At 44.8% G+C, this 230,686-nt stretch carries 208 protein-coding genes, 3 tRNA genes and 1 pseudogene (2 of these 212 running past the window's edge); 100 read left to right on the forward strand and 112 right to left on the reverse strand.

What is annotated here, in order from left to right:
- Positions 1–380, reverse strand: partial view of an EAL domain-containing protein gene (locus tag AACQ93_RS22915; protein WP_064609171.1) — the start only. It extends 418 nt beyond the left edge of the window; the window shows 380 of its 798 coding nt (coding positions 1–380); its start codon is at positions 378–380; its stop codon lies off the left edge, out of view.
- A 572-nt stretch (positions 381–952) separates the two neighbouring features.
- Here AACQ93_RS22915 and AACQ93_RS22920 point away from each other — a divergent pair.
- From AACQ93_RS22920 to AACQ93_RS22930, 3 genes and pseudogenes are all read left to right on the forward strand, one after another.
- The gene (locus AACQ93_RS22920) at positions 953–1,489 is read left to right on the forward strand and encodes a cytochrome b (RefSeq protein ID WP_064609718.1); all 537 of its coding nucleotides are present in this window, start codon (positions 953–955) and stop codon (positions 1,487–1,489) included.
- 2 nt (positions 1,490–1,491) lie between these two features.
- A pseudogene (locus AACQ93_RS22925) lies at positions 1,492–2,060 on the forward strand (YceI family protein).
- A 233-nt stretch (positions 2,061–2,293) separates the two neighbouring features.
- The gene (locus AACQ93_RS22930; RefSeq protein WP_064609173.1) at positions 2,294–3,106 is read left to right on the forward strand and encodes a bifunctional 5,10-methylenetetrahydrofolate dehydrogenase/5,10-methenyltetrahydrofolate cyclohydrolase; all 813 of its coding nucleotides are present in this window, start codon (positions 2,294–2,296) and stop codon (positions 3,104–3,106) included.
- Between the two features lie 89 nt (positions 3,107–3,195).
- Here AACQ93_RS22930 and AACQ93_RS22935 read toward each other — a convergent pair whose 3' ends face one another.
- From AACQ93_RS22935 to AACQ93_RS22950, 4 genes are all read right to left on the reverse strand, one after another.
- Complete coding sequence (locus AACQ93_RS22935; protein WP_064609174.1) at positions 3,196–3,645, reverse strand: dCMP deaminase family protein; 450 nt, start codon at positions 3,643–3,645, stop codon at positions 3,196–3,198.
- A gap of 257 nt (positions 3,646–3,902) precedes the next feature.
- Positions 3,903–3,977, reverse strand: a tRNA-Gly gene (locus AACQ93_RS22940).
- Positions 3,978–4,202: 225 nt separating this feature from the next.
- Positions 4,203–4,385, reverse strand: coding sequence for a hypothetical protein (locus AACQ93_RS22945; RefSeq protein WP_064609176.1), 183 nt, complete (start codon positions 4,383–4,385; stop codon positions 4,203–4,205).
- A 139-nt stretch (positions 4,386–4,524) separates the two neighbouring features.
- The gene (locus AACQ93_RS22950) at positions 4,525–6,462 is read right to left on the reverse strand and encodes a glycosyl hydrolase family 18 protein (protein WP_064609178.1); all 1,938 of its coding nucleotides are present in this window, start codon (positions 6,460–6,462) and stop codon (positions 4,525–4,527) included.
- Between the two features lie 535 nt (positions 6,463–6,997).
- On the opposite strand from AACQ93_RS22950, the gene AACQ93_RS22955 reads away from it, so the two are divergent.
- Complete coding sequence (locus AACQ93_RS22955; protein WP_157097641.1) at positions 6,998–7,906, forward strand: chemotaxis protein; 909 nt, start codon at positions 6,998–7,000, stop codon at positions 7,904–7,906.
- A gap of 74 nt (positions 7,907–7,980) precedes the next feature.
- On the opposite strand, the gene AACQ93_RS22960 is transcribed toward AACQ93_RS22955, so the two are convergent.
- Positions 7,981–8,904 carry a ribose-phosphate diphosphokinase gene (locus AACQ93_RS22960; protein WP_064609180.1) on the reverse strand — a complete coding sequence of 308 codons (924 nt, stop codon included), beginning with the start codon at positions 8,902–8,904 and terminating at the stop codon, positions 7,981–7,983.
- A complete protein-coding gene (locus AACQ93_RS22965; RefSeq protein WP_064609182.1) occupies positions 8,904–10,412 on the reverse strand; it encodes a thymidine phosphorylase family protein in 1,509 nt (502 codons plus the stop codon). The genes AACQ93_RS22960 and AACQ93_RS22965 overlap by 1 nt, the downstream gene beginning before the upstream one ends.
- Before the next feature lie 184 nt (positions 10,413–10,596).
- On the opposite strand from AACQ93_RS22965, the gene AACQ93_RS22970 reads away from it, so the two are divergent.
- Positions 10,597–12,078 (forward strand): FMN-binding glutamate synthase family protein, encoded by a 1,482-nt coding sequence (locus tag AACQ93_RS22970; protein ID WP_198160241.1) that lies wholly within the window; start codon positions 10,597–10,599, stop codon positions 12,076–12,078.
- Between the two features lie 131 nt (positions 12,079–12,209).
- Positions 12,210–12,482 carry a DUF1471 domain-containing protein gene (locus AACQ93_RS22975; RefSeq protein ID WP_007468505.1) on the forward strand — a complete coding sequence of 91 codons (273 nt, stop codon included), beginning with the start codon at positions 12,210–12,212 and terminating at the stop codon, positions 12,480–12,482.
- A gap of 71 nt (positions 12,483–12,553) precedes the next feature.
- Here the strand turns inward: AACQ93_RS22975 and AACQ93_RS22980 are convergent, their stop codons facing one another.
- Complete coding sequence (locus tag AACQ93_RS22980; protein ID WP_064609184.1) at positions 12,554–15,001, reverse strand: hybrid sensor histidine kinase/response regulator; 2,448 nt, start codon at positions 14,999–15,001, stop codon at positions 12,554–12,556.
- 79 nt (positions 15,002–15,080) lie between these two features.
- On the opposite strand from AACQ93_RS22980, the gene AACQ93_RS22985 reads away from it, so the two are divergent.
- Entirely contained in the window at positions 15,081–15,836 is a 756-nt protein-coding gene (locus AACQ93_RS22985) for a substrate-binding periplasmic protein (protein WP_007468501.1), read from the forward strand.
- Positions 15,837–15,906: 70 nt separating this feature from the next.
- Here the strand turns inward: AACQ93_RS22985 and ribA are convergent, their stop codons facing one another.
- Positions 15,907–16,959, reverse strand: a complete 1,053-nt coding sequence (gene ribA / locus AACQ93_RS22990) for a GTP cyclohydrolase II (protein ID WP_007468499.1) — start codon at positions 16,957–16,959, stop codon at positions 15,907–15,909.
- 224 nt (positions 16,960–17,183) lie between these two features.
- On the opposite strand from ribA, the gene yjjG reads away from it, so the two are divergent.
- Together yjjG and brnQ are read left to right on the forward strand one after the other, a co-directional pair.
- On the forward strand, positions 17,184–17,858 hold the full coding sequence (gene yjjG, locus AACQ93_RS22995) for a pyrimidine 5'-nucleotidase (protein ID WP_064609186.1): 675 nt from the start codon (positions 17,184–17,186) through the stop codon (positions 17,856–17,858).
- Between the two features lie 412 nt (positions 17,859–18,270).
- Positions 18,271–19,563, forward strand: coding sequence for a branched-chain amino acid transport system II carrier protein (brnQ, locus tag AACQ93_RS23000; RefSeq protein ID WP_064609724.1), 1,293 nt, complete (start codon positions 18,271–18,273; stop codon positions 19,561–19,563).
- Between the two features lie 502 nt (positions 19,564–20,065).
- On the opposite strand, the gene AACQ93_RS23005 is transcribed toward brnQ, so the two are convergent.
- The 3 genes from AACQ93_RS23005 to hdfR all read right to left on the reverse strand — a co-directional run bounded on the left by AACQ93_RS23005 (position 20,066) and on the right by hdfR (position 21,824).
- The gene (locus AACQ93_RS23005; protein WP_064609188.1) at positions 20,066–20,251 is read right to left on the reverse strand and encodes a hypothetical protein; all 186 of its coding nucleotides are present in this window, start codon (positions 20,249–20,251) and stop codon (positions 20,066–20,068) included.
- A gap of 253 nt (positions 20,252–20,504) precedes the next feature.
- Positions 20,505–20,666, reverse strand: a complete 162-nt coding sequence (locus tag AACQ93_RS23010) for a hypothetical protein (RefSeq protein WP_198160243.1) — start codon at positions 20,664–20,666, stop codon at positions 20,505–20,507.
- A gap of 297 nt (positions 20,667–20,963) precedes the next feature.
- Entirely contained in the window at positions 20,964–21,824 is an 861-nt protein-coding gene (gene hdfR, locus AACQ93_RS23015; RefSeq protein WP_064609190.1) for an HTH-type transcriptional regulator HdfR, read from the reverse strand.
- 159 nt (positions 21,825–21,983) lie between these two features.
- On the opposite strand from hdfR, the gene maoP reads away from it, so the two are divergent.
- The 3 genes from maoP (at position 21,984) to AACQ93_RS23030 (ending at position 25,456) form a co-directional block, all read left to right on the forward strand.
- Entirely contained in the window at positions 21,984–22,334 is a 351-nt protein-coding gene (gene maoP / locus AACQ93_RS23020) for a DUF413 domain-containing protein (RefSeq protein ID WP_064609192.1), read from the forward strand.
- 127 nt (positions 22,335–22,461) lie between these two features.
- On the forward strand, positions 22,462–23,490 hold the full coding sequence (gene gshB / locus AACQ93_RS23025) for a glutathione synthase (protein WP_064609194.1): 1,029 nt from the start codon (positions 22,462–22,464) through the stop codon (positions 23,488–23,490).
- Positions 23,474–25,456, forward strand: coding sequence for a flavohemoglobin expression-modulating QEGLA motif protein (locus AACQ93_RS23030; RefSeq protein ID WP_064609196.1), 1,983 nt, complete (start codon positions 23,474–23,476; stop codon positions 25,454–25,456). Before gshB ends, AACQ93_RS23030 begins: the two co-directional genes overlap by 17 nt.
- A 126-nt stretch (positions 25,457–25,582) precedes the next feature.
- On the opposite strand, the gene AACQ93_RS23035 is transcribed toward AACQ93_RS23030, so the two are convergent.
- Together AACQ93_RS23035 and AACQ93_RS23040 are read right to left on the reverse strand one after the other, a co-directional pair.
- A complete protein-coding gene (locus tag AACQ93_RS23035) occupies positions 25,583–26,095 on the reverse strand; it encodes an aminoacyl-tRNA deacylase (protein ID WP_232323384.1) in 513 nt (170 codons plus the stop codon).
- 126 nt (positions 26,096–26,221) lie between these two features.
- Entirely contained in the window at positions 26,222–26,677 is a 456-nt protein-coding gene (locus AACQ93_RS23040) for an NlpC/P60 family protein (protein ID WP_084419504.1), read from the reverse strand.
- Positions 26,678–26,924: 247 nt separating this feature from the next.
- Between AACQ93_RS23040 and AACQ93_RS23045 the strand changes: the two genes are divergently transcribed.
- Positions 26,925–27,401 (forward strand): GNAT family N-acetyltransferase, encoded by a 477-nt coding sequence (locus tag AACQ93_RS23045; RefSeq protein WP_064609198.1) that lies wholly within the window; start codon positions 26,925–26,927, stop codon positions 27,399–27,401.
- A 295-nt stretch (positions 27,402–27,696) separates the two neighbouring features.
- Here AACQ93_RS23045 and AACQ93_RS23050 read toward each other — a convergent pair whose 3' ends face one another.
- Positions 27,697–29,316 carry an amidohydrolase gene (locus AACQ93_RS23050; RefSeq protein ID WP_198160245.1) on the reverse strand — a complete coding sequence of 540 codons (1,620 nt, stop codon included), beginning with the start codon at positions 29,314–29,316 and terminating at the stop codon, positions 27,697–27,699.
- 535 nt (positions 29,317–29,851) lie between these two features.
- On the opposite strand from AACQ93_RS23050, the gene AACQ93_RS23055 reads away from it, so the two are divergent.
- Positions 29,852–30,607, forward strand: coding sequence for a 1-acylglycerol-3-phosphate O-acyltransferase (locus tag AACQ93_RS23055; protein WP_007468471.1), 756 nt, complete (start codon positions 29,852–29,854; stop codon positions 30,605–30,607).
- 110 nt (positions 30,608–30,717) lie between these two features.
- On the opposite strand, the gene AACQ93_RS23060 is transcribed toward AACQ93_RS23055, so the two are convergent.
- Together AACQ93_RS23060 and AACQ93_RS23065 are read right to left on the reverse strand one after the other, a co-directional pair.
- Entirely contained in the window at positions 30,718–30,966 is a 249-nt protein-coding gene (locus AACQ93_RS23060) for a hypothetical protein (protein ID WP_007468470.1), read from the reverse strand.
- Between the two features lie 176 nt (positions 30,967–31,142).
- Positions 31,143–31,496: a DUF2750 domain-containing protein gene (locus tag AACQ93_RS23065; RefSeq protein ID WP_007468468.1), complete on the reverse strand. Its 354-nt coding sequence runs from the start codon at positions 31,494–31,496 to the stop codon at positions 31,143–31,145.
- Between the two features lie 231 nt (positions 31,497–31,727).
- Between AACQ93_RS23065 and AACQ93_RS23070 the strand changes: the two genes are divergently transcribed.
- The 5 genes from AACQ93_RS23070 (at position 31,728) to AACQ93_RS23090 (ending at position 35,258) form a co-directional block, all read left to right on the forward strand.
- Positions 31,728–32,324 carry a class I SAM-dependent methyltransferase gene (locus AACQ93_RS23070; RefSeq protein WP_064609200.1) on the forward strand — a complete coding sequence of 199 codons (597 nt, stop codon included), beginning with the start codon at positions 31,728–31,730 and terminating at the stop codon, positions 32,322–32,324.
- A 154-nt stretch (positions 32,325–32,478) separates the two neighbouring features.
- Complete coding sequence (gene rarD / locus AACQ93_RS23075; protein WP_064609202.1) at positions 32,479–33,390, forward strand: EamA family transporter RarD; 912 nt, start codon at positions 32,479–32,481, stop codon at positions 33,388–33,390.
- Positions 33,391–33,480: 90 nt separating this feature from the next.
- Positions 33,481–33,828 (forward strand): nucleotide pyrophosphohydrolase, encoded by a 348-nt coding sequence (locus AACQ93_RS23080; RefSeq protein WP_064609204.1) that lies wholly within the window; start codon positions 33,481–33,483, stop codon positions 33,826–33,828.
- Between the two features lie 154 nt (positions 33,829–33,982).
- Positions 33,983–34,390, forward strand: coding sequence for a globin (locus tag AACQ93_RS23085; RefSeq protein WP_007468458.1), 408 nt, complete (start codon positions 33,983–33,985; stop codon positions 34,388–34,390).
- Positions 34,391–34,475: 85 nt separating this feature from the next.
- Positions 34,476–35,258 carry a ceramidase domain-containing protein gene (locus tag AACQ93_RS23090; RefSeq protein ID WP_064609206.1) on the forward strand — a complete coding sequence of 261 codons (783 nt, stop codon included), beginning with the start codon at positions 34,476–34,478 and terminating at the stop codon, positions 35,256–35,258.
- Between the two features lie 22 nt (positions 35,259–35,280).
- On the opposite strand, the gene AACQ93_RS23095 is transcribed toward AACQ93_RS23090, so the two are convergent.
- From AACQ93_RS23095 to nrdD, 3 genes are all read right to left on the reverse strand, one after another.
- Positions 35,281–35,544 carry a DUF2960 domain-containing protein gene (locus AACQ93_RS23095; RefSeq protein WP_064609208.1) on the reverse strand — a complete coding sequence of 88 codons (264 nt, stop codon included), beginning with the start codon at positions 35,542–35,544 and terminating at the stop codon, positions 35,281–35,283.
- A gap of 202 nt (positions 35,545–35,746) precedes the next feature.
- Positions 35,747–36,229, reverse strand: a complete 483-nt coding sequence (nrdG, locus tag AACQ93_RS23100) for an anaerobic ribonucleoside-triphosphate reductase-activating protein (RefSeq protein ID WP_064609210.1) — start codon at positions 36,227–36,229, stop codon at positions 35,747–35,749.
- A 94-nt stretch (positions 36,230–36,323) separates the two neighbouring features.
- Complete coding sequence (gene nrdD, locus AACQ93_RS23105; RefSeq protein WP_064609213.1) at positions 36,324–38,444, reverse strand: anaerobic ribonucleoside-triphosphate reductase; 2,121 nt, start codon at positions 38,442–38,444, stop codon at positions 36,324–36,326.
- 572 nt (positions 38,445–39,016) lie between these two features.
- Here nrdD and AACQ93_RS23110 point away from each other — a divergent pair.
- Together AACQ93_RS23110 and AACQ93_RS23115 are read left to right on the forward strand one after the other, a co-directional pair.
- Positions 39,017–40,057 carry an endonuclease/exonuclease/phosphatase family protein gene (locus tag AACQ93_RS23110; protein ID WP_064609215.1) on the forward strand — a complete coding sequence of 347 codons (1,041 nt, stop codon included), beginning with the start codon at positions 39,017–39,019 and terminating at the stop codon, positions 40,055–40,057.
- Between the two features lie 202 nt (positions 40,058–40,259).
- Positions 40,260–40,391: a hypothetical protein gene (locus AACQ93_RS23115; protein ID WP_007464161.1), complete on the forward strand. Its 132-nt coding sequence runs from the start codon at positions 40,260–40,262 to the stop codon at positions 40,389–40,391.
- A gap of 68 nt (positions 40,392–40,459) precedes the next feature.
- Here the strand turns inward: AACQ93_RS23115 and AACQ93_RS23120 are convergent, their stop codons facing one another.
- The 6 genes from AACQ93_RS23120 to AACQ93_RS23145 all read right to left on the reverse strand — a co-directional run bounded on the left by AACQ93_RS23120 (position 40,460) and on the right by AACQ93_RS23145 (position 45,178).
- Positions 40,460–41,803: a sigma-54-dependent transcriptional regulator gene (locus tag AACQ93_RS23120; protein ID WP_064609217.1), complete on the reverse strand. Its 1,344-nt coding sequence runs from the start codon at positions 41,801–41,803 to the stop codon at positions 40,460–40,462.
- Positions 41,804–42,082: 279 nt separating this feature from the next.
- Positions 42,083–42,592 carry a hypothetical protein gene (locus AACQ93_RS23125; protein WP_036798999.1) on the reverse strand — a complete coding sequence of 170 codons (510 nt, stop codon included), beginning with the start codon at positions 42,590–42,592 and terminating at the stop codon, positions 42,083–42,085.
- A gap of 8 nt (positions 42,593–42,600) precedes the next feature.
- Positions 42,601–43,275 (reverse strand): C39 family peptidase, encoded by a 675-nt coding sequence (locus tag AACQ93_RS23130; RefSeq protein ID WP_064609731.1) that lies wholly within the window; start codon positions 43,273–43,275, stop codon positions 42,601–42,603.
- Positions 43,276–43,398: 123 nt separating this feature from the next.
- Entirely contained in the window at positions 43,399–43,977 is a 579-nt protein-coding gene (locus AACQ93_RS23135; protein ID WP_064609219.1) for a hypothetical protein, read from the reverse strand.
- 200 nt (positions 43,978–44,177) lie between these two features.
- Entirely contained in the window at positions 44,178–44,510 is a 333-nt protein-coding gene (locus tag AACQ93_RS23140) for a hypothetical protein (protein WP_064609221.1), read from the reverse strand.
- A gap of 47 nt (positions 44,511–44,557) precedes the next feature.
- Positions 44,558–45,178, reverse strand: coding sequence for a hypothetical protein (locus AACQ93_RS23145; RefSeq protein WP_064609223.1), 621 nt, complete (start codon positions 45,176–45,178; stop codon positions 44,558–44,560).
- Between the two features lie 414 nt (positions 45,179–45,592).
- Here AACQ93_RS23145 and AACQ93_RS23150 point away from each other — a divergent pair, with 414 nt between their 5' ends.
- The 5 genes from AACQ93_RS23150 (at position 45,593) to AACQ93_RS23170 (ending at position 49,722) form a co-directional block, all read left to right on the forward strand.
- Entirely contained in the window at positions 45,593–46,639 is a 1,047-nt protein-coding gene (locus tag AACQ93_RS23150) for a transporter (RefSeq protein ID WP_232323385.1), read from the forward strand.
- A 115-nt stretch (positions 46,640–46,754) separates the two neighbouring features.
- A complete protein-coding gene (locus AACQ93_RS23155) occupies positions 46,755–47,153 on the forward strand; it encodes a DUF2750 domain-containing protein (RefSeq protein WP_064609225.1) in 399 nt (132 codons plus the stop codon).
- A 99-nt stretch (positions 47,154–47,252) separates the two neighbouring features.
- On the forward strand, positions 47,253–47,603 hold the full coding sequence (locus AACQ93_RS23160; RefSeq protein ID WP_064609226.1) for a HopJ type III effector protein: 351 nt from the start codon (positions 47,253–47,255) through the stop codon (positions 47,601–47,603).
- Positions 47,604–47,882: 279 nt separating this feature from the next.
- Complete coding sequence (locus AACQ93_RS23165; protein WP_064609228.1) at positions 47,883–48,665, forward strand: hypothetical protein; 783 nt, start codon at positions 47,883–47,885, stop codon at positions 48,663–48,665.
- A gap of 271 nt (positions 48,666–48,936) precedes the next feature.
- On the forward strand, positions 48,937–49,722 hold the full coding sequence (locus AACQ93_RS23170; protein ID WP_064609230.1) for a RelA/SpoT domain-containing protein: 786 nt from the start codon (positions 48,937–48,939) through the stop codon (positions 49,720–49,722).
- Positions 49,723–49,781: 59 nt separating this feature from the next.
- Here the strand turns inward: AACQ93_RS23170 and AACQ93_RS23175 are convergent, their stop codons facing one another.
- From AACQ93_RS23175 to AACQ93_RS23185, 3 genes are all read right to left on the reverse strand, one after another.
- Complete coding sequence (locus AACQ93_RS23175; protein WP_064609232.1) at positions 49,782–51,068, reverse strand: L-cysteine desulfidase family protein; 1,287 nt, start codon at positions 51,066–51,068, stop codon at positions 49,782–49,784.
- Between the two features lie 156 nt (positions 51,069–51,224).
- A complete protein-coding gene (locus tag AACQ93_RS23180) occupies positions 51,225–51,557 on the reverse strand; it encodes a hypothetical protein (protein WP_064609234.1) in 333 nt (110 codons plus the stop codon).
- Positions 51,558–51,659: 102 nt separating this feature from the next.
- Positions 51,660–52,112, reverse strand: coding sequence for a methyltransferase family protein (locus AACQ93_RS23185; protein ID WP_064609236.1), 453 nt, complete (start codon positions 52,110–52,112; stop codon positions 51,660–51,662).
- Between the two features lie 206 nt (positions 52,113–52,318).
- Between AACQ93_RS23185 and AACQ93_RS23190 the strand changes: the two genes are divergently transcribed.
- The 3 genes from AACQ93_RS23190 (at position 52,319) to AACQ93_RS23200 (ending at position 54,951) form a co-directional block, all read left to right on the forward strand.
- Positions 52,319–52,825 (forward strand): YgjP-like metallopeptidase domain-containing protein, encoded by a 507-nt coding sequence (locus AACQ93_RS23190; protein ID WP_064609238.1) that lies wholly within the window; start codon positions 52,319–52,321, stop codon positions 52,823–52,825.
- 24 nt (positions 52,826–52,849) lie between these two features.
- Positions 52,850–54,436, forward strand: coding sequence for a putative bifunctional diguanylate cyclase/phosphodiesterase (locus AACQ93_RS23195; RefSeq protein WP_064609240.1), 1,587 nt, complete (start codon positions 52,850–52,852; stop codon positions 54,434–54,436).
- A gap of 92 nt (positions 54,437–54,528) precedes the next feature.
- Positions 54,529–54,951 carry a DUF3010 family protein gene (locus AACQ93_RS23200; RefSeq protein WP_007462622.1) on the forward strand — a complete coding sequence of 141 codons (423 nt, stop codon included), beginning with the start codon at positions 54,529–54,531 and terminating at the stop codon, positions 54,949–54,951.
- Between the two features lie 65 nt (positions 54,952–55,016).
- On the opposite strand, the gene AACQ93_RS23205 is transcribed toward AACQ93_RS23200, so the two are convergent.
- From AACQ93_RS23205 to AACQ93_RS23215, 3 genes are all read right to left on the reverse strand, one after another.
- Positions 55,017–55,238, reverse strand: a complete 222-nt coding sequence (locus tag AACQ93_RS23205) for a DUF3820 family protein (RefSeq protein ID WP_007462624.1) — start codon at positions 55,236–55,238, stop codon at positions 55,017–55,019.
- Between the two features lie 85 nt (positions 55,239–55,323).
- Positions 55,324–56,523, reverse strand: coding sequence for a mannose-6-phosphate isomerase, class I (manA, locus tag AACQ93_RS23210; protein WP_064609735.1), 1,200 nt, complete (start codon positions 56,521–56,523; stop codon positions 55,324–55,326).
- A 243-nt stretch (positions 56,524–56,766) separates the two neighbouring features.
- Positions 56,767–58,668, reverse strand: coding sequence for a PTS fructose transporter subunit IIABC (locus AACQ93_RS23215; protein ID WP_064609242.1), 1,902 nt, complete (start codon positions 58,666–58,668; stop codon positions 56,767–56,769).
- A gap of 426 nt (positions 58,669–59,094) precedes the next feature.
- On the opposite strand from AACQ93_RS23215, the gene AACQ93_RS23220 reads away from it, so the two are divergent.
- Complete coding sequence (locus tag AACQ93_RS23220) at positions 59,095–59,940, forward strand: helix-turn-helix domain-containing protein (protein ID WP_064609245.1); 846 nt, start codon at positions 59,095–59,097, stop codon at positions 59,938–59,940.
- A gap of 10 nt (positions 59,941–59,950) precedes the next feature.
- Here the strand turns inward: AACQ93_RS23220 and AACQ93_RS23225 are convergent, their stop codons facing one another.
- The 3 genes from AACQ93_RS23225 to gltS form a co-directional block, all read right to left on the reverse strand.
- Positions 59,951–60,784, reverse strand: coding sequence for a PTS sugar transporter subunit IIA (locus tag AACQ93_RS23225; protein ID WP_064609247.1), 834 nt, complete (start codon positions 60,782–60,784; stop codon positions 59,951–59,953).
- Entirely contained in the window at positions 60,781–61,083 is a 303-nt protein-coding gene (locus tag AACQ93_RS23230; RefSeq protein WP_064609248.1) for a PTS fructose transporter subunit IIB, read from the reverse strand. Before AACQ93_RS23230 ends, AACQ93_RS23225 begins: the two co-directional genes overlap by 4 nt.
- A gap of 112 nt (positions 61,084–61,195) precedes the next feature.
- Positions 61,196–62,416 (reverse strand): sodium/glutamate symporter, encoded by a 1,221-nt coding sequence (gene gltS / locus AACQ93_RS23235; protein WP_036798711.1) that lies wholly within the window; start codon positions 62,414–62,416, stop codon positions 61,196–61,198.
- Between the two features lie 1,190 nt (positions 62,417–63,606).
- Between gltS and AACQ93_RS23240 the strand changes: the two genes are divergently transcribed.
- Entirely contained in the window at positions 63,607–64,425 is an 819-nt protein-coding gene (locus AACQ93_RS23240) for a winged helix-turn-helix domain-containing protein (RefSeq protein WP_064609250.1), read from the forward strand.
- A gap of 64 nt (positions 64,426–64,489) precedes the next feature.
- Positions 64,490–64,894: a hypothetical protein gene (locus tag AACQ93_RS23245; protein ID WP_157097643.1), complete on the forward strand. Its 405-nt coding sequence runs from the start codon at positions 64,490–64,492 to the stop codon at positions 64,892–64,894.
- 163 nt (positions 64,895–65,057) lie between these two features.
- On the opposite strand, the gene AACQ93_RS23250 is transcribed toward AACQ93_RS23245, so the two are convergent.
- The 12 genes from AACQ93_RS23250 to AACQ93_RS23305 all read right to left on the reverse strand — a co-directional run bounded on the left by AACQ93_RS23250 (position 65,058) and on the right by AACQ93_RS23305 (position 74,058).
- Entirely contained in the window at positions 65,058–65,852 is a 795-nt protein-coding gene (locus AACQ93_RS23250; protein WP_157097644.1) for a hypothetical protein, read from the reverse strand.
- 7 nt (positions 65,853–65,859) lie between these two features.
- Entirely contained in the window at positions 65,860–66,843 is a 984-nt protein-coding gene (gene sctE, locus AACQ93_RS23255) for a type III secretion system translocon subunit SctE (protein WP_007462637.1), read from the reverse strand.
- On the reverse strand, positions 66,821–67,327 hold the full coding sequence (locus tag AACQ93_RS23260) for a SycD/LcrH family type III secretion system chaperone (protein WP_007462639.1): 507 nt from the start codon (positions 67,325–67,327) through the stop codon (positions 66,821–66,823). The genes sctE and AACQ93_RS23260 overlap by 23 nt, the downstream gene beginning before the upstream one ends.
- 15 nt (positions 67,328–67,342) lie before the next feature.
- Positions 67,343–67,843, reverse strand: a complete 501-nt coding sequence (locus AACQ93_RS23265; RefSeq protein ID WP_007462641.1) for a hypothetical protein — start codon at positions 67,841–67,843, stop codon at positions 67,343–67,345.
- A 13-nt stretch (positions 67,844–67,856) separates the two neighbouring features.
- The gene (locus AACQ93_RS23270) at positions 67,857–68,132 is read right to left on the reverse strand and encodes a hypothetical protein (protein WP_007462643.1); all 276 of its coding nucleotides are present in this window, start codon (positions 68,130–68,132) and stop codon (positions 67,857–67,859) included.
- A gap of 12 nt (positions 68,133–68,144) precedes the next feature.
- Positions 68,145–69,158: a DUF1521 domain-containing protein gene (locus AACQ93_RS23275; RefSeq protein ID WP_064609257.1), complete on the reverse strand. Its 1,014-nt coding sequence runs from the start codon at positions 69,156–69,158 to the stop codon at positions 68,145–68,147.
- 27 nt (positions 69,159–69,185) lie between these two features.
- Positions 69,186–69,485, reverse strand: a complete 300-nt coding sequence (locus AACQ93_RS23280) for a hypothetical protein (RefSeq protein WP_064609259.1) — start codon at positions 69,483–69,485, stop codon at positions 69,186–69,188.
- Positions 69,486–69,640: 155 nt separating this feature from the next.
- Positions 69,641–71,710 carry a type III secretion system export apparatus subunit SctV gene (gene sctV / locus AACQ93_RS23285; protein ID WP_064609261.1) on the reverse strand — a complete coding sequence of 690 codons (2,070 nt, stop codon included), beginning with the start codon at positions 71,708–71,710 and terminating at the stop codon, positions 69,641–69,643.
- Complete coding sequence (locus AACQ93_RS23290; protein WP_064609263.1) at positions 71,707–72,036, reverse strand: hypothetical protein; 330 nt, start codon at positions 72,034–72,036, stop codon at positions 71,707–71,709. Before AACQ93_RS23290 ends, sctV begins: the two co-directional genes overlap by 4 nt.
- Before the next feature lie 115 nt (positions 72,037–72,151).
- Entirely contained in the window at positions 72,152–72,343 is a 192-nt protein-coding gene (locus tag AACQ93_RS23295; RefSeq protein ID WP_064609265.1) for a hypothetical protein, read from the reverse strand.
- Between the two features lie 190 nt (positions 72,344–72,533).
- Positions 72,534–72,983 (reverse strand): hypothetical protein, encoded by a 450-nt coding sequence (locus AACQ93_RS23300; protein WP_064609268.1) that lies wholly within the window; start codon positions 72,981–72,983, stop codon positions 72,534–72,536.
- On the reverse strand, positions 72,973–74,058 hold the full coding sequence (locus AACQ93_RS23305) for a TyeA family type III secretion system gatekeeper subunit (protein WP_064609270.1): 1,086 nt from the start codon (positions 74,056–74,058) through the stop codon (positions 72,973–72,975). The genes AACQ93_RS23300 and AACQ93_RS23305 overlap by 11 nt, the downstream gene beginning before the upstream one ends.
- 187 nt (positions 74,059–74,245) lie before the next feature.
- On the opposite strand from AACQ93_RS23305, the gene AACQ93_RS23310 reads away from it, so the two are divergent.
- The 9 genes from AACQ93_RS23310 (at position 74,246) to AACQ93_RS23350 (ending at position 82,944) form a co-directional block, all read left to right on the forward strand.
- Positions 74,246–75,679: a FliI/YscN family ATPase gene (locus AACQ93_RS23310; protein WP_157097645.1), complete on the forward strand. Its 1,434-nt coding sequence runs from the start codon at positions 74,246–74,248 to the stop codon at positions 75,677–75,679.
- Between the two features lie 2 nt (positions 75,680–75,681).
- Positions 75,682–76,167 carry a type III secretion system stalk subunit SctO gene (gene sctO, locus AACQ93_RS23315; protein WP_007462660.1) on the forward strand — a complete coding sequence of 162 codons (486 nt, stop codon included), beginning with the start codon at positions 75,682–75,684 and terminating at the stop codon, positions 76,165–76,167.
- 82 nt (positions 76,168–76,249) lie between these two features.
- On the forward strand, positions 76,250–76,681 hold the full coding sequence (locus AACQ93_RS23320) for a hypothetical protein (protein WP_064609272.1): 432 nt from the start codon (positions 76,250–76,252) through the stop codon (positions 76,679–76,681).
- A gap of 14 nt (positions 76,682–76,695) precedes the next feature.
- Positions 76,696–77,889, forward strand: a complete 1,194-nt coding sequence (locus AACQ93_RS23325) for a hypothetical protein (RefSeq protein ID WP_157097646.1) — start codon at positions 76,696–76,698, stop codon at positions 77,887–77,889.
- Positions 77,873–78,529: a type III secretion system export apparatus subunit SctR gene (sctR, locus tag AACQ93_RS23330; RefSeq protein ID WP_064609276.1), complete on the forward strand. Its 657-nt coding sequence runs from the start codon at positions 77,873–77,875 to the stop codon at positions 78,527–78,529. Before AACQ93_RS23325 ends, sctR begins: the two co-directional genes overlap by 17 nt.
- Positions 78,530–78,598: 69 nt before the next feature.
- Positions 78,599–78,865, forward strand: a complete 267-nt coding sequence (gene sctS, locus AACQ93_RS23335) for a type III secretion system export apparatus subunit SctS (protein ID WP_007462667.1) — start codon at positions 78,599–78,601, stop codon at positions 78,863–78,865.
- Positions 78,862–79,638 (forward strand): type III secretion system export apparatus subunit SctT, encoded by a 777-nt coding sequence (gene sctT, locus AACQ93_RS23340; RefSeq protein WP_064609278.1) that lies wholly within the window; start codon positions 78,862–78,864, stop codon positions 79,636–79,638. The genes sctS and sctT overlap by 4 nt, the downstream gene beginning before the upstream one ends.
- Positions 79,635–80,681 (forward strand): type III secretion system export apparatus subunit SctU, encoded by a 1,047-nt coding sequence (gene sctU, locus AACQ93_RS23345; protein WP_064609280.1) that lies wholly within the window; start codon positions 79,635–79,637, stop codon positions 80,679–80,681. The genes sctT and sctU overlap by 4 nt, the downstream gene beginning before the upstream one ends.
- A gap of 259 nt (positions 80,682–80,940) precedes the next feature.
- Positions 80,941–82,944 carry a methyl-accepting chemotaxis protein gene (locus AACQ93_RS23350; protein WP_064609282.1) on the forward strand — a complete coding sequence of 668 codons (2,004 nt, stop codon included), beginning with the start codon at positions 80,941–80,943 and terminating at the stop codon, positions 82,942–82,944.
- A gap of 294 nt (positions 82,945–83,238) precedes the next feature.
- On the opposite strand, the gene AACQ93_RS23355 is transcribed toward AACQ93_RS23350, so the two are convergent.
- Complete coding sequence (locus tag AACQ93_RS23355) at positions 83,239–83,787, reverse strand: hypothetical protein (RefSeq protein WP_064609284.1); 549 nt, start codon at positions 83,785–83,787, stop codon at positions 83,239–83,241.
- A 361-nt stretch (positions 83,788–84,148) separates the two neighbouring features.
- On the opposite strand from AACQ93_RS23355, the gene AACQ93_RS23360 reads away from it, so the two are divergent.
- The 3 genes from AACQ93_RS23360 (at position 84,149) to speB (ending at position 88,165) form a co-directional block, all read left to right on the forward strand.
- A complete protein-coding gene (locus AACQ93_RS23360) occupies positions 84,149–85,051 on the forward strand; it encodes a DMT family transporter (protein ID WP_064609286.1) in 903 nt (300 codons plus the stop codon).
- 276 nt (positions 85,052–85,327) lie between these two features.
- The gene (gene speA / locus AACQ93_RS23365; RefSeq protein WP_064609288.1) at positions 85,328–87,238 is read left to right on the forward strand and encodes a biosynthetic arginine decarboxylase; all 1,911 of its coding nucleotides are present in this window, start codon (positions 85,328–85,330) and stop codon (positions 87,236–87,238) included.
- A complete protein-coding gene (speB, locus tag AACQ93_RS23370; protein WP_064609290.1) occupies positions 87,239–88,165 on the forward strand; it encodes an agmatinase in 927 nt (308 codons plus the stop codon).
- Between the two features lie 54 nt (positions 88,166–88,219).
- On the opposite strand, the gene AACQ93_RS23375 is transcribed toward speB, so the two are convergent.
- Positions 88,220–90,169: a methyl-accepting chemotaxis protein gene (locus tag AACQ93_RS23375; protein ID WP_157097647.1), complete on the reverse strand. Its 1,950-nt coding sequence runs from the start codon at positions 90,167–90,169 to the stop codon at positions 88,220–88,222.
- A 359-nt stretch (positions 90,170–90,528) separates the two neighbouring features.
- Here AACQ93_RS23375 and AACQ93_RS23380 point away from each other — a divergent pair, with 359 nt between their 5' ends.
- The gene (locus tag AACQ93_RS23380; protein ID WP_064609293.1) at positions 90,529–91,152 is read left to right on the forward strand and encodes an SLATT domain-containing protein; all 624 of its coding nucleotides are present in this window, start codon (positions 90,529–90,531) and stop codon (positions 91,150–91,152) included.
- A 188-nt stretch (positions 91,153–91,340) separates the two neighbouring features.
- Positions 91,341–91,844, forward strand: coding sequence for a peptide deformylase (gene def, locus AACQ93_RS23385; RefSeq protein ID WP_007462676.1), 504 nt, complete (start codon positions 91,341–91,343; stop codon positions 91,842–91,844).
- Positions 91,845–91,907: 63 nt separating this feature from the next.
- Here the strand turns inward: def and AACQ93_RS23390 are convergent, their stop codons facing one another.
- The 14 genes from AACQ93_RS23390 to AACQ93_RS23455 form a co-directional block, all read right to left on the reverse strand.
- On the reverse strand, positions 91,908–94,691 hold the full coding sequence (locus AACQ93_RS23390) for a hypothetical protein (RefSeq protein WP_064609296.1): 2,784 nt from the start codon (positions 94,689–94,691) through the stop codon (positions 91,908–91,910).
- A 13-nt stretch (positions 94,692–94,704) separates the two neighbouring features.
- Complete coding sequence (locus AACQ93_RS23395) at positions 94,705–95,139, reverse strand: type III secretion system chaperone (protein ID WP_064609298.1); 435 nt, start codon at positions 95,137–95,139, stop codon at positions 94,705–94,707.
- Between the two features lie 48 nt (positions 95,140–95,187).
- Positions 95,188–95,775: an HrpE/YscL family type III secretion apparatus protein gene (locus AACQ93_RS23400; RefSeq protein WP_064609300.1), complete on the reverse strand. Its 588-nt coding sequence runs from the start codon at positions 95,773–95,775 to the stop codon at positions 95,188–95,190.
- Complete coding sequence (locus AACQ93_RS23405) at positions 95,742–96,608, reverse strand: hypothetical protein (RefSeq protein ID WP_064609302.1); 867 nt, start codon at positions 96,606–96,608, stop codon at positions 95,742–95,744. The genes AACQ93_RS23400 and AACQ93_RS23405 overlap by 34 nt, the downstream gene beginning before the upstream one ends.
- Positions 96,589–97,440, reverse strand: a complete 852-nt coding sequence (gene sctJ, locus AACQ93_RS23410) for a type III secretion system inner membrane ring lipoprotein SctJ (RefSeq protein ID WP_198160251.1) — start codon at positions 97,438–97,440, stop codon at positions 96,589–96,591. Before sctJ ends, AACQ93_RS23405 begins: the two co-directional genes overlap by 20 nt.
- Positions 97,440–97,775: a type III secretion system inner rod subunit SctI gene (gene sctI / locus AACQ93_RS23415; RefSeq protein WP_007462687.1), complete on the reverse strand. Its 336-nt coding sequence runs from the start codon at positions 97,773–97,775 to the stop codon at positions 97,440–97,442. The genes sctJ and sctI overlap by 1 nt, the downstream gene beginning before the upstream one ends.
- A complete protein-coding gene (locus tag AACQ93_RS23420; protein ID WP_084419426.1) occupies positions 97,768–98,151 on the reverse strand; it encodes a hypothetical protein in 384 nt (127 codons plus the stop codon). Before AACQ93_RS23420 ends, sctI begins: the two co-directional genes overlap by 8 nt.
- Positions 98,151–98,366: an EscF/YscF/HrpA family type III secretion system needle major subunit gene (locus tag AACQ93_RS23425; protein WP_007462690.1), complete on the reverse strand. Its 216-nt coding sequence runs from the start codon at positions 98,364–98,366 to the stop codon at positions 98,151–98,153. The genes AACQ93_RS23420 and AACQ93_RS23425 overlap by 1 nt, the downstream gene beginning before the upstream one ends.
- Positions 98,367–98,637: 271 nt before the next feature.
- A complete protein-coding gene (gene sctD / locus AACQ93_RS23430; RefSeq protein ID WP_064609306.1) occupies positions 98,638–99,831 on the reverse strand; it encodes a type III secretion system inner membrane ring subunit SctD in 1,194 nt (397 codons plus the stop codon).
- A gap of 1 nt (position 99,832) precedes the next feature.
- Complete coding sequence (gene sctC / locus AACQ93_RS23435) at positions 99,833–101,491, reverse strand: type III secretion system outer membrane ring subunit SctC (protein ID WP_064609308.1); 1,659 nt, start codon at positions 101,489–101,491, stop codon at positions 99,833–99,835.
- Positions 101,491–101,982: a hypothetical protein gene (locus AACQ93_RS23440; RefSeq protein WP_157097649.1), complete on the reverse strand. Its 492-nt coding sequence runs from the start codon at positions 101,980–101,982 to the stop codon at positions 101,491–101,493. Before AACQ93_RS23440 ends, sctC begins: the two co-directional genes overlap by 1 nt.
- Before the next feature lie 275 nt (positions 101,983–102,257).
- Positions 102,258–103,697 carry a hypothetical protein gene (locus AACQ93_RS23445; RefSeq protein WP_064609313.1) on the reverse strand — a complete coding sequence of 480 codons (1,440 nt, stop codon included), beginning with the start codon at positions 103,695–103,697 and terminating at the stop codon, positions 102,258–102,260.
- 9 nt (positions 103,698–103,706) lie between these two features.
- A complete protein-coding gene (locus AACQ93_RS23450; protein WP_064609315.1) occupies positions 103,707–104,150 on the reverse strand; it encodes a type III secretion system chaperone in 444 nt (147 codons plus the stop codon).
- A 217-nt stretch (positions 104,151–104,367) separates the two neighbouring features.
- Positions 104,368–105,648 carry an NAD(P)/FAD-dependent oxidoreductase gene (locus AACQ93_RS23455; protein ID WP_064609316.1) on the reverse strand — a complete coding sequence of 427 codons (1,281 nt, stop codon included), beginning with the start codon at positions 105,646–105,648 and terminating at the stop codon, positions 104,368–104,370.
- A 187-nt stretch (positions 105,649–105,835) separates the two neighbouring features.
- On the opposite strand from AACQ93_RS23455, the gene AACQ93_RS23460 reads away from it, so the two are divergent.
- From AACQ93_RS23460 to AACQ93_RS23485, 6 genes are all read left to right on the forward strand, one after another.
- Complete coding sequence (locus tag AACQ93_RS23460) at positions 105,836–106,870, forward strand: ABC transporter substrate-binding protein (protein ID WP_064609318.1); 1,035 nt, start codon at positions 105,836–105,838, stop codon at positions 106,868–106,870.
- 339 nt (positions 106,871–107,209) lie between these two features.
- Complete coding sequence (locus AACQ93_RS23465; RefSeq protein ID WP_064609320.1) at positions 107,210–107,986, forward strand: winged helix-turn-helix domain-containing protein; 777 nt, start codon at positions 107,210–107,212, stop codon at positions 107,984–107,986.
- Positions 107,970–108,452, forward strand: a complete 483-nt coding sequence (locus AACQ93_RS23470; RefSeq protein WP_157097650.1) for a hypothetical protein — start codon at positions 107,970–107,972, stop codon at positions 108,450–108,452. The genes AACQ93_RS23465 and AACQ93_RS23470 overlap by 17 nt, the downstream gene beginning before the upstream one ends.
- A 184-nt stretch (positions 108,453–108,636) precedes the next feature.
- Entirely contained in the window at positions 108,637–108,981 is a 345-nt protein-coding gene (locus AACQ93_RS23475; protein ID WP_064609322.1) for a hypothetical protein, read from the forward strand.
- A gap of 436 nt (positions 108,982–109,417) precedes the next feature.
- On the forward strand, positions 109,418–109,885 hold the full coding sequence (locus tag AACQ93_RS23480) for a hypothetical protein (protein ID WP_064609327.1): 468 nt from the start codon (positions 109,418–109,420) through the stop codon (positions 109,883–109,885).
- A 301-nt stretch (positions 109,886–110,186) separates the two neighbouring features.
- Complete coding sequence (locus tag AACQ93_RS23485; RefSeq protein WP_232323386.1) at positions 110,187–111,065, forward strand: hypothetical protein; 879 nt, start codon at positions 110,187–110,189, stop codon at positions 111,063–111,065.
- Between the two features lie 119 nt (positions 111,066–111,184).
- Here the strand turns inward: AACQ93_RS23485 and AACQ93_RS23490 are convergent, their stop codons facing one another.
- The 22 genes from AACQ93_RS23490 to AACQ93_RS23595 all read right to left on the reverse strand — a co-directional run bounded on the left by AACQ93_RS23490 (position 111,185) and on the right by AACQ93_RS23595 (position 139,200).
- Entirely contained in the window at positions 111,185–112,117 is a 933-nt protein-coding gene (locus AACQ93_RS23490; protein ID WP_064609329.1) for a hypothetical protein, read from the reverse strand.
- Positions 112,118–112,252: 135 nt separating this feature from the next.
- Positions 112,253–113,455: a hypothetical protein gene (locus AACQ93_RS23495; protein WP_064609331.1), complete on the reverse strand. Its 1,203-nt coding sequence runs from the start codon at positions 113,453–113,455 to the stop codon at positions 112,253–112,255.
- Between the two features lie 29 nt (positions 113,456–113,484).
- Positions 113,485–114,105, reverse strand: a complete 621-nt coding sequence (locus AACQ93_RS23500) for a protein kinase domain-containing protein (RefSeq protein ID WP_064609333.1) — start codon at positions 114,103–114,105, stop codon at positions 113,485–113,487.
- Between the two features lie 6 nt (positions 114,106–114,111).
- Positions 114,112–117,567, reverse strand: a complete 3,456-nt coding sequence (tssM, locus tag AACQ93_RS23505; RefSeq protein ID WP_064609335.1) for a type VI secretion system membrane subunit TssM — start codon at positions 117,565–117,567, stop codon at positions 114,112–114,114.
- A 1-nt stretch (position 117,568) separates the two neighbouring features.
- On the reverse strand, positions 117,569–118,711 hold the full coding sequence (gene icmH, locus AACQ93_RS23510; RefSeq protein WP_064609337.1) for a type IVB secretion system protein IcmH/DotU: 1,143 nt from the start codon (positions 118,709–118,711) through the stop codon (positions 117,569–117,571).
- A gap of 7 nt (positions 118,712–118,718) precedes the next feature.
- Positions 118,719–120,035 (reverse strand): type VI secretion system baseplate subunit TssK, encoded by a 1,317-nt coding sequence (gene tssK / locus AACQ93_RS23515; protein ID WP_064609338.1) that lies wholly within the window; start codon positions 120,033–120,035, stop codon positions 118,719–118,721.
- Positions 120,035–120,505 carry a type VI secretion system lipoprotein TssJ gene (gene tssJ, locus AACQ93_RS23520; RefSeq protein WP_064609340.1) on the reverse strand — a complete coding sequence of 157 codons (471 nt, stop codon included), beginning with the start codon at positions 120,503–120,505 and terminating at the stop codon, positions 120,035–120,037. The genes tssK and tssJ overlap by 1 nt, the downstream gene beginning before the upstream one ends.
- A complete protein-coding gene (locus AACQ93_RS23525) occupies positions 120,505–121,461 on the reverse strand; it encodes a type VI secretion system-associated FHA domain protein (RefSeq protein ID WP_064609342.1) in 957 nt (318 codons plus the stop codon). The genes tssJ and AACQ93_RS23525 overlap by 1 nt, the downstream gene beginning before the upstream one ends.
- 1 nt (position 121,462) lies before the next feature.
- Complete coding sequence (locus AACQ93_RS23530) at positions 121,463–122,170, reverse strand: transporter substrate-binding domain-containing protein (RefSeq protein WP_064609344.1); 708 nt, start codon at positions 122,168–122,170, stop codon at positions 121,463–121,465.
- Positions 122,167–123,315, reverse strand: coding sequence for an ABC transporter substrate-binding protein (locus AACQ93_RS23535; protein ID WP_084419431.1), 1,149 nt, complete (start codon positions 123,313–123,315; stop codon positions 122,167–122,169). Before AACQ93_RS23535 ends, AACQ93_RS23530 begins: the two co-directional genes overlap by 4 nt.
- Positions 123,312–125,510, reverse strand: coding sequence for an MFS transporter (locus AACQ93_RS23540; protein WP_064609346.1), 2,199 nt, complete (start codon positions 125,508–125,510; stop codon positions 123,312–123,314). The genes AACQ93_RS23535 and AACQ93_RS23540 overlap by 4 nt, the downstream gene beginning before the upstream one ends.
- A gap of 9 nt (positions 125,511–125,519) precedes the next feature.
- The gene (locus AACQ93_RS23545) at positions 125,520–126,674 is read right to left on the reverse strand and encodes a D-alanine--D-alanine ligase family protein (protein ID WP_064609348.1); all 1,155 of its coding nucleotides are present in this window, start codon (positions 126,672–126,674) and stop codon (positions 125,520–125,522) included.
- Between the two features lie 219 nt (positions 126,675–126,893).
- On the reverse strand, positions 126,894–127,904 hold the full coding sequence (locus AACQ93_RS23550) for a hypothetical protein (protein WP_064609350.1): 1,011 nt from the start codon (positions 127,902–127,904) through the stop codon (positions 126,894–126,896).
- A 76-nt stretch (positions 127,905–127,980) separates the two neighbouring features.
- A complete protein-coding gene (gene tssH, locus AACQ93_RS23555) occupies positions 127,981–130,590 on the reverse strand; it encodes a type VI secretion system ATPase TssH (RefSeq protein ID WP_064609352.1) in 2,610 nt (869 codons plus the stop codon).
- A gap of 8 nt (positions 130,591–130,598) precedes the next feature.
- Positions 130,599–131,582, reverse strand: a complete 984-nt coding sequence (locus tag AACQ93_RS23560) for a type VI secretion system baseplate subunit TssG (protein WP_064609354.1) — start codon at positions 131,580–131,582, stop codon at positions 130,599–130,601.
- Positions 131,564–133,345, reverse strand: coding sequence for a type VI secretion system baseplate subunit TssF (gene tssF / locus AACQ93_RS23565; RefSeq protein ID WP_064609356.1), 1,782 nt, complete (start codon positions 133,343–133,345; stop codon positions 131,564–131,566). Before tssF ends, AACQ93_RS23560 begins: the two co-directional genes overlap by 19 nt.
- Positions 133,338–133,763, reverse strand: coding sequence for a type VI secretion system baseplate subunit TssE (tssE, locus tag AACQ93_RS23570; RefSeq protein WP_064609358.1), 426 nt, complete (start codon positions 133,761–133,763; stop codon positions 133,338–133,340). Before tssE ends, tssF begins: the two co-directional genes overlap by 8 nt.
- Complete coding sequence (locus AACQ93_RS23575; RefSeq protein ID WP_064609362.1) at positions 133,760–135,118, reverse strand: type VI secretion system contractile sheath domain-containing protein; 1,359 nt, start codon at positions 135,116–135,118, stop codon at positions 133,760–133,762. The genes tssE and AACQ93_RS23575 overlap by 4 nt, the downstream gene beginning before the upstream one ends.
- A 48-nt stretch (positions 135,119–135,166) precedes the next feature.
- On the reverse strand, positions 135,167–136,648 hold the full coding sequence (tssC, locus tag AACQ93_RS23580; protein WP_007462750.1) for a type VI secretion system contractile sheath large subunit: 1,482 nt from the start codon (positions 136,646–136,648) through the stop codon (positions 135,167–135,169).
- On the reverse strand, positions 136,648–137,157 hold the full coding sequence (gene tssB / locus AACQ93_RS23585) for a type VI secretion system contractile sheath small subunit (RefSeq protein WP_007462752.1): 510 nt from the start codon (positions 137,155–137,157) through the stop codon (positions 136,648–136,650). Before tssB ends, tssC begins: the two co-directional genes overlap by 1 nt.
- A gap of 70 nt (positions 137,158–137,227) precedes the next feature.
- Positions 137,228–137,761, reverse strand: a complete 534-nt coding sequence (locus AACQ93_RS23590; protein ID WP_007462753.1) for an Hcp family type VI secretion system effector — start codon at positions 137,759–137,761, stop codon at positions 137,228–137,230.
- Between the two features lie 32 nt (positions 137,762–137,793).
- Positions 137,794–139,200: a type VI secretion system protein TssA gene (locus AACQ93_RS23595; protein WP_064609364.1), complete on the reverse strand. Its 1,407-nt coding sequence runs from the start codon at positions 139,198–139,200 to the stop codon at positions 137,794–137,796.
- An 879-nt stretch (positions 139,201–140,079) separates the two neighbouring features.
- On the opposite strand from AACQ93_RS23595, the gene AACQ93_RS23600 reads away from it, so the two are divergent.
- From AACQ93_RS23600 to AACQ93_RS23615, 4 genes are all read left to right on the forward strand, one after another.
- Positions 140,080–142,071: a type VI secretion system Vgr family protein gene (locus AACQ93_RS23600; RefSeq protein ID WP_064609366.1), complete on the forward strand. Its 1,992-nt coding sequence runs from the start codon at positions 140,080–140,082 to the stop codon at positions 142,069–142,071.
- Positions 142,071–142,634: a DUF6931 family protein gene (locus tag AACQ93_RS23605; RefSeq protein ID WP_064609368.1), complete on the forward strand. Its 564-nt coding sequence runs from the start codon at positions 142,071–142,073 to the stop codon at positions 142,632–142,634. The genes AACQ93_RS23600 and AACQ93_RS23605 overlap by 1 nt, the downstream gene beginning before the upstream one ends.
- A gap of 8 nt (positions 142,635–142,642) precedes the next feature.
- The gene (locus AACQ93_RS23610) at positions 142,643–142,939 is read left to right on the forward strand and encodes a PAAR domain-containing protein (RefSeq protein ID WP_007462761.1); all 297 of its coding nucleotides are present in this window, start codon (positions 142,643–142,645) and stop codon (positions 142,937–142,939) included.
- Positions 142,940–143,358: 419 nt separating this feature from the next.
- Entirely contained in the window at positions 143,359–144,381 is a 1,023-nt protein-coding gene (locus AACQ93_RS23615; RefSeq protein WP_157097651.1) for a GlxA family transcriptional regulator, read from the forward strand.
- 67 nt (positions 144,382–144,448) lie between these two features.
- Here AACQ93_RS23615 and AACQ93_RS23620 read toward each other — a convergent pair whose 3' ends face one another.
- Positions 144,449–144,952 (reverse strand): lactoylglutathione lyase family protein, encoded by a 504-nt coding sequence (locus AACQ93_RS23620; RefSeq protein WP_064609746.1) that lies wholly within the window; start codon positions 144,950–144,952, stop codon positions 144,449–144,451.
- A gap of 365 nt (positions 144,953–145,317) precedes the next feature.
- Here AACQ93_RS23620 and AACQ93_RS23625 point away from each other — a divergent pair, with 365 nt between their 5' ends.
- A complete protein-coding gene (locus AACQ93_RS23625; protein WP_064609370.1) occupies positions 145,318–147,237 on the forward strand; it encodes a putative Ig domain-containing protein in 1,920 nt (639 codons plus the stop codon).
- 102 nt (positions 147,238–147,339) lie between these two features.
- Here the strand turns inward: AACQ93_RS23625 and AACQ93_RS23630 are convergent, their stop codons facing one another.
- Positions 147,340–150,153 (reverse strand): M16 family metallopeptidase, encoded by a 2,814-nt coding sequence (locus tag AACQ93_RS23630; RefSeq protein WP_064609372.1) that lies wholly within the window; start codon positions 150,151–150,153, stop codon positions 147,340–147,342.
- Positions 150,154–150,620: 467 nt separating this feature from the next.
- Between AACQ93_RS23630 and dsdC the strand changes: the two genes are divergently transcribed.
- Positions 150,621–151,562 carry a DNA-binding transcriptional regulator DsdC gene (gene dsdC, locus AACQ93_RS23635; RefSeq protein WP_064609374.1) on the forward strand — a complete coding sequence of 314 codons (942 nt, stop codon included), beginning with the start codon at positions 150,621–150,623 and terminating at the stop codon, positions 151,560–151,562.
- Positions 151,563–151,659: 97 nt separating this feature from the next.
- Here dsdC and AACQ93_RS23640 read toward each other — a convergent pair whose 3' ends face one another.
- Positions 151,660–152,739, reverse strand: coding sequence for a hypothetical protein (locus AACQ93_RS23640; protein WP_064609376.1), 1,080 nt, complete (start codon positions 152,737–152,739; stop codon positions 151,660–151,662).
- A 565-nt stretch (positions 152,740–153,304) separates the two neighbouring features.
- On the opposite strand from AACQ93_RS23640, the gene AACQ93_RS23645 reads away from it, so the two are divergent.
- The 3 genes from AACQ93_RS23645 to AACQ93_RS23655 all read left to right on the forward strand — a co-directional run bounded on the left by AACQ93_RS23645 (position 153,305) and on the right by AACQ93_RS23655 (position 159,549).
- Complete coding sequence (locus tag AACQ93_RS23645; RefSeq protein ID WP_198160253.1) at positions 153,305–154,471, forward strand: alpha-xenorhabdolysin family binary toxin subunit A; 1,167 nt, start codon at positions 153,305–153,307, stop codon at positions 154,469–154,471.
- Positions 154,472–154,549: 78 nt separating this feature from the next.
- The gene (locus tag AACQ93_RS23650) at positions 154,550–156,955 is read left to right on the forward strand and encodes a hypothetical protein (protein ID WP_064609379.1); all 2,406 of its coding nucleotides are present in this window, start codon (positions 154,550–154,552) and stop codon (positions 156,953–156,955) included.
- 464 nt (positions 156,956–157,419) lie between these two features.
- Positions 157,420–159,549 carry a hypothetical protein gene (locus AACQ93_RS23655; protein ID WP_064609380.1) on the forward strand — a complete coding sequence of 710 codons (2,130 nt, stop codon included), beginning with the start codon at positions 157,420–157,422 and terminating at the stop codon, positions 159,547–159,549.
- 84 nt (positions 159,550–159,633) lie between these two features.
- Here the strand turns inward: AACQ93_RS23655 and AACQ93_RS23660 are convergent.
- The 9 genes from AACQ93_RS23660 to AACQ93_RS23700 all read right to left on the reverse strand — a co-directional run bounded on the left by AACQ93_RS23660 (position 159,634) and on the right by AACQ93_RS23700 (position 166,872).
- Positions 159,634–159,710 (reverse strand) — tRNA-Asp (locus AACQ93_RS23660).
- A 41-nt stretch (positions 159,711–159,751) separates the two neighbouring features.
- Positions 159,752–159,842: transfer RNA gene (locus AACQ93_RS23665), tRNA-Ser, on the reverse strand.
- 96 nt (positions 159,843–159,938) lie between these two features.
- On the reverse strand, positions 159,939–160,451 hold the full coding sequence (locus AACQ93_RS23670) for a SixA phosphatase family protein (protein WP_064609381.1): 513 nt from the start codon (positions 160,449–160,451) through the stop codon (positions 159,939–159,941).
- 131 nt (positions 160,452–160,582) lie between these two features.
- Positions 160,583–161,833, reverse strand: a complete 1,251-nt coding sequence (locus AACQ93_RS23675) for an ABC transporter substrate-binding protein (protein ID WP_064609382.1) — start codon at positions 161,831–161,833, stop codon at positions 160,583–160,585.
- Between the two features lie 23 nt (positions 161,834–161,856).
- On the reverse strand, positions 161,857–163,299 hold the full coding sequence (locus AACQ93_RS23680; RefSeq protein ID WP_064609383.1) for an ATP-binding protein: 1,443 nt from the start codon (positions 163,297–163,299) through the stop codon (positions 161,857–161,859).
- Positions 163,300–163,334: 35 nt separating this feature from the next.
- The gene (locus AACQ93_RS23685; protein ID WP_064609384.1) at positions 163,335–164,060 is read right to left on the reverse strand and encodes a response regulator; all 726 of its coding nucleotides are present in this window, start codon (positions 164,058–164,060) and stop codon (positions 163,335–163,337) included.
- A gap of 304 nt (positions 164,061–164,364) precedes the next feature.
- Positions 164,365–164,571, reverse strand: a complete 207-nt coding sequence (locus AACQ93_RS23690; RefSeq protein WP_064609748.1) for a DUF3283 family protein — start codon at positions 164,569–164,571, stop codon at positions 164,365–164,367.
- A gap of 94 nt (positions 164,572–164,665) precedes the next feature.
- Positions 164,666–165,457, reverse strand: coding sequence for a hypothetical protein (locus AACQ93_RS23695; protein ID WP_064609385.1), 792 nt, complete (start codon positions 165,455–165,457; stop codon positions 164,666–164,668).
- A gap of 896 nt (positions 165,458–166,353) precedes the next feature.
- Positions 166,354–166,872 (reverse strand): porin family protein, encoded by a 519-nt coding sequence (locus tag AACQ93_RS23700; RefSeq protein ID WP_198160254.1) that lies wholly within the window; start codon positions 166,870–166,872, stop codon positions 166,354–166,356.
- Between the two features lie 519 nt (positions 166,873–167,391).
- Here AACQ93_RS23700 and AACQ93_RS23705 point away from each other — a divergent pair.
- The 4 genes from AACQ93_RS23705 (at position 167,392) to AACQ93_RS23720 (ending at position 173,289) form a co-directional block, all read left to right on the forward strand.
- Positions 167,392–167,562, forward strand: coding sequence for a XapX domain-containing protein (locus AACQ93_RS23705; RefSeq protein WP_064609750.1), 171 nt, complete (start codon positions 167,392–167,394; stop codon positions 167,560–167,562).
- A gap of 41 nt (positions 167,563–167,603) precedes the next feature.
- A complete protein-coding gene (gene deoD, locus AACQ93_RS23710; RefSeq protein WP_007465303.1) occupies positions 167,604–168,314 on the forward strand; it encodes a purine-nucleoside phosphorylase in 711 nt (236 codons plus the stop codon).
- Positions 168,315–168,702: 388 nt separating this feature from the next.
- Positions 168,703–170,193, forward strand: coding sequence for a hypothetical protein (locus tag AACQ93_RS23715; RefSeq protein ID WP_064609387.1), 1,491 nt, complete (start codon positions 168,703–168,705; stop codon positions 170,191–170,193).
- 234 nt (positions 170,194–170,427) lie between these two features.
- Positions 170,428–173,289, forward strand: coding sequence for a hybrid sensor histidine kinase/response regulator (locus tag AACQ93_RS23720; RefSeq protein ID WP_232323387.1), 2,862 nt, complete (start codon positions 170,428–170,430; stop codon positions 173,287–173,289).
- Between the two features lie 307 nt (positions 173,290–173,596).
- Here the strand turns inward: AACQ93_RS23720 and AACQ93_RS23725 are convergent, their stop codons facing one another.
- From AACQ93_RS23725 to torR, 3 genes are all read right to left on the reverse strand, one after another.
- Positions 173,597–174,178, reverse strand: coding sequence for a PadR family transcriptional regulator (locus AACQ93_RS23725; protein ID WP_064609389.1), 582 nt, complete (start codon positions 174,176–174,178; stop codon positions 173,597–173,599).
- Positions 174,179–174,479: 301 nt separating this feature from the next.
- Positions 174,480–177,653 carry a cache domain-containing protein gene (locus AACQ93_RS23730; protein WP_198160255.1) on the reverse strand — a complete coding sequence of 1,058 codons (3,174 nt, stop codon included), beginning with the start codon at positions 177,651–177,653 and terminating at the stop codon, positions 174,480–174,482.
- Between the two features lie 4 nt (positions 177,654–177,657).
- A complete protein-coding gene (torR, locus tag AACQ93_RS23735; RefSeq protein WP_064609752.1) occupies positions 177,658–178,389 on the reverse strand; it encodes a two-component system response regulator TorR in 732 nt (243 codons plus the stop codon).
- 401 nt (positions 178,390–178,790) lie between these two features.
- Between torR and AACQ93_RS23740 the strand changes: the two genes are divergently transcribed.
- From AACQ93_RS23740 to AACQ93_RS23750, 3 genes are all read left to right on the forward strand, one after another.
- Entirely contained in the window at positions 178,791–179,717 is a 927-nt protein-coding gene (locus tag AACQ93_RS23740; RefSeq protein ID WP_064609391.1) for a LysR family transcriptional regulator, read from the forward strand.
- Positions 179,718–179,890: 173 nt separating this feature from the next.
- Positions 179,891–180,955, forward strand: coding sequence for an alanine/ornithine racemase family PLP-dependent enzyme (locus tag AACQ93_RS23745; RefSeq protein ID WP_064609392.1), 1,065 nt, complete (start codon positions 179,891–179,893; stop codon positions 180,953–180,955).
- A gap of 45 nt (positions 180,956–181,000) precedes the next feature.
- A complete protein-coding gene (locus AACQ93_RS23750; protein WP_064609393.1) occupies positions 181,001–182,416 on the forward strand; it encodes a YfcC family protein in 1,416 nt (471 codons plus the stop codon).
- A 145-nt stretch (positions 182,417–182,561) separates the two neighbouring features.
- On the opposite strand, the gene AACQ93_RS23755 is transcribed toward AACQ93_RS23750, so the two are convergent.
- On the reverse strand, positions 182,562–183,746 hold the full coding sequence (locus AACQ93_RS23755; RefSeq protein ID WP_064609754.1) for an acyltransferase family protein: 1,185 nt from the start codon (positions 183,744–183,746) through the stop codon (positions 182,562–182,564).
- A 589-nt stretch (positions 183,747–184,335) separates the two neighbouring features.
- Between AACQ93_RS23755 and tal the strand changes: the two genes are divergently transcribed.
- From tal to AACQ93_RS23820, 13 genes are all read left to right on the forward strand, one after another.
- Positions 184,336–185,286 carry a transaldolase gene (tal, locus tag AACQ93_RS23760; protein ID WP_064609394.1) on the forward strand — a complete coding sequence of 317 codons (951 nt, stop codon included), beginning with the start codon at positions 184,336–184,338 and terminating at the stop codon, positions 185,284–185,286.
- Between the two features lie 83 nt (positions 185,287–185,369).
- Positions 185,370–187,364: a transketolase gene (tkt, locus tag AACQ93_RS23765; protein WP_064609395.1), complete on the forward strand. Its 1,995-nt coding sequence runs from the start codon at positions 185,370–185,372 to the stop codon at positions 187,362–187,364.
- A 545-nt stretch (positions 187,365–187,909) separates the two neighbouring features.
- Positions 187,910–188,287 (forward strand): RidA family protein, encoded by a 378-nt coding sequence (locus AACQ93_RS23770; protein WP_036799557.1) that lies wholly within the window; start codon positions 187,910–187,912, stop codon positions 188,285–188,287.
- A 797-nt stretch (positions 188,288–189,084) separates the two neighbouring features.
- Positions 189,085–190,428 carry an APC family permease gene (locus AACQ93_RS23775; RefSeq protein ID WP_036799555.1) on the forward strand — a complete coding sequence of 448 codons (1,344 nt, stop codon included), beginning with the start codon at positions 189,085–189,087 and terminating at the stop codon, positions 190,426–190,428.
- Between the two features lie 58 nt (positions 190,429–190,486).
- A complete protein-coding gene (locus tag AACQ93_RS23780; RefSeq protein WP_084419440.1) occupies positions 190,487–191,650 on the forward strand; it encodes an amidohydrolase in 1,164 nt (387 codons plus the stop codon).
- Positions 191,651–191,661: 11 nt separating this feature from the next.
- Entirely contained in the window at positions 191,662–192,447 is a 786-nt protein-coding gene (locus AACQ93_RS23785) for a phytochelatin synthase family protein (protein ID WP_084419442.1), read from the forward strand.
- A gap of 272 nt (positions 192,448–192,719) precedes the next feature.
- Positions 192,720–193,187: a TetR/AcrR family transcriptional regulator gene (locus AACQ93_RS23790; protein WP_064609396.1), complete on the forward strand. Its 468-nt coding sequence runs from the start codon at positions 192,720–192,722 to the stop codon at positions 193,185–193,187.
- Between the two features lie 197 nt (positions 193,188–193,384).
- A complete protein-coding gene (locus AACQ93_RS23795; RefSeq protein ID WP_064609397.1) occupies positions 193,385–193,783 on the forward strand; it encodes a DUF2170 family protein in 399 nt (132 codons plus the stop codon).
- Positions 193,783–194,466 carry a PspA/IM30 family protein gene (locus AACQ93_RS23800; RefSeq protein WP_064609398.1) on the forward strand — a complete coding sequence of 228 codons (684 nt, stop codon included), beginning with the start codon at positions 193,783–193,785 and terminating at the stop codon, positions 194,464–194,466. Before AACQ93_RS23795 ends, AACQ93_RS23800 begins: the two co-directional genes overlap by 1 nt.
- Positions 194,467–194,520: 54 nt before the next feature.
- The gene (locus tag AACQ93_RS23805) at positions 194,521–195,543 is read left to right on the forward strand and encodes a potassium channel protein (RefSeq protein ID WP_064609399.1); all 1,023 of its coding nucleotides are present in this window, start codon (positions 194,521–194,523) and stop codon (positions 195,541–195,543) included.
- Between the two features lie 30 nt (positions 195,544–195,573).
- Positions 195,574–196,206: a YjfK family protein gene (locus tag AACQ93_RS23810; protein ID WP_064609400.1), complete on the forward strand. Its 633-nt coding sequence runs from the start codon at positions 195,574–195,576 to the stop codon at positions 196,204–196,206.
- 22 nt (positions 196,207–196,228) lie between these two features.
- Complete coding sequence (locus AACQ93_RS23815) at positions 196,229–196,645, forward strand: DUF350 domain-containing protein (RefSeq protein WP_064609401.1); 417 nt, start codon at positions 196,229–196,231, stop codon at positions 196,643–196,645.
- Positions 196,646–196,655: 10 nt separating this feature from the next.
- Complete coding sequence (locus AACQ93_RS23820; RefSeq protein WP_064609402.1) at positions 196,656–197,267, forward strand: DUF1190 family protein; 612 nt, start codon at positions 196,656–196,658, stop codon at positions 197,265–197,267.
- A gap of 66 nt (positions 197,268–197,333) precedes the next feature.
- On the opposite strand, the gene AACQ93_RS23825 is transcribed toward AACQ93_RS23820, so the two are convergent.
- From AACQ93_RS23825 to AACQ93_RS23850, 6 genes are all read right to left on the reverse strand, one after another.
- Positions 197,334–198,659, reverse strand: coding sequence for a cytochrome-c peroxidase (locus AACQ93_RS23825; RefSeq protein WP_232323388.1), 1,326 nt, complete (start codon positions 198,657–198,659; stop codon positions 197,334–197,336).
- A 260-nt stretch (positions 198,660–198,919) separates the two neighbouring features.
- Positions 198,920–199,222 (reverse strand): hypothetical protein, encoded by a 303-nt coding sequence (locus AACQ93_RS23830; RefSeq protein ID WP_064609403.1) that lies wholly within the window; start codon positions 199,220–199,222, stop codon positions 198,920–198,922.
- Positions 199,223–199,391: 169 nt separating this feature from the next.
- Positions 199,392–199,991 carry a short chain dehydrogenase gene (locus AACQ93_RS23835; RefSeq protein ID WP_064609404.1) on the reverse strand — a complete coding sequence of 200 codons (600 nt, stop codon included), beginning with the start codon at positions 199,989–199,991 and terminating at the stop codon, positions 199,392–199,394.
- Between the two features lie 132 nt (positions 199,992–200,123).
- Positions 200,124–200,714, reverse strand: coding sequence for an HD domain-containing protein (locus AACQ93_RS23840; RefSeq protein ID WP_064609405.1), 591 nt, complete (start codon positions 200,712–200,714; stop codon positions 200,124–200,126).
- A gap of 110 nt (positions 200,715–200,824) precedes the next feature.
- Positions 200,825–201,295: an arsenate reductase ArsC gene (locus tag AACQ93_RS23845; protein WP_064609406.1), complete on the reverse strand. Its 471-nt coding sequence runs from the start codon at positions 201,293–201,295 to the stop codon at positions 200,825–200,827.
- 203 nt (positions 201,296–201,498) lie between these two features.
- Entirely contained in the window at positions 201,499–202,680 is a 1,182-nt protein-coding gene (locus AACQ93_RS23850; protein ID WP_064609407.1) for an MBL fold metallo-hydrolase, read from the reverse strand.
- 108 nt (positions 202,681–202,788) lie between these two features.
- On the opposite strand from AACQ93_RS23850, the gene AACQ93_RS23855 reads away from it, so the two are divergent.
- The 4 genes from AACQ93_RS23855 to AACQ93_RS23870 all read left to right on the forward strand — a co-directional run bounded on the left by AACQ93_RS23855 (position 202,789) and on the right by AACQ93_RS23870 (position 205,938).
- Positions 202,789–203,400 carry a TetR/AcrR family transcriptional regulator gene (locus tag AACQ93_RS23855; RefSeq protein WP_064609408.1) on the forward strand — a complete coding sequence of 204 codons (612 nt, stop codon included), beginning with the start codon at positions 202,789–202,791 and terminating at the stop codon, positions 203,398–203,400.
- Between the two features lie 153 nt (positions 203,401–203,553).
- On the forward strand, positions 203,554–203,850 hold the full coding sequence (locus AACQ93_RS23860; protein ID WP_007465240.1) for a DUF6482 family protein: 297 nt from the start codon (positions 203,554–203,556) through the stop codon (positions 203,848–203,850).
- A gap of 172 nt (positions 203,851–204,022) precedes the next feature.
- On the forward strand, positions 204,023–205,009 hold the full coding sequence (locus AACQ93_RS23865; protein WP_232323389.1) for a threonine/serine dehydratase: 987 nt from the start codon (positions 204,023–204,025) through the stop codon (positions 205,007–205,009).
- Entirely contained in the window at positions 205,006–205,938 is a 933-nt protein-coding gene (locus tag AACQ93_RS23870; RefSeq protein ID WP_064609410.1) for an ornithine cyclodeaminase family protein, read from the forward strand. Before AACQ93_RS23865 ends, AACQ93_RS23870 begins: the two co-directional genes overlap by 4 nt.
- A gap of 70 nt (positions 205,939–206,008) precedes the next feature.
- Here AACQ93_RS23870 and AACQ93_RS23875 read toward each other — a convergent pair whose 3' ends face one another.
- Together AACQ93_RS23875 and AACQ93_RS23880 are read right to left on the reverse strand one after the other, a co-directional pair.
- Entirely contained in the window at positions 206,009–206,896 is an 888-nt protein-coding gene (locus tag AACQ93_RS23875) for a DMT family transporter (protein WP_064609411.1), read from the reverse strand.
- A gap of 140 nt (positions 206,897–207,036) precedes the next feature.
- Positions 207,037–208,404, reverse strand: coding sequence for a DUF4397 domain-containing protein (locus AACQ93_RS23880; protein ID WP_064609412.1), 1,368 nt, complete (start codon positions 208,402–208,404; stop codon positions 207,037–207,039).
- 189 nt (positions 208,405–208,593) lie between these two features.
- Between AACQ93_RS23880 and AACQ93_RS23885 the strand changes: the two genes are divergently transcribed.
- The 4 genes from AACQ93_RS23885 to AACQ93_RS23900 all read left to right on the forward strand — a co-directional run bounded on the left by AACQ93_RS23885 (position 208,594) and on the right by AACQ93_RS23900 (position 211,634).
- Positions 208,594–209,226 (forward strand): hypothetical protein, encoded by a 633-nt coding sequence (locus AACQ93_RS23885; protein ID WP_064609413.1) that lies wholly within the window; start codon positions 208,594–208,596, stop codon positions 209,224–209,226.
- An 80-nt stretch (positions 209,227–209,306) separates the two neighbouring features.
- Positions 209,307–209,876 (forward strand): sigma-70 family RNA polymerase sigma factor, encoded by a 570-nt coding sequence (locus AACQ93_RS23890; RefSeq protein WP_064609414.1) that lies wholly within the window; start codon positions 209,307–209,309, stop codon positions 209,874–209,876.
- Positions 209,869–210,555 carry a ChrR family anti-sigma-E factor gene (locus AACQ93_RS23895; RefSeq protein ID WP_064609415.1) on the forward strand — a complete coding sequence of 229 codons (687 nt, stop codon included), beginning with the start codon at positions 209,869–209,871 and terminating at the stop codon, positions 210,553–210,555. Before AACQ93_RS23890 ends, AACQ93_RS23895 begins: the two co-directional genes overlap by 8 nt.
- 518 nt (positions 210,556–211,073) lie before the next feature.
- The gene (locus AACQ93_RS23900; RefSeq protein WP_084419444.1) at positions 211,074–211,634 is read left to right on the forward strand and encodes a TetR/AcrR family transcriptional regulator; all 561 of its coding nucleotides are present in this window, start codon (positions 211,074–211,076) and stop codon (positions 211,632–211,634) included.
- Between the two features lie 963 nt (positions 211,635–212,597).
- On the opposite strand, the gene AACQ93_RS23905 is transcribed toward AACQ93_RS23900, so the two are convergent.
- Genes AACQ93_RS23905 through AACQ93_RS23915 form a run of 3 tightly spaced genes read right to left on the reverse strand, consistent with a single transcriptional unit; the run spans position 212,598 to position 215,811 of the window.
- Positions 212,598–213,722, reverse strand: a complete 1,125-nt coding sequence (locus tag AACQ93_RS23905) for an ABC transporter ATP-binding protein (protein ID WP_064609417.1) — start codon at positions 213,720–213,722, stop codon at positions 212,598–212,600.
- Positions 213,723–213,768: 46 nt separating this feature from the next.
- Positions 213,769–214,782: a UDP-3-O-(3-hydroxymyristoyl)glucosamine N-acyltransferase gene (locus AACQ93_RS23910; RefSeq protein ID WP_064609418.1), complete on the reverse strand. Its 1,014-nt coding sequence runs from the start codon at positions 214,780–214,782 to the stop codon at positions 213,769–213,771.
- A 24-nt stretch (positions 214,783–214,806) separates the two neighbouring features.
- A complete protein-coding gene (locus AACQ93_RS23915; RefSeq protein ID WP_064609419.1) occupies positions 214,807–215,811 on the reverse strand; it encodes a hypothetical protein in 1,005 nt (334 codons plus the stop codon).
- Between the two features lie 449 nt (positions 215,812–216,260).
- Here AACQ93_RS23915 and AACQ93_RS23920 point away from each other — a divergent pair, with 449 nt between their 5' ends.
- The 11 genes from AACQ93_RS23920 to AACQ93_RS23970 form a co-directional block, all read left to right on the forward strand.
- Positions 216,261–217,493 (forward strand): sugar ABC transporter substrate-binding protein, encoded by a 1,233-nt coding sequence (locus AACQ93_RS23920; RefSeq protein ID WP_064609420.1) that lies wholly within the window; start codon positions 216,261–216,263, stop codon positions 217,491–217,493.
- Positions 217,494–217,540: 47 nt separating this feature from the next.
- On the forward strand, positions 217,541–218,827 hold the full coding sequence (locus tag AACQ93_RS23925; protein ID WP_064609421.1) for a carbohydrate ABC transporter permease: 1,287 nt from the start codon (positions 217,541–217,543) through the stop codon (positions 218,825–218,827).
- Positions 218,828–218,829: 2 nt separating this feature from the next.
- Positions 218,830–219,666, forward strand: a complete 837-nt coding sequence (locus AACQ93_RS23930; RefSeq protein ID WP_007465217.1) for a sugar ABC transporter permease — start codon at positions 218,830–218,832, stop codon at positions 219,664–219,666.
- A 13-nt stretch (positions 219,667–219,679) separates the two neighbouring features.
- Positions 219,680–221,521: a glycoside hydrolase family 13 protein gene (locus AACQ93_RS23935; RefSeq protein ID WP_064609422.1), complete on the forward strand. Its 1,842-nt coding sequence runs from the start codon at positions 219,680–219,682 to the stop codon at positions 221,519–221,521.
- A gap of 253 nt (positions 221,522–221,774) precedes the next feature.
- A complete protein-coding gene (locus tag AACQ93_RS23940) occupies positions 221,775–223,637 on the forward strand; it encodes an alpha-amylase family glycosyl hydrolase (protein WP_064609423.1) in 1,863 nt (620 codons plus the stop codon).
- A 252-nt stretch (positions 223,638–223,889) separates the two neighbouring features.
- Positions 223,890–224,690 carry a TrmB family transcriptional regulator gene (locus tag AACQ93_RS23945; protein ID WP_064609424.1) on the forward strand — a complete coding sequence of 267 codons (801 nt, stop codon included), beginning with the start codon at positions 223,890–223,892 and terminating at the stop codon, positions 224,688–224,690.
- Positions 224,691–224,877: 187 nt separating this feature from the next.
- Positions 224,878–226,041 carry a glutathionylspermidine synthase family protein gene (locus tag AACQ93_RS23950; protein WP_064609425.1) on the forward strand — a complete coding sequence of 388 codons (1,164 nt, stop codon included), beginning with the start codon at positions 224,878–224,880 and terminating at the stop codon, positions 226,039–226,041.
- Between the two features lie 119 nt (positions 226,042–226,160).
- A complete protein-coding gene (locus AACQ93_RS23955; protein ID WP_064609426.1) occupies positions 226,161–227,063 on the forward strand; it encodes a LysR family transcriptional regulator in 903 nt (300 codons plus the stop codon).
- Between the two features lie 111 nt (positions 227,064–227,174).
- A complete protein-coding gene (locus AACQ93_RS23960) occupies positions 227,175–228,401 on the forward strand; it encodes a DUF3179 domain-containing (seleno)protein (RefSeq protein WP_064609427.1) in 1,227 nt (408 codons plus the stop codon).
- A 122-nt stretch (positions 228,402–228,523) separates the two neighbouring features.
- Positions 228,524–229,966 (forward strand): hypothetical protein, encoded by a 1,443-nt coding sequence (locus AACQ93_RS23965; protein ID WP_064609428.1) that lies wholly within the window; start codon positions 228,524–228,526, stop codon positions 229,964–229,966.
- Positions 229,967–230,148: 182 nt separating this feature from the next.
- On the forward strand, positions 230,149–230,686 hold the 5' end (the start) of the coding sequence (locus AACQ93_RS23970) for a hypothetical protein (RefSeq protein ID WP_064609429.1). The gene runs 1,007 nt beyond the window's last position; only the first 538 of its 1,545 coding nucleotides appear in the window; it begins with the start codon at positions 230,149–230,151; its stop codon lies off the right edge, out of view.

Genomic DNA, 230,686 nt, shown 5'->3' on the forward strand with positions numbered 1-230,686 from the left:
CGAACAAACGACTTTTGAGTTAAATCTTGTTTATCAGAATCTACTACTGCAATTGGCGACAAATTAAGGAAAAGAGTACCTTTTGAAAGAAAATAGGCAAAATTACGGAGGTGAATCACCCTCGCTAAGCGGTCGAAATTAATCCTTTCAGCAGTACTAATAAATTCTGAATTAAAAAATGGCTCAGTTTTTAGTTTGTTGCCAGCCTCATCATAAACCCTCAACAAAGCCTCATAACCAAAAAGCTTACCCGATGCGGAGACAATAGGCTGGAAAGCACTGTGCATCGCATACCCTTGATATCGGGCATAAAAGTATCCCGCTTCAGATTTATTCAAATACTGCTCAAGTTCATGCCTTGTTCTTAATATTTTAGCCACTGAACGCCCATTTTGAGACTTGTTATAGTTTAACCATAATAGTAAGCGCTAGTTTGAGTAGTAAGCGCTTATTAAAATACAATGTAATTCACAAACTTTCCCCCATCATACCTATACACGCATTGACGAAGTGTCTCACCCTTGAGACGACACATTGTTTTACTCTTAATTAGTCAAATTCTTAGAACTAAGTCAGACTTTCAGTGTTACCTTAAAAAACACACATGATTGAAAAAAGTCTGTCATATTGGCCTGATATTATCTTAATGATCTCAATGCTATTACCCGCCAGTTTCGCGAAAGCATTCTTTTCCGCGTCAATACAGCCACAACGCAAGTAACTTATCGCCCCCTTCTCAGACTGATGCCTGCTTTAATGTCTGCGTTTCTTCCAAATTAATTACTTATCATTAACCAGATACTGATATTAAGAACATTGGTGAGTCCTTGATCACCAATTCTGATAGTTCATTCGAATATTTCGACCTTGTTGTTCAACTGTTAACTCTTATATTTTTAAATAAAAAAACTAGAATAAGAATTATTCTTAACATCAACAGACTATGCAAACTATGGAAAACACCCGTAAATCCTATGACTGGCTCTCTATCACGCTTCACTGGCTATCAGCAGTTGTTGTGATCGGCTTATTTGCTGTGGGTCTGTGGATGGTTGATCTGAACTATTATTCGCAATGGTACAAGCCCGTGCCTCACTGGCACAAATCAATCGGTCTTTGCCTGGCTTTTGCCACTGTATTTCGCCTTATTTGGAAACACGTAAAAGGACATCCAAAAATAGAGGGAGCCCCTTGGGAACAAGTTGGAGCAAAAGTCGCCCACGGGGTTATTTATTTGATGTTATTTGGAATGTTCATTTCAGGTTATCTAATATCAACGGCAGACGGGCGAGCTATTGAAGTATTCAACTGGTTTTCTGTTCCTGCACTTGGGGAGCTATTTCCCAATCAGGCTGATATTGCCGGAGAGATCCACTACTACCTGGCTTTAGCTCTGATTGGTCTGGCTGCGGTTCATGCTCTTGCCGCGTTGAAGCACCATTTCATAAACAAAGACAATACCTTAAGAAAAATGTTGGGAGTAAAGTAAACATGAAAAAACAACTGATTGCTCTGGGATTGCTAACCGCATTTACCATCCCTTCGCTAGCTTCTGCAGCTGACTACATTATCGATACCAAGGGTGCACACGCCTCAATCAACCTGAAGGTCAAACACCTAGGCTACAGTTTTATCAAAGGCAGGTTTAATACTTTTGAAGGAACATTCAACTATGATCCAATGAACCTTTCTGCATCAAAAGTGAATGTCAAAGTCGATACCAGCAGTTTTGATACTAACCACGCAGAACGAGATAAACACGTTCGCAGCGCCGACTTCCTGGAAGTTAAGAAATATTCAACTGCAACATTTACTAGTACCAAAGTTGAACCTAAAGGTAACGGTGAAATGGTCATCGACGGTGAGCTAACCCTTCATGGCCAAACTAAACCGATCAGTATCGACGCTCAATTTGTCGGCGAAGGTGAAGATCCGTGGGGGGGTATCGTGCTGGCTTTACCGGAACAACACGCCTTGAGTTGAAAGACTTCGGCATTCAGGTAATGGGTGAATCCAGTTACGTGGATCTTGAATTGCATGTTGAAGGTGTTCGTCAATAGTATTGACTTCCAACTAAAATTCTTCAAATCCGGCTTCGGCCGGATTTTTTTATTAAACAAACTTAAATTGTCCCTTCCTTATAGGCTTTGTCTTTTTCCACAAGATTCTTAGCCATAAACCCAATACAATATCGGCTAAGCCCAAATCATTCCTGAATTTTTTTGCACAAAAGCATTGTGAATAAAAATCCAGTTAGTTATAAATCATACAAAAGTCACAAGCGTTTGGAAAAATGAAAGCAGTAATCAACACAATTTATGAATCAAAGCTGGCAACGCTAAAAGACAAAATTGCCGCACTTAGCGCGCCGGTTCAGCTCACTATTGTCACTGTCGGTGAAGATCCGGCAAGCAAGGTTTATGTTCGCAATAAGATTCGTCTTTTTGACGAACTGGGCCTGACCTGTAACCATATCACCCTTGCAGAAGAAACAACCACACAGTCGGATCTGGATGATATTGCAGCTAAAGCCGAACATGCAATCTTATTCCAGCTACCACTACCAAACGGACTGGAAGCCCCTGATCTACCAGCTTCAGTCGATGTTGACGGTTTTGGTTCTGAAGCTCTGGGACAACTGGTTCTGGGGCAGAACAGTATCTTGCCGTGCACAGTCCAGGCAACCATCGATATCATTGCAAGCCACTTTGGTGAAAATAATTTCGCCGGCCTGAAAGTCGCTGTTGTGGGCCGTAGTAACATCGTTGGTAAGCCACTGGCAATTGAACTGATTAACCGCCAAAGTACAGTATCAAGCTTTAACAGCCGCTCAGACCTTGAGTCTGTAGACTGGAAACGATATGACGTTGTTGTGGTTGCTACCGGCGCCTATGGTGTTCTGGAAAGCACACAATTCTTTAAAGGGCAGCTAATCATTGATGTCGGCATCAACCGTGTTGACGGAAAGCTGGTTGGTGACGTTAAGCATAATTTTGAAGTTGAACCAATGGCAGCAATTACTCCTGTGCCAGGTGGTGTTGGTCGTTTAACTTGCCTTCATGTATTAGGTAATGCAGTAAAGCTTGCTGAATGCGCGCAAGGTTAATGAACTGCCAGCTATAATCCGAAATTGCGATAAAAATAAGGCTACCCGAAGGTAGCCTTATTCGTTTTGTTAGGTCAGCTTAAACAGCTTTATTTCTTCGCCAATTCGTCCAGTGGCAACCAATTAATCGTCACCCCGGCCTGAGTAAACATATCCTGACTTACTTTGATTTTGTCCCCCCAACGAGACAGGAAATCTTCGGTCTGTTCCGGGCAGTTAACTACAGAAATACCAGTCTGAATGATTTTAGCCGCACAGTTCGGGCACGGAAAGTGTGTCACCCAGATATCACAGCCAGCCAAGTCACGTTTAGAGAACAAGATTGCATTCTCTTCCGCATGCAGCGTTTTCAGTAGCTTCATATCACGGTCATCAATATCCGCACTGTCTGATATACCATGCGGATAACCGTTAAAACCAACGGATACGATGCGGTTACCTTGCGTGATCACGGCCCCCACTTGTGTCGACGGGTCCTTACTCCAGGAACCTACCAACTCGGCCATTTGGAAAAAGCGCACAGCCCATTTAGAAATCATGATCTTCACCTTGTTGTAGCTATTGCCTTTATTTTGCAAGACTTAACAAGCCACTACAAGGGGATTTTGAATGATATACAGTTGCAAACAGGTGATAGGTACTAGCTATCAATTTATTCCTTAATATTACTACTGATTAAAGTTGTTGGTTTATTCGCAGTTGTCGACAAGAAATCGAACCAAAAGTAATACTATTTTTCAAGCCTGCAGATACAGAAAAGCCCACACCTAAGTGTGGGCTTTTCTTGAATAATTCTTGGAGCGGGCAGCGGGAATCGAACCCGCATCATCAGCTTGGAAGGCTGAGGTAATAGCCATTATACGATGCCCGCTTCTGGATGCGTCAGTTGAAACTAACGTGATGTGCATCGAACTGAATTCATAATGTCAGATCCGCCAACAAAATAAAGCACTGATTCTTCGAATATGACACAGATCACAAAATCCTCAACCAAGTGCTTAAAATTCAATCACCTATAAGCTAACACCGTGTTCAAATTGCCAAAACAAAAGCCGGACATTGCCGGCCCCTGCTCTAAAAACTGTACAACTAAATCTCAGCTTGATGGGTAATCTTTCTCTTCTTTACCTTTGGGTGCCTTACCACTCACTGTCCAGTGTTCATTAGGATCGTAGCTTTCGTCACAGATATCCAATGAGAACCCCATATCGACGATCTCTTTCAAGGTCAAGTTATCTGCGAGTTTAGCGACTTCTCCAGATTTATTACGTAGCTCCATATTCGCCCACCTCAAAAATATACAAGTAGCCAACCAACTACCTTATTAACTATAGTGCTCGTATGGATATTTTCCTATAAAACACAAAAGCCCTGACAGAATCAGGGCTTTACACATTTAATAAAAGTTAAGCTGACAATCAGATTTTTTGCCAAACATCACTTTCTCCAGGCTTATCTCCTTTTGTCCACCACTTAGCCTTATATTTCACACCGTTGTAGACAACAATGTCACCACCTACGTAAACCTTACCTGCATCCCAGGTAGTTTCACCAGTGCCGGCAACATCTACGTTTACAACAACATCTTTTGTCACACTCTTGCTACCGTCGGTTACCGTAATAGACACGACTTCTTTCAGACTTGTAGCTGTATTTGGGGCTTTGTAGGTTACCGTTGCACTGCCATCGCCGTTATCAACAACAGTTGCATTGGTGGCGCTGAAGGACAACTTATCACCGACATCAGCATCAGTAGCTGATACCGTGAAGCTGATAGTCTGCCCTGGTTGAGCAGACTGAGCAGCAGGAACAGTCAGAACCGGCGCATGATTAGGGGCTGTACCACCACCACCGGTAGTGAATACACGATCAATCGCTTCAGCCAGTGGTGAGCTCAGCTTGGTACACTCTTTCAGCATACGTCCGCGGCTGACAATCGAACCTTCACATTTAATATCGCCGTGAACCTGCCAGACAATAACACCACCAAGGTTATTATCGACAATGTACTGGGCTTTTTTCTCGATAGACGGAACATCATCGTAGCTCAGGAAGTACTTACCTTTAACAGCATATGGGACTTCTGCGTTCGCATCCCATTTATGTTCCCACCCCGGAGTTTTTACGATGTAGTTATAGTTAGGCTGGCCTTCAAAGACTTTCCAGTTGTCCAAGTCAACCGCCGACTCTGTCGGACCATCCACACTAAAGTTTACAGTGCGTTTATCCGTTGGAGCACCAACATAAGCCTGGGCTTCTGTTGTCTGGACACCACGGCCATAGAAAGCGGCACCGAAGTTAATCTTATCGGAAGGAATACCTTTAGCAGCCATCCAGTTACGTAGATGGTCAAGATTCAAACCAGCATATTCTTCTTCTGGGTATGGATATAGCGGAGCGTTATGACCTGCAACATTAGACCAGCCACCATTGAGGTCATAAGTCATCATGTTGAAATAGTCCATACTGGCAGACAGGCGAGACCAGTTAAATCCTTCTAATTTCGCAGTCGATGCAGAGAATGCCGCAGTCAGAAGCTTATTTGGCCCGATCTTCTTACGAAGATCTTCCATCAACAGCTCAAAATTAGCGTAATCTTCAGGGTTACCCTGGAAGTTCATACCACCAGTACCTGGGTATTCCCAGTCAATATCAATACCATCGAAACCCAGGGCCATCAGCTTATCGATATCCGCCATGAAACGCGCTTTCTTAACTGGATCTGCTGCCATTTCAGGGAAGTGCTTAGACATACTCCAGCCACCCAGAGATGCCATTACCTTCACACCTTTAGAATGAGCAAGATCGATCAGGCCCGGCGCACCACCAGCCTTTTTCAATGGAATCGGGAACTGCCCGGTAATACCAGTCGGCTCATGTAGCCAGCCATTACCATGCGGTAAAAACCCTTGTTCTTTAACTTTCAGATACTGATCCTGATTCCATGGTTCATTGCTAGGGAATTGATGAACATACTCTAACTCACCCCAAAGAATATGGAAGTCCCAGCTGGAGTAAACGTCCGGATGCAACAACGGACCTGGCTCCTGGACAGCACCTGGCTGATAGATACTCTTGTTCCTCAGGTCACCACTGTGCAAGGAACCGTCTTTAGCAACACCAAAGAAAGAAAAGTTAAGGATCGAGTAAATATCCATATTGACGTTAAGATGGTTAGCTTCCCCTTTGGCGGTAAAGCCTTCATTGGGGCCTTTCCATGCTTCCCATTGTGTAATGTAACCAATTACATTCTTGTCATGAGTTGGTGCAGCTACAGCAGTACCAGCAATTCCTGCCATCAACATAGTAGCAGCTACTGCGCCAGCAATTTTGCTCAGGTTCAATCCCTTTTGCATGTCTTACTCCACGTATCGTTTATCAAATAAGTTCGGACCACAAGCACATTGTGGTTACCTGTGTCTGCTTATCGTTTCTGGCTTAGTGAGTTGCCAGTTATATCACCTACACTACTTCTTGATATCCAACGAACCGGGCCTCTGAAAGCCACTCCAATAAGCGCAGAGTTAGTGTTATCGATCTTTTTTTGATATGCGAAAATATTTGACAAGTTTCAGTAACAGCTCAAGCAAAATTGCAACCAACACGCAACACTGTACATTTTTTTGCCGTTATTAATTCCAAACTATACGCATTCAGAATTATAAATAACTACTGAGGCATACCTCTGTTTGCAACATGAATTAAGTATTCATATCTTCAACAATGATTTGTTTGCTAATTCGTGACAAAAAACCTAAGTTACATCAGCTTTGCATACCCAGATCAATAAATCCCTGAAAACCCATCAAGTTAGTTTCCTATTAACTCTTCAAACAGCTAACATATGGGTAAAGTTCTGAATCCTACATAATGCGCAAACAGGGATTGAAAATGATCAAATCCGCGACGAATCAATCTCAGGGTATGCTGCTGTTTCGGCTGACACCACTGCAAACTTTCGCTATCGGTACGCTGAAAGTAAAAGAAATTGTTCCATATACACGTCTTACAGCTATCCCCCATTCACACCCTACTGTTTTGGGGGCTGCGACTCTGCGCGGCGACACCCTTCCGGTCATTGACATGGCTAAGGCTGTTGGCTATCCGCCGCTAACTAAAGAAGAGCTTAAAGACTGCTACATCATCATCACAGATTGTCGACGAATGCTGGTTGGCTTCCTGGTTCGTGGCATTGACAAAATTACCGAATGCGACTGGCACAAAATCGATGCGCCACCAAGCGCTCTCGGTAAGAATGTCTTCGTAACCGGGGTAATGAATGTTGAAGATAAGCAAGTACAACTACTTGATGTTGAACTGCTACTTTCAAAAGTTTATCCGGACAATCCGGACAGCCTTCATCCGATTCTGACTGATGTCCAACGAGAAATACTGCGACCGTTAAAAATCCTGCTGGTTGATGACTCCGCAGTTGCTCGCCGCCAGCTGTCACAGGCGCTGGACAGCATCAGCATTCCATACTTCTTTGCAACTAACGGCCGTGATGCTCTGACTATGCTTGAGCATGCAGCTGATGCCGGTGAACCTTTCGATATTCTGGTAAGTGATATTGAAATGCCGGGACTGGACGGTTATGAACTGGCATTCGAAGTTCAGAACAGTGATAAACTGAACCATGCTTACATTATTCTGCACACTTCGCTTTCCAGTGAGATCAGTGTATCTCAAGCTCATCAGGTTGGAGCCCATGAAGCTCTGACCAAATTCGAAGCTAACGAACTGATCCACGCGATGCTTCGCGGAGCAGAAAAAATCAGCGACCTTGAAACGGAAAGCTAAATAGAATAACCAAATAAAATGAGGCCCACAATTACGGTGGGCCTTTCTTTATCTGCTTTAAATCATATAGATAGCTATTTTTTTCCTAACTCATCTATCTCGATAAGACTTTCCGATACTGGAATTACCAACGACTCACTCAAATCAATCTCATTAGTGTGATGAGGGATCGAGTTAGTCGTTACCAACTTCCTGATCCCTCTCTCCTTAAGGCGTTCTTCAGCCTCACCGACAAAAATGCCATGAATTGCAGCACAAGAGACATCATCAAACTGCTGCTTTTGCAATGCATCAATACATTGAATCAGCGTATGTCCGCTGGATATCACATCATCAATAATGACAACCGAACAACCCTGATGAGCATCCAAATCAGGCAAAGTCACAACAACCTCTCTATCTCCCAGTCGTTGTTTTTCACCAATAACATAGGGGTGACCACTCTGCTCTGAAACCTGAGCCACCCATTGCTCACTTTCTGCATCAGGCCCGACTAATAAAACATTCTGTTGCGATGCCAACCATGTCGCCAGCAACGAGCCGCCATGCACAACCCGGCACGGTATGGAATACACCTCATTTAAGGAATGGTAACGGTGAAGATGTGGATCGACAGTCACCAGCCAGTCGACATGCTGTGATAACAAGCTGGCGAAGATCCTTGAAGTCACCGCCTCTCCGGCCACAAAACGTTTGTCCTGGCGGAGATAACATAAATAAGGCGCAATCAGTCCGACGGAAGCCGCCCCCAGCTCACGAAGCGTTTCAGCCATAAAAAGTAAATGGAGACATTTACTGTCAGGATGGGATAAATCAGCAAGGATAATACAGTGCTTATCTTTTACCGATGTCTCGACACGCAGATAAGACTCATTATCCGGAAACCGACGGAAGCTGTGAAATCCCGGGTTTAGCTCTAACTTCTTGCACAAACTGTAAAATAGCGAATGTGGTTCAAGCGCAAATAAGACCGCTTCCGTTGATGTTTCACTCATCATCAGTCTCCTATTTCAAACATATCGAAATTATCCCGGTAATAGGACAAGGCATAATCCCGCTCTCCTAGGCTGGCCGTAAATAAAGTAAATAATGGCTGCCCCTGATCTACCTTATTGCCGACATTGACGTGTAATCTCAATCCGGCACTGGCTTCTCCGGGAGCTCCGGCAAGTTTAGCCAGCCGGGACAATCGCCGATTATCTATATCGTAGACAATACCACTCTGCAGGGCGTACTGAATATCCTGATGCTTCGCCATCGGCAGCTCTTTTCGTTCCCCCTGAACGTCAATGATGTGCTGAAATTGCTGCCATGCCCTACCACTGCTAAGGAGTGACGTTGCCAGGCTCAGTGCTTCATCAATGCCTTTGCCACGAGCAAAATCCAGTAACTGTGCGGCTAAAAACAAAGCACGCTGACGTAAATCCTTTGGCGCAGATCGCTTGTTTTGTAGAACAGCCAATACATCACGCATTTCTTCAGCCGGTCCTATGCCACTGCCGACTGGTTTAGTTCCGTCACTAATTACACAGCGCACAGCTAACCCCAGCGCAGAGCCCACTTCAGTAAACAAAGCAGCCAGCCTTTCTGCATCGGCCTGAGTTCTGATTTTTGCCGTTTCACCAACAGGTATATCAATCAGTACATGCGTTGAACCTGCCGCTATTTTCTTCGACAAAACCGAAGCAATAAGCTGGCCTTCACCATCCAAATCCAGGGCTCGTTCAACCCTGATCAAAACTTCATCAACTGGACTTAAGTTCACGGCTCCCCCCCAGACAAGACAGGCTCCCGTATGGGATATAACCTTTTGGATTTCATCCAGTCCCAGTTCTATGCGGGTAAGGGTTTCCATCGCATCGGCAGTGCCCGCCGGAGAGGTGATGGAACGAGAAGACGTTTTGGGAATAATCAGACCGGCCGCACTCACTATGGCCACAACTAGAGGTGTTGTCCTGTTGCCTGGCAAACCGCCAATACAATGCTTATCAAATACCTTTTCATGTCCGGGCCAGCTGAGCTTTTCACCACAGTTCACCATGGCCCGAGTTAGAAAAATAATTTCAGGTGCGCTTAATCGATGACCGGCGCAAGCACTGAGGAAGCTGGCTATTTCAATATCACTATAACGATTAGTGCTGATATCACCGATAATCGCGCGGATTTCCGCCTCGTTAAGCTCATTACCATATATTTTCTTACGCAGAGCACTGAGTGATAAAAGAACAGGACCGTGCTTTACTCGAATACTGTCGCCATAAGCGATACCCAGCCGCTCTGCCGCAACCTTGGAAAAGCCGATATGGTTTCGCGGTAAAACATACTGCTCAACAACGTTTAACGTCGCAATCAGCTGCCTTCCCCTGAGTTCAATCGTCACTCTTGAGTTAGCAGTAAATCCTTCCGCACGACAGATATGACAGTCGTTTCTCATGTAAACAACCGGCTCCTGATGTGTATCTATCCCCATGTCCATGGCTATTAGATGATGATGCTTTTTGCTCATAAGCCCTACCCTGGTTCTTTCTCGTTATTAATCAAAGTGAGCACTAACACCTACAGCAACCATCAATTTTCAGACGGTGGTCTATATTATTATGGCTTGATTTTTTTCATATTCTGCGGTGGCGGACTATTTTGTCAGGTAGCCCCAAATTACTAATCAGCCAAATAACAAAAACAGGGGGAGTATGGGTGATTTTATTCTGGTCAGTATCGACTTTTTATCAGGCCTGTTTATCTTACTGGTTGGCCTCGGCGTACTGTTTTTGATCTACATGTACATTGTAGATGTCTCGCAGCATAAACAAGCAATCCGCCATAATTACCCAATCATTGGCCGTTTTCGTTATCTGTTCGAGAAACAGGGGGAATTCTTTCGCCAATACTTTTTCGCCATGGATCGTGAAGAAATGCCCTTTAACCGTGCTGAGCGCAGCTGGGTCTATAAAGCCGCTAAAAATGTCGACCGGACTATCGCTTTTGGTTCCAGCCGCAGTCTGGATCCCACCGGCACCATCATGTTCATGAACTGTGCTTTTCCAACCCTTGCTGAAGATGCTGTCAGCCCGGCACCAATAACTATTGGTACCCATTGCCGTCACCCTTACACCACCAGCTCCATATTTAACATCTCCGGCATGAGTTATGGGGCGATTTCCAAACCGGCAGTCAGGGCACTTTCAAAAGGTGCATCACAGGCTGGGTGTTGGATGAATACAGGTGAAGGTGGGCTAAGCTCTTATCATCTTGAAGGTAAAGCAGACATTGTTTTTCAGATTGGCACTGCAAAGTATGGCGTCAGGGATGAGTCCGGCAACTTAAGCGAAGAAAAACTCAAAGCCGTCGCCGCCCACCCTGAAGTTAAAATGTTTGAGATAAAAATCAGCCAGGGAGCCAAACCTGGCAAAGGCGGCATTCTGCCCGGTAAAAAAGTGACCGCAGAAGTAGCGCAAATAAGGGGGATTCCTCAAGGTCAGGATTCCATCAGCCCAAACGGGCATAAAGATATCCGCACTGTAAGTGACCTGCTCGATAGAATTGCCTTTATTCGAGAGGCCACAGGCAAACCTGTTGGTTTTAAAGCGGTATTTGGTTCAATGAATTGGTTTGAGCAATTGCTGCTTGAAATAGAGCGCAGAGGTGCCGAGAGTGCTCCGGATTTCATTACCATAGACAGCGCTGACGGCGGAACCGGTGCAGCCCCCCAACCATTGATGGATTATGTTGGTCTTCCCCTTAAGGAAAGCCTGCCAATGGTCGCTAGTATGCTCGAAGAAAGGCAACTCAAAGACAGAATCAAAATTATCGCCTCGGGCAAGCTTATCACCCCATCGAAAGTTGCATGGGCTATTGCTTTAGGTGCCGATTTTGTTGTCTCGGCTCGTGGCTATATGTTTGCTCTCGGTTGTATCCAGGCACTTCAGTGTAATAAAGACACGTGCCCGACAGGTATAACGACCCACAACAAACGGCTACAGCAAGGGCTGAATGTTGAAGATAAAACGCAACGTGTTGCTAACTACAACAAGTATATCCATTACGGTATCGGCCTGATTGCGCACTCCTGCGGATTAACCAACGTCAGAGAGCTTAATAAATCACATATCCGAATTGTGACGGAAAATGGTTTGTCTGTTGCCTTGGAAAAACTGTATGAAAACCATTTTTAAGGGCTGTTTTGATCATGCTCGCAACTACGAGCTGTATTTTAACTGTAGTTTGACAAAAGGATTTACAGCTGTGGCAAAGTATCAATAACAGATAATAATCCCTGATTGACAAAGGCTTGAAAGGTCACTCCATGTTTAAACGCGCTATATTCACAACTCTGATTCTTGCCCTGTCGGCAAACGCTTTTGCGTTACCGAAAGAAATCTCACCATCAAAACTACAGAATGGTAAATATAAGCTTGTTGAAACGATTACCATTAACGGTGATATCGACGACAATTTCCACCGCCTGATCAATCGCTCAATCAAGAATAAAAAATCTGACTATTATGTAATCCAGGATCTGTCTGAAAACACCTTCAACGACACACTGACGGTGGTTGTTGATCTGTACAAACACTGAGACAAATCGTGCTTACAGAAAAACAGCAGGAGTGACATTCCCATACATTCCTGCCTGTTTCCTGAACGCTCTTAATCCCGCTGAAAAGCAAGGTACTCATTGAGTTTTTCCGCCGTCGCCGACAAATATTTTTCCAGCATAACGGCCAGCATTTTCTGACTCACTGGCTTAGACACAAAGTCATCCATCCCCGCCGCAAAACATTTTTCTTTTTCTTCTTTAACAACATTAGCGGTCAACGCGATAATTGGAATCCGATGCCCTTCAGTTTCCTCTGCTCTAATCGCTTTTGTGGCAGCAAAACCATCCATTACAGGCATTTGACAATCCATAAAGATGACATCAAACGACTGCTCACGGAATCGTGATATTGCCTCTGCCCCGTTATTTGCAATTTCAACCCGAACACCCAGCTTTTCCAGCATCATTTTGGCCACTTTCTGGTTAACGGCCGTATCCTCGACAACCAGAACAACAGGCAGAGGCTCTCCGCCACCAGTAGCTGTACCTACTTGTTGATTACTCCCAAGTTCTGCTGCCCTGCTTTGTTGTGGCATTTGCTGTGGCTGCGAAGCTTGTTTAATCGTCTCTGCCGACGGTGCCGGATAATCAACGCCTACAGACTGAGTGCCCGAGACATGTTCATTGCAATCGATATTAGCTTTCGACAAAGAAGCCCTGAGTACATGCTGCACGGCCCACTTCAGGCTGCTCTCTTTATATGGCCTTGCCAGATAAGAGCCAATCCCAACTTGCTTGGCTTTTTCTTCATCCCCCATTTCAGGGCCAGCCGATACCATCATCATTTTCGGGCACTGCTCAGCAAACCGGACTCTTAATTGCTGAGCCAGGTCAAAACCGTCTATCTCTGGCATTATTTTATCCAGCACAATCAAATCAAACGGTTGCTTGCGCTCCAGGGCGTCCATAACCAATTCAGCGGCTTTAACGGCATCCTCACAACAAGTCGACTTGGCTCCGTAATTACTCAGCTGAGCAGACGTGATCCGCATATTCAACATGCTGTCATCAACCAACAGTACATTAAGCTCTGACAACAGCTTTCTGTCATTTTCCTCGGCTTCAGGTAACACATTCTTTTCTAATATCACCGAAAAATAAAACGTACTGCCCTTACCAGTATCACTGCTAATCTTAAGTTCTCCGCCCATCATGCGAACGATCTCACGACAGATAGCCAAACCAAGACCCGTTCCGCCATATTTTCGGGTAGTGCTACCATCGGCCTGTTGAAACTTATCAAAGATAGCGTCATGTTTATCGGCTGGTACCCCTATTCCAGTATCACTGACCTCAAACCTGACTGTTACTGATTCCGGCGATTCATTTTCACGCTGGATTTGCAAGTGAACATAACCCTGGTCAGTAAACTTAATTGCATTACTAACCAAGTTATTCAGTACCTGACGAAGTTTAGTTGCATCCCCCAGCAACATCGGCGTGATACTACGATCAATGGAGCACTGAAATGCCAGCCGCTTTTCTGCAGCGCGAACCATGAACACAGATTCGACTTCTTTGTTCAACTCAAACAGGTTCAGAGCTGTATGTTCGAGTTCCAACCTACCGGCTTCGATCTTAGAAAAGTCCAGAATATCATTGATCAGATCTAACAATGACAAGGATGAGGTATGGAGCATACTGATATACTCCTTCTGATCAGCTGGCATCTCCATCTCTTTCATCAAAGATGACAAACCGATAATGCCATTCATCGGTGTTCGAATTTCATGGCTCATGTTCGCAAGGAATTCACTTTTCTTACGGTTTGCCTCTTCTGCAATCTCGCGGGCTTCTTCAAGCTGAATGTAGTTTTCCCTGATTTGGCAAACAGACTGGTTATAACGTTGAGATAAAGTGATGAATTCATCATCAAACCAGCGTTCATCCAGATAAACAGGCTTTGGAACTTTATTGTCATCGAACTCACTGACAGACCGGGACATCAGAGTAAGGGGGTGAACGATCAGGCGATATGTTATAAGGGTGATAACAACAGCAATAACAAATATCTCTACCGCCTGACTTAGCAACAAAATCAGGAATTTATCCCACAACCCCTGATAAACAACATAAAGATCTGACTGAACAGTCAGTGTTGCCAGTTTATATTCTCGACTGGTTGTTTTATAAACCATATCCCACGATTTCTCGTGCATATATTTAGGCAATTCAGCACCGAGCTGCAAAAAAATGCCATTGTCGTCTTTAATTTCCAGATAATGGATGGCGGGAAAATGCATGATCCCTTCCGCCTGCATCATGAGTTGCTCACGATCTTCAACCCAAAGGGTCGATACCAGACTTGAAAGAAAACTTTCTTCTATCTGTACAAAACGATCATCAATACTTGCCAACTCTTCCTTATAATCAAGATAGAGGTTCAGGCAAGTCGTAAATATAGTAAACAGGGTACTAATTAACAAAATTGAAATTAAAAGTTGTTTTGCTATCCCCAGTTTACGCATTGGCTTTTCTTGCTGATACGTTTTGTTCATCCCTAAACTCGCATCTGATGCATACTCAACTAATATAATAATAGCGTTTTGAACAGGATAGTTAAGGTAAGGATACAAAATGAATAAATTTTTTCCGATTGCATCAGCATTAACGTTAGCTTGCTCAAGCTTTAGTGTAAGCGCCGACACCATCAACTATTACGTAATAGCCAAACAAGCCGAACCATTTCAGATAGAAAACGCTAACGGTACACACAGCGGTATTGTTACAGACATTGTCAAAGCCATATTCAAAGACAGCAAATATGAGATGGACTATCATACTTATCCTTTCAACCGTATGATTTCCTTACTTGAGGCAGGAGGCAAACCCAACTGGGTTACTTATGGCAGCCCAGACTGGGGAGGTGTGCAGGCAGAAAACCTGTCAGATCTTCCAATCTATAATGTCAGGCATGTACTTGTCAGCAGCCATAAAGATCCCTTTGAGTTTAAGTCGATGGATGATCTGACTGATAAAGTCGTCGTTGTATTACATGGTTTCGACTATCCTCAACTGATGCCTTATTTCAATTCAGGTCAGGTTGAAGAACTGCGGGTAAAAGACTACAACGCCGCATTTCGAGTAATTAAAAAGCTGCCGGGTGATACCACTTTTGTAGAGATGGCTTCCCGTGTTAAATATAACCTAACCAAACAAAACGAAACCTTAGCGGATTTTGATATTCAAAATTTCAGTTCAGTCATTCCTGACTATCCTATTTACTTAGCTTTTGATCCGAAGATGGATAGTAAAATTCAAAATTTTATAAATAAACGCCTCAAAGACCTGAAATCGACCGGAAAACTTGATCAAATTATCAGCCACTATTAAGACATAAATCAATTTAAAAACAGCCATCAGACTCGATGGCTGTTTTTATAACAAAATATAACTACTGTATTTATTTTATAAATTCTTTATCAAACATATGGCCCAATTTAGCGGCTTTAGTTTTCAGGTAGTTTTCATTATGAGGATTATTCCCTTCTTGTAGCGGAACCCGTTTTTCTATCTTAATTCCGGCACTCTCTATTGCCCGGACCTTTCGAGGGTTATTCGTCATTAAATTAACAGACTTAATATTAAGGAAACTCAGCATTCCGCGACAAAAAGAATAATCACGCATATCCGCAGCAAAACCAAGTCGTTCATTGGCCTCTACAGTATCGGCTCCCTGATCCTGCAAATGATAAGCGCGGATCTTATTAATCAATCCGATCCCCCTACCTTCCTGGCGCAAATAAAACAACACACCACTGCCTGCATTGACGATATTCTCCATCGCACGCGACAACTGGAATCCACAGTCACATCGGGCACTGAATAAAGCATCACCGGTCAGGCATTCAGAATGAAGGCGTATCAGTGGTGGTGTATCCGGATCCAAATCACCATATACCAGCGCAAGATGCTCTTTACCTGTCGCCTGCTCTACAAAGCCATACATCTGGAATGTTCCCCACTGGGTTGGCAACTTAGCGCTCTCAACAAAATGCACCAGGTTGTATGGTTCCTTATTTGAGAAGTAGTTTCTCACTTCCATCAAAATTTTACCGAGTGTATTGCGGCCACTCCCATCACCACCATCTCCCCAGAACGCATCCTTATGCGAATGTTCCGTCAAAACTCGGTCGCCAGTACTAACCAACAAATGCGCCAAACGAGGGTTTTGGCGGAATTTCTCGAAAACAATATAACGCATAACAGCCTCGCGGACTTCCATCCAGTCATCCTTAACCTGGTCCGCATATTGACGACTTAAGTTAAACGCCTCGTCCGGAGTTTCCGCATTGAAGATCTGCTGCTGAATTGCTGGATCAACAAACTTCTGTGCATGATAGTAATGTTCGCTGGTAGGCCATACCACATCACTCAATGTTATTGGTGCCGGGGCAAAGTTTGATAAAAAACCGTAGCTATCCTGAGGCTCATAAAACTTTATTTCATCAATCATTCACTGTCACTCCTTTGCGTCTAAACAACAAATAAAATAATTTCGAATTCCGGAATAACGGTATGCCTGCAAAAGCATACCTCCAAGTATAGTTAATTTAACAATAGTTCAACAAAATTAGACTAATTAGGTATTCAGACAAATCACTAGCTTTAAAGTGAGCAACAAAGATAGAATGTGCCGGCTCAAAAATAAGAGATAGATTTGATAACGGATGATAACGAATGAAATATAAATGGATCCTCTTTGATGCTGATGAAACGCTGTTTCATTTTGATGCATTCAAAGGACTGAATATCATGTTTTCTCGCTTTGGTATCGATTTTACCCGGCAAGATTTTATTGAGTATCAGAAAGTAAACAAGCCTCTGTGGGATGATTACCAAAATGGCGTGATTAATGCGGAAGAATTGCAAAACATTCGTTTTCAATCCTGGGCTGAAAAGCTTGAAGTCACAACTCAGACACTTAACAGCGCATTTCTGACCGCAATGGCAGATATTTGTGCCCCACTACCCGGCGCGAAAGAACTGTTAGACAGTCTAAAACATAAAGCTCAACTGGGTATCATTACCAATGGCTTTACCGACCTTCAACAAATCCGACTGGAGCGAACCGGTTTTCAGGACTTTTTCTCCACCCTGGTCATCTCAGAACAGGTTGGTATCGCCAAACCTGATCGCGGAATCTTTGACTACGCGTTTTCCAAAATGGGAGAGCCAGACAAAGAAGAAGTGCTGATGGTCGGCGATAATCCCCACTCCGACATTTTGGGCGGAATGAACGCAGGTATTCATACTTGCTGGTTAAACCATCATGGGCATGAAGTGCCGGAAGGTATAAAACCAAACTATCAAGTCTCTTCACTGAATGAATTAAACACCTTGCTAACTGGTTAAATCATCAGCAATTAATAGGGTCTGACCTTCAAATTTTGGTCAGGCCTGTGTTTTATCTCGCATTTAATTCACCTAAATATCAATATCTTAAAGACAAACCGAATTATCCATAGGGATTTTCACTGGATATTTATTTCAGTTTAGAGAGAAATAATGCTTTACAGTCAATCTTCCTAACATTATGTTAATACACAATAGATTAATTCCTGGTGTGTAATATGCGATACCCAATCACTGAAAATCAGTTCGATTGTCCACAAGCGATAACTTGTGGCGCTTACACACTTGTCTCTGTCGTCGTCGTCGTTTCCTGACGCTGACGGCTTTGTTTTCGTCAGCATGGCTGGCGGAAACAGAGTCTCCCCTTCTCTATTTCACCACCCTGCTGATTACAAAGTTGAAGGTGGTTCCATTGAAAAAAACTGATATCACAGCCATTGGCTTTACGACCTTTGCGCTGTTCCTGGGTGCAGGTAACCTCATTTTCCCACCAATGATGGCTCAACAAGCCGGAGATAACTGGCTGAATGCAATGGCGGGATTTCTGATTTCTGCTGTTGGATTACCGGCGATGACTATCATTGTGCTTGGTCGTCTATCGACTGTGAATGCGCTGACTGATGCCCTTCCCAAATGGCTTGAGCGCTCTTTCTGGCTGACGGTTTTTGCCACCCTTGGTCCGGCATTTGTTCTTCCGCGCGCGGTAACTGTTGCTTATGAAATGGGCATTAAACCTTTTACTACTGAAAACTACCTGTTGCCTTTTTCTATATGCTTTTGTGCCTTAAGCCTGATGCTTGCGATCAAGCCGGGTAAAATCGTCGATATTATTGGTAAGTTCATGACACCGGCTCTGATTATTATGCTGGGTGTACTGGTTATCACAGCCATGTTTAACCCTCAGGGTACAACTGGCCTAGCAACAGAAAGCTACCGTGAAAACCCGCTTGTTAACGGTTTAATTGAAGGCTATATGACGCTGGATGCGATCGCTGCCGTAGCGTTCGGCTGGGTAATTATCAAAGCCATTCAAGATAAGGGAGTAAAAGAAAAAACCCGAATCAGCCATTACAGCTACATTGTCGCTGCAATTTACATGGTGTTGATGTCATCTTGCTATCTGGCGATGGGCTATCTGGGTGCCAGTTCTTCAGCGATTGCCGCTGATGCGACGAATGGTGGTCAAATCCTGACACTGTATGCTGCGGCGATTCTGGGACCAATTGGGCAAATCCTACTGGCAGCAATTACCCTGACGGCCTGCCTGACCACGGTTATCGGTTTGACAAATGCTAACGCCGAGTACTTCAGAAAAACATACAACTTCCCTTTTGCCAAAGCCGCAACAATCGTTACGGTTCTGACGGCTATTGTCTCTAACATCGGTCTTGAGCAGCTAATCACTCTGAGTCTGCCGCTGATTCTGATGCTGTGCCCTGTATCAATCGCATTGGTATTGGCAGCATCTTTGTCTCTGACTAAAAACCAGAAGCTGAAATACTTGGTATTTACCGCCTTTATCTTTGGTGCACTAGACACATTTTCTGTACTGAATATGTTCAATACTGCAACAGACAGCTTCCTGCAACAATGGATGCCGCTTTACCAGCACCATCTGAGCTGGCTGACACCTTGCGTACTTCTGATTGTTTTCCTGTTCGCAGCCAATAAACCAGCACAAAACCAGCAACCTGTGATGGGTTAACCTGCAGCTTCGAACTCAACAAACTAGAAAGCTCCCCCAACATATCGATGTCTGAGGGAGCTTTCTTGAATATATCAGCAAGGAAAAGAGAAAACGTCAGTCAAAATGGTATGGCATGTGTGGCATCCTGCTTCGACTCATAAGTATTGCCGTCACTTAACCAGAAAAAGCCAAATTTTCTTTCATATAAATAATATTGCCGATTCTTTTTGACGACTTTAAAGCGATTATTCCTGCCTTTAGTATCAAACAATATTTTCATCACATTTCCTCTTCTAAATCCAACCACTTTTCACTATGAAATGAATGCTCCGGGTGCCAAATTCATGACATACACAATACAGGTATTTGACACTTTTTGTTTAGAGATGTGATGGTTATGGATTTTGTATAACAAAAAACTGAAAAATGATGAAACTGAGAATATTGTTATATACAACAGGCAATAAAAAACGGCGCCTGATTGCAGGCGCCGTTTCTAAATTCAAATTCCACAATGGAATTATTGATCGTTTTGCTCCGACGTTTCCTTACCGGTCATAAACGCTTCCAGAATCTCAGGTGTTAGTTCACCAGCCTCTTCCAGACGCTTAAGCTCAGCAACAATACGCTTTTGCTCTTCGATCGATGGTACCGGCAGCTCCGGCTCTTTCTCAATACCTTCAGGTATACTCAGATTATCCAGCATGTAACTACTCTTGCTTTCTCAAGTTAACTGCGGGCAGTATACCCCAAACCAGATAAGAAATATTGATCACAACTACCCAGCGGGGCGTTTATCTGCACCCAATGGTCAAAATGCCATCACACTCAATACCTTACCAAGCTCCTTAATGCCGTTTATAAAAAAACCGGAGTCAGCTACTCCGGTTTCACTATAGTCAGTTTGAATCTGTCAACTCAGATTCAGAGCTGAAAGATTTACCAGTTGACGACCTGAATCAATATGAATCGTCGTAATACTCTGGAAATTCATCACGTTGTTTTGCTGTTCGGCGTTTTTTCTTCCTTGAGTTCTGATTAAATTCGCGAAGATCATCCTCAAATTCAAATTTACGTTTAGAACGCGATCCCTTGCTGAATTTTTGATCTAACTTAGCCATGTTCGTTTCCTGAAATAACTCCAGAGTAAAAAAATGCTACTGATTAATTGAATACTTGCAACGATGGTAGTCACAAGCCACACATCATTACCGAGATTTACTGAATAATAATAGTCGTGTATTACAAAAATGCTAAACAACGCAGGTCCTGAAGCAAAAAGTGCCAGCACCATCATAAAAAATAAGGTATTTGAGACTTTCATCGGGCTTTACTACCCTCCTCTGGAGCGGAGGGTACGAGAAAAACCCGAATGATGTACAACAAGATTTTTTACTGCTGACGAGAAGAAATTTTTATTACACGCTCTCAATCACAGTATTGAAAGGAACGCTACGCATTGCATCCAACAGCCCTTCTTTATCGTTGTCTTCACGCCATACCAGATAGAGTGACTGCTCCATTACCGGCGCACCGGCGACTGTATGTAATACACCCTCTTCAACACTTTGCGCCACAACCGGCGATGGCAAGTAACCGACAGCACGGTTATTCAGCAGATACTCCAATGCCATCCGGCTAGAGTGTGTATGCATTATCGGCGTTTTCTGCAACTCACTAATGCGACTGTGTTCTACCGAAAAACGAGTTCCCCAGTCCAAAAACACTAGCGGATACGAGCTAACATTCTCCATCGTGCAATCCGGATCTTTAGTCACTAGTTGCAACTGGAAATCTCGAACTTTTGTTACTTGCAAGTTCTCAATACGTGGCGGCTCACTGGTAATAGAGACATCGATACTTTTATCCAGGATCTGTTTCGCCATACTTTTTCTCGGCACAGATTCTAATCGTAATGCCAAGCCTTCGACGGTGGCATAGATACGATTAATCCAGTCCGATATACCATCAAATTCCCAAAACATCGGTGATGCACCGACTGTCACCTGAGTGTTCAGGGTTTCCGATAAAGCGACATCCTGTTTCGCCCTTCCCCAGGTCTGCAAGATTGCCTCAGCGTAAGGTTGAAGACGCTCACCTGCAGCGGTGAGATGAACATTGCCGCGCTGCCTTGAAAACAACTCATTGCCGAGTTGGGACTCCAATTGGCGTATACGGAAGCTGACCGCTGACTGGGTTAAAAACAGATTATCTGCTGCCCGCCCGAAGTGGCGGGTTTTCGTTACCTCAAGAAACGTTCTGAGTAATTCAGTATCCACTTATATTCTCAACTAATGAAATAGTTAAACAATCAATAATACACTCTGCTTCCTTTAAGTATTAATCAATATTTTTTATCGTCACGACGAAAATATTTTGTTTTACAACATTTAGATGCTGAACGAATATCAGCGAAAATCTCGTCAGGAAGCAATTTAATGAGAAGTGAAGGCAAATTTTACGACGATAAAAATTTCCCACGTGGCTTCAACCGTTCAGGTGTTTTTACGATAACTGAAGCCAGGTTGCTAGAAGATTACGGACGTACAATGCGCGGCTTGTATGATGGCACGCTGACACCGGTTTCTAATTCTGAACACCAATTCATAGCTGCTATTCACGGTGAGTTAAATATTCAGTCTGACTATGCTAAGTGTTGGCTCAAGTACATAAATAAAACGTCTAATAAGGTAAGAAGCTATACCTTATGTGAATCGCAACGCAAGCCGGTCAGCCGTTTCGAAGACGACTCTAACGACAGCGATAGTGATACAGACCTGGATTACTAACGCTTATACTGGGTGAGTATTCACCCTTATTTATTTCAATAATAAAAATAATAAAGCCATCCACTTCAGTGCGATGGCTTTATTCTATTATCACACTGTCAAGAGACAGATTACTTGGAAAACTGATATGAAAATTTGTTTTGTAATGTACCCGTGGGACAAAGTTGAACCAGAAACAGATTCAACACTGCGCCTGATCCACGAAGCTGCAAGCCGTGGCCATACGGTGGCAATTACAACGCCCAATAACCTTACCATGCGCCACAGTACGGCTATCGCCTTCTGTAAAGTGCTGAAACCAGGTGAAGTATCAAGCAACATTCCAAGTTTTTACCGTAAGGCCGAGTTCCGTAAGGCTCAGCTGCCGCTGGCTGGCTTTGATGTTATTTTCATGCGCGCTAACCCGCCGCTGGATACCATGGCGTTGAACTTCCTGGATTCCGTTCGTGATCATACTTTCATCATGAACGATATCGACGGTTTGCGTGTGGCTAATAACAAGCTTTACACAACATCTTTGCCTGATCCGAATAACGAATTTATTCCGGTTACTCACGTATCTAAAAACCGTGAGTATCTGGAGCGAGTGCTGGATGAAACGCCCAACGACCGCATGATCATGAAGCCGCTGAACGGCTATGGCGGCAAAGGCGTAATCCTGGTAGAAAAAAATGCCAAATCAAGCGTTAAATCACTGCTTGATTTCTATATCGGCGACGATAAAAACTACGTAATTCTGCAGGATTACATTGAAGGGGCCGAAGAAGGTGACGTTCGCATCATGATGCTGAACGGTGAACCTATCGGTGCTATGCGCCGGGTTCCGGCAGCTGGTGATGTTCGCTCGAATATTCATGCCGGCGGTAAAGAAGTGAAGCACACCTTAACAAAACAGGAACTGCGCCTGTGCAAGCACATCGGTCCGAAACTGGTTCGCGACGGCCTGTATTTTGTCGGTCTGGATGTCATTAAAGGCAAGCTGGTTGAAGTTAATGTACTTAGCCCGGGTGGTATTACCCGTATCAACCGTCTGAACCGAACAAAACTGCAGCGTAACGTACTGGATTTTGTCGAAAGCGTCGTAGTTGCCAAAGAAGTTAGCATCGCTCGCAAAAACGAATACCGCAAGGTGATTGCAGATGCTGCAACTTACTGAAGCTGAAGTGCTGGATAAAATCCGGCAGTGTATTCCGTTTGAAGCCCAGCTTAACGATGGAAGCCTGACTATTCGAATCAGTGAATATCAGCCTTACATCGCAACAGCAATTCATCATGGTCACCGCCTTCGCGGTGACCTGATCCCTAAGTGTGCGCTTAGCGAAGAAGAGCGGTACTTCGAAGAAGACCCGTTTACCGGCGACTTCATTTCATCGCTACCAATTGTATTGCAGGGTGAGGACTCTCGTTACGAATACGACCTGAACAGGCCACTAGTTAGTTGTATCTATGATGAAGCATGGGGACGCAAAGTCTGGTCTGAAGATTTAACGGACGTTGAACGTAATGTGTCACAAGCAAAGCATGCTTGTTACTACCGTATCTTGGGTTGCCTTATCGCAACCCTTGAAGAGCGTTTCGGACTTTGCCTGTTGTATGACATCCACTCATACAACTATCGTCGCATCGAAAAAGACACGCCGGTATTTAACCTGGGGACGAAGCAAGTCAACGGCAGAAGATGGCATAAAGAACTGCAACAGTTAGTCAGCCGACTCAATGAAGTTGAGCTGCCAAATGTTGACGTTTCGGCAAAAGCGAATGATGTTTTCAAAGGCATGGGCTACCAAGCCACTTTCGTCAAAGAGAACTTTACTAACACCCTGATCATGCCGATTGAGGTGAAAAAGATCTACATGGACGAAAACCGTGGTGAGAACTTCCCGCTGGTAATCGAAAAACTGAAAGAAGCGATGAAAACCGTGCTCACAGAGCACGCAGCAGAAACCATAGTTCGAAGAACAAAGGTAAGACGAGTCACTGGCAGTGATGTGCTGGCCTCCAAACTACCAAGAGAGGTTATCAAGCTGGATCGCCAGCTGTATTCAATTGCGAAAGGCATTAATACACTGAGCTATATCAACCCGATGAACCTCAAGCAGGAAAAGCGTCGTTTCTTCCTGAAGCCACACGAATATCAACCCCGGTTTACCTATCGGCAACTGGATATTGATCCGTACAAATTCAGGGAAAAGCTCTATCGCTTGCCGGTTGAGGATATTCGCGATGCTGATATCCAGAAAATGTACCGTAAGGTAATTGATCAGCTGGCTGTGCGAATTGATCTGCTGACCAGTATCGGCCATGACGAGTTTCTTTATAACTCGCTACGCTATTACGGCCAGCCTGATGAGCAGGATATTGCCAACGCTAACTTTATCCTCCATGCAAGGGAGTATGAAGAGCCGGAGCCGGAACTCATCAGTGCTCAGGATGCGATTGCTGCTTTTCATGAAGCAGCAAAAGATTACGATATTCCCTGCAAGATTGTCGGCACACAAAAACTGATTGCCCGGGCGATGGTGAGCGGCCGAACGATTAAGATTAACTTGAACAGCCGGTTTTCACAGAAAGATCTGAATGCCTTGATCCATCATGAAATGGGCGTGCATCTGGTCACCAGTGTGAATGCAGATCAACAGCCACTGAAAGTGCTTAAACTCGGCCTGCCAGGCAATACACATACTCAGGAAGGGCTGGCAATTTTGTGTGAGCATCTTTCGGGCAGCTTCCCGCTGCACCGACTGAAGATACTGGCACTGCGTGTATTGGCTGTTGATTTCATGGTTCGCGGCGAAAGCTTCAGTGATACCTACAATCACCTGAAGTTTACTTATAACCTGTGCAAAGATGAGGCATTCACAGTAACAGCCCGCGCTTTCCGGGGCGGTGGCTTTACCAAGGATTATCTGTACCTGAAGGGATTACGGGATGCGCTGGTTTATTACCGTCAGGAAGATCTGAGTTCACTGTTTGTCGGCAAAACCGGGTTTGAATTTAAACCCTTACTTGATGAACTGATCACCAGGGATATTCTGCGTAAGCCTGTATTCATGCCGAAGGCGCTGATGAAACAAGCAGGAGATGATCCGATTATTGATTTCATGCTGAACTGCATAAAGTAAGCACTTACGAATAATGACACACCTTAATCGCAAGCTTTGAACAAACACCCGCAGGTTAATACACTTGCGGGTGTTTTCTATCAGCTTTCATAAGCTTAACAACTCATCTTTCCGGCTTAGCTATTCCTATTCCCACTCCCACTGCCTGCCTTCATGCTCTTGTGAAAACATCATACGGTAGCCACTGATGTTTTTATGGGGGATATCCTGCATCACTTTATGGAACTGCTTGCTATCGAGGTGGATCAGATTTTCATGATCACCAGATTCTATATACAACTCATTCTGCTCAAGCAGAAGATCGTCCAGCAGCATATCAACCTGATAAGCCTGTCCCAACGACGGAACAGCACCCGGTTCACAGTCCTGAAATATATCTGACAGTTCATGTTCACTGATCAGGAAAAACTGTTTACCCATCATACGGCTGATTTTATCAATCATCACACGCCGATTAGATGGAACAACTGCCATCAGGTATTCACCATCCTGATCCTTGAGCATAACGGCTTTCGCAACTTGCGAAGTCGGAACATGTGCAGAGATAGCAGAGCTGAAAGATGTGTCGGTATGACGGTGTTTAGTAAGACTGAAATCCACATTATGACTGTTAAGGAATTGTCCTACTGTAATTGCCATGGCCATAATCACCTCCAGGGGAAGTTATTCCTACAGCAAAAGTATGGGAGGCGATAGCTGTTTTTGCGAGGTTATATGGCAACTTTTCAGAGTAAAATTGATCTGGCTATAGTATTAGCATTACACCTATGTTCGCACGCGTCTCACTTGCCAAAAAGCGCTTCGCCAATACGGGTTATCGAGTCGGGAGATCATCACCCCGCGTGAAGTCGATGCATGAAGAAACGAAGCATTACCTAAATAGATGCCGACATGCCTGACTTTTCGGCCTGTTTTGAAAAAGACTAAATCCCCTTCTCTTGCCTCACTCAATGGGATCCACTGACCCAACTTTGCCTGCTCTGCGGTTGTTCGCGGTAACATGAAATAAAATACATCAGAGTAACCTACCTGAACAAAGGCGGAACAATCGATACCCTGCTTGCTGCTGCCTCCGAGCCGGTATGGCGTCCCTTTCCATGACGCATAAACATCCCCGAAAGCTCCGGTTGATACTGATGTTTTCTCATCCCCGCCACCAGCTGACATAGTTTTATAGGCTTCGTTATGACTGTTAGACACACAACCGGAAAGCACCAACATAGAAAAACAGAGCAGCCCTATTAAACCGTGCTTACTCGTTAATTTATTCTTGTTTCTCACATCTACATCCCTGATAAATCCGGATAAAACCAAACAAGCATCACGTATTATCTGCAACTCTGCTGGCAAACAAATTCAATTACAAATTTCAGCCCAGAAGAAAAAACTCCTCACTATGTGGCATGATATAAATCGCATTAAACTTAGATAAATTATGCAATCAACACAAGTCAGGGAAGATAACCAAATGCAAATATTTCCACTCAGGGCATACATTAGCGATGATATCGGCACTCTTGCCCGAATATACCAACAATCAGCAACAGAACTTGGAAGTCCTTATTACTCTGCTGAGCAAATCGAAATCTGGGCCGGTTATCCGCAGAATAACTCTGATGAGTTCGAAGAATTACTTGGTCAAGGTCATACCCTGGTTGCGACAGACGACAAAAACAAGCCAGTTGCTTTTGGCCAGCTTCATCCGGAAAACCACCTGACATTACTTTATGTACTGCCGGAATTTTCACGTAAGGGAATAGGCAAACAAATTTGCGCCACTCTTGAAGCCATTGCCCGGAGCAAAGGACAGAAAAGCCTTAGTGTCACCGCCAGCAAGGTATCGAAAGGTCTTTTTGAGCAACTTGGTTTTGAACTGATCGAAGAGGAAATTTCACTGCGAAACAACGTTGCTTTTGAGCGTTATAACATGGTCAAGCAACTCTAATACTTTGCGTTTCGCAATAACAAAAAAAAGAGAGGCGAAGCCCTGCTCGCCTCTAAAACTCCACACAACAGAAGAGACTTCGCACAACGAGCTGCATTGACTAATGCCTGCTATTTGCTGTGTCAAAATCTAGTCTCTTTATCGCGCTTATAGTGACAAAATTCCAGCGATATTTGCATTTGTAGTCACAGATGGGATTGACTTCATAGCTGAACTGAAATTAACGTATTTATCTTTAAATAATTATGGAGACACACAACCATTCTAAATTACATAACTATTCCCAATTGCACAGCTATGCACCTCTCTTGTCTGACTCACTCTGATAAACGATTTCACCTTCCAGCATGGTCAACGAAACATTAACCTGGGGTATCTGCTCAGGTTTAAGCTCCGTAATATCCTGATCAAGGATAACGAAATCCGCAGATTTACCGACATCAATGCTTCCCGTAATCCCCTCAAGCCCCAAGGCTCGCGCAGGATTTATCGTGTATGCCGCAATAGCCATTTGAATGTCAGAAAAACCTTGGCTTCCCATACTCAGGCTTTTGGCAATACCTTTCAGCGGTGAAAACTGCGAAGTCGCCCAACCGCTGCTCAGGGTTACGTTAGCTCCGGCCACAGATAACGCCGGCATTAATGTGTCCTCCAGAGTGCGATTTTTTCTGCTCCTCTCTGAGAGCACGGTAGAGTCAGTGATATTACCAATTTGAAAATCAGCCGAGACATTGAGTGAAGCAAAACGAGGCACATCCTCACGGCTTATTACTCCCTGAGAATGAATGGAGAAAACCTGATCAATATCTTGAAGACGGACATCCTGAATCGCATTCAACGATGCTTTAACCGCTTCATCACCGGTCGCATTAATGTTGACTCCGAAACCAATTTTATCCAGCCTTTCTAGCCAGGCCGTCAGCTCTGAAGGCGAAATATAAAACACACCATTGGTTTCAGATACTAACGTCGGTGACAAATACGGTTCTGATAATCTAGCTGTACCCGCGGTATAACTTCCATCAAGATTCACCTTGACCTGATTGATGATCAACCTCGAAGTTAAGTCCTGACGAGCAATCCCAGAGAAATAATCAAGCTGTTCTTTCATGGACAAATGGGGATAAAGCCACGGCCGAACCGTAACCCTGGCCGACAAATCGCCATTAGCCAATATAGTTTCCCAAACCCGATTCCAACCACGATGCCAGTAACTGCGAGCATCACCGAGTGTTGTGATCCCGTTTCGCGTCACATTTTTCAACCCATGAACCACATTCGGGTAATTAATATGACAAAGATCAGGATGTGCAGCCCTGGCCCGACTGATCACTTTTTCACCGGCAGAACCCAATAAAACACCAGTGAGTGACGCTTTGTCAGCAGTTTTTATGATTCTGCCACCAGGTGGGTTAATGCTGTAGCGATTAAGCTGAGCCGTTTCCAACGCACGCGAGTTAACCCATACCATATCCGAACTCAGATCGATCAGTACCACAGGCCGCTCAGGAATAAACTTATCAAGCCACTGCTTAGGCATAAATGAAGGCTTATTCATCCGAGGTAACAATCTGGAAAAACCTATCACCCATGTTGATTCAGGTATCGCAGCGGCACATTTTTCCAGCACTCCTGCCAGTTCAGAGTAATCATCCGTTGAAGGCAGCGGGCAACTACCTTCTACCGCGTAAGCCTCTTCAAATACATGGTTATTCAAATCAATAAAGCCAGGTAAAATCGCTCGACCATCGATATCAATAACCTTTGTGGTCTGCGTTATTTTTCCCTTCACTTCATCATAATTACCAACAAAGCTAATCATACCGTCAGTGACAGCAATCGAGTCCATTCCCTTCTTCTGATAGATATTGGCATTAATAATAACGGTATCAGCATGGCGGGAAAGCTTTGCCAAAGCAGGAGATGCCCCTAAATTACACACACATGCAAGAAGCAATAAAATCCATTTAATTTTACAAGTAATAACCATCCACTAAGCACTTTGTTTCTTATTGTTCTGGGTATCAGAACAAAACATCAGGCAGGGTTCAACAGTTACTATCCTGAAGATGCTATTTTTTTGATTTCTCTTTCTTTCTGACTACGATTAAGTCGAAACAAGGTCAATTCATGGACATTAAGCCCATAATGAAATAATGAACAAGCTCATCAACTAGCGTTTGAGTAAAATTCATTTCATAATAGTGAACAATCAGTTGCTTACTAACTGACTTGATTGTGATTTTTTGAAGATTAATATTATACCCAAGTGATCTCAGGATCGGATTCATAGAGTTCATTTGGGTATAAATGTACTGATTAGTACAGGCAATGAGTATCTTCAGCCAGACTTGTTGTGTTTATGAAAGTGACGATACAACGCCTCTGCTCTCTACTGTAAGGTATGCCTGTATACATCAGGTAGATGTACAAGTAACAAAGGAGTGACTGTGCTTTCTTTTATCCGCATGATTTTAGCGGCAATATTTATCATCATTACCACGATATTTGCTCTGGTTTACTGTCTTTTCAGCCCCCGGGATCCAAAGCACGTACATTTTTTCTGCCAGTGGTTCAGAGTTCTGCGAAAAATTGTCGGCCTTGAAGTCATTGAGCGAGGAACCGAAAAGGTAGCTGATGTCCAAAAAGGCGTTTACATTTCGAACCATCAAAATATTTTCGACTTTGTTACCTCGCCGGGTATGCTGCAACCACGTACAGTTTCTATCGGCAAAAAAAGCCTGCTTTGGGTACCCTTCTTTGGCCTTTTGTACTGGATCACGGGGAACATACTGATTGATCGTGAGAACAAAACCAAAGCCAGAAACACCATCAAGCAGGTGTCGGACGCAATTCATAAACGCAACCTATCAGTCTGGATGTACCCTGAAGGCACCCGAAGCAAAGGTCGAGGTTTACTGCCTTTCAAAACCGGTGCATTTCGCATGGCGATTGAAGCTGGTGTTCCTATCATCCCTATGTGTGTCAGTTCAACCCACAACAAAATTTCTCTAAGCAGTAAAGATAACGGCGTTGTTATTGCCGAAATGCTGGAACCGATTGATGTTTCTCAGTACAGCATGGATGATGCCCGAATGCTGGCAGATAAGTGCCATGCCATGATGGAAAACAAGATTGCCGAGCTGGATGCCGAAGTTGAACAACTTGAACTGGAACGCATTCCGGTGGAAGTCAAATCAAGCTGATCCGTTTGGACCAAGCGCAAAAAGAGCATCTTCAGATGCTCTTTTTTATTTCATTAGAATCACGCCTGCGCCGTTACAACTTATTTTGGTATTCCTGACGAGTCTGATTGTTATCGCTCAGCAAAGCGGAACAAGCTGTCGATCTGAATTGGGCAATCCCCAACCTGATGAACAACATCTTCTGCCTGTTTCAGCGAGTCATAGCTACATGGAATTCCATAGCTGTCGGTAAGCGGGAAATCATTTCCTTCCGCATCCCTGAAATTGATACTCCAGCCAGCACTTAAAAAATCGTGAACAAGACGAGCTTCAGTGAACGAGTGCTCTGCCATCATCTGGCGACATTCTGAAAGGACCATAACGCTACCCTCATGCTTGATGACTTATTGTAAATATAGCTGATAAAATTAACATCTATAAACTAAGGGTAATAACAATCTAGATAAGTACCTGTTAAAGCCAAACAAAAAGACCGTATCGTTATGATACGGCCTTCTCTCTTTACTATTCCTGTTTACAGGAAAGAACGACAAGCTTACAGATACTGCTTAGCCACATCAGAAGGTTCAAGCTCCTGACCTTCCAGCTGCGCGTTCCAATTCATGCCAACCAAAACACCATCTTCTGACAAAGTGATCATCCAGTCTTCCACGAACACATCCAGCGGGATCATTACTGCTTCAAACTCTTCCCACTCATCAACACAATGAAGTTTGGCATCCTCTTCATTTGACCAGAAAGGCATTACCTCTGAATTTTCGTACTCAGTAGAATCAACAGATAACCAGTCACCCTCTTCGTTGCACAGGCCCCATACCTTCAGGGTCTCTTTTGTTTCTGCAACAAACAGATCGCTGTTTGCCTGAATATCTGCGGTTAACTTAGTCATTGTATTCTCTCTTCATTTTTGCCAGATGGCATACACTCATTACAGAACCCGGTATCATTACCACCGCGTTTCTGTTGATAGGACAATAATAACAAAATTCGCTGTAATGGAGTGAGCTAATTTATTGGCTGGCAGGCAGTTATACCAAATTCGTCACCGTACTCTATATTCTAATAATTAACCGTTACGCTTTGAGGTTAATTCGATGATAGGGATTAAGAGGAACAGGGCATGGCAACAGTTGATTGGCTGAATTACCTGAGTAACCAGAAGACACTGGCACCCCGTGCACACCTGATTGAGGCCCACCATGTTCTGTGTAATCTGACCCAAGAAAAAGTCGCCGTCGACTGTGGTTGTGGCTCCGGGCGAGACACCATTTACTTACTTGAGAAAGATTATCAGGTTTTTGCCTTTGATAATGATATTAAGTGCCTTGAAATGCTAACTGAACACCCCTTGGCTGCGGCAAGTCCGAAACTTGATGTTCAGTTATGCAGTTTTAGCGAATTTGAGTTTCCTCGAGCCCACCTGATCAATGCCAGCGCCTGCCTTTTCTTCTGCCCAAAAAGTGATTTTTCCAGGCTTTGGCTACAAATTGAAAACAACCTGTACAGCGGCGGCATCTTCTGCGGCCACTTTATTAGCGCCGTTGATATCAATATAGATGAAGAGCTACCGGTACTCACTCATACCCGACATGAAATCGAACAACTGTTAAGTGATTTTTATATTGTGTCATGGAAAGAGAAACAGGAGTTTTCTGCCCAGCTGACAGGAAAAAAACGTCCCTGGCTGGTTCACACCATTATTGCCATGAAGAAATAATTCCACCTCAGCCATTGTTATTCCAATTAGTTATTACTGCTTATATTTCAGCAAGTTATTTGTCGCACAAATTGCTTTATCCCGAGATAGATAAATGACAAAATACCTGTCTGCTTCCTTCTGTCACCCTTGCTAATTTTTGGATGGCCAACTTATGCAATCACATCGCGCTGGCAATGCCTTAGCGGCGTTTTCGTTCGTCTTATGGGGCATATTGCCTCTTTATTACCAGTTTTTACCGCAAGCAGATATAAACGAACTGCTTGCTTTACGAATTATCTTCTCAGTACCGTTTATGCTGCTTGCTATGTGGCTGATACGTCGCCCACTTCCGACCATCAGAACAATTTTGGCGGATAAGCGCTCCTTGCTGATGTCAGCAATCGCAGGTTGCATCATGTGTGTATCCTGGTATGCATTTACATGGGCTCTGACTCATGATCAGGTACTGGCAGCAAGCCTGGGCTTCTTTATTAACCCTCTGTTTGCAATAGCACTTGGTGTTCTATTCCTTAAGGAGCATCTTTCAAAGGCCCAGGTGGCTGCAGTCGTTCTGGCCATTGGCGGTATTGGTTACCAAGTCTGGCATTATGGTGAACTTCCTTGGATTTCACTGATTATGGGCAGCTTCTTTGCCCTTTACGGCCTGAGCAAAAAGTATATTCGTTATGATGCACTAACATCTGTTACGGTTGAAGCCGCCGTGCTGGTTCCTTTTGCCCTGCTCTTCATGGCTTCACTATGGATAAAAGGTGACAGTGTCGCGCTGTCTGCAGATACGAATACATTGCTGTTATATATTGGTGCAGCTCCGGTAACACTGGCACCATTAATCTTCTTTGCACTGGCCTTGAACCGCACCAGCCTGACCATGGTTGGTCTGATGCAGTATATTGAGCCTACCTTGCAGTTTTTGCTCGCTATCATGCTATTCGGCGAAGTATTTGATGAAGTAAAAGCAGTAAGCTTCGGCTTCATCTGGCTGGGGTTACTGCTTTGCACACTGGAAGCTTTACAGAGTACATTCCGCAAAAAGTTCAGCCCGGCCGAAAGCGCAACGCTGTAAGATTCTCACATATAAAGCACCGCCTGCACGGCGGTGCTGTTACATAATCAGCTCCAAGTCTTTGCACTCCGTACTTTATGAGAACCCGATATGTCTGATATTAAGCATATTCAACAACAATTAGCTCAATTCGCTGCTGAGCGTAACTGGGATCAATTCCACACACCGAAGAATCTGGCAATGGCGTTGAGTGGTGAAGTTGGCGAGCTTACCGAGATTTTCCAGTGGCTGACGCCAGAGCAGAGCGAACAGCTTCCTCACAACAAGAAAACTCATCTTGAGGAAGAAATGGCTGATGTGTTTATGTACCTGCTAAGACTGGCAGATCGTTGTGATGTCGATATTATCAAAGCCTGCGAAACTAAGCTGGAAAAGAACCGAAATAAATATCCAGTTGAGAAATGCTATGGCAGCGCAAAAAAATACAATGAGCTGTAAGTAAGCTGATTCCCAAAGCAATACAAAACTGTTCAGGGTTCACACTTAAATTGCACACAGTTGCTTATATAAAAATCAAGCGGATAATTACTTATAGTGACTCGCTCCCCCAAGTTCACTAGTTGTGAGTCAGAACAGCTCCGGAGAAAATGACATGAACTTTCATGAGACATTCAACGATAGCTACGCAAGATGTCAGAAAGATCCGAACTTTATCATCTTGTTTTATGAGTTGTTTATCGAAAAAGACGACCGCTTCAGGCTACTGTTTTCCAACGTCGATATGTCAAAGCAATACCGGATGCTGAAAGCTTCAATCTCAATGATAATGCTGGCATCTACATCTGCAGAAGCCAGGGACTACGTAAAAAAACTTGGTAAGCGCCATGGACCAGATGGTATCGGAGCTGAGCCGCTCGATTTTGATATATGGCTCACCAGCCTGCTGGAAGCTGTAAAAATGTGTGACTACCAATATAACAGTGAAATTGAACAGGCATGGAGAAAATGTTTCAGTCTGGGTATCGCAATTATGAAAGAGGAATGCGCAGCAAAAAAATAGTTTCATCCAGTTCAAATCAGGTATCTACTGCAACCCACTACACTTTAATTACGGAATCGCTCACATGTAATTGAAGTTTAATGTAATGATAAAACTCCAACACCGTCACCGCTTGTGGCTGTTAATACTATCAGCCCTTATTCTCACCTTGCTTGCGGTTTTCTTTTCCCCTATCCATCAGAGCCGGAACTTTTACGACTATGCAGATCAAAGAACGATCTTATCGATCCCTAACTTCTGGAATGTGATAACAAATTTGCCTTTTGCGCTTGTCGGTATCATTGCTCTCAAGAACGTCAAAAAGCCTGAAACCCTAACTCTTGAGCCGACGATGCGCAATGCATACCTGACAATGTTCTGGGGGCTTATCGCAGTCTGTATCGGCTCAGGCTATTATCATCTGGTTCCAGATGCATTCAGTCTTATGATCGATCGTATTGCCCTCAGCATTGTATTTATGGCGCTTTACTGCATTGTACTGGCAGAATATATTTCACTGAGCCTTGGTAAGCGCCTGCTGCTGCCTCTCATCGTATACAGCACGCTTTCTGTTGTTTACTGGTACATTACGGATATCACAACAGGAAGGGGAGATATGTCGGCTTATGTTCTGGTTCAGGTTATTCCCATCATCCACCTTCCGGTTATCATTGCTTTGTTCAAAGCAAAATTCAGTCACGGAAGATGCTACGTTTTCGCGTTAGTTTCCTATGTTATATCTAAGTGGGCAGAGTCAAATGACGAACTGCTTTATGAACTGACCAACGGTTTCAGCGGCCACAGTTTTAAACATCTATTCGCAGCTTTAGGTGGGTATTTTGTCTACTGGGGATTGAAAAAGCGTCAGGTATTAAAAAAGGGCAGATAAGCAGCCCTTTTCATTAAATCGTTTATTTCTCGCCGATACCACGATGTTCTTTTTTGGCTAAGGCAATTTTTCCAAAACCCAGCTTCCTAAAATGGCTGTCACGAAAATCCCTCACCGCCTTAGAGCCAGAAGAAACGGCTTCAACCTGCTGTTCCATTTTCAGATACTCAGTCAGATCAATCCCTTCGGCAGCAGCCACGGCTTCATGAATTGAACGGTATTGGCTATAAGAAAACGCTAACTCTTTCTCTTGTTCCTTATAGGTATAGATAATGGTACGGGACATGATGCCTCCAACAGCAAAAATGAAGGGGTGAAATTTACCTTAACCAGCTTCAGTATTAAAGAAGAACTAATTCAGCGCTCAATAAATCAGCTTCACGATGAAAAAACAGGTTGCAAATGAAGTCATACACTTCCTTTTCCCACACTTATACACAGGTTCAGTGGATAACTCATATAAGTGCCTATTTATTGTTCATATGACACTAACATTCCACATCGTCTGATTTGAAATAGTGGATAACCTGATTTTCGCTGCCTCGCCACACTAATGACGGATCACGCTGCTCATGGACATACTTACCATCCACCATCACATCAACCAGTTCGATCACCTTACGCTGAACTTCTGTCAGCTCATCCAGCACATAGCCGGACCACAACCAGATATCTTTACCCGGGCATTCTTCCCTTACACGCTGTACCAGTTTAAGTACATCAGCAACATTGGCCGGGTGTAATGGATCACCACCGGATAATGACAGGCCACGACGCTTAATTCGATTGTCATTCAGATCGCGAATAATCTGATCTTCCATCTCCTGAGTAAACGGATGACCACTATCCAGGCGCCAGGTACTCTGGTTATAGCAGCCTCGGCACTGATGCTCACAACCCGAAACAAACAAGGTGCAACGTGTGCCCGGACCATTGACGATATCAACCGGATAGTAGTTATGGTAGTTCATCTTATCCACTCACAAAAACAAGAAGTGCCGTAACCGGCACTTCTTAAACAATCAAATAGTTAGAGACTTTTCGCAAAAGTATAGTGTCAGCAAATTACATGTGTTTTACGCGACGCTTCACTTCTTCCTGTTTACCGAAGTTAAACGGACGGGCATCAGGACTACCCAAGTAACCACATACGCGGCGGGTTACTGAAACCTTAGCCGGATCATGGTTGCCACACTTAGGACAGGTAAAGCCCTTGCTGGTACAGTCAAATTCACCGGTGTAGCCACATTCGTAGCACTCATCAATCGGAGTGTTAGTACCGTAGTAAGGTACACGGGTGTAACTGTAATCCCATACATTCTCCAGCGCTTCAAGGTTGTGCTGAATATTCGGATATTCACCGTAACAAATGAAGCCACCACTTGCGATGTCCGGATATGGCATCTCAAAGTCAATCTTGTCGTATGGATTAACTTTCTTCTCAACATCCAGGTGGAAACTGTTGGTGTAATAACCTTTATCAGTTACACCGTCTACCAGACCGAAGTCTTTGGTGTCGATCGCACAGAAGCGGCTACATAGGTTCTCACTTGGCGTGCTGTAAAGGCTGAAACCGTAACCAGTTTCATCTTTCCATGCTTCCGTTGCATCTTTCAGGCGCTTAACAATCGCAATTGCTTTCTGACGCAACTCTTCATTGTCGAACACATGCTGCTCTGTACCGTACAGCGCATTGATGGTTTCGTGAATGCCGATGTAACCCAGAGAAATAGAAGCACGACCGTTCTTAAAGATTTCAGAAACGTTGTCATCTGGCTTCAGACGAACGCCACATGCACCTTCCATGTAAAGAATCGGTGCAACACGGGCTTTCACACCTTCAAGACGGCTGATACGCGTTTCCAGCGCACGACGAGCCAGAGCCAGACGTTCATCAAGCAGCTCAAAGAATCGAGCTTCGTCACCTTTTGCCTTCATTGCAATACGAGGCAGGTTCAGGCTGACAACACCCAAATTGTTACGACCTTCGTGGATCAGCTCACCATTTTCTTCGTAAACGCCCAGGAAGCTGCGGCAACCCATTGGCGTTTTGAACGAGCCAGTAACTTCAACCACTTTGTCGTAGTTCAGGATATCCGGATACATACGCTTAGAAGCACACTCTAGCGCAAGCTGCTTAATATCGTAGTTAGGATCGCCGTTTTTATGGTTCAGACCATCACGGATTGCGAAAACCAGTTTAGGGAATACTGCTGTTTTACGGTTCTTACCCAGACCTGCAATACGGTTCTTTAAAATTGATTGCTGGATAAGACGTGATTCCCAAGATGTACCCAGACCGAAGCCGAAAGTTACAAACGGAGTCTGGCCGTTTGCTGTGTGAAGTGTATTTACTTCATACTCCAGCGACTGGAATGCATCGAAACATTCTTTTTCAGTACGAGCCTTAGCAAAAGCTTCAGGTTCAGCAATGCCCCACTCTTCTGCTACTTCAAGATGTTTTCTGTAGCTAACTGCAACGTATGGAGCCAATACCTCGTCAATACGGTTGATAGTCGTACCACCGTAAATGTGGCTGGCTACCTGAGCAATGATCTGAGCTGTTACTGCTGTTGCTGTTGAGATTGACTTAGGTGTATCAATCTCAGCATTACCCATCTTGAAACCATGTGTCAGCATGCCGTTCAGATCGATCAGCATACAGTTAAACATCGGGAAGAAAGGAGAGTAATCCAAATCGTGGAAGTGGATATCACCGTCTTCGTGTGCTTTAACGATGTCTCGTGGCAGCAGGTGCTGCTTAGCATAGTGCTTAGCAACGATACCAGCCAGTAGATCTCGCTGAGTCGGGATCACCTTACTGTCTTTGTTTGCGTTCTCATTCAGCAAAGAAGCATTGCTTTGCTCAATCAGACCACGAATTTCGTTATTCAGCTGGCTTTTCTTTTCACGTGCGATATCACGGTCGTGGCGATATTCAATATATGCACGCGCAACTTCTTTATGCGGCCCCGTCATCAGGTAGTTTTCAACCGCGTCCTGAATAGCGTGAATTTCAACTTCTTCTGCAGACTCAAACTGAGAAAGTACACCTTCGGCTACAGACATCGCATATGCTTCATCCATAACTTCAACTGACTCAGCTGCGCCCAGTACCGCCTCTTTAATACGCTTGGTATCAAACGGTACCCGGCATCCATCACGCTTAATCACAACTGGTTTCACACGGGGCTCCTAACAAAATGACACTGTCACTAAAAACACTAAATATAGGGTTTAGTGAGTAGGGTGATACAAGATGTGGGGTATTAGGCGAGAAAACGCGGAAAGAAACATTGATCTAGATCACTTTTTAGCAAAGGCCGTTCAGGGATCAACCGATGATTTTGACCTCGCACCAAATTTCAAATGTAAGCTTTTTATTGAGGCTTTTTGTCAACAAATTTAATTGCATTCAGCTCCGATTTTTTAAAAAAAATTCCTTGCAAATTAAACAATCATCTCGTCGTTTTTTTGCAGTGGTACAATCAGTACTCAGCGCAATGAACAAAAATTGATAACAAAAATGTGCAATCAATTCTGACGACCTCAAATGGCTTTATGTGCAACTAATTATTCAATAATTGCATAATAACAACTCGCATATTATCAGTAGCTCTGCTGACTACATTTTGTGTAATTAAGCTGTGGCTTTTTTCAAACATTCAACAAACAACTCGCAATAATCAAATGTCCCGAAGCCAGAAATAAAACGGCACGCTACTGTAACCGCAACACTCCCCTTAACGATTTTCTTAATGTATCAGGTAAATCGATTACAGCTCCCAACAAACTTTTTTGTGGCAGTCATCATTGTGGCAATCAGCATTCTTCTAGTGCTGTGTCATGCTATGCCCGCAATAAGTAAGGCATCAGGAAAAACGAATACAGCAGTTACCGTCACACAGCAACCGCTCATCATCATGAGCTGGAACTTACAGTGGCTAAGTGTGGCAGATGGTAAAATGAAGGTCACACGCTCACAGGAAGACTTACAGCAGCTTAGACAAATCATTAAAGAGGTTTCACCAGACATACTTGCTTTTCAGGAAGTGAACAGCACTAAGGCCATACAAACAGTACTTCCTCGGCAACACAGTTATCGGATCTATATCTCAGATCGAAGCCAATCACCCGAGGAACACTTTTCCAGTCAAAATCAATTTACCGGCTTTGCTGTAAGATCCTCGCTTCAAATTTCCGACAAGCCAGATTTAAAAAAGCTGAATCTGGTGTACCACAATAAAACCAGCAAGAACCGGTTTTACAGCAAACTCAGGTATGGTGCTTATATTGTTCTTTATCCAGCCACAAACAAAGAACTGCATATCCTTAATGTTCACCTAAAATCTGGCTGTTTCAGCCGCAAATACGGTAAGAGGCGCGCTTGCCATGCATTGAAAAGGCAGGGGGAGGTACTGGCTCAATGGATAAAAACAAGGCAAGAAAGTAGTCAGCAATACCTCGTTATCGGTGATTTCAATCACCAACTTAACAGCCAGCAACAATGGCTGCTGACTACTCTGAATCGTTCATCTGCTCAGCCAAGCGTCCTGCTAAGCAAAGAGATTACAGGCGGCTGTACAATCAGTCTGAGAAACAAAAAAGGAGACCGACAAATACGTCACTACAACTCTCTAATTGATCATGCGCTGGCTTCATCAGAAATTGCTCAGGCTATGCGACAAAGCGGAAAATTTTTTCAGTACCACTACCCCAAAAAGCTCATCCAACAGTTTCAACTTTCTGACCATTGTCCTTTAATTCTTCATCTTCCACTAAGCCGAAGAAAACAATGATAACGTTATATTAAGGGTAATATTGATGACTGGTTGGACCTTAATTATATACATGTTACCTAGTATATTTTTTATACAAAGGAGCACAAAGGCTGCGATCACGATCTACATTTCATATAACTGTCATTTAATCTTTATAGGGTTGAGCTTATAGATAAAGGCTAAGAGCGCACCTTGCGTGCAGCTGATACAGAGGATGAATATGGACGCGTTAAACCAATACACATTTGTTGCGCCAACCGAAGAAGAGCTCATGGTTGAGCAGCCAGATACGCTTTATCTCAGCGTTGACAATGATGATGAACTGTCAGATGAAGTGATAATCCTGAACTAACCCGTTATTGAACAGTCAGGATAAACGAATCATAAAAAAGCCCGGATAACCGGGCTTTTTTGTGGAACTTACTCTCTGGCATATCCGTTATTGTAATGCCTCACATCAGGTACGATATTGTGCTTATTCAATAAGCGATACATTGTTGCCCGGGATACCCCCAAATCTTTTGCGGCTGAGGCAACCTGTCCGCGATGCGTCTCAAGAACGGCGACCAGTACATCCTTCTCAGCCTCATCCTTGATGTTACGTAAGCTCTGCTTCAGATTCGCCTTACTCGGTAAATCAAAATGTTCAGCTCTAACTTCATTCCCTTCAGCCAACAACGCAGCCCGCTTAACCTGATTAATCAACTCCCTGACATTTCCCGGCCAGCTATAGCGCAGCAAAAGTTGTTTAGAATCTTCAGAAAATGTTGACGCCATAGTGCTGTACTCCTTGGCAAACTTGGCCAGGAAGGTTTCAGCTAATAAGAAGATGTCAGAACCGCGTTCCCTCAAAGTTGGTACTTTAATGTGGAACACATTTAACCGGTAGTAAAGTTCCTTACTAAATTCACCATTTACTACAGCTGCATCCAAATCAGTACTGGTTGATGCAATGATTCGGACATCTGAAGCTGAATCATCATCCAGGGTTTCACTGGCCGGAGCCTGAAGATATGAGAGCAATTCATCCTGAAGCTCTTTTGATAACTCTTCAACGTTGTCTAACAAAATCGTTCCATTGAAGTAAGAGCCGTCTTCCTGAGTACTGCTGCGATCAAGAAAAGCAATTTTGTTGTCTTCTCTTGTCAGAGAGCTACAGTTCACAGTGACAAATGGTGCATTTTTACGCTTAGACAAATTATGGATCGATTTAGCAATCAGCTCCTTTCCTGTCCCATTTTCCCCTGTCAGGAAAACATTTACTTCGGTCAAAGCGACACGGCGAACCATATCACGTAGCTGCTTGATAGATTTAGATTCACCAAACAAGCCCATATCATGTTGTGATGTTACTTCAGCCCATGAGGTTGCCTCGATTTCCAGCATTCCAAGCTGATGACCAACTGTATCAAGTAAATGGCTACCCGGAATTGGAACAGAAAAGAAATCAACACAAAAGTTATTGATAAACTGACAGATTGCATCAGTTTTCAACTGTTCCTTTTTGATTATTGCAATCCACTTAACTTGTTTGCTTTTATTTGCCCTTAAAGAAATGCTATTTAAGCTAAAATCATTATTGCTTAAATCAACGATGCAGATACAAGGACTGAACTCTTCCAAGATTGAATCAGCCGTACGGAGGTCATAGCAGCAGTGGGTTTTCCAACCAGATTGTTCAAGAAGCGCAATCCAAGGTTCATAGTTGCATCCAATTGCGACTAAACGACCATTTATTGATTTATTTTGACATTGAGCCACCATCGAAGTCACCTTCTTTCAATGTGCATATTATTGTTGATGTCTTAAAAAATATAGGCAATAAACCTCAGATTTGCAGGGTTTCAAATGTAAGAATAATCTCGAAAGACTTAAGATTATAAGCGAAAGGGAAATTTGCTCTTGTAATTCATGAACTTGCTATTGATAAAAAACACAGTTTAAATGGTGAACTTTTAATGAGAAAGGGAACAGAGGTAACAAAAAAGGTACAACTATAAAGTTGTACCTTCATATTAAATAATGACAAATTATGCAACGAATTCAATAGCCGCTATATAAAATAGAATTTTCTAATCGATTCCTGAAAATAGTTTGCTGATTATAACCACTAATATCCGCTTCAATATCCATAATTGTTTGCGTATTAATTTTTGTTCCATCCGCAGTATTCTGAATAATAAAGCCTACACTATCAGAACCGGGAGACGAATTATTTATATTTGTTCCAGGTTCACCTATAGCAATAGATTTAACCGGATCATATGCAATTGCATCACCGGATGAACTTACCAGCATTCCGTTATTAATAGTAAAGTCTGCAATGTGAGTAGACATAATAGTTTCACCATTAACAGCCGTTGTTATTGATAAGCCTATATTAATGACACTGTCATTTACTGAAACAAATCCTCCTCGCATTGTAGACATTTCACTATCAGATAATGCTGTCAAGCCCATCTCATCGAGAGTTAGATAGCTGATGGAGGCATTTGCCACAACAGCGGCTCCTCCCATCATCGATGCGACAAAAATACGAGTTAATTTTTTCATACTAGCCTCTAGTAATCATTTGCACCCGGCAGTGTGATACTAAACGTTGAAAGTGAGTCTCTCGCCACCGCATCTGATATTGGCGATGGTGTATATATATTGTAATTTTCTGCTGTAATAAAGCTATCTCTGCCCTTTTTTGCGTGGTTTTTAACCAGCAATACAGCACCTTTATAATACTTTTTAAAATCGTCTATCGTCATAACGACAGTCCCTCTGGATGGGTCACCGATTATCACCTGCTTACTGTTCATTCCTTTAATTACAACAAAATGCATGTACCCATCAAAATTAACAATTGTTATGCCAGGAATCCTTATTTGCTTAAACTTTTCCAGAGGAATATTATAACCATTAGCATCAAACCCCTGAGAAGTAAGGTAATTTTTCATATCCAACAATGAAAAGCCTTCCCTCTCAATTTTATCCCTATTGCCGTTTTCAAACATAAACTTAAAAACGCTATCTTCTGATGTTTCAATCCCATAATGATATGTTACTAACGATGCAACAGCTGCCGAACCACAGCTAAAGTCATACTGCTGTCTGAAAACATCACCAAAAAGTTGCTCCTGATAACTTTTTACATCTACGTTATATGCCCCTCTATTAGGGAAATAATCAAGTGCATATACCTGGCAATTTGCAATTAGGCCGAAAATAAGCAATGTGGATTTATTCATTTTCATACCGCTCTACTTCAATGGCCGAGTAACTTTAGCTATCAACAACGTTTAATATAAAAAATATGAAGCTTGCCTCAAATTATAATTAAATGAAGGGTCCGAAGACCCTTCATCAACTAATTAATAACCTGGACCAACTCCACCAACAGCATCACCACCTACACCAACAAGCGACGCATTAGTACTTGTTGTTTGTTGAACGAGTGAGTTGTTACCCACGTTCTGACCACTAATATTAATACCTGATGCATCACCAAATACACGGTTCATTTCATTATCCTGATTTACCGTAATAGTAGTTGGTGAAGCTTTACCGCCACAGCATGCACCACCATAGGTAACCGAAGTCCCCATGACGTGACCGTACAACTTAGAGCCAGCAAGGTATTTATTAAGTTCGTATTCTAAATCTTTGTCCAACGTATAGGTTGTCTCGCTATTATCTTCTTTATCGACTTTATACAAGTTACCCACGTTATCTAGCTTTAGAGTGTCATTATCTTCATTACCCACATAATCTTTGTGAATTGTTTTACTTTTAGTTAGCTCTGCATTTTTATCGACATACAAGTTACCACTACCATCAATAACTAAATCGCCATCGTGTTCATAGTAACCATAGTCATAACTATGATCATCAGCCAAAGCCAGAGGTGAAGCCACAAGCGCTGCAATTAGCATAAGATTTGTTTTACGCATGATATACTCCAAATATATGTAAAATTTCACGTCCATGCATCTAAGATATAACTGCTATCGCGATATCATTATTTTAAAGCAATAACATAACCTTAAAACTGAAGAAATATTGTTACTGTGTCCTGCGAAACCCAAATTGTTATTGTAATGGATTTTGTTCGCTGACATATTTTCATATGTCAGCATGGATAGACTAACAATTACTTCAATGTCAGGTTAACCACGGTCGCATTTTGAATTAACACATTGTTACCAGTGTTCTGGACAACATTTAATACACCGGATGCATCACTAAAAGAATTAGCGTCAATAACATTATCACCCGTAGTATTATTGTATGCCCCATTACCTGCAACATCGCCATACATATCTGAACTTGCCTGAAAATTATCAATCTTCAGTTCGTACTGTCCGCCTCGAGACTGATTCATCATATTTTCAGATAAAGTTTCAGAGTTTGCTAGAATATCCAACTCATCTGCAATTACCCCATATGAGGCCAGAGTGATTGCTATCAGTGTTAAATATTTCATGACATCCTCCTGAGAGCTGAAAATCAGCCCTCAGTTATGTGTGTTAATTATTGACCTGAAACACCTGTGATCATTGCATTAGTACTAGCACTCTGTTGTACCAGAGAGTTATTACCTGCGTTTTGACCAGCAATATTAATACCAGATGCACTGGTGAATGCGTCTTGCATAGTGTTAGTTTGAGTTACGACCAGTGATGACTCAACTGGATCACCATATCCATGGTCGTAACCATAACCATCACAGCAACCAGCACCATACGTTACTTCACTATATGTAACCGCACCATCCAGCTTGGACTTAGCCATGTAGTAGTTCTCTTCAATATGGATAGAGTACTCTTTTGAATTGTTGTATTTGCTATTGTCTGTGAATTCATAAATATCTTTATTATTCACATCATACAAAGACATATAATCATTATCTTCGTTATAACTATCTTTAACTGTTACGTCTTTGTCATAACTAACAGTTAATGTTTTATCAATATCTTTATTAAATGAATCCTTTACTACAATTCCATCGTCATCATAACCATCATCATAACCATAGCTATCACTACCAGTATCTGAATACGGGTCATAGTCATAACCATATGGGTCACTGTTTGCCAAAGCTAAAGGAGAACTAACAACTGCTACTAATAGCGCGATACTTGTCTTACGCATAATCCTACTCCAAATATGTTGAGTTGTCTGAGTTGTTATTTTTTATGGTCTCTCGCATAGCCATACGAGATAACTTAATCATAGTTTTGACCACTTCTACCTTTGTATTATTTTTAATAAATAAACTTTCTCTAATATTAAAAGTAACTTAGAACTTAATTTTGATTTTTTTTGTTATTCGAACAACTACAATTCTCACCATAATAAATTAATTTTAAATTTTAAGAAGCTTATCATTAGTCTTATTAATCAGACAACGACAAAATAATCTCATCAATAAGACAAATAATTGAGACTGACTATTAACATCTTAATCTCACCTGAGCTAACCTTTCCCTATAAGCTCATATATGAATAAAAAAGCAATTAATATAAGACGCTCTTAGGGGTTTACGCTAAGTAAGTGAGGGAAACGTGAGTATTTTCAATAATAAAAGCTTAATAGCGCTGCTTGCTTTAATATCATCACCCGTTATTGCAGAAGAGTCCTCCTCGTCTCATGAGACAGAAAAACCGAAACGGGTACAAACCGTTAGTGACATATTCGAACAGCCTGGCGTTTTAACACCCAAAGGCTCGTTTGTTCTGGACACCTCATTTTCTTACACACAAAACTCTTCAAATTCTGTATCCGTTGTTGGTTACACTATTCTGCCTTCTTTAATAGTAGGGCTGATTCGTGCCAGTGATATAGACAGGACAACACTTACCTTGGGCCTTACCGGGCGTTACGGTATTACCAACCGCCTTGAAGTCGAAGCTCGCATCCCCTGGGTTTATCGCTCTGACTCCATTTCCGAGCGAGAACTGAACAGTGGCTCAAATGAAGCAAAGCTACGTACAGTCGATGGCAGCGACATTGGAGATATTGAAGCGGCTTTCAAATACCAAATCAACATGAAAGAGCCACCTTACTGGATTGGTAGCCTGAGATTCAAAACAACAACAGGGAAATCCCCCTACGATGTACCAATCAACGACCTGAACGACTTTGAAGAGCTTCCAACCGGTTCTGGTTTTCCAAGTATCGAACCCGGCATTAGTATGATCATGCCTATTGATCCGGCCGTGATCTTTATGAACTTCAGCTATATATGGAATATAAAGGATGATGTAAAAGTGGATGTCACCATTCCGGGTGAAGATGGTGAGCCAGAACAGCAGCTGGTTGTAAATACCATAGATCTCGGCGATACAATTGGATTTAGTGCAGGAATGGGCTTTGCCGTTAATCCTAAATTTTCTTTCAGCATAGGACTAAGCCACAAAACAATCCTAAAGTCTAAGATTAACGGTTCAACAGCAGATGATGCCAAACTGCTACAACTGGATTCTCTCTCTTTTGGTGCCAATTATGCTGTCGACCGTGATACAACAATAAACATTGGTGCAACAGCTGGCCTTACTGCCGATGCGCCTGATTTCCAGCTTTCTGTTCGTATACCCTATACACTTAAGTAAATTCCTCCCTGCCTTCGGATTCACATCCGGAGGCAGCATCGCACCAATGACTAAAGTCTAATTTTCCTCTATGCTATAACGCTTAAACTAAGAAGCTGAGAGCAGGAATTAATTCATGTCCAACCCTTTAGACACAGACCAGATTGCGGCAATCCAAGGTTATGACGCAGAAAAACGTTACAAGTATCTGGTAAAAGAGGTTGTTACAAACCGGCAAATCTGGATTCTGACTGATGAGCATGGCTGTGTCATGTTAAACACTGACGATGAAGATTGTGTACCGGTATGGCCAAATAAGGAGTTTGCCGAAGCATGGGCGACAGGTGACTGGGAATCCTGTAAGGCAGAAGCAATTTCTCTGAATAAATGGCATAGCCGCTGGACACACGGACTTGAAGATGACGAACTGGCTGTAGTGATTTTCCCTAATCAGGATGAAGACGGGCTGGTCGTTTACCCTGACGAACTGGACTTTGAACTGAAGCAACAGGCTCGCAAGCAAAACCAACGCTGATACCCAACATTTGCTTCAGCAAGGAAACATAGACCAACAAGAAAAGGACGAGTTTTGTCCTTTTCTTTTTTACGGTTGAGATTATTTGGAGATTTTGTCATGGATGCGCTAATCAACCTGCTCAGACATAGTCCCGAACAGGTCGGCTTTGAAGCCGTTCTTAAGACTATCGAGCGACATTACCATTATACGCCGACAGCCTTCAGTAATGGCCTTGGTAATGAAACATTGTCAAACCCGGCAGGGAATAATGAAGGATCATGCAGGATCTTCGCTTTTGCACGATTACAAAACCTAACAGAAGCGGAAACTCTGGCCTGCTTCGGACATTACTATCGTGACAATGTTCTGCAGAACCCTGCTGGCAATGACCACAAAAACATCCGCAACTTTATGAAGTACGGCTGGCAGGGTATCCGATTTTCCGGTGCACCTCTTGCTAAGAAATAGCTCTTCATAATTACGACAATGGGACAGTACTGTCCCTATTTACGCAACTTCCCGACAAAGTTAAGCAGATGGCTTCATATACTGCAAAATATGACACAGTCATTATCAAATAGTAAAAAATGGTCAGAATGGGAAGACAGTCACAATCCTGCAACATTACCCCCCTTTTTTGTGGCAACCGTCCTTGAAAACACAGGTATCGGACAGATATCTTAACCGAGCGGATTAGGAAATTATTCCGTCACCACTCAAATCGAGGTGGTTATTCAAGGAGTTTCAATGGTTGCAAAATCCTTATTCAGAACATGCTTCGTTCTAATGTGCATTCTTGGCCGAAGTCCGATTGCTTCAGCCATGACACACGAATTTAACAACCAGGAGATCAAACACCCTTCACCTACACAGGGTTGTAAAGAGACATTTCAACGCTCACTTAGCGGTCTTTTTGCTATCCCAAGCTACAATGCAACAACCCTTTACCAGAACCATACCGACTTTGATAGCCTCTACGCAGAAGCCGTTAAAGCACAAAATGAACTGGAGAAAATCATTCGTCAGGTGGGACTGTTAACAGGAAATCAGCCAAAACTGCCCGGCGTAAAATCAAAAGCCAGAGCGCAACACAAAATTGATACAGAACTAAACGGGAATGCTCACAAACTGACTGACCTGGCCCGTGGTTCATTGGTTGCAAACGATATTGGCAGCCTTGTGCAATCTTTCGAGCAGTTATCCCATGAAGTCACCGTCCTTGAAGTAAAAAATCGCTTCAAGCAACCAGGACCTTCAGGTTACCGTGATCTCAAAATGCTGGTTAGATTACCGAAATCACGGCACATTGCAGAAATCCAACTACATCTGGCAGCGATTTCCGACATTAAAAACGGGGAAGAGCACAAAATTTACGAGCAAATCCAGAATATCGAACGACGAGCAAAAGCCGAACAGCGTACCCTGACTGAATTAGAATCAGCCAAACTGACTGCGCTGCGTTCCCAATCACAGGCACTTTACCAATCAGCCTGGCATCAATATCTTCAGCCAGAAGCTCTAGCCAGCTAATACCCTTCTGTACCTGAACCAGCCTGACAATAAAACTCAGGCTGGCTTATTCAGGCTTAAATTTCCAAAGACTAGTTAAGTTCAACATGCCAAACTTCATCTGGTAATTCATATTCTGTTCAGATTCGTTTGTTATTCTAATCACTGTTAAAGAGAAATTTCTCAACAACTTGGTACGTCACTTTTCTCAAACTTTAGTTTGACTATCACTGTCTTACGTACGTTGCTGAAGCCCAAAAATGGCGAGTTTCAGCACAACAGGAGTTGTTTAATGGATCTTAAATCTGTACTTCGAACCTGCTTTATTCTTTTGTTTGTCTTTGGACGTGGCCCGGCTGTTGCGGCTCCCTTGGCAAACTATTCAGATTCGGACTTTGAGGTACCATCCAACCAATCAGAAGCAAGTAAGAAATCATTTCAACGCAGCCTAAGCGGGCTATACAGCATTAATAGCTGGAGGGATTCATCAATCACCCAGCCTTACAGCGACTTTGATCAGCTCTATCAAAACGCTTCTCTTGCACAACAGGAGCTAGATAACCTGTTGCGAGAAATCAGCCTGGTCACAGAAACTCAAGCTATCCTGCCGGGTATCAAATCTGAACATCGTGCCAGAACTAAAGTTGCGACTGAATTGCAGGGACAAACGCATAAAATTACAGACCTAGCCCGTGGTTCCCTTGTCGCTGATGATATTCCTGCTCTGGTTCAGGCCTTTGAATTACTGGATAAAGAGATCACCATCGTTGCGGTTAAAAACCGTTTCAAAGATCCGACGGACTCGGGTTACAGGGATTTAAAACTACTGGTAAAGCTCCCGGAGAGTAACATCATTGCTGAAGTTCAGCTTCACCTGGATGCAATCTCAACAGTCAAAAATGGTGAGGAGCATGAAATCTATGAGCAGATTCAAAAGATTGAACGAAAAGAGTTGGAGCAAAATCGAAACCTGTCTGAATTTGAACATGCACAAATCGCCAAGCTGCGAACGGTTTCAAAAAACCTTTATCAGGAAGCATGGCAGCAATACCTGCAACCTGAAACTGTAGCAGTCTAAAACAAACGGATACAAAAAGAGCGCCATCAGGCGCTCTTTTCAGTTTCAGGGAACTGCAATTACTTGTGAACCATGATATCCAAGATCTGAACATCCGTTTGTGTCATCGCACCATTCGCCAATGCCGACATATTGCGAATCGAGGCATCAACATCGTCAGCAACAATACCTTCATTACCGGTAACACGGATGCCATCCAGCGCCATCAACGCCGCTTTTACTGCTGCACTAGCAGATGAAGACACTTTCATTGCGCAGCTAGTTTTTGCACCATCACAGATAATCCCGGTAATATCGCCGATCATGCTGCAGATAGCATCACTTACCTGCTTAAACTGGCCACCAAGCAACCATGTCATTGCCGCAACTGCACCCATTGATGCTGTTGTCGCACCACAAAGTGCAGACAGCTTATTCTGGTAGCTCTTAATGTAAATAGCCATCAGGTGAGACATCATTAGTGCACGAGCAAGAGTATCTCTGTCAGCTTTAACATGCTCAGCAACCACCAGCACAGGCATCGTTGCCGCAATACCCTGGTTACCGGAACCTGAGTTACTCATGGCTGGTTTCATTGCTCCGTCCATACGTGCATCTGAAGCAGCTGATGTACGGCAAAGCACATCCGTCAGCAAGCCACCGGATAGCAGACCACGCTCAACATTTCGCTGGAAAGTAACACCAATCTTCAAGCCGTATTTACCGGTCAAACCTTCTTTCGACAGCGCGTCATTCAGTTCAACTGCCTGCACAATGAATTCGATATCTTCTACCGGTACATTAAGGGCAAAATCATAGATATCTTGGGCTGTTGCCTCGGAGAAAATATTTCCCGGCAGTTGTTCTTTCTGAACAGGTTTAGGATCAGCAATAAATACCGACTCACCATTAACCTCAATGGCAACCACATTGGTATGGCCGTCAGCAATGATCACTGTCGCCTCATTTTCACCATCGCTGACTGTAGCTTTGGCATACAAAATATTAGAAACCTGAGCGACACCAACTGAAACCTGCTTTTGATCAATCATCAGCTTTGCAGACTCAACGTCTGTCGGTGTAATATTTTTCAGAACTTCAAGGCCAGCGTCAGCATCACCCGCAAGCGCACCGACAGCAGCCGCGATAGGCAGGCCAACCATACCAGTACCCGGTACACCAACTCCCATACCGTTTTTCATCAGGTTCGGTGAAACAAATGCATCAACACGGGTTGGCTTGCTTTTAAGATGAGTAGTCGCAATAGAAGCCGCCAAGGCTACAGAAACAGGCTCGGTGCAGCCAAGTGCCGGAACGACTTCTTTCTTTACTGTTTCAATAAAACCGGTCCAGAGGTGCTTTTTCATGTTATTCCCTTCAAAAAACAGATGGAAGTAGGAGTAAGGAATTACCTTTTGTTTTATAGGGTTAATTTACACCTGTCTTAAGGAAAATGTTTTGCCTATTTTGCTATGCCTTACTGAATAAAGAGAATTATTTTCTCCTATTGAGCAATTTCACAACTAACAACCACCACAGCTGCCACAACGCCAGTCCTCAGCATTTACTGCATGATAGAAAAATCGAAAATGTTCTTCATCAATAGGCACATTATGCTGTTCAAAAACATCGGCCAGCCAATCGACATTGGCGACAATCCAGTCATCTTCTTTGTCACCTTCAGCGTAAAGTGGATCATCAGGGTCCATGAAGTTATAAATTCCATAAGTTCCCATATCTTTTTCCAGTCTGTCTTCCGGTAGTTGCAGCAGGGTGTTGTTATAGTGAATTTCCCAATGGCCCAGACACAGGGTGTTCCCCACTGATGTCCAGCGAACCTGAAATGGATTTGTCATTTTATATACGGAGGTAAGTCAAAAGTGGCACATAATATCCGCCACCAAAGACAGGTCAAGTTCTCATCATCACTCTGATGACTTGACGATAATGCTTAAAGCTTAACACCAACGGCGCACTTTTCTGCAATATTCGCGATATTCATCGCCAAACATTGCTTCCAGTACATCCTCTTCCGGCTCAATCTGAAAGTTGTTCATGTAAAGGATAAACAGTGGGATCATAATGACCGCAGAAATTGCGGATAAATAAACAAATGCCGCAATAAGCCACACAAGCAAACCGAGATACATAGGATTACGGGAAAAACGATAAATTCCGGAAGTAACCAGTCGGGATGCTTTATGAGGCTTATGAGGATTAACTGTCGTTCTTGCTCTGGCGAAAGCCACTATTCCAGCCAGCCCCGGTAAGGAGCCGATAAGCCCTAAAATCCATACCAGCGCATACTGCCCAGAAAAGGAAAATACCCACAAAGGCCAGTAGACAGAAAGTAAATACATACCTCCCAGCGTCACAAGTAATACAAGGGGTGGTGGTAATTTCAAATACATCAGGATCAGCTCCAGCAAACTTTACGTATTAACTTATAGCCTGTTTCAATCAATTGCACAATTGGCACATTACACTCTTAATGATTTTAATTTATTGAAAATAAAGAACAAAAAAGTGATGACAAAGTAATCAATTGCGTAGCTGCGCTAAGCCTTATAGAATCCCTTCTAAAATACAAGCCATATATCATTCTGTTATAAGCATCATGTCAGAACTTAAATACTTGCAAGGATACCCTGAATCGCTCGTTGATCAGGTACGCAACCTAATCGCTAAGCAACAACTTAAGCCATTTCTGTTAAAGAAATACCCGTGCTGTCATGATATTAAAACAGAAAAAGCGTTATATGATTTTGTTCAGGAACTGAAATCAGATTACCTGAAGAAGTCTGCCCCTATCAGCAAAGTGGTCTACGACAAAAAAATACATGCCGTTGATCACGCTCTCGGACAACATGCCTTTGTTTCGCGGATACAGGGAAGCAAACTCAAAGCCAAACACGAAATACGCATTTCCTCTATTTTCCGGGAAGCACCGCTACCGTTTCTGCGTATGATCGCCGTCCATGAATTAGCTCACCTGCGGGAAAAAGAGCATAACAAAGCATTTTATAAACTGTGTTGCCATATGGAGCCGGACTACCATCAAATAGAGTTTGATATGCGGCTCTTCCTGACTCAAATAGAGCTCTCCGGCCAGATATATCCTTGAATATAATATAAAAGAGAACAGACAATGCAGAACATTGCGCCACTATTAGTCATTCTGGGTACAGTCGTAATGATCCATGCCATAAGGCCGACATTATCTATCTGTAAGAAAGACCAACGTATTGGCTGGCGCATTGTAGCCGTAATGACTTCTCTTTTTGTTCTTGCTTACTGCTGCTACACCTATTTTCTGATTAAGCTGCCCTTTGATCATATTGAACTGTTAATCGCTCCGGTGTTCCTGTTCGGCAGTTTCTATGTCCACCTCATCACTAATCTAAGCCTGCGAAGCATCAACAAATATCAGCAAGCCGCAGTTAAAGAGCATTACTGTGGGCTGCATGATGCCCTTACCGGTTTGAAAAATAGGAAATTCATGCTTCAAAGCATGAAAAGCAAAATGACGGATGCATGTCCGTTTGCTTTGATGCTGCTCGACCTCGATAAATTCAAACCCATTAATGATGCTTTTGGTCACCTGGCCGGAGATGCCTTACTCAAAGCTCTTGCAACACGCATGCTGGCTAATCTTCCCTCAAAAGCAGAACTTATCCGCCTTGGCGGTGATGAGTTTGCCATCATTCTCCCTTACGCTGATGCCCAGGAAATAGATAACTGCATCAAACAGCTGCAAAACAGCATCAGACATAAGTTTCTGGTTCGGGGAACCGTCGTACACGTCGACATGAGTATTGGTATTGCCTGCTACCCCTCTCAATCCACCTCAATTACCGAACTCATAAAATGTGCTGACCTGGCAATGTACGAAGCGAAGAAAAGCCATTACAGCTTCTGCTATTACTCCGCCAGTTACCAACCAAGTTCTAAGCAGCACATGCAGCTAATCGATAAGATCCGAAATGCGATAGAAAAAGAAGAATTCTCGCTGCATTTCCAACCAATCTACATTCCCGGCGCTAAAGAAATATACAGCGTCGAGGCCCTGATCCGTTGGCAACAACCGGACGGAAGATATATCTCACCCTCTCTATTCATCCCTGTGGCTGAAAAAGCCGGACTGGTTTCAGCAATATCAAAGCTAGTGATCCATCAGTCATTTCAGCAGCTTTCACGGTGGCAAGAACAAGGTTTCTCGCCACGACTTCAACTCAACTTGTCAGCCCATGATCTGGGTGACAACCAGTTAGTTGAATATATCCAAGCACGTTTAGAGCGATTCGATGTCGATCCCGGACTTGTCGTACTGGAAATCACCGAAAGTGCGATGATGAGAGATATTCAAACAGCAAAAGCAACGATGACTTCACTGTATAAATTGGGGCTGACTCTGTGTGTTGATGACTTTGGTGCAGGATACACATGCTTAACAATGCTGAGCGATCTGCCGATAAAGCAGATAAAAATCGACAGTCGCTATGTTATTGAGATGAGCAGAAAGAATAATAACTTCCAGATTATTTCCTCTGTGGCTTTCCTCGCTAAAAACATTGGCGCAGAAGTTGTCATTGAAGGTATTGAAAACGAAGGACAGCTCAAACGACTCAGTTCAATCCCAAATGCACTTTTACAGGGCCACTTTCTTTGCGAGCCGATGTGTGCACGAGATATTGAAGCTCATCTTCAACGGGAACAGCTTCTGTATATCGATTAACGATTTTTCATACGAAAGATAAAGTTAAAAATCTGACACAGAACACAGTTTTAGCCTACAATGTAGCGCTAACAAAATATCTAGGTGTTTACATGAAAATTTGTGCTGTTGAGCTACGAAGCAACGAAGCGGTTATCTGCCTACTTTCTATGTCGAACGGGTTATTTGATATCCCTGAGTGCCGAACTCAAAAGTTCATCATGAAAGATTCTCTCGACAACGTTGAGATGCGAGATTTCCAGTTTGCGTTCAAAAAACTGCTTGAAGACTACAAAGTTGATCGCGTAGTGATCCGCACTCGTGAAACTCGCGGCAAATTTGCAGGCAGCGCGGTTGGTTTCAAACTGGAAGCAGCTATCCAGCTAATTGATGACATCTATGTTGATTTCATCTCAAACTCAGAAATCAAACAAAAGCTGAAGCGTAACCCGCTGGCAATCGACTTCCGAGCAACTGGCCTGCGTCAGTTCCAGGAAGCAGCCTTCACCACAGGCTATGCTTACCTGAGCAAATAATACAAAAAGGGGGAGAATCAATGATTCTCCCCCTTTCCATTTAACATTCTGCCGACTCTGGTATATCAGGACTCAGGACGCTTTAACGGCCTGATCACCGACTCCAATCCTTCAATTTTGAATTCAAGTGCCAGCGCCATCAGCGTCCCCAACTCCCCTTCCGGGAAACCTTTTTTCTGAAACCACAGTAAATATTCTTCAGGTAAGTCAATAATCGCCCTACCACTGTATTTACCAAATGGCATCCTGACATTAGCCAGTTTCACTAAGTGTTCTTTCTGAAACATCATGTTCTCCTTAGCTGTCAGGATCGCCGATCAGTCATGCAGTTGCAACAAACAGAGTCAAGCATACAACCGCAAACTTAACTCATTAGTTATAGGCGCGGGCAAAACGACCAGCAGTGCTTGCTTTATAACTACCTGCATAAGCAGGAATAAACACGGATTCGCCTTTTTCCAACGTCAAAACTTCACCGTTAGCATGAGCCACCGTCAGTGGGGCATCAACAGCCAGCAAAATTTCTGCACTTGCCGGTTTCAGCTCAGTCTCCTGAACCTTGCTATATACGCTGAACTTAAAGTCAGGCACAGGGATCGGATAATGCAGACCGTCCTCATACTGTTCTGGTGCAAGCAGCAAAGTACCTGCCGGCATTGGAACGAAACGAGTATTCGCCACCAGCTCAGCAACATCCATATGCTTTGGTGTTAAACCAGCACGAAGAACGTTGTCTGAGTTTGCCATGATCTCCAGACCTGTACCTTTGATGTAAGCATGAGGTGTACAAGCGTCGAGGAACATTGCTTCACCCGGCTGAAGCGTCAGAACATTCAGCATTAACGGAGAAAACAGACCAATGTCACCCGGGTACTGCTCTGATAGCTCCAGAATCAGTGCAAACAGTTCATCTGACTTATGGTATTCAGCATAAGTCAGCAAGCCTTTAAGTGCGGCATCTTTCACTTCACCCTGCAGTGACAACATCGCTTCAAAGAAACAGCGCAGACCTTGCTCGTTCTGATCAGCTTCAAGTGCAGAAACCAAATCTTGCAGTTCGGAAATTTCCAGAGCGCGGAACAGGCTGACGATGTCAGCAAATTCACGGAAACCATTCATTGCCTGATAAGGCGTCAACGCATAAACCAACTCAGGTTTATGATTAGGATCTTTGTAGTTACGATGACCGGCACTAAGAGGGATTCCGGCTTCTTCCTCTTTAGCAAAACCGACTTCAGCCTGTGCCTTGCTTGGGTGAACCTGAATTGATAACGCTTTTTCAGCAGCCAGAACTTTAAAAAGATAAGGCAATTCACCAAACTGCTTTTCGGTTGCTTCACCCAAAATAGCCACCTTATCACCATCAATGAAATCAGCCAGACGGCTTTCATTGCCAGCTACGTCGATTTGAGAACAACCGTTAGGGTGCGCCCCCATCCAGATTTCAGCCTGAGGGTTACCCTCCGGGTTTGCGATACCGAACAAAGACTCAATCGATGTGGTACTTCCCCACGCATAGTCTTGAATAACATTGCGCATAAGGAAAAAACACGGGGAATTAGTGACAGTCATAGTGTTACCTCTAAATACTGATTTCATCAGTAAATGCTTATCTTGCTTACTCATGAAATAAGTATCCAACAACCAATTTGGACAGTTGAAACAGCCGGAAATTATATCAGAACAGTACCTGCTGTTGGACTACTTTCATATCAGGCACAAACCGTTCGGATAAAAAACTCCCTCCTTAATAAGGAGGGAGTTTCTGTACCGGTATGGGGGTTACTTCATTTGAAGACCGGTACAAATTAATATTTACGCAATCGCGGTCTGAGCTTTCGCCTGGCGCATTTTCTTCAGTGAAACCGCAACCAGAGCAGTCACAACAGAACCGGCAATCATACATACCAGCGCCATCAGTGGCTTATTCATTGCACCCAGCAGGGCAACAACCGGACCACCGTGAGCCACGCTGTTTGTAATTCCGAATGAGAAAGCCATCACAGCTGCAACCATTGAGCCGAGAACGTTAGCCGGAATCACTGACATAGGATCCTGGGCGGCAAAAGGAATCGCACCTTCAGATATACCAACCAAGCCCATTGCACCCGCCGCTTTACCGGCTTCAATCTCAGAATCTTCGAACAGGTTCAGCTTACGTCCCATTACTGTGGCAAGGCCCATACCCAATGGAGCAACCGGAATTGCACAAGCCATTGCGCCCATAAACTGAGTCTGCCCACTGGCAATCATGCCAACAGAGAACAGGAAGGCAACTTTGTTGAACGGCCCGCCCATATCAAAGCCGGCCATACCACCAAGAACGATACCCAGTAATACAACGTTACCCGTACTCATTGATGTCAGCATTGCATTCAAGCTGTCCATCAGGCTGGCAATCGGAGCACCGATGACAAAGATAAACAAGCCAGAGATAAACAAACTACCAACAATCGGAGCAATCATGATTGGCACCAACGGCTGGATAAACTTGTGGTAATTGATGCTTACCAACCACTTAACAAAGTAACCAACCAACAGGCCTGCGATAATGGCACCGATAAAACCTGTACCAGCTTCAGCACCGTAAAACGAACCATTGTTTGCAATCCAGCCACCAATCAGACCCGGAGCCAGTGCAGGACGATCGGCAATCGCATAAGCAATGTAACCGGCAAGGATCGGAATCATCAAAGTAAAGGCGACAACACCGACATCCAGTACCTTCTGCCACATGCTGCCTTCCGGAATAGCCATACCGGCTTCAGTCGGCTGACCGCCCAGCGCAAGAGAAAGTGCAATCAACAAACCACCGGTCACAACAAATGGGATCATGTGAGATACACCGTTCATCAGATAGCGGTATAAATCTGAACGAGCCTGAGAAACTTTGCTTTCTGACTGAACCGGTGCTTCTTCACCTTCAGCCTGATAAGGAGTCGCCTGCAATGCCTGCTGAATCAGCCCTTTACCGTCTTTGATCGGTGCTTTAACTCCGGTTTTAACCAGTTTCTTACCGGCAAAACGCGTCATATCAACTTGCTTATCACAGCTGACAATAATAGCTTCAGCCCGCTCAATCTCTTCAGCTGTCGGACTGTTCTTTACCCCGATTGAACCATTGGTTTCGACTTTAATTTCGTACCCCAACTCTGCTGCTGCTTTTTCAAGTGCTTCAGCAGCCAGATACGTATGAGCAACTCCGGCAGGACAGCCTGTCACACCAATAATCAAACCGTTTTCAGCCGCCGGAACATCTTCATCAGATTCTGTTTTTTCAAGCAACAGGTTCAAGGCATCCTGAGCATTTCGGGCTTTCATGAAAGCATCAATAAAACCATCTTCAATCAATTTTGATGACAGTTCCGCCAATACTTCAATATGGTGATTAGCACCGCCATCCGGCGAGGCGATCATGAAAAACAGTTTTGATGGCAGGCCATCCTCAGCTCCATACTCAATACCATTACGACTGATACCAATTGCCACAGCTGGCTCTGCAACTGCAGCACTCTTGGCATGAGGCAGTGCGACTCCATCCTCAAAACCGGTATTACCCAGCTCTTCCCGCGCATGGATATCAGCCAAGAACTGTGCTTTATCGTGAACTCGCCCTTGCTTGTGCAGCAGGTCGATCATCTCGACAAAAACCTCTTCTTTGGTATTAGCCTGAAGGTCCAGGCATATCAGCTTCTCATTAATCAAATTAGTGATCATGAGTATTCCCCCCTGGGTGATTTTATTATTCAGCGATAGTGTTGCCGTTGGGAATATTGTCAGCTAATCGGCCTCACGCTTATAGTGTACCAGAGAGGCATTTACTGGATATTTGTAACATAGACATGATTATGTGATCTAATTCTCACCTCCCAAGCCATATGAAACAAAAGACATTATTTAGCATATAAGCCATGTTAAACAGCTACTTATAGCTATATTTAATGGATTTTCGCTTGGTTGGTTTAAATTTAACCAAAAGGTAAAACTAGAATAAAGTAACCATGACAGCGCTACTCATCAGGTCATTTTGCGTGACAAGCTTCACGATTCCATACCATTAGTAATGGCTTTTTATAGCCGTCGGTTTCTACGTTATGAATAATATTCCTATACCGACTAAACATATCGACAGACCATCACTCCATGAGCCAGATCTTCCATAACGTCATCGAAACACTGCTATCTGAACGTGAGCACTTTAATCGCATTTGGTTTGCGGGTGATCAAATGACACCGCCGCCTTTCAGCTATCAGGTAAACTTCCCTCGTATGGAGCTGGTTATCAGCGGTGAATACATCAATGAACTGGAAGATCCGGAGCATGGGATCACTGAAGTGAAGATCATGGCTGGAGATGCCATTTACATTCCGCCCAACAGCTGGAATAAACCAAACTGGGATACCGACTGTTCCGTACTCAGCCTACTGTTTGGTCGCCGTCAGCTCGGTTTCAGCCTAGTTAGTAAACGAAAAGGACAACAGTCGTTTTACGATATTCAAAAGCACAGTATCCAAACCCGCACAGGTCATGCCATTGACCACATCCTCGCAGCCCTTAATGCCCTTGCCAATGAACCAATTCAGAAACCAATGGATGAATATCTGATGCTGGCGCTACTCAGCTACTGTCAGTCTATGCTTTCAACGCCAACCGGTTCGGCCAGGAATCACAGTGAAGATTTGTATCAGGGGATTTGTATTTATATTCAGGAGAATTTCCACCGCTCAGTCAGCCGGGACTCCATCGCAAAACGATTTAATATCACACCGAACCACCTTTCACGGCTTTTCCGCCAGCAAGGCCACATGCGGCTCGCCGATTACATTACCTGGGTAAGGATCGACCGCGCCAAATTTATGCTAAAAAAATACACCTTCAGGTTGAACGAAGTAGCGACCCGGTGCGGATTTCAGGATGTAAACTATTTCTATCGGGTATTTAAAAACAAAACCGGAATGACGCCATCTGAATATCGCGCAATGGATTAAGAAAGACACTTTACGTGTTATCGCTGAATGCTTTGGACAACGTATGTAGGATCACCGCTTTCAAGGCATCCGGCACCCGATTTGCTGTCAGTAACTGGCAAAAATCAGGCTCCAGCAGTGAGCGGGAGAAATGAGAAAAAGCTTGGATATGAGGGCGTTGAGGCGGAGCCGGTAGTAACATCGCAATCAGCAAAGAAACCGAACCTCGATTTGACGCCCAATCGACGGGTTTCGGTAAACGAATCACAGCCATTGCAGGCTGCTCAATTGCATCACTCATTACATGAGGTAACGCAATACCATTCCCCATTGCTGTCGAAGAAACGGCCTCTCGCTTACTCAGTAAATCAAACAGCAAGGAAGCTTTATGCTCGACCTTCTCAGGTTCGATTCCTGAAACCATCATTCGACACAATCGCTCTATCAAAGCCGACTTATCCTCTACGCCAACCTCATCCGTTAACTCCTGATAAGTAAAAGACATTTCAAACGGAAGGAAAAAAGTCGGATTATTCTCGTCATGACTTTCGACACAGAGGGCATAACGGCTTTTCTTGCGGCTACCGGTTTTCACCAGGCTAAACTGCTCTGCAACAAAATCGGTCAGCACCATACAAGCCAACTCGGCATCAGAACCTTCAATCAACAACTGGCACAAATCTCCCGGCCTTGAGCCAAGGCTCATTACCCTGAACGTCTCCTCGACATTAGCCTGAAGCAGACGAGTGATGTTCATCATCACGACGACAGAGCGGAAGTAACCAGCCAGAGTTTTCAGCTGATTCAGCTTCCAGACGGGAATACCCTCATCACCGATAACAAAGGTAATTCGACGCTCAATCATAGCTCCTTACAACGCTCCAGAACACTTCCGGCATCAGTCAGTACTTCTTCGATAGTCACACAGTGAATAGTACTGCCGGTAAAGCGGGCGCGGTGTTCAATTTCAATATCCGAGGCAATCAGAACAACATCTGCGCGGCCAATGTCCTGAATGCTCAGTTGATTTTCAATCCCCATTGCGCCCTGGGTTTCTACAGTGATTTGAATGCCCTTTTGCTGAGCCGCTTTTTTTAACTCAGCTGCTGCCATATAGGTATGCGCAATCCCTGTCGGACAGGCGGTTACGGCTACTATTCTCATAATTATTGTTTGGTTTCTATTTAATAATTGATAGAAGCCGTCATTGTCCCCTTCTTACTCGTCCAGTCAAGAAAGGAAAAATGCAAAGCTGATCTCAATTAAAAAAACAAAGTCAGAAATTATTCAGAAAATAAGGAATCACCAAGGCATTAACTAAATCAATAAAGAATGCGCACACCAGCGGCACAATAATAAATGCCAGGTGTGAATTACCGTAACGCTGGGAAACAGCAGACATGTTGGCCATCGCTGTTGGTGTTGAGCCCAGTGAGATTCCGCCGAAGCCCGAGCAAACCACAGCCGCATCGTACCCCCGCCCCATCGCAGGGAAAACAATAAAAAGATTAACCAAAACAGCGACGACAAACTGTGCGCCTAAAATGGCAAAAATCGGTCCGGCCAGATCCACCAATGTCCAGAGCTGCATACTCATCAACGACATCGCCAGAAATGTACCCAGTGAAATATCTGCGATTAATGCCACAGCAGGCTTGCGCGAGGGCCACTTTGTACCGGAAATCCGAGGGTATGAATCAGGAATCAAATTGGTGATCAAAATACCGGCGAACAGGCAGGTAACGAAAAGAGGCAGTTGTACAATATCTTCTATAGACTCATTAATAATGAAACCGAGTATCATGCAGATATGGATAGCCAAAATAGCGTCCAGAAAATCAAAGCCGGTGATTTTCCCCTCTTCAGCTTCCTCTGAAACCCCAACATCCAGCTCTTCTTTATGATCGGGTTTAAGGTCATAGCGATTGATGAGGAACTTGGCAATTGGCCCGCCCATCAAGCTGGCCAGTATCAGACCGAAAGTGGCGCAGGCGATCCCAATCTCCATCGCATTTGTAACACCAAAACCTTCAGATATCCGTGGAGCCCAGGCAATAGCCGTTCCATGACCACCAATCAGGGAAACACTCCCGCCCAGCATACCCACAGGTGTATCCAGCCCGAACAACGCAGCAACACTGATACCAGTCAAATTCTGGACAATCACATAGCCGATAGTAATGGCAAGCAGGATAATGAGCGGTACACCGCCCTTGAGCAAATCCTTGAAGCTGGCGTTTATGCCAATCGTAGTGAAGAAGTACACCAGCAACACATCACGCGCCATAAGGTTAAACTCAACTTCAACACCTGTAGCAATAAAAACCAAAGCAATTAAAACAGAAAACAAAATTCCGCCAGTGACAGGTTCAGGTATGCTGAACTCCCGTAAAGGCGTAAACATGTGGTTCAACCTTCGTCCGACAAACAGAACGATAATCCCCAAAGTCACAGAAAAGAAAGAGTCGATACTCAAGATTCCGCTAGCCCAATCCATCTCCATTAATTCTCTCCCTCCTGAGTGACTACTCGTCTGATTGTCAGATCACACCTTAGGTTCCACTTGCGCATAAACGATTATTTATTTGTAAGTAAATTTAAATAAGTGATCTTTCATCATTAAATGAAATTTGATGCCTAACTTCATCCAAAGCTATAACATTTTCTCTGAATATCAACTTATCCGACTAACATTAGTCGATCATGCCAAGTGAAGAAGAAACGGAATTGAGATACAACTCTCTTTACACTTCAAGTGTCCACAAAATGAATACATTAAAACTGAGCGATGCGTAAAAATGCACTCAGCTTTTCGTTCGCTTCTTATATTCTGAATACCACAGTATAAGCCACCAAACATATGAAACAGATATATCTTTACGATATAACATAACACTTATGTTGTATGATAATTAAAGCTAATGATTTTGTGGCAGTGACAAAAAAGACGACATATTTCTGATTCTACTATGCTTTTATTTGCGTAAGTTTTTGAGTCATGATGAATTACAATAAAGAATCATTATTCCATTAGTCTCACATTCCAAGTTGATCTCATTCACAATTATCCGCCCAGAAAGATTTACTTAAACAAATGACTTTTGACGTGGTTCATAATATAGAAACAACAATAATGATAGAAAAAATATACAGACCCAATTCAAGTTCTTATTTAGTACAATTATCACAATATTATTTTTGACCTATTAGTTTAATAAAAAACATTCGCAGTACTTTTATAAAATACACTATCAATTACAAAACCAAAGCTTCAAATCATAACTGACAACACTAATCTTTTGTTCTCAGCGAGTCATCAAAGCATCTTTATTCGAATAAAAGAATATTAGAAAGTAATAAAATAATCATCTTTATATGATAATTTTGTCAATTAATACCACTATTATTTTTGCGGTCAAAATCACTTTTGCAATTCAAATTTTGAAACTGATCAATATAAAATCAAATCTCTTCTTTTCATGATGATTTTAGAGCATTTACTCACCAATCAAATCACTCAAAAAAACATGATAAAATTAACAATTATGATTTAAGGTGCAATCAATTTAATTTAATAATGATAATGTGAGTGCTCTTGTTACTCAGCAAGTCAGTTGGCATACGATTAAATAAGCAACAAACAATCAAATTATAACGTTGCGACTTGAACAAGAAGTGAGAAGCTTAATGTACAAAATAAATGACTGGATTCTCATCAAAGATGCATCTCTGTTACGTCATACAGAAACCAATGAGGAAAAACGCATCGGCAGTCATGACTTCCTTGTCTTACTTGCCCTGTGCACAGACGCAGGCATTGTCGTATCAAAGGAGACTCTTCTCGAGAAGGCATGGCCTGGAAAAATCGTTTCCGACAGTTCTATCACCCAAGCTATCAGTAATATTCGCAATTTAATTGGTGATAATGGTAAAGATCAAAAGTGGCTAAAAACAATAGCTAAGGTAGGTTACAAATTAGAAAGCGAAATTGTTGAGAAAATCGAAAAGAATGAAAATAAAGAAAACTCTCAAGAGGTAATAGAAAGCAAAATAGAAGAAAAAGAGCAACAAACAAAGCAAAAAACAAAACCAACAATATTTAAATTCATAAAAACAAAATGGCCTTATTTCTCAGGCTCACTTATTTTCATGCTTTCATTTTATCTTTTAGGTGATGCACCTTATTTCCCCTTTAGTAAAAGCGAGCAACAAAACGATTCAGTTGGCCTAAACAAGGTTTATTCTGATAGCAAATTAAAAATATACTCTGACAATGATGATTTCATTAAAGCGATTTCCAGCGCAATTAATTCAAAGCTTATTTCCGCACCGGAAAGCAAATCACCAAAGTCAATTTTTCTGATGCTAAAGAAAAATAGTCTATCCATTGTTGTTATAGATAAGAATGAATCTATTCATAATAAAATCATTCTGCTTGAGAACAATGAAACCATCAGTGACATTGAAAAAATCACAATGAAAGAGGTCTCTCGTTTTGTATCTTAAAGGATTATTCTTAGCCAGCTCCATGGCTGTATTTAGTATTTCGAGTTGGGACTTTATAAACAAGATGCCAGCAACTGCACTCAGCGGGTCTTATCAGATCAAGTCGACTGCCAGCAGCTATCAAGGTAAACGGAACATCGAAATCTTTATCGAAAACCGTAACATCGATATTACGACCGTCTTTTCCGAATCGGGGCTCAATAACATCATTGAGGTTCATACCAAAGGAATCATTGATGACAAGCTGAATGGCCAGTATTCAATGAGCATTACAGAAGAGTCGTACAACAAAGGACTGATCTTCTCCCCGGAAGATATCCGCATGTACAACGAACTGCTTAGTGCGGCGAGAAAACTACCGGGACACAATAAATGGAAAGTGCTGGCTTCAACCGACAATTACGTCGTTGTCGCCACAAATCAGGGTGATGGTCAACTGATGGCTTTCAACCGTTACCATATGGATTAAAACTAAAAAGCCAACTGACTCGAAAGGCTGAGCAAGAAAAACCAGAGCTAAGACAACGTATGCAATAAGAAAAGACACCTCGGAATGAGGTGTCTTTCATTAAGTGACAATGTAACCATTGATGTAAGGTGTTCAGGTCTCTGTTTCTTGTCGAGCAAATAACTTATGCCCGTACAATACTCTTGACTGACTCCTGCTGGCTTCGCATCACTTCTTCCAGCTTCTGCCGTGCATCACGGATGACATCAAGGTAGAACTGCATTTGCTGCCCTTCATCTTCTGCTGCCGTTTCATGCACTTTCTGCACAGCTTCCAGCTCTTTACCTTCAGCCTGCTTCAACTTGGCCTGGTAATCGATCTGGGTTGTGACAAACTGACCCATTGCGGAATAGATCTGGGTCTTAGCCTGCTGGAAATTATTGTAACTTTGCAGTTGAGCATCAGAGAGCTTCATGTTCATGCCCTTGATCGCCGATTTCATCTGCATTGCACTGGTTACCATAGTCATACCCGCAGAAATCCAGCCGGAAACCCGCTCAAGTTGGGCCTGCTCACGCATTTTGTCAGCCTGACCTTTAATGGCGTCCACCGTAAGTTCCCTTTCCGCAGTACGGCTCTCACGAGCCTGCTGGCGCTGAGCAAGAGCAATTTTGTGCATCAGGGTCAGAATATCGCTGATCTGCACCATACTGTCTTCATGGCTCAAGTTGCCTGTCTCATTATAAGCTTTGGCATATTGTCCGTTACCGACAGCCGCTGGCATATCCAGCATATTTTTCCCCGTTCCCGGAGCCGATACCGACGTACCTCCACCCTGTATAACAGTCACAGCGGGTTGTGAGCCAGTTGCTTTCTCCGCACCGCAAACGACCTCGGCCCCCTGCAGATTACCAGCCCCGTTCAGCGCAGGATCTAAAGGTCGATTCGACGTTAAATTATTCATATTAACAGTCATCATTTTTCTCCTATGCGCTGATATATCGGGCCATCTGAGAACGGGACTCTTGTCCGTCAGACAGAATTGCCATTACATCGGAAGTGTTGTCCTGCATCTTTTGCAGGATCTCCTGGATCCGTTCCATCTCCTCTTCCAGCATCAACTGAATTCGCTTAAGGTAGGCACTGATTTCCTTGGCATCGGCACTGTACATATCGGCCTCGTATTTGGCTTCGGTTGCGACCCCTTGCGAGACCCCCTGTCCTAGCCCTGAAACCGCGGCGGTCAGTTTCGCCATCTGCGACACAATCCTGGCGATTTTCATTGCGGTTGTCGTGGCTGCCGCGGCGGCGGTTGTCGCTCCGGCTCCAAGACTTAACGCAATACTCGCCACCATAATTGTCACATTGGCAGCTATCTGCGCCGCCTTTTCATCCATACCGCATGCCTGGAATACTTCTGACACAGCATCGTTTAACCAGTTTCCTGTCTCAGAGGAAATCTGTTGTGTCAGCATCAGTGCCGCACCTGCCAGCATCATCGCTGCAGCAGGGGCACCCACTCCCGTTGCAATCATGGCAACCGAAGCGATGACCGTTGCAATAGTTGCAATCCAGCCGAAAATCTTGGCGAACAAACCGCCCTTCTTCGCTTCTGCCATTTTCTCAATGGCTTCCTGAAGCTTTTCTATACGTTGATCATGCAGGGCCTGATTTTTTTCCTGCATGCCTTTGATGTCATTGGTATTGAGTTTAAGTTGTTGATCCTGCAGTTTCATCTGCACTTCCATCAGCGCACGGCTGACGTCTTCCTTATCAGCCAGCGGCATATCGAGTATCGGCGGACGGACAGACGACGTATTGTTTGTCTTCCCCGGCCCTTTACTCACCGCTACCGGCTGTGGAACAGCTGCTTGCGTGACAGCCTGCCTGAGATTTTCCACCAACTCATTCTGGTTGGTTTGCAATCCCGGCGCAGCGAACTTGTCACTAAGCGGATTGACTGGATTCATTCATTGTCTCCTGAGTAGAAGCATCTAACTGCCGATGTAAGTTGGCAGCTCTGCTACACAGTTCATCAAATTGTGAGTGCTTCTCGGATAACTGACTGGCAGCATAAAAACCACTTTTCGCCTTCTCCCGCTGACCTAACGCCAAATAACATTCAGCCGCGTGAAATGGCGGACGGGGATCGGTACAGTCAAGCACACCAGCATAACTGAACGACTCAATTGCAGGCTGGTACTGCTTCTGCATTTGCAAGCAAGAACCGAGTGCAATGAAATGGCGTAACCCGTAGTGATCAAACAGGCACAGGAAGCGAAATACTTTTTCGGCTTCGGCATAGCTTCCGCCCTGATAGAGTCCGTATCCAACCTGGTAGAAAGTCTCTAAGGTCTCGGGGCTCAGCTCATACAGCTCACCGATAGTACCGCCACCGCTGAGATACTTGTCGATCTCCTGCATCAGGGATGCATCAACTGCTGCTGTCGTCATCTCACTCACCTCAAATTAACGCAAGTTGCCAACAATAGAATCGATAGACTGGCCGTACTTGGATACGAAGTTCGACAGCATTTCAAAACTGTTGTTGTACTTACCCATAGTTGACTGCAACTGAGCCATATCCAGCTGAGAAGATGAAGTCAGGCTTTCAGCTTTACCTTTCAGGTTTTCCAGCTGTAGCTGCATGGTTTTACGGTTGTAGCTATCGGAGCGGTTGAAGTCAGAGAAGTTAGCGGCCAGATAATCTTCAACTTCGGGAGAAAGGGAACCGGTGTCATCGTCATCAGTACCGACCTTACTCATGTCGTTACGCAGTTGTGACATAACGCCATTGATCTCTTTAAGATCTTCGTTCTTAGCATTGATGTTTTCGATTTTGTCGCGCACCTGTGAATCAAGCAGATTTGAGCGATCCATCATTACCATCATCATCAGTGAATCCAGAGATGCGGCGGATGGGTTAAACGTTGTACCGGTCACTCCGGCGGTTGGGTTAATCGCTGTCATAATGTGTCCTTAATTAAACTGAAATCCCACGAATACGGCGTGGTAACTTGGTAGATTGAGTGGTTGTGCTGGAAATAGTTGCCATTTCAGGTTGGTTCATAAACTGGCGTTGCTCGATTTCCCGCTGTCTGCGTTGTTGAGGAGTCAGTTGGCCCTCAAGAATAGCCTGCAAACGATCCAGCTTATGTTGGGCAACAAAAGCCTGGTACTGTTTACAGCTCTGTTCTGCTTCTGCCAGTTTTTCAGCCTGCTCAGAAACAAAATCTTCAATAGAACGCGCTTCTTCCATAATGAATTCGCCTTAACGCAGATTACCGACCAGTGAATCAATGCTTGAAGCGTACTTGCTGGTGAAGTTCGACAGCATGTCGTAAGACTGGTTGTACTTATTCATCGAAGACTGCAGCTTTGCCATATCAAGCTGGGACACAGAAGTAAGGCTGTCACCGAAAGACTGCATTGAGGAAAGCAGGTTCTTCCAGTCATCTTTGCTCAAGTAGCCATCCTTGTTATCAGGGATTTCAATATTGTTATCCTCAAGGAATGTTCTCATCTCGGCACTCATCTTCACCGAATTATTACCGATGGTGTCATCTTCATTGATAACTTGCTGGCTACCCATTGCCTGATTACTGGTTACCCGATTTTGAGATTCCTTGTCGGTGAACCATGAATTGGTGCTGCCATTGGCATAAAAAACTGTGCCATCGTTAGTTGCGGCATCAACTTCCAATCCGTCCAGTTTCGGCTGCGAAATTGTCGGGTTGTTATCCGCAATACCCGTTACCTGGATATGCTGGTTGCCCTTCGTAATAGCCAGAGAATCAGTCACTGTGTTGGCATAACCACGTTCTGCCGTACCGACTGAAATCTTGGTACCGTCATCCAGTGCAAATGTCACATTCTGTTTAAAGTCCCAGTCTGTGCCATCACCGTTTTCATCAACATGCGGGTCGCCCCAAATCTTTGTGGTGTTACCTGCCGCATCTGTGATTGTCCAGTCACGGTTTTCATTGCCGACAGTCACAACGTAGCCATTGTCTAGCTTGATTTGATTACCTTCGACAGACCAAGTCGGATTCTCAACAATATTGGTAGACTGCTGAGCCTGACGAGCTTCCGCAGTAAACTCCTGAAGCTGACGCATTTTCTCATTCTGACCATTAATCGTTGAAATACCGTCACGGATCTGACCGTCCAGAATGCTGGTACGTTCAATCATGACAGCCATCATCAAGTCGTTCAGTTCCGGCTTTTGATCTCCGGCATACATATTGACCGACTGAGTACCGGCAAGACTATTTACCGTATTCATCCCTAATTTCCTTCTGTGGGTTTAAAACTAAATAAACACTCGTCCGCTGCGCTGTCGAACAGGTTTGGCTTGTTGTTTATGACGATCTGGCTGAGCAGACGGTCCGGCTGTAGCCAAAGCATCAACCTGCGTTACCGCAGCTTGCAGTTCGCCTGATGCAGCTTGAGTGTTTACCAATCGGGTTGCCTGCTCCACACTAACCGGACAGCTGGCAATAGCCCGTTCTCCCTGCCCCAGCATCTGATTGGCTGTGGCAAGCAAGTCTTCGTTTTGAGTCAAAGCGGAAGCCAGCGGTTCAGGCCGGATATCGGCTCCTTCAATTGGCATCACCTGTCTCCCTTGTTAATTCTTTTTCAGGCAATGACTTTGATGGTTTGAGAAATGAAAAACATGAAAAAAAGCCGATTTGAGGAATTAATCTGACCTCAGATCGGCTTTAGGTTATTAAGGTGGTTATTGGAGGACGTTGTAGCAAACTTTAACTACAGGCCGACACGGTTCAGCGCCTGAACATTGACGCTGTCACTGAGCTCCTGAAAAGACAACACAGGCAATTCATACGCTTTAGGCTCAATCAGTTTCTTCACATAACGGCGAATATCCATTGCTGTGATCACAACCGGCATGTGCGGTCTCGCGCGCAAATCCCCCGTTGTTGCCAGTAAATTGTTGATCAAGTTTTCAGACTGCACCGGATCCATTGCTAAATAGCTGCCTGCCGATGTCTGGCGGATTGCCGCCCTAATGGTTTCTTCCGCTTCAGGCGTCAGCATAAATGCCGGCAACATATTCTGCTCATTACTGTACTTATGGCTGATATAACGTTTGAGGGAAATCCGGACATATTCCGTCAGTTGGATGACCGATTTTTCTTTCTGGCTCCATTCCACAACAGCCTCCAGAATCGCCCGCAAATTTCGGATCGAAATCTGTTCCGACACCAAACGCTGCAATATCTCGGTCAATTTAAAAACTGGTAACTGACGCTGAACTTCACGCACCAGCTCCTCAAATTCTCCTTCCATATGTTCCAGCAACTGGCGGGTTTCCTGCACACCGATAAAATCCTGAGCATGACGGATTAACACCTGATGAATATCAGCCAGAACCGCATCACTCAGCGAAATGATCGTCAGCCCCATTCCGGCTAACTCCTGCTCAGTTTTATCTTTTACCCAAAACAGCCCCTGATAACTGAACGGAGCCTGCTCATAATTCACGCCAAGAATTTGCAGTTGCTGTTCATCAGCCATTACCAGCGCCGCCTCCCCCAACAACAGGCCGGACATCACCGGGATCTCATGCACCATCAACTGGTACTCCCCTTTGGTATTTCCCGCCCCCTGATTTTCATCCGCAGGCTGACAGAACAAGTGAATCGTCGGGTAAGGCACACCAAGTTCACGAGTCAGATTTTTGCGAAGCTTTGCCAGGGAAGCTGACAGAGACTCTACCTCAAACCCTTTTTCTGCCAGCTCAACAACAGAGAGCGAAAGCGGTAATGTCAGCGAAAACCCATCTTCACTGTCATCACCATCCGCCGCCTCAGATGGTGATGATGAAAAGCTTTTTGAGGCCGTTTGAGATTTTTTTGAGCGTCTTAACAACCATTGAGACGCCAGTCCCAGCCCGCTGGCCAGCACCAAAAAGGTCACAGTCGGGAATCCGGGGATCAAGGCAAACAGCAAGAGGATGGCACTGGCAATCAACAGAGCATTTGGCTGATTGATAATTTGATTACCTATGTCTTTACCCAAATCTGCCGACGCTTCTGTCGATACCCGGGTCACAATAATCCCGGAAGTGATGGCAATAAAGAGTGCCGGGATTTGGGAAATCAGTCCGTCACCAATGGTGAGAATCGCGTAAACCCCGAGGGCATCCCCAGCCGGAAGACCACGCTGCACAACGCCTATCGTGATCCCGCCCAGCAGGTTAACCACTATGATGATCAGGCCCGCGATCGCATCGCCTTTCACAAACTTCATCGCCCCATCCATCGCACCATAAAGCTGGGACTCTTTTTCAACCCGGCCACGACGAAGCTGGGCTTCTTCCATGTCAATTACCCCGGCGCGCATATCACCGTCGATACTCATTTGCTTACCCGGCATCGCATCAAGGCTGAAACGAGCCGACACTTCCGCCACACGTTCTGCACCTTTGGTGATCACCAAAAACTGGACAATGGTGATGATCAGGAAAATAACCGCACCGACAACCAGATTGCCGCCGACCACAAAGTTACCGAAGGTATAAACAATCTGTCCGGCATCAGCCTGTAGCAGGATCAGTCGGGTTGTCGTAATCGATAAGGAAAGACGGAACAGCGTAGTCAACAGCAACAAAGATGGAAAAGAGGTGAACTCCAGAGGAGTATGGATGTAAATCGCCATCATCATAAGAATGACCGCAATTCCAAGGTTCGTTGCAATCAAAATGTCCACCAGCTCTGTTGGCATCGGCAGAATCATCATGAAAACAACCGCTATCAACAGCAATGCCAATACCAAATCATTTCGACCGGCAAGACGGCTCAATATCGCTTTCATGCAGCCACCTCCCGGTAATCACCGGAAACGGCACTCAACAGAACTTCTTTTGCCAACTGTGGATATCCTAATTCAAAAAGAGTGACGGCCTCAGCCCGGCGCACCACAGGCTGACGACGCATATTAATTGGCACCATAGCCAAAGCCTGCAATGCCTCATCAAACAAGCTGAGGTGGTTGTATATCTGCGGGCAAAGCGCACTGGCAGCCTCATCACCGTTCACCGACAGCCACTTTGCAATCGGGGCAGCAGCGCTCCATTGTCGCTGCTGCAATAAATTAACCAGTAAGGTTTGCATCAGGGATACTGCCTGTTTCGATTCCATATAAATACGTACCGCCTGCAGCCTAGGCTGCGATCTAAAAACCCGCGCTCTAAAACTACAGTTATAAAAGCCAGAGATATAAAAGCCTGTAAACCGAGAGCCAGAGAAACAAAAGTCAGGAGCTCACCAGACCGGATTTAATTAAATTAACTTCTCGCTGAACCAGCCAAAGACTTTCAATTACCTTTACCGCCTGCTGTGCTTCATCGGTATTTTCGCCTAACAAGAACTGTCCGAGTTGCTGGTATTCCCCCACTCCGACAGCACGCGGCTTGTTTATCTGATGTGCCTGATACCATTCGTCCAAAGATTCTCCGGGCAAAGGGGAAAAAGCTTGGGACGAAAGAGGCAGAACTTTTCCAGATTTGATTTCAATCTGTCGTGATCTATCAGGAATACGATCTGAACGAGCCGGACCTGAAAGTGGAATGCGGGATTGAGATTCCGAAGAACCTGATATGCCAGACGAGCGAGTAAGATTAAGCCGGGCTGAAATACTAACCATTGTTCTGAGAAGCCGCCGCCCGTTCGATTAACCAATCGATATGTTGATTGAGAATATGAGTGCGAACTTCAGCCAATGGCAACTGACTGACCAGCCATACCTGTTGATGCTTATCCAGCACAACCTGATTAGAAAGCGGCGAAGGTGCCAGCAAGTTCAGTAAGAAAATATGATCTTTAAGATCGTTCACCACTTTAATAGGTAATGCCAGAGACAACCATTGCGCATTCCAGCTTACTTCCAGCTGAGCGGTATCATTTTGAACTTGCTGCCATTGCGCAGTCACGCGTTTATCAAGGGCCGACTTTTCAATAACATGGCGCGGTAACGCACAACGAATCGAACCGAGTTCCTGAGCAAATCCCTTTGCAAGAGTATCCGGAATCGCAATATCAAAACCGGAAAGAAACTCAACCAGCGCGTGCTGTGCATTACTGTCCATCGAGCCACATCTCTTCTTTATCGATCACCTGATCAATGCATTGCTGTAAGCTATCCATCACCCGATTACGCTGCTCAAGTCCCGGGTACAGTCCGTCCGGCAAATCGCCAGCAATCGCCTTCATACCCTGCTGTGTGACAACCTGAGCAGGGAAAGCCGTAATGTTAAGTCGCTGCATCATCTGAGCCATCTGGCGTACCGTGACAAACTGGCTGTCTGGAAAAGACAGAACCTGCTCCATCAATAACTGTTCATCAACTGGCACAAAAAACTGTCCCTGTATCTGACGGGCTAGATCTACAGTCTGCTCGAATATTCCTTTGAGTTGTTTAAGCTGATTGAGGTTTTGCATCACCATCGCCAAAATATCGCGATCCTGACTAGGCTCCAGCGCATGATAGTCAGCCGATAACGCTCGCTGATGTATCTCCGCCGCCTGCTCCACCGAGCCATACTGTTTCGCCATCTGAACAAGTTGACGCCATGCCCGACTGTGACTCTGATAGTCGGTCAGATCACGGTAAGACTGCCTCGCCTCAGACAGCTGCTCCGTTGGCAACTCTTTAGCAAAAACCTCAGACGTATTTAGTCCAGCCAATACATTTCTGGCATTTTTCTCTTTAAACGCCTTCAGCGCAGCTTCATAGTGTTCACTGTCTTGCGAGTCACTGGCTTCAGCAAGCAACTGACCAGCCATGTATTGCAGCGATTCATCGTCGCTGAACGACTTCAGGTTTTCGATAAAGGCTTCAGCGGTCTGGGAACGCCCCAGATTAGCCGCAACAAAATCGACCAACTTCTGCTGTTTTTCCAGATCCGGAGCTTTCTCAAGAAGCTGACGGATTTTTTCTATCCAGGCCAGCCTGGCACTGTCATCTTTCTCTGATTTTCTCTCGGCCATTGATTTCGGCCGTTTTTCAGCCAAAGCAAAGCTCAGTTCCTCTGCCGAATCAGCAAGGCTACTCTTATCCAGCACAGCGACGCCGGAGACTACACTATCAGCTTTCGCACCGCCTGAATTCAGACCGGCTGCCACAGCTAAATTTCCCGGCATATGTCCTGATACTTCTGCCATGCCAACCTCTTTTCACAGGATGATTCCAATTGTGCTTTTGTAAGAAATTACGAGATAAAAAGCCTAAAAAAGTTCTCAAAAATCGCTGGTAATGCGCCTCAGAGAGAAATCACAACTTTATTAAGACTCTCATTAAATGAAACGGGAGAATCATCATCCTAAGAGATTTTTCAGGCAGGAAATTCGATTGCCAAACCGAGAATTCCCAACCAGTCAGGCTGACTTAAACCCTGATAACAGTGCGTCAGAAACGCTTCAAAACTCGACATTCAATGAAGCACCTGATGCCCGTCTTATCAGCCGCCTGAACCGACTTCATCAACGCATAGTGGAACCTTATTCCTGTCAGAGTGCTGGTAAGGTGATCGGCGTAACCGGCAATATCATCCGTTCAGTACTGCCGGATGCCGCCCTCGGTCACATGTGCCGACTTGAGACACCGAACCAGCCAACTCTGTTTGCAGAAGTAGTCGGGATTCAATCTCCTTATGCCCTGCTGGCACCACTTGGGGAATCTCGCGGTATTTCAAGCCAGACACGAGTTATCAATGAAAAGCGTCAGCATGAGATCTGGGTCAGCGATGCCGTGTTGGGAAAAATGCTCAACGGATTGGGCCTTCCGATGGATGGCAGCTCGCTTCAGCAGGCAGAACCGCAACTCAATGAAAACGGTCAGTGGCGTCCAGTATTCAATGCCGCTCCCAATCCAATGACCCGACCGCCAATTGCTAAGCCTATTGCGCTGGGTGTCCGCGCAATCGACACCATGCTCACTATGGGTGAAGGCCAGCGAATGGGGCTGTTTGCGGCAGCCGGGGGCGGTAAAAGTACCCTACTGTCGATGATCCTCGCCAACACCGAAGCGGAAATCGTGGTTCTGGCCCTGATTGGTGAACGTGGCCGCGAGGTGCGGGAGTTTGTTGAACTGCATATGAGCGAAGAAGTTCGCAAAAAAGCAGTGCTGGTCATTGCGACTTCTGATCGCCCTTCCATGGAACGGGCACGCGCTGCACTGGTCGCAACAACAATCGCAGAACACTATCGCGAGCAAGGCAAAAAAGTGTTGTTGATGATGGACTCTCTCACCCGTTTCGCCCGTGCAATGCGTGAGATGGGACTGGCGGCTGGTGAACCACCGACACGGCGCGGTTTTCCACCTTCAGTTTTTGAACAACTACCGCTGTTGCTGGAGCGTCCCGGCAATACTGAACAAGGCTCGATCAGCGCTCTTTATACCGTTCTGGTGGAAGGTGATGACATGACAGAACCCGTCGCAGATGAAACTCGTTCGATCCTCGACGGCCACATCATTCTCTCTCGTGAACTGGCAGCTGCGGCCCACTACCCGGCCATTGATGTTCTGCGCAGTGCCAGCCGGGTTATGGGCCAGATCACCGCACCGGAGCATCGTCAGGCAACAGAACAAATCCGTAACTGGATGGCCGTTTATGAAAAAAGCGAGCTGTTAATACGTTTGGGGGAATACCAGAGAGGCACAGATCCGGCAACAGACATGGCTATCAGCAAGCAGCCGCAAATCCGTAGTCTGTTATGCCAGGCAACCCATGAAAAAAGCCCTTTCAGGGAAGGCCTTGAACAACTGCAAAGCGTGATCCGATAACCATGTGGCAAACCCTGATTGAGATAAAAGACCGGCGGAAACAAGCCGCCCTGAGCACGGTTAACCGGGCAGCGACTGAGCTGGAATCAGCAAAAACCAAACTACCGGAACTGGAACAGCAATTATCGCTGGCCGAAGCTGACTATCAAACGTTGGCAACAGCCCCTTTTTCCAAACAAAGCCTGATGTCACAACACGCGCTGGAATTGTGGCGACAGAAGCTCGGGATTGCCCAACAACACATTGAAGCGTGTGCGCACCAACTCCACCAGCACCAACAACACATTACAGAACTGGAAAACAAACTAAATCAGTGTCGGATCGATTACCAACACGCACAGTTTAAATTAGAAAAATCTAAAGAGATCAAGAAGCTTTATGAAACTGCCGACATCGCCCGTCAACGCCAGCAAGAAGACAATGCCCTCGACGAGCTTCCTCCACGAAGGCCAACAGCTAACCTCGATAAAGAAGCATTCCCGTCATAGCGATCGGGGTACTGGTTTTTATCAAAAGGAAAAACGACAGGCAGAATCGGCTCAAACCGAGGCATTTTCACAACTGGTTCAGATGACAGGTTTACCACCTCAAACCTGCAAAGAGCGGCAAGTAAGCGCTATCGAAACCGATAACCGCCCGGAAGCCTGTACCACACTCTCGAATATTGAACATCAGAGTATCCGGCAAATCCGGCAATGGGCTGATCGTATCTGGCTCAACAGCCAACGCGATAACCTACTGGTCAGTACCAGCATCGGTTCAGCCCCTGTCACCATTCAATCCTCAATTCAACAGGGCAAAATCAATATTGCCATTTACTGCGCTGATGAAGCGTTTACCAAGAAAATGCAGCAGGAAAAATGGTTGCTGGATCGTAAACCCGGACTACGCCATATCCATACCAGCATTAGCTACCAAGCCTCCCATCAGACGGAATCTGTCTACTCGGAGAATCCAGAAATGGCTGATTTTGCCCCGATGAGTGAAGAAACGACTGTATGACCCGGCAGCACGTTATGACAACAGCAAAAGAGTGGCTAAGCCAGTTTGCCGACCACTACCACTTTGACACAGATATTCAGGCTGATGACCAGCGCTGGCAGTGGCAACTGTCTCTCAGCGACGTTAAACCACGCTGGCTGATCAGCGGATATATGAATGGAACCAGCTTCCATATTGGTTGTGAACCTCAGTGTGTACTCGGCTGCATTGAACAGGCGATCACCGAAGACATCTTTTCAGCCCTTCCTCATGGTTTTCAGATGATGCTGGTTCAACAAGCCGCAGAAAACTGGCTTCGAGCTATTAAAACATCATCCAATCAAGCTAGTAATCGCAATCAGCTTGAGAACGACGATCTTACAAACGACCTTGTTGTTGAATCGCTCAAAGCTGATATCACAACATCGGAAAACCTGACTATTTGCCTTAACGGTTCCAGAACGAAAACTAGAACAGGAACCAACAGCCAGGCTGATTCTGACGTTCACACCATCAAGCTCTATTTTTCAACCGACAGCGTAGCCGCTCATCCTTTACTGGCACCTCTGCTTAAAAGCTGGCCACCTCGCCCGGTGCACGATCAGCCACAAATGCCGGTCAAATCCAGCCTGATTGCCGGTTTTCAATCACTGAGTCGAGCAGAATGCGTGCAACTCCACACAGGCGCCCTGTTATGCCAGGGACATTACTATTTTCCACGCGCTTTACTGGCAATTGAAGGAAACGCCAGTGGCTTCTTGCTGCCAATTAACGCTGAACATGACACCAATAATATTGAAGAGCCAAGCCATCTTGTTCAGGTTTTAGATCTGCCATTTGCCTCAGCCCCTGCACTCTCTCCATCAAATGTCAGCAATGAGCCGAGTTATACCTCTACCCCAGAACAAGCATCAGATGAGCACCCCGATAACTACTGGCTGGTTATGAAATCAGAAACACTGTTCCTGTCCCCAGAGTGCGCATCAAGGCTGAAAAGAGCTGAAATTGACACCAACAGTGACGAAATCGCCACAATCATAACAATGAATCAGGCCGAAAGGCCTATGGTCGAATTGTTCCTGATATATCCAGGAGCACTTGTTCAAGAACAATACTGCGGACAAGCTGAAATTGTTGAATATCAGGGCCAAACGGCGCTGGCTATTACCCGCTGGTTCTTTCCTTCCACAATACAACCAGAGGAGCCGGCAAATGCTCAGTATTCCTGATCCCTTTACCCTCATTGCAGGGCTGGCCGCACTGGGGTTAGTTCCCTTTATTGCCATGATGGCGACCTCATTTGTCAAACTGGTGGTCATTTTCTCGCTGATCCGTAATGCCCTTGGTGTCCAACAGGTTCCGCCCAATATGGCACTGCACGGCCTGGCGCTGATCCTGACTATTTTCATCATGGCTCCGGTCGGCTACCAATGCTATCAGGAAGCGCTGAATATCAACGTCGACTGGAAAGACAGCGGTCAGGCAATAGAAGCGGTATCAACGGTACTGGAACCATATCGCCAGTTTCTGCTGAACAAAGTGACGGATTCGGAAGTACGTTTCTTTGCCGACACAGCCAAACAGCTTTGGCCCGCCGATCTGCAAGACATCGTAACCGAAGAAAACTTTCTGGTTCTTATCCCAGCTTATACCGTCGGTGAACTAACCGCAGCATTCAAAGCCGGATTTCTGCTCTACCTGCCATTCATAGCAATTGACCTGATTGTCTCAAACATCCTGCTGGCAATGGGGATGATGATGGTCTCGCCGATGACCATTTCGCTGCCGTTCAAGCTGCTGCTTTTCGTCTTACTTGATGGCTGGCCGAAGCTCACCCACGGCATTGTCCTGAGCTATCAAATGGGGTGATGTGATGGAAGAAGGCATTGTTTTCAAGGTGGTAAGTTTTCAAGGTGACAAGGAAACATGGAGGAATGAATGGGACAAGCTGAACTGATCGCCATGACAGCACAAGCCATTCAGCTGGTTCTGTTGTTATCACTTCCGCCGATAGTGGCTGCCGCGATGGTCGGAACGCTGGTAGCACTGCTTCAGGCTCTGACGCAAGTGCAAGAACAGACCTTATCTTTCGTGATCAAACTGATCGCCGTGATCATGGTGCTGTTCTTCACCGCTCACTGGCTGGGAAGCCAGCTTTATCAGTACAGCCTTCAGCTTTTTGACAGCCTGCCGGAACTATTATGAACGGCCTTTCTGATCTGCTAATGGCCTTTAGCCTGTGCCTACCGCGCTTCATGATTGCGCTGATCCTGATCCCGGGGTTCGCCAAACAGTTGCTTGGTGGAGCCGTGGTAAGGAACAGCATAGCAGTTGCGCTTGCCCTGCCGCTATTTCCGGGCGTGATCTCGCATTTGGCCGAAATCCAATCAGGAACATTATTGATCGGACTTATCGCCAAAGAAGCGGTTATCGGTCTATTTATCGGCTTTGTCAGTGCCATTCCCTTCTGGGCTATCGAAAGTGCCGGCTTTGTGATTGATAACCAGCGCGGTGCCTCAATGGCGAGTACCTTAAATCCCTTGTCCGGCGATCAGACTTCACCGCTCGGCATCCTGTTCAACCATGCCGGAACCAGCCTGTTTTTCATTACCGGCAGCGTTTTGCTGTGGCTCAGCGCCTTTTATAAGACCTTCTTGCTCTGGCCTGTCACCAGCTTTCCGCCTCAACTTGCATTCAGCTCAGTAACGCTGGTGCTCCAGTGCTTTTCAGAACTAATGGATATCACCTGGCGACTGGCTGCCCCGGCGGTTATCACCATGTTCCTGAGCGAATTCGGTCTTGGCCTGATGAACCGCTTTACGCCACAAATGAACGTCTTCTTTCTGGCCATGCCAATCAAGAGCGGTATCGCCCTCTTTGTGCTCCTGCTATACATCAGCCTGTTTTTCGATGCCTTTATGATCCGCCTGACGGATATCGCAGCTTTTAGTGATCAACTCAGGATGTGGCTGCCATGAGTGAAAAAACCGAAAAACCGACGCCCAAAAAAGTCCGCGATGCCCGTAAAAAAGGCCAGGTTGCGAAGAGTAAGGAAATTCCGTCATTGGCAACCATGCTGGTCACCATCATGTGGCTGGTTATCGACCACAGTCGTCTGATGGTAAAACTTGAAGCCCTGTTTACCTTGCCGACAAGACTGATTGATTTGCCGTTCAGCAAAGCAGCCGAAGTCGCGATGCAGCAGACCCTGACATTGATTATGGAAATGCTCGCGCCTTTTCTCGCGGCGATTGTTTTGACGGGGATTGTTGCCAACATCGGTCAGTTCGGGCCTTTGTTTGCCCCGGAAGCCCTCAAAATCGATATCAATAAACTCAATCCGGTATCCGGCGCTAAAAAGATCTTCTCTACCAAAAACCTGGTGGAGTTCTTCATTTCGCTACTAAAGATTCTGATTCTGGGGCTGATGGTTGCACTGGTTATGCGATTCCATCTGCGCGATGTTCTGTTGTTGCCTTATAACCCGACAGAGGCCCTGCTTCCGGTTGCAGGACAACTTTTCCTGTTGCTTTGCCTGTTCGTGATTTCACCGCTGATTCTGATTGCGCTGCTCGATTTGCTCTACCAACGCTACAACCACGAAAAAGAACTCAAAATGAGCAAAGATGAAGTGAAACGCGAATTTAAAGACAGTGAAGGCAATCCGGAGATCAAAGGCAAGCGAAAAGAGTTTCACCGTGAACTTCAGGCCAACTCCATGCCTAAGCAACTGAAGAAAACATCTGTCGTTGTTGCCAACCCGACCCATCTGGTTGTCGGTCTGCGTTATGACGAAGAAGACTGCAAGATTCCTGCAGTTTCCCTCAAGTACAAAGGCGTTCAAGCAAGAAAACTAAGAAAGCTGGCTGAACAAGAAGGTATTCCGGTACTGGAAAACATTCCACTCGCCCGGGCGTTACATGCCGAAGTTGATCTGTACGACGCCATTCCAGCCCATCTGTTTGAACCGGTTGCTGAAGTCATCAAATGGCTGAAAATGTTGGAAAATAATGAAAAGTAATCAATTTAAATCATTGAGGAGAATCGGCTGTAATCGCGTTGTCGCCAAACACTGCTGTAAAACGCATTTTTCTCATCAAGATATTCCTCCCTGACAGATAGAACATGCATAAAACCATAGGTCACTGGATACTTATGCATTTCATGGTATAGTATTCGGATTATCAATAGATATTTTGATAATTATAAAGGATTTGTGAGAGTCAGCCTTTTCTCTCCACTTCAGCGATTGCTGATACAGTTATATGTGAATTCAGGTTATGTTCTTTAGAAAATTCAGAAAAAGCAAAATTGCTGAAAGGGATATCAATAACAGCTCAGAAGTCATTAAAGTTATTGAGTGTAAATTAAACGAAATCGAATCTAAGCTGACCGCGTTCAAAGAACAGCTTCCCTCTTTTAACACTGTTTTAGTCTTAGGGTATGTGCCAACCCATATTAACCTGAATGAGGTTAACAGAAGCGTTTCACGGCAAATACAAGGAAACGTTATTCTGACATCCACAGCCGGCGAGCTTTCTTCATCACAATCGCCTTTTTACTCTGGCTCACAATCAGACAAAATCGTCCTTCAACTTTTCTCCCAACGACTGATTGCTTTCTCTCAAACCCATTTAATCGAGTTACCTTGCAACGATATTAAACAGGGCAAAATAGAGCTGACAGACTCACAACGCGTTGATCATTTAATTCAGCAACTGAAAAGAATCCACATCAGCAAAAACTTAAACGCTGAAAACATGTTTGCTTTCACTCTGGTGAACGGTTTAACAAACAGTGAAGACTGGCTGATGGAAGCCATTTATGAATCAGCATTGTTCCCGATTCCGTTCGTTGGTGGTTCTTCGGCAGGCAAGCTGGATTTCAAATCAGCCCCTTTCCATGACGGCAAGGCAATACGCAATGAACACGCAATCTTTATTTTCATCGAACTACAGCCTGAATTTGATTATCAGCTGTTTAAAACTCAGAACTTTAAACCGATCAGTGATTCCTGGTTTATTGCCGATTCCTGTTCAGCCACCAGAAAAGTAAAGTCATTCATCAATCCTAAAAATAAAGAACTGACAACACCGACGTCAGCTTTAAGCCAGTATTTCCGCTGTTCACAGGATAAACTGCCAGACGTTTTATCTGACTACACGTTTGCAACCAAAATCGGTGATGATTATTTTATTCGTTCAATATCAGATATTGATTTGAACAGTCAGGAAATCAGCTTTTTCTGTAACACGCCACTGGGTACTGAGTTACACCTGATGAAACGAACCAACTTTGTCGAGCAAACCGAAAAAGACTATACCTCTCTGCGTCGCCGTCATGGTGAGCCTGTCGGTGGAGTATTCTTCGATTGTATTTTGCGCCGCTTGCAAAACAGTCATGCACTTTCCAACTTAACCTGTTTTAACAGCTTTCCGGCAGCCGGATTTTCGACGTTTGGCGAACTGCATGGTGTCAATGTCAACGAAACCCTCAGTGCGATTTTCTTCTACAAAAGGGAAAATCCACAACAGCTGTCTCACGGTTCATTTGCCTTAGATTACAGTAAATACTCTCTGTACAATAAAGAGTTACGCTCTATGGCACAGCGTCTGCTTATTAATATTCAGGACGATATTATTAAGGACAACATGAAGACGATGGATGTAGCAAAAAGCTCAACATCGTTAACAAACGACGCACTGAAGGCGATTGAATCTATCAGCTCAAACTCAATTGAACTGAACAAAGATCTGGGTCAGTTTACCAACCTCGTTCATACACTGGCCAGTGAAGCCAATTCACTGACTGATGATGTCAGCGCCGTGAATGACGATGTTGCCAGCATCAGTGAGATACTGTCGATCATCAACAAGATCGCTGATCAGACTAACCTGTTAGCGCTGAATGCCAGCATTGAGGCAGCACGCGCCGGTGAGTTTGGTCGGGGATTTTCCGTTGTTGCGGATGAGGTACGCGGCCTGGCGAAAAACACTCAGGATTCGCTGCATAACTCCAATGAAAATGTGTCAGGCTTGATCAAACGCATCAAGCAGATTTCAGACGTAATCATTACGCTCTCTGAACAAATGGATTCCACTTCGCAGAAAGTTAAGCTGATACAAGACGCAATGGGCGATATTAATCAAAGTGCGATCGATACTGTGACCTTCCTGAAATCCAGTAATGAAATCACCAATGACCTGCACCAGATCGGTGAAGAAACCATTAAACACGCCACATCAATTTCGATTATGCGTAATCAAATCAATGCAGTGGAATAACCCTGTAACGTTTCACCAGAGTTAAAGAACATCGCTATCCATTTTCGAACCTAAGAATGGATAGCGAACTTTCTTTTCCGGAAGCATTTTATAACATCAGAGCAGCAAGAAGATATTCACGAATCAGTTTTATGACCTTCTTTTATACCTCTATGAATCTCACGAATAACAGTTACGGTCAGTAATGTGTAGAAAAAATAGTCTTTAGTATTTTCATCTAGACCTTGCCATACATAAACAATAGCAAAAACAATAAATCCAACCCCGACAACTGACCCTATTATATGCCTCATGTTAATAAAACCTTGATGAATTCATTGAAGTACGGTTTTCATGTTCTTTCCTGGCTTTTCCAAGCTCCATCTCATTAAAAATCAAGAACCCCCAAATCGCGATAGTAGCCAAGTTCTTTGTACTTATTCCCTTTTTCTTAACAGCTTCTTTTACAAGGTCTTTAATACTCATTCCACTCGCACTAAGACCAATCAAACCCGCAACAAACTGTACTTGCTGATGAGAGGCTATATCTTCCAGCAATTCAGTATTTGATAACGACCATATTCCCCATTGAGGGTTTACAAATGTTGTATCAACAGCCTTCTCAACTAAACTACCAACAAGAGCACGACGCTTTACAGAATGAATAACTCTCATCGCCTTATTACGCTGCAACTGACTTAAATGACGATACATGATTACATAACACATAGCTTGCAATTCAGTTTCGTCGGCATCAGTAAGTAGGTTTCTTGGCACTCCCAAAATCTCAGCAAGAAATTTGACTTGTTCTTTTAATGTTGAGGGCATATTAGGATATGGTAAATCCTTTAAATTAATGGACATTTTATTACCTCATAACTTATTCTTTTGTAGGCATTGTAATTTATAAAATCAAAATTTCTGTTGAACTCATGACATATTCGACATAACACAAATAAAGAATGTAACAACAACTAATACTCTATTTTTCTTTCGAACCATTTCTCCATTTATTAATTGTCGTGCAATGAATCAGCACACTTTAGAACAGTTAAAAGGAAAATTAGTGTAAGGTTTTACCCATCACTTTGTATCAGTACAGACTTGAATCGCCCTCTCAAGAAACAGCGAAGGCTTTCCGGCAACGATTAACTTGAATCTTGCCCCGACAAGAGGATAATCAGCAGCTTATTCTCTCTTGTTGCCTGATATATTTTTAACTTCCATGACCTCAACTTTTAACCAACATATCCCTGTCGGCGTGCGTTTTATGCTGCTCTCGGCGCTGGGGTTCGCTCTGATGACCGCTTGCGTTAAGCTGGTCAGCACCCACGGTATTCCCGTTTTTGAAATCGTCGCCGCACGTGCTTTTGTCTCGCTCGTTATCAGCTACCTGGATGTCAAACGAAAAAGGCTGTCGGTCTGGGGGAACAACCGGAAGTTGTTGTTGCTACGTGGTGTAATTGGAACCTGCGCACTGATGTGCGTCTATTATGCCGTTACCACCCTGCCACTGGCAGAAGCTACCATCTTGCAGTACTTCCACCCGGTATTCACTGCGCTACTCGCCGTGCTATTTCTCAAAGAGCGCATCCAGTTTTCGTCTGTCGTATGCATCGTGCTGTGTATGCTGGGCTTGTATACCATCGTTCAGCCAACCATCAATGTGAATACCCCGGCAGAATTACCGCTATTCAGTGTCATGATTGCCCTGTTTGGTGCCATGGCCAGTTCAGTTGCTTATGTTATCGTCAAAAAGCTAAGCAAAACTGAAGACAGTTCAGTAATCATCTTCTACTTCCCGCTGGTAGCTTTGCCAACCTCGGTGCTGCTTATCGGTGACAGTTTTGTAATGCCGGATCTCTACTTAACCGGATTGCTGATCCTGGTCGGCCTTTTCACTCAGGTCGGACAGCTGGGGCTAACCAAAGCAATGCAAACTCAGGATGCGAGCAAAGCCTCGGCTTACTCCTATGTCCAGATTATCTTCTCGGTCGTCCTCGGTATTATGTTGTTTCAAGAATACCCGGCCTTCGAGACCTATATCGGTGGCGGCTTAATCGTTGCCGGTGCACTAATCAACATGTTTGGTGCCAAATGGTCCGGCAAGAAAGCACGTACTGCTTGATTGACTCTGAATAAGCAAACAAAAGCCCGCTCAAAATAAGCGGGCTTTTCAAATTCATCCCACTTTACCACCTATTATCTGGCTCTCCATTCCACAGAAAAACTCCCAAATAAATCACCACAGACAGCTCCTCGTAAAGCGTATTTTTTTCATCATAACGATGAAATTTCATTGTTGGACTTACGAGCAGTATTCAACGTTAATGCACGCGACATCAGGAATGTCAGGCAGCCCTTTTGAGGGTGTTTATCATCTTTTCCTTGTGAGAAACACGTAATGGAACATTCAGTCGACTTGGATCGTGTGCGTACCGAGTATAACGTAAAGTACTGGAGCCAGAATTTTTATGGTATTGATGAGAAAGGTGAAGTTTATGTTTCACCGCGCAGCAATTGCGCTCATCAAGTTCCCCTGAGCCAGATTGCTCAACAGCTTGAACAACGTAATTTAAGCCTGCCAGCATTGATCCGATTTCCGCAGATCATCCACCAGCGTGTGCATAGTATCTGTGCGGCATTTAATCAGGCTATTGAAGACTACCAGTATGACAACCGCTACCTGTTGGTTTACCCGATAAAAGTTAACCAACAGAAAGACGTCGTGGATGCGATTCTGGCAAGCCAAAAGCAGTTAGAGCACAAACAGTTAGGTCTGGAAGCAGGTAGTAAACCTGAACTGATGGCTGTACTTGCACTGGCTCAGCAAGCCAGTTCGGTCATCGTTTGTAACGGTTACAAGGATAAAGAATATATTCGCCTGGCATTAATTGGTGAAAAGCTCGGCCATCGTGTATTCATCGTACTGGAAAAACTGTCTGAACTTGAATTGGTACTCAATGAAGCAAAAGAGCTTGGTGTAACACCACGGCTTGGTCTGAGGATTCGTCTTGCCTCTCAGGGTGCAGGAAAGTGGCAGGCAAGTGGCGGCGACAAATCCAAGTTCGGACTGTCGGCTTCACAAGTACTGACTGTACTGAAACGCCTGGAAGAGGAAAAACAGCTTGATGTGCTGCAACTTGTTCATTTCCACCTGGGTTCACAGCTGGCAAACATTCGCGATGTGCGCAATGGTGTAAGTGAAGCGGCTCGCTTCTACTGTGAACTTCGTGATATCGGCGCTCAGATTCAATACATGGATGTGGGCGGTGGTCTGGCTGTAGATTACGACGGAACCCGAAGCCAGTCCCATAACTCGATGAATTACAGCCTGGCTGAATATGCCCGGAATATTGTGATGACAATCGGTGATGTCTGCCGGGAATACTCGCAGCCAATGCCGACCATTATTTCAGAATCAGGCCGATCAATCACAGCTCACCACGCAGTGTTGGTTACCAACGTAATTGGCAATGAAGCATACCGGCCTGAAGACATTTCAGCGCCTGACAGTGAAGCCCCGCTGCTGCTTCATAACATGTGGCGTAACTGGCAATTGCTGGAAGAGAAAAACGACGACAGAGCACTGATTGAGATTTATAACGATACCCAGAGCGACCTGGCTGAAGCCCATAACCAATTCGCCACCGGTGTGCTCAATCTCCATCAACGAGCATGGGCAGAACAACTGGCACTAAGGATCAGTTACGAACTGAATTTACAAATGAACACCAGAAACCGCTTCCACCGTCCGATTCTGGATGAATTGAGTGAGAGACTGGCTGATAAGTTCTTCGTTAACTTCTCATTGTTCCAGTCTCTGCCGGATGTCTGGGGTATTGATCAGGTTTTCCCTGTTCTGCCATTGAGCGGTTTGGGTCAATCGACTGAGCGAAGGGCGGTAATGCTGGATATTACCTGTGACTCAGACGGTGCGATTGAACAGTATGTAGAAGGACAAGGGATTGAAAACTCACTACCAGTTCCGCCATGGCGCAGTGATAAGCCGTATCTGGTTGGCTTTTTCCTGGTCGGCGCCTATCAGGAAATACTGGGAGGCATGCATAACCTTTTTGGTGATACTCACAGCGTTGTTGTTAATGTTGATGAGTCAGGGGCAGCCAATATTGAATCTGTAAGTGAAGGTGACGCAGTGAAAGACATGATGCGTTACGTTCACCTTGATGTGGATGCAATCAGAGAAAACTATAAGCAACTGGTAAGCAGTCAAGTTGCGGAACATGAACAGCAAAATGTGCTTGATGAACTTGAGCAGGGTTTGGCCGGATATACTTATCTGGAGGGATTTTAAGTGCAAGATCTATTCTCAAAGACAGATTATTCGCTCTATTCCAATGCGATGACCTTTCTGCGCCGTCCTCTGGTCTCTAATCCGCTGGACTCAGAGGCTGATGTCGTCGTGCTGGGCGTGCCACTGGATTTGGCAACGTCAGGGCGTTCCGGTGCCAGAATGGGGCCGGACGCTATCCGAAGAGCCTCGGTGAACCTGGCATGGGAAGGCAAAAAATATCCATGGGAATATAACCTGTTTGAGCGCAGAACAGTGGTTGATGCCGGGGATCTGGTATTTGACTTGGGCGATGCCGAAGATCTGACAACCCGGCTTGAAGCAGCAGTAAGCGCAATCATCAATCAGGGGAAAACCACTCTCTGTTTTGGCGGGGATCATTTCATTACGTTGCCGATACTGAGAGCCCATGCAAAACATTACGGTAAAATGGCACTGGTTCACTTTGATGCCCATACCGATACTTACAGCAACGGCAGCCGGTATGATCACGGCACTATGTTCTACCACGCTCCTAATGAGGGGCTGGTATCGGCTGATCATTCTGTGCAAGTGGGTATCCGTACTGAATATGACGTTCCTGACCATCGCTTCAATGTTATTGATGCCATGCAGGCAAATGACATGTCCGCAGAAGAGATTGCGGCACAAATCAGGCAAACCGTGGGCAACCGTCCTGTGTACCTGACTTTTGACATTGATTGTCTGGATCCTGCTTATGCCCCGGGAACTGGCACTCCGGTTTGTGGCGGATTGACCAGTGACAAAGTGCTTAAGATCATTCGACAGTTGCAGGGAATTAATGTCGTGGGCATGGATGTTGTGGAAGTTGCGCCAGCTTATGATCACGGAGAGATAACTGCGCTGGCTGCGGCAACGATCGCTTATGAATTGTTGTATCTGTGGTCGGAAAACCCGTATTTGAAATAAAAAAACAGGGCTGCAAATATTGCAGCCCTGTTTATTCACAAAATAATAAGAGCGTTAAACCTTAAAACGCTGAATCAGCAATTGAAGAGCTTCACCCAGTTTAGCCAACTCCGCACTTGAAGCTGATGTCTGCTCAGAAGCTGCGGCGGTTTGGTCTGCCACTTCCTGAATCGCATTCACACGAATATTCACATCTTCCGCCACACTGCTCTGCTCACGGGAAGCAGTCGCAATCTGCATATTCATATCATTGATAGTGCTTGATTCTTTGGTAATAACGTCAAGAGATACGTTCACCTGCTCGGCCATATTAACCATCTGCTGAACCTGTGTCTGGCTGCTTTGCATCTCATCAACAGCACTTACCGTACCCGACTTCAGGGTGTTAATCATGGTTTCAATTTCAACCGTCGAATCCTGAGTCTTCTGCGCCAATGAGCGAACTTCATCTGCAACGACAGCGAAACCACGCCCTTGTTCACCAGCTCGGGCCGCTTCAATTGCTGCATTCAGTGCCAGCAGGTTAGTCTGATCAGCGATGCTCTTAATCACATCCAATACAGAGGCGATCTCTTCGCTGTTAGCACGAACCTGATCGATGGCCTGAGCAGACTGCTCAACATTATCGGCCAGCGTGCGCATACCCTGCACAGTATCAGCAACCAGACGACTACCCTTCTGAGTCTCCTCATAGGCCTGTTTTACCGCGTCTGACGTCATGTCTGCACGATTAGCTACATCTTGCGTAGTCGCATTCATCTCAGTCATCGCCGTAGCCACCTGCTCGATATCACCGCGCTGAGCATTGACACCTGCACTCGTCTGGGTAGTTACTGCCGACAGCTCTTCAGAGGCAGTCGCAATCTGGTTGATACTGTCAGACAAGCCAGCCAGAATTTCACGCAGTGACAGCACCATCGTCTGCATTGCAGCAAACAGCTCGCCAATTTCATCTTTACGGTCATTTTTAACATCGACTGTCAGATCGCCATCAGAAATACGCTGAGTGATACCTACCGCTTCCTGCAACGGAAGTGCAATCTGGCGGGTAATCAAAACACTAACCGCGACACCGGCAATAATCGCCAGCAGCGCCAAAGCTGAGTTAATGGTTTCTACCTTGCTGATATCTTCAGCCAAATGCTTTTTCTGAACGCTGCGAGCTTCGTTAAGCAGGTCTTCAGCTTTACGAGCCTGAACCAACATGTTCTCGTTAGCCTGCTCCATTTTTTGTTGCGTTGCCAGATAATTAGTGAACGCCTGCTGATACTGGCTGATCGCTGATGTCACTGAGTCAACTCTCTGATCGCCAGAAGCTGAGTGACTTTGCGCTTTCACGTCAGCCATCAGTTGATTCATGTTGCGAATATGCTTCTTAACTGCATCGGCATACTTCTCATCCAGAGACAGAATATAGTTCTTCTCCGCTCTTCGAGCCTCAAGCATCCACTTGATCATGCGGTTAGCGGCATCAGCGATCTCAACAGCCTGGCGAACCTCATCAGCACTCGCATTTGCATTCAGCAAAGTCTCAAAGGACGCTTTCTGATCAATTCGAATCTCTGTCAGCAAAGTATCCACATCCCGAGCCTGCTTGCGCATTTCTCTTGATGCTTCATTCGCCTGCTTTTTCAGCACAATAAATTGCTTAAATTCCTGATGATAAGTGCGGGTAACGTCATCTACTTGATCAAGAGTCAACAATTCCTGCTGATTGTCGATCCCTTTTTTCGTCTTTACTACTAACGCATTGATATCGTTTACTGCAGAATCTACACCATTTGCAGATTCTACCGTCTCACGTAATACATAGTTTTTTTCATTGATCCGAGCTTCTTTGATCAACTTCACCATACGGTTAACATCATCTGCGATGCTGACATCTTCACTTAAGGTCGAAAAACCCATCAAGCCATTTAAGGCAACAAAAGCCGTCAGCAGCAGTACCGAGCCAAAACCTATGGTTAATTTGGCTCCTACTTTTAAATTTCTGAAATTAAACATTTTCACCTGGTTATTATTTGTAAATTTCCCAGACACTCCTTGCCTAAATATCCGTACAAAACCCGCAATTGTTTCTTTATTATAAATAGCGACCAAAGCGCACAAAAATATAGAAAACACGACTCAAAAACAAACAAAAGAAACATTTAGATACAAGTTCCCATTAAAAAATATCAACACCGTATAAATTAAACTCAAATCATTCACTGTGCATCATCAGTATATAAATCAAGTTTTATTAAATTAAATGCGTATATGATTTATGAGAATTTAGTTTCTTATATTTGACCTCATACATTCCTACCTCTGAACTAAGCTATATTTTATTCATCCCAATCATTTCCATTAAGTGCGTGAAAATGAGCCTGAAAGAGAACCTGATAAAAGAGATAACCGATACTAAAGAGAGGATGCTGATGGCCGCTTACAGCCATCATGCCCGCTATCGTCACTGGCACAGAGTTAACCTGATCCTTAATATCACCATTGGTATTTTGGGTGGTGTCACTGGCGGAAGCCTGCTGGCACAGAACGGCTTTATCACGGGGTTTATCGCTTTTATTGTCGCAATTCTTGCTTCCATTGCCGCTATTATGGAGCCGGCCAAGCATGCTGAATCAAGCAAAACTGCTTATAAGATGCTGAAAGTCTTATCTGGGAAACTGGATGCTTTACGCGATGTACACTTAATCCAAATTACTGATGACGATAAAGAAGAGTTATTCAGAATTACAGACCAGTTCCTTAATATAAGGGAAGCACGAGATAAGTTATTGGAAGATGCTCCAGTTCCCAGCCCTGATGATTTGGAAAAAGGGCGCGAGCGATATAAATTATTCGAGTCAGATATAGCAGACTTTCCTGTTCCGCTTTTTCACGGTAATGAAGGTGGTCAGCAATTAACAGCAAAACCAGAACAAAATAAAGAAGAAGTAAAACAACAAAATAAAGCCACTGATAACAAGCAAAAAACGGGTAATTAAATAAAGCCTCTTCTGAGGCCTTATTTAACTTATATATTCAAGTCAGAACAACTAGGCTATCACACGGTATATTATATCCAGTGTCCTCGTTTTCTTATCTTCACTGATAACGTCATCGACTGGTATCAATTGCGGAATTAATGTATTTTGTTTGCTAATTTTAATTCACTACGACAAGGCAAGGTGACATGGCAGTATTAGATATACTTACCATTCCAAACCCAAAACTTAAGGTTCAAGCGACTGAAGTTAAAGACATTAGTGCCGTACAAACACTGATTGATGATATGCTGGATACTATGTACCACACTGACAACGGTATCGGCCTTGCTGCTCCGCAGGTTGGTCGCTCTGAAGCTATCGTCGTTATTGATATCTCACCAGAAAGAAACGATCCACTCATTTTGATTAACCCTGAAATCGTCAGCGGCGAAAATCCGGTTTCCGGCCAGGAAGGCTGTTTGTCTGTTCCCGGTTATTACGCAGATGTTGAGCGATTTGAAAAAGTTACAATCTCCGCCATGGATCGTGAGGGTAACAAATTCGAAATTGAGCGTGATGATTTTCTTGCTATTGCAATGCAGCATGAAATTGACCACCTCAAAGGCAAACTGTTTATTGACTACTTGTCGCCGTTAAAAAGACAAATGGCGCTAAAAAAAGTGAAGAAGCATATTAAATCTGCCGCCTGATTTTCCGCTTCATCGAATTGTCACGGCCAGTAACTTACTGGCCGGACAAACTCTCAGACTCGCTTATCTATCATTATATTTGGGATATAACCGTTCCTGACTCTCGTCCTTATATGCTTGATATTCAGACTTGAAATATGCATTAAGCGCATCCATTGCTTGTTCAAAGTGCTCTGGCGTTTTTGCTTCATGATACTGAGCGGCTTTTTCCTGCAACAGTGCTTTTAGTTCATTACCATTTGGTATTTCCTGTGCTCGCTTATCCAGCTCCTTAGCAAGGTTTGAGGAATGGTCATTAACCCTGTCAAAAATGTTCCCCAGCCCTGAATGATGGTTTGCTGTGTACTGCTCCCACAACTGTGTCTGTTGGCCATTCTGCCAACCGTTATATTTGGTTTGCAGGTAAGAAAGCGTGTTGTCACCAATCCACTCAGCAAGATGATCATTACCACTAATAGAGACACCACCACCAGCAGTTACAACCCCGGCGGTGACTGAACCGCTTGCGCCTAACGACGTTGAATCTGTCGCCCGAACATATTGCAAGTGGTACTTACCGTCTTCTCCGCGAACAAAATTCCCTTCAAATTGGGTACTAATGCCCAGAGAGCCACTGACACTTAACTCGTCCAGCCCCGCGATTTCCTGATAGCTCAGGTTGTTATTACTGAGATACTTGCCTATTCCTTCTTTAAACAAGCCTTTAATTGCCGTTGCCCTGTCCGTCATTGCCGGAATATCAGCCTTAATTGCAACATTAAGGTAATCGCCATCATTATCAGGATTAATATGCCCCTCAATCTTGTTATAACGTACCGTTATCCCGACCTCTTTCTTGCCCACCAGCGGTATATCCAGCTTTGCAGAAAAAGATTTACTGGCTTGTTTATCCGTACTCTGTGCGCCGGATGTCAACGTCAGGTTCTTATCGATATGTTTTTTCTGCTCCAGGTTCAACTGCGGCGTGGAATAGTCATCAACGACACTAGTTAGATACTCATTAAACGGCGCTTCCTGTGGGATAAGATGCGGCACATCACCATTTACGAAACTGGCCATATAAGCCTGATTTAACTTCGCATGAGTACACATCACGGCTCGCAGGTACTCACCTCGGCCTTCCGCACCTCGATTGCCTTCAAAAGCATGTTTCACCCGCGCTAAATCACTCTTAAGAGTATGGCTTTCCTTGTCCTGACGAGCGGCATCATAACGGTTAACCACATCCAGATACGCATCGTACTCTTGCTTAAGTGTGACTATCACATTCTTCAGTTCATTACGCTTTGCTGCGAGCTGATCCATGTACATCTCACCGGTTGAAGCATCCTGCCCTAGCGGGTCTTCGGCATGTTTCTTTGCCAAGAATTCCAATTCCTGCTGAATCTTTTCTATCCACTGTTTACCTTTATTTCCAGCCAGTGTTGTGCGCTGCCCCAAAGCCTCACTCGCATTTGAAGCCATATAGGGTTCAGGAACAGAAACAGAGAAAAACTTGTCGGGACGACTTTCAATTCTGCCTGGTTCTGTCATCAGCACATCCAGCAAATTAGCATGCTTAGTGAAAGTCGTATTGGTTATCGAACTTTGTGCTCCGGTAGTGATACCAGCAAACTCTGCCAGCGTCGCTTCAATCGATACATTGCCATCAAGGCTGATACTCTTAGCCTCTATCGGCGTCGGTGCATGCTTAGGTATGACTTGAATTTTCTCTCCCGGAGACAGCAGCCCCTGATGTATAAGCTGTTTAGCCAGTTCAGGACGGTGGCTAATCACTTCACGCATCTGAGCATCAGCCTGACGGACTTGCCTGATCCCTTTTATATTCGCCAGTTTATTCACCCCGTCACCGGCAAGGGAAACCAACATATCGTTGGCATGATAATCAATAAAGCCATCAAGATTAGAGAAAGCCTGTGTTTTACCTACCCCCAGACTGCCTTTTAAAGCCACACTCAGTTTCGATTTATCGTCTGCTTCGGGACCGGCGGAAAAACCAAGCTCCAGCGTACCTTTATGGCTGGCTCGAATCCGGGTGTCGTCATTGCCAGTGACCTTAACATCATACTTAAGCCCAACGGTCGCCGAGCCAGCCTTAATACCCAGCAACCCCAGCGCACCACCGATATTAAATGAGAATGAAGCCGCTCTTTCTGACCCGCCTTTCGTCAGCGGTTGCATTTGCTCCCGGAGGCTTTGTTTAAACTCATCGCGGAGTTTCTCCATCCCTCCGCTACGAACCTGTTCAGCGAGAAGGCGAACTGACACCGTCTGAGCCTGATCCTTGGGCATGGCATCAGCCAGTTCACTCAAACGTTCATAAGCACTACTGTAAGTTTTTGCGTCTGAATTAACATCAAGCTTGCGCAGCGCATATAGCGCATCTCCCATTTTCTCTTTTACATCCGCGGAAAATGGTTGCTGTTCAAGATGAGCCAAGGCTTTGCTCATTAAATTTAAATCACCGACAGAGTAAGTTTTCCCTAACAAGGTATCTGCTGTCAGTTGAAGCCGCTCTTTGGGTCCATCATACGTTTCAAGCTGCCCGGCGGCTGCCATAATCTGCTTAAACGCTTTATCATCCAGCGGCTCTTTCTGCTGCTGAATGAATGGTGTTGCCATCAGCAAATCTCGGGTCATCTGAGGCAGATGGTTGAAGTGTTCTAAGTGCGATCCCGATAATACTCGTGTAGCGGTATCGTTGGTGGAAGGTATTTCAATTGAGGGCAACTCAGTCGCGTTTGCCGGAGGTAATAATCCAGCGCTTTGAACGGAAGACGAATGATTATCTGATAGCTGAGTTCGGTTCAGAGTCTGGGTGTAGCCGGTATTAATTCCATTAACCATGGTGATCTCCTTATCATACGAAAAATGCGCCGGCGAGCTGAGCAACGGTTAACTCGTTGTCGGTCGATATTCCATCATCGCTTTCGCTACCTGAAAGCTGCTCAGCCCAATAAGCAGCAGCCTGAACAAATCTGTCGTACATTGCCTGCCAGTGCGGTGCCATTGCCTCGTTTAGCGTTACGGCAAGCAAAACCCGGTTTTCCTCAAAAACAGAGAGGGTTGCACCATTAGTCTGCTGCCACATGCAGTTCGCCTTTAACAGTTCCATTGGCGGCGTTTCGCCAATCCAGCCAACTTCGCTGTATAACACCACTTCGGAACGTCGGTAATAGAAATTAGTGACCAGCGAATAAACCTGCAGTTGCAGTGACGCCGCATCATTTTCGTCAAATTCCAGCATCACACCAGTGACATCGGAAAGCGCTTGTTGCCATGCTTCTTTGTTCATATTTCCCTCTTCTATTGTCGTTATTGTGTTTTTCTTTTTCGCTGACGTTTACTGACCGGAAGAGTCAGTCAGTAAACGCGCTTCAAGCTGTTGTTCCAGGTGTGTCATTGAAGCCACAATCAGGGTGTCGCCCAGCTCGACCTCACAGGCCAGAAGCTGATTGCTACTCACTTCACACTGAAGATCCGGAAACGCACTGCTTATTAACGACAGACAGGACTCCGGAACCCGAACGATCAGATTCTGCCTTTCACGTACATTACGCAGGGCATGAGAAACCAAAGCCTGAACTTTTTGCTCGTCCGGCGTCTGTTCAAGTAGTGCCTGCATTCCATCTCTGACAATGCCGGACAATGATGACTCAAGGCTGTTCATCATTTCCTGCCAGCGCTGCCTGTGTTGCTGCTCCAGCTCAAGAAGGTTCAGCGCCTTTTGGGCCTCTGCTTCGCTACGGGCCTTTTTCAATAAGGCATCGGCCTGCTCCCTGGCCTTAGCTTCAATGGCCTGCGCCGAGATATTCGCCTGCTCTACTATTTCCTTTGCCTGCCTGCGGCATCCCAGCTCATTCGCCGTAACAATCTTCTGTCCATGCATTCCTGCACTTATTGCAGACTCTGCTTCAACCACTCGAACCATTCGGGATATTTCCTTTCAAGACAAAACATTAAACTCGGTGATACTGTCGCGCCCTGAACAAGTTGCATCTCTGACCCATTCGGAACTGCCGTTGAAAACGCTATTTGTCGCCCCTTGCCTGAACTTGCGGTATCAGCTTTAACAGCACACTTCAAAAACATCATTTCCTTCCAAAAGTGAGGCCAGGAGTGGGTAACAGAATGAAGAAGAGAAGAAATCGTACGGGCTTTTTGTTGCGGCCAGTGTGCGGCATTGAGAATCGGGGAGTGGGAGTTATCAGTCATTTCGCTGGTTCGATGTTTTCTGCCGAACTTTACCCCGAGCTTTTTCTGGAACAGCGAGCGAAATGACCTTGAAGACGCGTGAATAACCGGGTTGGGGTTCGCAGGATGAAGTCTTCCATGCGCCATCAGCCATTCATAATCATCCCCCAGCAAGTTCTGAAACGCATCAAGATCAGCGCGGTTGATAATGAGGGAAATAGCGCCGAGGTGATACCAGGCGCACCACAGGGTCAACACATCTTCCAGTACAACCCAGGGCAATAAGCTCCAAAAATATGGCAGGTCATCACCAGAGGCTTGATGAGCGTCAGGCGAACTCTCAGGCAGACAAGCATCAAGTTGAGGCAGGTCTTCCATTAACCGACAGGACTCCAACAGTCCCTGATTCAGCCATGATTGCTGCCTTGCTGAGTAGTTTTGCCAATTTAATTCACCAAGTCCGGCATCATCCAATAGCCTGGAAACCTGTCCGGGGGGAATAACCTGACTGAAATGCAGTACGTGTTTCAGCGAAAGTGTCTGCTTATTGTCACTGGTTTTGAGTAACACGCTCTAACGCCTCCAGTTCCTGCTTATCCTGCCGCCTCTTCTGCCACCAAAGCCCACCGGTAAGCGAAAGCGCTAACAAACACAGCACGGCAATAATGCCGTACAACATCCACGGCGGTGATGCTGCAGCCTCAACATTCAAGGGAGCCAGCACCTGAGATGGTGCAGAAGCGGCGACCATCACCACCTGAACATCGTCATACTTGAGGCCTTCGATACTGCTCTGAACCAGACTTTTGATCTGCGGGATCAACTGATTCACATCGGTATTCTGAGCATACTTAATAAAGACCGCTGCCGAGGATGGCTGTGTTTCCTGTCCCCTTTCAGTTTCGGGCATCACCAAATGTACCCTCGCGCTGATCACACCATCAATCTGGTTTAGTGTTTCAGCTAGTGCCTGAGAAAGGGCGTAGACGAAACGGGCTTTTTCCTGAGTCGGTGTTGCTACAAGACCGTCCTGAGGAAACAGGTCTTCCACAGTTGCAAACTGCTGACGGGGAAAACCTTTTTGTTTTAACAGCTCAACCGCATAAGCAAACTGGGACTTCTCTACCCTGAGGCTGATAGTGCCGGTGCTTGCCCCCATTTTTTCACCATCCACCCCGTTATTAAGCAACAATGCCAGCATCTGATTCGCATCAGATTCAGATAAGTTGGAATAGAGGTTTTCCTTACAGCCAGTCAGGCACAAGAATACAGATAGCAGCAATACCTGACCGGTCTTGATCTTGAAAAGCTTGTTCAGAGAAAGCAGGAAGCGACAGAATTCAAATCCGGACAAGTTCTCAAAATAAAACGGGCGAAATAAACGAGAAAAAACAAACATCATCATTGGCTCTTAAGCAAGGTATCAACATTCTGACTCGACTTACTCACCGAGCGGGCAAGGGTTTCTTCCACCAGTACCAGGCGGGAAAGATCCATTTGCACCTGGATCAGATCCTGAAGTGACATTTCCGGATTATCATTAAGACGGGCCTGAATCTGCTCCGCCTGAGCATCCAGATCCGTTCTGATATTTTGGATCCCTTCAACCATCGCCTCTCCCATCGGCTGAGTACTTTGTTCCAGCTGATGTGTAAACAACTGCTCCAGGTTGACACTGGAAACACTCTGCTGCGGCAAAACAAATGACGACTGGATTGGTCCTATAGCATCAACCATGGTTTATCTCCCTGGAAAGTTGTTCGCCAAGCGGTATAAGGCTTTCCGGTATCACCTGGCCGGAATTGAGTAATGTCGTCCCTGCCGCAAAGTTCTCACCATTCAATAGCTGAGCAAGCGCTATAAACACCTGCCCCTCGTTACAACCTTGTTGAGCCAGTAAAGTCACCGCCTGACGGTGTTCATTTACCTGGCACAGACACAGTGCACGAATGATCGTGGCAACGTTACGCTGGTAGCTTTTTTGCTTCGGGTCATTCGGCACAAGTTCACAGTCGTCGTCCTCGTTCTCAAGGAGCGGAGCAAGCAGGCATTCCGCATCGGCAAACCTTGCCTGACCGCCGAGATACAGAGCCAAATCCGCCAGTCCGCGCACTACATCTTCTGAATAATGCCCTGTAACGCATCCCTGACGGATTTGATCGTGGCACTTTGCAGACCCATCACCATGGACCACTCGCTCACCAGTTTCTGGAACTGCAATAAATCCTCTGGCCGGCGCGGGTCCATTTCGGTCGAAAAGCGGGTCAGCTCCGCATCCTTGGCTTCCATAACTTTGCCAAGCCCCTGATTGATGGTGTCGAAATTCATTGTCACTCATTCCTTGTCTTGCGCTTTTTTGTCTTGAATCGCTTGGTACGAATAAATCTTGCCCGGCGATAACTTGTTTGTTGCCTTGGAATTGTTCAGACGCCCTTTGCTTCAATAAAGTGTCAACAGCTAGAGACAACGCCTGATGCCAGCGAGTCATCTGTGCAAATTTTGCAGGAGGCAAAGGACGGGATAACTGGCTTTCGGCGTAAACCAATGCTTGTTCAAACCGGGAAAAGTGCTGCATAACAGCAGAAATATCTGTCAACATTTAACCTCCTGTCGGTAACCACCACTGCTTGCCCTGACGGGCAATGGCGATCCCTTCTGCTGTAATTTCCCGAATGACATAACCGTCACCGATAACGGCATTGGTCAGGTATTTCTGACCGTCCGACATCACCACATAAGGCGTCCGGCTTAAACTGACTGCCCGTATCGACGGCAGTTTACTGTCCGGCAATAAAAACGCCTGATAAGTAACAGGTAACTGCTTGCCAAACAGATCAGAAGCTTGCTTTAACATGACTGAAAGACGTGTCTTCCCCTCATCATCCAGCTTACCGGTCAGGTATATGTGGCCGTCAGTTTCAGCAACCATAAGCCGATTAAAGCGATGCTTTGAAAGCCCCTGTTGCAGCCAGCTGATCAGTTCTGAAGTTCGAACCGTCTGCCACTCAATCCGGCGCAGGCCGGGAACATCAGCAAGCAAAGACTCACTTAATAACTTATTGTCAAAACTGTCTTTCAATACCCCGCGGATATGCCCTACTCCACGGGTATCAACCTCGACATCCAGTTGGGCCAAGCCGTGCTCACCAAGCCAGGTCATGACAGCACCAAGTACGCTGTCTGTCCGGTAAACCCGCCACTCAATCGGCTGTCCGGATTCTGTCAGCGATTCCTGCAATTCCTGTAAACTCGGTTTATCTTTGACATAGCCGGATAAGACCCAGCGATCATTCAACGGCTTGAGTTCTACCGTGTCATACTCAAGTCCTGCCAACAGTTGTTCCGCCGTCGGACGCTTAGTGCGGGAATACTTAGAAGACATCACCAAGGATGCCGACAAGCTGCCCATTACCAATACGCCGGACAGTGCCAGCCCCAACCACGGAACACGCCGCTGTCGGATTGTCGGCACACTCAAAACCGGCCAAAGCTCTTCCGCCGGGCCAATCGCAAATGCCACACCGCAAACCTGAATCACCTGATAAGGCTTAATTCGTGCCAGACTCGCTTTCTGTCGTTTACCATCCAGATACCAGGATTGATCTACCAGCAGTCTCATCACCTGGTTTTCATCTGTCAGTGTCAACTGGCACACCACTGGCGCAAAACCGCAATCAGACAGCACACAGTCAGCCTGACTGCGGTCAGCCCCCAGTAAAATACCGGTCTGTTCGGTTGTCATCTCAGCACCGGAATGACTGCCGGAGAGTATTTTCAGTTTCCATATCGTCATGTCAGTTACCTGCCAATTTACGCTGGCCAGACAGAGTGAATGCGCGCTGCAATGCATCAATTTCGGCGATATAAGTCATCGCTCTTCTGCTTTGAAGGTGCATGTCAGCAAGCTCGGTCTCGGGAACCAGAGCAAGTTCAGGATATTGCTGTCTGGCCTCAGCCATATTGTTTAAGCCGGGAGCCAGGACTTTCGGGCGGATCAGGAACAATCGCACCATACGGCTGGTCATATTCTTCTCTTTACTGAACAGCGCACCGATTACAGGCATATCCCCCAGAACCGGAACCTTGTCTGTTCCCTTGGTTTGTGAATCAACAAAATAGCCGCCAATCAACAGGCTTTCGCCTTTTCGCACCATGGCTTCGGTTTTGATAAAGCTGGATTTAACTGTCGGCAGATCATCCACCCGCTCTTCGGTGGTTTTTCCGTCGGTGATCTGAATATCAAGCTTCACCACTTCGCCGCTGCGATCCGGAATCACCCTTGGTGTCACAGTCAATCGTGTTCCGGCAGTGAGCGGCACCAGCTGTGCATCTTCTTTCGCTGTCACACGGGCATAAAAGGTTTCACTGTTATCCAGCACTGCTTCGGTGTTCTCCTGAGTCAGCAACGACGGACGGGAAAGCAATTGCGCCCTATTCTCGCTTTCAAGTGCTTTAATCCGAAACAAAAGCGAGGAGATATTGGAACCAAGAATGGTGGAAATATTCAGTCCGTCACCCAGCACGCCGCTGATCACCCCATCCTGAACATTAACGTTCCCGAAAGAGCCGTTAATGCCCCAATCGATACCAAACTCCTCCAACGCATCTTCTTTGATATCGATGATGGTGACGCCGATTTCCACCTGCTTCAGCGCCCGATCCATGGCTCGGATCATCCTGATATACCTATCGATATTGGCTTGAGTATCCCGCAGCAACACCGCATTACGGCTGGCGTCAGCTTCAATCCGCCCCACTGCATCCTGTGCGTCATAGCCCATCAGTTTTCTCAGTGTGGTCGCCACGCCAGGCACCGCCTTTCCGTCCCCCACTTGGCGATCATCAGCCCAGGCGAAATAGAGCGGAACCACAAACGTTTTCATCTCTTCTGCTTGTTTCACCTTCGCCTGCTCATCCAGGCCGATAGCAATCTGCTGTGCAATATCAACAAAACGGGGAGGGCCGGACACCAGCAGTAAGCCTTTATCCTGCAAAGCACGCCAGCCAAAACGGTTCAGATCGAGGCCGATTTGATCCATCCCTTTTTTCAGCACCATCGGCGACAAGCGCTTAAGGCTCAGCACCTTAGTCTGCATTTCGCTCCCGCAGTTGAAATAGACTGTATTGCCATAGCGAAACCAGATAAATCCGTAAGCGGCCTGAAGCTGACTCAAAAAATGGTTCGCCGTTTTTGCGGAAACCTGGCCATTAAACTTGTCCGTAATACACTCACTGATCACGGCAGACAGGCCATAATTTGCAGCAAAGCCTTTCAGGACATCAGCCAGTGGCTCGTTCTGACCAAGATGCTGATATCCGCCTCTCGGGAGTGACTGAGCACACACAGAACTGGCTGATGCCGAATAAAACACGCAAGTGGCCAACAAAATCAGCAAAACCGTACATAAGCGGCGCAGCACACCGGGCAATACATCAAACAAGCTCTGTAACATCAAACAAACACCATATGACTGCGCAATACTGATTCAGCAAACAGCGGCCGAATTTCCGAGGAACCCGCTGATAATTGCAGTTGTGCCCGCATAACCTCAGCAGCCCAGACAACTTGTTCAATAGCCAATTCAAGATCCCACTCACCACCTGCATCTGAGAACAGGCGGCGTAACAGCACAAGCTGATTATTTTCGGCAACTAATTCAACCTGAGTTTGATGTGCAACCAGTGCCATTTTTTGCAGGATGCCAAGCATTACCTGATTTAGCTGCTCCGGATGCTCTTGCAGTGGCGATAACGTAACGACAGGAACCACTACTTTTGCCTCATCTGAAAAAACTTGTACCAATACGTTGTCGACCAGCAATACCTCGACATCATCAAGGGACTGAGTCGCAACCTGATACTTTGCAGAGAAGTTTTTAAGCTGTGCTGCCAACGTCATCACTATTGATTCCACACCTGATTTATCGGGTAACCATTGCAACATTACGCAGCAGGCAAATCCTCAAAAAAGGCTCAAATAAGTTGGAATCATGTTTTGCCAACGGTTCAAAATTATTTACCAAGCAATTGATATATTGAAGTTTTTAACTTTGAGGCAATTTTGATGACTTGAGAAAACTCAAACAGAGAAATGAGGTTATTCAGAAGTAAAAAAAGCGACCGACAGTAGCTCACTGAAGGTCGCTTTGTACCAGAGGAACCGATGTCCCTGACAATCCGAAATGTTTTGTCACGAACAGCTTCCGTATTGTCTCAAAACTACGGGCGCATCCATCCCTCAGAGAGGTAAAGCATGCGAAGGTAACTCGGTACACCATCAGCCTTCACAGCTTCGAATTGCTGGTTCAGCTCTTCGCCCCGACCAGGGAATTTTGGTGATTCCCCGGTATTCACACCGTGGATCACTTTACCTAGCACACCATCCATGTCGTTCATTAATGACAATAGTGCTTTATCCGAAGCTTTGCCTGTTTTTTCACCAAAAACTAAATCTTCAGATGTTGAGGAACCCAGCATGGTCTTCAGAACCATACGGTTAAGCTCCAGTTCTTTGTCCTGATCTTTCGGCTGGAAACCGGCTTCACCTTCGGTCATCACCTTATCTTCAGCAGGGCCGAGATAGCGAAGTAACGCTCTGACGACGTTGACATCCGTGAAATCAAACGATTTTTCTTTATCGTTATGAGTGGCTTCCATATGAGGCAGGATACCAATTTCGATGCGCTTGTAGCTGTCATCCTTATTTGCCGCCTCAGGAGCCACATAATTCACAGCCGTTTTGGCGCCTTTAAGGCCTAACGAATAAGCCTGCTTGGCCGCCATATTGCCAACAGTATTGGTCACAGTGGCATCAACCGCGCTGTTGACGATCGGCTTGATCCCCACTTTACCTGCCGGGCCCATGTTAATGGCACCAAGCGGCATGAAAATGAAATCCACCGCAGTCGAGAACATGGCTTTACGCGCCTGTTTTTCATGACCTTCATAAAGCACATCTGTCAGGTTATGAGCAAATGAGTTGCGGGTTTCATCGTTTTCAGCCAGTTCACCAATGCGACCGGCAAACAGCTCTTTGTCACATTCATTATTGGCGGTCACACACTTGTCAGCGATACTGACGAAATTGCCGATAACAGGTACGTACTTCACCGCTTTCAATGCGGTTTTACCGACTTTCCCCTCTCGGGTATCGTTCAGCACATCTGTTGCTGGTTTAACAACATGCTCTTTACCCAGCTTCTTCACTTTGCCGTCAAAGCAGCCCGGCTTGTAGTCTTCAAGCAAGGCAATCATCCGTGGATCTTTACCGGCTGTTTTGAAGCAATCCTGCAGACATTTATAAGAGTCAGGTGAAATTTTCAGTTGCTGAAGCACCTGCTTAACTTCCTGAACATTGCGACGGGTGATCGGCTCACCCTTGCGCAAATTATATTCCAGCGGACTGAAAGCATCGCGACCATCTGTTGAGTGCTCACGAACCAACGCATCTTTGAACGCCTGCCCGGTGATTTTGTTTTCTTGTTTTAGCTGATCAGCCTTGCTGCTCGAAACCAGACTATGAATATCATCAATTTTCGAACCTGCCTTTACTACCGTACCGTCTTTCGCTAACAAGCGCGTTTCAGAGTCTTTGGCATACTTCATAAAGTCCTGTAGCGGGACCTGTGCCGACGCATTGCCTACTGATGAAGGATTCATAACCGTCTCCTACACCATCGTGGCCGTAAATGTCGGCTGAGCCTGTTGGCTTTCCACCGATTTGAAACCATCGGCAATCACTTTTCGCCAGTGTTCAACCACTTCAACCGCAGCTTCGATGATGGCCGCGAAGCCTTCATACTGAACTGCAACCAAAGCATCCTGACGACTTGCGATCAGCATATCTGTTTCCGGAGCCAGTGAGACAGTAAAGCCCTTCGTACCCAGCCAGAAATAGTTAGCTGACAAAATCTGCTTAAGCTGCTCTGCCGTTGTTTCTTCCGGTAATGTCGCGATTTGAGAAAAGATAACCAGGTTTCCGTTGTGTTCCTGCAGGTGCAGACGAACTGTATCCTGATTGATTGCCAGAGTGACAATACCTTCCTCATTCGGCTCGATCAGATCGATACCATAGTCCTGGCAAAACTCTGCCATCAATACTTTCAATTCCATCTAACATCTCCTGTTAAGTCAGATGGTCAGGGTAGTTAATCAAGCACAGTAAATAAGGATAAAATCAGGAAATAAAACTGAATAATCAAAGAGTCAGCCACCAAACACATCACAAGGTTTTTGAGCTTTTTTTGAGGCTGTTTGGGGGAATAAAAAATGAGGATTGATATAAGAAAAAGGCGACCTGATGGCCGCCCTTATATAACAAAGGAAAATATCAGCTTCCCAGTGCGTCTTCCAGCTTGGCTTTCCAGATTGCCATAGCCAGTGCCGGTGTACGCAGAATTTGCGGCGTAGGGATCCAGCCGTGCTTAATTTTAGCGAACACATCAAAGCGTTCTGCATTACCGGACATCGCCTCAGCTACAACTTTACCGGCAATATTCGTCAGGCCAACACCGTGGCCGGTATAACCGTGTGCAGTGTAGATATCATTACCCAAATGGTCGATCTGCGGCATGTAAGAGCGGGTTACAGCAAACAAACCACCCCAGTGGTATTCCATCTTCACATCTGACAGTTGAGGGAACACCTTAATCATGCGCTGGCGCAGGCGCTCCATAGAATCGCTGTATTCACCGTTGAAAGGATGGTTAACACCACCAAACAGGATGCGGCCATCCGGTGTCGGACGATAGTAATCCAGACAGTTATTCAGATCCGACATCGCCATCATATTGCTGATTGGCTGACGGTCACCCAGTTGCTCGGTAACGGCAATATAAGATGCAACCGGCAGCACGACACTTTGTGCTTTGCGATCCAGTCCATCCAGGTAAGCATTACAAGCCAGAAGTACCTGCTTAGCTTTTACGCTACCCTTAGCAGTACGAATTACATGAGGCTGGCCTTTTTGAACCTTCACCGCTGCACTGTTTTCATACAGAGAAGCGCCCAGCTCCATCGCAACCTTTGCCAGACCCAGCGTATAGTTCAGAGGGTGCATGTGAGCACTGTTAGAATCGTACAAACCACCCAGGTAACGCTCTGTATGCGCTACCTCATTGATCTTGTCTTTATCCCACCAACTTGCGCTTGGATACTCATAACGGGTCTGCTTCAGTTCAAGCCAGGATTTCAGTTCTTTTTCCTGACTCTTTTTCAGAGCAAGTTCGATGTAACCTTCCTGGAAGCCACAATCAATATTAAATTTCTCAATACGGTCACGAGCAATATCGACAGCTTCACAAGACAGGTCCCAAAGCTGTTTACCCCACTGCGGACCATAAGTTTCATCAACTTCACGCAGACCGAGGCAGTAACCAACAAGGCACTGACCACCATTTCGGCCGGAACCCGCCCAGGCAAGACGGTTCGATTCCAGCACCACCACTGAATAGCCTTTCTGGCGTAGCTCAATGGCTGCACTTAAACCAGTCATCCCACCGCCGATAATACACACATCAGCTTCTACGTCTTGATCCAGTTGAGGCTGCAAAGGCAACGGATTGATGGTCGCCTGATAATAACTATCGATATATTGACTGTCTTTAGACATTCCAATTGCTCACAAAAATACACGGAAAAAAAACGCGCGCATGTTGTCACGGGTTCATATAATAAACAAGCATTTTATTAACGTGACGGATGTCAAATTAATAACTTTTGTTCTTTGACAGAGTTGAAGCCTTACATATGATTCGCCTTCAATTTCTGACTCTACCAGTCGATAGGACGACAAACTGATGAACAAAGTTCTTAAAGGGGTGACCACACTAACATTCGCACTATCAGCATTTAATGTTTCGGCAGCAAATGATGTGCTTAACGTTTACAACTGGGCTGAGTACATGCCTACTGACGTGCTGAAAGCTTTTGAGAAGCAATATGACGTCACCGTTAATTACTCTACATTTGAAAACAACGAAAGCATGTATACCAAGCTAAAACTGCTTGATAACAAAGGCTACGACGTTGTTTTTGCCTCAACATACTTTATCGAAAAAATGTCCCGCGAAGGTATGCTGGCCAAAATCGATAAAACCAAAATTCCTAACCTTGCCGATGTCTATCCGGGCCTTCTTGGGCAGGAATTTGACCCGAAAAACGATTATTCCCTTCCTTATGTATGGGGCGTAACCGGTATTTCCTATAACTCAGATATCATCAAGTCAGAGCAAGTTTCCAGCTGGAAAGATCTGTGGAATAAAGATTTTGCCCTTCAGGTAATGCTTCTTGATGATGTTCGCGATGTTTTCGGTATGGCACTGAAAGCACAAGGTCACAGCATCAACACCACCAATGAGTCAGAAATTAAGCAGGCCTACGAGTACCTGCTGAAGCTACGTCCGAATATTGTTGTTTATAACTCAGATGCACCTCACGTTCCTTATGTTACCGGTGAAGCAAACGTCGGTATGCAGTGGAACGGTAATGCTTACCTTGCCAAACAAGAAATGAACGAACTGGAATTCGTTTACCCGAATGAGGGCTCTATCCTGTGGATGGATAACTTCATCATTCCAGCAGGTAGTGAGAACAAAGATCTTGCGCACAAGTTCATCGACTTTATCTATCGCCCTGAAAATCAGGCGAAACTTGTAGAAGAATTCGGTTTCCCTGCTCCAAATAAAAAAGCGAAAGATTTCCTACCTAAAGAAGTACAAGACAATCAGACTATCTTCCCTAAAGAAGAAGATATCAATAAAGGTGAATTCACCAACGAAGTTGGCGATGCGATTCAGATTTACCAGAAGTACTGGCAGTTGCTGAAGAGCTAAATCGCAATCTCTGATTGATTATCAAATAACATCATCAATACCGCTTATAATTTTATAAGCGGTATTTTTTTATTCAAATAAGCCTATTGAACAATCATTTAGCAATAGCTTTTAAAGAGCCATTTCAAACTTCCTAAACGATAGTAAGTTGCTAAGAAATTTTGTAATAATTTATAAATTAACCTTAGTCATTGAAAACGTTGAAATGTAATCGATAACACGCAGGCTGGAGACTTAGTTAAGAAGGGATAAGTTAACTATCAATTACAACTACTATCGTAATATGAAATGATTTATAATAAATAAAAATATCAGAATATGAGATCATAGCCATATAGTATGTGGAAATTTAATCCAACGTCATATAATCAATTAATTAACGTCCACACACAGCAAATCAAACGAATAAAATCAACAGAAAGCGACATCCTCACAATCTTAAAGCAACACGAAGGAAACTATGTTAGTAAGGAAAATTTATTAAGTCAGGTATGGGGAGAGCGTGTTGTATCTGAAGCCAACTTAACGCAATCAATCTCTCAGCTTCGTTTGGTGCTCGGTGATAGCGGAAAAGAACAAAAGATAATCAAAACAAAGCCAAAGGAAGGCTACATGTTACTTCCTGGACATATCGCTTTTCAGGATGACCTCAAACGTAAAGCCCAAACTACACAAGTAAAACCTTCACAAGACGATGAACCCGCTAAACTTAATAAAAAACAAAAAATAAGCACCGTTTTATCTTCCTCAACAAAGCTAAAAGATTGGATTTACGGCATCGTATTTATCATCGCCTCTCTTAATATCTTTTATACTTTCGACATTATTTACAACGTAAATAATCCACCTGAATATAAACAGGTCAAGATCAACAATAATAATATAACTTTTATACTCGATCATACAGAAGCGAGTAATGATCTTTATCAGTACTTAAACAATAAACTTCCTGAAAATATTCACAATCTATTTATTTCCAAAAACCCCGACAGCTTTTATGTGTCTTGTATTTTTACAACCAGTAAGATGAATGAAAAGGATATAACTAACTTATCATTCACATCAGAGTATCAATTTGATTATATTCTGGAGAGAATCGTTGAAAAGTGTAGCTAAAACAGGAATTCTCTTTTATGCGATATTCTCTCTTTTTATGTCTTTATATATAGCATTAACTAACTTCAATAATACGCCAGATACTTTGAAGAAACCAGGGATACATATACACACGGAAAGTGTATCATTCCGTAAAAACAAACGTTACTTAAATATAGAACAAGACACCATAAACCGAAATAATCTTGGCTTTATGACAGTGTTAGCTTCTATATCAAATGATAACAATAAAACCCTACGCCATACTTCTTATTCTGTACTATTTATAAATAGCAATACCTTCCTAACTCACCCTCAATACGAAACATCTGATAATAGAATAGCTGAACGTATGAAAAGTAAAATCATTCAACACCTATTCCCTAAACGAGAGTTTTTCAAGATCTTATATGATGATGGTAATTTCATATGCATAACAGGAGTAGGATTGCATCTTACAAGTTGCCGAGAAGTATCAAATCAATAATTAGAGTAATTAATCTAACGCATGAGGTTGTTTTAAAGAGCTTTATTGTTCTTTATTTAAGTTGACTTTTATCTGCCACCGCAAACCATAAAATCACTAGGCACTTTGAATATAGCTTTATTTCAGCTGGTTTCAATGATTAGCATTTTAATTTAATAATTATTTAAAGATAAGAGTAGGTTTTATGATGAATTGGCAACAGAAAGTTGATGAATTAAGAAGTATCGGAGTTCAATTTAATGAAGAAAATGTCAGAGACTCTTTAAAGAAAGTGGAACAAAAAGACTTAATACGAAAGACTATAGCATTAGCCAAAGAACTTGATCTAGATTTACATAAAGATATAACAAAAACCAGCATTGCTATCGTTGCAATTAATTATAACAGTATTGAAGGTTGCCATAAGAAAGCCCTAATGAATGTGTATCATAAACAGTGCAAACTTATTTCTGACACCATAAAACAAAACGATATTTTCCTTGAAATACTGTATATCCTAGGTGAAGCAGTTGATCGAAGAGCATCATAATCGACAGATTCAGAGAATTAACAGGTTAATTGAATCAGCAAAATCAAATCAACTTAATTTTGAAGATGATAATGTTAAAGCTTGCATTATCTCACTGTTAATTCTAGATGAAATCAACGAAAATCACTTTGACTTTATATTAATGGAAGCTTATCAGTTTCAACCAACGATCTTTGTTAATGCGTTAAGAAAAACCGCAGAGTTTGGGTATTATCTGAATCTTCTAGATGGTCAGTTAAGCAAACTCTGAACTCACCTCATTCCCTATAAACGAGCTAACATAGTAAATGTTGTTAGCTCACTTCTTTTATATCGAAAATCATAACATAGAATTATAGGAATATAAGCAATATTAATAATTAATCACGCTGACTCATTATCATTAATGATAATATTACAACCAATTGTATATAAATAACCTATAAAGGCTTGACCGATGAAAAAAGCTTATTTAGCTATCCTACTTGTAGCTCTATTTGGTTGTGATGAAGATGATGTTAAAGCAGCCGCAAAAGGTAAAACAGATGTTTTTGCTTTAAATGGTTACCAAATTGAGGGCTTACCCATGCTCGATGATGGTTACCACTCCATTGATGAAATCAAGTCTTTAGCTTCCTCTTCAAACTTACCATCAGGCTCCAAGAATGACTTAGAGAATAAGGGAGTATCGGTACACAAAGAATCATGTGCAAAACTCCTACCCAAAAGTGGCAGTGAACTTTGTTTCGATAATGAAAAGAAGATTTGCCTGCCTAAAGAATTTAAATATGTTGGGCTAAAAGTTTTCACTATTGACTTGGACAAATTACAGACAGCAAAAAATAGTGGTTTCTATCAAATTGATGTTGCACGAAGCTATCCAAATCTAAGCTATGAGACTGTAAGCTGCTCAGCCCTTAAATAATAAGCAAGTACCTTGTTTCAACATTATCCAGTCCAGATTAAGCCTTTCTGAGTAAAAGGTTAATCTGTCTAAGCATTAGATGACATTCAATTCATTTAATTTTAAGGAGCAATGTATACAGTATATTGCTCCTTATCCAACCATTAAATATGGCCTAAATGCTTCCCATATCCGTCCCAATCCCCCCTCATTGAAAACTTACAAAATCCGTTACTCTTTCATTATGAATGAATAATATTAATGGGAGAAGGTAAGGATGAAACTTCCCTGGCAACTTGAAGATGCAACGGTTTGTTATGAAATGAATGGTTGTACTGCGGATAAAAAAATGGGGATTGCTGTTCGTGGTGCATTACCGATCAGGAACCTTCACAAATCAACCTATGACGTATCAGTAAAAGACATTTTCATGTCTGGTGTAATTGAGTCCATTATTGCAGAACTCGATTATATTGAAACCAGACAAGAAAAGTACCTATACGTTACAAATCGCTATCAGAGCATAAAAATTTGGATCAACCGCAGCAGCAAAGAGTTGAATGCCGCAACAGCTTGTCCTTTTGGTAGTGCTGTTATCAACAATGCGGGCCATTTAGTCATGACGGGGGCAACTGCTGGTTTTGCCAACACTGTTGTTCCTGTGTTAGAAGGCGCTCTCAGTGGCTCTATCGGCAGTAATAATGCCGAGATGTTAGGGAAGGCTGCAAATACAATGTTGGAAAAAGGTGCCAGTCAGTTCTCACCAGTAGCAAAAAACAAATCTGCCTCAACAAGCAGTGATGCAACAGGACTCAGCTTGGCTAGCGGTATGGCGCAAGATGCTATCGCGTTGGGCGGCAATATTCGATCAGCGGTCAGTAAAGCTGATTCTGACAGAAGCTTTGCCGGAACTCCTGTAAAAACCCCGGTATTCAGAGATAAAACAAAACGGAAAAGTAAAGTTCGGGCATTTTTGCAACGCGCGAAACAAATCATCAGTCCAGATAAGTTAATTATTCGTGTCGGCTCTGATTTCAATCGCCACCACGCAGGTTGTGTGATTGATTTGGGCGTCAGGGCCATTTCAATGCATGACCTTATTGATTTCCTCACCATGTACGCTGAAAAGGGTCAGTTCATCAACTGCTTCCACGAGCAGTCTGACGAGCCAGCATTGGAAGGAAAAGTAAAAGTTATATAACTGCATTAGTGTGTATTAGTTCAGGCAAGATAATATAAATCTAAAGAGCAAGACTGAATTACCGATCTGGTCTGAACTAAAATTACCGATGCTTTTAATCATCGGTAATTTTATAAGCATTATAAAGACGCTATAACGCTCCGAGGCTCTTTTATACTTGGGAGTGTTGAATTAAATGCACTCTCTCTACGCTCATGGGCTTCTTGTGCCAACTTACCAATAGCAGCAAACAACTCGTGGCTTTCCTCATAGCCCCAAAGGTGCATTTGTAAAAGCATTTGGTTAACCACGGTATCATATTCAAAATGCACGTCCCCCAATCCGCCCATCCCGTTCATACCGTAATTAATTCGCTCCTGAATCCAGCTTTTCTTTCGTCCTTGCTCCTGACCAAGTCTGTCCGCATTAATACGATTAGCTTTCATAAACTTACGTGACTTTTGTACAAAACCAGAAGCCATCATCATCGCATTTAGTGAACAATGACGTTTCATATCCTCTTCTGTCTGCATAGGCATTTTAAGTAGCCTCTTGTTCTCTGCAGACATGAACTTATGATTAGTCTCAGAATAATCGACAGATTCAGCAACTCTCGCTAACCAGTTCAGGTTTCCTTCGAGCGTCGTTTTGCAGTTTGTACGGTATCTTGCCCTTCTGCGGTTATTCAGGGAGGTATCTATAAGCGAGACTGTATCAATTGGCGCACCAGGAACAGAGCCTTTGCCAAACTCTAAAGCGATCGGGTTATTGTCGGGGCAATAATAGTTCACAAGATCTGAACGGTAGCACTCAAGTACTCTGGCATGTGTCATCTCGTGAATAAGGTTAGGAAGATCATCCCGAAAAGAGACATGAGCACCAACCAATTTGCGGTCATCTGCGGAATAAAGCGGCATGGTGTTAGCCGTGCCATTAGTTAGACTAAAACTAAGGCGAAAATCGCCTCGCCGATACATACCAGAAAGCTCCGTTAATACCTTTTTTAAGGTACTATCTGAAGAAAGGCTGGCGGCGATACTTTCAATCTCATTAATTTTTGTGCTTACGGTCATTCATTCCTCAAGCTTTACTTGTTTTTATAAGAACCGACGGAATTTCAACATTCAAATATCGACGTTATAGTCATCGATATGTCATAAAAAATCACCACCGCCATTGGCGGTGGTTTAGTATTAAAATAAATATTATTAATACTTTCTGGTACCTTCTCGCAATGATTTAAATTGGGATTCAATGAAGCCATCAGGACTAGATATAACAACCCCATAATTTTCAGAGTACTCTCTAAAGTATTTACCTGATTGCTTCTGCAACTCTGTTATATAAGCTACACCTTTATTAAACTTCCCCTGCTCTAAAATCATATTATGACTATTAACTAATTGAAGAAAAGAGTTCGGATGGTTAACACACCCACTTCCCATAACAATAGCAGCAACAATAGGTGTAGTTATTACAGCGCCTTGAAACCACTTAGCAAAATCATCATGATTCCCTATAACGTCATGACCGCTAACTCGGTAACTATTCCAAATTTCTTTCGCATCTCCGAAAACTTTTTTAAGCTGCTGAGACTGAACAATAGTATCCACTAACTTAATAATTCGTTCTAGTAAGCCCGATATCATGCTTACAAGAAAGCCCCAGCCACCCGCGACATTTGCGGCAGATGCAAGGCCTATCTTAGTCGCAGCAACACCAGCTTTGGCAACCCCACCAGCCGCACTGGTTAACGAGTGTCTAGCGAGAGCAGAGGCTATAATAGTTGGATGCCCATTTAGAAGATCTACACCAATGCCTTTGTACATTTGATTAACGAAATCTTTTGCCTTTAAAACTGCAGTCTTCATACCTTCATACATATCACCAGCATTTTGGTAATAGTCTAATCCAGGAATACAGTTTGTTAAATTATCAGCAAACTCACTTGCTAGCCACGTTCCCATTCCAGCAATACATTCTACAGTTTTGAAGCACTCATAATGCTCCTGTATTTTTTGAAGCGTTTCAGAAAAAAAACCAGCTATTAAAGCCTTTATTTTTTCCATAATTGCAGACAGTGACTCCCCCACATAACTCACTGCATTTACAATTTTTTGTCCACCCATCGTCTGATTTAACAAAAAGGCACAACCATCCTTCAGATCATTCAACGGTTCTAAACTACCAACGTAGTTTCCCATAAGCCCTGTATCAAATGATAACTCTCTTTTTATTTCTGTATTAGCAAGAATACACAGTGTCGCATATCTCGATTCAGCTAGAGCATTATTTTGTATACCAAAGGCATTATGTCTAGTATTCCCAAAGAAAAAGTCTTTTGTGTCTCTTTTTATTGTACTAAAAGCATCAGAAACACCAGACTTTATATATTGTAGCTTTCTACCCATATCATTCCCTTAAAAATCCATTTCACTATTCAAAGCCAACGTTCTACGATACTTCGAACAGATATCGCTTTTTCTTTACACTTTTCATCCGCACTGGATCGAATAAAAAATTCAATTAATTTCACCAATGCAAACCAGTCATCCTTTGTATCCACAACACCACATCCATCAATCTGATTAGCAGAGGCAAACATTGGTGTAACCTGCCAGGTTGGCAAATCACTTCGACTTGTCCCAATTCGATAACTTGCACCGAAATCAACCAATCGGACGGTTCTGTTTTGGGGAATAAACAAAATGTTGGATGGCTTAATGTCGCCATGAACCCATCCGTTCTGGTGACAATGATTAATGGCCCTGATTATTTCCGGCAACAACTCAATAAACAGTGCCTGCTCATCCTTGCCAAATGAGCTCAAAGGGCGTGCTTTCGCGTCAAACTCAAAATGGATGAGCTGCTTTTTTTCATCCATTTCCAACGTTTTTTGAACACGAAAGCCCCTACACTCCTGCAATGCCTGCCACTCACGGATCATGTCATCCCAACGGGCGTAGCGCTTACCCAGTTGCTCTGACTTCCAATCCGGATCAGACGGTTGAAGTACGCTGGCTTCAACCGGACCTGTCTCTATTTCTTTCGTGTCAGGCATTAAAGTTTAAATCTCGCCAGGCAGTGAAAACGCGGTAAACAGCGACTTATCCAGCGTCTGATTCGAATCACGCAGCGTATAATCAACAACAATGTTGTTTCCGCTGACCTTGTAATTCAGTTTGCGCACAAGACGCGCGGCAGTTGCACTGGACTCACCATCAAACAGCATTCGGAATAATGCCCACTGACCAGAGTAAGATCGCATCGCTACCCGATTCTTTCCTTGGTAGAAATTCGTACTCAAATACCCTTCAACACTGGTTGTCGGCCAGCTGATATCTTTCCAGACTCGAGGACCATGTCGGTATCCGAACACAGTCTCAGCTTCACGGATCTGGAATTCTGTTACCGACGTACTCATTGAGCTGGCTTTCAGCTCCAGTTTAAGCGCCAGTTCCTGCCCGGTCGGCCCGAAGAATGCCCGACTCAACTTACGAGCTTTATGTAGCTGAGAGCGCAATTCAGGGCTGATTGGCAGCGTGAGGCCATCAACATGGTTCAACTTAAGTACGCCGTTATCCCAATAAACGAATGGCTTAAGCAGTTCATCAACAAACTGATCAACGCGGCCTTTCGGTTTGAAAAACTGAGTAAAGTCACTAAGGTCAACTTCACCTCGGCCCTGCATAGCAAATGGGAAACGTCCTTCAATTGCTGTTACATAAAACTCATAAACACGCTCATCCCACTGTTTATTCAGGTAACCCACACTGCCGTTAACAACTTGTCCCCAAGCCTGTTTAGCAATGCTTTTCGTCCATTTCGCTACCTGTCCAGGCGCTTTGCCGCTCTGGCGCTGGAATTCAACAATTGCATCCTGACTACCTTTCGCATGCGCCAGCGCATACTCATGCATCGCTTTACCCGGCTCAGAGCTCGACAAAGCAACATCAAAGTAGGTGTTAAGCACATCGAATTCCTGAATCAGGTTATCCAGTGGTACAACTTCACCTGATTTACCAACCCCATTGACGTAATTGGAGAATGCGATGAAAGCTTCGTTAACCACAAAAGACGGTTGCAGACGCAGTAACTTGTCACCCACTGCACGGTTAATCCGATCAGCTTTACGCAACGTTTTTGATGCTTTCTTCAGACCAAGCTGTCGAGCCAGTCGTTTGTTGCCTTTGGTATCCGGCTGCTCTTCTACTGCCAACGTTGTATTAACAACAACTGCACCTAACACATCCAGAACAGGGCTGGTTGCTGGTTCACGTGCACTCTTCAGTGCATACGCAAACTCTGTTGGTGAGCCAAACTGTTTTATGTGGATGTTGTTAACCAGATCTTTCCAGTAGTAAATGTAGTCAGCAAAATAAAGACGCTGGATCTGCTTGCTTAAGTCCGTCAGTTCAGTAACCGAAGCACCGGACATATCGCCCTGAATAGCCTTAAACTCTTTTAGCTGACGTCGTAACAGTTCTGACTTTGCCGTCAAATCAACCTGGCTGTATCCCTGTTTAGTAAAGATCTCCGGGATCAGGTAGCCGTGGAAGTCGTCTGAAAATTCAAACATGGTATCGAACTTATCACCCAGCTGACGGCGAACATCAACTTGGGTGCGATACTCCGGCAGACTCTTGATACGCGCGTAAATCAGTCGCTCCGGTGATAAACCTTCAAGGTTGTTGGATGCGACAGCAATCAGTTCCTGATTCGGATCGAGGTGTTTCTCGTAATTGCTATTGAACAGATCATCGATAAGCAGCGAAAGAATATTGATATCATCTGAAGAGATATCCCCCTGATCTTTCAGGTTATCTAACAAATAAGTCTGCATCTCGTTGATATCCAGTTGCTGACGATCAAACAGCATCTGGTAGTAACGCAGGATTTCAAAGATCTTACTCGGGTTCCCCAGGTTGACGTAAACATACAACTCACTACTGATTAGCTCTTCCAGCTTAGGCAGCAAAATTACGTTCAACTGTTCCTCATACGTGCTGTAGATGCGCTCGGCAGTATCACTCTGCTTAACACTAACCTGCTGATACCAGGCTTTAGGCTCAATGCCCTGAACAGCAACACTACGAAGCTCGTTAAGCACCGCAATCATCTCCGACATAGAGTAATTCTTCTCCAGTCTTTGAATATCGCTGCCATACAGGCGTAGCTGAGCCATTGCATCGGCACGCCACAGCTCGTCGTTGTTCCAGTTGTTCTTCAGGAGCAAACCAGCCATTGAAACAACACTGACAACCATCAACAGGATCACTGTTCGGGCTGCCAGATAACCGGCATGGCGCCATTCGTTTACACCCGTAATTCCCTTTTCCGGTAAAATCACATGGCTAAACAGACGAGATGTAAAGTAACTGCGGCGAGAAGGAAGTTGCTCACGAGTACTTTGGGTGTTGAACTCAGCGCGATCAGCAACCACCTGAGACAAGAGATCATGCACCGGCCCTTTTTGTCCTGAAGAAAGCAGGTAAGCACCACGGATCCAGACAGCTTCCCGAACACGGTTTTCACGCCCAATTTCCGTCAGTAACTCATTAGCACGCTCAAAAAAGATGCGTAGCTGGTAAGGAAGGCCAATCACTGAACCGGATTTTTCACTGCTGATATTTCTCAACAGTTCGAACTGCTGCTGACCCAGAGACTTCAACAACTCCTTTATCTGGCCTTCAAAATAATGCTTATCAAAACGACGGGAAGCATCACACGGGAACGTCACACCAAATGGATTCTCAACGTCACATCCCGAAAAGCTTTCAAAAAACTCGATAAAGTCAGCAATACTGTCGGCTTTAGAAAACAGGCTGTAAACCGGCAAGTTCAGCTGTAGCGCACCACTCATCGACAGGGCTGCTTCCTGATAAATGCTGCTAAGCTTCTGGCGCTCTTTTCGGTCACCTTTTAACAGACGATCACAGCCAATGATGGTGATGATGCCGTTGAGACCCTGGCGAGGACGGTACTTCAACAGTTGCTGAGACAACACCTGCCACAGCGCTTCATCTACCCCTTCGCTATCAAAAATGCGGTGACCTACTTCGACAACCACGGCATGATCGTTACTCCAGAATCGCAGGTACTGCTCGGTATCGCTCTCATCAAGATGATGTTCAATAACAGGCTCCAACCCATTTTGCTGTAACACTGCACTTTTTGCGTCTTTCTCGCCGCCCAGAACCAAGTACCACGGCAGACTGTACAAGCTGTCGAGCTTATTACGTCCGTGACCTCGAATTTTCCTGGTCGCCTGAGCGAACAACTGCTGAATAACGCGGGTATCCTGCTTAAGCAGGACTTGTTGATCGTGCAGCTCCGTATCCTGCTGCTGTTTTTTACGTGTTTTCAACCACCACCACAGCACCAGGATAACAGTCACGGTGCTGATAGTAGTTGCTGTGTATTTCAGCCAGTTCAGTTCTTCTGCCGGTAGCAATAACCAAAGACCAATGGTTGCACCTACAACCAACACAGCAGCTAAAATTGCCAATACTTTTTTCATCATGTTACTTCTGCGCTCTTCGAATCGTCGCGTTGAGACCGTAGCGAACGTTCAGCTCGTTCTTCAGCTTGCGAATCACAGCCAGGTTGTCACCAGCACGAATAAACAGCTCTATCCCATGGTCAGTTTCTCGGGTAAATGCGTCATAACCGGACTGCTTCAACTCAGAGGAAAGACGCACGGCGTCACTTGATCGCGAGAATACCGCCAATACCACTTCCCATTGCTGAGCCGGAGCGGCTTTTGGCTTCTCCTCTTCCGGTTTTTCGCTTACAGCTGCATGGCCGATATCGGCCTCTGTACTGAGGTAAATCAGATCCTGACTGGCTTTTCTCAGGCTCACGCCCGACATGTCGATAGTACTGAACTGCTGCAAAATCGGCTGGCTGCGGTTCATATACCAGTACTCAGAAGCCCCATAGCCGGATGCCATCACCAGCGTGGCTATCGCTAGCATTTTTCCCATACTGAGCATGTGCCACGGCTGCTTGCCTTCAATAAGTTCCGGTGTGCGCGGAACCGGCATCGGGCTTTCTGCCCGGTAATGGCGGATCAGGGCGTAAACATCAGATTTAATCTCATGCAACCGGCTTTCATCACCGTGTCGATAACGACCTTTGAATCCCAGCATCAGTAACACGTACTGAAGCTCGATAAAATCCACCAGCTTGGCAGGTTGCTGGCTGGCTTTGTCGAGCAAAGCGAAAAAGACTTCACCACCGTTTCGCTGCGAGAAAACCTTACTCAGCAAAGAGTGATTTTCCCAACGCGTACGCTCACCCCATGAGGTATAAAGAATTGCCTCATCAAAAGCGGCACACAGCACAAAACAGCTTTTCTCAATAATGCTCGGGTGATATTCGAGATACAGACCACGCTGGCGAAATACAGCAATCGCATCCAATAGCTTCTGACGGAAACGATCGACATCGCGCGGTGAGCCCTGACGCGGCACGGTAACCAGAATACCCAACAATTCAGTAGCGGCATTGAGCAATGGGCTGCCATAAACAGCCAGGTTTTCAATCAGGCGCTCTGTGCCCGACAGATCCACCTCACTTGGTCGGCTCGCTGTTTGTGTCGGCTGCGCACTTGCCTGGGTACGGCGAACCTGAATGGTTGGCTCTTCATTAAATAATCCGGACACGACTCACCTACCTAATCACATGAAACTCAACGTGAATGTCTTCGATACGCTCGTCAATATGCAGCGCAATCGCTTCGTCTTTTTTCACCAGCGACTGCCAGAGCTCTGATTTAGTATCAACTTCAAAATAAGCGGCATCATGGCGTGACTTCAGCTCGGAAGGGGCATAAGGAAGGTGGCGCAGCGGCACACCGGACAGGGCATTACGCACCAGACCGGCAATATCACTGTTACCCGCCAGCTTAGTCGCTTTAGGGAACTCTTCGCCCAGACGGGATGCACCGATTGAGGACGTAGCAACCAGAACGAAACGGCCTTCATTGTAAAGGCTGCGATCCTGAACCAGAGTGCGCAACAAGCGGCGTGTAGCAAATAGCTGGGTATCCCATTTCAAAGTAGAAACATTGTCGATCTGCACTTCACGCAATAGCACCAACAACTCAGAGAACACAGAAGAGAAAATCCCGTACAGATCATTCTGATTCCAAATCGGGAAAGACTTCGGCATCTTCCCTTCCAGCCCCTGCATCTGTCCTGCCATTGAAGTACATTCGAGATAAAGCTGTTTGGTCAGCAAAGTGGCGTCTTCATTCCACTGCTCCAGCAACGGCATCCATTTGCCCAACACCTGCAACCAGAGATAATCGCGCATCAGTGCCTGATAGCTCTTACTATTACTTTCGGCTTGTAAACGGGTCGAAATTGTCCGGGCGCGGTACTGCACCTGAGCAAACACATCTGCAACACAATCTTTAAGGTAATTCGACACACCAAAATGCAGACACTGAGGAACAAAAGCCTGGTTCAGTATTACCGCCCCTTCTGACTTATGTTCGCTGACATCAGCCACCGAAATTAGGGTGTAATCCTGAAGCTCTTCGCCTTCCAGTTTGAGTTCAATATTCAGTTCAGCCAGCTCTAACTGAACCGCATCACTGTGCTCTCGGCTGGTATCAAAAACATTGTGTTCAAGCGGTTTATGGCGCAAACGCTGATCCTCACCGACATCAACCGCACCTGAACGGGACACAGGCAGAGCCAGGTACACTTTCTTGTGATTGGTATTTTTAGGGATATCCAGCACCAGTGCCTGTTTGATTTCAAACGGCGTTCCGTCAGGGAAAATACCTCTTGCTCGGCGTACCGACACCTTACCGATGTTCAGCATTGAGCGGTCCATCTCCAGCTGTGTTAAACCAAAACACTGTGGCACCATCTGACCGGCGAATTCACGGGTAAAGTTTTCAACATAGCGTTCCTGCTGCTGAAAATGCTGCGGAGAAAGGAACATCCCTTCACTCCAGACGACTTTGTTACTATCCATTATTCTTCCTCTTCACCCGAAACAGACAGGTTGATGCCATCCAGCTCGATATTGATGGCAGCCGATCCGACAATCATCGGCTTATAAATCACTTTGTTTTTCGCTTCGCGATAATCGGCAAACCCGGCAATCACACCTATGAATTTGGTATTGGCCGCCAGCGGTAAGGTTTCCTTACGGGTTTCCCCCGGCAATACGCTGGCAAGCTGGCGCGCAACCAGTAACTCGGCTTTCAATACGCCCTGCTCATCGTTATAAATCTGAATGAAATCCGCCAGTGAAAAAGCCTGACTATCAGTCAGCTGATAAACCCTGATTTCCACCGGAGAAGGCTTCCCTTCCACATTCGGATTGATATTTGAGGCAGCCTGAATATTCAGTACCAGCCTAGGTGCCAGCACCTCATCGCCCCAAAAGCTGCAACCGGACAGCAATGCCGCCAGTAACAGCGAAGTGATTACCCTAATCATTAGCTACCTCCGTCCATGTTGCGCTGAAGACGAAGCGCATCATGAAAATACGCATGGAACTTAATGTGCCAGTCACGACTTTCTACCTGACGGTTGAAATGGCGCTTGTACATATCCCAGTACTTTGGCTTGCGCGACCAGAACCCTGGCGTCGTCAGGTAATCAAACATAGATTCTGTCGCCTCTGGCGAGATATCTGCCAGCAAACGGTTCAGCGCCATTTCCAGCGCTTTATCCATCTGCTCCTGCATCCGCTGCTCATGGTGACGAAACTCCGTCAGTCCCATTTGAGCTCCCATATTCGATTGAGACTGAAGTTCAGGCTTTGATTGAGACTCGGACATATGAGTCGGCAGGTTCACCTGCAACTCAGCGTCTGCCAAAGGATCATCATCAAAGGCAGAGAAACTCAAATCGAACTCACGACGTTCAGTGCGCTTTTCAACTTCTTCAGCCAGAAACGGGTCATCGGCAACAACTTCATGAGTGGCTGCTGCAAAAGTAAAAGCAGACTCTTCAGCCTGAACAACCTGAGGTTCAGGAAAAGCTTCTGCTTCATTGCTGAACGGGTCATCACCGAATACTGAGTTACCCTGTCCGGCAGCTGAGAAATCCTGTGCTTTCGCCTGCTCCGGAATAAAGCACGACACCAGCAAGCGGTACTTACCGATATCCAGCACATCACCATCGTTAAGCGTTGATTGGTTACCTTTACCCAGCGGGGAAGCGGAACCATTGATAAACAAACCATTCGTGCTGTTATCCATGACCTGATAGCCGCGCGAGGTTTTTCGGATAATGGCGTGAGTACCGGAAACTTCACGTCGCGCATCACTTAGCTGCATGGCGGCGCCGAAAGCGCGACCAATATCTCCTCCGTCTTCCGGGAACGATTTGTTCCATTCCGAAATGCTCTCACCTTCAGGAGAACTGATAATTCTTATTGATAGAGGCATATTAGTTACCCTTACATTGTTTCGATGCGCGATTAAATTCAGCTAAGAACTGCGGGTATTTCTCAACAAAAGCTTTCGAGAAATACACACCCAGCGGCTGAGACTGAACCCGGGTTTTAGAAATGGCTCGGTAACTGATACCCATCTTTTTGATGGTTTCTTCAATCACCGCATCATTACCCAGGATTGCCCCAACCTCACCATTGAGCATCAGCTCAAGCATGGCTTTTGGCGAGCGAGGATTCTTAGTGACGCGATAACCGTTCTTGTGCAGCCAGAACCATTTGTTGGAGCCGAATAACGCCGCAACTTCAATCTGTCGTTTGAACATTTTGCTGTTAACATCCGTCAGACCTGAAAGCGAAAACCAGCTCCAGTTCTGTTCGGATACAGGAAAAGAATAAACAGCATATTCATCTCGCTTGACGTTATGAGAAGCGAGGAAAAAGCCGTGCTGAGTGCCGACTTCTGTCAGCAACTGAGCCCGGTCCCATCTGGTCATCGTCAGCTGATAAGGCTGTTCCATCACCTTCAGTACACACTTGATCTTTTCGATACCGGAGCCTTTCATCTCTCCGTTTTCCTGATACTGGTAAGGAAACCATTCTTGAGTCGCCAGTAACAGGCGCTCTGGTCGGTTATCAGCCAGAGCTGAGCCACTGGCTCCGGTCAATGTCAGCATCAGAGCAATCGAAAGCCACTGCTTCATAGGTCGGAGGTCTCCATACTCATACCGGCGGCACGAATCATCCCGCCATTATGGGCGTAGATGTCGCTGGCCATTTCAATCAATACAAACGGGATCTGCGCATTAATCCGTTCAGCCTGTTTAAAGCTGATGGAAATATCAGGCGGTGATAGCAAGCCAACTGGCAAAGAGGCTGGCTCTTCACCGTCCCGCAAAATTCGGATGCCGTACAAGGCCGCCTGGTGGGCGTTATTTTCAAAGCTGACACCAACTGACATCAGCGCACTGTTTTCACTGCCGTTTACCGCATCCGGCACTACAGTCAGCATTGGCAACTTGTCAGAAAAGGTGTAGATGTCATCGACACGATCAAGCAGGCTGGAGCTGCCTGTCAGCCAGAGCAAAGAGTTTTCCAACGCAGGATCAGCTGCTTTCATTGCAGCCACCTGACGCTTCATAACAGCCTGCAATGAACTGCCCCGCACACCCTCATCAACTTCTATCGGGAAAACCTGCACACCATGCTGTTCCGCTTCTTCCTTCAGCGGCAAGTACTGCGTCAAATACGCACTGGTATTACTTTTTGCGTACAGGATGCCGATTTGAGTCAGCTCCGGCTTAAAACGGCGCAGGAAACTGAAAGTGATATCAGCAGGCAGGTTCAGTGACGTAAATGCAAAATTGTCACCGCTGGTCTCATAGCTATTTGTCAGGCCAAGCAATACCGGATCTTTGGCATTGACCGACACCACTGGCAGCTTGCCACCTGCATATACCTTATGCATAGCGACAGTTGCTTTAGATCCGACGGTATAAATCAGGTTGGCATTTTCTTCAGCAACCTGAATCCAGCGCTGTAATGTAGCCGGATTATCCGGAAGCAGAAAAATACGGAATGTCGCACTACTCAGCTCTCGGCGAAAGACCGTCAACATGGTTGACAGTGCTGTGTCATAAGAATGAGCTTTACGGGAAATCAGCACCCAAACTTTCGGCTGCTCACCTCGAGGAATGAATGTGACCGAATTACCTGCCGGTTCAATCTTCCAGTCCGCCTGGTGCTGGGTATTTATTTCTTCGCCAAGCCATTGAGGCCAGTTCGCCATTGCAGCCCCCGAGGCCAACAAGCAACAGATAATCAACGACATCAGGTAACGATTGATCATGCCATTACCTCCTGCTTTGCCGGACGGTCAAACAACCACATAGTGACGCCAGCGAAGGCAAAAAAGCCTGCCAGCCCCCAAAACGCAGACTGATTGCCGAAAGACGCGATCAGCTGACCGACCACCACAGATCCCATTACATGGCCAAGGCGTTCAAGGAAGCGATAAGTTGATGCAACAGAGTTGGCACTGTTTCCGGTTGTGGAACTCACTACGTGGGTGACAACCGGTGCATTAATAAAGCCATGGGAGATCCCCATGACAAGCATTGAGGCTGTCGCGACATAAACGGTATAACCGGCATCTTCCAACGCAAAAGCGACGCCAAGCACCACCAGTGACAACGCAGCAATCACATTCCCCAGGCAGAGTGCCCACTTACTCGAACCGAACTTATCAATCAGCGGTGACACTTTGCCGCTGATAAACAACACAGCAAATGCGTATGCCATCAGCACCTGACCGATGCTTTCTTTAGCAACACCTTTCTGGCTCAGCAAAATCGGCACAGCAAACGACACCACACCCGTCAGCATCATCTTCGTCGGAATCCCCACCAGCAGCATAGTGCGAATAAAGGATGGAACGCGGATCAGCTCAGCCGAATCTCGCATCATGGCTTTCAGGTTATCAACCAGAGTGCCTTTATTGCCGCTTTTCGCCTTCATCGAAGGCAGCACCATGCTGAACAGGAACATCAGTCCGCCCACCAGCGCAGACAGCTGGAAGATACCGCTTTCACCCAGCGAATCAGCCAACAGCGCACCAATCGCGGCACCGGAGATAAACCCGGCATTGAAACAAAACACGATAATACCGGCAGCCTGGGTTTTATTAGACTGATCGCTAAAACGCAGGATATAGCCCTGAACGGAAATAAAGATCACCGCCTGGCCAACACCGGACATCAGACGCGCCGCCAACACCGTCACTAAGTGCGAGTCATAAGCCAGCATCAGGCAACCAAAACTCGAAAGCATGATCCCAATGGTCAGCACCCGACGGATATCGAAAATTTCCACCAAGCGAGAAGCAGGCAGCAAGGTCGCGGCAAAGCCGACAAAGTAGACAGTAAAAAAGTACGACGACCAAGCTTCAGTACCGCCATTTTCCAGCGCAACCTGAGTCAGATACTGTGGCAGCACAGGCGCCATCAGTGACTCCATCAGCACTGTCACCAGTAGCAAAGGTTTAATCTGTGCCAGTACCACATCTGAGCGTCGCTTCTTTTTCGACTGACTGAGCAAACGAATAAAGGCAAAACAGATAAACGCACACCCGGCAAACAAGATGGCGAAGTTTTTCAGGATTTGTAACAGCTTAGAAACCAAAGCCTTCGGATGGAATGAAATGGTTACCTTGTTCCCCTTGCTGTCGGCAACCGGGAACTGCGCCACACTTTCAACGGCTGCCATCGCCTGGTCACCCTGACTGCGGGCAATCAGGCGAGACTGACTTTCTACGACAATACCGGATACTTCTTTGTTCGACTGGCGAAAGCTATCAAGCATGGCATCCATGCCACTGACATGGTCAGGATTGATACCTAAAGTCAGTACCGGAGCCAGACGTTGGGTAACAATATTGGCCATGGAGTTAGCTTTATTTTCCAGACCGGATTTATACAGCGCCCCCACCATCATCATCACGCAAACTGACATTGTCAGAAACACCATGCCAAAAGCGGTGAAGTAAATGCGCGGATCGTCACTGCGCAGCACCATGAACACGAATAGCACAACCAAAATCGCAATCAGACCGATCATTGGACGAAAGCTCTCATTGATCGCCTTTTCCACTTCACTGTCACTAAGCAGGATTTCAAGCACACCGACCTGAGCAAACTTATTGCTGAGTGGAATGGTGATCAGACTGCCGTCAAAATCATCGGTAGTGTAGCGGTAAAGTTCTTGCTGGCCGGAGATCACCCGGATGTCTACAACCGAACGATCAGCCTGAACAATCGGTGACAGCACCTTTTCCAGCCCGGCGATATCATGCAGAGGCACGCCGGAGCTCAGGATCTGCTCGATACCGATACGAGCGGCTTCCGTCTGAGCCAGAACCGCATCCCGGCTTTGCTGCTGGTAACTTTTCAGTGCCTGCGCATACCCCACCACAAAAATCAGTGACAGGGAAAGCACCACTAACAGTGCTCCCAGCAAAAGTCGGCTGTATTGCTTAATCGTGTCCAACTACGGCTCCTAGGCTTGCGCCAGTGAATCGAACCGCTCATCCAGGCAATGCGCCACAGTTTGCGGGCGTCTTTCCTTCAGGAACGACAGACGGTTGAAAACCATAGACTGGATCAGGTCGGTGTAGCTCATGTCTTCACGTTTCAGGTCATGACAAACCAGGCTGATCTTATTGCCCTCTGGACGCTTAAGGTCCGGCTTTGGATTGGTCTCCAGTACGTAGAGGTTACCGGCCTTATCCATTCGCAGATCGACGCGAACCAATGTTTGCAGGCCCAACTGACGGAAGATCTTCTGGCCGATTTGAGCCAGTTCACTGCGCAGCGGCTCATCAGATACAGCAATCAGGCGATCCTGAGTGATCGGCTTAACATCCATTGATGTGAAAATTGCCTCACCATCTTCCAATACACGCTCAGTGATCGAAAATGCCAACGGATTAGACAACTGCTCCAGTTTGCCTTGCTTGAATACATACTCACCGGCAACAGCAACGACAAACTCTCGACCGCCAAGGAAGGGTTCGATCATGACTGTGTTGTTGGTAGCCTTGCGAACCTGCTCAACGACACATGCCAACTCGCTGCGATCAAATACCGGGTAAACATGAATCGACGCACGACCGGATACCGGTTTAACAATAAAGCCTTCCGTAAAACGAGCTTCGATCTCATCAATAGCGCGTTGCTTACTTTCACTGGAAAAATCTTCATCAATGCCGACAGTGACAAAAGGTGCGGTTGGCAAACCGGCTGATTTAATTTCGTGTTTGAACAGGTGCTTGTTATCCAGAATACCCGCTGTCATCGGTGAGTGGCCGACATAAGGCACACCGAGCATTTCCAGCGTAGAAGGCAGGTGGCACATGGAGTCAAACCCCTGCAAACCACCACTGTTAGTAATTACTAAATCAATCTGCTTTTCACGAAGGGCATGTGCCAACTGGATATCTTCCGGCAGCACATCAACGTGGCAAAAACCGGACTCACGCAATGCATTGGCAATATCGTGAGCAACCGGCTCGTAAGTTTTGGTTGAACGCGGGCTTAAATTTTCATAGATAAAATTATCGGGTTCTGTTTTTTCGCCACCATGAACAACTGCAATTTTAAGTGAACTTCGTAACCATTGAAGTTGCTGTGGTGTAAATGGATTTTTCTTCACTATCGTACTCAAATCATAAATTCAAAATAATTACTGCTTTTTAATATGCGCTTAAGTTCGTTCTTGTTTTTTATATTTAGTTGCACATCAAATCGTTTTTCAGTTCTTTCGTTATTAACAACTCAAACCGAAAACTGTTACTAAAACTAGCAACAAACCTGTCTCCCCCTTTTTATTTATTACTAAAAAGAGGGAGAAAAGGGTTTTCGAGCAGGCTACTTAATCATAGAGAGCCTCGGCATTAGCCCTAATCGTTGTCTCGGTCTGCTCAAGAAGCTCCTCAAGAAAAGCCATATGAGCACGAGTTTCGAAAGCTGTTTTTTCCATCACTTCACACATCTGGGTTATTTTTTCAATGTAGTGCTTGCTTTCGTGAAAACTCATAGCCAAATCAACATTACTAACCTGCAATTGACCCAGAGCACCCGCTGCTGCCGCTGCTGACGGAATTGTTGCTGCGTGGGCACGTTTAGCATTCACATCGGCTTCCCGGGATTCGAGCATTGCAATGGACTGCTTTAACTTATACAGATTCCTTTGAAGTTTCGGACCAAGCTCTGCGATGTCTTTCGCTTGCCATTTTGCAACCTTACGTTGTGCTTCCCTTGCACCCATTTGCTGCTCAAGTACCGCTTTGTTACCTGATGAGTACTCTTTCTTCTTACGAGCTTTGCGAGCTTCTGTCCCTTTACCACCTAAATAAACAAGACCGCCAACTACTTTTTTGGTAATGCCACCATCTGGAATCAGGCCTAAAGGAAGCATTGCAATTTTTTGAGGGTTCTTCTTAGCAACGCGGAACTGATCATGTAGTTTCCGTCGTGTTTTATATCCACGAGATTGCTGGAATTTTGAATAAGTTGCCGAAGTCTGATCCATAAAATCTTGAGCAGAATGGGCGTTCATCATATAACCAACACGATCACAAGCAGTGGCTTTAACCATTGTTGATGCGTGCATTTTCTGAGCAACAACTCGGCTGATATTCGATGAAAACTTATCTTTTACATTCTGGACAATTTTGGTTCGCTCAAGCTTGGCGGCATTTTCATCAAGCTTAGCCATAGGTTTTTTCAAAACCTCAGAAAGCGGCGTTGAATCAACAATATTTGTTGTTAAATCAACAACATTACCGGCAAGGTCTACGCGATCTTTTAACTTACCCTCGCTACCAGCAAAATCATTGATTCCTTTACCAAAGTCATAAGCTTTACTTAAATTCTCATGCATAAAATATCCTCACGTAGGTAGAAATCCCGCAGAAGCGTCTTAACAAAGATGTACAGCCACGCTTCTGCCAGTTTTCTTAATTAATGGTGGTTTGAATCGAGCCATCACAAATAGTGACAGTAATGTTCGTTACAGGCTTATCCTCACTCATACGAACAATGCATTGAGTTGCCAGCTCTGGCATCAGGGTTCGATTAATGATTTGCTCGATAGCACGAGCACCAGTTTCCGGAGAGTGATTCAGGCCAATCAGGTGCTCGATTAACTCTTCGCTATACGAGAAGCTGGCACCGTAATGGCTACGGACACGTTTTTCGATCCGACCAAGCGACAAGCGTGCAATCTGAGCCATCTCTTCATCGTTAAGCGGGAAGTACGGTACGATAGTCGCACGGCCCAGGAATGCCGGTTTAAAGAAACGCTGCAACTCAGGGAAAATCTCCTGTGTCAGCTCTGGTACTGAAGGGCGGCCATTTGCACAACCATTTACCACCGCGCTGTCTGCCGCATTCGATGTCATGATGATAATGGTGTTGCGGAAATCAATTTCGCGACCTTCACTATCAGAGATCGAGCCTTTATCGAAGATTTGGTAGAAGATGTCATGCACGCCCGGGTGTGCTTTTTCCATTTCATCCAACAGCAGAACAGAGTACGGGTTCTTGCGTACAGCCTCAGTCAGCACACCACCTTTACCGTAACCGACATAACCGGCCGGAGAGCCCAGTAGCATGGAAACTTTGTGCTCTTCTTTAAACTCAGTCATGTTGATGGTCGTGATATTGCGCTCACCGCCATACAGAAGATCAGTCAGTGCCAGGGCCGTTTCAGTTTTACCCACACCGCTCGGGCCACACATCAGGAATACTCCGACAGGTTTACGCGGATCGGTCAGACCGGCACGAGACATACGGATCGCCTGGGAGATCTCGGCAATCGGCGTTACCTGACCAATAACACGCTCGCCAATATGGCTTTCAAGGTGCATCAGGCGCTCAACTTCCTGCTTAAGCATGTTGCCCACCGGAATTCCGGTCCACAGTGAGATCACTTCCGCGATTGTCTGCTGTGTTACCTGCGGCAACACCAACGGTTGTTCACCCTGCATCTCATGCAGCTTTGCCATCTTTTCAGCCAGCTGTGCTTTTTCTTCGTTCAGGCTCAGGTCTTCACCAGCCAGGAACTGCTTATCCAGTTGCGTCTGTAACTCAATGATTTCAGCTACCAGTGCATTTTCCTGTCCCCAGCGAGTTTCCAGCTCATCATGCTGCTGTTTGAGATCTTCCAGACGCTGCTTCGCTTCATCTGTACGACCATCTTCAATCGACCACAGCGCCGCTTCATGAGTCAGAGTCTCGATTTCATTCTCGACATAACGGATCTGCTCGGCGATAGATTCCAGCTGGCGTGGTGTTGCGCTCTGGCTCAGGCCAATACGTGAACATGCAGTATCCAGCAAGCTAATAGCCTTGTCCGGCAGCTTACGCTCCGGCAGGTAACGGACAGACAGTGATACCGCCGCATCAATTGCTTCTTGCATCACTTTAACGTTGTGGTGTTTCTCAAGGCTTTTCTTCACACCACGCAGCATGTGAACCGCATCTTCTTCATTCGGCTCACCGACTGCTACCACCTGGAAACGACGGGTCAGGGCCGCATCTGATTCAAAATACTGCTTGTATTCTGCCCAGGTCGTTGCAGCAAGAGAACGGAACTCACCACGCGCCAGCGCTGGCTTAAGGATATTCGCTGCATCATTCTGACCAGCTGCACCACCGGCACCGATAAGAGTATGAGCTTCATCAATAAACATGATGATCGGCGTCGGCGACTGTTTGATTTCGCTAATTACATCTTTGAGGCGGTTTTCAAACTCACCTTTAATGCTGGCACCCGCCTGAAGCAGGGAAAGATCCAGACTACGAAGCTCAACGTTCGCCAGTGACGGCGGAACATTGCCAGCGACGATCTGTTGTGCCAGACCTTCTACGATAGCGGTTTTACCGACACCAGGATCACCGACCAGGATTGGGCTGTTCTGACGACGGCGGCAAAGAATATCGATAGCTTTGCGGATTTCATCACCACGGCCGGAAATCGGGTCAAGTTCACCGTCTCGCGCCGCCTGAGTCAGGTTCTGCGAGTACTTATCCAACGCTGGTGTACTGATGTCACCGGTTTCGGCATTGACCATGCCCTGGGCAGCGTTTGCCGGGATTTCACTGGGTGTTGTCTGCGCAACCGCCTGACTACGCAACCATTCTGAAGAAAGTGCATTGATCCACTGGCTAAGTACACCGTTATAAGCACCCTGCTCAATACGCTGTTTCAGCACCATCAGCAGGTGGAATTCATTTACAGCCAGTTGTTTGTGATTAAGCGAAGCCACCATCCAGCTGTCTTTCAGCAACTCAACCAACTGCGGAGACAACGATGGAGCGGCATCATTACCTCGCGGCAGACCTGACAGGTGATCACTCAATCGCTCGATGAGGGCTTCATTCGCCATTGATACCTGCTCAACCGCTTTTTGCCAGCCGGATTGCTGCAACAACTGAATGAACCAGTGCTCAGGTTCAATTGAGAAATGACCACGGCTGACACACTCTCCGGCTGCTGCTTCAAGAGATGTTTTCAGGGTTGGCGTCAACCTTTTAACAAGGCTTTGTAATTCAATATTTATCATGACGTTTCCTAACTTGCTGTAAGTGGCATTTCCACAAATTGCTTGGCACCGGACTGGTTATTCATCCATGCAGACTGCCCCACTTTAAGGCCGTGATTACTGTCACTGGTCAGCCTGACACGTGGCAGGTAATGACTGTTAACCTTCATGTAGAGCTTGAATTTGGTGTTCACACCCATGTAGCTACGAACCATATGCTCAATGGCTCGGATCATCTTTTGGTCATTACGAATACTGAGGTAATGACCGTAATCACGAGGACACACTTTGATGTTCAGCTTTTGCCCGGCCATCGGCGTGCTTTTTCCAAGCAGTGCGCCCATCCCTAACTGATTGTTCTGCCCACCGGGTCCCAGCTGACTCAGTGAACAGGGCGTCAGCGGCAGGTATTCAAGTTCACTGCGGTCAATCTCAAACACGGCTTCAAAATAATCTTCAAGCAGCGCTTTAAGCGCCATCGGACAAGTCAGTTTTAGGCCCAGCAAACCGGTGTACTGGATCATGTGTTGCTTAGGCAAAGCATTGGTGCCTTCACCCAATCCGCACAGGCTCGACAGCATTTCTGAAACTGACAGCTGATGGCGATTCCAGTTGAATGTCTCTTCTTCCAGCTGAGCAGTGAGGTCATGCTTGAGCTCAGTCTGGCAATACAACCTGAAATAGCGGTTATTAAAGGTGTCAAAGAAATCGATCGGCGCTTCATCACCCAAATCGAACTTCGCACTCAGGGCCTGACGGAACATAGCCCGTGGCATAACGCCCTGATTACCTGTCAGTGCGGTCAACGGCGTTTTCAGTACATATTCCTGCCCCTGGCCAGCAAAAACCTGAGTCACCTCTGTACGGTAGTGAGCCGGAAGCAACTCAGCACTGAAACGTACCGACGGACGGATACCTGCACGCTCAGCCCGGTGCTTAAAAAGCTGCCAGGCTCTGCTGAGTTCAGCCTTGTACTGCGTGCTCGCCAGACGATTCAGAGCAGATTCTTGCATCCGGTTCTCCTTGGGAAAGCCATATACAGACCGTCCTGACCCTCAAGCCGGATATCGACTTGGGTAAAACTGTTGAAGCCGGCGAAATAAGCAAAGAAGTGATCCAGCAGGTGACTGAACAGGGCAATGCCGCCGTTCACATTCGTCGGATCCAGTGTCACTATGATTTTTGTGCCGTAAGCAAAACAGGTTTTTCCCGACACGCGGATCGGCGCGACTACCTGTTCCTGATCAATACCGACAATCGACTCGATATAGACATGGTTCTGCGAGCTCTGACTATGGTTATAAAGATCAAAAACATTCTTCAGCGTCGACTTTGGATCGTCAGTTCCAAGAATTGCGTGGTAGTTGAAATGCAAATGGCATAGCAGCGCCCAGACATTCTTATTGGAATCTTTACTACGCACAGGCAGTGACGGGCGGCGAAGCAACTGCATTGTTGCTGGAATCGTCAGGGATTCTCGACATTCGACTTCGCTGGTCACCGGCAGGTGACTTGCTTTAATACCGTTGGTCACTGTGGCATTAACGACCCAGGTGCGCGGCTGACTGTCAGCACTGATATGACTAAGGTCAGCCACCTTCAGCCCACTGTCGAGCACACCACGTTCATGCATTGTCTGCATCAGTTGCCAGCGCAAGCCACTGTTGGCTCCACGGTATTTTTCACCATAGATTTGCGGGATTTCAATTGGCTCTGCATCGGTAACATCCAGCACCTGATCGACGGCAAACAGCTCAAGATCACTGCCCTGATTGGCATCAAGGACGATAGGGTACTGCTTCTTGAAAAAGTCGATCTCAACCGGATCCGACACCATCTGGTGCAGATTCACCAGCGGCGTCGTAAACAGGGAAAAGTGCTGAGCTGAAAGACTGCGTGCCAGATCAACACTGAGTTCATCAACGAAGATCTGTAACTTAAACTGATGCCCGGTCACACGCTTCAGCGCCTGACCCAGCTCGAAGCGAAAGCCGTTGAAACGCTCAGAGAACATGAAAAATTCAGTCAGCAGCTTAAAGCCGCCAAAGCTCGCGGCCTGATACGGAAGAATAGTCTCTTCCACATCAAAACCGATTGGCTGCATCGCCTGGCGTCCCAGTTCTGTACACTCACCGTTGGCACATAAACATATTTGAGAAACGCCCTGAGAAAGCAGATCATAAAGACGCAGTGCAAAATGAGTTTCACCTTTCAGGTGCAATTTGAGCATGTCGATTGGCAGCTCAGACAGCTCAATACCTTCATCCATTGCAGAAATAGAAAGCTCAATAAGAGCTTTGGCGTTTTCCGCCCCGCGTGGCTTTGCCTGCTCAAACGGTGCAAAAGCCACACTGACCTGCTCGATCTGTAGAGGCAACAGATCAACATTTTCAGTCGTGCGGAAAGCCGCACTTTCGCCCTGCTCATCACGAACTTCAAATTCTGTACCGGCCGGGATTTGATGAACGGCGTTTGCGTCATCATTCATCTCAAAATCAAGCATGCTGTATGACGGGATCGGACGCAGGTAATGCGGAAACAACAGGCTGATCAAACTTTCGGTCAGCTCAGGAAAAGATTCATCCAGGCGGTGCTGCAGCTTACCGTTAAGCAGTGCCACACTCTCAATCAGGCGTGCAACCTGAGGATCGTCGATACTGTCCTTGCTGATGCCAAGTGAACGGGCTGCACCAGGATGACGCTCGGCAAATTGCGAGGCTTCTTCCCGGATGAAACGCAACTCCTGCTCAAAATAAGAGAGAAAAGTATCAGACAAGATTCGACTTCCTTACATCTAATTTGTTACTGCTCAGGTCGAGAAAAGAATCCAGCACGATCGCTTCATCACCCTGCCGGGTTTCCATAACCGCAGAGATACGAAAGCGAAGCTGATTGTGGCTTTCAGATGATTCCTGAACGTCAATATCTACCTGACTTAGCCTCGGTTCATAACGGCGGATCAGATCGGTAATTTCAGCCACCAGCACATCACTGCTCGATTTACTTTGTGAACGGGTCACGTTACGGATCCCAAGGTGTGCAATAGTGTCAGAGACTCCGGTCTCATCCCCGGCACCCTGCGGCCAGATCGGGGCACGGCATGAGATCAACGAACAAACGTTGTCGATAATGGCATCTCGCGCACTATCCACATCATCGCTCCATGTTCGGGTTAGTTTTGCCATCAGACTCATGACGCCTGCCCCACTTCCTCACCGGATACCGCGGTGGTCAGCACCACCTGCGCATCCATCATTTCAAACTGGTACTGAGGCTGAAGCATGATTTGGCACATATAACGGGTCTTATCATGCGGCGCTTCTTCAATACGCACTTCACACGCTTTCAGTGGATAGCGCGCCATGATGGCATCTTCGCCGTAATCCACTTCACTGATATAGTTCTGCAGCCAGCGTTCCAGGCTGCGTTTACAATCATCCACACTGTCATAACGACCAATCTGATCGCGGATCTGTGACTTGATGTAATGACCAAAGCGGCATGCCATTAAGTTGGTCTGCAACATACCCAGCAGCTGGGAAGCCTCATCCGGCGCTTTCCAAACCGATTGATTACTGAAGAATCCCTTCTGACCACTGAGATACAAACTACAAAGCGGTACAAAACCCTGTTCAGACCAGAATCCGTCCTCTTCGCTGTAAATATCGACTTTGGCTGTCAAATCAGGCTGACGGACAATGGCACCATGCGAGCCGTATTCGTCGTAAGAACGCAGGAAACCGAACCAGCTGATACGGTCAAACTCACTGATCACATTGGCAGCCAGCAGGTAAGCACTGTTTCCCCACAAAGCGTTTTCACGCTTATTGAGTTCGTTGAACAAAAAGCCGGCTGCGTATTGCTGATATGGCTCTCGTAACAGATATTCAGGCAGCACCAGATGGAGAAAGCGCGCTGACGCTTTATCTCGCAGCAACTGCCAGGAAAGAAAGTCACGGCTTTCAAGAATACGTTCGGCACGAGCACCGTCATGAAGCTGGCGATTAGGATCATCGCCGAGGAAAAACTCATCCACGCCCATCACTACCGGGCATAAGGACATCTCACCGAGTTCTGATAGCAGTTGCAGCGTATAGAGATCGTCGTGATCTGCATCCTCGCCGTAATCTGAGGTGACTTTATGATCAACCAGCACCAAGCCAAACGGCGTACCACCGGCAGTATCAAATTCGTTGGAATACAACTTTTTGAACAGCGCGGTCTGTTTGATATCAAACGAGTAATTCAAGTCGTTCGATACCATGTGCCAGCTCAGATCCAGCAGCTTTACTTTTACTCGACGCTGGGAAACAGGCAGTGAAGTCAGGGACTCCAGACCAAGCCAACTGGCTTCCAGCTGTTTGAAATGCTGATGTTGAATCACTTCCGACAGCTGTTCGCTAATCACCGAATCCAGACCGGCAATCAGTTTGGTCAAAAGCGCTTTGAATTGGATCGTCGAATCCCCCCGGGCAAGCGACAGCAGCTCACGCCAGGGTAACTCAGCAAGCAAAGTTGAAATCGACGTTGATTGATTATGAGTATGCATCGACGGTCCAATTCAAAACCATTCGGGGACATACATCCCCGAATCGTATTAACCAGGAATATTTGCCACCATCCGAAGAGAGGTAGACAGTTCTTCCATTTGCAGCCATGGGCGAAGGTATGCCACAGCAGAGTAAGCACCCGGGCGACCCGCCTGCTCTTCAACTGTCACTTTCGCTTCAACCAGAGGATGGCTAGCTTTTGCATCGTTACCGATCGCATTCGGGTTCACGTACTGGTCAATCCAGGTAGTCAGTTCTTTTTCAACGTCATTTGGATCCAGGTTTGAACCGATACGGTCACGACCCATTACCTTCAGGTACTGTGCAATACGGCTACTAGCCATGGTGTATGGCAGACGTGCAGAAATTGCTGCGTTCGCCGTTGCATCAGGATCGGTATAAGTCTTTGGTTTATGAGTCGTCTGAGCACCCATGAACACTGCATAGTTGGTGTTCTTGTAGTGAACCAGCGGCAAGAAGCCCAGGTCACTCAGCTCTTTTTCACGCTCATCAGTCAGGTTCACTTCTGTCGGGCACTGCTGAAGAAGATCACCGGCATCCGAGTAGTAAGTAAAGTTAGGCAGGTTCTCTACCTTACCGCCGTTGTCAGTACCGCGAATTGCAGTACACCAACCGTACTTGGTATATGCCTGAGTCAGCAGAAGGCCGAATTCATAAGCAGCATTACTCCAAACGAAATCTTTGTCTGAGCTAACAATCTGCTGACCGTTTTCACGAGTCTTCAGCTCTTCAAAGTCGAAAGATTTCACAGGCACAGTTGCAGAGCCATATGGCAGACGAGCAATTGTCTTAGGCAGCGTCAGAGCAACATAGCGGGAATCATCGCTTTCACGGAAAGCATTCCAGCTTGCATATGCAGGAGAATCAAAACCGGCAGCAACAGGCTTACCATCTGCGAATGTCGCAAATGAGTTGAAATCAAACATGCTAGCGTTTGCTGCAGCGATAAACGGAGCGTGTGACGCAGAAGCCACTTCACCCATGTAGCGAAGCAGGGCAACGTCTTCGTCACCGTAGCCAAATTCGTAGTCACCAATCAGGGCACCGTATGGCTGACCGCCAGCTGTACCGAATTCTTCCTGGTATACCATGGTGAAGAAGCGGCTGCGGTCGATTGCTGGCGCATCTTCGAACTGCTCCAGCAGCTCATCCTTGGTGTAGTCGGCCATCTTGATCTTCAGATCAGGGCCAAGCTCGCTGTTCTTAACCAGTTTCTGCATTCCCAGCCAGGTACCTTCCAGCTTCTGGAAGTCGCCGTTTTGCAGAACGGCAGACAGCTGCTCTGAAATTTTGCTGTCGATTGCGCTGATAGCTTGTTCAATCGTCAGGGTCAGGTTCTTATCCCAGGTCACCGTACCGTCAAGCGCCTGAGACGTCAGAATGCTCAGCAGCTCTTTGGTTGTATCTACCGGTGTTTGAGCCGTTGCAGTAATGGCACGATCAAGAAAGCTCAGTGACGCTTCAGCTTCTGCTGCGCCCTGGGCAGCAGTTTGTTGTTCAGTAGACATTATTCAGCTCCCTCTTTGTTCAGACCAAGCTCTTCAGCCAGACCCTGAATAGCATCAGCACTTTGCAGTACTTCTTTCAGCAGGCGTTCCAGATCACGGGAGCGATCCGCTTTACTCAGCAGCACTTTCAGTTGGTTACGGGTTTCCACCAGTTGCTTCAGCGGGTCGATCTGCTCAACCAGATTTTCAGGGTGGAAGTCTTTCATTGAGCGGAAGCTCAGATTTACTTCAAACTGGCTGTCGTCATTCGCCAGTTTGTTATCGACTTTGTATGAAAGGCGCGGATGGACTTGGCCCATCACTGTATCGAAGTTGTCCTTGTCGATACCTGTGAACTCGCGCTCTTCAAGATCCACTTTTTCAGATTCTGGTTTGTGGCCCGAGAAGTCACCGATCACGCCTACGACAAACGGCAGTTCCTTCGTCTCTACTGCGCCATTCGTTTCAACATCATAAGTGATGCTGACGCGGTTCTTGCTGACGCGCTTATGTTGTGAGTTCAATGCCATAACGGTGTCCTAGTTAAGAATTTTTCTATCGCTAAACAGGCACACCACACGAGGTGGTGTGCCAAAGGTGTTATTTAGCACCTGAAGTCATTTTGCCGGTCGGCAGGTTGTAAGTAACGATACCGCCAGAAACCATCTCACCACCTTCCTTCTCGTAGTGGTGCTTCTGAGAAATATCTACGTAAGACAGAGAAAGGCTTTCGTATGGCTGAGAACCGTCAGAACCGCTTACGTTGTAAGACACTAGACGAGCATTCTTCAGCATTACCTGGAAGTAAACGTCTGCGCCCTGGCCGTCGCTTGAAGGCTTAGTGAATGCAATCTCAACAGTACGGCCTTCTTTACCTGGGTTGAACAGGAAAGACAGCAGGTCTTCTGACGCACCGTCAACTTCTTTAGATACGTTAACTTCGCTCAGAGCAACCATGCCTGAGTCAGCGTTGTTACCGTTACCGATATCCATCGCTACGTTACGTACACCACCCCATGAGTAAGATTTGATTGCAAACCAGCCTTCCTTTTTACCCTGTTCAGTTTGCAGCTCTTCGATTGTTGCACCGCCTTTAACGTCAAGACCGTCAACACGCATGTAAATACTTGCCATAATTTTCTTTCCTTAATTTCTCACAAAGATACTCACCAACTCAGAGCTGTTAAGCCTGATGATGTGCTGTTGTCACTTTGTTGTTTTGATGGAGTATCAGCACTGGAAGATTCTGATACCTGAGCTTCAACACTTGCCTCCACAGGAGCAGGCTGAGCCTCAGCAGGCGCTGAAGAGTTTCTAATGTCAGCAGCGGGAATCCCGACATCCGGTAACAAAACCTGATCGAGATGGTTAAGCCCTGCGGCATTAAAAATATTGCTTAAATTGTCACCGTCCTGTTCTGCCATCATTTCCTGCAGCAACTCAGGCAATGACATATAACCCCAGCGAATCGCCTTCTCAAGAAGGAAGGAGACTGGGCTGTGTGGCTCACTTTGACGGAAGAAATCAGACACTTCGCGTAACAAATGAAAGGCCAAGTCGCGATTCATATTGTTCGCTTGTGCGATTTGAGAAAGGTTGCCGGCGCTGAGTGTCAGTGGCGTACCCTGCTCGGCAGGAACCGTATTAACCACCGCATTAGCCATCGTATTCACCATAGCGGCTTCGGCCGTCGGTGCAGGCTGAACAGATTCAACCGTCGTAGCTTCGGTCTTTTGCTCTGCCACCGGATTCTCCGTTTTCGGGGTAACTTTCATTCCCGACAATTGCTGAAGTGCATTGTCGAACTTGGTGAAAAGTGTTTTCAGGAAGGTAAGATTTGCGGCCTGAACACCAGCGGCCTGAGCTTTAAGTCTGACAACATTGCCCAGACGTTCGATTTGCTCTAGGCAGCGAGCTGAATTTTCCAGCTTGTTCTGAATTGCGCTGCGCTCATGAGCAACCATGCTGCTAACCTGTTGCTTAAGCTGGCTAACTTCGCCTTTACGTTCAGCACTTTGATAATCAAAGAAGCTTACATCGCCGATCAATGGCAACAGTAATAAAGGCGCATACAACAAAGTACTCTCTTCACTTTCTCCCGCTAACTGGAAGAATGCTTTAACCTTTGCTTCTGCCTGCTCAGCCTGTTGACCGGACTCGCTGTCACTTTTCAGCTTGGCGGTCGGTAAAACCGGGTTTAACTCATCCCAGTTTTGTTCAATAAGATCCGCCAGCCAGTTAAGGCTGTTAGCTGTGCTGTCTAAGGAGTTATCCAGCACCACCTGCGAGGCAATGAACCAGGCGATTAGTTCAATATCTCTGGTGACATGACGAAAATTATTCATCAGGCTTTCCGACAGCACATTCCAGTTCTGCAGGTTTTCTTCCTGCAGCTGTTCAATTTCTTCGCTGCTCGGGTTTTGGCTTAACTTTCGTAAAGATGTTTGCGCAACGTTAAATTCGTTTCTCAGTGGTCGGAAGGCTCCCCGATCCGCTTTCAAATAAACGCCGCATGCTGACGCCTCATTAATCGGAGTCAGTAACTCAGAAATATATTGCTGTGAGAAAAGCATTCGGACCTGCTTTGTTATTCTTCTTATATCACCTGAATAATGTTTCAGATGAAATTTCCTTGGGATAAAAAAGGCTGCTACTACATCAACTCTGCACTTGTAATGGTTTTATTTAATTCAGAGTCCAATGTCATTCCAATCAGGATAAATTATCTACACTAAAAATATTTGTTCGAGTCACCATGACTTATAGCCAAATAAAAGAATGTAATGTTAGAGCTTGCTAATTTAGCAAGGCTTTAATAATTCATATTTTTAATGCTTATACAATAACGTTCACTTCGATCTTATTTTACGAATTAAATGAAGCGGACAACTGCAAAGACATATTTTCGACACGTTTAAACTTTAACTGTTCTGAATGTAATCCGATGAAACGTATCATTACGAATTGTTGATTCACCACGATTATATCTATCACCCAAGCATTAAAAAGGGGGCATTTATGCCATCTAAGGGTGTCAGTTTTGACGCATTATTTTGTCATACAAGCAAATCAACATGCAGCACTAAACAATGATGCATATATATTTAAACACCCACATACCACTTTAGGGTTACCACCTATTCAAACTACAAATTAGAACTTTTGCTCTACTTTAAATTGCCATTTAAATATATCTTTAGTAACTTTTAACTTAATCTAAAGGCTGAATAGAAATCACATCGATATTTCTTGAATTTAATTGCAACAGGAAATAGATTAATTACGCAATCAGCCCTAATTAATTTAGACCTGTACTGGATTAAGATAATTACTACACCTTTCATGTCATATTTCATTACTCAACAGAGTGTTTATTGGCGAGCAGGTTTCTTAATGGCAACAGCTAATTTAGAAACATTGACTGTGTTTTACAGATAGGAATTACGACGAATATGGCCAATAGCAAATTGCTTTATCAATCTCGTCCTTTGACCGTCAAGCTCGCAGATAACAAGAGTTATGTCGTAACCCAGCTTGAGTGCAAAGAATCAATTTCACACGGTACGCATTTATCTCTATCTGTTGCGTCAAACGATGAAATTGGCGACAAAGTGCTGGGTAAAGTCATGAACGTGACTTTTGAACAAGCCACCGAAACCCGACATTTCCCTGGTTTGGTAACCAGCCTCGAACTCATCGGCTATAGCACAGAGAAAGAATTGTTCTTCTATAGTATTCAGGCTGCAGATCCACTCTCATTACTGGCTTTTCGCCATAACCGCCAGATATTCCAGAAGATGACAACCCGCCAGATCATTGAAAAACTGTTGGGTGAGTCTGATTTTAAAAGTCACTTCAAGTTCTCGGTTTCCGGTAACGGCAGTAAACATGAATACTGTGTACAACTTGATGAAACCGATCTGGCATTCGTACAACGACTGTTAGCATCCGAAGGCTGGCACTACCATCTTGATAATAAGGGAAGTAAGCCCGTCATTGTCATTGCAGATTCAAACCAATCATTTGATGCAATTAAAAGTAGTACGATTCACTACCTCGACGGCTCTGGCGATACAGCGAGAGTTGTCAGCGAATGGACGAAAAAAGCCAGTATCGGCACAGCTAAAGTCTCGCTGGCCGATCATACACAAGCGCTGGCTGAAGTCTTCGAGAGTGGCGAAAGAAAGAGTGCCTTTAATCACTCCCCGACCGGCCTGAGTGCTTATCATTTCGGCAATGGTTTTGAAGATAAGAGTGAAATCCGCTCTGCGGTAAAGCGCCAGATGGAAGCCATGGATGTCGATAAAAGTACGGCAAGTTCCAGCTCTCATATCGCCGCCCTGTCCAGCGGGAAAAAATTCAAACTTGCGAAGCACCCGGTCAGTAGCTTCAATCAAGAATATGTGGTCACGCAAATCACGCATTCCATTGTCTGCGAAGAGTCAGGCAAACAGGTACTTTATAAAAATCATTTTCAGTGCCTGCCTGCATCTTCTCCTTATCGGCCAACTCCGATCATCAAACCGAGAGTTCATAGTGTCCATACCGCTACGGTAACTGGGCCGAAAGGCGAAGAAATTTACCGCGATAAGCTCGGTAGAATTAAAGTGCAGTTCCACTGGGACAGGCTGGGCAAGAAAGATGAAAACACATCCTGCTGGCTGCCAGTCTCTCAGGGGCTTGCCAGTAAAGGATTCGGCATCCAGTTTATCCCTCGGGTCGGGGATGAAGTACTCGTGCAATATATTGATGGTGATCCGGATCGTCCGGTTGTTGTCGGCTCAATCTACAACAAGGCAAACGCAGCCCCCTACTCGGCGGCAACACAAAGTGGGCTCAAAACCCGCTCAACACCGAAGGGCAGCAGTAAACAGGGCAATGAGCTGCGGTTTGAAGATCAAAAAGACAAAGAGCAGGTTTTTCTGCATGCCGAGAAAGATTTGGTACTTGATATCAATAATGACTGCACGGCAACAGTAAAAGGTAAGACATTAACCAAAATTGAAAAAACGGCCACACTGACAGCTAAAGAAGATATTGCGATCAGCACTGAGAAAACCTTTAAAGCGAGCAGCAAAGAGAATCTGTCAGCCAATAGTGACAAGAATCTAGAGCTTGAGGCAGGTTCCGATATGGCGCTGAAAGCGAAATCTTCTGTCACTGTTGATGGCAGCAAAGTATCGATTACCGGCAAGAGTAAAATCGAGCTGAAAGTTGGTGCCAGCAAGATCGAAATCAGCGCCAGCGGGATCAAAATCGATGCACCACAAATCGCTATTAATGGTAAGGGCAAAGCCGAAATGAAAGCCGCAATGGTAAGTGTTGAAGGTCAGGGTAAAGCCGATTTGAAAGGCGCGATGGTAACAATTAATGGCAGCGCAATGACCCAAGTTAAAGCCGGAGCCATGGTACAAATTCAAGGTGCAATTGCAAAGATCAACTAATGAAATTACTTAAAGTCCCTTATCAGAATGCCCAGGACATCTTAAAGCTGTATGCGCCAAACGCACCTTTTTGTGAACTGGCACAGGAGAGCACAACACCGCAGGCGTTGATTGAAGCCGCAATGGCAATTGAGCTTTTTGCGGATGCCATTACTTACCTTGCCCATGCATTACCGGTACGTGAAGCTGTATGGTGGGCCTGCTGCTGTGCTGCAAGCCGGAATGACTGGAAGGAAGATGAATGGAATGCTATCCGGGCAGCTAAAGCATGGGTACATACGCCGGATGAAACCAGTCGTCGATTTGCTGAACAGATGGCAGAAATCGCCGGATTGGAATCTGGAGCTGGATGGAGTGCTCAGGCAGCCTTCTGGAGTGGCGGCAGTATGACCAAGCCAGAAGAGCCAGTTGTCCCGCCACCTGAATACCTTTACGCACAGGCCGTCGCAGGCTGCATTAACCTGACAGCAGTATTACCGGATGGTGAAGAGGCCAAAGAACGTTACAGCAACTTTGTCGACATTGGTTTAAATATCGCCATGGGCGGAAACGGACAAATCTAGGAGAGAACATGTTACCTGCCGCACGCGCCACTGACATGCATATGTGCCCGATGCAAACACCGGCAGTGGTTCCTATTCCCCATGTGGGTGGTCCGCTACTCCCTATGCCGACAACAGTACTGATTGGCAATTTACCGGCAGCCACTATGGGACAAATGTGCGTCTGTGTCGGCCCGCCTGACAGCGTCGTAAAAGGAAGTGCAACGGTTCTGATAAATAATAAACCTGCCGCTCGAATGGGAGACCTGACCGCTCACGGCGGTACTATTGTAATGGGTATGCCAACCGTTCTTATTGGAGGTTAAGATTGGTTGTTGAATTTACAAACACAACCATGATTATCAAGCCCAGTGAATGTAATAAGTCTCTATAAAAGAGTTCCCAATGCGCAAGATAATGAGACAGCTTATCCGGGTTCCCCACCCCCAGCTTTCTTGCAAAATGCACTAAAAATCGCCACCCAAAAGTAGAGTAATCAATCTAACAACGAATACACAGATTTGGTAAAAACCCAAAATTAGAGTAATGAATCTACTATATGTTGTTGTTTATTAATGATAAGCGATCATATCAACACCAATGCAATTCATTTCATCTTCGAGTTTGCTATTCCGTCATAGCGTGCTGTTGCATTGGTGGTTTTAGAAAAGTTGATAAAACATGATTGGTGTTTACCCCTGCGTTTTTTCATTATCAAATGGCGTTATTATGAGGGGAAAAAGCCTTGGGACTAAATCACAATAACAATATTGAAAAACCATTACACATTACTGCTCTTGCATTTCCGGGATTTCCGATGACCTCACTGACAGGTCCATTGGAAATGTTATCTGCCGCTTGCCAACTGGCGAAATTATCCCCACCGGAAATCACTATCGTCACCGTTGATGATTCTGACGTGCAGGGCATTGGGGGACTGACTTTACACCCGACATCAAAAATTACTGATGTAAAAGACACAGATATTTTGCTGATCAGCGCGATTGGCGATCCCAATGAACATATCGATAAATGCACCAGCGCGACGTTTGAGTGGATAAATTCACTTAGCAAGCAGGCCCAGTTTACTGTTTCCATTTGTACCGGTGCTTTCTTGCTGGCCAGAGCCGGTGTTCTGAACTACCGAACTGCCACAACACACTGGATGTATGCTGATCTATTTCGCGATAACTATCCCAAAGCGACATTGGTGACAGATCAACGTTTCACCCAGGATAATAATGTGCTGTGTACTTCGGGCATTCACTCACACGACAAGGCAATCCTTGCTGTTATTGAAGGACTGTGGGGAAGTGAACACAAGACCCTATGCGAACAGTATTTCTACGGAAAAGAGCTGGTGCCGGAGCATGGCGGTGATAATACCTTCAGGCCTTACAAACAGCACAGCGATGCTCTGATTTTTAAGCTGCAAGACTGGATGCACAACCAAGACGTAACTCAGCTAAGCGTGTCTGAATGTTCTAAGCAATGTCACTTAAGTGAGCGGCAAATGAAGCGCAGATTTAAAGCCGCAACAAATGAAACACCAATGGCGTACATCCAAAGAATTAAGATTAATCACGCTAAAGATAAGCTGCATACTACCAACCTGACAATTGAGCAAATCAGCAATCTGGTTGGTTATGACGACACAAGGCATTTTCGTCAGCTTTTCAAAAAGTTCTATGACATGACGCCGTCAGATTACCGAAAGTCAGCGATTAAACCTTCATCACAGGTTTATAGCCACGCATCCATTCACTAACAGTGTCTTAATATCAAAGTGTCATCCTGAGAAAGGATGACACTTCATTTCAGACAATAACGGCCAGTCAGTTATACGCACCGCTTGCGTAATGCAGTTCATAGCTGTGGCTGTATATCTCAAGGATGTTGCCAAACGGGTCTTCCATGTAAATCATGCGATATGGTTTTTCGCCCGGATAGTAATATCGAGGAGCTTTCATACGCTTCTTACCACCTGCCGCAACAATCTTCTCCGCCAGCTCTTCAACATTCGGATCCTGAACACAGAAGTGGAAAACACCGGTCTTCCAGTATTCGAAGTTGTTCTCTGGATTTTCCTGATTCTTAAACTCAAACAGCTCTACACCAATACGATCGCCAGTTGACAGGTGGGCTATTCGAAAACGCTCCCAGCCTTCACCAAACACATCAGTACACATTTCACCGATAGCTGAATCGTCTTCCACGATCTCCGTTGGCTCCATGATCAGGTACCAGCCAAGTACTTCAGTGTAGAATTTCACTGCAGCTTCCAGATCCGGCACAGAAATACCGATGTGAGAAAACGTTCTTGGGTATGGCGTTGGCATTGAATCAGACATATAAACCTCTTCATTCATCTCTTGGGCATCGCCCTTTCGTTGAAGCAAAGATTACGCGCAACACTTCAGAACCAGAAATTATCATTATTTCTTATTTTGATAATTTTTAATTATCAATGATTTTTCATCAGGAAACTCGCCAATTAATTTCTAATATCAATTATTTAGGTGATCAAATATTCATTACACCCGTTACCACCGAATAAGAGCCATTATCAACAAGAACATAATTTATATTACTCATGACTCATAACAACCAGATAAAAATACAGCTTTGTATTAATACAACTTACTAAAAATGGGCAATTTTGTTATCTTTTACTTCCCTAAATTAATATGCCTGAACACTTAAAATGCCATCTGCCTTTACAAATAAACTGACTTATAAAATATGCATTCTGGCTCTTATTTCAATTGTGTTATCCGGATGCAATAGCGGCTCATCACCCTCAAAAACAAATACAGAGAATACTCAAACAAATGAGAATAATAATAACTCTGAACATAATGTACGCATTGACGGAAAAACAGGCAGCCCATTAGTTTTCAATATAAAGCAATCACTTAATACTTCTTCGTTATTTTCCGACGCACAACGCTACCAACTTATTAACCCTCCCGCCGGATTAACCATTCAATATACAACCGGACAATTATATTGGCAGCCCGGACTTGCTCAGGCCGGAGAGCATAAGGTTAAGTTGACCATATCGGGTAATAATCAATCACAAGAAATAGAGCTATCCATAAATATCAGCTCAAATAAAACTAACCCAACAGGAATATACGTCGATCCGGTTCACGGCACCGACAACTCCACGAGCGGCAAAATCACTCAACCTTATAAAAGCTTGCGTTATGCCGCCCAACAAGCCAATGCCGGCGATACTATCTATATCAGAGGTGGTGAGTATTCACTGACCAGCGACCATAACGGTAGCGGTAAAATTCTGGCGAAAGGTGTCAAAGGTTCCCCCATTACATTTACCCGTCTAGCCGGTGAAAGAGTAAAGTTCAACTTTACAGGTACAGGTATAGAAGTCCCCTTAGTTAACAATGGACTGGGTGAACAATATCAGCATCTTATTTTTGAAGGCTTCGAGCTTGACGGTAACGCTGATGATTTCACTGAAGAAGACGTTATAAAACTTGACTGGTGGAAGACCGCAGAAACACCATTAAAAGAACGAATTGGTGGAACTGGATTTAATATCAACGGCCAGCATATTATTGTCCGCAAAAACGTTATCCATAATGCCTACCAGAAAGGTGTCAACATACGTGATGGCCGCTATGTCACTGTTGAAGGGAATATCATCTATGATATCGGGCACAATTCTCTCACAGGTGGTCATGGCATCATGCGGATGTGGGAGAAAAACTTTGGCACTCCTGATGAGCCCGACACAGACCGATTTAATTTTACCGGAAACTTATTATTTCGAGTGGAGCAGCATATCTATTCATGGGCTGGAAAACCCTTTGCAAACCTGACTATTGATGAAGGAAAGTCGATTCTTATCGACCAAACTACCGATACACAGCTAACCGCCACCGTTTCCAATAACCTTGTGCTTTTTGGCGGTAAAGATCATATCCGATTAAAGCCGACACCAAACATCAAAGTGTTTAATAATACAGTTGTTTCGGATCCAACCCGCACAGATCCTTACCCGGCCGGTATTACCGAAAAAGCCGCCAGCAGCAATATGCATTTTTACAACAACCTTGCCACAACTAACTCAGCGGATATTGCTATTCAGGTAAACAAGAGCTTCAGTACAAGTACTCCCGCTCGTCTTTACAACAACTATGTAAAAGACGGAAAGATATCCAGTGAATCTAGCTTAAATAGCGGCATTGATAGAGTGACTTCGGATATAAATCTATTTGTTGATTCAGCCAATAATAATTACCGCTTGAACCCGTCGCTGGGCTTACATAATGTCGGTGTTTCAGAACAATGGCTGAGTCAGCTTGAAGTGATGTTAGACGATTACGGAATTAAGGCAACACCAAGCAACTGGGTACATAAGCATGATTCGTTTACACAGCTTATATTAGATAATTACCCTCGCGAATACTTCCAGAATCCAACCTGCATTGATTCTGTATTTGAACCTGGGCGGAAGGCAGTAAGATTTGATATTACAGATGCGGGACGTTCATATTATATCGGCAATGGAAAAGCCAGCGCCTGGCCCAACGACATCCAGACATTCGAAGTCATTGTTCCAGAAAGCTTTAATAACACTTGTACCGTGAAATACTAACTGAGGACATAACTCAGAAAAAGCCTTCGCAGGGAGAGATGATGGGAAATAGTATCCCCCATCATCTCTTTCATAGCCCCGTCTTAAATTAATCCGAGAGCATCAACTCCCAACTTTCTCTTCAACCTTCGGTGACAACACACCTTCCATTTGCTGAGTTTCTCCACCAATCAAGCGTTGAGCCATAGCATTAACTTCATCCAATGTTAGCGATGAAAGAACTTTGTCTGGGTGAACAACAGCTAACGGGTCTGCATCAAACAGTACGTAGCTGCTCAACATTCTTGCCTGCTCATGAGCATTAGTAAGTCCTGACTTCAGATCTGACGCCAATTGAGACTTCACGATTTTAAACTCTTCCTCAGTGAAACCTTTTCTCGCCTCATTAAGAACTTGGCTCGTTCCTTTTCTCACCGCCTCCAGCTTGTCGGGCGAAGCGTTAATGTTGAATTCCACTATCGCCTGTCCACTACCATCAAACCAAGTCAGATTAACATACGGGCTATAACTCAGCCCCTGAGCATTTCGAAGTGTATCGCGGTATCTCTTGTTCAATAGGCGATAAACGAGATCAGCAGTAAATCTGTCCTTAGTCGTTTTCGGCTGTCCCTCTGACATCAGGCTGTAGAGGTAATTAACTGTATTATCAACCGCTTCCTGAACTTCAAGGGATGCAATAGATACCTTAGGATTTGATTTATAGTCCGTTACAGGTACTGCCGGTTCCATCGAAATTCCGCCAAAATAACGCTTAATCATTGTGGCAAACTCTTCTGCTGGAATATCGGCACTCACCACCAACTTGAAATTACGGTTTTTCTTTAGCAAGAGGTCGACAACTGCCTGCACCTGCTCTGGCTCTACCTTTTGATAGTCAGCTCCGGTCATAACCAAATACGGACTTTCAGACGGAAATAATGAACCAACAAAGCGATTAATAAACTTACCTTGTGGCGATGCCAGCCAGTTATCCTGCTTTAGAGCCAGCTCTTTTTGCACCGCATAAAACTGTGACTCATCTACCTTTGCCGCTGTCATTGCCTGATACAGCACAGAGAAAGCAAACGGTAATTCACCTTTGGCGGCTTCACTATATAAACCATGCGATGTTGGCCATACCACTGGTTCAAGATACATATCGTGACGTTGTAGCAGCTTATCAAAATCCGCCACGCTGATACCTGCTAGACCACTCCTAGCAAATACTGCGTTTGTCATATCACCTGCATGATGAAGCTCTGGAGGTAGAGCAGCCAGACCACCAGAAGACATCAAGTAGATAAAGACATTCTCTCCCGCTTCCGGCATCTGTTTTAACCAGACTTCAATACCGTTTGCCAACATCCAGCGATGAAGAGTCGGCTCGACCGCTGTATAGGAGCTAATATCTCCTCCCCTCTCAGGTTCCGGAAAGGCATCTACAGAGGCTGACGAAACGACTAATATTTCACCCGAAGCTGCAAACTGCTCTCGGAACAGTGAATATGAATCTTTTGCCGGTTGCGCATTTCCTTCCCTTGTGTAGCCAAATACAGGCTTAAAGTCAGAAGTCAGGTAATCTTTGATAGCCTGATTAAGCTGTTTCTTGCTCAGCCTTTTCACAAATTGTTGTAGCTGGTGTCGAATCGCTTCTTTATCCATTAATGTATAACCATCGATCAGTGAATAAAGACGATCCTCTGCGTAATCAATAGCGTTCTTATTTTGCCAGTTAGTATCTAGGTTATTGATATCATTTTGCCAAGTTTGTCTGATCGTAGTCAGCTCAACACTACTGACACCATGATCACGCAGAGAAGCCAGCTCTTTAGCCATAAATTTCTGCGCAGCTAAACGATCTGACTCAGTGAATTCAGCAACGATATAACCAATGTAGCGATTAATAATCAGTGAACGATCAACGAAAATATTGAGCAGCGGTGCCTGTGTTTCCATTCGGCGATCATTCAACCGCTCGGCAATCGCCTGTATCACTGTTTGCTCCATCAACATCGTCTGGTAATCAGATTCCGTTGTCATCTTACGATCACTGAGTTCAGTCAATAGTGCCAAAGCAGGATGTTGACCGGCAGAACCTGATACAAACATCGGCTCAGTATTCAATGGCGCAATAGTTTTTTCACCCCAATTCGATGCAGTTGATTCAGGCTTACCAGCCGTATTCAGCCCAGAAGAAAAAGACTTCGCAATCATTGGCTCAAGCTGTATACGATCAATGTCGCCGCTGATAATGAGTTCTGTTTTCTCCGGCAGATAATTTGCCTTATAAAACGCCAGCAGGCTTGCACGATCAATTTTCTTGATGTTTTCCTGAGTACCAAGAACTTCGCGTCCTTCATAATCACTGCCTTCCAGCAGGGCTTCAAACAATTTCTGGTCGGCTGATTTATCTTCAAGTTGAGCAAATCGGAATTCCCCCAGCACCGCCCCTTTCTCATTTTCAATCAGAGCTGGATCCAGCGTTAACTTACCGGTGGCAATATCACTCAGCCAGGTAATTGCACTTTCAATTTTCTTATTGTTTGGAAGATCGATTTGATAGTGAGTGGTTTCGTGGCTGGTAAAAGCGTTTAAATCATTGCCGAATGATACGCCGGCCTCTTCAAACATAGCCTCAACCCGCTCAGCACCAAAACTTTCACCTCCCAGCAATGCCATATGCTCTAAAAAATGCGCATAACCGGCCTGTGCTGCGGTTTCATTAACCGCACCGGTATGAACCAAAAGACGGAGGGATACTTTTTCATCGTTAACAGAGCGCAAATGATACTGCATTCCGTTTTCCAATTGTCCTTGAACCCACTGACTATCAGCCTGAAGCGGCTGTGACTGAGGCTCCGTTTCCCGTTGACATGCGACAAGCAACAATGTCGCAAATACCATGCCCCAGGGTTTAACTAACCGTTGTATTTCCATATTAAACCTGCATTTCAATACATTGAGTTGATATATCTATTGATAATCATTACCAACGTTCATAGTGCAGATAGTTTTATCAGTTTTGAACGGTGTTTTAAAGTGATTTAAAAAGCTTTAATCTGCTAGCAATCTGTTTGTTGGGGAAAAATACTTAAGTTACAGAGCTTGATTTAAACATTAATACAAAACAAATATTCAAGAACTTACCTTCGTTTTTGCTGCCTTTTTGACCTATATACTCAACTACCTACAAACAAATGAAACCACAAATCACAACCAGATAGTTGCAACCGCAATTATTGCGACGTAAACTAACAAAACAATCAACAACACAAACGCAAATTAAGACACCATGAAAGTTAGAAATGTGGCAAATTGTTTTCCTTTCAACAAAAATCAAACAGAATCTGTAAGTAGGTTTGTTGCATATCAAACACCATCAAGAAAAAAAGCTTGCTAGTCTTATGTTTACAAAGAATATTCCGTTGAAAGGAAGTGTACTACTAAATGGATGGCAACTATCTAAGTTACACACCTTTGAAGTGGCGGCACGTCACCTTTCTTTCTTAATGGCAGCAGAAGAGTTATCGCTAACGCCAAGTGCAGTCAGTCACCGAATTACAAGCCTTGAAGAAGAGCTTGGGTTCAAATTATTTGAACGATTGCATCGAAAGGTAAAATTAACTAGTGAAGGGGGCAGAATATATAGCATATTACAAACGTCATTCGACCTTTTGAATAAAGAAATATCAGAAATAAACAGTAATGATATTACAGGTTCATTAGTCATATATTCTCGCCCATCTATAGCTCAGCAGCTAATAATCCCTCAATTGGTTGATTTCCACAACAAGTATCCATCCATTACATTGGATATACTGACAGGTAATGAAAATATAAACTTCAATAATCATAATATTGATCTAGCTATCTACTTTGACGATAATCCACCTAATGGTCTTCATTATCAATATTTAATGAGTGAATCTATATTTCCTGTTTGTAGTGAAGAATATGCAAAGAATCACAACTTATTTAATAACCCATCACAATTAGGAAAATGTACCTTGCTTCACGACAGACAAGCATGGGGAAATCAATTAGATTTTAATGAATGGAAGCTATGGTCTGAATCACTTTCTCTAAATCATGTTGCTATAAATCGTCATATTGGTTTTGACCGTTCGGACCTATCAATTATTGCAGCAATAAATAATGCTGGAATCGCAATGGGTAGACGTAGCTTAGTAAATAAATACATTAAAGATGGTAAACTTGTCACACCATTTCCTGAGCTTAAAGTTGATTGCCCTCATTACTATTATTTAGTCACATCATCAAATAATCAGAACCCAAGAGTTAAAGCTTTTGTGAACTGGTTAAAAGAAATAATGAGTGCTGAGTAAGGGATAACTCAGCACTCGCCTAATAATAATTCACACGAACTAATTATATCTATGTTGGCGTGCTTTAATATAACACCACTGGTTTACTCATATGCTATCAGTTTATTTCGGTAACAAGCTGATACTTATTGAGTTCATCTTTAGTCATATAATGTTCACCATCAGCAGGTGCTGATTTAATGGTAAACATATAAAAACCTAGGCCATCATCACCGAGCATCTTCGTAAAGTATGTTGCCTGCTTACGGTGAGAGACATCAGTGTAAGGAATATCAGTTGCGTCAACTTCCTCACCTTGATCGTTATCTTCTGACCATGAATGCACACCAATTTGCTTATTTTGTTCTACAGATAACTGTTCATCTCTGAGTTCAATTGTTCTCTTCACACCAGCTGAAAATAGATCAGTTCCTCCAGAAAACACCGAGCCTGATTTTGAAATATGAGTACTCAAGCCATAATCACGAATCATGAGCCCTGTATACATATTTATATCATCATCGGATGAACCCGATATTGGGTTGTCAAACGTTAAACTAATGTCATTTCCTTTGCCGACACGAGTCAGTATCGCTGAGAGTTCAACATATGATGAGAAGGCAAGATCTGTATCATTATAGCCATATTTAGAGAACGGACTTAGTGTCTTAATAACATATTGACTACTCCCATTATCAATCAACTCGAATGCAGTTGAACCCATATAAGAAAGATATTCACTAACTTCAAGAGTAAAGCTTTCAGAACCAGATGTACTTGTTGCCTGATAGGTTCTCATATGCTCATCTTCGGATATGACATTAGTTATTTTACAATTAAAGCTTGTAGATGAATTCTCGCCTAATAACTCACAATAACTAGAGTCAGTTGGTTGAATCGGAATAAGCATACTGATTCGATCGCTCTTATCATTACGATTTTCAAACATTACCAACATATTATCTGCGATACCTTGTCCATATATCGCATGATAGCTCTTACCATTATAGGTAAGAATCCCGACAAGTAGATAAGCTCTCTCGGATAACAATTCAGCTAACTCAAAATCATTAAATTTATAGTCAGCTTTTGGTTTATGGAATGTTACTAAAGTTTCAGTTGAACTATCGTCACTACTACAACCAGCGACAAAAGTGGTAGCAAAAATCATAGCTGTCGCTATCTTTTTTAATTTCATCTTAACCCTCGATTGGATCTTATTTTCTACACGACGTTGTAAATCAATAAATCATAGTGATTTGAAATGAACACCTTGAATATATATTAATATCTTGAATAAGCGCCTTTCAAATGATTAATACTCACCCTTTAGATGAAACAGGATAACGTCAAAAAAACATTTTTATCGTACAAAATAAATATCAAACTAAAGGTTGTTATTAAGAAGCAATCATAATCAGAAATTTACTACTCCTATAGTTGATTTCAAAAGCGGCATTAGATCCTATATTAATGTCTTATCGATCTATGTCCCTGCAGTCTGTGACTTTTGTTTAATTGTTATTTTCCTTGCGCATATAAAACGTGATTTTAATCCATGAAATAGTTTTAACTGATTATGTTGTTCATGGATTGAAGATCAGAAAAACACCATTCAAATTAGCAATTGATTCCTTAGGGGAATATGCTTTCGAGCGCTTACACACCCAGTTTGTGTGTGACAAATATGATAAGAGAAATAACCATTACATTAGCCAATTTGAAGTTGGGATAAAAATATGAAACAGCTAAAAAAAAGCCTGTTGGCAACCACTGTTTGTCTTTCTTTAATGGGTATTAGCGGCCTCGCTACAGCCTCGGTTCCAGATATAACTCCTGCAAGTTATGACACCATTGTTGGAGATTACGGACAATTTATCGATGCGAAATCAGATAAGTTCGTTCTCAGCCAATCCGAGTGGGCTCAAATTCAAGTTTATGTCGAAGGTGCTCTCGGTTTACCTGTTACTGAAAGTTCAATGAAGATGGCTTTTGCCATTCCAGATGATGTCCCTTTTGCCAATTTCCAGCCATTGCTAGAAGAATATGGACGCATCCATAACACGGCAGATCAGTGGAAACGTCATATTTATCCCGGCGTTATTGATTTAGCCTTTGATTTATCGAATTACGCAAGTGTTCATAGTGATTTAATCATCCCAGTACTTGAATCTCTAAATGAAATGCGCAACGCCAAAGATACTTCTGAAGCCGAAATGTGGCGAGATTTTGCGATAGAGCAACTAAAAACATTAAATGAAATGGCAACAGATCGCCAAAACAAAGTCAGTGATGTTGTCAAACAGCTCAATGATTTCTCTACCAACCTGGAAACTGAAAATGCCCAACTTGCTACCTTAAAAGATAGCCATAGCGAATTTCTTGATGATGACGGCAGTGAACTAAAAGCCAAAATTAAAAAACTTGAAGCTGATATCCAGGATCTTAACGAAGAATATGACTATAACGTTAAAGTTTCCGCTTCTGCCGTTGCTTATATTTGGTTCCCTCTGGCCAGTATTCCTGTAATGGGCGTATATGGTGACAAAGCAGAAAAAGCCCGATTTAAAAGAAATCAACTACAAGATGATTTGGCTAAGTGGTCCAAAGATTTAACCTATCGTGAACACGTTTACAGCTCTTTCTCTCGCTCCACAGCAAGCATTACCACAATCAAAGACAGCGTCGAGCAAGTGATCCCTCACGTCAATGAATTAAAACTTCACTGGCAGGAAATAAACAGCGACTTTACTACGGTACTTGAGTTGCTGGAAAAATCACAAGGTCCACGCGGAATTGAAAATGCCAAGGCCAAGCTGGCCAGTATGCTTACCACTATCAACCTTGGTCAGGTTCAGAAAAACTGGTTAGAAATCAGTGTAAAAGCCAAGCAATTTGCACAAAACGCTTACGTCGAGAAAGCGGATTAATTCATACATTCCCTTTATATTTCATTTTGATGGTTAACCGGGTATCAAACTCGGTTAACCCCTGAGGTTATTCTATTTATGTACCGTTTAGCGTTAGCAACAAGTCTGCTGCTTGCCGGTGTTCAGGCACAGGCAAGCGAATGGACCGACATTCACCATTTGATTGAACCGACAAACTTGCCCCAGTCGCTTCAATCTAAAATCATGACCACCAGCAGCACAGAAATAGTGGCGGCTGATCTCTACCTTAATTTAACCGAAGTCTTATCTCGTCCTGAGGTCATCCTTAATCAACAAGCCATGATTGTTGTGGTTGCCGATACGTTGGAAATTCCATCCGACTTTGTTTTATCACTTGAAAATCAAGCCGTATTTATTTTCGCCCGCCAAATCATCGGAGCAGGCAATGGTGTTATAAATCTTGAAGGCTCACCGGAAAGTGCCGGAATGATCACGGTGATCAGCGAAGATATCCAGGCTCAAATCGATATTATTTCAAGCTTAAGCAATGGCTCTGTTAAGCTCGACACTCTGGACTCCAGTATGACGGGCTGGGGAAAAACTATCTCCATGGCAGGTGGTGAGCGCGATGTTACCTCAATCACCGGGGATATTTCCGGCTATGTACAGATGAATCCACTCGCACATGAGGAAATATTCAATAAAACCTTCGATATGGCAGCACTGATCTATGATCAGAACCCACAGCTCAGTATCCAAATGCTGGCATGGCTCGAAAAAAGCATGCGAGCTTCATCCGTTATTCTGGATGACAACCCTCTACTGGCAAACCTTTATCTGCAGACCGCAGGTTTCAAGCAATTTGTTGAGTTTACCAGTCACAATAATAACTATGTTCCTTATCTGGATCATCGTCTATACAGCGAAAAATACAGTACGTACCTCAATGTCATGCAGGATTACCAACAGCAGTATGATCGCTTTATGGACCGCAGCGCTGGTAATACCGAGCGCAAAAAATCTGCTGAGCTAGCTCTGAGCAAACTGAATGATGCAACCAAGGCCGAATCATCAATCATTGATCACGCTAATGTTACGATCGGCAAACTGGAAACAGCATTAAAAAGCGTCCAAAAACGTTACCACAACCAGGAAGAAGCTGTATTTGATGCTCGCTCCACCTACCTGATTGGTGTTGAAAACTGGAAGCGTAAAGAAGAACTCAAGGCTGCCTTCGAAATATTCTCGGCAATTGCTAACCTTGGTAGTGCAGTTACCGGTGTATTTGTCGGCAACCTTGAAGGGGCCAGTGCCCTAACTAAACAACTGGCGGAAGAAGTTCCTAATGCCGCTGATAAAATGAAAAACCTGGCGACCAACATCAAATCAGTAACGTCAGTAATCGATAACATCACTAAATCAGTTGCCGGCATCGCCAAGCTGACCGATGAAGTGAAAAAGAATATCGTTCACGGCAAACTGGTCGGTGTGGTCAACGAGTTCAACTTCGATGTCCCTTCTATCGAAGAGAGCAATGACGCCTGGGATGCGCTGTTAATTGATGTCCGCAATAACCTGCGCTTTGCTGATAGCCTGGGCATTCGCGGTGCACGTAATTATCTGGCTGAACTTGAAAAGCTTATCGTTTACGGCAAGTCAATCAACTCTGCGCAGCTACGTCTGGTCACCGAGCAGTCTCGCTTAATCGATCTTATGATCACAGCCGAAGTTAACCAACGTCAGCAACAGCGAGTAACAGATCTCATCGCCGAAATGGAAGAGAACGAAGCGGCAATATCCGAACTTGAACAGCACTTCATGCGGGCAGTAAATAACTTCAAACGCCCTATGTATGCAGCTCTGGTCAATTACCGCGAAGCATTTAAGTACTGGGCGCTGGAAGAAAGTAAGGTTAAGCCGGCCCTGAACAAATCCTATCTCGACTATAAGTCTGATTGGGCAACCTTTGAGGATGAATACTCACTGGCTATGGCCTCATTCCAGCCGGAGCCGCACGGTTTTACCATTAGAAGTATCAACATTACTGATCCTGCCCAATTAAAGAACTTTACCTCAACTGGCGAACTAAGCTTTAACCTTCCTTTGGATGAAGCTGCTTTCTGCCGCTATGACCGCGTTCGCCTGAATACAGTGCGAGCTGTACTACAAGGCAGTGAATTAGCCGCGGGCCAGGAATTTTACCTGGATATCACTAACAACGGCGCATACCAGGACAGACTGAAAGATAAGCAATTTACATTCAACGCTGCACCACTATCACGTTCATTCTATTATCAACTGGATGATAACCGTTTAGATGAACCTCTTGAAAAACAAATCAGTATCATCACCGACGGTGAAGTGGCTAAGAAATATGCTTTTGCTTATTTTGAGCCTACCCCATTCACCACGTGGTCGATTGCTTTACAAAATATGAAAGACTATGACCTATCCAAGGTGGAACGTATCCATTTAGAGTTCAAGGGTACAGGCATCCCAAGCTCACGATCATGCAGTAAGTAACTAGCTTACTAACAAACACCTCCGGCTCACCGGAGGTGTTCTGTTTGAGATATAATTTTGAGTTGATACTGTTCCGCGGTTTAATCATCAATTTCCTCGATTTCACCAATCCAAACGATTACCGAATTGGGTGCCGCTTAATTTGAGGGTACTCTGTCAGAACGACATAAACTACCTCCACTAATCAATTCATAGTTGTTGAAAAGCCTTAATCATCGTCGGAGCGACAGAGGAGCACTCCTCTTGGGTCGAACAATGGCAGACCTTTCTGCGGTTCTCACTCGTCCGAAGGACGAACACAACTCTATGCAAACAAAAGCTCCCAAGCATTTCTGCTGAAGCTCTGTAATGAGTAAACTCATCACAGCATTTGAAAACCATTCGCATTATCATTATCATTGCGCATCCGATTTGTCATATCGATAAATTGACTGTACGTAGAACAACTACAAAAAGAGGCTAAAATGGCTCATAAAAAACTTATCGCGACTTTGGTTGGGTGCACAGTTGCACTCGCCGGGTGCAATTCTTCTGATAAGGAAAACAAAGCTACAGCAACTCAGGACAAAGTTACCGTAACTGCAATGGACGGTTATCTGATCAATGCAAAGATTTATAAACAGGACGAAAAAGGCACCTGTCTTAAAGACGGGAAATTGTTGGGAACAACCAACAATGACGGGCAAGTGACCATTGAAAAAAGCGAACTATCAGATGGTTACTGCGCGGTCACTGACACTGCAACAATAGACAAAGATAATCCTGGGGAAACGTTGACCGAAGGATATACTCTGTATTCACCAGCCCCTCAGCTATTAGGTTCAGTTGACTCTCCGGTTATTTCTCCGCTTACGACTTACATTCATAATACCATCAAGGAGCTGGACACTTCTGCAACTGAACAAGAGATTAAAGAAGCTATCAAACTGGCAAAATCGGAACTGGCCGGAGCCCTGCATCTTGACTCTAGTTCAGACGACATTACTACGCTTCTTACAAGTGATTATATTGAAGCTAAAAAAACAGCTGAAGTGAAGGATGCAGCAGAAAGTTTGCATACCATGGCTCAGCTACTTGTTGGCGTAAACGATGAAGAGCAATCATTAAATAAGAAGCAAGTAATTAATATTGCCAGATCTTTAAAGACGTATGGGGATATTGCCACTGGGGATCTTGAAAAGATTGCGGTTTATATTGAAGCCAATATCAATGAATTCAACAAAGATACCGATGAGCCTGTAAAAGAAATAGACAGCAATGTGCTGAAAGAGATTCCTCAACCGTTGTCTGCTATGTCTGAAAACCTCAGAAATCAGTTAAGTGCAAAAATCTCGGAAGCAGCAGATGCACGTAGCGATAAATCGGCAAGTCTGAAACTATCAAATGTTGAAATTACCAATATTACAGATAATAACAACACAGAAGCTGACGTTACCTATGTTCTAACACAACAACTGGTAGGTAGCACGTTTGACGCAACGTCAGTAGTAACAGACATTACCTTTAAAAACGATGTTTTAACCATTCCGTCTCTGTCTTTTTCACAAAAAGGAAAATACGAGTTCAAACTTTATGTTAAGAAGACGATTGAAAATAAAGAGTATAAGTCCAAATCAATTGAGTTTGATGTAACTGTAACAGAGGAGCAGGTAGCAAATACGGCACCTCAGTTTAAAGCAAACAGCGCTGTAGTTTCACAACTTCTTGAGAAGCTGGTTGATAAAGCGGAGGGAAGTGATGCATTTAATGACGAGGAAGATTGGAGCGCTTTTGGGCTTGGGATTACACCTGCATATTATACCTTTACAGCTTACAACCTAAATCTTGCTGAACTCTTTTCCGATGACTCTGATGAGCCTGTAACTGTAAAGCTACATCTAAATTCAGCTGATTTCTCAGCTATAGAAGAGAGTAAACTCCCAGAGTTGGCTGGCCCAGATCAAGATACGGGCACTTATAGTTTTGGATCCGGTGAATATCCTATCCCTGAAACTGACTCTAAGAGCTATCGTATGACCATGTATGCGGAAGACAAACATGGAGCGAAATCCAATAGTGGATTTGAATTTACACTAACCATCAACTCTAATGAGACGGCCACTATTACCAGTAATCAAAATAAGGGCATCTCTAACGAAATTAGTGGTGGATTTACAGGAACACTGCTTTCTGCAGCAACCCTTAGTAAAATCGAATCTCAAATAGCAGCGTATTTAAATGACTCTAGACCAGAACCAGTTGAATCTCTAGACGCTCTAATAGAGATAGACGATTACCTGTGCACTAAAGAAAATGAGTGTAGAAAAGAGAAAGGTAATGGTGGAAATTATTCACTAAGCGATAGCACTTATCTGGAAATTGATAACAGTGAAGTGTTTGTAACCACATTCCGTTGGACAGGTAAAAAAGTAGAATCTGAACAAACCATCTTCCTTACACCAAAGACCGATGACAAGGAAATAAAAATCTACAGCGTAGATAGCCCGTCTTCAGTGAAAGTGGATGATTTAGATAACTATGCAACGAGTATTAAATTAATCATCTCACCGGATACAGGCAGCGGTGTAACCGTTAAGGCTTCTCTGGCAAGCTGATAGCTGTTGCAACCTACTGTTGTAATAGTGCAAATATTAACACATACGAAAAAGCCCTTGTCTTTCGACAAGGGCTTTAATCAGTGGCGGAGCGGACGGGACTCGAACCCGCGACCCCCGGCGTGACAGGCCGGTATTCTAACCAACTGAACTACCGCTCCAATTCTGTTTGAAGCCCGGCTTGCGCCCAACCTCTAGAATGTGGCGGAGAGATAGGGATTTGAACCCTAGATACGCTACAAACGTATGCCGGTTTTCAAGACCGGTGCTTTCAACCACTCAGCCATCTCTCCGTAAGTGCGGCGAATATTATATAGCTTACGGAAAATTGTAAAGCACAATATCAATAAAACAAAACCAACCGATTAAACATCAAGCAAATCATATAATTATTTTCCACTATGGTTCACTTTTGGCTTCTTTCGTTTGGGATAATCATAATAAAGCGCTATCGCAGGTTCATTATCAATGTCTTTCCAGCTATCGATTTCAAGACCAAACACGATAACTCCACACGTCGGAAGGTTATCTAAATCAAAATCCAACTGGCTGATTAACTCATTCATTGCCGGGTTATGACCAACAATCATCAATCGATCAATTTCATTTGGGCTGTTCTGAATCACTTCCAACAGCACTGCAGGTGAATCGGTATAAAGCGAAGAGCATGCTTCCAGTATTGGCTTACCGGAAAGCCCCTGAGCAAAAAAAGACGCTGTCTGAGCAGCTCGTAGTGCTGTACTGGAAACAATAAGCTGTGGACCTAACTGCCAGGCATCAAGCCGAAAAGCCATTTCCGGCGCATTTTTCATGCCGCGTTCACTTAAAGGACGATCGTGATCATCCAGCTTTGGGTTATCCCAGGAAGACTTTGCATGACGAACAAGAAACAGCAACTTCATTTTCACCTCCCCCTTTAATTCCAAACAGAAGAATTATCACACTAAGTATATGAAGTAATTAAGGTGGTGTACGAATGAAAACAAAAAAACGGCCCCGAGAACTTAGGCCGTTTATGAAGGGAAATAGTTACTTAGATCGCCGATTTTACTGCGCGGGCTAATTTGCCTGCTGCCTGTTGCGGATCCGGTGATTTGGCATTAAAGAAGTTAGTTACCACGTCAAAAATCGCCGCCTGAACATAACTTGTGGTTGCCAGACCTTGAGATACACTTGGCACCAGCTCACCATTAGTGGAGGTCGCCCTGAATGTTGCCATGGAATCCAGCGCACACTGATCAAACTTGCTCATATCCATATCAAGGCGAACCGGAATCGAACCTTTATTTAGATTGAAGATCTCCTGAAAGTCCTTATCCAGAATGGTTCTGGCAAGCTGCTTTTGCGCTTTACGGTTTTCTTCATCACTCAGTTTGAAAAAAGCAAAGCTATCGATGTTATAGGTAAACTGCCCCTCTGTACCCGGAGCAGCCAAACACAGGTAATCCTTACCCGGCATCTTACCGGCCGCTGCAAACTCACCTTTTGCCCAGTCACCCATGATCTGCATCGCTGCCTGACCATCAATCACCATTGAGGTAGCTGCATTCCAGCTACGACCACGATACTGAGGATCAATGTAATCACGCATTTTATTAAACTGGACAAAAACTTCCGTCATCTTGTCGCCGGAAAGCACATCCATATCAAGATCAACAAAGGCTTTCTGATAATCTTCAGCTCCCAGAACGGCCAACGCCACAGCCTCGAATAATGTGATGTCCTGCCATGGTTGACCGCCATGAGCTAGAGGCACGAAGCCTGCGGCCTTCACCTTCTCTGCGGCAATGAAAAACTCATCCAGTGTTGTCGGTACTTTGGCTCCGGATTTTTTCAATACATCAGGATTCACCCAGAGCCAGTTAACCCGGTGGACGTTAACCGGCACAGCGACATAATTACCGTCGTATTTCATCACCTTAGTCACGACTTCCGGCAATACCTGATCCCAATGTTCAGCATCAGCGACATCACTCAAATCAGTGAGGAAACCCAACTTCCCCCACTCCTGAATATCATGACCTTTAATCTGCGCAGCTGACGGCGGATTTCCTGAAACAGCTCGGGTTTTCAAAACCGTCATGGCACTTTCACCACCACCGCCTGCAACCGCAAAATCTTTCCAGGTATTACCCTGACCTTCAATTTTCTGTTTCAGCACAGACACAGATTTTGCCTCACCGCCAGAAGTCCACCAGTGCAAAACTTCCACTTCTCCTGCAGAAACAACAGACGCAGACAACGCCAGTATTAATGCAGGCAAAGCCCGTTTAAAAGTCTTCATACGTTTCCCCGAATGCTCCTTCCCTACTCTTTCAGCAGGCGAGGAAGGTAAACTTTAACCTCCAGACCACCTTCCTTAGCATTGTGGATGGTCATATCACCGCCATGGGCGTGGATAATATTACGCGCAATCCCCATTCCCAGACCGTGGCCTTCGTCATCTTTGGCAATGCGGAAATAAGGTTCAAAAACCGTTTCCAGCATCTCTTCCGGAATACCTTCCCCTTTATCTTTAATGATCAGCACAAGAGCATCAGGTTCATCCGAAACAATGATATTGACCTCATGACCATACTTCACCCCATTGTCGATCAAATTACTCAGGCATCGTTTCAACGCCAATGGTTTGCCCGTAAGTGGAGCAATTTTGGTATCCGGCAGGTGAACCTTGGTTCGTTTGCTATTATGGCGTTCAGCAATACTTTGCAGCACTTCCGCCAGATCAACCTGGATAAGGTTTTCGTGAAGGTCGGTGTCTTTCACTGTCTGCAAGGCACCTTTCACCATCATCTCAAGCTCATCAAGATCACGGTTAAATTTCTCGATTTTATCCTCATCGTCAATCAACTCAGCTCGGAGTCTCAGGCGAGTAATTGGCGTTTTCAAGTCATGGGAAATAGCAGAGAAAAGATGCTCACGGTCATCGATATAACGGCGCAGGCGCAACTGCATCCGGTTAAATGCTTGAGTAGCAGTTATCAGCTCACTCGCCCCTTCTTCCACCAGCGGTGGCTGGTAGATATCAAAACTCAGAGCATTGGCTGCATTAGCCAAACGCTTCAAAGGCTTGGTCTGGCGACGAATCATGAAGTAAGTAAACACTAACAGTAAAGTAGTAATGAACAGCAAAAACATTACTTGTTGGTTAGTAATGATTTCATCTTCCAGGCTAACGTAAGGTGTTGGCAAAAGAGCAGCGATATAAAGCCATTCATTCTCTGCCAGCTCCAATTGGACAACCAGGATCGGCGGATTTAACGGCTCCAAGCTAAGGGTGTAATGGGCCCAGGATCGCGGTAAATCGCTTAGCAAAATATCGTTTTTCAGAACATGAAGAGTTTCCGGGCGGGAAAATTCTACTCTGATAACGTCAAGACGTGGAAGCTTCTCTCTCAAGACTTCATCAAATACCCTGACGGCGGTATTTTTCATTAATGAGGACGGAATAGGATCAATCTTGATTTCTTCTTCATTAAACGAAACGAAGAAGCGGGTGCCTCCCATATTTCGCAACTGATCCAGAACGATATGCCGATATTCCAACGGAAGAGACTGAAAGAAAGTAACTGTAGAGGCAAACATGTTAGCCATGCTGGCTGATGCTGACTCAAGCCCCTCCAGATCCCGCTGTTTTGACTGGCCATACCAAATCACAGTGGCAATCATTTGGGCAAGGAATACTGCCAGCAATGTTAGCCACAGGGTGCGGGCCAAAAGAGACTTTGGCCACCATTTTTTCAAATTCATGCTGCGATGCCTTGTTGTATCACATCAGGAGGGAATCACTCTTCATAAGTGACTTCGGCATTAAAGGCGTAGCCGTTACCACGAATTGTTTTGATCAAACGCTGTTGTGTACCTTTGTCGCCAAGACGCTGACGTAAGCGACTAAGCTGAACATCAATACCACGTTCAGAAGGGTGTGCTTCGCGGCCTCGGGTCGCAAATGAGATCGTATCCCGATCCAATACTTCATTAGGGCGGGTCAAAAACAGCATCAACAAAGCAAAATCACTGCCTGACAGTTCGTAGTCTTTGCCTTTTTCCAGGTCATAAAGACGCTGTGACCCGGTCTCCAAACGCCAGTTGGCAAAGCGTATTGCCTTCGGCGTTGCCGGAGCCTGCTGCGTTTCAGTTGGTTGAACCCGACGCAGTAACGCTTTTATACGCGCCATAAGCTGGCGCGGGCTAAACGGCTTAGCAATATAGTCGTCAGCACCCAGTTCCAGGCCAATAATCTGATCCATTTCGTCAGATACCGCTGTCAGCATAATAATAGGTACATCAGAAGTTTTACGAATGTACTGACAAAGGGTAAAACCATCATCACCCGGCATCATAACATCCAATAAAATGAGATCAGGGTAACCCATCGCCAGCCGACGCTTCATTTCTTCGCCTTCGGCCGCTGTTGTGACAGTAAAACCTGCTTTCGTCAGGTACTCATCCAGCAGCTCGCGAATTTCCTGATCGTCATCAACAACAAGAACCTTCTTGCTCGCACTCATTTCACCTTCCTTTTGTACCGGTTTTTTCCAACCATCTGGCAGCACCCAAACATACTCACTGCCAAGCCAGTGAAAACCGGAGATATACCATATTACTAAACCAGATACAGTGGTTGCGAAGCGTTACTATACACGCGTTTCTCTGACTGTATCTTTCTTTAAGATACCAGACCATAAAGAAAAAGGCGCGCATTATGCCTCAGAATCATGAAGTTCACATCAAAGACTGATGATTTAGTCAATATCTGATCACAGAGATCAAAAAAGCTGCCAATGGCAGCTTCTTTCAGCAGATAAATGAGGGTTATGCAACACCCATCTTTGTCTTGTACTTGGTTACCGCGTTGTCGAAGAATTCGCGCTCATCGTCATCTTCAATATTGTTGCTGATTTCAGCAATAGCTTCGTAACCACGCTTGGCATTCTTAATTTGCCAGACAACATAAGCGGCCTGCTTATCCAGTTCAATACGGTTTTTTTCAGCTTGAGATAACAACGTAAGATTATGCATAACCAGCACCAACGAAAAACACAGCGCAAATCTTAGCTGATTTTCTTGTCGGAACCAATGCATAAACAGCCAAGTGCGCCGGGATTAACCGAAATCAAAAGCCAAGGAGCATTTTAAAAATCAAAAAGAAGCTGACAACCACTCCCATGATGAGCCCGACACTTAAAACCGGGCTGAGTGTCGACTTACAAGGGTTATGTATCACATCTGTCAGTGTGGGCTCAGGTTCTGTCGGGTCCGTTTGTTTTCTGACCAGTTCTGAAATGTAATAGGTGACAGTTTCAATACACTCATCAGCAGAATCGATAACCTGAGCACCGAACCACTTTTCGTTATCAACTAACTGATCGTCACCTACTGTTTGTGGCTTACTGAATAATCCTGTCCGGCGATCAATAACAGACACCGCATATTGATTATTTTCTTTATACCAAACCCAGCATGGTAAATAATTGCCCTGAACTTTGACTTTACTTGGAAATGGGTAATGAGTGTCGGTCATCAACTGAAGTAATTTTTCTTTTGAACCAATTAAATAATGCAGCTGCTGGATACACTCTTCCAACCAGTGCGGAAAGTTATTCCGATAAGATGTCTGACGTAAGGGAGCAAGGCGGGATGCCCCTCTGACAACATATTCACTGACAATAGAACAGACTGATTCCTTATCGGACCAAAACGACTCGGCCTCAGCCTTTGGCAAAGAAATCCTCTGACAAATCAATCCACTTGGTGAGACCATCAGTAACTTTTGTTCGCCACTCTTACCTGAGGCGACTGCATCATCAGCAGGCTGATATTCAACCTGCCAAGGTAGTTTTACTTTACGGAGAATGGCTGCATTGACTTTATCTGCTGTAGCCCGGTAGTAGTCAAAGTTTGTCATCAATACGCCTCCGTTTATGCTCTCGATAATTATTGACTACATAGTAAAGGAATTTATTTTCAGCAACTATGATCCGTTTCGTTTTTTAGAAAATTAGCCGTTTAAAACGTATTTCTGAATAAAAACTGAATAAATACATGAATAGTTATTAATATATCCGATTTATCCTTTAATTCAGTAACTAAAATAGCCAGGTAGAACCTGTAAGCTTCGCTTTAATTATTATACTAATGCAATTGCTTTCAAAAAAATCAGAGTGAGATTGGTTCAATACTGATGATTGTATTGATTTCAGTCATCATCCTATACCAACCAGCACTAAAGCAAACAAAATGCATATTAATGACAGCATTGGCATTTGTATTAGCTGTCTGTCATGACGACGGTACGACAACAAGTGACACAACAAATCAGGCTATAGCTGAACTTTCCGGCAAATAAGAATTAAAACTATCGAAATTGAAGCTGTTACTATCGAAAGCTTACCTAGGGTGACAGAAGCGCTGGCGGTCGAAGCGAAAACATTAAAGGCAAGCAAACCGATGTCAAAACCGTTTATTCGCATTCGGGCACTTTGCCGCAGTCAAAGAGAATGGCGGCATCATCTCATGGGGCAAGAGCAATATAGGTAGTGGCTTTGAAGATTGCAGCATCGCCAAAGTGTTCTCAAACCCTCATGCCTTTGCAGCAATAAAAGAAGACGGAAAAGTTGTAGCCTGGTTGGGCGCGGCTATGGCAGCGATAATTCCCATGTTGCACCTGACTTAAAGCCATCCGACAACCAGATTAGCCAATCTTACAATCAGAAAACAATAAAAGGGGCATCATTGCGTATGCTCCCCTTCTTCCTTTCTACGCTCACACAAGCTTATCTGTAATTCTGATGAATATTGGATTTATATTCCTAGCTGCACCCCCAATACAACGGCGTTACTCTCAACATCACCCATATTACGGTATTCATACCCCAGGCTCAGGTCAAATAGAGGCAGCAGGGTGAATACAAAACCAGCTCCTCCGGTAAAGCCCCAGCCGTCATCATTTATTTGTACTCCCGGACTCTCAATATCCACATCGTAATAATTTGTTCCGGCTTTCGCGTATAGATTACCGATCAATAAAGGAAGATCCCCACGGATTGTTACCGGAAACGCCGTATAGTCGATTTCATTGTCTGCCGTTTGCAAATTCGCATCGACATCAGCACTACCCTGCACTACCCCGGCATTGATGCTTAACACGTCATTGAACTGATAACTTGCATTAACACCATACTCAAACCCGTAGTCGCTGTTACCGTCAAATTTAACATTGGCTCCACCAGCCGTTGCACCTGCGGATAAACCAAAAATCTCAGCGCTTACCGGTAAAGAGCCCAAAAGTAATGCCGCTGCTATTAAGTACTTTTTCATCATTGTATTCCCTCACAAAATCGCACCGACAGCTCAGAAGAACAATACTAACTCTCGGCTTATGCCTTAATGCTTAGACAACAATAGGAGTAAATACCAGTTGGCAAAGGCATAACGTGTTGAGGATCACTATCCCATTTTTGACTCATTTTTGATCCTGGTCGCAATGTAATCCATTGCAAGATCACATGTTCACTTGAGCTGTTGCATTACTTTTTCTCAACGTCAAACATTTGCTCAAAATGACATAATGTATTGATACAAAGGATAAATTATCAAAAAAAACGGATTAAAATTACCAATTTACAAGCCTATCAGGCAAACGGTTTCCCTCCCAATTTCAACAGAATTGGTAATCAACAGCTATTTTTTGGATAATGGCGAGGCAATTTGTGATCGCGATCGCGAGATTGTTAACGCTCGTTGCTTAAACTGGCTCCATCAAACGGCAACAATAAAAGGCGCCAATCAGAGCAGCCTCACAAGCCGAAACAAAACATGCAACACAACGAGGGTAAACACATGAACGAGATTTTACTTGCAGTCTTTGCAGGTTTAATTGTTGGCGTATTTTTCTCCGCCATTAAACTTCCGCTTCCAGCGCCACCTGTATTGCCAGGCATTATGGGTATCGTCGGTGTTTACCTTGGCGGTATTGCATACCAAACTATTGTTGAACGTTTTTTCTCTTAATTTCCCGTATTCATTTAATAACAAATTCCTAGGAGTAAGCTATGGCTACCCCACATATCAATGCAGAACTTGGTGATTTCGCTGAAACAGTCCTGATGCCAGGCGACCCACTGCGTGCCAAATTCATCGCCGAAAACTTCCTGGAAGATGTGAAGCTTGTATGTGATGTTCGTAACATGTTCGGTTACACAGGCACTTACAAAGGTAAGAAAGTTTCAGTAATGGGCCACGGTATGGGTATCCCGTCATGCTCAATCTATGTTCACGAGCTGATCAAAGATTTCGGCGTGAAAAATGTAATCCGTATCGGTAGCTGTGGTGCTGTACATGATGACGTAAAACTGATGGACGTTATCATCGCTATGGGTGCATCAACAGACTCTAAAGTAAACCGCATTCGCTTTAGCGACCATGACTTTGCAGCAATCGCTGATTTCCACCTGCTGGAAACTTCTGTAAACCAGGCTCGCCAGCAAAACGTTCCTGTTCGCGTAGGTAACGTATTCTCTGCAGACCTGTTCTACAGCCCTGAAGCTGACCTGTTCGACAAGATGGAAAAACTGGGCATGCTGGGTGTTGATATGGAAGCAGCTGGTATCTACGGTGTTGCTGCAGAGCTGGGTGCTCGTGCACTGACTATCCTGACAGTATCTGACCACATCAAGCGTGGCGAGAAACTAAGCTCAGAAGACCGTCAGAAGTCTTTCAACCAGATGATGAACGTAGCTCTGGAAACCGCTATCAGCATCTAATCTGATTTTCAGTGGCTGGCGTTACCCCCGATTACGCCGGCCACTTATTTCCTCATGGTAGGCGCAAATACGAATGTGATTAATGCATTGATCATATTGGTATTAGTGAAAACTAGGGACAATTAGGGTTAGCAAGAGACAGACATTGCAAATGGTCGCAGCTCAAAATTTTGTAAAATGTGGCGTCTTACACAATTTGAACTGAGGGCTGACTGCAAACCTCTGCGCTCAGGCGCACCGGATGCTCTTTCTGTTAATTGGTAACATCTAATTATGTACTGAATAAAAGGTGCATTCCTTTTATTCAGTACCCTTCCCTCCCCCTTTTAGTGAGAGGCTTTGCGGCTAATCACGCTATGCTCTGGCACACGGATAAGGTTAGGCTGTTATGATGAAAACACTTCACACCGATTGCAATGACTCCTTATTGCCTCCGGCTAGCGGTAATCTTCAGCTTAACCACTGCAAAACTATCGGCTGCAAAAATTTTGGTTCTGTCGATAAACATGATTACGTTTTGCAGCGTACCAACCCGCACCGTCCAACACTTGTGTGTCGTGAATGCGGAGCATTTCCACCGGTTCTGAATAACAGCGATGTACTGGCTGAAGTATCCCGCCTTAAGATTATGCAGAGCAGCGGTCTTCCAGCCTGTAGTAACCCAGATTGTGAAAACCTCGGCTTACCGGTACTGACTCATCGTCACCTGTATCATGCATTTGGCTACAGTGGTGACCGTCAGCGCTATCGCTGCAAATGCTGCCAGGCCACATTTGTTGACCGCTGGTCAGGCTTTAACGGTAAGAACCAGATTCAGCAGAAATTACTGGCACTGTTATTTACTGGCTGTTCAGTGCGCGATATCTGCCGCCGACTTAGCATGAACCCGAAATCTTTCTACGATCAACTTTCGCAAATTGCTAGCCGCTGCCGTCGCCAGCTGTCGATGTTCGATGCGCGACTATTCAAACATGCCCAGACACTGTCACTTGCATCCGACCTGATCCCGTTACAGCCAAACAGCAGTAACGGGGTTACTTGGATCGCAAGCTGTGAAGCAGCTTCCGGATATGTTGTCGGGCAGCACGTTAACTTCCAGCAAAGTGATGTTGAAAATGCCAGCGAAGAGCATGACGCCTACGTTGATGACACTCGCTTCATGGCACCACCAAAAGCAAAACTAGTTGAAGTACCGCCACCAGCACCCCAGGGGATCCTGGCCCGTGTCGATGCCAAATACCGTGAAGTGCTGTCTCGCCCGAACCTGGAAGATCCGCTCAGCAACATGCCACGGATAAACTATCCGGCCAAAGGTTGCCTGATCCGCCCGCAGTACACGGTATATGCACATTACCTGCACCTCGCAGAGATGCTGGAATACAATGAATCACTGGCGATTTTCATGCCGCAAGAACCGCTGATGCGTTCTGCCTGTATTTCTGTATTCATGGATCGTATTAAAGCGAAAACCATTCACCCGCTCTACGTTGAAGAAGATATGGGCTGGCTGCACGGACAGACAGCAGGAAGAATCGACATCGTACTGATGGGATGGTGGCGTGATCGCTGGGCATTCACCCGTCATGACGACATCAGTAAAGGTGTCTGCCACCTTGGTGGTGAAAAAGGTGATGAAGAAAAATGGCTGGAAATCGCATCTCACCGCACTATCAGCGACTACCAGAAACGTTTCCATGACCAGTTCGCTCAATTAGTTGATGAACCGCGCCGTAAACTACGTCCGGCTGGTTTGTTGCCTCTGCTCGATATTTACAGAGCATGGCACAACCTATGCCGACAGGATCGTTCAGGACTAACACCTGCACAGCAAATGGGCCTGACCTCCGCACCACTAACACTTGAGCAACTGCTTAGTTAGTTCCATTCCACCTGAGCATCCTCCCCCTGGCTGCATGCTATATAGTATGCAGCCTGATAGTTTCCACTAATTTCATTCCTCTAAATACAAGCCAAATGGCACGTCAGCTCTTTCTTTTCACTCGCTTTGCAGCTGAGATCAACTTTCCTTCCTTCGGTCATGCGAAGAGATTGATAATTATCTAAGATTTATTTACAAACAATTAATAAATCTAGAATCTTGGGGTGCTGTAGATTGTTTAGGGTAATTCCATATCGTATCAAGCCAATGTTACTGGCAAGTATGTTATTCATCGGTATTGTCCCGGCTTTCATATACAGCTGGGTCACCAGTGAAAAACTATCAACTGTCGCACTGACACAGATTTCTAAAAATCTTAGCAACCGAACGGATCTGGCTGCACAGAATATTGATGATATTCTTGCAAAGCGGCTGGTTATACTCAACACACTGGCCAACTCCCCTATTTTTGCTTCAAATGCCGGCTCCGAACGTATAACCCATCAGTTCATCAGCCGCTACCTGGAGAAAATTACAACTGTCGATACCGCCTTCTCTGCCATATATTTGCTTGAGAGCACAGAAGGCAGATATACCGTAGCTGAGTCATCCCACCCAATTTCAATAACCTCACTGGTTGAAAAATTAAATCAGGCCGGTATCAATCAGCTAACTACAATTCCCGGAAGACTAAGCAACACACCAAATAATGTCTTTATCTCCCAACCACAACAACTGGATGCGGCACCTTTTGTTTACTTAATCACTCGGGTTAGCACTTCAGAGCAAGCAGGCACTTCAGCAAACACACAAAAAATGCTGATTGTGAAATATGAGCTGAGTGAACTTAACGAAAAGTTGGTTTTCCTTGCAGAACGCATTAATAAGCAGGACCACCTGCTGCTTATCGATCCAAATGGCGATGTGATTTTGTCTGGCCCACAACAAGGCCATCACCTACAGACCTTCGAAAGTTTCAGGCAGGTCTACCTGACAGACGATAACAGTCATAAACAAGTTCTGCGCTATAGCGACCGTTACGGTGATGAACTCATTGCGACTATTTCCCGGCTAACAATACAGAACAATGAACAACAGCCTCTCTGGTCACTGGTTTCAATCACCCCGAAAGATATGGTGACCCATACTCTCGACTACATGCACAAATTCTTTATGGCTTCGTTGCTGCTGACAGCAGTGATTGTCATTATTCTTTCTATAACAATGACCAAACGCATTACAAAGCCGCTGGCAAAACTTTCCCGTTTTGCCGCCCAGTTCAGATTAGGCAACTATGACAGAAATGATGAATTTGAAGGCCCGCATGAATTACAGGTTCTGCATGATGCTCTGAACCAGGGGGCAGATAAAATCTCTTACGACACCCAAAGGCTCAACCGCGCCCTGCACAAAGCCGAGGCCGCGGACAGAGCAAAGTCGGCTTTCCTTGCTAACCTATCCCACGAAATCCGGACACCGATGAATGGCATGCTGGGGCTTTCCCAGTTGCTGTTAAAAACGAAACTGTCGGGAGAGCAGGAGCATCACCTGCGCACTCTGCTGGACTCCGGCAAACACATGATGACTCTACTCAATGACATCCTTGATTTCTCTAAAATTGAACAGGGCCAGCTTAAACTAGATCCAACCAACTTCTGCTTTACCGATCTTGTCGGCACGATAGAAAGTACTTATTACTCTCTGGCCAAAGAAAAAGGCATCGGCTTCAATATCAGTTGCGAATTCAATCAATATGACTGGTTCTATGCCGACAAAGCCCGGATCCGCCAGATCCTTTTTAACCTTATCAGTAACGCTATTAAATTTACTGAAAACGGTAAAGTTGAAGTCAGCCTTCAAATGGAGGAAGGAGCCGCACCTAACGAGCGGATCCTGACAATTACCACTACAGATACCGGTATCGGCATCGAACCAGATCGGATTCACTACATCTTTGATCCATTTGCTCAGGCTGAAGCATCTACAAGCCGTCGTTTTGGCGGAACCGGACTTGGATTAAGCATCGTCAAGCAACTGACTGAACTAATGAACGGCAGTGTCACCCTGGAGAGCACGCCGGGTGCAGGCTCAAACTTTACGGTCACCCTAACAATTCACCAGGGTCAGTACATGCAACCGGAAGTGGACAATGTTGAGTTCGACCAACAAGCTTTCGCCAATCTAAAAGTACTGATAGTGGAAGATAACCACCTTAATGTTTTAATCATTGATGCTTTTCTGAAACAAAGAGGCTTTACTACCCGTACAGCAGAAAACGGCGCCAGAGCCCTGGCCATTCTTGAACAGGAATATTTTGATCTGATTCTGATGGATAACCATATGCCAGTAATGGATGGCATTGAGGCGACGCGTAAAATACGAAAAATGGATCAGCAGATTAGTCAGGTGCCAATCTTCGCCTGTACTGCCGACGTATTTGAAGAAACTCAGAAGTCGATGCTGAATGCAGGTGTCGACTGCGTCATCACAAAACCGCTTGATGAACGTAAACTGCTAGATGCACTTCAACGCTTCAAACATAAGATTACGCATATGGCGAGGCTCCGGGAACTACAGGAAGCTACGCAGCTACCAGAAAAATCAGAATCCGTCATTACGACCGAAAATGCCGTTACTGATATCCAGGAACAAGCGTCTTCACTTCCATCAACGAGCACGCTGACAGAAGAAATACTTACTGCCACAACAGACAATGATGGATCTGCCGACAATAATCTGTTCGAGCCAGAGAATTTCAGCCAGATCGAGCTGAATTCACTGCTAGAGATGATGGATTATGACCAAGAAATCATCTCGCAATTCCTGATGATCTTTGCTGGAGAACACTGTAACGATGTCGACAAGCTCCGGACGGCCATTGAACAACATGACACAGATAAAGCCATTCTACTCAGCCATTCTCTGAAAGGCGCATCAGGCAGCATCAGTGCACAATATGTTCATGAGTCAGCCAAGTATATTGAACAACAACTTAAAGCCGGAGAACTGCCTTCGGAAGCGGATTTGCTCAGGCTTGAAGAAACACTGATGAAGCTGACAGATGAAATCCACCAGCAACTAGCTTCTGTTTGCTGACGTCCAGACCAGTGACAAAGCCATCTTTGAAACAGAAAGAGCGACAGCCATCATAGGGATAGCTGTCGCTCTTTTTCTTTTAAGCCAGATAGTTATTTTTTCTGCTCTCTATGATGTCGGAGCATTAGTTTCTGGCACTCTTCTACATTTTTTATTTAATTTTATTTCTATTGTCGTTTATTAACGATTGTGCACTGGTATGTTCTGTTTGGATTTATCTTGTAATCAAAATCCATGTCTGCTTTCTACTTACCCTCTTTACTTAAATTGTTAACTCAAAATCTACACGAAAACTGATAAATAAAACTCAAACGCAAAGACGAAGATCTGCCTGTTCTGCTTTTACCGGAGAATCCAATTCTTTTAATTCAGCAAGTACATCTTCAGCCCAGTAAATCCACGCCTGACGGTTATGAATTGCGCGGCGAAGTGTCAAACGTTCGAGACGCGACTGACGAGTCATGTTTCGATAATGCGAGTAATACACTTTTTCCAACGCGTCATAATGATTAAGCAGTGAATAGGATTCCTCAACCAATGACTCAAGCTGCTTCTGCATCGGTGCTGAGTCGTAAAGACTACAGGCCAGAAGCTTTGCAGAAATTTCATCACGGATTGTTGGATTCCCGGCTGGTTGCTGAAACCATTCTAACAACGTCTCACGTCCCAGATCGGTTATGGAATAAACCTTACGATCCGGCTTACTGGTTTGCGGTACATGAGTCGATACCACTAGATCATTACGAGCCATTTTGTTCAGTTCACGGTAAACCTGCTGGTGACTCGCCTTCCAAAAGTAACCGGTACTTTGTGAAAACTCTTTAGTGATATCGTAACCCGTCGAATCGCGATTACTCAGTATGGTCAAAATTACATATGGTAGTGACATAGCCTTTTATCCATCAAAAGTACAACAAGGGAGGTTAGTTGAATCAGAAATTCCTTTCTGTATATGCAACACCCTAATCAATTAATTGATATGCACATGATGAATAATTTTTGGGAACAAGTAATAAATTATTGTGTAAATTTATGAACAAGTCACAGCTAAAACCCGCGCATACAATACAAAAAAGTACAAAAAAATCATTTTTAAACAAACACTAACGGGTTTTATAGCTGAAATGTGAAAAAGGCCTGCAAAGCAGGCCAATTTTCACAATTGCTACAAAACAGTACAAATAACACATTCAGGTATCAGATACGTCTTTTTCACTATTTAATAGTGTTTGACTGAATTCTTCTTTCAACCTTGCTATTGAAGGGGCATAAATTCCCAGCAAAGCTTGATGCAGTGCTGAAATTTCCTGCTCATCAGGTTTGTCAGCCTTACAGGCCATTTCTAATGCTTTGCAGGCCTTGCTTAGTGCAACAAGACCAACAGCACCAGATGAACTCTTCAGACTGTGTGCCAGTTTGCCCAAACTTTCAACCGAGGTGTGAGAGGCCATCTTTTCAACCAGTGATTCTGAATGCGAATAAAATGCCTCTGTCATTTCACATACCAGGGCATCACCTAATGTCTGCCTGTCTTTTTCTAATACCGAGGCATCAAGCAGGTCCATATCTTCAGATACGACATGAGCCAACACTGGCTCATATCCAGATACGTCTGCAACCTCTGCCGCTGATACTGACTCCTGCTCAGCAACCGCTTCATATTTAATTGCCTGACCATGATAAACCTTGGCAATAATTGCCTGCATCTGTTCAAACTGTACAGGTTTACCTAAGAAACCATCTAATCCGGCTTCAAGGTAAGATTCGATTTCCTGACGGAAAACATGAGCAGAAAACGCAATCGTCGGAATATAACGATGGGCTTTTTCCCGCAGCACATGGGTAAGGGTAACCCCGTCTGTGTCCGGCAAATTAATATCCATCAGGATAATATCCACATCGTGCTTCTCTATCACAGATTCCGCCATCTCACCGGACATAGCCACCACAACGTTATGTCCCAGTTTATTAAGGAAGCCTTCTGCAACCAGAATATTGGTTTCATTATCTTCAACCAGCATGATGGTTAAAGGCGGAACAGCAAGCAGAACAGGCTCATTGGTCGAGATGACTTTACCTTCTTTAGCCGCATTCAGCGGCAACGTAAGAGTAAATATACTGCCCTTCGCCACTTCACTTTGCACAGTCAGTTCACCGCCTAACAACTCAGCAAAACGTCGGCTGATTGGTAAGCCCAGCCCTGTCCCCCGCTCAGACTTTGTTGCCTGTTCAAAAGGTTCAAAAATCAATGCCAGCTTTTCTTCCGGAATACCTTTACCGGTATCAACCACTTTAAACTGCAATAGATAACGCTTGTCTTCTGTTTGCTCTTTGAGGCTAACCTGAATTTTCACTCCACCTTGAGCTGTGAACTTAATCGCGTTAGCCACCAGATTAACCAGCACCTGTGTCAACTTATTGGCATCACCGTGGAGATAATACGGAACGTCTTCTGCCACTTCACAACTCAGGCCAATATGTTTCTCCTTCGCCCGAGCTGTAAGCATGTTTACCACATTGCTAACGACAGAATTGGTGTGAAAATTAGTTTCATTGATATCGTGATGCCCGGCCTCAATTTTGGAGTAATCAAGCACGTTATTAAGCACCCCCATCAGGATTTCACCGGAAGCCAGAATCGTCTTGGTATAGTTCTTCTGGGTCTTGTTCAGCGAAGTATTATCCAGCAGGTGCAATGTGCCCATAATACCGTTCATCGGCGTCCGAATCTCATGGCTCATATGAGCAAGGAAGGTCGATTTCGCTCGGTTGGCCTGCTCAGCCTGTTCACGAGCCTTTTCATGCTTGCTCACTTCAGAGTTCAGCGCTTCGTTAGCTTTAATCAGCTGAACAGTGCGTTCATCAACCAGTTTTTGCAGTTCATTTTTGTGCTCCTGCAACGCCAGCGCATTCTTTTTGAAGACAGAAATAGCATCGGCAAGCTGACTCTTTTCATCCGTTTCCCCTCGTGGGATATCCACAGACAAATCACCGGCTGCCAGTTTTTTAATTGCAGCAGTCATACTGCCGGAAGACTCAAGGAGCTCATCTGTTATATTTTGCGATTGAGCTTCGGGTGCTGAAGTAATGCTATCCGTAATATGATCAGAAGCCTGTGAGATCTCATTGATCATCGATTGTAAATAGCTGATAAAATTATTAACCGAACGACCAATGTCTCCCAGCTCATCATGGGATGTAATTTCAATTCGCGAGGTCAGATCCGCCTCACCTGTCGACAGAGTATCGATACGCTGTTTTAGGATAACCAACCGTCGGACGATCCTATTGATCGAGATGGTCGCAACAATTAACGCCAGCATCAGCAAGCCCGCTGATGTGGCAATACTCATATAAACTTTAGCGTTGAAGATCTTTTCCGTGGTGCTGGTCAGGCCATCCTGAATACTGGTGAGGTCACTGTCGTAGGTACCGGTTGCGATTGTCCAGCCCCACTCCGGAAACACCTTTCTGGCGTAAACGAATTTATTCTCACCTTTCTTGGTTGTCGGATTTTTATGGAAAGTCTTTACAAAAGCTTCAGATTTACCTTGGATTTGGCTGGCAATCTTTTGAGTTGTGGTGGGAATAATAGTACCGACAATAGAAGGGTCAGGGTGAGCCAGAATCCGCCCATCATCATCCTGAACCCAGAAATAACCATTCTGACCATACTTGGATGTACTAATCGTCTGCAGGGCCGCTTCGAAATCATCTTTTCGCAGCGCACTGGTATATTCGCCGGTTGCAATCACCATATTAAGCGGTTCAAAGTAAACTGAAGCCGTCAGTTTCTCTTCCACTTTGTTAGTCATAGGATTGAGATAGTGATAGCTGGTAAAACCTATCTCATTTTCTATTGCAGAGCTGACAATATTTCTGGCATAAAAAGTGCCATTATTATCCTGTTTATCAAACGCACTGCTACCGACTATTTTGCGATCAAGGCCATTCGCTTTATTAATAATAGTGGTCGCATCGTAGGCAAAAATATAACGTCCGTTATGCCAACGATACTGGTTAATAAATGCTCTTATACTAATTTCGGCATCTAAATCAGAATCACTATTATTATAAATACTTTCGACTGTATCTCTGAAAGCAGAAATATCCTTTGCCAGTTCGACTTTTATATTTTCCAGCTTTGAGTTTTCATAATAAAAAGACAAAGAGCGGGTGACCGTATCCACCTGCCCTTTCAAATTATCATTAAGTAATTTTGCGACTTTTACACTGACATTGTGCTTTTCTGCTTCAAGAACCGATTGTTCTGTATTAATCAGGCTGGTGATAAAAAAACCACTAACCGTCAGCAGAGAAGCACACATGATAAGAGTGAGCTTAGCTCTGATTGTTAAGTTCATGGTTCTAAACCACATCCGGGGCAAATAAATAGCCTTCACCATGTACAGTTATGAATATTTTTGGCTGTTTAATGCTCTCTTCCATTTTATTTCTGAGACGACGAATTAAAACATCTATCGTTCGATCACTTGGTGTATCAACCCGGTGTGAAATCAGATTAAGCAGACGATCACGACTAAGCACACGGTTCGGATGAGTAATAAAAGCAACCAAAAGCTCATACTCTGCTTTTGTCAGTCTGATCGTTTCATCACTTTTTGTCAGCTGGCGCTGAGTAACATCAAACTCAAAATCCAGAAAGCGGAATTTACTCTCATCTTTTTCCAATTGCGCCCACGCCGCCTCAGCCTGCTCCAGTGCATCACGAGTAAGCTGAATACGCCATAAAAGATTTTTTGCCCTGACCAGTAATTCGCGAGGCTCAACCGGTTTAGTGACGTAATCATCTGCGCCCATTTCAAGACCTAAAATCCGATCAATAGGATCAGTTCGCCCGGTCACCAAAATAATGGCAATATCGGATGTATTTCTGACATCTCTGGTCAGTTGTATACCATCTTCTCCTGGTAAATTAATGTCCAGAAGAATTAAGTCGATCTTCTCTCTGGCTAATATTTCCTTCATTTCACCACCGTTATCTGTTTCGAAAACGGTATAACCAGCCTGGGAGAAATGCCCCTTTACCTTAATCCTCAATATAGGATCGTCTTCTACAATCAAAATTCTGTAAGTCATAGCTTCTCGATCTTTAGCCATACTTTGTGGCTATATTATCATTGTCAGTATAAATCTGTTGTTACCTACCATGCGGCATATCAATTATGCCACTATTGAATATCCCTTTCATAATTCATTCTTCCCATATCTGTTGATAATACTCACAAAAAAGAAAGCTCAATCATGTGCCACGAGACAATCAGTACACATTTCAACCATAAATCCGTGTGATGTAATGCTTTAACCTGTTTGCTCTATTTTCCCCTTTTCATTTGTTAGACAATAGCCAACGAATGTTTTTCCATACCCGACTCTGTTATTTTTTAACCAGTAAGTTTACGTATTTTTAAACCAGTGCGATACATCTCAGACTCACAAAGCACCCCGTAATAGCATTAATAAAAAACGAGATAAAAGAGATGCGAAAAATAAATGACTTTGATTTAAAGCTGTTACAGTTATTTGTAACAATTGTCGATTCCGGAGGATTTTCCGCAGCACAATTTAAACTCAATATGCACCAGTCAACGATCAGCACCAGAATGAATGATCTGGAAACTCGGCTCGGAATGACACTCTGTCACCGCGGAAGACGAGGTTTTCGCCTGACAAAAGACGGCGAAAAAGTCTACCAGCTTTGCCAGATGCTGTTCAGCGACATCGCTTATTTTGAAGAACAGCTCGATAATATTCGCAGTGTCTCTCACGGGCATATCAAGCTGGCACTCACCGATAATCTGGCGACCAATCCCCAGTGCAGAATCCAACTGGCAATCCGGCAGTTCTGTAACGAGCACCCCAAAGTCACCATAGATACCGACATCTGGGACTCGTACCAAATTGAAATGATGCTGCTTGAAGGGAAAATTGAGCTTGGCATCACCTCCTCTGAAGTCAGAAAAGACGGTCTGAAATACGATTATCTTTTTGAAGAGAAGCAATGCCTTTACTGCGCCCCGGGACACCCTATTCTTAGCCGTGACAGCGAGATCACTCTGGATGAGTTGATCGAATTCCCTGTTGTAGAGAGAGGCCTAGCCCATAGCATTACGCCTCTGAGCCGGGTTAAAGGCTTTAAGCCCCAGGCAAGCAGTGCCAATATGGAAGCGACCGCTCACCTTTTGCTGTCCGGCAATTTTGTTGGTTATCTTCCGGATCACTATGCGGATATCTGGGTCAAACGCGGCGAGATGGTGAGAATTAATGCCCCTTCACTCGAATACTCCGCTGAATTCCATCTGACAACTCTCGACACCAAAGAGCTTTCTTTTGCTGCTAGTGAGTTAGTAAAAGCAATAAGCGAAGCACATAAAGTGAATAACACCTCACTTTCTACAACTCATTAATCATATTTTTCAAAATAACCATGCGCAGGGTCTCATCTGTCACCCTGCGCATCTTTACTCAAAAACAATACATCGATTAAACACAAAGTAACTATCAAAAAGCCGTTATTTATCTTTCCGACTAAAAAGCGCTCAATAAAAACAAATAAAAAACATTACCAAGAGGTAATAAGATGAGCACTTACCCTTGCATAAATATCCACTTAGATAAAATCACAGAAAATACCCAAAACATGGTAGGCGTGTGTAAAGCCTGTAATGTTTCTCCCACCGGAGTTACAAAATTGGCCTGTGCTTGCCCGGAAGTCGGACAAGCAATACTTAACGGCGGAATAAAGATTCTTTCAGATTCCAGAATATCGAACCTGAAAAAGATCCGTCATCTTGATGCTGTTACCATGCTTCTTCGCCTTTCCGCTCTGAGCGAAATCTCCGACGTCATCAAATATGCAGATATCTCGTTGAACTCAGAAGCCAAAACACTTGAAGCCCTATCCGAAGAAGCAGTAAAGCAAGACAAACTGCACAAAGTCATTCTGATGCATGACTTAGGAGACTTACGCGAAGGTTCTTTTTATGATGAAGAAACCCTCGCTCTCAGCCGTAAAGCCATAGAACTTCCCGGCATTGAACTGGTTGGCCTCGGCACTAACCTCGCCTGCTACGGTGGTGTTGAACCAACTGCTGAAAACCAGACACGTCTAGTTGATCTTGCAAAACAAATCGAAACCGAACTGGACATCAAACTCCAGTACATTTCCGGAGCCAGTTCAGCAGGACTTAACCTGTTACTCGACGGCGAACTGCCAAAAGAAATCAACCAGCTTCGCCTTGGCGCCTCACTGATGATGGGAATTGGCCTTAATGATGATCCGGTTCCCGACACCCGCCAAGATACTTTCACCCTTACAGCTGAAATCATCGAAATAAAAGTTAAACCTTCCGTTCCAGTCAATTCTACGGCTCTGGATGCTTTCGGTAACAAGCCTGAATTTATCGATCGTGGTCTGCGTAAACGCGCAATCTGTGCTATCGGCAAGCAGGATGTCGATATCAGCGAAATCACCCCGGTAGATAAAGACATCATCGTCATCGGTGGCAGCAGTGATCACCTGATCCTTGATATCGACTATTGCAAAAAACCTTATGAAATAGGAAGCCTGGTGGAATTCGAACTAACCTACGGGGCTGTGCTACAGTGCATGACCTCCGAGTACGTCTGCAAACACTTTGTCTGAATCCAATAACAATAAATGCGGCACAAAAGCTGCTGAGGATTACCCATGCTAAAAATAAAAAAATTTCCTAATACCTTTACGATCTTGTTCTTCCTGATCGCTTTCTTTGCCATGCTGACCTATGTGTTACCGGCTGGTAAGTACGTACGTGAGATGAACGAAAATCTTGGCCGCGAAGTACCTGTACCCGGCTCATTCCATGTCATTGAATCCACCCCGCAAGGCTTTTTCGATACTCTGATGGCCCCTATTTCCGGCTTTTATGATCCGGTGAGCGGCGTAATCGGCGCAATTGATGTCAGCCTGTTTGTCCTTATGGTCGGCGGTTTTCTGGGAATAGTGACCCAAACAGGTGCCATTGATACCGGGATCGCCAGGATCATGGTGCGTCTGAAAGGCAAAGAGATCTACATGATCCCCATCCTGATGTTCCTGTTTGCACTGGGCGGCACCTCCTACGGTATGGCCGAAGAGTCCCTTGCCTTTTACGGCCTGCTGATCCCTATTTTCATGACAGCCCGCTTTGATCCTCTGGTTGCCGTTGCGGTTATCTTTGTCGGTACCGGTGTGGGTACACTGGGTTCCACTATTAACCCTTTCGGTACGGTTATCGCGTCGAATGCAGCCAGTGTTGATTTCCTAAGTGGTGTCGAGCTTCGCTTTGCAATTCTGGCTATCGCTCTGGTTGTTGGCTGTGCTTATGTCATGCGCTATGCGAAGAAAATCCAAAACAACCCAGAATTATCTTTGCTGGCAAATCAGAGAAAAGAAAATGAAGCTCACTTCCTGGGTAATAAAGAGACAACCGATAAATTACCAGAACTGACACTGTCACAAAAAGCGGTGCTGGTACTGTTTATCCTGACGTTTGCCATCATGATCTATGGTGTTTCCTGCCTGGGATGGTGGATGGCTGAAATGGCAACCCTGTTTATCTTCATGGGTATTGTATGCGGCATCGTCGGCCGCCTGAAAGAAGATGACCTGATTAACTCATTTGTTGCCGGTGCTGCGGATCTGATTGGTGTAGCCCTGATTGTCGGTGTGGCCCGAGGTATCGTGGTCGTCATGGAAGCAGGCAACATTACAGATACTATCCTGAGCTACGCTGAAGGCATTGTAGCCGGTAAGAGTTCCGTACTCTTTATTAACACCGTTTACTGGATTGAGATGCTGCTTTCTTTCATCGTACCTTCAACATCAGGCCTGGCCGTAATGAGTATGCCAATCCTGGCGCCACTAAGTGACTTTGCAAACACAGGTCGGGACCTGGTAGTGACTGCCTTTATGAGTGGTATCGGTACTATCTTATTTGTGACGCCGACTTACGGTGTATTAATGGGCGGCCTTGCTATTGCACGTATTCCTTATGTGACCTGGCTGAAGTTCATTGCCCCACTGGTAGCCTTCTTCGTTGCCCTGAACTGCGTAGTTCTGTCCATTGGAGCAGGCATGCTATAACCAGTGCAAAAGCAAGCACATAAAAAATCAGCAACCATAGGCTGCTGATTGAAAGAAAAACTCATAATTTCTCGAACACCCTGGTTATTTTCTCTCGGTTTGCCAGGGTGTTTTTTTATACCCACAAGCTTCTATCGCCTTCGCTTTAAGACGCTTTCGAAACTTCATAGCGCTGAGTCTGAAACTTCTTACGCAGATATTTCATGGCTGGTCGCTCTAAGCCATAGTAACTAAGCGAAGAAATAAGGATAGTCACAGCCATAAATGCCGCCATTCCCCACATCCCTGCCGACCAACTGGTTTGAGTAAACCATGAAGCCAGCGCTTCTGGTGCAATCAGATTTAATACTTCAACACCAACCAGCAAGAGCACTGCATGCCACAAGTAAACTGAATAGGAAATATCCCCCAGAAAACGCGTCACCCGGTTATCCATCATTTTAAATACCGGAGTCTGACGTTCTGACTGCTGCGCTGCAATAAATACCATCAGAGAAAACACGAGTGCCACATACACGTTGTGGCTACCTTCTTTAGGCAAATGCATCAACCAAAGAGACATCAGGAATACACTTAATAAAGCAGCATCGTTATCAAAGCACTTCTTCACAACCGGAGAAAGGACGACATTACGTAGCCAGGCTCCCATGGCAAATCCACATAAGCCACGTATAAAGGCGTACAAATCCCCGGTCACATCCAGCGAGCCGTGGTTTTTATTTATTCCGGCCCAAATAAAGATGATCACTACCGGCATCCACACACTGTTTCGAGAGCGGACTGATAGCATAGGAATAAGTAGAGGAAAGACCATGTAACACAACCACTCCACACTCAGCGACCATGAAGAGATATTCCACGACAAATCCAAATTAACAACGGCATGTAACATCAAGAAATTAGCCATTAGTGTGTCACCGCTGTTAAACGGTCCGGCAAAAGCAGGAATGCCGTTCACCCCCCAAGCCTCAAATAATGGTCCGCCATAAAACCCGATGGCAGCAAAATACTTAAAGCTTTCCCACAACACTAATACCAGCAAAGTCGACAGAAACAGCGGATAAATCCTAGAAAAACGAAGCCACATAAAATGACGCCATTTCACAACACTAATTCCCTGCAAGAAAGTTTGCTGATAAATATGCATCATGACGAAGCCACTGAGCACGAAAAACAGATCAACCCACAGGTAACTGTTCTCAATAAAGTGGGTATATTCACTGACGGGATCTTTCCACTGCACAAAAAATATCAGGCGGGCATGGAAAAACACGACACAGAGAGCCGCAAAACCACGCAGCGGCGTCAGTATCGGAATTTGCTTATTCATGTTCATCCTTACTTCTTATAAAGAAAACATGAAAATTATCTCAGCCACCAAATTCTTACGCTCAAGTATTTCTTCGAGTGAATTCAATCTACGAGATGTAACATTTTTGTACTTTTGTTGCTTCTCCGGCATTCCACGATCATACAACGCAAAAAGTTCTAGTTTAATTCCCAACCAAGATTCAATTCATAATCAGCACCGCTTGTAGTGACATACATACAACATATGTCTTGAAATGTATATTATTCCCACCCACACAGCGAACAAAAGAACACACTACCGATCATTTGCTCACACCATTCTCATTAATTACCAACTACATATTTCAACATATTTTGGCTTTTTATTATTCAAGAGCCCAAATAAGACAAAAAAATGCGATCTATGCACGATTTGATATGTTTGATAATTGACAAGTTGCAGTAAAAAGCTAATTATCAGCACATCAATTGTTCTCTAATGATCCATATGTTCACCATCCATGTACGGAGGTCAAAACATTTGGGTTATTTACAGGTAAAAATACCTTTTCTGGCTACACTTTTAGCTAGCAATCAGATAAGCCCTAACACATTGAAGGTCGAAAGATATGAGCACTAAACTGGAACAACTTCGCGCGCTAACAACTGTTGTTGCTGACACCGGCGACATTGAAGCAATCAGTAAGTATCAGCCTGAAGATGCGACGACTAACCCGTCTCTTATCCTTAAAGCAGCTCAAATCGCTGAATACGCTCCTCTAATCGATCAGGCTATCGAGTACGCAAAAGCACAAAGCGACAACAAAGAGCAGCAGATCCAAGACACTTGCGACATGCTGGCTGTAAACATCGGTAAAGAAATCCTGAAAGTTGTACCAGGCCGCATCTCTACAGAAGTTGACGCTCGCCTTTCTTACGATACTGAAGGCAGCATCGCTAAAGCTCGCCAGCTTATCAAAATGTACAACGACGCTGGCATCTCTAACGATCGCATCCTGATCAAACTGGCTTCTACCTGGGAAGGTATCCGCGCAGCTGAAGTTCTGGAAAAAGAAGGCATCAACTGTAACCTGACTCTACTATTCTCTTTTGCACAGGCTCGTGCATGTGCGGAAGCTGGCGTGTTCCTGATTTCTCCTTTCGTTGGCCGCATCATGGACTGGTACAAAGCGAAAGAAGGCCGTGACTTCGAACCATCAGAAGATCCAGGTGTTATTTCTGTAACTAACATCTACAACTACTACAAAGAACACGGCTACAACACTGTTGTTATGGGTGCAAGCTTCCGTAACACAGGTGAAATTCTGGAGTTGGCTGGTTGTGACCGCCTGACTATCAGCCCACAACTGCTTCAGGACCTGAGCGATGCTGAAGGTGAAGTTGTTCAGAAGCTGTCTGCTGACGTTGAAATCAAAGAGCGCCCAGCAGCAATGACTCACTCTGAGTTCCTGTGGGAGCACAACCAGGACGCAATGGCTGTTGAAAAACTGGCTGAAGGTATCCGTAACTTCGCTGTTGATCAGGGCAAACTGGAAGCAATGATCGCAGAACGCCTGTAAGCGTTATCTAAATTACAGAAAGCGGCCCAATAAGCCGCTTTCTTCCTTTTTTGATTCAAATATATTCTATAGTGGAAACCAATATGGAACGTAAAGTGTTAGCAAATGCAATCCGTGCCCTGAGCATGGACGGTGTACAGCAGGCAAACTCTGGTCACCCGGGTGCACCGATGGGCATGGCAGACATCGCTGAAGTACTATGGCGCAGCCACATGAACCACAACCCACAAAACCCACAGTGGGCTGATCGTGACCGTTTTGTACTGTCAAACGGCCACGGTTCTATGCTGATTTACTCTCTGCTGCACCTTGCAGGTTACGAACTGTCTATCGATGACCTAAAGAACTTCCGTCAGCTTCACTCTAAAACGCCAGGCCACCCAGAATACGGTTACGCACCAGGCATTGAAACGACTACTGGTCCTCTGGGTCAGGGCATCACTAACGCTGTTGGTATGGCGATTGCTGAAAAAGCAATGGCGGATCAGTTCAACCGCGACGGTCACGACATCGTTGACCACTTCACATACGCGTTCCTGGGTGACGGTTGTATGATGGAAGGTATCTCGCACGAGGCATGTTCTCTGGCTGGTACTCTGGGTCTTGGCAAACTGATCGCTTTCTGGGATGACAACGGCATCTCTATCGACGGTGAAGTTGAAGGCTGGTTCACTGATGACACTGCTAAGCGTTTCGAAGCTTACGGCTGGCACGTAATCCCTGCAGTTGACGGTCACGATGCTGACGCTATCAACGCAGCTATCGAAACGGCGAAAGCAGAAACTGGCAAACCGACTCTGATCTGCTGTAAGACAATCATTGGCTTCGGCTCTCCAAACAAAGCCGGTTCTCACGACTGTCACGGTGCTCCTCTGGGCGCTGAAGAAATCGCAGCGGCTCGTGAATTCCTTGGCTGGAACCACGGTCCTTTCGAAGTTCCTGCAGACGTTTACGCTGAGTGGGATGCGAAAGAAGCGGGTGCGGCTAAAGAAGCAGCATGGGACGAGAAGTTTGCAGCATACGCAGCCGCTCACCCTGAACTGGCTGCTGAATTCAAGCGTCGTGTAAACAACGAGCTGCCAGAAAACTGGGAAGAAGCATCTAACGCTATCATTGCAGATCTTCAGGCAAACCCTGCGAACATCGCGTCTCGTAAAGCCTCTCAGAACTCACTGGAAGCATTCGGTAAGCTGCTGCCAGAATTCATGGGCGGCTCAGCGGACCTGGCACCATCGAACCTGACTATGTGGTCTGGCTCTAAGTCACTGACTGCTGATGATGCATCCGGTAACTACATCCACTACGGTGTACGTGAGTTCGGTATGACAGCAATCATCAACGGTATCGCACTGCACGGCGGTTTCGTACCATACGGTGCAACCTTCCTGATGTTCATGGAATACGCACGTAACGCAATGCGTATGGCTGCGCTGATGAAAGTGCAGAACATCCAGGTTTACACTCACGACTCAATCGGTCTGGGTGAAGATGGCCCGACTCACCAGCCTGTCGAGCAGATCGCATCTCTGCGCCTGACGCCAAACATGAGCACATGGCGTCCATGTGACCAGGTTGAATCAGCTGTAGCATGGAAATTTGCTATCGAGCGTAAAGACGGCCCGACTTCTCTTATCTTCTCTCGCCAGAACCTGGCGCAGCAGGAGCGTAGCGAAGCTCAGGTTGCTGACATCGCTAAAGGCGGTTACATCCTGAAAGACTGCGAAGGCAAGCCAGAGCTGATCCTTATCGCAACCGGTTCTGAAGTTGAGCTGGCAACAGAAGCATACGCACAGCTGACAGCTGAAGGCCGCAAGGTTCGCGTAGTTTCTATGCCTGCAACTGACGTATTCGACAAGCAGGACGCAGCATACCGTGAAGCGGTTCTGCCATCTGACGTGACTGCACGTGTTGCTATCGAAGCGGGTATTGCTGACTTCTGGTACAAGTACGTTGGTTTCGACGGCCGTATCATCGGTATGACTACTTTCGGTGAATCTGCACCGGCAGGCGAGCTGTTCAAGATGTTCGGTTTCACAACTGAAAACGTAGTGAACACTGCAAAAGAGCTGTTGAGCTAATTCATAGCTAAGCACCCTTTAAATTCTTAAGCCAGGCAAATGCCTGGCTTTTTTCTGCCCGCTAATCGCCATTACAGCGCCTGACAGCCTCTCTGTAGCTTAAATCAACACCATTCCCTTCAGATTGCTTTTAACCAAGTAAAATTCCACCTGAACAGCCTCATGACGCCGTTTTGCTTCACCGACTTCTTATCCATACTCACCCTCTGCAATCACTCAGTTACAGTTCTGCCAGGTTATTCTTCTGCTTTCCGTTCTGCTTCATATATTTCTATTTCAGCTGACAGACTTGCTGTCTTCGAAAGTGTGACCAAGCTAACAACTCATTCCTTCATAAAGCCAGGAAGAGAAAATTTTCCTACATATATAGAAATTTAAAGCAATTAAAGCGAAGGATTTCCCTTACATTAGGCGTAAATTAATCCATAAGTTATTCATGGTTATTGTCTGTTCCACCTTTTCAGGGCTAGGACAGAGTGGCTGATATCCGGCCTGTGATGATCGTGAAATTGTGGAACAAACATATAAATCCAAAGTGGGACACCATGGTAGATACAATCAACACAGAAAAAGCACCAGCAGCTGTTGGTCCATATGTACAGGCAAAGAAATTCGGTAACATGCTTATCACTTCTGGCCAGCTACCGATCAACCCAGAAACAGGCAAAATGCCTGAAGACGTAGCAGAGCAGGCAAAACAGTCTCTGGCGAACGTTGAAGCGATTGTGAATGCAGCAGGCCTGACTAAAGCAGACATCGTTAAAGCAACCGTATTCGTAAAAGATCTTAATGACTTTGCGACAGTGAACGAAGTATACGGCGCATTCTTTGGCGACCAATGCCCAGCTCGCAGCTGCGTAGAAGTAGCTCGTCTTCCTCTGGATGCAAAAGTAGAGATTGAAGTTATTGCAGTTTCTGCTTAATAACTCTGATTTCTATTAAAAGCCTGCCTTTGTGCAGGCTTTTTTATTTCTTGTTCATATTCATGATTTCTCTCCTGCTCCTCCTCTTTACAATCTCCTTTTGGAAAAATCACTTCACTCAACTTCTTAAATGAAGTAGCTGTCAGCACCCATTAGTAAACTCAAATTGGATTATTACAATAAACCACCAGCTTTAAATTTATAAATTACCACGTTATCCTCTTCTTGTTATTAATTAACACTACTAAGTCACTAAACAGGTATTTTTAATTCTGCTTTAAACTTCACTTTCAAAACCTAGCTATTTTTATTTAGCTATAAAGTAGTTAATCAACTATTCCATTTAGCTATTAATAAGGTAGTTACAAACCGGGCTTTATTTACCTCTTATATAGAAAATACTAAATATGTGACTAAGCCCATATTTTTCATGTGGGTATTAGCATCAATAGATCCATTTTAAATCAGCTAAATTTGAATTAAATCACAGTTTTCAGGTCGTTTTGCAAACAAAAACATATTTAAGATCAATTGGTAAAAATCATTTTATGCATACCTCGACTTACTAGAAAAAAATTCCACCAATACCCACCAGCAAAGAAAATTTGAAATTTTTTTCTCCTATAGAAAGCGTATTCTCCATTCGAAATAAAAATAAAAGCACTAGGAAATAATCGCTTCAACTATCTATACAAATATTCATAAGATTTTTGATAACAGATTTAATTAAACCGAAATAATTTCGGCGGCTCCCTAGTGCAAAAATTCTGTATTGGAACGCAAAAGTAGGTCGTATCATGACGAAACAAAAATTAGGACTCGCGAGTATAGTCTTACTCGGATTTAACTCTATTATTGGCTCTGGAATATTCTTGCTACCAAGCTCTCTATATCAATTGGCAGGAGACTGGTCTGTAGCTCTTATTCTTATTACTGCGGTTATTGTCGCTACAATTGCATTTTGCTTTGCTGAAGCATCCGGTTATTTCAGCCAGAATGGTGCAGCTTATGTTTATACTAAAGAAGCCTTTGGTTCATTTGCTGGTTTTGAAGTCGGCTTCCTGAAATGGATGATGCAATGTATCGCCTGGGGGGTAATGGCCGTAGCTCTGACTAATATCCTTGCCAATACGTTCAGTTTTGAAGATAACCAAATGCTGCGCAACATTATCATCATTGGCATTGTCGGTTCACTAACCATCCTGAACCTGGCTGGTGTTGGTGCTGCTAAACTGGTTAACAACATTTCTACCCTTGCCAAAATGGTACCACTGGTCGTTCTGATCGTTGGCGGTATCTGGTTCATTAACCCGGAAAATATCATTCCTACTTTCTCTGCTGCAGAAGCTACCGCTGAACCTGCACAGTATTCACTGTCTTTTGAAACTCTGGGTTCTGCACTGATTCTTTGCTTCTACGCGTTTACAGGTTTCGAAACTTTCGGCACAGCAGCTGAAGATATGGACAATCCAAAGCGTAACCTGCCGCTTGCTATCATTATCGTTATCCTTGCTGTAACCATCTTCTACGCTGCTGTGATGGCGGTATCTGTAGGTATCCTTGGTCCTGATATTGCTAATTCATCAGTACCACTGGCAGACGCTGCAAAAGTAGCATTCGGTGATGTTGGCTTCTACATGATCACCATCGGCTCCATCATTTCAATTGCTGGTATCAACGTTGCGGCATCATTCCACATTCCTCGTGCCCTGCTGCCTCTGGCTGACGACAAAATGATCCCTGCGGTATTCGGTCGTAAGAATGAAAAAGGCATTCCGACAGTAGCTATCCTGGCTTCAGGTCTGGTTACTATTCCTATCGCACTGTCTGGCTCATTCACTACACTGGCGATGCTAAGTGTTGTTACCCGCTTTGCGCAGTACATCCCGACTTGTATTGCTATCCTGAAATTCCGTAAGCGCTTCGCCAACGACGAAAGCACCAAGAAAAACTTCAAAGTACCGTTTGGCCCTGTTATCCCGGTAGTCGGTGTTTGTATCTGCCTATGGCTGCTGGCAGACCAGAGCATCACCAAGATTCTGGTTGGCCTTGGCGCAATGGTACTGATTTCTCCTCTTTACTTTATTGCCCGTAAGCGAGCAGCTGAAAGCCAAACAGAACCATCTGCAGCAAACGCTTAATCAACTTGTAAACCTCAGCCGGGGCTATGAAGTCCCGGCTACTACCCGGACATAACAGATGATGAACACTATTGAAATTGTTAATGAATGGCATCAGGAAATTACCGAGTGGCGTCAAACGCTGCACAGTATGCCTGAAGTAGGATTTGAGCTTCACAACACATCTCAATATGTCGCGAACAAGCTTGAATCCTGGGCTATCAGAATCGATCGCAGCTTCGGACAGACCGGGGTTGTCGGTATCATCGACGGTACCTTGGGCGAAGGTCGAACCATTGCCTACCGAGCTGACATGGATGCATTACCGATGCAAGATCAAACCGGTAAGCCATATGCTTCACAAAACCCGGGGAAATCCCATGCCTGCGGGCATGACGGTCATATGGCGATGCTGCTGGCAACTGCCCGCTACTACTCTGAAAACCGAAATTTCCGTGGTCGCATCATCTTCCTTTTCCAACCGGCCGAAGAGATCGGTGCCGGTGCTAAAGCCATGATGAAAGACGGCGTATTTGAGAAATACCCGTTTGATGAAGTTTACGGCTTCCATAATATGCCACGTCTGCCGGACAACACGATTTCCCTTCGCTATGGCCCGATCACCGGTGCCGGCGAGAAGTTCAGCTTGGTTGTCAGAGGTTGCAGCGGCCACTCAAGCGTGCCGCACAAATGTGTCAACCCGATTACAATTTCAGCCAAAATCATTACTGCATGGCAGTCCATTGTCTCTGAATGCGTTCCGTGCTCTGAAATGGGTGTACTGGCCGTAACGAAAATCATGAGTGGCGAAGTCTTTAACTCCATTCCTGAATCGGCGGAAGCCGGTGGCACCATTCGCTACTACCAACGTGAAGTCGGCGACACCATGCGCCGCAAAATGCAGCTGCTAGCCAGCTCTATTGCCGAAGCTTACAACGCAGAAGCCGAAGTAGAATTTGAAGTGCTGTGCCCAGCAACGGTTAATACACATGAGCAGACTGACTGTGTGATTGAAGTTGCCAAACAAACCGTCGGTGCAGATATGCTGGATACCAATGTTGAGCCGAGTCCGGGCGGTGAAGACATGGCGTTTTTCAAGAAAGACGACAGTGTTGGTGCCTGCTTCTTCATGATTGGTTCGAAAGGAACCAACCTCCATACCTGCGATTTTGATTTTGACGACAGCATCATCCCGCTGGGTGTGACGATGCTATGCCGAATTGCCGAACAACGATTAGTGTAAAAAGGTTAACTATGAAAACAATGCTGAAAACATCATTACTTTCCCTTGCCCTGGCTGTTGCCCCGACTACTGCAGCGTTCGCTGATGTGATCAATTGGTCAAGTGACGAAGGTATCACCCGTCTTGAGCAATCTCAGTTCAAAAAAGACTTCTTTAAGCTGGCTAACTTCTATGATGCACAGGACAACAAAGTATACTGCGGCGTCGCATCAACCTCGATTGTTCTGAATGCGTTGCGTGTACGCCAGAATGTAACTGACATTCCTCTGGACGAGTCCTTGATCGCGCCGGAAGACCGTATTTACTTCCCACAAGGTGAGTGGAGCCCGTTTTACGAGCGTTACACCCAGAACACAGTTTTAGGCCACGGTCAGAAAACCCGCCTGCAGATCATGGGCCAGCCGGTAACCGAAGGCGCAGGGCATGACTATGGCCTTCAGCTTGATCAAATGACCGATTTGCTGACATCAAACCAGCTGAAAGTGAAAACTGTTTTCGTTGATAACCTGGATCATAAAGCTGAAATGAAAGCTGAGCTGGTTCATGCGCTGGAAACCAAGAACCAGTACGTGGTTGTGAACTATTCACGTAAGACCCTGAACCAACCGGGCTCTGGCCACTACTCTCCAGTAGGTGCATACGATAAAGCTTCAGATTCATTCCTGATCATGGATGTATCTAACGCTAAAGCCGACTGGGTTTGGGTAGACAGCGATCAACTGTTTGATGCTATGGCAACCATGGATACCAAACGCAACCGCGGTTACCTGCTAATCCGCGAAGGTCTGAAAGGCTAATCCCCCCGAGGGTGAATCCCTCAATCTGGCGCCGGCAGTCATTCATCAGATTGTCTCCTTTTACTGTCGGCGCCTCTTTCCTTATTTCCCGTAAAACACCTTCCTCTATCACGACACTTCAGCCTTTACTCACACTATCTATTTATAAAATCAAAATAATCAGTTGCGATATTATACAGTCAGTCATACCATATTATACCGTCACGAGATCGGTATAATAATCAAAGTCAACACCTTCATTAGGCCACCTCCCCTTACAAAGGAAATATATTATGGCCAGAGTTACTCCGGAAGAGTCACAAAAAACACGTCAAAAAATAGCAGATGCAGTTATCAACTGCTTGTTAGATCCCCAAATCGGCTATGAGAAGATGACCTATAGCCGTATTCAATCGATAACAGGTCTTTCGCGTGGCGGGATACTGAACCATTTCAATAAAAAAGAAGAGTTTCTTTCAGTTCTGGATGGAAAGCTCTTCGATACGATCCTAACTTCTCTGGATTTCAGCAGCCGTGAAGCCTTCATCGAATCCTTTGAAGCTGCGAACCAAAAACCTGAATTCAAGGCTGTACTACTACTTTTGATTACTAACCTGTCTTGCGATATCACGTCACAGAAGGCATTAGAGAGTTGGATCAAGCTTGAACAGTTAATCGAAGACAAATTAGGAACGTCAGTTAAAGAGTACGATCTGCCAAGATTACTGGGGCGAAGCTGTAGCATGATTGTCACTTCCTGAGTCTACATGTTCGGCCCAAAGCAGAATCTTTCGGGCTGCTGTTCAACGCGGCCCTGTGAAATAAAATGCAAAACCCTCCCAACAGCTCACAAAAGAGTGAACAATTTACCAAACTCTGATAGTAATTTAGTCGATTAACCCCATAATATAGTGATACTTTTTCATTAGTCCTCTCACTAAATCATGAAGGTATGACTATGACATGGCAATTAAATGATCTGCTTCCGGTTCTGTCTGCACACGATGGCTGGCAGGTCACCCAGCAAGATCACACTCTTGTTATTCGCAATGAAGATAATATTGAAGCCTATCTGGCCGTAGCCGGTGAACAGATTCTGGTTGAGGTACTGCTTTTCCCTCACCAGCAGGTAAGCGATAACACTGCGCTGAATGATCTAATCCTGCGTACACATAAAATGTTCCCGCTTTCGACTGTTGGCATTAACGAAATCAACGGTGAAAGCTATTACGTTGCTTTTGGCTCACTGTCTTCACAATCAAAAGAAGAGAGCATTCTTATTGAGGTTGCGACTCTGTTCCGCAATGTTGAAGCCTTTATCGAACTATACCAGGAATACCTAACGGAGAACGCATAATGAGTGTCTGGAAAAAACTATTCACCGCAATCAAAGGTGGAGCAAACGAGGCAGCTGAAACTATCGCAGACAATCAGGCGCTGAGAATCCTTGATCAGGAGATCCGTGAAGCGAAGCAAGAACTTCGTCGTTCAGATGAAGCACTGGTTAGTATTGTAGCCAAGCGCAAGCTGTCTCAGCAGAAAGTTGATGCTTTCAACAGCAGTATCGATGAATACGAAGGCCACGCACGTACTGCGATGGAAAAAGGTCAGCAGGAGCTTGCGCTGGAATGTGCCCAGAAGGTTGCCAACCTGCGCAATGAACAGCAGGCAGAACAAACCTATCTGGATCAGTTCACTAAATCCGAACAAACCATGCGCACCAACATCGCGCAAGCAAAAGATAAACTGCGCCAGCTTGAACAGCAGGTTGATGTTGTTAAAGCGAATGAAGCCGTACAAAAAGCACAGTCTGCGGTTTCGGCTACCAATGTCGGTGCCAACACGAAAATGCATACGGCAGTTGAGTCTCTGGAGCGTATTAAACAACGTCAGGCGGAAAAAGCCGCTCAGCTTGAGGCTGCCGCAGAAATGACTGAAGATCAGTCCGGCAGCAGCCTTGATAAAAAGCTGGCAGAAGCCGGAATTTCATCACCGAAATCGTCTGCAGAAGATGAACTGGCAAGAATTCTGGGCAAATAAAGCCCGTTTGCGCTTTATCGTTAAATTACAAGCAGGTAAGCAACGGAGGTACGAATGACACTATGGCTCCTCTTCCAACGATGGGCTGTCAGGAATTTCAGTCAGCTTAATAGCAGGAATCTCCTGCTTACCTTGCTTGCTTATGGCGCAATCAGCTGGCTTTTACTGGCGTTAGCGGGAGAAAAAGAGCTAACGAGTTCCCTTACTGATTTCATCTATTACCTGTTTGTAACTGCCTCGACTGTTGGCTATGGCGATATGTCGCCAACGACAGTATTTGGCAAATGGGTAGTATCCCTGTTTGTGATCCCAGGCGGCCTTGGCTTATTTGCCATGGCTATAGGACGTGTTGCCAGCCTCTTTCTTCGTTATTGGAGAAGTGGCCTGATGGGAAAACGGAGTCTCAAAGTGAACAACCATATTTTAATTCTGGGCTGGAACGAACAGCGTACTTTGCATCTGATCAAAATGCTGCAACATGAAGAAAAGAAGCGACGTAAAATCGTTCTGTGTGTTCGCCCTGAAATGGAAAACCCTCTGCCGGGTGAAATTGAATTTGTCCGGGTAACCAGCTTTACCGATCAGGAAGGCATGAAAAGAGCGGGAATTGGACACGCAAGTTGCATCCTTATTGATAACCCTGAAGATGACATTACCCTGTCAGCGGCTCTGTTTTGTGCCAATAAAAATCCCGATGCCCATCTGCTGGCCTACTTTAAGGATGATGCATTAAGCCAGTTGTTGAAACAGCACTGCCCGAATGCTGAATGTATTCCTTCTGTAGCGGTTGAAATGCTGGCAAAAGCTGCAGTCGACCCCGGCTCCAGCGAGCTTCACCATGAACTTCTCAGTACCACTGAGGGCATGACGCAGTACTCGGTGAACTATCCGGATAATGCACAGAAAACCACCATTGAGGCCTTGTTTGCGGCCTTCAAGCGAGACTATGAAGCCACGCTTATTGCTGTTGATGCGGGTAACGGTGTTGAGCTGAATCCATCTCTTGATCGTGAGGTGCCACCAGGCAGTAAGCTCTTCTATATTTCCGACGAACGAGTCACAACTTTTAACTGGTAAAACCGCTGAACCCGATATTCAGGAGTCACTATGTTTGATTGGTTTAAGAAAAAGAAACCAGCCCCGGAAAAACCGCTCAGTCCGGAAATTCTGGGATTAAGGCTAGGCGGAGCATTTGAACTTGATGATCTGAAACTTCGCCTAATTGAGCCGAATCTGATCATTGAAGGAGCAGCTCGTACCCAGTTGATCAAAGCTGTCGGCGAAGTCTGCCTTGATGAACAAACCCGCCTGCTTCGTTATTACACCGATGATGACGGCTTTGTACAGGTGTTAACCCACGGTACTGGTGAGGCCGATGTCAGCGAAGTAAAGCTGTTTTATTTCTATGACAGCAAACCGGTTGATAACGACAGTGAATGGAATCATTTACTGGAAAATAAAATTGTTCAGCCATCCTGGGAACTTGAAGGTCAGCGCTTTGAAAAAGTGTGGGACAACTCCCGTCCGGTCGCCATGACTGAGAAAACCTGGCTGGAAAACGGCAATATCAGCGAAACTGATCAGTTCGTCATGATTTACGAGCGTGATGTGGGTAACGATATTGCAGAATCGCTGATGGTCGCCGGGGAAGAAAAAATAACAAATAACCGCGCGGAACGATGCCTTGCAATCAGTACAGGCATCAATCTAACCCCGACAGATTTTAAACTGATTGGATAATTCAACTTTAATAAGGAACCCCATGGAAGTTCTTTCAGATTCACTTGCAGGCCTTGGTGCATTTTTGCTTTATTTTGCACTTTCTTTGGCCTTTTTACTGCTATTCAAAATTATTTACGTACGTTTTACACCGCATGACGAATGGAAGCTGGTAAAAGACCAGCAAAATACTGCAGCAGCCATTGGTCTGGCCGGTTCTATTCTTGGCTACTGCCTTGCAATTGCCGGCGCGGCCAGCAACTCAGTCAATTTAATTGACTTCGCACTGTGGGGCGTTATCGCACTTGTTGCCCAGCTTATTGCTTTCTACATCGTACGTTTCGGCTTTATGCCAAAAATTGTCGAGCGTATTGAGGCCGGAGAAATCCCGGCTGGTATTCTGATGGCTGCAACGTCGGTATCAGTCGGCCTGCTTAACGCCGCCTGCATGACCTACTAGGAGCCTGCGCATGAAACGAAGCAAGAAAGTTGTTCTGCCGAGTATGCGCAAAAACTGGCGCACTTTCTCGGTAGCTCCGATTTCTGTCGCCTTTGCAGGCGCATTTCTGACTGGCTGCAGCGATAAACATGAAGGGACAATTTATCAATCCCTGAATGACTGTATTGATGATAACCCGAACTACAGCCAGGAATGTCGGGCTGCCTACCAGTTTGCGCTGGCTGAAGCTGAGCGAACCGCGCCTAAATACCAGCGCGAATATGACTGTGAAGCCGAATTCGGTAACAACGCCTGTATGCGGACACAAAATAACTGGTTCATGCCAGCAATGGCTGGCTTTATGTTCGGCCGCTTGATGGACAGCAACCGCGGCTACTATTCACAGCCGATGTTCAGTTCATACTACAGGGGCAGTATTTTTTATGATCGCTGGATCACTGCTGACGGTTACGACTATGGCAGCAGCCGTTATAAAAAAACCAAAGTCAGTGTCAGTAAAGATCACTTAAAACCAAAACCAACAGTAAGCCGCACCATCTCGCGTGGTGGTTTCGGCTCTTCCGTCTCAGCCAAATCCAGTTGGAGCAAAAGTTCCTCAGGAAGCAAAAGCTGGGGGGGATAATTTGTATCAAAAGAAGCCAGCAAATGCTGGCTTCTTTTTACTTGCCTCGTCATTCATTTCCGTTAATTAATTTCCCAACTCTGCACCTTCTGCCAAGTCAGTATCGTTGTCTGATTCAGAAACCTGCTCCGGAAACGGATCGGCAAAAATCGGATTGGTTAAGAACGTTTCATCCGTCAGAGTCTCCATAAAAGCCACCAGCGCTTCTTTTTCTTCTTGCGATAAGTTGAACCGCACTGGCCGTCCTCTTGAATCTCTCAGATCAGGACTCAAATTCGGGTGAGCCTGAACCCCGCTGTTGTAAAACTCAACCACATCCATCAACGTTGCGAAACGACCGTCATGCATATACGGTGCACCGACTGCAATGTTTCTCAGTGACGGCGACTTGAAGAAACCGCCCCCAGCCCCAGGGTCACTGCTGGTATCGGCATCAAGGCCGTTAATATGAGAGCGATCAGAGGTATGCGCTGATGTCTGATGACAGGCGATACATCCGAGAGAGCTTCGAGGGCCTTCCGGAAAGCCTGAGAACAACTTGTGCCCCAGCATCTCTTGCTCTGTAAAGACGGCTTCAAAATTTGGGTTATCCCACTCTCCGGCAACAAACGCCTGATCGTATTTCGACTGGTAAGTCACCATAGAACGAATAAACTGTGCCAAAGCCAACGAAATGCGCTGACTGGTTATCGCCTCATCGCCAAAAGCCTGAGTAAACAAGTCAGCATAAAAGCTAGTCTCGGCCAATTTTACTTCCAAATCAAACAGGTTCATGCCCATTTCAACCGGGTCCTGAATCGGCATTAACACCTGATCTTCCAGGGTGGCGGCGCGCTCATCCCAAAAGAAACTCTTTGGCGAATAATAGGTTGCATTACTCAAACTCATTGAATGCCGACCTGTTTTACCACCTTCAAAACCAGTACTGAACACCTCAGGATCGGTAAAACCATGCTTTTGAATATGGCATGATGCACAAGCCTTTGTATTATTTGCCGACAAACGAACATCGTAAAACAAAATCCGTCCCAAGTTCGCTCCGTTGTTCTTCACCGGATTAGCAAACGGCGTATTATCCTGAGTATCTACATTACCAAACGGTGAATTCTGTGATGTGTAATATTCTGGCCGGGCTTCGAGATAAGCTTCATAGTCATGACTCACACTTAAATCCGGCAACGGCAAACCATCAATATCGACTCTGGGCTCGGGCTCCTCAATGGGTGGTTCGGGCTCAGGAGGTGGCGGCTCCGCACCTGGATTAACAGGTGTTTCTGTATCAGGCACAGAAGCAGCGTCAGCCTCGCCTCCAAAACCATCTTCTGTATCTGTCCGACAGGCAACCATCATTGTCAACGTTACAGCCAACAGCAAGTACCTCGAAGTATTCATAATAAACACTCCATAACTAGCCAAATAAAGACGTTGTTATTAATAAGGCGATGTGCGCCTCTTTACCGTTGACGATAGCAATGCGTTAGTACTCGCATGTCTGACATATGAGAGGAAAAATCCGTGTTAAGGACTAATTTGTCTTCTAATTAACTCTTATATCTCAATGACTAGTACTATTTTGACAAGTCAATACTTACGGTGGGGGTATTAGAGGGTGCAAAGAATTTTGTATATCGGATATGTAAGGCGGGCAGAGATCAAACCTTTATATCCAGCAAAGTACCTGCCATTTCATCGGCCCGGCGTACAACATTTACTCCGGCCTGGTTATACGTTTTTGCTTGCAACAGATCAGTTGCAGCTTTGGTAATAGTTTCATCAGATGAAAGTGAATTTGCGGCAGAGGGTGCCGAAGATAATGCCGGATTCGATCTTTGGTTTTGTGAAACCGGATTAGACGATGGAAGGGTCGATTGCTGAATATCTTTTGCAGCAGAAGTCACCATGCTTTGAGACTGGTTAATCATGTTGACGCCAGAATGAAAGGCAGAAATTGCCATACTCAGGTACCTGCTTCAGAAGAATTTCACATAAATCGTGGATTTATAATGAGCTAATGCATTTTCGGTGTCAAACCATTCGTCAGTTCACTGAGCTAAAAAAAAACAACGCCCAACCAGCGAGGGTCGGGCAAAAAAGAAAATGTCTAAACAAATAGCGAGTGTTCAATCAGATATAGTTAGTGATGTCTAATGTCTCGCCGTGCATTTCACCATTTACCGCTACCTCATAGGCAATTGCGGTATCTGCGGCAGACACACCACTTTCTGTATCCAATCCCATCATAGCCATAGTTTCCTTAACGAAAACTGGTGCTACAACATTTAATCTTAGTTGATGCAGCTCCAATGCGGCAGCACGGACAAAACTTTCCAGCGCACCATTAACCATACTGATCGAAGCACTTCCCGCCATCGGCTTACGTGACAATACTCCGGACGTCAGGGTAATAGACCCACCAAGCTTAACGTAATCAGCTCCATAGCGAACTAAATTCACCTGCCCCATCAGTTTATTTTCCAGACCCAACTGGTAATCATCATCACTCAATGCGTTAAAAGGAGCGAACCTTGCCTGACCAGCTGTTGAAATAATTGCATCCACTTTGCCGACCAGCTCAAACATGGCTTTGATGGAGTCAGCATCGGCCAAATCGACCTGCACATCTCCCTCGGTATAACCAGCGGCAATCACTTCATGTTCAGCCCCAAGGCGTGTTGCCACCGCCTTACCGATAGTTCCTGTCGCCCCGATCAGTAAAATCTTCATACCAGCCTCTCGCTAACAATGTTTGTTTAATTTGTTTTAGCTTAGCCCTTTACTCAGGTAAGTCCTTTAACAAACAAGAGACTGGCTATAAGTTACAGCCACCAATCAGTTACAGACACATTGATGAGCGTATTATCCAACCTCTGGCATTGTATCGTTGCTTCTGGCCAGCTTTTCAGTTTCAACATCCAGCGACTGACGAATTTGGGCTGTCAGTTCGTAGCTGTCTGTATATTTCCTGCCATACAAAAGGTTGAATCCGTAATCAAATGACTCCGGATTATCTCCTTGCGTATGTTGTAGCAGTGTTTCCAGCTTATCCATTGCCTTTGCCAATTTTGCTTCAGGTGAAGATGCCTGCTCATATTCATCCCACAGTGACAAAATGTCCTGTTGAAGATACCCGGGCAACGGCTTTATCAATTGTTGCAAGTCCAGTCTTTCCTGCAGTGCTTTATGCTGCCCCGGTACTTGTTCGATTGCCGGAATATCACCACTGATTGCTTCCCCCAAATCATGAATAATGCACATTTTCAGTAACCGGGTAATATCGATGTCCGGAAAATCATGCTCGAACATCATAACCATCAAGCACAGACGCCAAGTGTGTTCAGCTGTGCTTTCTTGTCTGCCCTCAGAGGTATAGGCACTGCGCATCGTATTTTTTAATTGCTCAGCAGCTCGCAAAAAAGTCAAAACGCCTTCGAGCTTATTCATTGTCATTATTAAATCCGTTTTGTTAGTCATGCATGGAGGTCAATGCAATTACGTACTTGAAATCATCTCAGTATTCAGATGAACATGGTTAGTAGTTGAGTACCACACTTATAAAGTTACCTGTCGTGCAGGTTCTCCAAAGCACGTATAATTTCATCCCGCTCCATATTTTCAAAATAATAGCCACTCAGTTTATCAATCCGCTGTTTCAATGAGGCCGATGCCTTGTGGCACAGCTCATCAAACTCTTGCTGGCTGGCACTGTCTTCCAGCGGGTTATTGATGTCCCAGTTAACCCTGATGCCATCGGCTAACCAGTTCGGGCAGGCTTCTCCATGCTGCTGGTCACAGACTGAAATCACTATATCCGGATGGTAATCAGCCAGCTCTTCCCAGGATTTACTTCGAAAATCACAAGGAAACAGTCCCATCGCTTCGATATAGTTTGAGATATAAGGATGAAGCTCGCCCAACGGTTCACTTCCGGCACTGCGAACCTCAAAGCGATCAGGCAAAAAGCGCTTTGCTATTGCTTCAGCAAGAATGCTACGGCAAGAATTGTGACGGCAGATAAACAGGATTTTCACGCAGATTCCCCCATTGTGACATAACCATTTAATCTTAGAAGGAACTGACCAGGAGAAAGTGACAGTTTTCTTGCAGGCTCATTTTCTGGAATGATTGAAGAATATGGTTTAGGAATAAATTTCCAACGAGAGTTTGATGATGAGCCAGTAAAAGTACTAGAAATAGAAATGGGGAGCACATTGGCTCCCCACGTCATTATCGATTATTGCTCTGTCTGGTAAGCGGCTTCGGCCTTGGCTAACTTCGAAAAATCCAGCCAGTCAACATCGCTTTGCCACCAGTATGTTGTCCTCACAGACTGCGAGAAATCGACAGACTCACCAATCAGCGGGGTAACCAAATCAGCATGGTTAGTTTCCGCTTCCGCTACCAAATCATTCACCGGATCGTCCCAGTGATGCAGGAACAACTCATAAGTAGACCAGTGAACCGGGAACAATTTATCTGCTCTCAAATCCAAGTGCGCTTGCATGGTGTGAGAAGCCTGCATATGCCCCCAGCCTTCAACCGGATACCCTCGACCGTTTTTCATGTTCGCCGCCACTTCGAGGAAAGACACATCGAACGGGCCTAAACGCTCACCAATCTCCTTAAAATGCTCACCATAGGCTGAGTCACCGCTATAAAAAATACTTCCGGCATCGGCCTGAATTGCCCATGACGCCCACAAGGTAGTATTACTGTCAAACAAGCTACGGCCTGAGTTATGGTTGGCCGGTGCGGCAGTAATGGTCACCGAGTTGATCTTCTGGCTTTCCCACCAATCAAACTCTTCAATGTTTGTCGGTTTAACACCCCATTTTTCAAGATGGCGACCTACACCCAGCGGAACAAAGAATTTCACATCTTTATCGGCGTAATAGCGCGCGGTACTTTCTTCCAAATGATCATAATGATCGTGAGAAATGATAATCACATCAGGCAATGGCAAATCATCGCGACTCACCGGCGCATCCACATTACGCTGGAACCAGTTGGCAAAGGGAGCCGGTGCTGCATAATCAAAAACCGGGTCAATCAGCATCCGGGTGTTATCCGCTTCAATAAACAACGACGAATGCCCCAGCCAGGTCACCCGCAACGATTGACTTGGTTCTTCAAGCAAATAAGTATCAACGGCCTGATACTGAAGGCGCTGCTGCGGCTTATACTGAGCGCGATTAATGAAAAATTTCCACATCATCGACAGCATACCTTCACCCATGTCTACTTTCGGTAAATGTGACACAACTTTCCCATCAACAAACTGGGGAGATTTGGCGATGCGTTCCTGTCGAATTTCCTCACTGCGAACATGATCGCCATCGACATTGCCACTACCACACAAGGCAAGACCTAGTGCACTGGCTAATGCCACCAGAGATGCTTTATGAGTTGTGTTCATTTTATGACTAGCCTCAAAAGTAAACGACGGTGTATACTTTTGATGATAACCTTCTTTTTCCAAAAGTAAACACGGTCGTTTACTTTAAAATTCATCATTAGGATACAAATGGTTAAAGTCGCTGAAATTAAACAGGAAAATATTATCCTTGCTGCAATTGAAATTTTTCAGGACAAGGGACTGGAACAGGCGAGTATGGAAGCCATTTCGAAAAAAGCCGAGGTTTCAAAACGCACACTGTACAAGTACTACCCGACTAAGGAGAGCCTGTTCAGTGTGATTATTGAACGCATGCTATCGTATGTGCAGACATTCAGTGCAATTCCGTTTGAGCGTGAAAAATCAATCAAAGCGCAATTGGTAGAAATCGCAGAGAGAGAAGCAACCTTGTTGTGTTGCCCTAACTTTGTGTCTCTGGCACGCATGGTACTCTCGGAGTGTATGCGCTCAGGAGCGTCAGCTACCATTATGCTGGATAAAGTTAAGCAACTTGAAGGCGGACAAGGACTGACCAAATGGATTGAAGCCGGGATTGATGCGGGAAAGCTTGATGTCGCCGATCCGAAAATCGCCTCTGAACAGTTCATCGGAGCTCTGAAATCAACCCTGTTCTGGCCTCAGGTGCTGGTTCATGTTCCACCTGCGGAGGAAGATGCAAAGAAGCTCGCAATCGAAATGGCGGTCGCTCAGTTCCTGTGTGCCTACCTGAAAGAGAGCTGATTATCTCGCCTCCGACCAATTAAGCCAGCCTTGGATTAACATTCATCTTCAGGCTGGCTTTCACCTATATTCACCTCTCCTACCACGTTCCTTTTGATCCCCGCAACGAAGTCATTCGTATCAATTTTGAGGTTTAAAAAGTAAGGACATCCTATGACTCAGGAAAAATTGTTGTTGATGTTAAAAAGCCGTCGGTTCAGCCCGACAATCCTCAATACCGCAGATGCTACTCATTACCTTGTCGGCGCTGAAGATAACAAAGGTAATTTTTATCATCTGGAAAACGAGCAACATCAAACCCTATTGACCCGCTCTCTTGATGAAGCAAAATGTCACCTTAAAAGCCTTGGCCTCAGTCATGCCATTTTTGAAATGATCAGCCCGTATGACGAAATGATAGGTTCAGGAAATGAGAATAATTGTAAGACACGATTGGATATCTACTTCTGATTGTAGCCCCTCTCGGGGCTCTCTTTATAAAAAACCATCATCCTTACAGCATCTTTAACTTAAGTGCATATCTTTTAGAAAATAAAGCTCCCCTCATCTTAACAATTGTTAATGCACTTATTTATCGACTCTTTTAATTTAATCATCAGGATAAATAACGAGGCAAAACCTGATGAATAAATTCAGCCAAATATTACAAAAATCACTAACACTAAATAAAAATGGTTTTTATACAAAAAAAGGTGTGAATAAAACGCCATTAATTTACTCAAACGTATTATCAGAATTGTGCGAATGCGATGTATATTTAAAATGTGAAAACCTACAAACCACAGGAAGCTTTAAGATAAGGGGAGCTACCAGCGCACTGTTGAACTTAAATAACAATGATAAGAACAACGGTGTTTTAACCGCAAGTTCAGGGAACCATGGCGCCGGAACTGCGGCAGCAGCAAAAGCATTAAACATTCCGGTTAAGATCTATGTCCCCGAGAAAATAAGTAATAAAAAAGAAAATAAAATTGCTAAATTTGGCGCAGAAATCGTAAAGGTAGATGGCAGTGCTGATTACGCTGAGCACGTTGCTCTTAATACAGCCAAAGAAACCGGTGAAAATTATATTAGCCCTTATAATCACGAAGATATCATTGCCGGCCAGGGTACTCTTGGACAAGAGATCCTTACTCAAAATAGCGATATAGACACCATTATCGTCAGTGTCGGTGGCGGCGGTCTGATCAGCGGAATCGGCCTGACAGCAAAGTCTATCAATCCGGAGCTTCAGCTTATTGGAGCCTTCCCGGAAAATGCACCGGCGATGAAAGTCTGCATGGAAAAAGGTCAAATTGTTGAAGTGGCTGAGCAAGACACGCTTTCCGACGGTACTGCCGGGGGTATTGAGCCAGGTAGTATCACCTTGCCAATCTGTACCGCTGTTGTTGATCAAACAGTGACTGTCACAGAAACTGAAATTGCTGATGCGATGCAGCTTATCAAGGACAGTCATAACATGATTATTGAAGGTGCCGCCGGTGTGTCAGTCGCCAGCCTGATCAAAAATAAAGTACAATTTAAAGGCAAGCAGGTTTGCATCGTCATCTGTGGGGGCAACGTTACTGATGAAATGTTCGATAAAGCAATCCAGATGGTGGCCAAATGATTAGCTTAAACAAAAACGAAATTACAGCGAAACTACCAAGCATGAACGATGTCATGGAGATGATGAAACAGTCATACATTGACTATTCAAATAATGATTTTGAAATTCCTCCTGTCGGTCATATGCCATTACCTAATGGTGAACTTCATATCAAATATGGTATAGGCAACAAGCAACACTATGCCGCAATTAAAATTGCATCCGGTAGCTATACTAATTATAAGATTGGTCTACCTAATTCGTACGGTTGCATCATGCTTATTAATGGCGAAACGGGCTTTCCGGAATATTTATTAAATGATGAAGGTATCCTAACAGATCACCGCACAGCGGCTGCCGGAGGTATGCTTGCAAAAGAAATAGTAGGCAACATACCAGAAGTTTCATTCGGTATTATCGGGTGTGGTATTCAAGGATATTACCAGGCAATTTATACATGCAATGCGTTATCAATTGAACATATTTTTGTATATGACATCAGTGAAGACAACATCAAAACACTACAAAATAAACTTGCTGAACATAATATCACCATATCACGCTGTGACTCTGTCGAGTCACTATGCAAACAGTGCGATGTAATTACGACTGTTACTCCTACTAAAGCAGGTTATATAAAGTATGAGTGGCTGAAAGCCAATGCTCATATCAATGCTTTTGGTTGTGATACCAAGGGGAAACAAGAGCTTGACGAATCAGTAATTAAAAATGCTGAGTTTATTCTTGCCGACAGCCTGATTCAGTGTTCGACCCAGGGTGAGTTACAGTATTTATACAACGATAAGAATCATCCTGAGATTAAACGCAAAACGATTGAATTCGGTACTTACCTGAACAATCCAAACCGCTATCAGAAAAATGGGGTTACTGTTGCCGACTTTACCGGTATCGCATCACAAGACATTGTTATTGCAAATGCTGTGATTTGATTATCCTCCCACTAAAGGCCGAAACCTCGGCCTTTAGTTCCCATGAATACCAACACTCTGATTGAAACCATTAATAAGCTTTAGCCAGGCGCCGTATCAGGAAAGGGCCACCCCGGTATATCAGCAGCGCCATCAGAATCATCATACATCCACTCAACTTATGCATCGGCATCTGCTCAGCATACCAAATAACGCTCAAAACCACTGTCCAGACTGGCTCCAGGATCATAATAATTGCTGCATTGGCTGGCGAGCTATGCTTCTGTCCGGCTGTTTGCATTACATAGCGAAGACTGGTCGCAATAAGCACACTCAGAGAAAACCATATCCAGGTTGTTGAACCCACCGTTTCTGGCCAGGTTTCTGTCAACATCGACGCCACCAGCCCCATCACACCAATAACAGAAAGCTGCATACAAGTGAGCAGTAACGTCGGGATCCGCCTTGCGTACTTGCTGTTGAAATTAAAATGCAGCGCTAGCATCACAGCTGATCCAAGGAACCATATTTGGCTTGGCGATTGCTGCCAGCCATTTGCACCACCCAGTGACAACATCATCAAACCAGCAACTGCCATAGGTAATGACAGCCAGAATAATCTTGGTGGCGACTGCTTAAACAACGGCCAGGCAACAAGAGGCACAAACAGCATCGACAAACTCATGATGAACGCCCCTTCTCCAAGCGTATCGCTGACAGAAATCGCATAAATCCACAGCAAAAGCGCCGATCCCAGCAGGGAACCAACCCCCATCGCCTTTAAGACATCTGTTCTGTCTACTTGCCTGAAATGACGATAGCAAAACGGCAACAGGCAAATTGATGCCAACACAAAGCGCAGACCAATAAAGCCAAATGGCGGCAGGCCATGAATCGCTTCTTTTGAAAAAATCCAGCCAGCAGCAGCCAGCATGGTGGTTAAAACCAGAATAAAGTCGGCACGTCGCTCTTGGTGCATGTTCCCCCGGCCCGGTAATCGTTTACTTTGTATGATAATTGTTCGAAACGTAACTGAATAATTACTCAGTTACAAGTTAAAAACATAAAAAAAGCCAGCCATACGGCCGGCAAGGGTTGGCTCATAACATAATCAAATAATTATGGCGTCGGCGCGGTATTATCTTCGTTTAAAGTCAGTAAGAAACCACCGCCGGTATTATCTGTAGCAACAGCAGAATATACTCCGCCATCTTCAACGGTTGCCACCGCTTCAACAGCAGGTGTAAAAGTATTGTCACTCGCAAGAATCACAGCCAGAGAATACGTTCCGGCCGGAACAATCAAGGTAGCGGTATCTTTAAAATCAACGCCTTTTAGTACAGCTGTCGTTTCATCATAAATACCGTCTGCCGAAGCATGAATATCTACGAGTCCAAGATCACCGGCCGTCACACTGGCATGCACTACTCTCAGCTTGGCGTAAAGCGCTACGGAGCGAAGATCTTCGGGAATAATCAGAGGTTCGATAGTAGATGTTGCAATATCGTTTAGTTTACCGACCGCGTAAACACTGGTGGTAGTACCTGCGACAAATTCAGTTCCGGGTGCATCAATCACAACCAGACTATTGTCAGAAGACGCCGCAACGCTTAAGTCATAACTTCCGGGAGCTAAATCGAGACTACGAAATTGGGTAAAAGCAATATTTGTAAGGCCATCAACAGGTGCATCAGAAGCCAGCACATCCACTTCAGGTGCATCATCAACAGCGTGAACAACACGGACACCAGACTGTTCTTCACTATTTCGTAATACATTAACTTCAGTGCCGTCAGCCACCAACAGATTAACTGGTGAAACAGCGCCGCCGTCAACATTCGGAACCGCAGTAATCATCAAATCACTACCACCGACCAAATCCATTTCACCACTGTCGAAAGCAACTGTTTTGTCATCATCACCGTTGAGTGTGATTCGAATTCGATACTTACCAGATGGAATACTAACGGGCAGTTCAGTCGCATCGACTTTAAATGCCAGTCCACTGACAGCAGGCGCTTCATCAGTCAGTTCATCTGCTGTTGTCAGATAAATATCAACGGCACCAACATCAGGGTGAGCATGAAGGACATCCAACCTTACTTCATCCGAAGCAGGGGCTATATCTTCACGTGAAAGAACGACAGCTTCAATATTGGCTGCACTATTTACTGCGATAATGTCATATTGCATATCAGGCGAGAAATTGAGATTAGTACTAATCACCTCCGAACTTGTATCTCCCGGTAACAGCGCATCAACAGCAATGTCATACGCACCTGACTCAAGTTCAATCAATCCACTGCCAACCTGATAATCAACTTTTTCAAGACCTTCAACAATTCCACCATTAAGTTTTACTGCAACTTCAGGAGCATCACTACTGGCATGTGTAACCCGGATTTGTGAATCGTCATCTTCTAACAATGGGCAACCTGTTATAAAAATCGCAGAGCCTAAAGCTAATACCACCGATTTCATTTTCATTTGAACACCCTCTTTCTTCTCATCATCAGTTGAGGGTAATTACGACGCTAAAACTAGAACCGATCAGCACGGTATAGATTTTATTTACAGTGTTGTCAGTAAAACAACCTTTTGATTGAAAATTAAAGTTGGGTCATCTGATCTCTGATTCGGTCCGTATGTTTATGAAACAACCTATTGGAGAAAAGTGTGCATATACCCGAGTTACAACCAGTATTGCTGCCCTTCTTGATAACTACTGAGCATTACTTTCCCGGAATTCAATGGCAAATCAGGGGAGATGGTCTTATTTTTGTCAACACAATCCGCGATGCAACTAAAACCGGTGGCCTCTGGTTATTAATGCAAGATAGTGATGGCAAAGTGGCTGCTGCTCAGGGTGACATCGTATCTTATGCCCGAATTGTCGAAATTGACTGGCTATCAACTGACCTAATTCGGGTTGATATCATTGTTGATAGTCTAGGGGTAATCAGTTCGACCACACCACAACACCATCACATCAAAGCAAAGCCTCTCCCTCTATGGAGGACAGAAAAAATAGAGCCATCAACAAATTTGCTGGCTGCAAAATTGAAAACGCTCTTACTTGAACACCATCATGAGAGCAATTACAAGGCCTCAACTTTAGCATCGCCCCCAAATGCATTCGAAGCCGGTTTCGATGACCCATGCTGGCTATGCTGGCGCTGGCTGGAGCTGTTGCCATTGCCTTTAAAGACCAAACAAAAGCTTCTCAGGCATTCTTCCCCGGATGTTTGTCTCAGATATTTGAAAAAAATCATTAATCAAAGTGATCGCTTAGCACAACTATTGCGTTAACTGATTATGGATCCCATGCTTGCAGTATAACCATGATTAAGACAAACCAATGCCTTAACACCGGAAACGCAAAGAAGCCCATGCTCAACGAAGCCTTGCCAAACCCTGACCTGGCAGTACTGCTTTATAACATTGCTAATGATCGCTGTAAGAAAAGTTACGAAAAGCTCTTTGTTCTGATTGCGCCCAAGCTGCTTAATTACTCTCGTAAACAGCTCAGAGATGAAACCATGGCAATGGAAATTGTGCAGGAGACCATGTTAAAAATCTGGTTGAAAGCCAGCCTTTATGACGAATCTAAAGGTGCTGCTTTGACATGGATTTATTCTGTTGCAAGGAATGTAAAATTTGATCTCCTGAGGAAAACAAAGCATCAGAATGACTGGGTTCAGGGCGATGACCTCTGGCCTGTTCTGTGTGAAGAGACCGATTCCGACAAACTTCCCAAAGAGTTTCATTCTATTGTCAGCAAAGAGCTTCATGACTTAATTAATACACTGCCGTCTACTCAGGCGGTAGTTGTTCGTATGATTTGTTTACAGGGCGCTTCACATCAGGATGTGGCCGATGCCCTTGATGTCCCGCTGGGCACTGTTAAAAGTCGGCTTCGACTTGCGCTACAGAAAATGAAGGAGGCACTCGATGACTAACATTCAATTTCACCCGACAGCGGAGACTCTGGCAAAACATGTTGCAGGTGAGTTGGATCCTGCTTCAAGCATCATGCTGAGTGCTCATATTGAACTCTGTGCTGACTGCCGACAACAAATTGCTGATATTGAAGCAGCACAAGCTAGAGAGTTAGCACTTTCTCCCTCAGAGCCCTTATCTGATGAACTAAATAACATGCTAGATCAAATTCTTCGTCATAAAGAAGCTCCTCAAAATGAAGGTGCCAATTATCAGGCTGAGCAGCAGGAGTCTGTACTGACGATCAATAACAAGTCATTCAAGCTCCCCAGAGCACTGCAACGTCACGAAGACCAAATAGGTCCTTGGACCCATCTACCGGGTAATATCAAACGTGCCCATGTCACGACCGGCGGTGAAAGCAAAATGAACTTCATTTATATGGATAGTAACAGCTCGCTGCCTCAACACACTCATCAAGGACAGGAGATTACCCTGGTTCTGGCAGGCAAGTTCTGTGATGAACAGGCGACTTATTACCCGGGGGACTTCATTGTACAAACAAGAGAAAACAAGCACTCACCTAAGACTGAGGAAAATCAGGATTGCCTTTGCCTGACACTGCTTGACGCACCACTACACTTCACTTCAGGGCTTGCAACCTTACTGAACCCGTTCAGTCAGCTGTTTTTTCGTTGAAATAGTTCGTATCGATAAACCAAGTTAAGGTCAGATAACAGCGCTAGTAGCTACTACTGGCGCTTTCACTTTCTTATCCTCTACATCAACTGTCTATAAAAACAACAATTAGGTTTTTTACTCTAAACCACTCCAATACACTTTCTATTGCATTCCTTCGGGATGTTAGTACCGACATTACGCGAAGCTAGCGTCCGCTATTGGTACAAAAGGCCTCTTTAAACCTACCATCGCTAACCAACCATTGAAGAGGCCTTCTTCTCGCACTGATAGGCGGGGGACCACAGCCATGTTAAACATGACTGAAAAATATAGCTTTTAAAGTGTAAATAACAGCTTACAGAGTGACAACGTCACGAAAGGAAAAGCTGAACCTAAAAAGAGACATTAATGCGACATCTTTTATTTTAAATTTATCGGATACCATTCATTAAATATCCAAATATTAAAGCCGAATAATCAGACAACAGGTATGATCAGATCTGATTACATGACAAAGTCACTGGATCCATAACTAAATGCTGCTATTATGGCGACCCCTATTAAGAGATCATTCAATAATAAAAATGCCTAGAGTAAGCCAAGCTGTCGCTGCAGAAACCCGACGCAGAATTGTCGACATATCATTCGATATTGCGATGAATGAAGGTTTTGAAAATTTAACTTTTGGGACAATTGCGAAAAAAGTCGGGATCACCCGTTCAGGTATCAATGCCCACTTTAAACTGAAAGCAGATTTGATTGCTGAACTAAAGCCTATGTTCTTAGAAATCATCACACGCCCGCTGATTTTCACCTCACCAGATGCATTCTTTACATCTTGGGTTTATGCGATTCATCATGAGACGGAATTTGTTAAAGCAGTCAAACATATAGGACCAATAATCTCACCATTACAGGGACTTAGCAGCATTTTTGATGCCATCCGCGGAGAGCAAACTGATATCGAACGCTGTATCTATATGAGCCTTGGTTATGCCATTGTCCATTTATCTGAAGATAACTGCACAGCATGCAATAAAAATAATCACCAGCCAGAAAATGAAGCCCTGGCAGAACAAATGACAGAAGTTGCATAATAAGTTTACACGATAAATTTATTAATTAAGAATCAAACATTCATTATATTAGAAAACCATTATATTATAATTTAGTTAAACTCATCATCTCACCCGATTAATATAAAATACAATGACCGCTTAATAATATAATCAAAAAAAACAATTCAACCCTGTCTTTAAATACCATTTCTATAAGTCATGATTATATTAAAATAACAAAATAAAATAGAAAAACGATATTAACAAAAACAATTAGAATCCAAATGAATTTAAATTTTAAAAGAACACCATTAATTAATGATAAGTAATATTAAAAACTACCAAACTCACCTTTAATCACAAAGCTTCAGATTAATTACAGAGAAATAAAAAATAAAATATCACCAATAAAAACATTTAAAATCAGTAACTAATATAAATTTGAATGTTTTTTTGCTCCCATTGGGCTCTTGTAATAATTATGTCATAAAACAAAGATAGTATACGCGAGGCGTTTTCTATACCTCATTCAATTGTATACACAGCAGGTTTGGACAGGGTGCTATTCAATAGCTATCAACTACTGGTTAATTATTCAGCTTATGGTGCTACAGACACCAGGGGAAATAACCAATATCGCCTTTCAGGTTACAATCCAGAAAAAAATGACAAACGACAAAGCTCGCGTGAAAAAGCGAACCAGACAGCTTGCACAAACAATATCCAGGTAAACTAAAGCCAGTTATTTGCAACTTATTGCTGAAAAACAAAGTGCTAACCATAGGCACACTAACAAAGCAACCAGCTACGAGCATTCAATACACAGTTAGCGCACTCCCATAGCGTGTTTCCTCATTATGCTACGGCACTAAAAAAGCCGGGCGTCCTGCCCGGCTGGTTATTGAGTCGAGGAATAGATTTCTTTTCAAACCAACAACGCATCATCCTTTGCGTGATATAGAGACGTACCCAATATAAAACGTAAATCAGTAGCCTGCCGCATCAATCCAGCGTCAGGTTATCTCCCGTTGCAATATCAAAAATGTGACTAAATTCAGTGTCTAACACAAACTGCTTCTCTGAGTTAATCGCTGACATAGACAGCAGCGGATCATGAATCCGACTAATCATCTGATACTCGGCAACATCAAAGTACACATACTTTTCATTGCCCATGTTCTCGATGACGGAAATCCTGGCTGGTAGTGCGTTAGCAATACCGTCACCTTCCTGAATCGAAATATGTTCTGGGCGTAGACCAAAGCACACTTTCTGATCCACATACTGTTCCAGCTTGCCGGCAAAACGTGCTGGCAGTGCTATTAGCTTGTCTGTACCAAGATCAACATAATATGTCTCACCTTGTTTCCGCAGATAAACCTCAATCAGGTTCATTGCCGGAGAACCAATAAAACCAGCAACAAAACGGTTACGAGGATAGTTATACAGATTCACTGGTGTATCAACCTGCATGATCTGACCGCTGTTCAGTACACAAATCCGATCACCAAGCGTCAGAGCTTCGGTCTGATCATGGGTAACGTAGATCATGGTCGCAGGATTGCCTTCTTCTTTAAGTTGCTGGTGAAGCTGAGCAATTTTCACCCGCATCGAAACACGCAACTTAGCATCAAGGTTAGACAGTGGTTCATCAAACAGGAAAACATCCGGTTTACGAACAATCGCGCGACCTACAGCAACACGCTGGCGCTGACCACCAGACATCTCTTTCGGCTTACGATCCAGAAGATCTGTAATCTCCAGCTTTTCTGCCGCTTCACGAACACGGCGATCAATCTCGGCTTTTGGCCGTTTTTGCATCTTCAAACCAAACGCCATATTGTCGTAAACCGTCTTATGCGGATAGAGCGCATAGTTCTGGAATACCATGGCAATGCCGCGTTCTTTTGGCGGTAAGTCATTCACCACCTGGTTGCCAATACGGATCTCGCCGCCTGAGATCGATTCCAGGCCGGCAATCATTCTCAGTGTGGTTGATTTGGCACAACCTGACGGCCCCACGAAAACCATGAACTCCCCTTCATGGATATCCAGGTCAATGCCATGTACGGCCTTAAAACCATTTTCATATTGTTTTGTTACTTGGCTAAGCTTCACATTTGCCATGTATGACTCCGAAAAATTGTCGCTAGCGCAGAGTTCCACCCGAAGATCAGATCAACTTCCTTAACCATCTTCTTAAAACACCCGGTGACTCTGATTCCACAGTAGCCGCAGACAGCTTTGACTGAGGCTGTCGGGAAAGCTTGTTCAGGGCTGCTACTGTGCTTAAAAATTGAGATGACTCGCGTGCAGGGTAACCACAAAGCTGGCTGTTTGGCTTGCAGGACTTGGTAACTCCGGCCTGTGCCTTGATCATCGTTCCGTGACCAATCCGCAACCCTCCAGCCAGTCCGGCCTGACCATGAACAATGACGTGGTCTTCAAGTATTGTCCATCCGGCAATACCAACCTGAGATACGATCAAGCAATGCTGACCAATTTTCACGTCATGACCAATCTGAATCTGATTATCCAGCTTTGTTCCCCGGCCAATCACCGTCGAACCGAATGTGCCGCGATCAATGGTATTATTGGCACCAATCTCGACATCATCTTCAATAATGACTCGTCCTACACTCTCTAACCGAATGTATTCACCATGCTCAAATAAATACTCAAAGCTGTAATTACCTATCGAGCAATTAGCATCAATGGTGACATTACTACCAATCACCGTACCTTCTTTAATAACGGTATTGGCATGAACCACAACGTTGTCACCAATGGTGACACCATTCATGATTTTTACACCCGGCATGAAATAACAGTCTTTGCCAATAGAGACATGATTACCGATATGTACATCGCTACGATCTGAGGTATTGCACTGGTCTTCTAAGCCATAACGTTTCACTTTATAAAAGCGCAGTAACTGATTCAATTTCATCGGATCGATCTTATCTATCACGATAAGTGTTTTATCTTTGACAGACTCAATTACCGATGGTCCGATAATCACCTCAGCTTTTGATGTTTCCAATGCGTTCAGATCTTTCTTCTGGTGAATAATTGCCAGGCCACCGTTCGAATTATCGTGAATGTCGATAATTTCATTTATTTCTAAATCTGCCTGACCAATCAGTTTTCCACCTAATAGTTGGGCGACTTCAGAAGCAGTAATCATGTTCTATTCCTAAGTTAAACTATCCTAGAAACGATATTGCGCGAATAGTTTGAAGTTGTCACTGTCCTTATCCGCAGTTCGAACATCATTTTTCTCATGTTTTTCACGAGTCAGCTCAACTTCAGCAGAAACCCACCAGTTGTCACCAACAGTCTGCTGATAACCTAAAGTCGTCTTGTTGATATTTTCAAAATATTCATCTTTAGGTTGGCCTTTTTGTCCAACTTTTGTTTCTTTCTCACTGAAGCGGTGTTTCACGAAAACACGTTTACCATCACCAAAGCTATAAGCCAACTCTGGTTCAATATAACGTTCAGTGAAATCTTTATCGTTGTTCCAAGAGTCTTCCGTATCCTGGTTTTCGTAATACAATTCGGCAGCTACAAAAAACTTACCTAAGTTCATGAATGGCTTAAAGCTTACATGATAAAGATCAGTGTCTGAATTACCCCACGCGCTTTTATCTGCATCATTCCAACCAATTGCCGCATCACCATAGAAGCCCCACTGGCCGTCATTGTTCCAATATCCCAACCAAGTGCTGAACTCATTCTGAGCTTCTGTGGTATTAATCTTTTTATTATCGGTAGTAATTGTATAGCCATCTTCATATTCAAGGCTATAGCCCAAACCAGTATTCAAACTATCTGAAATGACGTAACGGTAGTTTGTCGTAAACTCAAGTTTAGTTGTTTCAGAGTTTTCAGATGAACCGTTTGCATTACGCTTGGAGTTGGTGATTTGAGTAAGTTTGTAATTACCAAACAAGTTCAAATCATTAAAATTGTAGAAGCCATCAATATAGCTATTTTCTTTATGCTTCTCTTTAAAGTTACCTGAAGGGTCACCAAGTTTTGTATACTCAGTTTCCTTAACTTCATAGGCTACGCCAACGTGACCATTAACATTCGTCACCACATTCACAAGCTGGTCAAAAGTATTGGATGTATCAGACGTTGCGACCTCTGCGTGTGCATACCCTGCAGCCAAAGCATTTACAATCAGTACCGACAATAAGGACTTGTTCATTACCTTGATCCTTGAAGATTTGAGTTATTGTGTTTTGTTAGTGGTACATGGCGTACGACTAATTCTAGAGATACAAATACAAAGGTCAACCAGGATACAAGCAAATTCATGTGATGATATTCACACTAACGTTTATTTTACGTAATTAATTAACCCATCAGATATAAGAAATATTCTTATTAATTGTTTATTACTTTTAGGGATATTTATGCGCCACAAAAATAAAGGCATAATAAATTCCAAACAATGCAATATATAAATAGAGGCATTATTTTCTCTTCTGTAAACTCTCCCCACATCCATAAATTAAGTTAATTTATTACACCGTTTTTGATAGCAATCACACTTCGGTCATTAACGTCAGATTATTACTTGACTGCTAATTAAGCAGAATTAGTATTTGAGTAGTACGTGGCGTACTACTAACAAAACTCATAAGGTAAGAGAAAATGAAAAAGATCGTCTTGTCTGCACTTCTGTCATCCGGGCTTATAGCCTCAGCCCTACCAGTAATGGCGTCACAAACTATTCAGCCAGAAGATGGCGCAGCACTGCAAGTTTGGGCGGATAAGGGTGCCAGCACCGATTTCATGAAATACGCCGCAAAAGAATTCGAAACCAAATACAACATTGATATCGACGTACGCTCTGTCAGCCCGCTAAACGCAATTAACCGACTTATTCAGGACGGCTCATCTACCCGTGTGGGCGATATCGTTGAATTCCCGCATGACTTCCTTGGCCGTGCCGTGACATCCGGTGTGATTATGGAAAATCTGGTCAGCGGTGATCGTGTTGACAATGACTTCATCCACAGTGCAGCGGTGGCCGCTAAAGACAGCAAAGGCGTAACCTACGGTTTCCCACTGTCATTTGAAACGCTTGTTCTGTTCTATAACAAAGACCTTTTACCTCAAACGCCAACCAGTTTCGAACAGATCATCGAATTCAGTAAAGGCTATACCAATCCGAAAGATCACAAATACGCGCTGCTATGGGATATCCAGAATTACTATGAATCCCGTATGTTCCTGTCTATGTACAACGGCTATGAGTTCGGTAACGACGGTAGAGATGCCAACGATGTAGGTATCGCAACACCGGGCGCTGTTAAAGGCATCCAGGCCATGCTTGAGCTGCGTGACACTACTAACTCTAACTCAGAAGACATGAACCAGGTTCAGGTTCGTCGTGGTCTGTTCACTGAAGGTAAAGCCGCAGCGATCATCGACGGCCCTTGGGCTGTAGAAGGTTACATCAATTCAGGCATCAATCTGGGTGCAGTGCCTGTACCTAGCTTCAAAGGCAAGAAGCCAACAACTTTCGCTTCTGTAAAAATGCTGGCCGTATCTTCATTCACTCAATACCCTCGTGCAGCCCAGCTGTTTGCCGATTTCGTCACGTCTGAAGATATGCAGCTGAAACGTTTTGAAATGATGAAAGCAATCCCGCCTCACAAAGGTGCGATGGAAAAACTGGCGAAAACCGGTGATGCATTTACCAAAGCGATCATTGCTCAGGGTTACCACGCAGACGCCATGCCTTCAATTCCTGAAATGGGCTACGTATGGCAACCGGCAACAGCTGCACTGGCTGACATCTGGAATAACAAAGCTGATGTACAGGCTTCTCTGAAAAAAGCCGAGTCAGTTATCAAACAGCAAATCGCTATGCAGCAGTAATTCGCAGCAATTATTCGATTCGCCATCAAGAGTAAAAGAGTAGATATATGTTAATTAGTGTAGAGAAAAGAGGAGCATTCCACGTTCCTCTATCTCTCCTTGTCATGGGCGCAACCCAACTAAAAAATAACCAATATCTGAAAGGGTTATTTTATTTAGCTGCACAGTTATTATTCGTCACCTACCTGCCGGATCTGATCGCTGCGCTACAAGGCTTAATCACCTTAGGGGACGTTGCCCAAACGCGGAGAGGCTTCGATATTATTCAGGGTGATAACTCTGTTTTCATGTTAGTAGAAGGCGTAATTGCCCTGATCCTATCGCTTTTCTTCGTCTGGCTTTACATCGTCAATGTAAAAGACGCACTGAAAAGTGAGAAAACAGAGCTGACGCTGAAAGAACAGATCCACAAGTTCTACGACGATAACTTTGCATTTATTGCGTTGAGCCCGGCAGGCATTGCTGCAACATTCTTTGTTGTCATGCCGATTGTAATTACCGTTCTGGTTTCGTTCACCAACTATTCGGCACCGAATCATATTCCGCCGCGTAACCTGGTTGACTGGGTCGGTTTTGGTAACTTCCTCCAGCTATTCCAGCTGAAGATCTGGTCTGAGACCTTCTTCGGCGTAGCTGCCTGGACAGTTATCTGGGCATTGTCTGCGACATTCTGTGTTTTTGTCTTCGGCTTTATTCTTGCGCTGGCGGTCGAAAAGAAAGACGTCAAATTCAAGAAGCTGTGGCGTTTCGTCTTCATTCTGCCGTATGCCATTCCGGCGTTCGTCACCCTGCTGGTGTTCCGCCTGCTACTGAACGGGATCGGCCCGGTCAACAATCTGCTGTCTGTGTGGGGAGTTGATTCGATCCCGTTCCTGACTGACCCGATTATGGCGAAGTTCATGGTTGTTGCTATCAGTGTCTGGGTTGGCGCACCGTATTTCATGCTGCTGATTTCCGGCGCTCTGACCAATATTCCGGCCGACCTATACGAAGCCAGCGAAATTGATGGTGCAGGTAAATTCCAGCAGTTCTATGAAATTACCCTGCCGATGGTACTTCATCAGATCGCACCATCGTTGGTAATGACCTTTGCACACAACTTCAATAACTTCGGTGCCATTTACCTGCTGACCAACGGCGGTCCGATTAACCCGGATTACCGCTTCGCAGGCCACACCGACATTTTGATCACCTGGATCTACAAGCTGACACTGGACTTCCAGCAGTATCACATCGCCTCTGTGGTTTCGATTGTCATCTTCCTGTTCCTGTCTGGCATCGCTATCTGGCAGTTCAGACGCATGAAATCCTTTAAAGACGATGTGGGGATGTAATTATGTTGGCTAAACGCAAAATCAATTTAGCAAACGGCCTGGTTTACCTGTTCCTGATTACCAATGCCGTCATTGTACTGGCACCGATCGTCTGGACCATTCTGGCCTCATTCAAGCCGGGCCAGAACCTATTTAGCACCAGTTTCGGCGGTTTTGGTTTCACGTTAGAGCACTATAAAACCCTGCTGTTCGAGACATCTTATGTTCAGTGGTACAAAAACACCCTGATCCTGTCTGTACTGAACATGCTGATTTCTCTGGTGCTGGTAACTATGACGGCTTACACCTTCTCGCGTTACCGCTTCAAGAACAAAAGGAATGTCATGATGGGGATTCTGATCCTGCAAATGTTCCCGGCATTCCTGTCAATGACAGCGATTTATATCTTCCTGTCAAAACTGAACCTGATCGACAGCTATCTTGGCCTGTTACTGGTTTACGTTACCGGGTCACTACCATTTCTGGCCTGGTTGGTGAAGGGCTACTTCGACGCCATCCCGACTTCGTTGGATGAAGCGGCAAAAATCGACGGTGCCGGTCACTTTACAATTTTTTGGGAAATTATCTTACCGCTTGCAAAACCAATAATGGTGTTTGTTGCCCTGGTGTCTTTCACTGCGCCGTGGATGGACTTCATCCTGCCGACTCTGATCCTCCGCAGTGAAGAAAATCAGACCCTGGCAGTAGGGATCTTCAGTTGGATCTCATCCCAGTCAAGCGAGAATTACACCCTGTTTACCGCAGGTGCATTACTTGTTGCTGTACCGATTACCCTTCTCTTCATGCTGCTGCAAAAGCATATCGCAAGCGGCCTGGTGAGCGGTGCAGTTAAGGAATAACGAAGGAAATACCATGATCACGAGAAGTTCGCTGATTCATACAGCAAAGAGTGCATTCAGCTACGCGAATGACAAAGAAACACTGCATATTCGAATGCGCAGTGCGAAAGGTGAAGTGGAAAAGGTAACCTTGTGGATTGGCGATCCGTACAAGTGGGAAGAAGGCGGCCTTGATGGTGGTAACCTTGAAGGCAGCGACGCCTACGGTTGGAGCGGCGGCGAAGAAGTCGAAATGGAACTTGAAGGCTCAACCGAGCTGTATGACTGCTGGTTTGCGGCATACAAACCAACCCGCAAGCGTACCCGTTACGGATTTATCCTGACCGATAAAGAAAGTCAGGAAAAACTACTGTTCGGTGAGAAAAAATGTGTTCCCCTTACCGATGATCAACAGGCTAACAGCAAAGCACTGAGTCACCTGAGCAACTTTTACTGTTTCCCGTACATCAACCCGGCTGACGTGCTTTCCACTCCGGAATGGGTTAAAGACACCACCTGGTACCAGATTTTCCCAGAACGTTTTGCTAATGGCCGTCCGGGTATTTCTCCGGCAAATGTTGAACCATGGGGCAGCAAACCGACCAACGACAATTTCATGGGCGGCGACCTGTGGGGTGTGATTGACCATCTGGATTATCTACAGGAACTGGGTATCACCGGTCTGTATTTCTGTCCGATTTTCTTTGCCAACGCCAACCACAAATACGACACCATCGACTACATGCAAGTCGACCCGCACTTTGGCGGCAAAGAAGCATTTAAAGCTCTGGTTGAAGCAGCCCACAAGCGCGGCATGAAAGTGATGCTGGATGCAGTTTTCAACCATATCGGCAACGAATCTCCACTATGGCTGGATGTGGTTGAAAACGGTGAAAAGTCCAAATACAAAGACTGGTTCTGGATTAAAGACTTTCCGGTTTATCCGGACAAGCCGCTGGAAACCTGGGATTTCACCAACCTGAATTACGAAACTTTCGGCAATGTTCACACCATGCCGAAGCTGAACACCGAAAACCCGGAATGCCGCGCCTACCTGTTAGACGTCGCTCGTTACTGGGTGGAAGAATTTGATATCGACGGCTGGCGCCTGGATGTTGCCAACGAGGTAGATCACCAGTTCTGGCGCGACTTCCGCAAAGTTGTTAAGTCCATCAAACCGGACTGCTACATTCTGGGTGAAATTTGGCATGAAGGCATGGCGTGGCTGCAGGGCGATCAATACGACTCACTGATGAACTACCCGCTGACTTCAGCAATCAAGGAGTTCTTTGCATTTGATAATACTGATGCCCGCAGTTTTACATATGACGTGAATAACTCGTACCTGAATTATCCACGTAACGTGAATGCATCCATCTTCAACCTGCTGGAAAGCCATGATACATCTCGCATCATCAGCGAAGCCGGTGGCAGCAAAGATAAAGCTAAACTGTCGTACCTGTTTATGTTCACTCAGATTGGCAGCCCATGTATCTACTATGGCGGTGAGATTGGCATGGAAGGCTACAAAGCCATGGGATCTGAAGACCACCGCAAGTGCATGGAATGGGATGAATCTAAACAGGATCAGGATTTCAAAACTTTCATTCAATCACTAATTAACCTGCGCAAAGAGTTTACTGACTTACAGGCGCCATCTATTCAATGGTTGCATGTCGGTAAACAGCAGAAAACGCTCATTTACCAGCGCGGAAATGTGATTGTCATGATGAACAATGAATCATCTGAAAGCACTTTTGAACTTCCAGAAGAATTAGCTCATAAACCCGTAAAAGATTTATTGACCTATAAAAGTGAAGAATTTGAAAGTCAAATTACACTTCCTGCTTATGGATATAAAGTAATCCAAATCTAAAAGTAATATTTGGCTTTCAGATAACACGTTAATCAAGCAATCAAAATAATCATGAAGGTGTTCACGCACTCTTCATAGCTCCGCAATGTAAATATAGGAGGAAAGATTAAAAAGCAGAGACCATTACATAATTAACAACAAGAAAGAAACATCCTGTAGTAAATAAGCAATCTCATTGTGCCCGGATATTCACCTGAATATTCGGGTGCTTTGAACATATGTGAAAACAATAAAGATAGAATTAGAGGGAATAATGAAAAAATCAATGATCTTACTCTCTGCTCTGGTTTTCTCTCAGGCAGCCATTGCTGACTGGAATCAGGCATATTTCAGAGGAACGCCGAACGGATGGCAAAGCGAAGCCATGACCTACATGGGCGACAACCAATGGCAAATCATCAAAACCTTCCGCAACGGCGCTGATAGCCTGGCACCCAGCTTCAAAATTGACCGCTATGGCAACTGGCAAGAAAGCTACCCTCAGAAAAACTTCACTGTAGACCCGAACAAAACCTATATCATCAACTTCTACGATGATACCCAGCAAGTCTTTATTCACGAAAAACCAGCACTGGAAATGCGTGACAGAACCATGTATTTCGTCTTCCTGGATCGCTTCTCTGATGGTGATTCAAGCAACAACGCCGGTCACGACAGTCGCTCTTATTCTGCCGATGGCAGCAACCTGAAAAAATACCAGGGTGGCGATATCCGCGGTCTGATCAACAAGCTCGACTACTTGAAAGATATGGGTGTCGGCGCCATCTGGATCACCCCACCAATCGACAACGTTGACGGTGCCAACCAATACGGTGACGCGGCATACCATGGCTACTGGGGTAAAGACTTCTTCAAGGTTGACGAACACCTGGGCACCCTTGATGATTTCAAAGAGCTGGTTGCAAAAATGCACAGCCCGGAATACGACATGAAGCTGGTACTGGACTATGCACCAAACCACTCTAACCCGAATGACGAAATGGAATTCGGTGCCCTTTACCGCAACGGCCAGCACATTACCAATTACCAGAGTGATGTTGCCGCCGGTACCAACTGGTATCACCACAACGGTGGGGTTAACAACTGGAACGACTGGTATCAAGTCACTCATCACAACCTGTTCAACCTGACCGATTTCGACCAAAACAACCAGGCTACCTATAACTACCTGACAGACGGTGCCAAATTCTGGATTGATATGGGCGTTGACGCCATCCGTATCGACGCCATCAAGCACATGGAAAAATCTTTCATCCAGCGCTGGACCGGCGATCTTTACAACTATGCTCAATCTAAAGGCCGCGGATTCTTCTTCTTCGGTGAGTGGTTCGGTGCCAGTGCAACATCTAAAACAGGTATCGACGGAATGGCGCTGGACTATGCCAATACTTCCGGCTCAGCCCTACTGGACTTCGGCCTGCGTGACACAATGGAGCGAGTGCTTACCAACCGCACAAACATGTACACGCTTAACAACTACCTGAAAGAACGTGATACGGCCTTCACATCATCGGACTGGCAGGTTACCTTCCTGGACAACCATGACATGGCGCGAATCAGTACCGCGCTACGCTCAGACAAAAACACCTTCGGCCCAAGCAACAATGAAGCCGGTGGCCGCCTGAGTGCAGACTTTGCTCGTCAGCGTCTGGAACTGGGTCTGGCGGTGATCATGACATCCCGTGGTATTCCTTGTATTTACTATGGAACCGAGCAGTACGCAGCAAACTTTACTGTTAACAGCTTCGGCCAGGTAGGCAGCGATCCGTTCAACCGTGAAGTTATGCCAGGCTTCGATCAAAGCACACCGGCCTACTCGTTGATCAAAAAACTCAGCGATCTGCGTGATGACAGCTTTGCAATCCAACAGGGCAACTACGTCGAACGCTGGGTAAATGAAAATGTACTGGTGTTCGAACGTAATGCCGGGGATGACGTAGTGCTGGTTGCCGCTAATATCGGTCCGACCACCAGCGTTAATGTACAGAATATCGGTCTTGCAAACGGTACTTATCAGAACCTGCTGGATTCAAACTCTGTCGTTGTCGCTGACGGTAATGCACAAATCAACCTGAAACAAAACGAAGTGGTTGTTTTGCGTACAATTCAGAAATAAGGACAGGATTATATTCAACCCGCTTAAAAGCGATTGGATATATGAACAATTATTTAATAATTTGACCAGATTCCTGTACCAATGATTAATAGGCCAGCTATATTGCTGGCCTGTTTTATTTTATGAGGTAAATTTTATAAAACAGATAGCAATAACGTGATATTACACTGAATATTCTCATTCCCAACGACCGGAAAGCATGAGAGAATTGTATTAATTTGTAAGTAAACGGATATTTATTTAGGGGGAGCGTTGACTCAGTTAGTTGATAAATTAATGGCTTTCGGTTTTTCAAAAACAGATGCACTCGTCTATTTGTGCCTGCTGCAAAACGGACGTTCAAGTGGATATAAGATTGCCAAAGAAATATCACTGTCCCGCTCGACGGTTTACTCTTCCATCGACAATTTATATAACAACGGTTATATATTTCTTTGTGATGGTCAAACAAAAGAGTATGAAGCTAAATCCCCGGATTTGATCTTCGAACAGATCGAGAAAAAGTGTATAGATAATATCCACTACCTCAAGACAGAATTAAAAAACCTGATGTCGGAAGATGAAAAAGAATTTATCTTCAACGTCGCCGGATTTGAAAACCTAAAGCAAAAAGTACGTGAAGTACTGAACCATGCTGAAAAAGAAATCTATATCAATACTGATTTCAGCCTGCATGACTTTAAAGATGAACTGGTTCAGGCCGTCGAACGTGGTGTGCGCGTCATTGTGTTCTCATTCAAGCAACTGGATAAACCGCATCCGGATATCGAGATGTACTCTCGCTCACCGGATGAAGAGTCGCTTTATCCGTCACGACGCCTGATTGTGGTTGCCGACATGCACCGCTCGCTTATCTTCTCCAACTTCAATGAAGCTGTCGGCGTTTACACCAACAACCCATTGATAAATAAGCTGGTTGCCGAGCATATTCACAGTGACATTTACCTGTCTGAGTATGAAAAAGGGCTGGATCAGAACCAGCATGTTTTCCGTGTTAACAGCCTGCATGAAAACACCAACGAAATGTATGTCATTGAGCACCAGAATGACTAAGCCGTTCATAGAACAGATAGTTTGATAACGCCGGACATATCGTCCGGCGTTTTTGGTTTTAATTGATATGGATGCTTTTGCAATATCAGACAAAAGTCCCAATATTCGGCATCACCGATGCTGCACGATTATCCCACAACCGATAAAATGCCCGACAGCAAGTAAAAACAATGAATAAGGATTTACCATGCTTCGAATCGAGAGCAAGGAGCGTGCGCACTGGCGCGATCTCGCCGCAGAATTTGGCTTTGGCTTCCACACCATGTACGGCGAACCATACTGGGATGAAAGCGCCTACTACCAGTTCACCCTTGAACAAATAGAACGAGATCTGGAAGATCCGACGGAAGAAATCCATCAGATGTGTCTCGATGTCGTCGATACTGTCGTACGCGATGAATACTGGCTTCGTCGCTTCCAAATCCCCGAAGCAATGTGGCAGAACGTTCTCGATTCCTGGCAACGTAAAGAGCCCTCTCTCTACTCTCGCCTCGACTTTGCCTACGATGGCAAAGGACATGCAAAGCTCTATGAGAACAACGCAGACACACCAACATCTCTATACGAAACCGGCTTCTGGCAATGGCTATGGCTCGAAGATATGGTAAACAGCGGTGCCATCCGCCGGGATGCAGATCAGTTCAACCTGCTACAGGAACTACTGATGGGACGCTTTGTTCAGCTGGCCGAACAGCAACCGGGACAAACCCTGCACTTTTCCTGCTGCAAAGACACCGAAGAAGACCGCGGAACAGTGCAGTATCTTGAAGACTGTGCCAGAGAAGCTGGTCTGTCGACCGCTTTTGTTCATGTAGAAGATATTGGCATCAACGGAAAGAATGAGTTCACCGATCTGCAGGATCGCCCTGTCCGCTGGATGTTCAAACTCTATCCATGGGAATTTATGTTCCGGGAGGAATACAGCAAATACCTGACCGATGCCAAAGTGAACTGGCTTGAACCGATGTGGAAATCGGTGATCAGTAACAAAGCCTTGTTGCCGTTACTGTGGCAGAAGTTCAAAGGACACCCGAACCTGCTTCCAGCCTATTTCCCGGATGACAAGGCAGCCAGTGAGCTGAATGATTACGTAATTAAACCCATCTTTTCTCGTGAAGGTGCCAATATCACTGTTGTCGAAAATGGCAAACAAACTCTGCATGTTGATGGCCCATACGGCGATGAAGGCGTTATCTTCCAGGCCTATCACCCACTGCCAAAATTCAATGGCAACTTCACCCTGATTGGCAGTTGGCTGGTCAATGACAAAGCAGGCGGTATTTCAATCCGGGAAGATGCCTCCAGAGTGACTCAGGATCTGTCACGCTATCTGCCTCACGTCATCTTATAGATAGAAGTGTTATGCGAGATGCAGGGGAAATGACAGCCAGTGAAGACTGTTGTGGTTGATAGCATTGCAATTGTTACCCATGTTATAAAATACAGTTTTATCAATAACGAGTAGCATCAATGAAACTGGATGATATGGAACTGTTTGTCCAAGTGGTCAGGCACGGCAGCTTTACTAAAGCTGCTGATTTTTGTGAGCTTCCTAAATCGACAGTCAGCCGCCGCATCCGCAACCTTGAGCAAAGCCTGAATACCAGACTGCTGGAAAGGACTACCCGAAGACTGATCCTCACAGAAGTCGGCGAAGCCTTCTACCATAAGGCGACCCAGATTCTTGAAGACGTTGAGAAAACAGAAAAAGAGATTGCCCAGCGTCAGGGGGATTACTCTGGCAAGCTCACTATCTACGCGCCGGACTGCATTCTGGAGCACTGTGTCGATCACATGACCAGCTTCTGTCAAAATTATCCGGAGATCTCCCTGGTTCTCCACTCTACATCTCAGCCATTGACAATGATGACTGAAAAACGTTTTGACCTGCTGATTGATATCGGCACGCAGCCTGACTCATCTTTTATAGCCAGACCGCTGGCGACACTGCAATATGATTACTTTGCCAGTCCAGAGTATCTGGAAAAGTTCGGTACGCCTCAAACGGCGGCAGAGCTTGAAGCGCATCATAACCTCATCATGCATCAGTTCTCATCTCAATCACTGTCATGGAATACAGAACAAATAGCACTCCCGGCAATACCTAAATGTACTGCCGACTCCCCTTACGTTCTCAGAGCGCTGGCTCTTCAGGGGCAAGGCGTAGGCTGCCTGCCAACCATCATGGTTGCTGATGAAGTAAAACAACAGAAGCTGATACGTTTGTTTGACGGTCAATACGCCTTCCCGCTAACCATCTATGGTATCTACCACTCTCGCCGCTATGTACCAAATAAAGTGAAGTTACTTCTTGATGACGTAAAAGCCCTGCTGCAACAAAGGATCACCACACTCGAGAAACAGATCCAGTAAAATAACTGTTCCATTTATTGGCACAATCCATCCCACCGGTGAGCATTTATCCATCAATATTGCCTGAGTAGACTCCTTCATAACCTCTTCGATCATGAAAGTGAGTCAGCTATGAAAGACATTATCGACAAACACGCCAGGAAGATATTTTGGCTAAGCATGCTCATCGCCCAGGTGCTAGGGTTCTTATTATTCAAAGATCTGGCTGATGTCAGCCAGTGGGTTGTCCAGTCACCAAGGGAAACGACCATGTGGGTCTGGTATCACCGCTGGGCTATCTCCTTTTTCGCCTTGGCTGCGATGGCAATTACCTGCTATCTGAAGTACAGGCAACGCAATGTTATCGGCAACAAAGCCTTTATCTCACTTGCTCTGTTCTTTTGCTTCACATTTTACAGCGGCATGCTCAACCCGCACATCATGATGCGTGCACGAATGGATAATGGTGTATTCGTATCTATTGAAGAAGCGAAGAAATACGTCAAACCATATGAGAGTGTGATTGTACTGGAGATCAACGGCAAGGCCCGCGCCCACTCCGATAAGCAACTGCTTCGTCCGCATGTTGCCGGTAACGGCGAGCTGGGTGGTGAAAATGTCGTCATGACTTACTGCGGCCTGACCAACCTGGGCATGGCCTATACTCCGGAAATCAATGGTCAGAAGCTAGATTTGGCTCCAATGAGCCAACTGGAAAACAACCTGATCATGTACGATAAGATCAGCGGCGAGCCAATCCAGCAGTTGTGGGGACAGACAGAAGCAGACTATAACCAAAACTCTGAATCCAAAATGCGAGAGTGGCCGACTTACCGCATGCCTTTTGATAAATTCGCTGTCGCGTTCCCTGAAGGTGAAGTCTATGTGAACGATTATCTGGTTGAAGATATGCGCCCTTCATTCTGGGACAATCCGTTCCTGGCGATTTATGACCCAATTATGGAACTGATCTTCAAACTGGCCGTTGCCCATCAGGAAACCAACGACGAGCCGACTTTCCCGACGCTGGAACACATCGATCCTCGTCTGCCGAGTAAGGAACAAATCTATGGCCTGAACGTGGGTGATGATTACGTGGCTTACACTGAAGAGTTCGTAAAAGAACAAGCTCAACCAATTAATGCCACCATCGGCGAAAAAGCGATTGTTGTCAGCTATGACAAGGAATTCAAAAGCCTGGGCATTTTCTACAACACAACCGGTAATGCCATCACAGAGATCGACTTCTACGGTCAAACACCTTACGGCAAGCTGCCACGCGTAGAAACCGTTAAAGCCGGTGCTTACTGGATAATCTGGGCAAACTTCTTCCCGGAAACCGACATCAACCGGGTATAACAATTCGCCCACTCTAAAACAGTAGCCTGCTCAGGCTACTGTTTTTTCACTCATTCCATTCATCTCCTCAACATATCTGGCATTACACTTAATACAGAAAAACCAATAACCGGAGAGACTAAATGCAACGAGTGCTCTTGCCTTTCATCTGCTTGCTGCTGGTTTCCTGCGCCAGTCAGCCGGTAAATACCTTTAGTTATCCGGCAAAACTTGAGACATGCCTGAACAGACTCACGAATTTTAAACAACAGGTGCAGCAACAAGGTGTCCAGGACGCGCAGTTGCACTGGAATACCCAATACCCTCATCTTTCTTTTGACCGATTCAGTATCGCCATGCTGACGCAGATTCAATCAACAGAGGACAAATCCCGCTGGCTGGATTATGTATCCGGTCAAGCAGCCATTCAGCGCAAAGTGGAATATCAAAACTTACCCGATAAATCGAACATTGACTTTGAAATTCAGGAAAAATGCGCCGAACAACTCGCTACTCACAACAAAAACAATGCGCTGTTCTGGCTACAGATAAAACAATCACCGCCCAAAATCCCGTCAGGTTATCAGAGCTGGCAGCGGGTGGTTGGCCTCTACCCCATCAGCAAACTTTTTGCCGCACCAGCTATCGAATCAGAGAAAACCCGAATCGCACTTGATTTTATAAATCCCGTTCATGATTACAGCATCAGCTACCGGAATACTGATATACCGACACTAAATGCATCAACAATTCATTCCTGGTTCCGACAGGCTTTGGATAAATCTGACGCCGAGTGGCCGTTACTAGGAAAATCACAGCTTGCTGAGCTACAAAAATACTATGCGCCGGAATTTATTATTGAAACGGCTTCAAATGATGACAAACCCGGACAGGTGGCGTTTCTCGCCGATGGCAAACCCGGCGTTAATATCAGCCAACCGACTCTGTATCTTGACCACAGCTATACCCGTTTTCACGGACGGACTCTGCTCCAGCTTCATTACAGCCTCTGGTTTCCAAATCGCACGGCAAAGTCCAAATTCGATCCCTATGCAGGCAAGTTTGATGCAGTTCTGGTTCGCCTGACTCTGGATCATCAAGGTCAGCCGCTTATACTCGACAGTATCCACCACTGTGGCTGTTACCACATGGTTTTTGCTCTTAACCCTTCACTGAAGTTTGTCCCGAAGCAAGCGGACACTGAATCGCCTGTCACCTGGTATGTGTACCGAAATAAGACGACTAATTCGTTACGCATCACCCTCTCCCATGGCGAGCATATGATCAAAGATGTGAACTGGGGCGATAACAATCCTCAGGCTCGATCCCTGACTCTGCAGAGTTATGACCAATTACGCAGCCTGCCACAAAACGGCAGCAGCTATAAAAGCCTGTTTGACCAACATGGAATGCTTCCCGACAGCCGACGCTCAGAGCGCTTTTATCTGTGGCCATTCGGCGTGAAATCCCCGGGAGCAATGCGTCAGTACGGTCAACACGCCACCGCTTTTATCGGCGAGCGACACTTTGATGAGCCTTATGTACTAGAAAGGCTATTTCTGCCACCGTCTGTCAATCCACGGTAGAGCTATCATATTCCTTAACGCTAAAGGGGTATTTGCTATTGTGAAAACCTGTTACCACCAGCTTCGCAGCTATAATTTTTACTAACTTTCAATTTTTCAATGGACTGTACTCCGTTCTAACAACGGAAAATTAAATCATTATCGGTGTTTTTTGTGCACCGGCCGCATTAGAGAGTACAACCATGAAAGCAATCAAAACGAGTATTTTAGGCTTGTTGTTCCTGCTGCTATTTCTGCCTCAAGCAAGTGCAACACACCAGCATCACTTCCCTGGCAAGCAACTATCAGTCACTCAACTAACGCCTCGTACTGATGCCGTTGTATTCGAGCAGGTTAGCTTTGACCTTGAAATCGGCAAAATCAGCAACAGTGACTGGGGACAGTTAAGAGTCAAACCTGACAGGCTAAAAGACAGATTGGGTAAAGCCGCAGGGCCTGGTTATGTCAATGTATTCATCTACAACCGTAACCGAGGCGAACAAGCCAGCTGGGTTATTGATAACCTTTTTGTGCCTGGATCTCAGGTAACATCAGAATCAAGCAAGTTCTCAGGCACAGACTGGAACAAAGACAAGATCCATCCTTATGTCCCTGATTCATCCAATCGCTTACCAGAGCATCCGGAAGCCACTGCCTACTTTGACCTTCGCCCCGGTATTGACGGACAGGGACAAAAAAAATTCCTGAGAGCAACCGTCTTATTCAGTCAGCAACCGCTGC

This window comes from Photobacterium sp. J15 (assembly GCF_963870815.1).
Classification (GTDB): domain Bacteria; phylum Pseudomonadota; class Gammaproteobacteria; order Enterobacterales; family Vibrionaceae; genus Photobacterium; species Photobacterium marinum.

What these genes read in the sequence shown, in the direction of transcription:
- AACQ93_RS23640 (WP_064609376.1), bottom strand. Translation starts at nt 152,739, where the DNA reads ATGAAATTAAAAAAGATAGCGACAGCTATGATTTTTGCTACCACTTTT.
- AACQ93_RS23360 (WP_064609286.1), top strand. Translation starts at nt 84,149, where the DNA reads ATGACCTCAACTTTTAACCAACATATCCCTGTCGGCGTGCGTTTTATG.
- def (WP_007462676.1), top strand. Translation starts at nt 91,341, where the DNA reads ATGGCAGTATTAGATATACTTACCATTCCAAACCCAAAACTTAAGGTT.
- AACQ93_RS23560 (WP_064609354.1), bottom strand. Translation starts at nt 131,582, where the DNA reads ATGCAAGAATCTGCTCTGAATCGTCTGGCGAGCACGCAGTACAAGGCT.
- AACQ93_RS23145 (WP_064609223.1), bottom strand. Translation starts at nt 45,178, where the DNA reads ATGCGTAAGACAAGTATCGCGCTATTAGTAGCAGTTGTTAGTTCTCCT.
- AACQ93_RS23805 (WP_064609399.1), top strand. Translation starts at nt 194,521, where the DNA reads ATGACACTATGGCTCCTCTTCCAACGATGGGCTGTCAGGAATTTCAGT.
- sctT (WP_064609278.1), top strand. Translation starts at nt 78,862, where the DNA reads ATGAACGGCCTTTCTGATCTGCTAATGGCCTTTAGCCTGTGCCTACCG.
- AACQ93_RS23860 (WP_007465240.1), top strand. Translation starts at nt 203,554, where the DNA reads ATGACTCAGGAAAAATTGTTGTTGATGTTAAAAAGCCGTCGGTTCAGC.
- AACQ93_RS23700 (WP_198160254.1), bottom strand. Translation starts at nt 166,872, where the DNA reads ATGATGAAAAAGTACTTAATAGCAGCGGCATTACTTTTGGGCTCTTTA.
- AACQ93_RS22920 (WP_064609718.1), top strand. Translation starts at nt 953, where the DNA reads ATGGAAAACACCCGTAAATCCTATGACTGGCTCTCTATCACGCTTCAC.
- AACQ93_RS23705 (WP_064609750.1), top strand. Translation starts at nt 167,392, where the DNA reads ATGAACGAGATTTTACTTGCAGTCTTTGCAGGTTTAATTGTTGGCGTA.
- ribA (WP_007468499.1), bottom strand. Translation starts at nt 16,959, where the DNA reads ATGATTGATGAAATAAAGTTTTATGAGCCTCAGGATAGCTACGGTTTT.
- AACQ93_RS23695 (WP_064609385.1), bottom strand. Translation starts at nt 165,457, where the DNA reads ATGACAAACTTTGACTACTACCGGGCTACAGCAGATAAAGTCAATGCA.
- AACQ93_RS23790 (WP_064609396.1), top strand. Translation starts at nt 192,720, where the DNA reads ATGGCCAGAGTTACTCCGGAAGAGTCACAAAAAACACGTCAAAAAATA.
- AACQ93_RS23440 (WP_157097649.1), bottom strand. Translation starts at nt 101,982, where the DNA reads ATGTTGCAATGGTTACCCGATAAATCAGGTGTGGAATCAATAGTGATG.
- AACQ93_RS23490 (WP_064609329.1), bottom strand. Translation starts at nt 112,117, where the DNA reads ATGACCGTAAGCACAAAAATTAATGAGATTGAAAGTATCGCCGCCAGC.
- AACQ93_RS23090 (WP_064609206.1), top strand. Translation starts at nt 34,476, where the DNA reads ATGATAAAACTCCAACACCGTCACCGCTTGTGGCTGTTAATACTATCA.
- AACQ93_RS23785 (WP_084419442.1), top strand. Translation starts at nt 191,662, where the DNA reads ATGAAAACAATGCTGAAAACATCATTACTTTCCCTTGCCCTGGCTGTT.
- AACQ93_RS23045 (WP_064609198.1), top strand. Translation starts at nt 26,925, where the DNA reads ATGCAAATATTTCCACTCAGGGCATACATTAGCGATGATATCGGCACT.
- sctR (WP_064609276.1), top strand. Translation starts at nt 77,873, where the DNA reads ATGCTCAGTATTCCTGATCCCTTTACCCTCATTGCAGGGCTGGCCGCA.
- AACQ93_RS23610 (WP_007462761.1), top strand. Translation starts at nt 142,643, where the DNA reads ATGTTACCTGCCGCACGCGCCACTGACATGCATATGTGCCCGATGCAA.
- AACQ93_RS23830 (WP_064609403.1), bottom strand. Translation starts at nt 199,222, where the DNA reads ATGGCAATTTCTGCCTTTCATTCTGGCGTCAACATGATTAACCAGTCT.
- AACQ93_RS23275 (WP_064609257.1), bottom strand. Translation starts at nt 69,158, where the DNA reads ATGAATACGGTAAATAGTCTTGCCGGTACTCAGTCGGTCAATATGTAT.
- AACQ93_RS23740 (WP_064609391.1), top strand. Translation starts at nt 178,791, where the DNA reads ATGCGAAAAATAAATGACTTTGATTTAAAGCTGTTACAGTTATTTGTA.
- AACQ93_RS23870 (WP_064609410.1), top strand. Translation starts at nt 205,006, where the DNA reads ATGATTAGCTTAAACAAAAACGAAATTACAGCGAAACTACCAAGCATG.
- sctU (WP_064609280.1), top strand. Translation starts at nt 79,635, where the DNA reads ATGAGTGAAAAAACCGAAAAACCGACGCCCAAAAAAGTCCGCGATGCC.
- AACQ93_RS23575 (WP_064609362.1), bottom strand. Translation starts at nt 135,118, where the DNA reads ATGCATACTCATAATCAATCAACGTCGATTTCAACTTTGCTTGCTGAG.
- tssE (WP_064609358.1), bottom strand. Translation starts at nt 133,763, where the DNA reads ATGAGTCTGATGGCAAAACTAACCCGAACATGGAGCGATGATGTGGAT.
- tssJ (WP_064609340.1), bottom strand. Translation starts at nt 120,505, where the DNA reads ATGATTAGGGTAATCACTTCGCTGTTACTGGCGGCATTGCTGTCCGGT.
- gltS (WP_036798711.1), bottom strand. Translation starts at nt 62,416, where the DNA reads ATGGATTGGGCTAGCGGAATCTTGAGTATCGACTCTTTCTTTTCTGTG.
- AACQ93_RS23840 (WP_064609405.1), bottom strand. Translation starts at nt 200,714, where the DNA reads ATGACAATGAATAAGCTCGAAGGCGTTTTGACTTTTTTGCGAGCTGCT.
- AACQ93_RS23880 (WP_064609412.1), bottom strand. Translation starts at nt 208,404, where the DNA reads ATGAAAATGAAATCGGTGGTATTAGCTTTAGGCTCTGCGATTTTTATA.
- AACQ93_RS23060 (WP_007468470.1), bottom strand. Translation starts at nt 30,966, where the DNA reads ATGGTCCTTTCAGAATGTCGCCAGATGATGGCAGAGCACTCGTTCACT.
- AACQ93_RS22930 (WP_064609173.1), top strand. Translation starts at nt 2,294, where the DNA reads ATGAAAGCAGTAATCAACACAATTTATGAATCAAAGCTGGCAACGCTA.
- AACQ93_RS23910 (WP_064609418.1), bottom strand. Translation starts at nt 214,782, where the DNA reads ATGATTACTGCTTCTGAAGTCGCCCAACTATTAGGTGGAAAACTGATT.
- AACQ93_RS23525 (WP_064609342.1), bottom strand. Translation starts at nt 121,461, where the DNA reads ATGCCTCTATCAATAAGAATTATCAGTTCTCCTGAAGGTGAGAGCATT.
- AACQ93_RS23425 (WP_007462690.1), bottom strand. Translation starts at nt 98,366, where the DNA reads ATGAATTTCGACACCATCAATCAGGGGCTTGGCAAAGTTATGGAAGCC.
- sctE (WP_007462637.1), bottom strand. Translation starts at nt 66,843, where the DNA reads ATGAATCCAGTCAATCCGCTTAGTGACAAGTTCGCTGCGCCGGGATTG.
- AACQ93_RS23900 (WP_084419444.1), top strand. Translation starts at nt 211,074, where the DNA reads ATGCTGCTATTATGGCGACCCCTATTAAGAGATCATTCAATAATAAAA.
- tal (WP_064609394.1), top strand. Translation starts at nt 184,336, where the DNA reads ATGAGCACTAAACTGGAACAACTTCGCGCGCTAACAACTGTTGTTGCT.
- rarD (WP_064609202.1), top strand. Translation starts at nt 32,479, where the DNA reads ATGCAATCACATCGCGCTGGCAATGCCTTAGCGGCGTTTTCGTTCGTC.
- AACQ93_RS23675 (WP_064609382.1), bottom strand. Translation starts at nt 161,833, where the DNA reads ATGAAGACTTTTAAACGGGCTTTGCCTGCATTAATACTGGCGTTGTCT.
- AACQ93_RS23825 (WP_232323388.1), bottom strand. Translation starts at nt 198,659, where the DNA reads ATGAATACTTCGAGGTACTTGCTGTTGGCTGTAACGTTGACAATGATG.
- AACQ93_RS23220 (WP_064609245.1), top strand. Translation starts at nt 59,095, where the DNA reads ATGAGCCAGATCTTCCATAACGTCATCGAAACACTGCTATCTGAACGT.
- tssB (WP_007462752.1), bottom strand. Translation starts at nt 137,157, where the DNA reads ATGGCATTGAACTCACAACATAAGCGCGTCAGCAAGAACCGCGTCAGC.
- AACQ93_RS22970 (WP_198160241.1), top strand. Translation starts at nt 10,597, where the DNA reads ATGGGTGATTTTATTCTGGTCAGTATCGACTTTTTATCAGGCCTGTTT.
- AACQ93_RS22985 (WP_007468501.1), top strand. Translation starts at nt 15,081, where the DNA reads ATGAATAAATTTTTTCCGATTGCATCAGCATTAACGTTAGCTTGCTCA.
- AACQ93_RS23725 (WP_064609389.1), bottom strand. Translation starts at nt 174,178, where the DNA reads ATGTCACTACCATATGTAATTTTGACCATACTGAGTAATCGCGATTCG.
- AACQ93_RS23355 (WP_064609284.1), bottom strand. Translation starts at nt 83,787, where the DNA reads ATGTCCATTAATTTAAAGGATTTACCATATCCTAATATGCCCTCAACA.
- AACQ93_RS23500 (WP_064609333.1), bottom strand. Translation starts at nt 114,105, where the DNA reads ATGCCTGACACGAAAGAAATAGAGACAGGTCCGGTTGAAGCCAGCGTA.
- tssH (WP_064609352.1), bottom strand. Translation starts at nt 130,590, where the DNA reads ATGATAAATATTGAATTACAAAGCCTTGTTAAAAGGTTGACGCCAACC.
- AACQ93_RS23290 (WP_064609263.1), bottom strand. Translation starts at nt 72,036, where the DNA reads ATGGAATCGAAACAGGCAGTATCCCTGATGCAAACCTTACTGGTTAAT.
- AACQ93_RS23770 (WP_036799557.1), top strand. Translation starts at nt 187,910, where the DNA reads ATGGTAGATACAATCAACACAGAAAAAGCACCAGCAGCTGTTGGTCCA.
- AACQ93_RS23240 (WP_064609250.1), top strand. Translation starts at nt 63,607, where the DNA reads ATGTACAAAATAAATGACTGGATTCTCATCAAAGATGCATCTCTGTTA.
- AACQ93_RS23375 (WP_157097647.1), bottom strand. Translation starts at nt 90,169, where the DNA reads ATGTTTAATTTCAGAAATTTAAAAGTAGGAGCCAAATTAACCATAGGT.
- AACQ93_RS23445 (WP_064609313.1), bottom strand. Translation starts at nt 103,697, where the DNA reads ATGAATCCTTCATCAGTAGGCAATGCGTCGGCACAGGTCCCGCTACAG.
- AACQ93_RS23155 (WP_064609225.1), top strand. Translation starts at nt 46,755, where the DNA reads ATGTCCAACCCTTTAGACACAGACCAGATTGCGGCAATCCAAGGTTAT.
- sctS (WP_007462667.1), top strand. Translation starts at nt 78,599, where the DNA reads ATGGGACAAGCTGAACTGATCGCCATGACAGCACAAGCCATTCAGCTG.
- AACQ93_RS23085 (WP_007468458.1), top strand. Translation starts at nt 33,983, where the DNA reads ATGAACTTTCATGAGACATTCAACGATAGCTACGCAAGATGTCAGAAA.
- gshB (WP_064609194.1), top strand. Translation starts at nt 22,462, where the DNA reads ATGAAAATTTGTTTTGTAATGTACCCGTGGGACAAAGTTGAACCAGAA.
- AACQ93_RS23010 (WP_198160243.1), bottom strand. Translation starts at nt 20,666, where the DNA reads ATGGCTAAGTTAGATCAAAAATTCAGCAAGGGATCGCGTTCTAAACGT.
- AACQ93_RS23130 (WP_064609731.1), bottom strand. Translation starts at nt 43,275, where the DNA reads ATGAATAAATCCACATTGCTTATTTTCGGCCTAATTGCAAATTGCCAG.
- AACQ93_RS23230 (WP_064609248.1), bottom strand. Translation starts at nt 61,083, where the DNA reads ATGAGAATAGTAGCCGTAACCGCCTGTCCGACAGGGATTGCGCATACC.
- sctO (WP_007462660.1), top strand. Translation starts at nt 75,682, where the DNA reads ATGTGGCAAACCCTGATTGAGATAAAAGACCGGCGGAAACAAGCCGCC.
- deoD (WP_007465303.1), top strand. Translation starts at nt 167,604, where the DNA reads ATGGCTACCCCACATATCAATGCAGAACTTGGTGATTTCGCTGAAACA.
- AACQ93_RS23245 (WP_157097643.1), top strand. Translation starts at nt 64,490, where the DNA reads ATGCCAGCAACTGCACTCAGCGGGTCTTATCAGATCAAGTCGACTGCC.
- AACQ93_RS23205 (WP_007462624.1), bottom strand. Translation starts at nt 55,238, where the DNA reads ATGTTTCAGAAAGAACACTTAGTGAAACTGGCTAATGTCAGGATGCCA.
- AACQ93_RS23940 (WP_064609423.1), top strand. Translation starts at nt 221,775, where the DNA reads ATGAAAAAATCAATGATCTTACTCTCTGCTCTGGTTTTCTCTCAGGCA.
- AACQ93_RS23350 (WP_064609282.1), top strand. Translation starts at nt 80,941, where the DNA reads ATGTTCTTTAGAAAATTCAGAAAAAGCAAAATTGCTGAAAGGGATATC.
- AACQ93_RS23905 (WP_064609417.1), bottom strand. Translation starts at nt 213,722, where the DNA reads ATGGCAAATGTGAAGCTTAGCCAAGTAACAAAACAATATGAAAATGGT.
- AACQ93_RS23865 (WP_232323389.1), top strand. Translation starts at nt 204,023, where the DNA reads ATGAATAAATTCAGCCAAATATTACAAAAATCACTAACACTAAATAAA.
- AACQ93_RS23215 (WP_064609242.1), bottom strand. Translation starts at nt 58,668, where the DNA reads ATGATCACTAATTTGATTAATGAGAAGCTGATATGCCTGGACCTTCAG.
- AACQ93_RS23715 (WP_064609387.1), top strand. Translation starts at nt 168,703, where the DNA reads ATGATGAAAACACTTCACACCGATTGCAATGACTCCTTATTGCCTCCG.
- AACQ93_RS23595 (WP_064609364.1), bottom strand. Translation starts at nt 139,200, where the DNA reads ATGCTTTTCTCACAGCAATATATTTCTGAGTTACTGACTCCGATTAAT.
- speA (WP_064609288.1), top strand. Translation starts at nt 85,328, where the DNA reads ATGGAACATTCAGTCGACTTGGATCGTGTGCGTACCGAGTATAACGTA.
- AACQ93_RS23465 (WP_064609320.1), top strand. Translation starts at nt 107,210, where the DNA reads ATGTGGAAATTTAATCCAACGTCATATAATCAATTAATTAACGTCCAC.
- AACQ93_RS23535 (WP_084419431.1), bottom strand. Translation starts at nt 123,315, where the DNA reads ATGATCAATCGTTACCTGATGTCGTTGATTATCTGTTGCTTGTTGGCC.
- AACQ93_RS23265 (WP_007462641.1), bottom strand. Translation starts at nt 67,843, where the DNA reads ATGACAGCGATTAACCCAACCGCCGGAGTGACCGGTACAACGTTTAAC.
- AACQ93_RS23480 (WP_064609327.1), top strand. Translation starts at nt 109,418, where the DNA reads ATGAAAAAAGCTTATTTAGCTATCCTACTTGTAGCTCTATTTGGTTGT.
- sctI (WP_007462687.1), bottom strand. Translation starts at nt 97,775, where the DNA reads ATGGTTGATGCTATAGGACCAATCCAGTCGTCATTTGTTTTGCCGCAG.
- AACQ93_RS23170 (WP_064609230.1), top strand. Translation starts at nt 48,937, where the DNA reads ATGGATCTTAAATCTGTACTTCGAACCTGCTTTATTCTTTTGTTTGTC.
- AACQ93_RS23950 (WP_064609425.1), top strand. Translation starts at nt 224,878, where the DNA reads ATGCTTCGAATCGAGAGCAAGGAGCGTGCGCACTGGCGCGATCTCGCC.
- AACQ93_RS23165 (WP_064609228.1), top strand. Translation starts at nt 47,883, where the DNA reads ATGGTTGCAAAATCCTTATTCAGAACATGCTTCGTTCTAATGTGCATT.
- AACQ93_RS23835 (WP_064609404.1), bottom strand. Translation starts at nt 199,991, where the DNA reads ATGAAGATTTTACTGATCGGGGCGACAGGAACTATCGGTAAGGCGGTG.
- AACQ93_RS22960 (WP_064609180.1), bottom strand. Translation starts at nt 8,904, where the DNA reads ATGATGAGTGAAACATCAACGGAAGCGGTCTTATTTGCGCTTGAACCA.
- sctD (WP_064609306.1), bottom strand. Translation starts at nt 99,831, where the DNA reads ATGACGATATGGAAACTGAAAATACTCTCCGGCAGTCATTCCGGTGCT.
- AACQ93_RS23890 (WP_064609414.1), top strand. Translation starts at nt 209,307, where the DNA reads ATGCTCAACGAAGCCTTGCCAAACCCTGACCTGGCAGTACTGCTTTAT.
- AACQ93_RS23455 (WP_064609316.1), bottom strand. Translation starts at nt 105,648, where the DNA reads ATGTCTAAAGACAGTCAATATATCGATAGTTATTATCAGGCGACCATC.
- AACQ93_RS23935 (WP_064609422.1), top strand. Translation starts at nt 219,680, where the DNA reads ATGATCACGAGAAGTTCGCTGATTCATACAGCAAAGAGTGCATTCAGC.
- AACQ93_RS23630 (WP_064609372.1), bottom strand. Translation starts at nt 150,153, where the DNA reads ATGGAAATACAACGGTTAGTTAAACCCTGGGGCATGGTATTTGCGACA.
- AACQ93_RS23135 (WP_064609219.1), bottom strand. Translation starts at nt 43,977, where the DNA reads ATGCGTAAAACAAATCTTATGCTAATTGCAGCGCTTGTGGCTTCACCT.
- torR (WP_064609752.1), bottom strand. Translation starts at nt 178,389, where the DNA reads ATGACTTACAGAATTTTGATTGTAGAAGACGATCCTATATTGAGGATT.
- AACQ93_RS23305 (WP_064609270.1), bottom strand. Translation starts at nt 74,058, where the DNA reads ATGGCAGAAGTATCAGGACATATGCCGGGAAATTTAGCTGTGGCAGCC.
- AACQ93_RS23920 (WP_064609420.1), top strand. Translation starts at nt 216,261, where the DNA reads ATGAAAAAGATCGTCTTGTCTGCACTTCTGTCATCCGGGCTTATAGCC.
- AACQ93_RS23115 (WP_007464161.1), top strand. Translation starts at nt 40,260, where the DNA reads ATGGACGCGTTAAACCAATACACATTTGTTGCGCCAACCGAAGAAGAG.
- AACQ93_RS23190 (WP_064609238.1), top strand. Translation starts at nt 52,319, where the DNA reads ATGTCAGAACTTAAATACTTGCAAGGATACCCTGAATCGCTCGTTGAT.
- AACQ93_RS23120 (WP_064609217.1), bottom strand. Translation starts at nt 41,803, where the DNA reads ATGGTGGCTCAATGTCAAAATAAATCAATAAATGGTCGTTTAGTCGCA.
- AACQ93_RS22965 (WP_064609182.1), bottom strand. Translation starts at nt 10,412, where the DNA reads ATGAGCAAAAAGCATCATCATCTAATAGCCATGGACATGGGGATAGAT.
- tssC (WP_007462750.1), bottom strand. Translation starts at nt 136,648, where the DNA reads ATGTCTACTGAACAACAAACTGCTGCCCAGGGCGCAGCAGAAGCTGAA.
- AACQ93_RS23780 (WP_084419440.1), top strand. Translation starts at nt 190,487, where the DNA reads ATGATGAACACTATTGAAATTGTTAATGAATGGCATCAGGAAATTACC.
- AACQ93_RS23625 (WP_064609370.1), top strand. Translation starts at nt 145,318, where the DNA reads ATGCCATCTGCCTTTACAAATAAACTGACTTATAAAATATGCATTCTG.
- AACQ93_RS23110 (WP_064609215.1), top strand. Translation starts at nt 39,017, where the DNA reads ATGTATCAGGTAAATCGATTACAGCTCCCAACAAACTTTTTTGTGGCA.
- AACQ93_RS23270 (WP_007462643.1), bottom strand. Translation starts at nt 68,132, where the DNA reads ATGGAAGAAGCGCGTTCTATTGAAGATTTTGTTTCTGAGCAGGCTGAA.
- AACQ93_RS23810 (WP_064609400.1), top strand. Translation starts at nt 195,574, where the DNA reads ATGTTTGATTGGTTTAAGAAAAAGAAACCAGCCCCGGAAAAACCGCTC.
- sctJ (WP_198160251.1), bottom strand. Translation starts at nt 97,440, where the DNA reads ATGATGTTTGTTTTTTCTCGTTTATTTCGCCCGTTTTATTTTGAGAAC.
- AACQ93_RS23260 (WP_007462639.1), bottom strand. Translation starts at nt 67,327, where the DNA reads ATGACGACAGCAGCAGTTGATGCATCCCTGATGCAGGAGATCGACAAG.
- AACQ93_RS23750 (WP_064609393.1), top strand. Translation starts at nt 181,001, where the DNA reads ATGCTAAAAATAAAAAAATTTCCTAATACCTTTACGATCTTGTTCTTC.
- AACQ93_RS23175 (WP_064609232.1), bottom strand. Translation starts at nt 51,068, where the DNA reads ATGAAAAAGCACCTCTGGACCGGTTTTATTGAAACAGTAAAGAAAGAA.
- AACQ93_RS23650 (WP_064609379.1), top strand. Translation starts at nt 154,550, where the DNA reads ATGTACCGTTTAGCGTTAGCAACAAGTCTGCTGCTTGCCGGTGTTCAG.
- AACQ93_RS22935 (WP_064609174.1), bottom strand. Translation starts at nt 3,645, where the DNA reads ATGATTTCTAAATGGGCTGTGCGCTTTTTCCAAATGGCCGAGTTGGTA.
- AACQ93_RS23065 (WP_007468468.1), bottom strand. Translation starts at nt 31,496, where the DNA reads ATGACTAAGTTAACCGCAGATATTCAGGCAAACAGCGATCTGTTTGTT.
- AACQ93_RS23195 (WP_064609240.1), top strand. Translation starts at nt 52,850, where the DNA reads ATGCAGAACATTGCGCCACTATTAGTCATTCTGGGTACAGTCGTAATG.
- AACQ93_RS23680 (WP_064609383.1), bottom strand. Translation starts at nt 163,299, where the DNA reads ATGAATTTGAAAAAATGGTGGCCAAAGTCTCTTTTGGCCCGCACCCTG.
- AACQ93_RS23040 (WP_084419504.1), bottom strand. Translation starts at nt 26,677, where the DNA reads ATGTTGGTGCTTTCCGGTTGTGTGTCTAACAGTCATAACGAAGCCTAT.
- AACQ93_RS23960 (WP_064609427.1), top strand. Translation starts at nt 227,175, where the DNA reads ATGAAAGACATTATCGACAAACACGCCAGGAAGATATTTTGGCTAAGC.
- AACQ93_RS23485 (WP_232323386.1), top strand. Translation starts at nt 110,187, where the DNA reads ATGAATGGTTGTACTGCGGATAAAAAAATGGGGATTGCTGTTCGTGGT.
- AACQ93_RS23185 (WP_064609236.1), bottom strand. Translation starts at nt 52,112, where the DNA reads ATGTATTTGAAATTACCACCACCCCTTGTATTACTTGTGACGCTGGGA.
- AACQ93_RS23080 (WP_064609204.1), top strand. Translation starts at nt 33,481, where the DNA reads ATGTCTGATATTAAGCATATTCAACAACAATTAGCTCAATTCGCTGCT.
- AACQ93_RS23475 (WP_064609322.1), top strand. Translation starts at nt 108,637, where the DNA reads ATGATGAATTGGCAACAGAAAGTTGATGAATTAAGAAGTATCGGAGTT.
- AACQ93_RS23125 (WP_036798999.1), bottom strand. Translation starts at nt 42,592, where the DNA reads ATGAAAAAATTAACTCGTATTTTTGTCGCATCGATGATGGGAGGAGCC.
- AACQ93_RS23200 (WP_007462622.1), top strand. Translation starts at nt 54,529, where the DNA reads ATGAAAATTTGTGCTGTTGAGCTACGAAGCAACGAAGCGGTTATCTGC.
- AACQ93_RS23755 (WP_064609754.1), bottom strand. Translation starts at nt 183,746, where the DNA reads ATGAATAAGCAAATTCCGATACTGACGCCGCTGCGTGGTTTTGCGGCT.
- AACQ93_RS22975 (WP_007468505.1), top strand. Translation starts at nt 12,210, where the DNA reads ATGTTTAAACGCGCTATATTCACAACTCTGATTCTTGCCCTGTCGGCA.
- sctV (WP_064609261.1), bottom strand. Translation starts at nt 71,710, where the DNA reads ATGAAAGCGATATTGAGCCGTCTTGCCGGTCGAAATGATTTGGTATTG.
- AACQ93_RS23745 (WP_064609392.1), top strand. Translation starts at nt 179,891, where the DNA reads ATGAGCACTTACCCTTGCATAAATATCCACTTAGATAAAATCACAGAA.
- AACQ93_RS23795 (WP_064609397.1), top strand. Translation starts at nt 193,385, where the DNA reads ATGACATGGCAATTAAATGATCTGCTTCCGGTTCTGTCTGCACACGAT.
- AACQ93_RS23670 (WP_064609381.1), bottom strand. Translation starts at nt 160,451, where the DNA reads ATGAAGTTGCTGTTTCTTGTTCGTCATGCAAAGTCTTCCTGGGATAAC.
- AACQ93_RS23815 (WP_064609401.1), top strand. Translation starts at nt 196,229, where the DNA reads ATGGAAGTTCTTTCAGATTCACTTGCAGGCCTTGGTGCATTTTTGCTT.
- AACQ93_RS23850 (WP_064609407.1), bottom strand. Translation starts at nt 202,680, where the DNA reads ATGAACACAACTCATAAAGCATCTCTGGTGGCATTAGCCAGTGCACTA.
- AACQ93_RS23915 (WP_064609419.1), bottom strand. Translation starts at nt 215,811, where the DNA reads ATGAACAAGTCCTTATTGTCGGTACTGATTGTAAATGCTTTGGCTGCA.
- AACQ93_RS23320 (WP_064609272.1), top strand. Translation starts at nt 76,250, where the DNA reads ATGACAGGTTTACCACCTCAAACCTGCAAAGAGCGGCAAGTAAGCGCT.
- AACQ93_RS23390 (WP_064609296.1), bottom strand. Translation starts at nt 94,691, where the DNA reads ATGGTTAATGGAATTAATACCGGCTACACCCAGACTCTGAACCGAACT.
- maoP (WP_064609192.1), top strand. Translation starts at nt 21,984, where the DNA reads ATGAGAAGTGAAGGCAAATTTTACGACGATAAAAATTTCCCACGTGGC.
- AACQ93_RS23400 (WP_064609300.1), bottom strand. Translation starts at nt 95,775, where the DNA reads ATGGTTCGAGTGGTTGAAGCAGAGTCTGCAATAAGTGCAGGAATGCAT.
- AACQ93_RS23930 (WP_007465217.1), top strand. Translation starts at nt 218,830, where the DNA reads ATGTTGGCTAAACGCAAAATCAATTTAGCAAACGGCCTGGTTTACCTG.
- AACQ93_RS23965 (WP_064609428.1), top strand. Translation starts at nt 228,524, where the DNA reads ATGCAACGAGTGCTCTTGCCTTTCATCTGCTTGCTGCTGGTTTCCTGC.
- manA (WP_064609735.1), bottom strand. Translation starts at nt 56,523, where the DNA reads ATGACTGTCACTAATTCCCCGTGTTTTTTCCTTATGCGCAATGTTATT.
- AACQ93_RS23300 (WP_064609268.1), bottom strand. Translation starts at nt 72,983, where the DNA reads ATGGACAGTAATGCACAGCACGCGCTGGTTGAGTTTCTTTCCGGTTTT.
- AACQ93_RS22950 (WP_064609178.1), bottom strand. Translation starts at nt 6,462, where the DNA reads ATGCAAAAGGGATTGAACCTGAGCAAAATTGCTGGCGCAGTAGCTGCT.
- AACQ93_RS23685 (WP_064609384.1), bottom strand. Translation starts at nt 164,060, where the DNA reads ATGAGTGCGAGCAAGAAGGTTCTTGTTGTTGATGACGATCAGGAAATT.
- AACQ93_RS23495 (WP_064609331.1), bottom strand. Translation starts at nt 113,455, where the DNA reads ATGGGTAGAAAGCTACAATATATAAAGTCTGGTGTTTCTGATGCTTTT.
- AACQ93_RS23875 (WP_064609411.1), bottom strand. Translation starts at nt 206,896, where the DNA reads ATGCACCAAGAGCGACGTGCCGACTTTATTCTGGTTTTAACCACCATG.
- yjjG (WP_064609186.1), top strand. Translation starts at nt 17,184, where the DNA reads ATGAAATATAAATGGATCCTCTTTGATGCTGATGAAACGCTGTTTCAT.
- AACQ93_RS23160 (WP_064609226.1), top strand. Translation starts at nt 47,253, where the DNA reads ATGGATGCGCTAATCAACCTGCTCAGACATAGTCCCGAACAGGTCGGC.
- AACQ93_RS23250 (WP_157097644.1), bottom strand. Translation starts at nt 65,852, where the DNA reads ATGATGACTGTTAATATGAATAATTTAACGTCGAATCGACCTTTAGAT.
- AACQ93_RS23775 (WP_036799555.1), top strand. Translation starts at nt 189,085, where the DNA reads ATGACGAAACAAAAATTAGGACTCGCGAGTATAGTCTTACTCGGATTT.
- AACQ93_RS23380 (WP_064609293.1), top strand. Translation starts at nt 90,529, where the DNA reads ATGAGCCTGAAAGAGAACCTGATAAAAGAGATAACCGATACTAAAGAG.
- AACQ93_RS23590 (WP_007462753.1), bottom strand. Translation starts at nt 137,761, where the DNA reads ATGGCAAGTATTTACATGCGTGTTGACGGTCTTGACGTTAAAGGCGGT.
- nrdG (WP_064609210.1), bottom strand. Translation starts at nt 36,229, where the DNA reads ATGAACTACCATAACTACTATCCGGTTGATATCGTCAATGGTCCGGGC.
- AACQ93_RS22980 (WP_064609184.1), bottom strand. Translation starts at nt 15,001, where the DNA reads ATGAACAAAACGTATCAGCAAGAAAAGCCAATGCGTAAACTGGGGATA.
- AACQ93_RS23005 (WP_064609188.1), bottom strand. Translation starts at nt 20,251, where the DNA reads ATGCTGGATAATCTGAGTATACCTGAAGGTATTGAGAAAGAGCCGGAG.
- AACQ93_RS23095 (WP_064609208.1), bottom strand. Translation starts at nt 35,544, where the DNA reads ATGTCCCGTACCATTATCTATACCTATAAGGAACAAGAGAAAGAGTTA.
- sctC (WP_064609308.1), bottom strand. Translation starts at nt 101,491, where the DNA reads ATGTTACAGAGCTTGTTTGATGTATTGCCCGGTGTGCTGCGCCGCTTA.
- AACQ93_RS23225 (WP_064609247.1), bottom strand. Translation starts at nt 60,784, where the DNA reads ATGATTGAGCGTCGAATTACCTTTGTTATCGGTGATGAGGGTATTCCC.
- AACQ93_RS23600 (WP_064609366.1), top strand. Translation starts at nt 140,080, where the DNA reads ATGGCCAATAGCAAATTGCTTTATCAATCTCGTCCTTTGACCGTCAAG.
- tssK (WP_064609338.1), bottom strand. Translation starts at nt 120,035, where the DNA reads ATGGATAGTAACAAAGTCGTCTGGAGTGAAGGGATGTTCCTTTCTCCG.
- AACQ93_RS23180 (WP_064609234.1), bottom strand. Translation starts at nt 51,557, where the DNA reads ATGACAAATCCATTTCAGGTTCGCTGGACATCAGTGGGGAACACCCTG.
- AACQ93_RS23690 (WP_064609748.1), bottom strand. Translation starts at nt 164,571, where the DNA reads ATGCATAATCTTACGTTGTTATCTCAAGCTGAAAAAAACCGTATTGAA.
- AACQ93_RS23395 (WP_064609298.1), bottom strand. Translation starts at nt 95,139, where the DNA reads ATGAACAAAGAAGCATGGCAACAAGCGCTTTCCGATGTCACTGGTGTG.
- tssM (WP_064609335.1), bottom strand. Translation starts at nt 117,567, where the DNA reads ATGATGAAAAAAGTATTGGCAATTTTAGCTGCTGTGTTGGTTGTAGGT.
- AACQ93_RS23035 (WP_232323384.1), bottom strand. Translation starts at nt 26,095, where the DNA reads ATGGCAATTACAGTAGGACAATTCCTTAACAGTCATAATGTGGATTTC.
- AACQ93_RS23620 (WP_064609746.1), bottom strand. Translation starts at nt 144,952, where the DNA reads ATGCCAACGCCATACCCAAGAACGTTTTCTCACATCGGTATTTCTGTG.
- AACQ93_RS23855 (WP_064609408.1), top strand. Translation starts at nt 202,789, where the DNA reads ATGGTTAAAGTCGCTGAAATTAAACAGGAAAATATTATCCTTGCTGCA.
- AACQ93_RS23955 (WP_064609426.1), top strand. Translation starts at nt 226,161, where the DNA reads ATGAAACTGGATGATATGGAACTGTTTGTCCAAGTGGTCAGGCACGGC.
- AACQ93_RS23895 (WP_064609415.1), top strand. Translation starts at nt 209,869, where the DNA reads ATGACTAACATTCAATTTCACCCGACAGCGGAGACTCTGGCAAAACAT.
- tkt (WP_064609395.1), top strand. Translation starts at nt 185,370, where the DNA reads ATGGAACGTAAAGTGTTAGCAAATGCAATCCGTGCCCTGAGCATGGAC.
- AACQ93_RS23460 (WP_064609318.1), top strand. Translation starts at nt 105,836, where the DNA reads ATGAACAAAGTTCTTAAAGGGGTGACCACACTAACATTCGCACTATCA.
- AACQ93_RS23325 (WP_157097646.1), top strand. Translation starts at nt 76,696, where the DNA reads ATGACAACAGCAAAAGAGTGGCTAAGCCAGTTTGCCGACCACTACCAC.
- AACQ93_RS23925 (WP_064609421.1), top strand. Translation starts at nt 217,541, where the DNA reads ATGTTAATTAGTGTAGAGAAAAGAGGAGCATTCCACGTTCCTCTATCT.
- AACQ93_RS23605 (WP_064609368.1), top strand. Translation starts at nt 142,071, where the DNA reads ATGAAATTACTTAAAGTCCCTTATCAGAATGCCCAGGACATCTTAAAG.
- AACQ93_RS23820 (WP_064609402.1), top strand. Translation starts at nt 196,656, where the DNA reads ATGAAACGAAGCAAGAAAGTTGTTCTGCCGAGTATGCGCAAAAACTGG.
- AACQ93_RS23450 (WP_064609315.1), bottom strand. Translation starts at nt 104,150, where the DNA reads ATGGAATTGAAAGTATTGATGGCAGAGTTTTGCCAGGACTATGGTATC.
- AACQ93_RS23530 (WP_064609344.1), bottom strand. Translation starts at nt 122,170, where the DNA reads ATGAAGCAGTGGCTTTCGATTGCTCTGATGCTGACATTGACCGGAGCC.
- AACQ93_RS23655 (WP_064609380.1), top strand. Translation starts at nt 157,420, where the DNA reads ATGGCTCATAAAAAACTTATCGCGACTTTGGTTGGGTGCACAGTTGCA.
- AACQ93_RS23140 (WP_064609221.1), bottom strand. Translation starts at nt 44,510, where the DNA reads ATGAAATATTTAACACTGATAGCAATCACTCTGGCCTCATATGGGGTA.
- AACQ93_RS22955 (WP_157097641.1), top strand. Translation starts at nt 6,998, where the DNA reads ATGATCAAATCCGCGACGAATCAATCTCAGGGTATGCTGCTGTTTCGG.
- AACQ93_RS23730 (WP_198160255.1), bottom strand. Translation starts at nt 177,653, where the DNA reads ATGAACTTAACAATCAGAGCTAAGCTCACTCTTATCATGTGTGCTTCT.
- dsdC (WP_064609374.1), top strand. Translation starts at nt 150,621, where the DNA reads ATGTTTACAAAGAATATTCCGTTGAAAGGAAGTGTACTACTAAATGGA.
- AACQ93_RS23030 (WP_064609196.1), top strand. Translation starts at nt 23,474, where the DNA reads ATGCTGCAACTTACTGAAGCTGAAGTGCTGGATAAAATCCGGCAGTGT.
- AACQ93_RS23280 (WP_064609259.1), bottom strand. Translation starts at nt 69,485, where the DNA reads ATGCCAATTGAAGGAGCCGATATCCGGCCTGAACCGCTGGCTTCCGCT.
- AACQ93_RS23800 (WP_064609398.1), top strand. Translation starts at nt 193,783, where the DNA reads ATGAGTGTCTGGAAAAAACTATTCACCGCAATCAAAGGTGGAGCAAAC.
- AACQ93_RS23550 (WP_064609350.1), bottom strand. Translation starts at nt 127,904, where the DNA reads ATGCATGAGAATTTAAGTAAAGCTTATGACTTTGGTAAAGGAATCAAT.
- AACQ93_RS23070 (WP_064609200.1), top strand. Translation starts at nt 31,728, where the DNA reads ATGGCAACAGTTGATTGGCTGAATTACCTGAGTAACCAGAAGACACTG.
- AACQ93_RS22945 (WP_064609176.1), bottom strand. Translation starts at nt 4,385, where the DNA reads ATGGAGCTACGTAATAAATCTGGAGAAGTCGCTAAACTCGCAGATAAC.